The 162,015-nt window shown below is 44.2% G+C and carries 148 protein-coding genes, 7 tRNA genes, 2 rRNA genes, 4 pseudogenes, 1 riboswitch and 1 other annotated feature; of the genes and pseudogenes, 128 read left to right on the top strand and 33 right to left on the bottom strand.

Features of this window, described 5'->3' with window-relative positions; all coding sequences use genetic code 11:
- The 18 genes and pseudogenes from BLT15_RS04290 to BLT15_RS04205 all read left to right on the top strand — a co-directional run.
- Nucleotides 1-379, top strand: a 16S ribosomal RNA gene (locus BLT15_RS04290); the annotation flags it as partial.
- Nucleotides 380-505: 126 nt separating this feature from the next.
- Nucleotides 506-3,506, top strand: a 23S ribosomal RNA gene (locus BLT15_RS04285).
- A 371-nt stretch (nt 3,507-3,877) separates the two neighbouring features.
- Nucleotides 3,878-4,741 (top strand): DnaB-like helicase C-terminal domain-containing protein, encoded by an 864-nt coding sequence (locus BLT15_RS04280; protein WP_089758997.1) that lies wholly within the window; start codon nt 3,878-3,880, stop codon nt 4,739-4,741.
- Nucleotides 4,742-5,014: 273 nt separating this feature from the next.
- The gene (locus tag BLT15_RS04275; RefSeq protein WP_089758995.1) at nt 5,015-5,461 is read left to right on the top strand and encodes a MarR family winged helix-turn-helix transcriptional regulator; all 447 of its coding nucleotides are present in this window, start codon (nt 5,015-5,017) and stop codon (nt 5,459-5,461) included.
- Between the two features lie 132 nt (nt 5,462-5,593).
- Nucleotides 5,594-6,985 carry a radical SAM protein gene (locus tag BLT15_RS04270; protein WP_089758993.1) on the top strand — a complete coding sequence of 464 codons (1,392 nt, stop codon included), beginning with the start codon at nt 5,594-5,596 and terminating at the stop codon, nt 6,983-6,985.
- A gap of 49 nt (nt 6,986-7,034) precedes the next feature.
- On the top strand, nt 7,035-7,637 hold the full coding sequence (locus BLT15_RS04265) for a DcrB-related protein (RefSeq protein WP_159429810.1): 603 nt from the start codon (nt 7,035-7,037) through the stop codon (nt 7,635-7,637).
- 330 nt (nt 7,638-7,967) lie between these two features.
- The gene (locus BLT15_RS04260; RefSeq protein WP_089758990.1) at nt 7,968-10,622 is read left to right on the top strand and encodes a valine--tRNA ligase; all 2,655 of its coding nucleotides are present in this window, start codon (nt 7,968-7,970) and stop codon (nt 10,620-10,622) included.
- Between the two features lie 394 nt (nt 10,623-11,016).
- Nucleotides 11,017-11,484 carry an NADH-quinone oxidoreductase subunit NuoE family protein gene (locus BLT15_RS04255; protein WP_234985503.1) on the top strand — a complete coding sequence of 156 codons (468 nt, stop codon included), beginning with the start codon at nt 11,017-11,019 and terminating at the stop codon, nt 11,482-11,484.
- An 11-nt stretch (nt 11,485-11,495) separates the two neighbouring features.
- Nucleotides 11,496-13,379, top strand: coding sequence for an NADH-quinone oxidoreductase subunit NuoF (nuoF, locus tag BLT15_RS04250; protein ID WP_089758988.1), 1,884 nt, complete (start codon nt 11,496-11,498; stop codon nt 13,377-13,379).
- A 123-nt stretch (nt 13,380-13,502) separates the two neighbouring features.
- Nucleotides 13,503-16,226, top strand: a complete 2,724-nt coding sequence (gene fdhF, locus BLT15_RS13525) for a formate dehydrogenase subunit alpha (RefSeq protein WP_089758986.1) — start codon at nt 13,503-13,505, stop codon at nt 16,224-16,226.
- 162 nt (nt 16,227-16,388) lie between these two features.
- Nucleotides 16,389-17,096, top strand: a complete 708-nt coding sequence (locus tag BLT15_RS04240) for an FMN-binding protein (protein WP_089758984.1) — start codon at nt 16,389-16,391, stop codon at nt 17,094-17,096.
- 192 nt (nt 17,097-17,288) lie between these two features.
- A pseudogene (locus BLT15_RS13755) lies at nt 17,289-17,437 on the top strand (DNA protection protein DPS); the annotation flags it as partial.
- An 888-nt stretch (nt 17,438-18,325) separates the two neighbouring features.
- Nucleotides 18,326-19,483, top strand: a complete 1,158-nt coding sequence (gene ltrA, locus BLT15_RS04230; protein ID WP_089758982.1) for a group II intron reverse transcriptase/maturase — start codon at nt 18,326-18,328, stop codon at nt 19,481-19,483.
- A gap of 231 nt (nt 19,484-19,714) precedes the next feature.
- Nucleotides 19,715-19,932: a binding site (T-box leader), on the top strand.
- 77 nt (nt 19,933-20,009) lie between these two features.
- Nucleotides 20,010-23,123 (top strand): isoleucine--tRNA ligase, encoded by a 3,114-nt coding sequence (gene ileS / locus BLT15_RS04225; RefSeq protein WP_089758980.1) that lies wholly within the window; start codon nt 20,010-20,012, stop codon nt 23,121-23,123.
- A 339-nt stretch (nt 23,124-23,462) separates the two neighbouring features.
- Complete coding sequence (locus BLT15_RS04220; RefSeq protein ID WP_089758978.1) at nt 23,463-24,290, top strand: mechanosensitive ion channel family protein; 828 nt, start codon at nt 23,463-23,465, stop codon at nt 24,288-24,290.
- A 430-nt stretch (nt 24,291-24,720) separates the two neighbouring features.
- Nucleotides 24,721-25,230, top strand: a complete 510-nt coding sequence (locus BLT15_RS04215; RefSeq protein WP_089758977.1) for a YeeE/YedE thiosulfate transporter family protein — start codon at nt 24,721-24,723, stop codon at nt 25,228-25,230.
- A 55-nt stretch (nt 25,231-25,285) separates the two neighbouring features.
- Nucleotides 25,286-25,825 (top strand): YeeE/YedE thiosulfate transporter family protein, encoded by a 540-nt coding sequence (locus BLT15_RS04210; protein WP_089758975.1) that lies wholly within the window; start codon nt 25,286-25,288, stop codon nt 25,823-25,825.
- Between the two features lie 30 nt (nt 25,826-25,855).
- Nucleotides 25,856-26,104, top strand: coding sequence for a hypothetical protein (locus tag BLT15_RS04205; RefSeq protein ID WP_089758973.1), 249 nt, complete (start codon nt 25,856-25,858; stop codon nt 26,102-26,104).
- 138 nt (nt 26,105-26,242) lie between these two features.
- Here the strand turns inward: BLT15_RS04205 and BLT15_RS04200 are convergent, their stop codons facing one another.
- The 9 genes from BLT15_RS04200 to BLT15_RS04160 form a co-directional block, all read right to left on the bottom strand.
- A complete protein-coding gene (locus tag BLT15_RS04200; protein ID WP_234985498.1) occupies nt 26,243-26,941 on the bottom strand; it encodes an amino acid ABC transporter permease in 699 nt (232 codons plus the stop codon).
- A gap of 1 nt (nt 26,942) precedes the next feature.
- Nucleotides 26,943-27,701, bottom strand: coding sequence for an amino acid ABC transporter ATP-binding protein (locus tag BLT15_RS04195; protein ID WP_089759020.1), 759 nt, complete (start codon nt 27,699-27,701; stop codon nt 26,943-26,945).
- A complete protein-coding gene (locus tag BLT15_RS04190) occupies nt 27,701-28,375 on the bottom strand; it encodes an amino acid ABC transporter permease (RefSeq protein ID WP_089759018.1) in 675 nt (224 codons plus the stop codon). The genes BLT15_RS04195 and BLT15_RS04190 overlap by 1 nt, the downstream gene beginning before the upstream one ends.
- 63 nt (nt 28,376-28,438) lie before the next feature.
- Nucleotides 28,439-29,173, bottom strand: a complete 735-nt coding sequence (locus BLT15_RS04185) for a basic amino acid ABC transporter substrate-binding protein (RefSeq protein WP_089758971.1) — start codon at nt 29,171-29,173, stop codon at nt 28,439-28,441.
- Nucleotides 29,174-29,441: 268 nt separating this feature from the next.
- A tRNA-Val gene (locus BLT15_RS04180) sits at nt 29,442-29,518 on the bottom strand.
- A 23-nt stretch (nt 29,519-29,541) separates the two neighbouring features.
- Nucleotides 29,542-29,632, bottom strand: a tRNA-Leu gene (locus BLT15_RS04175).
- Nucleotides 29,633-29,649: 17 nt separating this feature from the next.
- Nucleotides 29,650-29,726, bottom strand: a tRNA-Cys gene (locus BLT15_RS04170).
- Nucleotides 29,727-29,734: 8 nt separating this feature from the next.
- Nucleotides 29,735-29,810: transfer RNA gene (locus BLT15_RS04165), tRNA-Gly, on the bottom strand.
- Between the two features lie 7 nt (nt 29,811-29,817).
- A tRNA-Phe gene (locus BLT15_RS04160) sits at nt 29,818-29,894 on the bottom strand.
- Between the two features lie 337 nt (nt 29,895-30,231).
- Between BLT15_RS04160 and BLT15_RS04155 the strand changes: the two genes are divergently transcribed.
- The 4 genes from BLT15_RS04155 to BLT15_RS04140 are packed head-to-tail and all read left to right on the top strand — an operon-like array spanning nt 30,232 to nt 36,880.
- Nucleotides 30,232-30,870: a TetR/AcrR family transcriptional regulator gene (locus tag BLT15_RS04155; RefSeq protein ID WP_159429809.1), complete on the top strand. Its 639-nt coding sequence runs from the start codon at nt 30,232-30,234 to the stop codon at nt 30,868-30,870.
- Nucleotides 30,871-30,894: 24 nt separating this feature from the next.
- Nucleotides 30,895-32,187, top strand: a complete 1,293-nt coding sequence (locus BLT15_RS04150) for an efflux RND transporter periplasmic adaptor subunit (RefSeq protein ID WP_089758967.1) — start codon at nt 30,895-30,897, stop codon at nt 32,185-32,187.
- Complete coding sequence (locus tag BLT15_RS04145) at nt 32,184-35,276, top strand: efflux RND transporter permease subunit (protein WP_089758965.1); 3,093 nt, start codon at nt 32,184-32,186, stop codon at nt 35,274-35,276. Before BLT15_RS04150 ends, BLT15_RS04145 begins: the two co-directional genes overlap by 4 nt.
- On the top strand, nt 35,273-36,880 hold the full coding sequence (locus BLT15_RS04140; RefSeq protein ID WP_089758963.1) for a TolC family protein: 1,608 nt from the start codon (nt 35,273-35,275) through the stop codon (nt 36,878-36,880). The genes BLT15_RS04145 and BLT15_RS04140 overlap by 4 nt, the downstream gene beginning before the upstream one ends.
- Before the next feature lie 178 nt (nt 36,881-37,058).
- On the opposite strand, the gene BLT15_RS04135 is transcribed toward BLT15_RS04140, so the two are convergent.
- Entirely contained in the window at nt 37,059-37,286 is a 228-nt protein-coding gene (locus BLT15_RS04135; RefSeq protein ID WP_089758961.1) for a ferredoxin, read from the bottom strand.
- A 164-nt stretch (nt 37,287-37,450) separates the two neighbouring features.
- Between BLT15_RS04135 and BLT15_RS04130 the strand changes: the two genes are divergently transcribed.
- From BLT15_RS04130 to BLT15_RS04115, 4 genes are all read left to right on the top strand, one after another.
- Nucleotides 37,451-38,203: a gamma-glutamyl-gamma-aminobutyrate hydrolase family protein gene (locus BLT15_RS04130; protein WP_089758959.1), complete on the top strand. Its 753-nt coding sequence runs from the start codon at nt 37,451-37,453 to the stop codon at nt 38,201-38,203.
- A 114-nt stretch (nt 38,204-38,317) separates the two neighbouring features.
- Nucleotides 38,318-38,656, top strand: a complete 339-nt coding sequence (locus BLT15_RS04125) for an ArsR/SmtB family transcription factor (RefSeq protein WP_234985497.1) — start codon at nt 38,318-38,320, stop codon at nt 38,654-38,656.
- A gap of 41 nt (nt 38,657-38,697) precedes the next feature.
- Entirely contained in the window at nt 38,698-39,456 is a 759-nt protein-coding gene (locus tag BLT15_RS04120) for a Rossmann-like domain-containing protein (protein ID WP_234985496.1), read from the top strand.
- A gap of 33 nt (nt 39,457-39,489) precedes the next feature.
- Nucleotides 39,490-39,810 (top strand): hypothetical protein, encoded by a 321-nt coding sequence (locus BLT15_RS04115; RefSeq protein WP_143423009.1) that lies wholly within the window; start codon nt 39,490-39,492, stop codon nt 39,808-39,810.
- A gap of 79 nt (nt 39,811-39,889) precedes the next feature.
- Here BLT15_RS04115 and BLT15_RS04110 read toward each other — a convergent pair whose 3' ends face one another.
- The gene (locus tag BLT15_RS04110) at nt 39,890-40,639 is read right to left on the bottom strand and encodes a hypothetical protein (protein ID WP_089758954.1); all 750 of its coding nucleotides are present in this window, start codon (nt 40,637-40,639) and stop codon (nt 39,890-39,892) included.
- A 144-nt stretch (nt 40,640-40,783) separates the two neighbouring features.
- Here BLT15_RS04110 and BLT15_RS04105 point away from each other — a divergent pair, with 144 nt between their 5' ends.
- A complete protein-coding gene (locus BLT15_RS04105) occupies nt 40,784-41,566 on the top strand; it encodes an ATP-binding protein (RefSeq protein ID WP_089758952.1) in 783 nt (260 codons plus the stop codon).
- A gap of 151 nt (nt 41,567-41,717) precedes the next feature.
- On the opposite strand, the gene hcp is transcribed toward BLT15_RS04105, so the two are convergent.
- A complete protein-coding gene (gene hcp / locus BLT15_RS04100) occupies nt 41,718-43,376 on the bottom strand; it encodes a hydroxylamine reductase (protein WP_089759014.1) in 1,659 nt (552 codons plus the stop codon).
- A 497-nt stretch (nt 43,377-43,873) separates the two neighbouring features.
- On the opposite strand from hcp, the gene BLT15_RS04095 reads away from it, so the two are divergent.
- The 9 genes from BLT15_RS04095 to BLT15_RS04055 all read left to right on the top strand — a co-directional run bounded on the left by BLT15_RS04095 (nt 43,874) and on the right by BLT15_RS04055 (nt 52,683).
- The gene (locus BLT15_RS04095) at nt 43,874-44,167 is read left to right on the top strand and encodes a PadR family transcriptional regulator (protein ID WP_427854193.1); all 294 of its coding nucleotides are present in this window, start codon (nt 43,874-43,876) and stop codon (nt 44,165-44,167) included.
- 23 nt (nt 44,168-44,190) lie between these two features.
- Nucleotides 44,191-44,844 carry an ABC transporter ATP-binding protein gene (locus tag BLT15_RS04090; RefSeq protein ID WP_089758949.1) on the top strand — a complete coding sequence of 218 codons (654 nt, stop codon included), beginning with the start codon at nt 44,191-44,193 and terminating at the stop codon, nt 44,842-44,844.
- A complete protein-coding gene (locus BLT15_RS04085) occupies nt 44,828-45,637 on the top strand; it encodes an ABC transporter permease (RefSeq protein ID WP_089758947.1) in 810 nt (269 codons plus the stop codon). The genes BLT15_RS04090 and BLT15_RS04085 overlap by 17 nt, the downstream gene beginning before the upstream one ends.
- 194 nt (nt 45,638-45,831) lie before the next feature.
- Nucleotides 45,832-47,409 (top strand): APC family permease, encoded by a 1,578-nt coding sequence (locus BLT15_RS04080; protein WP_089758945.1) that lies wholly within the window; start codon nt 45,832-45,834, stop codon nt 47,407-47,409.
- A 197-nt stretch (nt 47,410-47,606) separates the two neighbouring features.
- Entirely contained in the window at nt 47,607-48,188 is a 582-nt protein-coding gene (locus tag BLT15_RS04075; protein WP_089758943.1) for a universal stress protein, read from the top strand.
- Nucleotides 48,189-48,206: 18 nt separating this feature from the next.
- Entirely contained in the window at nt 48,207-48,848 is a 642-nt protein-coding gene (locus BLT15_RS04070; RefSeq protein ID WP_089758941.1) for a potassium channel family protein, read from the top strand.
- A 73-nt stretch (nt 48,849-48,921) separates the two neighbouring features.
- Nucleotides 48,922-50,286 (top strand): TrkH family potassium uptake protein, encoded by a 1,365-nt coding sequence (locus BLT15_RS04065; protein ID WP_234985495.1) that lies wholly within the window; start codon nt 48,922-48,924, stop codon nt 50,284-50,286.
- Between the two features lie 183 nt (nt 50,287-50,469).
- On the top strand, nt 50,470-51,960 hold the full coding sequence (locus BLT15_RS04060) for a TrkH family potassium uptake protein (protein WP_089758939.1): 1,491 nt from the start codon (nt 50,470-50,472) through the stop codon (nt 51,958-51,960).
- 51 nt (nt 51,961-52,011) lie between these two features.
- Entirely contained in the window at nt 52,012-52,683 is a 672-nt protein-coding gene (locus BLT15_RS04055) for a potassium channel family protein (protein ID WP_089758937.1), read from the top strand.
- Between the two features lie 51 nt (nt 52,684-52,734).
- On the opposite strand, the gene BLT15_RS04050 is transcribed toward BLT15_RS04055, so the two are convergent.
- Nucleotides 52,735-53,388 (bottom strand): TVP38/TMEM64 family protein, encoded by a 654-nt coding sequence (locus BLT15_RS04050; protein ID WP_159429808.1) that lies wholly within the window; start codon nt 53,386-53,388, stop codon nt 52,735-52,737.
- A 284-nt stretch (nt 53,389-53,672) separates the two neighbouring features.
- Between BLT15_RS04050 and BLT15_RS04045 the strand changes: the two genes are divergently transcribed.
- The gene (locus BLT15_RS04045; protein WP_089758933.1) at nt 53,673-54,830 is read left to right on the top strand and encodes a coenzyme F420-0:L-glutamate ligase; all 1,158 of its coding nucleotides are present in this window, start codon (nt 53,673-53,675) and stop codon (nt 54,828-54,830) included.
- A gap of 77 nt (nt 54,831-54,907) precedes the next feature.
- Here BLT15_RS04045 and BLT15_RS04040 read toward each other — a convergent pair whose 3' ends face one another.
- The gene (locus BLT15_RS04040) at nt 54,908-55,360 is read right to left on the bottom strand and encodes an Hsp20/alpha crystallin family protein (protein ID WP_089758931.1); all 453 of its coding nucleotides are present in this window, start codon (nt 55,358-55,360) and stop codon (nt 54,908-54,910) included.
- A gap of 106 nt (nt 55,361-55,466) precedes the next feature.
- Between BLT15_RS04040 and BLT15_RS04035 the strand changes: the two genes are divergently transcribed.
- The 23 genes and pseudogenes from BLT15_RS04035 (at nt 55,467) to BLT15_RS03940 (ending at nt 75,850) form a co-directional block, all read left to right on the top strand.
- A complete protein-coding gene (locus BLT15_RS04035; protein WP_159429807.1) occupies nt 55,467-55,907 on the top strand; it encodes an RDD family protein in 441 nt (146 codons plus the stop codon).
- A gap of 4 nt (nt 55,908-55,911) precedes the next feature.
- The gene (locus BLT15_RS04030; RefSeq protein WP_089758927.1) at nt 55,912-56,214 is read left to right on the top strand and encodes an MTH1187 family thiamine-binding protein; all 303 of its coding nucleotides are present in this window, start codon (nt 55,912-55,914) and stop codon (nt 56,212-56,214) included.
- A 134-nt stretch (nt 56,215-56,348) separates the two neighbouring features.
- Nucleotides 56,349-56,882 (top strand): bifunctional nuclease family protein, encoded by a 534-nt coding sequence (locus BLT15_RS04025; RefSeq protein WP_089758925.1) that lies wholly within the window; start codon nt 56,349-56,351, stop codon nt 56,880-56,882.
- A gap of 1 nt (nt 56,883) precedes the next feature.
- Nucleotides 56,884-57,441: a hypothetical protein gene (locus BLT15_RS04020; protein WP_089758923.1), complete on the top strand. Its 558-nt coding sequence runs from the start codon at nt 56,884-56,886 to the stop codon at nt 57,439-57,441.
- 73 nt (nt 57,442-57,514) lie between these two features.
- A complete protein-coding gene (locus BLT15_RS04015; RefSeq protein WP_089758920.1) occupies nt 57,515-57,994 on the top strand; it encodes a QueT transporter family protein in 480 nt (159 codons plus the stop codon).
- Nucleotides 57,995-58,260: 266 nt separating this feature from the next.
- Nucleotides 58,261-58,386 carry a hypothetical protein gene (locus BLT15_RS13625; protein WP_268762225.1) on the top strand — a complete coding sequence of 42 codons (126 nt, stop codon included), beginning with the start codon at nt 58,261-58,263 and terminating at the stop codon, nt 58,384-58,386.
- Nucleotides 58,387-58,392: 6 nt separating this feature from the next.
- Nucleotides 58,393-58,632 carry a hypothetical protein gene (locus tag BLT15_RS04010; protein WP_089758919.1) on the top strand — a complete coding sequence of 80 codons (240 nt, stop codon included), beginning with the start codon at nt 58,393-58,395 and terminating at the stop codon, nt 58,630-58,632.
- Between the two features lie 59 nt (nt 58,633-58,691).
- A complete protein-coding gene (locus BLT15_RS04005) occupies nt 58,692-60,197 on the top strand; it encodes an FAD-binding oxidoreductase (RefSeq protein ID WP_089758917.1) in 1,506 nt (501 codons plus the stop codon).
- 87 nt (nt 60,198-60,284) lie between these two features.
- Nucleotides 60,285-60,360 (top strand) — tRNA-Thr (locus BLT15_RS04000).
- 829 nt (nt 60,361-61,189) lie between these two features.
- Nucleotides 61,190-61,483: a nucleotidyltransferase family protein gene (locus BLT15_RS03995; RefSeq protein WP_089758915.1), complete on the top strand. Its 294-nt coding sequence runs from the start codon at nt 61,190-61,192 to the stop codon at nt 61,481-61,483.
- 339 nt (nt 61,484-61,822) lie between these two features.
- The gene (locus BLT15_RS03990; RefSeq protein ID WP_089758913.1) at nt 61,823-62,182 is read left to right on the top strand and encodes a nucleotidyltransferase domain-containing protein; all 360 of its coding nucleotides are present in this window, start codon (nt 61,823-61,825) and stop codon (nt 62,180-62,182) included.
- Nucleotides 62,142-62,543, top strand: coding sequence for a HEPN domain-containing protein (locus tag BLT15_RS03985; protein WP_089758911.1), 402 nt, complete (start codon nt 62,142-62,144; stop codon nt 62,541-62,543). Before BLT15_RS03990 ends, BLT15_RS03985 begins: the two co-directional genes overlap by 41 nt.
- A gap of 57 nt (nt 62,544-62,600) precedes the next feature.
- Nucleotides 62,601-62,735 (top strand): hypothetical protein, encoded by a 135-nt coding sequence (locus BLT15_RS13620; protein WP_268762224.1) that lies wholly within the window; start codon nt 62,601-62,603, stop codon nt 62,733-62,735.
- A gap of 12 nt (nt 62,736-62,747) precedes the next feature.
- Nucleotides 62,748-64,721, top strand: coding sequence for a type I restriction-modification system subunit M (locus tag BLT15_RS03980; protein ID WP_089758909.1), 1,974 nt, complete (start codon nt 62,748-62,750; stop codon nt 64,719-64,721).
- A complete protein-coding gene (locus tag BLT15_RS03975) occupies nt 64,721-66,040 on the top strand; it encodes a restriction endonuclease subunit S (RefSeq protein ID WP_089758906.1) in 1,320 nt (439 codons plus the stop codon). Before BLT15_RS03980 ends, BLT15_RS03975 begins: the two co-directional genes overlap by 1 nt.
- A 15-nt stretch (nt 66,041-66,055) precedes the next feature.
- Nucleotides 66,056-69,019, top strand: a complete 2,964-nt coding sequence (locus tag BLT15_RS03970) for a type I restriction endonuclease subunit R (RefSeq protein ID WP_089758903.1) — start codon at nt 66,056-66,058, stop codon at nt 69,017-69,019.
- Nucleotides 69,006-69,197: a hypothetical protein gene (locus BLT15_RS03965; protein WP_089758901.1), complete on the top strand. Its 192-nt coding sequence runs from the start codon at nt 69,006-69,008 to the stop codon at nt 69,195-69,197. The genes BLT15_RS03970 and BLT15_RS03965 overlap by 14 nt, the downstream gene beginning before the upstream one ends.
- A gap of 19 nt (nt 69,198-69,216) precedes the next feature.
- Nucleotides 69,217-70,377: a hypothetical protein gene (locus tag BLT15_RS03960; RefSeq protein ID WP_089758899.1), complete on the top strand. Its 1,161-nt coding sequence runs from the start codon at nt 69,217-69,219 to the stop codon at nt 70,375-70,377.
- Between the two features lie 253 nt (nt 70,378-70,630).
- Nucleotides 70,631-70,729 (top strand): annotated as a pseudogene (locus tag BLT15_RS13810) (zinc-ribbon domain-containing protein); the annotation flags it as partial.
- A gap of 3 nt (nt 70,730-70,732) precedes the next feature.
- Complete coding sequence (locus BLT15_RS03955) at nt 70,733-72,331, top strand: tetratricopeptide repeat protein (protein WP_234985494.1); 1,599 nt, start codon at nt 70,733-70,735, stop codon at nt 72,329-72,331.
- Between the two features lie 111 nt (nt 72,332-72,442).
- Nucleotides 72,443-73,774: a dihydrolipoyl dehydrogenase family protein gene (locus tag BLT15_RS03950; protein WP_089758895.1), complete on the top strand. Its 1,332-nt coding sequence runs from the start codon at nt 72,443-72,445 to the stop codon at nt 73,772-73,774.
- A gap of 4 nt (nt 73,775-73,778) precedes the next feature.
- Nucleotides 73,779-73,985: a putative quinol monooxygenase gene (locus tag BLT15_RS03945; RefSeq protein WP_089758893.1), complete on the top strand. Its 207-nt coding sequence runs from the start codon at nt 73,779-73,781 to the stop codon at nt 73,983-73,985.
- Between the two features lie 51 nt (nt 73,986-74,036).
- Nucleotides 74,037-74,123: riboswitch (Fluoride riboswitch) on the top strand.
- Between the two features lie 104 nt (nt 74,124-74,227).
- The gene (locus BLT15_RS03940) at nt 74,228-75,850 is read left to right on the top strand and encodes a cation:proton antiporter (RefSeq protein WP_089758891.1); all 1,623 of its coding nucleotides are present in this window, start codon (nt 74,228-74,230) and stop codon (nt 75,848-75,850) included.
- Nucleotides 75,851-75,978: 128 nt separating this feature from the next.
- Here BLT15_RS03940 and BLT15_RS03935 read toward each other — a convergent pair whose 3' ends face one another.
- The gene (locus tag BLT15_RS03935) at nt 75,979-76,356 is read right to left on the bottom strand and encodes a hypothetical protein (protein ID WP_089758889.1); all 378 of its coding nucleotides are present in this window, start codon (nt 76,354-76,356) and stop codon (nt 75,979-75,981) included.
- A 356-nt stretch (nt 76,357-76,712) separates the two neighbouring features.
- Between BLT15_RS03935 and pilM the strand changes: the two genes are divergently transcribed.
- The 6 genes from pilM (at nt 76,713) to BLT15_RS03905 (ending at nt 82,747) form a co-directional block, all read left to right on the top strand.
- Nucleotides 76,713-77,789: a pilus assembly protein PilM gene (pilM, locus tag BLT15_RS03930; protein WP_089758887.1), complete on the top strand. Its 1,077-nt coding sequence runs from the start codon at nt 76,713-76,715 to the stop codon at nt 77,787-77,789.
- The gene (locus BLT15_RS03925) at nt 77,779-78,303 is read left to right on the top strand and encodes a PilN domain-containing protein (RefSeq protein ID WP_143423008.1); all 525 of its coding nucleotides are present in this window, start codon (nt 77,779-77,781) and stop codon (nt 78,301-78,303) included. Before pilM ends, BLT15_RS03925 begins: the two co-directional genes overlap by 11 nt.
- Complete coding sequence (locus BLT15_RS03920) at nt 78,300-78,851, top strand: hypothetical protein (RefSeq protein ID WP_089758882.1); 552 nt, start codon at nt 78,300-78,302, stop codon at nt 78,849-78,851. Before BLT15_RS03925 ends, BLT15_RS03920 begins: the two co-directional genes overlap by 4 nt.
- A 5-nt stretch (nt 78,852-78,856) precedes the next feature.
- Nucleotides 78,857-79,942, top strand: coding sequence for a LysM peptidoglycan-binding domain-containing protein (locus tag BLT15_RS03915; protein ID WP_089758881.1), 1,086 nt, complete (start codon nt 78,857-78,859; stop codon nt 79,940-79,942).
- 247 nt (nt 79,943-80,189) lie between these two features.
- The gene (locus BLT15_RS03910) at nt 80,190-81,389 is read left to right on the top strand and encodes an FAD-dependent oxidoreductase (protein ID WP_089758878.1); all 1,200 of its coding nucleotides are present in this window, start codon (nt 80,190-80,192) and stop codon (nt 81,387-81,389) included.
- An 83-nt stretch (nt 81,390-81,472) separates the two neighbouring features.
- Nucleotides 81,473-82,747, top strand: coding sequence for an ATP-binding protein (locus BLT15_RS03905; protein ID WP_234985493.1), 1,275 nt, complete (start codon nt 81,473-81,475; stop codon nt 82,745-82,747).
- Nucleotides 82,748-82,764: 17 nt separating this feature from the next.
- Here BLT15_RS03905 and BLT15_RS03900 read toward each other — a convergent pair whose 3' ends face one another.
- Nucleotides 82,765-83,754, bottom strand: coding sequence for a GLUG motif-containing protein (locus BLT15_RS03900; RefSeq protein ID WP_089758876.1), 990 nt, complete (start codon nt 83,752-83,754; stop codon nt 82,765-82,767).
- Between the two features lie 135 nt (nt 83,755-83,889).
- Between BLT15_RS03900 and BLT15_RS03895 the strand changes: the two genes are divergently transcribed.
- The 15 genes and pseudogenes from BLT15_RS03895 (at nt 83,890) to BLT15_RS03830 (ending at nt 96,958) form a co-directional block, all read left to right on the top strand.
- Nucleotides 83,890-84,078 carry a hypothetical protein gene (locus BLT15_RS03895; RefSeq protein ID WP_143423007.1) on the top strand — a complete coding sequence of 63 codons (189 nt, stop codon included), beginning with the start codon at nt 83,890-83,892 and terminating at the stop codon, nt 84,076-84,078.
- A pseudogene (locus tag BLT15_RS13805) lies at nt 84,057-84,155 on the top strand (hypothetical protein); the annotation flags it as partial. The gene BLT15_RS03895 and the pseudogene BLT15_RS13805, both read left to right, overlap by 22 nt.
- Nucleotides 84,156-84,323: 168 nt before the next feature.
- The gene (locus tag BLT15_RS03890; RefSeq protein ID WP_159429805.1) at nt 84,324-84,839 is read left to right on the top strand and encodes a chromate transporter; all 516 of its coding nucleotides are present in this window, start codon (nt 84,324-84,326) and stop codon (nt 84,837-84,839) included.
- Nucleotides 84,840-85,136: 297 nt separating this feature from the next.
- Entirely contained in the window at nt 85,137-85,397 is a 261-nt protein-coding gene (locus tag BLT15_RS03885) for a TM1266 family iron-only hydrogenase system putative regulator (RefSeq protein WP_089758870.1), read from the top strand.
- A gap of 2 nt (nt 85,398-85,399) precedes the next feature.
- Entirely contained in the window at nt 85,400-86,860 is a 1,461-nt protein-coding gene (hydG, locus tag BLT15_RS03880) for a [FeFe] hydrogenase H-cluster radical SAM maturase HydG (RefSeq protein ID WP_234985492.1), read from the top strand.
- Entirely contained in the window at nt 86,857-87,978 is a 1,122-nt protein-coding gene (hydE, locus tag BLT15_RS03875; protein ID WP_089758868.1) for a [FeFe] hydrogenase H-cluster radical SAM maturase HydE, read from the top strand. Before hydG ends, hydE begins: the two co-directional genes overlap by 4 nt.
- Entirely contained in the window at nt 87,956-89,176 is a 1,221-nt protein-coding gene (gene hydF / locus BLT15_RS03870) for a [FeFe] hydrogenase H-cluster maturation GTPase HydF (RefSeq protein WP_089758866.1), read from the top strand. The genes hydE and hydF overlap by 23 nt, the downstream gene beginning before the upstream one ends.
- Nucleotides 89,176-90,579, top strand: a complete 1,404-nt coding sequence (locus BLT15_RS03865; protein WP_200769690.1) for an aspartate ammonia-lyase — start codon at nt 89,176-89,178, stop codon at nt 90,577-90,579. The genes hydF and BLT15_RS03865 overlap by 1 nt, the downstream gene beginning before the upstream one ends.
- A gap of 80 nt (nt 90,580-90,659) precedes the next feature.
- Nucleotides 90,660-91,616, top strand: coding sequence for a P1 family peptidase (locus BLT15_RS03860; protein WP_089758862.1), 957 nt, complete (start codon nt 90,660-90,662; stop codon nt 91,614-91,616).
- A 153-nt stretch (nt 91,617-91,769) separates the two neighbouring features.
- Entirely contained in the window at nt 91,770-92,807 is a 1,038-nt protein-coding gene (locus BLT15_RS03855) for an HD-GYP domain-containing protein (RefSeq protein WP_089758860.1), read from the top strand.
- Nucleotides 92,808-92,931: 124 nt separating this feature from the next.
- Entirely contained in the window at nt 92,932-93,165 is a 234-nt protein-coding gene (gene hfq / locus BLT15_RS03850) for an RNA chaperone Hfq (RefSeq protein WP_089758858.1), read from the top strand.
- A 195-nt stretch (nt 93,166-93,360) separates the two neighbouring features.
- Nucleotides 93,361-93,783 carry an OmpH family outer membrane protein gene (locus tag BLT15_RS03845; protein ID WP_089758856.1) on the top strand — a complete coding sequence of 141 codons (423 nt, stop codon included), beginning with the start codon at nt 93,361-93,363 and terminating at the stop codon, nt 93,781-93,783.
- Nucleotides 93,784-93,958: 175 nt separating this feature from the next.
- Nucleotides 93,959-95,431 carry an NfeD family protein gene (locus BLT15_RS03840; protein WP_089758854.1) on the top strand — a complete coding sequence of 491 codons (1,473 nt, stop codon included), beginning with the start codon at nt 93,959-93,961 and terminating at the stop codon, nt 95,429-95,431.
- A gap of 53 nt (nt 95,432-95,484) precedes the next feature.
- Nucleotides 95,485-96,522: a slipin family protein gene (locus tag BLT15_RS03835; protein WP_089758853.1), complete on the top strand. Its 1,038-nt coding sequence runs from the start codon at nt 95,485-95,487 to the stop codon at nt 96,520-96,522.
- Between the two features lie 37 nt (nt 96,523-96,559).
- The gene (locus BLT15_RS03830) at nt 96,560-96,958 is read left to right on the top strand and encodes a secondary thiamine-phosphate synthase enzyme YjbQ (RefSeq protein WP_089758851.1); all 399 of its coding nucleotides are present in this window, start codon (nt 96,560-96,562) and stop codon (nt 96,956-96,958) included.
- An 84-nt stretch (nt 96,959-97,042) separates the two neighbouring features.
- Here the strand turns inward: BLT15_RS03830 and BLT15_RS03825 are convergent, their stop codons facing one another.
- Together BLT15_RS03825 and BLT15_RS03820 are read right to left on the bottom strand one after the other, a co-directional pair.
- Nucleotides 97,043-97,303 carry an AbrB/MazE/SpoVT family DNA-binding domain-containing protein gene (locus tag BLT15_RS03825; protein ID WP_345788682.1) on the bottom strand — a complete coding sequence of 87 codons (261 nt, stop codon included), beginning with the start codon at nt 97,301-97,303 and terminating at the stop codon, nt 97,043-97,045.
- A gap of 65 nt (nt 97,304-97,368) precedes the next feature.
- A complete protein-coding gene (locus BLT15_RS03820) occupies nt 97,369-98,052 on the bottom strand; it encodes a HesA/MoeB/ThiF family protein (protein WP_089758849.1) in 684 nt (227 codons plus the stop codon).
- Nucleotides 98,053-98,445: 393 nt separating this feature from the next.
- On the opposite strand from BLT15_RS03820, the gene BLT15_RS03815 reads away from it, so the two are divergent.
- Genes BLT15_RS03815 through BLT15_RS13800 form a run of 6 tightly spaced genes read left to right on the top strand, consistent with a single transcriptional unit; the run spans nt 98,446 to nt 103,435 of the window.
- Complete coding sequence (locus BLT15_RS03815) at nt 98,446-99,603, top strand: D-alanyl-D-alanine carboxypeptidase family protein (protein WP_089758846.1); 1,158 nt, start codon at nt 98,446-98,448, stop codon at nt 99,601-99,603.
- Between the two features lie 15 nt (nt 99,604-99,618).
- Nucleotides 99,619-100,554 carry a glycerophosphodiester phosphodiesterase family protein gene (locus BLT15_RS03810; RefSeq protein WP_089758843.1) on the top strand — a complete coding sequence of 312 codons (936 nt, stop codon included), beginning with the start codon at nt 99,619-99,621 and terminating at the stop codon, nt 100,552-100,554.
- Between the two features lie 38 nt (nt 100,555-100,592).
- Complete coding sequence (locus BLT15_RS03805) at nt 100,593-101,273, top strand: DUF4652 domain-containing protein (RefSeq protein ID WP_089758841.1); 681 nt, start codon at nt 100,593-100,595, stop codon at nt 101,271-101,273.
- A gap of 54 nt (nt 101,274-101,327) precedes the next feature.
- Nucleotides 101,328-101,516, top strand: coding sequence for a hypothetical protein (locus BLT15_RS03800; RefSeq protein WP_089758839.1), 189 nt, complete (start codon nt 101,328-101,330; stop codon nt 101,514-101,516).
- Nucleotides 101,517-101,567: 51 nt separating this feature from the next.
- The gene (gene xylB, locus BLT15_RS03795) at nt 101,568-103,067 is read left to right on the top strand and encodes a xylulokinase (protein WP_089758837.1); all 1,500 of its coding nucleotides are present in this window, start codon (nt 101,568-101,570) and stop codon (nt 103,065-103,067) included.
- Between the two features lie 14 nt (nt 103,068-103,081).
- A complete protein-coding gene (locus BLT15_RS13800; RefSeq protein WP_089758835.1) occupies nt 103,082-103,435 on the top strand; it encodes an IclR family transcriptional regulator domain-containing protein in 354 nt (117 codons plus the stop codon).
- A 44-nt stretch (nt 103,436-103,479) separates the two neighbouring features.
- Here the strand turns inward: BLT15_RS13800 and BLT15_RS03785 are convergent, their stop codons facing one another.
- The 3 genes from BLT15_RS03785 to BLT15_RS13745 all read right to left on the bottom strand — a co-directional run bounded on the left by BLT15_RS03785 (nt 103,480) and on the right by BLT15_RS13745 (nt 107,224).
- Nucleotides 103,480-104,715 carry an IS110 family RNA-guided transposase gene (locus BLT15_RS03785; protein WP_089758834.1) on the bottom strand — a complete coding sequence of 412 codons (1,236 nt, stop codon included), beginning with the start codon at nt 104,713-104,715 and terminating at the stop codon, nt 103,480-103,482.
- 465 nt (nt 104,716-105,180) lie between these two features.
- Complete coding sequence (locus BLT15_RS03780) at nt 105,181-106,605, bottom strand: sodium:solute symporter family protein (protein ID WP_089758831.1); 1,425 nt, start codon at nt 106,603-106,605, stop codon at nt 105,181-105,183.
- A 265-nt stretch (nt 106,606-106,870) separates the two neighbouring features.
- Nucleotides 106,871-107,224, bottom strand: coding sequence for a CC/Se motif family (seleno)protein (locus BLT15_RS13745; protein ID WP_264175334.1), 354 nt, complete (start codon nt 107,222-107,224; stop codon nt 106,871-106,873).
- Nucleotides 107,225-107,580: 356 nt separating this feature from the next.
- On the opposite strand from BLT15_RS13745, the gene BLT15_RS03770 reads away from it, so the two are divergent.
- The 5 genes from BLT15_RS03770 to BLT15_RS03750 are packed head-to-tail and all read left to right on the top strand — an operon-like array spanning nt 107,581 to nt 111,285.
- Nucleotides 107,581-108,501: a diacylglycerol/lipid kinase family protein gene (locus tag BLT15_RS03770; RefSeq protein WP_089758827.1), complete on the top strand. Its 921-nt coding sequence runs from the start codon at nt 107,581-107,583 to the stop codon at nt 108,499-108,501.
- A gap of 6 nt (nt 108,502-108,507) precedes the next feature.
- The gene (nikR, locus tag BLT15_RS03765; RefSeq protein WP_089758825.1) at nt 108,508-108,930 is read left to right on the top strand and encodes a nickel-responsive transcriptional regulator NikR; all 423 of its coding nucleotides are present in this window, start codon (nt 108,508-108,510) and stop codon (nt 108,928-108,930) included.
- A gap of 32 nt (nt 108,931-108,962) precedes the next feature.
- Nucleotides 108,963-109,526, top strand: coding sequence for a biotin transporter BioY (locus BLT15_RS03760; protein ID WP_089758823.1), 564 nt, complete (start codon nt 108,963-108,965; stop codon nt 109,524-109,526).
- 25 nt (nt 109,527-109,551) lie between these two features.
- Nucleotides 109,552-110,553, top strand: coding sequence for a TIGR00341 family protein (locus BLT15_RS03755; RefSeq protein ID WP_089758821.1), 1,002 nt, complete (start codon nt 109,552-109,554; stop codon nt 110,551-110,553).
- 54 nt (nt 110,554-110,607) lie between these two features.
- Nucleotides 110,608-111,285 carry a 5'-nucleotidase C-terminal domain-containing protein gene (locus BLT15_RS03750; RefSeq protein WP_159429802.1) on the top strand — a complete coding sequence of 226 codons (678 nt, stop codon included), beginning with the start codon at nt 110,608-110,610 and terminating at the stop codon, nt 111,283-111,285.
- On the opposite strand, the gene BLT15_RS03745 is transcribed toward BLT15_RS03750, so the two are convergent.
- Nucleotides 111,278-111,730 carry a hypothetical protein gene (locus BLT15_RS03745; protein ID WP_089758816.1) on the bottom strand — a complete coding sequence of 151 codons (453 nt, stop codon included), beginning with the start codon at nt 111,728-111,730 and terminating at the stop codon, nt 111,278-111,280. The genes BLT15_RS03750 and BLT15_RS03745 overlap by 8 nt on opposite strands.
- A gap of 226 nt (nt 111,731-111,956) precedes the next feature.
- Here BLT15_RS03745 and BLT15_RS03740 point away from each other — a divergent pair, with 226 nt between their 5' ends.
- The 16 genes from BLT15_RS03740 to BLT15_RS03665 all read left to right on the top strand — a co-directional run bounded on the left by BLT15_RS03740 (nt 111,957) and on the right by BLT15_RS03665 (nt 131,263).
- Complete coding sequence (locus tag BLT15_RS03740; protein WP_089758812.1) at nt 111,957-112,178, top strand: hypothetical protein; 222 nt, start codon at nt 111,957-111,959, stop codon at nt 112,176-112,178.
- 157 nt (nt 112,179-112,335) lie between these two features.
- Nucleotides 112,336-112,509 (top strand): ferredoxin family protein, encoded by a 174-nt coding sequence (locus BLT15_RS03735; RefSeq protein ID WP_089758810.1) that lies wholly within the window; start codon nt 112,336-112,338, stop codon nt 112,507-112,509.
- A 103-nt stretch (nt 112,510-112,612) separates the two neighbouring features.
- On the top strand, nt 112,613-113,542 hold the full coding sequence (gene sppA, locus BLT15_RS03730) for a signal peptide peptidase SppA (RefSeq protein ID WP_089758808.1): 930 nt from the start codon (nt 112,613-112,615) through the stop codon (nt 113,540-113,542).
- Between the two features lie 36 nt (nt 113,543-113,578).
- Nucleotides 113,579-114,136, top strand: a complete 558-nt coding sequence (locus BLT15_RS03725; protein ID WP_089758806.1) for a YIP1 family protein — start codon at nt 113,579-113,581, stop codon at nt 114,134-114,136.
- Between the two features lie 33 nt (nt 114,137-114,169).
- Entirely contained in the window at nt 114,170-114,790 is a 621-nt protein-coding gene (locus BLT15_RS03720) for a DNA-3-methyladenine glycosylase (protein ID WP_089758804.1), read from the top strand.
- Nucleotides 114,791-115,119: 329 nt separating this feature from the next.
- Nucleotides 115,120-115,755, top strand: coding sequence for a hypothetical protein (locus tag BLT15_RS03715; protein ID WP_089758802.1), 636 nt, complete (start codon nt 115,120-115,122; stop codon nt 115,753-115,755).
- A gap of 69 nt (nt 115,756-115,824) precedes the next feature.
- Nucleotides 115,825-116,685, top strand: a complete 861-nt coding sequence (locus BLT15_RS03710; protein ID WP_159429801.1) for a zinc dependent phospholipase C family protein — start codon at nt 115,825-115,827, stop codon at nt 116,683-116,685.
- Between the two features lie 441 nt (nt 116,686-117,126).
- Nucleotides 117,127-120,507, top strand: coding sequence for a formate dehydrogenase subunit alpha (fdhF, locus tag BLT15_RS03705; RefSeq protein ID WP_089758798.1), 3,381 nt, complete (start codon nt 117,127-117,129; stop codon nt 120,505-120,507).
- A gap of 21 nt (nt 120,508-120,528) precedes the next feature.
- A complete protein-coding gene (locus BLT15_RS03700; RefSeq protein WP_200769689.1) occupies nt 120,529-121,014 on the top strand; it encodes an NADH-quinone oxidoreductase subunit NuoE family protein in 486 nt (161 codons plus the stop codon).
- Nucleotides 121,015-122,898, top strand: a complete 1,884-nt coding sequence (locus BLT15_RS03695) for an NADH-ubiquinone oxidoreductase-F iron-sulfur binding region domain-containing protein (RefSeq protein ID WP_089758795.1) — start codon at nt 121,015-121,017, stop codon at nt 122,896-122,898.
- Nucleotides 122,899-122,980: 82 nt separating this feature from the next.
- Complete coding sequence (locus tag BLT15_RS03690; RefSeq protein ID WP_089758793.1) at nt 122,981-123,703, top strand: 2Fe-2S iron-sulfur cluster-binding protein; 723 nt, start codon at nt 122,981-122,983, stop codon at nt 123,701-123,703.
- A 6-nt stretch (nt 123,704-123,709) separates the two neighbouring features.
- Nucleotides 123,710-125,557, top strand: a complete 1,848-nt coding sequence (locus BLT15_RS03685; RefSeq protein ID WP_089758790.1) for an FMN-binding protein — start codon at nt 123,710-123,712, stop codon at nt 125,555-125,557.
- A gap of 147 nt (nt 125,558-125,704) precedes the next feature.
- A complete protein-coding gene (locus BLT15_RS03680; RefSeq protein ID WP_089758788.1) occupies nt 125,705-127,135 on the top strand; it encodes a nicotinate phosphoribosyltransferase in 1,431 nt (476 codons plus the stop codon).
- A gap of 235 nt (nt 127,136-127,370) precedes the next feature.
- Nucleotides 127,371-127,964, top strand: a complete 594-nt coding sequence (gene prxU / locus BLT15_RS03675) for a thioredoxin-dependent peroxiredoxin (protein WP_089758786.1) — start codon at nt 127,371-127,373, stop codon at nt 127,962-127,964.
- A gap of 103 nt (nt 127,965-128,067) precedes the next feature.
- Nucleotides 128,068-129,918: a hydantoinase/oxoprolinase family protein gene (locus BLT15_RS03670; protein WP_089758784.1), complete on the top strand. Its 1,851-nt coding sequence runs from the start codon at nt 128,068-128,070 to the stop codon at nt 129,916-129,918.
- Complete coding sequence (locus tag BLT15_RS03665) at nt 129,911-131,263, top strand: histone deacetylase family protein (protein ID WP_089758781.1); 1,353 nt, start codon at nt 129,911-129,913, stop codon at nt 131,261-131,263. Before BLT15_RS03670 ends, BLT15_RS03665 begins: the two co-directional genes overlap by 8 nt.
- Nucleotides 131,264-131,270: 7 nt before the next feature.
- Here the strand turns inward: BLT15_RS03665 and BLT15_RS03660 are convergent, their stop codons facing one another.
- Nucleotides 131,271-132,179, bottom strand: a complete 909-nt coding sequence (locus BLT15_RS03660) for a radical SAM protein (protein WP_089758779.1) — start codon at nt 132,177-132,179, stop codon at nt 131,271-131,273.
- A gap of 225 nt (nt 132,180-132,404) precedes the next feature.
- Between BLT15_RS03660 and BLT15_RS03655 the strand changes: the two genes are divergently transcribed.
- The 9 genes from BLT15_RS03655 (at nt 132,405) to BLT15_RS03610 (ending at nt 142,203) form a co-directional block, all read left to right on the top strand.
- Nucleotides 132,405-133,637 carry an AfsR/SARP family transcriptional regulator gene (locus tag BLT15_RS03655; protein ID WP_089758777.1) on the top strand — a complete coding sequence of 411 codons (1,233 nt, stop codon included), beginning with the start codon at nt 132,405-132,407 and terminating at the stop codon, nt 133,635-133,637.
- Nucleotides 133,638-133,675: 38 nt separating this feature from the next.
- The gene (nhaC, locus tag BLT15_RS03650; protein ID WP_234985491.1) at nt 133,676-135,058 is read left to right on the top strand and encodes a Na+/H+ antiporter NhaC; all 1,383 of its coding nucleotides are present in this window, start codon (nt 133,676-133,678) and stop codon (nt 135,056-135,058) included.
- Between the two features lie 210 nt (nt 135,059-135,268).
- Entirely contained in the window at nt 135,269-136,903 is a 1,635-nt protein-coding gene (locus tag BLT15_RS03645) for a carbon starvation CstA family protein (protein WP_089758773.1), read from the top strand.
- A 521-nt stretch (nt 136,904-137,424) separates the two neighbouring features.
- Complete coding sequence (locus tag BLT15_RS03640) at nt 137,425-138,213, top strand: acyl-CoA dehydratase activase (RefSeq protein ID WP_089758771.1); 789 nt, start codon at nt 137,425-137,427, stop codon at nt 138,211-138,213.
- Between the two features lie 6 nt (nt 138,214-138,219).
- Entirely contained in the window at nt 138,220-139,335 is a 1,116-nt protein-coding gene (locus BLT15_RS03635; protein WP_089758769.1) for a 2-hydroxyacyl-CoA dehydratase subunit D, read from the top strand.
- Between the two features lie 12 nt (nt 139,336-139,347).
- Nucleotides 139,348-140,658 carry a 2-hydroxyacyl-CoA dehydratase subunit D gene (locus BLT15_RS03630; RefSeq protein WP_159429800.1) on the top strand — a complete coding sequence of 437 codons (1,311 nt, stop codon included), beginning with the start codon at nt 139,348-139,350 and terminating at the stop codon, nt 140,656-140,658.
- A 27-nt stretch (nt 140,659-140,685) separates the two neighbouring features.
- Nucleotides 140,686-141,207, top strand: a complete 522-nt coding sequence (locus BLT15_RS03625) for a DUF8052 family protein (RefSeq protein ID WP_089758765.1) — start codon at nt 140,686-140,688, stop codon at nt 141,205-141,207.
- 172 nt (nt 141,208-141,379) lie between these two features.
- Complete coding sequence (locus BLT15_RS13520) at nt 141,380-141,826, top strand: peroxiredoxin (protein ID WP_234985490.1); 447 nt, start codon at nt 141,380-141,382, stop codon at nt 141,824-141,826.
- Nucleotides 141,827-141,861: 35 nt separating this feature from the next.
- On the top strand, nt 141,862-142,203 hold the full coding sequence (locus BLT15_RS03610; RefSeq protein WP_089758758.1) for a DUF952 domain-containing protein: 342 nt from the start codon (nt 141,862-141,864) through the stop codon (nt 142,201-142,203).
- 151 nt (nt 142,204-142,354) lie between these two features.
- Here the strand turns inward: BLT15_RS03610 and BLT15_RS03605 are convergent, their stop codons facing one another.
- The 9 genes from BLT15_RS03605 to BLT15_RS03565 form a co-directional block, all read right to left on the bottom strand.
- Nucleotides 142,355-143,602, bottom strand: a complete 1,248-nt coding sequence (locus BLT15_RS03605) for a leucine-rich repeat domain-containing protein (protein WP_143423006.1) — start codon at nt 143,600-143,602, stop codon at nt 142,355-142,357.
- Nucleotides 143,603-143,966: 364 nt separating this feature from the next.
- The gene (locus tag BLT15_RS03600) at nt 143,967-145,601 is read right to left on the bottom strand and encodes a proton-conducting transporter transmembrane domain-containing protein (protein ID WP_089758754.1); all 1,635 of its coding nucleotides are present in this window, start codon (nt 145,599-145,601) and stop codon (nt 143,967-143,969) included.
- A 4-nt stretch (nt 145,602-145,605) separates the two neighbouring features.
- Entirely contained in the window at nt 145,606-147,102 is a 1,497-nt protein-coding gene (locus BLT15_RS03595) for a complex I subunit 5 family protein (protein ID WP_089758751.1), read from the bottom strand.
- 66 nt (nt 147,103-147,168) lie between these two features.
- On the bottom strand, nt 147,169-147,504 hold the full coding sequence (locus BLT15_RS03590) for a sodium:proton antiporter (RefSeq protein WP_427854142.1): 336 nt from the start codon (nt 147,502-147,504) through the stop codon (nt 147,169-147,171).
- A gap of 3 nt (nt 147,505-147,507) precedes the next feature.
- Nucleotides 147,508-148,209 (bottom strand): hydrogen gas-evolving membrane-bound hydrogenase subunit E, encoded by a 702-nt coding sequence (gene mbhE / locus BLT15_RS03585; protein ID WP_089758746.1) that lies wholly within the window; start codon nt 148,207-148,209, stop codon nt 147,508-147,510.
- On the bottom strand, nt 148,206-148,445 hold the full coding sequence (locus BLT15_RS03580) for a Na(+)/H(+) antiporter subunit B (RefSeq protein WP_089758745.1): 240 nt from the start codon (nt 148,443-148,445) through the stop codon (nt 148,206-148,208). The genes mbhE and BLT15_RS03580 overlap by 4 nt, the downstream gene beginning before the upstream one ends.
- The gene (gene mnhG / locus BLT15_RS03575) at nt 148,438-148,746 is read right to left on the bottom strand and encodes a monovalent cation/H(+) antiporter subunit G (RefSeq protein ID WP_268762226.1); all 309 of its coding nucleotides are present in this window, start codon (nt 148,744-148,746) and stop codon (nt 148,438-148,440) included. The genes BLT15_RS03580 and mnhG overlap by 8 nt, the downstream gene beginning before the upstream one ends.
- 29 nt (nt 148,747-148,775) lie before the next feature.
- A complete protein-coding gene (locus BLT15_RS03570) occupies nt 148,776-149,051 on the bottom strand; it encodes an MrpF/PhaF family protein (RefSeq protein ID WP_089758741.1) in 276 nt (91 codons plus the stop codon).
- A 61-nt stretch (nt 149,052-149,112) separates the two neighbouring features.
- Nucleotides 149,113-149,631: a Na+/H+ antiporter subunit E gene (locus BLT15_RS03565; RefSeq protein WP_089758740.1), complete on the bottom strand. Its 519-nt coding sequence runs from the start codon at nt 149,629-149,631 to the stop codon at nt 149,113-149,115.
- 195 nt (nt 149,632-149,826) lie between these two features.
- On the opposite strand from BLT15_RS03565, the gene BLT15_RS03560 reads away from it, so the two are divergent.
- From BLT15_RS03560 to BLT15_RS03520, 9 genes are all read left to right on the top strand, one after another.
- Nucleotides 149,827-150,330: a nitroreductase family protein gene (locus tag BLT15_RS03560; protein ID WP_234985489.1), complete on the top strand. Its 504-nt coding sequence runs from the start codon at nt 149,827-149,829 to the stop codon at nt 150,328-150,330.
- Nucleotides 150,331-150,423: 93 nt separating this feature from the next.
- Complete coding sequence (gene amrS / locus BLT15_RS03555) at nt 150,424-151,494, top strand: AmmeMemoRadiSam system radical SAM enzyme (RefSeq protein WP_089758738.1); 1,071 nt, start codon at nt 150,424-150,426, stop codon at nt 151,492-151,494.
- Nucleotides 151,448-152,374: a type II pantothenate kinase gene (gene coaW / locus BLT15_RS03550; protein ID WP_200769686.1), complete on the top strand. Its 927-nt coding sequence runs from the start codon at nt 151,448-151,450 to the stop codon at nt 152,372-152,374. The genes amrS and coaW overlap by 47 nt, the downstream gene beginning before the upstream one ends.
- Nucleotides 152,375-152,403: 29 nt before the next feature.
- Complete coding sequence (locus BLT15_RS03545) at nt 152,404-154,890, top strand: ABC transporter substrate-binding protein (RefSeq protein ID WP_089758734.1); 2,487 nt, start codon at nt 152,404-152,406, stop codon at nt 154,888-154,890.
- A 26-nt stretch (nt 154,891-154,916) separates the two neighbouring features.
- Nucleotides 154,917-156,026: an ABC transporter permease gene (locus BLT15_RS03540; protein ID WP_089758732.1), complete on the top strand. Its 1,110-nt coding sequence runs from the start codon at nt 154,917-154,919 to the stop codon at nt 156,024-156,026.
- Nucleotides 156,026-157,360 carry an ABC transporter permease gene (locus BLT15_RS03535; RefSeq protein WP_089758730.1) on the top strand — a complete coding sequence of 445 codons (1,335 nt, stop codon included), beginning with the start codon at nt 156,026-156,028 and terminating at the stop codon, nt 157,358-157,360. The genes BLT15_RS03540 and BLT15_RS03535 overlap by 1 nt, the downstream gene beginning before the upstream one ends.
- A 21-nt stretch (nt 157,361-157,381) precedes the next feature.
- On the top strand, nt 157,382-158,341 hold the full coding sequence (locus BLT15_RS03530) for an oligopeptide/dipeptide ABC transporter ATP-binding protein (protein WP_089759001.1): 960 nt from the start codon (nt 157,382-157,384) through the stop codon (nt 158,339-158,341).
- Between the two features lie 3 nt (nt 158,342-158,344).
- A complete protein-coding gene (locus BLT15_RS03525) occupies nt 158,345-159,376 on the top strand; it encodes an ABC transporter ATP-binding protein (RefSeq protein WP_089758728.1) in 1,032 nt (343 codons plus the stop codon).
- The gene (locus tag BLT15_RS03520; RefSeq protein ID WP_089758725.1) at nt 159,363-159,650 is read left to right on the top strand and encodes a hypothetical protein; all 288 of its coding nucleotides are present in this window, start codon (nt 159,363-159,365) and stop codon (nt 159,648-159,650) included. Before BLT15_RS03525 ends, BLT15_RS03520 begins: the two co-directional genes overlap by 14 nt.
- A 16-nt stretch (nt 159,651-159,666) precedes the next feature.
- On the opposite strand, the gene BLT15_RS03515 is transcribed toward BLT15_RS03520, so the two are convergent.
- Nucleotides 159,667-159,755: transfer RNA gene (locus tag BLT15_RS03515), tRNA-Leu, on the bottom strand.
- A gap of 206 nt (nt 159,756-159,961) precedes the next feature.
- On the opposite strand from BLT15_RS03515, the gene purH reads away from it, so the two are divergent.
- Together purH and BLT15_RS03505 are read left to right on the top strand one after the other, a co-directional pair.
- Nucleotides 159,962-161,530 (top strand): bifunctional phosphoribosylaminoimidazolecarboxamide formyltransferase/IMP cyclohydrolase, encoded by a 1,569-nt coding sequence (gene purH / locus BLT15_RS03510; RefSeq protein ID WP_159429799.1) that lies wholly within the window; start codon nt 159,962-159,964, stop codon nt 161,528-161,530.
- A gap of 229 nt (nt 161,531-161,759) precedes the next feature.
- A pseudogene (locus BLT15_RS03505) lies at nt 161,760-162,015 on the top strand (DDE transposase); the annotation flags it as partial.

Here is a 162,015-nt window from a genome sequence, read left to right as displayed (position 1 = left end):
CTCTAAGGAGACCGCCGGTGAAAGCCGGAGGAAGGTGGGGATGACGTCAAGTCCTCATGCCCTGTATGCCTCGGGCTGCACACGTGCTACAATGGCCGATACAAAGGGGAGCGAAGCCGCAAGGTGTAGCCAATCCCGGAAAATCGGTCTCAGTTCGGATTGCAGGCTGCAACTCGCCTGCATGAAGCTGGAATCGCTAGTAATCGCGGATCACCATGTCGCGGTGAATACGTTCCCGGGCCTTGTACACACCGCCCGTCACACCACCCGAGTTGGGTGCACCCGAAGATTCTTGCGAGAATTGAGGGTGGACCTGGCGAGGGGGGTGAAGTCGTAACAAGGTAGCCGTACCGGAAGGTGCGGCTGGATCACCTCCTTTCTAAGGAGCTAACCTTCTTAGAGGGCAGGGACGTGTGAAAAAGCTGCTGATTTACTTTTGAGGGTTTGTAAAAGCCCTCGGTTTATTTTTTGTCTGATGGTACCTTGACAACAGCATACAGGAGGAAGTTAAGTAAACCAAGGGCTTACGGTGGATACCTTGGTACCTGGGGCCGAAGAAGGACGTGGCCGGCTGCGAAAAGCCTCGTGGAGCTGCCAAGCAAGCGTAGATGCGGGGATATCCGAATGGGAGTACCCGCCAGGGCAAACCCCTGGCATGTATGGGTGAAGGAAGTAGCCCATACAGGGGAACCGGGAGAATTGAAACATCTTAGTATCTCGAGGAAAGGAAATCAAAATGAGAGTCCCTCAGTAGCGGCGAGCGAAAGGGGATTAGCCCAAACCTTATCGGTGGCAAAGGCTGCAGCCGTTGCCGATAGGGGGTTGAGGATGAAGCTATCTGTTCCTGCAGGGACAGGAAAGGACTGGAATCTCTAGTCGAACTGTGTGGAAACACAGGCCGTAGAGGGTAAAAGCCCCGTAGACGAAAGGGAGGAAGGCTTTTTGGCTTCATCCGGAATACCACGGGCTAAGGGAAAACCTGTGGGAAGCTGGGAGGACCACCTTCCAAGGCTAAATACCGCCAGGTGACCGATAGTGGACCAGTACCGTGAGGGAAAGGTGAAAAGAACCCCGGAAGGGGAGTGAAAGAGAATGTGAAACCGTAAGCCTACAATCAGTGGAAGGGCTATTTAAAGCCTGACCGCGTACTTTTTGCAGCACGGGCCAGCGAGTTGCGTTGTGCAGCGTTAAGGTCAAGCCGCAACAGGCGAAGCCGCAGCGAAAGCAAGTCTGAAGAGGGCGTAAGTTGCACGGCGCAGACCCGAAACCGGGTGATCTATCCATGGACAGGGTGAAGCGGGGGTAACACCTCGTGGAGGCCCGAACCCATTGGCGTTGAAAAGCCATGGGATGAGCTGTGGATAGGGGTGAAAGGCCAATCGAACCCGGCCATAGCTGGTTCTCCCCGAAATAGCTTTCGGGCTAGCCTCGTCAAGACTTTGTGGGTGTAGAGCACTGATTGGACTAGGGGCCAAATAAGGCTACCGAATCCATTCAAACTCCGAAGCCTACAGAGATTTTTGGCGGGAGTCAGATTGCGGGGGATAAGCTCCGCAGTCAAGAGGGAAACAACCCAGACCGCCAGTTAAGGTCCCCAAGTGCAGACTAAGTGGAAAAGGATGTGAGGTCGCGAAGACAGCTAGGATGTTGGCCTAGAAGCCGCCACTCATTTAAAGAGTGCGTAACAGCTCACTAGTCGAGTGACTTCGCGCCGAAAATGTATCGGGGCTAAAGTCTGCCACCGAAACTGCGGGTCAGTGGATTTTCATCCACTGGCGGTAGGGAGAGCGTTCCGTACGGATTGAAGCTGTACCGCAAGGAGCAGTGGACTGTACGGAAGCGAGAATGCTGGCATGAGTAACGATAAAAAAGGTGAGAATCCTTTTCGCCCAAAGCCCAAGGTTTCCTGAGGAAGGCTCGTCCGCTCAGGGTTAGCCGGGTCCTAAGCCGAGGCCGAAAGGCGTAGGTGATGGACAACAGGTTAATATTCCTGTGCCGCCGTAAGGCGTTTGAGTGAAGCGGTTACACAGAGGGGTAGACCCACAGAGAGATGGAGCTCTGCATAAGCGTGTAGGCAGACAGCATAGGAAAATCCGTGCTGTCGACGCTGAGGCGTGATGAGTAGCCCCTTCGGGGGTGAAGCGGTTGATCCCTAACTGTCAAGAAAACCCGCTAGCAAGTCTTATGGCGCCCGTACCGCAAACCGACACAGGTGGGCAGGGAGAGAATCCCAAGGCGCGCGAGAGAACTCTGGTTAAGGAATTCGGCAAAATGGCCCCGTAACTTCGGGAGAAGGGGTGCCGCGAGTAGGTGTAGGCCTTTACGGTTGAAGCTGAAAGCGGCTGCAGCGACACAGGCTCCTCCGACTGTTTATCAAAAACACAGGTCTCTGCTAAGACGGAAGTCGATGTATAGGGGCTGACGCCTGCCCGGTGCTGGAAGGTCAAGGGGAAAGCTTAGCACGGCCAATTTAGGCTGTGCGAAGGCTAGAACCTAAGCCCCAGTGAACGGCGGCCGTAACTATAACGGTCCTAAGGTAGCGAAATTCCTTGTCGGGTAAGTTCCGACCCGCACGAATGGCGTAACGAGGGGAGCGCTGTCTCAACCAGGGACTCGGTGAAATTGTGGTGCCTGTGAAGAAACAGGCTACCCGCGACAGGACGGAAAGACCCCGTGGAGCTTTACTGCAGCCTGATATTGGCTTCTGGCATCGGATGTACAGAATAGGTGGGAGGCATGGAAATCGGAGCGCCAGCTCCGGTGGAGCCGCCCGTGGGATACCACCCTTCCGATACCGGGAGTCTAACTGGCGGCCGTAAATCCGGTCACAGGACATTGTCAGGCGGGCAGTTTGACTGGGGCGGTCGACTCCCAAATTGTAACGGAGTCGCCCAAAGGTCCCCTCAGTGCGGATGGAAATCGCACGAGAAGAGTGTAAAGGCATAAGGGGGCTTAACTGCGAGACATACAGGTCAAGCAGGTGCGAAAGCAGGGCTTAGTGATCCGGCGGTATAGCGTGGAATTGCCGTCGCTCAACGGATAAAAGTTACCCCGGGGATAACAGGCTTATCTCCCCCAAGAGTTCACATCGACGGGGAGGTTTGGCACCTCGATGTCGGCTCGTCGCATCCTGGGGCTGAAGCAGGTCCCAAGGGTTGGGCTGTTCGCCCATTAAAGCGGCACGCGAGCTGGGTTCAGAACGTCGTGAGACAGTTCGGTCCCTATCCGTCGCGGGCGCAGGATACCTGAAAAGAGCTGTCCCCAGTACGAGAGGACCGGGATGGACACACCGCTGGTGTACCAGCTGTTCCGCCAGGGGCAAGCTGGATAGCTACGTGTGGCAGGGATAAGCGCTGAAAGCATCTAAGCGCGAAACCTCCTTTGAGATTAGGTATCCCGCTCATAAGAGCTAAGACCCCTGGAAGACTACCAGGTCGATAGGCCGGTGGTGTAAGTGTGGCAACACATTGAGCTGACCGGTACTAATTGGTCGAACACTTAACACTCCTCCTGTATGCTGCTGTTAGGGTACCATCTCCCTGAAAATTTATTACCCTACACCATTCCGAGGCCTTTGCCTCGGTTTTTTTTAGTTGGAAATATCCTGAAAAACGCCTATATACAGCTGTATTAGGACTGTTAATTTCGACAGAGGAGTCCTAAGCGCGATTTAACTTTGAAAATAATGTTTGCAAAAATATCTAAATAAGGGTATAATTATTGTTAAGAACAGTTTGCAACAATACTATCCTCCTCAGTCATTCTGGTTTCCGGAAAGTCCGTTTGCCGGTGTATTTGTCGGGCTGGAGGCATATAAAAAGAAATCTGCCTGATGCCTTTTAAAGGCCAGGATCAATGTTAATGGAGGTATAATATCATGGATACTGGATATGAGCATCTCGATAAGAAGTTTGAATTAATAGCTCCCGGAGAAATCACTCTGTTGGCCGGCCCAGCCCACGTAGGAAAAACTTCTCTCGCCGTAAATTTAGCTCATCAGCGCATGTTGAACCACGAGGATAGTATCCTCTTTCTGACTCTCGATGAGGATCTGGGAGAGCTGGGAAAAAGATTTATCCATCTCGATACCGGTATACCCCTGTTCAGAAATGGTGATAACAGGGCTAATTCGGGGCTTTTGGATGAGGATAGCAGTGACGAGAAAATGACTGAAGATAATGAATACACGCTGAAGATCAATGAAAGCGCCAGGAAATTCCAGGAGCAGATAGAGAGCGAGAATCTCAATGTATTTCATCAGGAAGAGCTAACTGTGGCTGAGATTCAAAATCTCTGCAGCGATCATTTTCCTGATTTTGATTTTCTGATAATCGATTATCTCGAAGCGATCGAGTTTGGCGATAACAGCGACAAAAAGCGTTCTGAAAGGGAAAAATTGATAGTTGAGGAATTGAAAAAGCTTGCCAGGCAGAGAGAAATACCGCTTCTGGTTTTATCTAAGAAGGAAAAGGATGAGCTGGAGTTTCTGCAGGAGAGTTCCGATAAAATAGCTGTACTGGGAAGACACGGTCACTGCGATGAAAAGCGTCAGTGGGATAGAGAGATGAAGGTCCAGCTAAATTGTATTCCTGAACCTGCCGAGCTGGAAATGATATATAATGCTACCGGCAGCACAGGCTCTCATGAGCTCCTCTGGGAGGCTCCTCTGCTGGCTTTCAGAGAGAGAAGTGAAGACAGGGATAAAATTATTTCGGATGTATTTTCTGATTTGAAAAAATAGCAGCCAGGAAACATGTCAGCTAATATCAATTAAAAATTTGAATAAATGATGCATCCAGCCCCGGTTATACTCTTCTCAGAGGACCGGGGCTTGTTTTCAGCTTTTTAACATAAGCATAACTTTTTCAAAATCCGCCTCCTCTTTGGGTTCGAAAAATATTAGCATAAGCTTTATAATTACACCAATAATTTGACAATTTAGCCTGAGATTGATAAAATAAAAATACGAATTAGGAAATGTATTTTTCGGGTAATAATCGAGGGAGGTGGAAGCATGAGCACAACTGAGGAGAGCAGGGAGAGTGTCCTCCATAAGTTTTTCCGAAAACTGATGGAGGAGCTTTTGAACAAATTCTCATCGGAAGCAATTGAGATGGATTTGAGCCTGCAGGAGCATTATATCATCGAAATACTGGGCCGTAATGAAAAGATGACTATCTCCAATCTTGCTGATAAGGTTTCCGCTCCCCTTACAACTATTTCCAGCACTCTCGACAGACTTTATGAGCAGAATTATGTGGAAAGAGAAAGATCTCAGGAGGATAGAAGGGTAGTAGAGGTCAGTCTTTCCGAGAAAGGTCAGGGGTGTTTTGATGTCCATCAGGAGGAAACTGAAGAATTGATAGATCAATTTCTTTCCCAGCTATCGGAGGATGACAAAAAGGAGATGCAGAGAATTCTGAGCAGTTTCGAGTGGGAAGATCAAGCCGGGGACGAATAAGAAATAGATCAATCAAGATATATCATATATTATCCGTCTCATAGATAGGCTATTATTTGCTGATAGCCGGAATATCAGATCAGATCTTTTACAGGCAAGGGGTTAGGCCTTTTTTTAAAAAGGAGGATTTTTATGTCTTCAACATTCGATCTGGTCAAAAAGATGGCTGCTGAAAAAATTGTAGATACAGGATTAAAATATATCAGGCAGGATCCCAAGAGCAACTTTTCCAAAATATTGACGCTGGCTAAAAAAATCAATCAGGTTGAAACCTATCAAAGAGCCCTGGAGAAGGTCGAGACGATGACGAAAGAAAATCCGGTCATTTACGATTATATCGACAGGGCGACTGACCTGGCTCCCAAATTTCAGGAAAATCTGGCCAAAACATTTTTTGTCAACGCTACGCTGCTGGGGACCTCCTATCGAAAGGAAAAGAGCAGCGAACTGGGGGCTTCTGTGCCCTATACCATCCTTCTGGATCCCACCAGCGCCTGCAATTTGAACTGCGAGGGCTGCTGGGCTGGAAAGTATGAGGATTCAGAACAGCTTTCTTTTTCCGAGATAGATAGGATAATCACAGAAGCCAAGGAACTGGGTATATACTTTTTTGTTCTCTCCGGTGGTGAACCCACGGTTTATCCTCATCTATTCGATATCTTTGAAAAGCATCAGGACTGTGTCTTTATGATGTACACCAACGGTACTTTAATAGATGAGGAGATGGCAGATAAGATCGCCAGTGTCGGCAATGTGAGCCCCACTTTGAGCCTGGAAGGTTTTGAAGAATATACCGATGACCGCAGGGGATCGGGTACTTTTGGCAAAATAGAAGATGCCATGGAACATCTCAGAGAGAGAGGTGTGCTTTTTGGCACAAGCTTTACTGTTACCAGAAAAAACTGCCATCTCTTAACCGAAGGAAGCTCATTTGTGGAGGCCCTGATAGATAAAGGCGCATATTACACCTGGCTTTTTCACTATGTGCCGATCGGCAAGAATCCCAATACGGATCTGATGATAACTCCCGAACAGCGTTCAGAGCTGGTGGAAAGCATTCCCGATCTGAGGACCAATTATCCGCTATTTATGGTCGATTTCTGGAATGATGGGCATTTTACCGATGGCTGCATTGCCGGAGGAAGAAGATATTTCCATATTAATGCCAGCGGCGATGTTGAGCCCTGCGCTTTTGTACATTTTGCAGTTGACAATATCAAGGGCAAACCCCTGGTCGAGGTGCTCAAAAATCCTCTATTCGAGGAATACCAGAAAGAAGCTCCCTTTAACGATAATCTCTACAGGCCCTGCCCGATCATAGATAATCCTGAAGAGCTGCGCAGAATTGTGCAGAAAGTCGGAGCCGATCCCACGCATGAAGGAGCTGAAGAGGTTCTCGAAGAGCCGGTGGCCTCTGATTTAGAAAAAAAGGCGAAAAAATGGGGGCAGGTTTCTCGCCCCATCCATCATGAAAGACAGGGACAAAAAGAAGAAGTTGTCAGCGGGAGCCACTGCGGCGGCTGATAAAATGGACCTCTGTCGATCAAAAAAATTCAATCCGGGAAGGTCTTTTATGAACAGATATAGGATCAAAAATATCATTTTGAAGAATCTAACAGCCCGGAGTCAGATTCTGGTTCTTTTCCTGCTGCTGTTTTTTCTCTCAGCAGCCTCCATTTATAACATTCCGATCGAGGCTCGAAGCAGCTATAACGGTGATAATTTTAGCATGGATATTCCCTCTTCCTGGGAGCTGATCGATCAGGATATCGGTGAGCAGATTGAGGAGTTCATCTATCTCGCACCGGAAGAGATCGACCCGGGGGAGATAGAAGGCTACCGCCACACTGCCAGTGTTAATGTGGCTGTGGAGAGGCTTGCGGCTGAGTTTACAGCTGAGGAATATGCTGATATAATAATAAAAGATGTTGAGAGCCGGATAGATGATTTTGAGTTGATAGCCAGGGAAAATGTTGAGCTGGCAGGTGAAGCTGGTATCAAGGTGAGATACAGAGGTCAGATGAATGATGATGAATCTCTGGTCTGGCAGGAATGGATGATCGTGGAAAACGATGAGCAGGCCATAACTCTGACCTATACTGCTGTGGAGCAGCTTTTTGATGACTATTACGGTGAAGTACAGAGTATAGCTGATTCGCTGAAAATAGAAAATTAAATCTAAAAGTGGTAATGGGAAGCAGTAGCTCTGTCCCCGGGAAGATGGATTATTTTCAGAAGAGAGAAAGACCCGCGGCTGCAAGGTCTTTCGGCTCCCGGGATAGAGTCAAGTCGTCCTGGAACTGCCATCGTGAAAATTTCGAGTGATAATTAAAGGAATAGATTAGCGATGGTCGGCAGCTATGCCGTTATCGAGATTGAGTGTCGGTCCGGCAGGTTTAGCTCCGGGCTGAAATTTCGGGTGGTAACGCGATAATCCTTCTCGTCCTGAACGGATGAGAGGGATTTTCTTTTTTGGATAAAAATTATAGACCAAACAGGGAGTGATATTAAATTGAGCGAACAGCTGCCCAAAACTTATAATCCCCATCAGGTAGAAGAGAAATGGTACGAATTCTGGGAGAAGGAGGGTTATTTCACGCCGGAAGCTGATGAAGATAAGACCCCATTTACGATCATGATGCCTCCTCCCAATGTCACAGGCGAGCTGCATCTGGGGCATGCACTGGACAGCACGCTTCAGGATATTATCATCCGCTGGCGGCGGATGCAGGGATATAATACGCTCTGGCTGCCGGGAACGGATCATGCCAGCATAGCCACCGAGGTCAAGGTGGTCGAACAGATAAGAGAAGAGGGACTGAGCAAAGAGCAGATCGGCCGGGAAAAATTCCTGGATAAAGCCTGGGACTGGACGGAAGAGTACGGGGGCAAAATAACCGATCAGATCCGGAAACTGGGCGCCTCCTGTGATTGGACCAGAGAAAGATTCACCCTGGATGAAGGATGTTCTAAAGCTGTAAGGGAAGCTTTTGTCAGGCTTTATGAGGACGGTCTTATATATCGGGGGGATTACATAGTCAACTGGTGTCCTGACTGTGAAACCTCCCTCTCCGATCTGGAGGTAGAACACGAGGAAGAGACCGGCAAACTTTATTATATACGGTATCCTTTCGCGGATGATTCCGGTTATATAACAGTGGCCACCACCCGGCCCGAGACCATGCTGGGAGATACTGCTGTGGCTGTCGATCCCGATGATGAGAGATATCAGCAGCATACAGGTAAAACGGTGATTTTGCCGCTGATGGAGAGGCCGATCCCTATAATAAAGGATGAATTCGTGGACAGCGATTTTGGTACGGGCATGGTCAAAGTGACCCCGGCTCACGACCCCAATGATTTTGAAATAGGTGAGCGTCACGACCTGGAAAAAATTCAGGTCATCGATTATCAGGGTTTTATGAGCGCCGAAGCGGGTGAATATGTCGGGTTAAGCCGCCAGGAGTGTCGAGAACAGGTTATTGAAGATTTAAAAGAGGCCGATCTTCTGGAGAAAGTGGAAGATCACGAACATGCCGTCGGCCACTGTTATCGCTGTGATGAGATTGTGGAACCGATGATCTCCAAACAGTGGTTTGTCGAGATGGAACCTCTGGCCGAGCCGGCCATTGAAGCGGTTAAAGAAGGAGAGGTAAACTTCGTTCCCGAGAGATTTGAACGGGTTTATATGAACTGGATGGAGAACATCGAGGATTGGTGTATCTCCCGTCAGCTCTGGTGGGGACACCGCATCCCCGTCTGGTACTGTCAGGACTGCGGGGCGGAAAATGTCGCCCGAGAAGAGCCGGAAAACTGCAGTGAATGCGGTAGCGAAAATCTTGAACAGGAAGAGGATGTGCTCGATACCTGGTTCAGCTCCGGACTCTGGCCCTTTTCCACGCTGGGCTGGCCCGGGGAAACAGAAGACCTGGAGTATTTTTATCCGACCGAGGTGCTGGTAACCGGCCGCGATATAATTTTCTTCTGGGTCGCCCGGATGATCTTCACAGGCATATATAATATGGATGAACCTCCTTTTTCCAATGTTTATGTCCACGGTTTAATACTGGCCAGCGATGGCCGTAAGATGAGCAAATCGCTGGGAACCGGCATAGATCCTCTCGATGTTATAGAAGACTATGGTGCCGATACGCTTCGCTTCATGCTCATAACCGGCTCCACCCCCGGCAATGACCGCAGATTTCGCGAGGAAAGGCTGGAGGCCAGCCGCAACTTTGCCAACAAGATCTGGAACGCCTCCCGTTTTATGCTGATGAATCTGGAGGAGGATACGCCGAAGAGCCTGCCGGAAGACAGCGAAAAGATCAGCCCGGCTTCGCGCTGGATGCTGCATAGATTTAACGAGATAGTCGATGATATAAACACCAATATGGAGAAGTTTCTCTTCGGTGAGGTAAGCCAGACCCTCTATGACTTTATCTGGGGTGAGTTCTGTGACTGGTATCTTGAGCTGATAAAGCCGCATCTATACGATGCCGAAGATGAAAAGGAAAAACAGACAGCGCTCCGGACGGGGCAGTACCTTCTGGGTGAGATATTGAAACTGCTCCACCCTGTCATGCCCTTCATAACTGAGGAGATCTGGCAGAAACTTCCCGGCAGCGAGGGAAGCATCATGCTGCAGGACTGGCCGAAAATCAGGGGGGAATGTTTTGACGTTGAGGCCTGTGAAAATATGCAAATTTTACAGGAAGTTATCAGATCAATCCGCAATATCCGGAATGAAATGAATGTCGATCCCGGCCGCGGCATCAAGGCTCTATTCTCTGCGGGCGATGAATATCAGGATATTCTCGAAAACGGGCGGGATTATATTGCCGAGCTGGCAGGTGTAGATGAAATCCAGATAGCCGGGGAGTTTGCTGAACGCCCTGAAAAAGCTGCCACGGCTGTGGTGAGAGAAATTGAGATAATACTGCCGCTGGAAGAGATGATAAATATAGATCAGGAGATTGCTCGACTTGAAAAAGAAAAATCGGAAGTGGAAGCTGAAATTGAACGGGCCCGGGGCAAGCTCGCCAACGATGATTTCGTGGAAAAAGCCCCCGATGAGATAGTACAGGAAGAGCGCGATAAGCTTGAAGAGTACAGACAGGAGATGGAACAGATCAAAGCCCGGATAGATGAGCTCGAAGGATGAGAAATCATATTTGAAACCTCGATCCCCGGCCTAAAAATAAAGAAGGCCGGGGACACTATTTTTTGGCCAGGGACTTAACCTGAGTTTCGAAAAATTTCGAGTATCACTTTGCTTTATATCTTTCAGCCATTATTGTCATGCTAGTGATCTTATACGATATCTATCAACTGATAACAAGAAGATTCTAAAATATTTTTGATTCTAAACACCGATGTTTTGTCGAGGCCAGCAGGATTTTAATTTTAACTCTCGAATATTTTTAATAGCACCGGGTTTATGTGGTTTTTTATTTTGTCTTTGCTGAGACTCAGGGTCGGGCAAAAGTTTTTGACTAAAAAAAATACAAAAAATTGTCTTACAAATTAAGTCTTTTCGGAGGTGAGTTAATTTGGAAGTGGAATTCGAACTGGAAAAAGTTGATGAGATAGTCGAAAAATATTCCCGGGGCGGCGAGAAAAAATCTCCCCTGATCCCCGTGCTGCAGGATATTCAGCTGACCTACGGCTGGCTGCCCGAAGAGGCCATGGTCAGGGCTTCTGAGCTTATGGACACCTCGCTGGCCCAGCTTTCCGGCGTGGCTACATTTTACAACGAATTTCGCCTGAAACCGCTGGGAGAAAATCATATTGTGGTATGTACGGGCACAGCCTGTCATGTCCGGGGAGCCCCGATGCTGATCGAGGAGCTCGAGAGAAATCTCGGCATCGAAAAGGGGGGCGTGACTGAGGACAGGAAATTTTCCTTTGAAGGAGCCAGATGTGTCGGCTCCTGTGCTGTCGCTCCTGTTGTCGTGGTCAATGGGGAGTTTCACGGCAATATGACCAAAAAGAGAATTTCGGAAATAATAGATGAACTGGAGTAAGGAGGCTAACAATGTCAATCATAGAATCAGCTGCTGATCTGGAGGAGTTTCAGAATAGAGCCGAAAAAGAGTATGAAAGTCACGATAAATTGATTTCTATGTGCGGTGGTACCGGCTGCCGCGGGGGCGGCTGTCAGGATGTAATAGAGGAGCTTCAGACCCAGCTGGAGGATAAAGGAATTACTGACGAGGTCGGCCTGAAAGTTACGGGCTGCCAGGGTTTTTGCGAGATGGGGCCGCTCATGGTTATCCGGCCCGAAGGAAATTTTTACTGCAATATAGAACCGGAAGATGTTGAGGAAATTCTGGAAAAGACCATCAAAAAGGGTGAAGCTATCGAGCGGCTTGAGTATGTGGAGCCGCAGACTCAAGAGAAGATCATCAAAGAACAGGATATACCCTTTTATAAAAATCAGGGTAGAATAGTATTTGAAAGCAACGGTCACATCTCTCCTACCGATATAGAGGATTATTTTGCAGTCGACGGGTATACCGGACTCAAAAAGGCTCTGCTGGAGATGGAGCAGGAAGATGTCATAGACGAGGTCAAAGAATCCGGTCTGCGGGGCCGCGGAGGCGGCGGCTTTCCCACCGGCAAGAAATGGGATCTCTGTTATCAGCAGGATTCCGAGCCCAAATATCTCATCTGCAACTCCGATGAGGGCGATCCAGGCGCCTACATGGACAGGAGTATCAAGGAAGGCAATCCTCATCTGGTGCTGGAGGGAATGATAATAGCTGCCTATGCCATCGGAGCCTCCCAGGGTTTTATCTATATTAGAGCCGAATACCCGCTGGCGGTTGAACATATAACTGAGGCCGTGAAGCAGGCGCGCGAGTATGGACTTCTGGGCGAAGAAATTCTGGGCACAGATTTCAGCTTTGATATCGAGATCATGGAAGGAGCCGGCGCTTTTGTCTGCGGTGAGGAGACTGCACTTATGGCTTCGATCGAGGGAGAAAGAGGCATGCCCCGCCCCCGACCGCCATATCCAGCCGAGAGCGGTCTCTGGGGACAGCCCACCAATATAAACAACGTGGAAAGTTATGCCAATGTGCCCCTGATCATCAGAGATGGAGCCGATTGGTTTAATTCTGTGGGAACCGAAAACAGCACCGGCACGAAGATATTTTCGCTGGTCGGCAAGGTCAACAATACCGGACTTATAGAGGTGCCGATGGGCATATCTCTCGAGGAAGTTGTTTTTGATATCGGCGGAGGCATACCCGGAGATAAAAAAGCCAAAGCTGTTCAGACGGGAGGTCCTTCCGGCGGCTGTATTCCCAGAGATATGTTCGACATCCCGGTCGATTTCGATAAGCTGCAGGAAGTCGGCTCCATTATGGGCTCAGGCGGTCTGGTGGTAATGGATGAAGATACCTGTATGGTCGATGTGGCCAAATTTTTCCTCGATTTCACCCAGGATGAATCCTGTGGAAAATGTCCTCCCTGCCGGCTGGGAACCCGCCGGATGCTGGAAATTCTGGAGAGAATAACTTCTGGCGAGGGCAGAAAAGGAGATATCGAACTCTTAGAAGAGCTGGGAGAGAGGATAATCGACACCTCTCTTTGCGGCCTGGGGCAGACAGCACCCAATCCGGTGCTGAGTACAATTGAATATTTTCGCGATGAATACGAAGCTCATATTTATGAAAAATCCTGTCCTGCCGGCGTATGTCAGAACCTGATTTTCTATCACATCATCGATGAGGAGTGTCAGGCCTGTGACCGCTGCCGTCAGATATGTCCGGTCGATGCTATCGAGGGAGAACCGGGTGAAGATCCCTACAGGATTTTTGATGATGCCTGTATTCGCTGTGGAAATTGCCTAGATGAATGTCCCTTTGACGCTATAGAGATAGTGCCCGGTCAGCGCGAAGAAGTCGGGGTTTAACTGACGGGCTGCATCATTATCGGGAGTAAGATTTACGAGTTTTAATTAAGTATAGGGTCAATACCAGTTTTTTTTCGAAACTGAAAAAACAATGCCAAAAAGCCAAAAAAGGAGTCTGATAAAATGGCGACGATCACTATAAATGGCAATGAACACGAGGTGGCCGAAGATGCGACCATACTGGAGGCTGCCCGCGAGCACGGATATGATATTCCCACCCTATGTCATCATCCTCATCTGAGCAATGTCGGAGCCTGCCGCCTGTGTCTGGTTGAGGACGAAAATTCCGGCGAGCTCTTTCCTTCCTGTACCACGCCGGTTCGGGAAGGCATGAATATCTCCGCCGATGAAGAGGAAAATGAAAGACTTTTTCAGTCGCGCAGGCTGGTTGTGAAGCTTCTGCTTTCAGATCATCCCAACGACTGCATGACCTGTGAAGCGGATGGAAGCTGTAAGCTGCAGGATATGGCCTATCATTATGACGTGGAGATTGAGGATGAATCCCTTGGCATTCCCAAAGAAACCCCTCGTTTCGAGATAGAATCGGATAATCCTTTCATCGAGCATGATCCTGACAAATGTATTCTCTGCGGCCGCTGTGTCAGGGTTGACAACGAGGTTCAATGTTCTGATGCCATCGAATTTGTGGAAAGGGGCTTTTCGGCCCGGGTTGGTTCTGCTCTCAAGAAGGATCTGGGCAGCGATGAGTCAAGCTGCGTTTTTTGCGGTCAATGTGTTCAGCAGTGCCCTACCGGAGCTCTGCAGTTCAAGCCTTCTCAGGGCAGGGGCCGTGATTATCAGCTGGAACATACCGAGACCACCTGCGGTTACTGTGGTGTGGGCTGTCAGCTGGATCTCAAAACCCGGGATAATGAGGTTGTTGAAGTGGAAGGGGTCAGCCGGGAAGGCCTGCCCAATCCCCTGGGCGAGACGTGTGTAAAAGGGAGATTTGGGTATGATTTCCTTGACGATCCCGATAGATTGACCAAACCGCTGATCAAGGATGAAGAGACAGGAGAATTCGAGGAGGTCAGCTGGCAGGAAGCTCTCGAATACACCGCTGATAATTTCTCTCGCATCAAAGAGGAGCACGGACCTCAGGCTCTGGCAGGTCTTACCTCGGCGCGCTGTTCAAACGAGGAAAACTTTCTCATGCAGAAGTTTATGAGGGCGGTGATGGGCACTCATACTGTCGATCACTGCGCCCGTCTGTGACACTCCTCCACTGTGGCCGGTCTGGCCAAAAGTTTTGGCAGTGGAGCGATGACCAATTCCATAGAGGAAATTGATAACGTCGATGCCTTTTTTGTCACCGGTTCCAATCCCACCGAGAATCACCCGGTTATAGGCAGCCGCATCAAAAAGGCGGTCCGCAGCGGTGCTGATCTGGTCGTCTCCGACCCCAGGCGCATAGAGCTGGCCGAGGAGGCCGATGTTTTTCTGCAGCCCTATCCCGGCACTGATGCTGCGCTCATAAACGGTATCATGCACGTAATTCTGGAAAAAGACCTGCAGGATGAGGAATACATCGAGGATCGAACCGAGAATTTTGCCGAGCTGAAAGAGGTTGTAGAGGAATATAATCCCGCCCGGGTTGAGGAGATCACCGGAGTTCCGGCCGAAAAGATTAAAAAAGCTGCAGAAATTTACGGCCGGGCGGACCGAGGAGCCATATATTATGCCATGGGGATTACCCAGCACGTTTCGGGCACGGGCAATGTCACTTCTCTGGCCTGTATGGCGATGATGACAGGTAACGTCGGTCGCGAGAGCACGGGTGTTAATCCCCTGCGGGGCCAGAGCAACGTTCAGGGCGCCTGTGACCTGGGAGGTCTGCCCAACGTATTCCCCGGTTATCAGGATGTGACCGATGAGGATATAAGAAAGAAGTTCGCTGATTACTGGGATGTAGATGGTTTTCCCGAAGAACCGGGTCTTACGGTGGTGGAAATTTTCCACGCCTGTGAAGAGGGAGATGTTAAAGGGCTTTATATCATGGGAGAAAATCCTGTTCTCTCCGACCCCGATCAAAAGCATGTGATCGAAGCTCTGGAAAATAATGAATTTACAGTAGTTCAGGATATATTCTTTTCCGATACGGCAGAATATGCCGATGTAGTACTGCCGGCGGCCTGTTTTGCCGAAAAAGAGGGCACAAAAACCAATACTGAACGCAGAATTCAGAAGATAAGACCGGCAGTCGATCCTCCCGGGGAGGCCAAACCCGACTGGCAGATCATTTCCGAGCTGGCGCAGGCGATGGGTTATGAGATGGAATACGAAAATACAGCCGAGATAATGGAAGAGATAGCTGATCTCACTCCCATTTACGGCGGCATCTATTATGACAGGCTGGAAGATGAGCGTCTGCAGTGGCCCTGCCAGGACAGAGATGATACCGGCACTAAATTCCTGCACGAGGGGGAGTTCGCCCGCGGCCTGGGCAAATTCCATCCCGTTCATTATCAGCCGCCTGTAGAAGGTATAGAAGATGAGGACTTCACCCACGTGATGATGACAGGCCGCATGCTGTATCATTATCATACCGGCACCATGACCAGAAATTCGAAGGCAATCGATGAATTTGAAAGCGATGGCTATGTGGAGGTAAATGAACAGGATGCCGAAAAGCTGGATGTCAGCCAGGGAGATAGGGTTAAAGTAACCTCGCGCCGGGGAGAGGTGGAAACTTATGCCAGAATCGGGAATACTGTAGCTCCCGGCCAGGTTTTCATGCCTTTTCATTACGCTGAAAGTCCGGCCAATCGACTTACCCATGACGAATTAGATCCTGAAGCCATGATACCTGAACTCAAAGTTACGGCGGTAAATTTAGAGAAGGCATGAAAAGTATGATGGTTTTATAATACAGTTGGCTGTTTAAATAAGGAGAATGAACAAATCCGGCGGGAGCAAACATCTGAGTAAAACCTCCTGCCGGATTTATGATTTAGAATTCTAAGAAAGACAAATAATCAGGAATATAGCTGAGCAAAGGAGGCATAGAAATTGAAAGGAAAAGGATTAAAGGGGTTTTTCTTGATAACAGCCTTTCTATTTGTCTTTGTTTTGGGAGGAACTTTAATTCATGCCGGCGAAATTATGGCAGCAGAACTTTATCAGGGGTTTTCTCAGGCTGATGAAAACGGATACGTTAAAGCTGAAGTCAGCCTCAGCAACGGCGAGATTGTGGGAGTTGATTTGACGGAGTATGATGAAATGGCCCGGGAAAAAGGCGATGATTATGACTGGGAAGAATGGCATGAAGCCATGGAATTACTCCCGCAGAAATTTGTCGAAGCCAATGATTCAGAGGTCGAGGTCATCAGCGGGGCGACCAACACCAGCGAAAAAGCTATCGAAGCGGTGGAGATGGCCCTGGCCCGTGCTGAAGGAGAGGAATATTTTTCGGGAACTTTCATGGGCATTTCCAGCATAGTTGAACGGGGCTGGGGTGTGGCCCGGGTTACTGTCGAAGTTGATGAAGAGGCTCCCGAGGGCTACAGGATAGAGGATCTCAGGCTGGAAGAGATTTCCGGTGATCAATTTAAGGATGAAGATTATGGCTGGGAGGAGTTTCACGCAGCGCAGGAGGAGATAGCAGCCCGCATGAAAGAAGCTGACACCTACGAAGTGGAGACCTATACTGGAGCGACCGGAAGCTCAGAACTCTGGCAGGAGGCGGTAGAAGATGCCCTGGAAAAAGCTGGCTTTTAATAAAAACAATTATTATTTATAACTTTTTTACATCATTTTTCTCCAGAGTAAGGTATGATTTATTTAGTGATTATTATCCGATAATAAACATTATGAATTTGACTGAAGCTATATCAAACCAGCTAAAATGGAGAAGATCTTATTGAGAAATTTATGAATGATAAAAATTCACTAACTGGAGGAATTCATTTTATGGCCAATGTAGCTAGAGAAATGGTGGAAATGCCGGTGTTGATGTAGATAAGCTGCTGGATCTGCTGGTCAAGAATGCTTCGGCCGAGCTGACAACATATTACTATTACACTTCTTTGAGGGTGAATCTCATCGAATTGGAAGGAGAAGGAGAAACCTCCTCGCCCTACGTATCGAAGTTCCTCTAATAAGAAAATATAAAGGCATTGATGCAGACTGCTGGCCCCGGAGAATATCCGGGGCCATTTTTGATGTGTGCCTCGTAGATTCAGAAGATAGCAGGTGGAATAAGAATCCTGCCCATGCTGTTTTCGTCGTATCGGTGTGTGAAGCCAACAATGACAGGGTGTCTGCCGTGAGGCAGAATCTGGAGAGTCTGAGGTGAAGGCCAGTCCAGAATAATATATAAACCAGAGGTGGCATCTGATTATGGCGATCCGCCATTTAAACGGAGAAGTTCGACGCCTGTTTGGGAGAATAAGGGGCCGCGAGGCGCTAAAACGAGAGAGTCCATGCAGGATAGTCAGGTGTGATTAGGGCTGGAATGGTCTAAAAGATAGTGGTTTCTGAATTGACCGGGGGAGGTCTGTGATGGTTTCTGTCGAAACCGGCAGAGATAAGCCCGGGTATAACCCCTTTCGGGAAAGCTATGGTGATGCCATCACAGAAGTCAGAGGACATCATAGTAGTGATGACAGCTGAGCCGAAGATAGTCAGGTAACTGGCAGGAGGATAAAGTCAGCTTGAGCGAAGGATGTCTACGCTATTGAAATCTGAGACATAACATGAGTGGTTTGTAGGGCAGAGCTGTTTAAACGCTGGTTTAGGACCGGTGGGGCCGGTAGGAGGATGGAAGGGGAAACCATAACCCTGAAATCAGAGTAACCCGGCATTACAGCCACCTGAGTAATGATATATCGGAGGGTGCGATTGGTGTAAAAGCCTAGAGACGCGGTCGATAATATCAGGAAGGACAGGGCCCTATGAGCAGTAATGTTAGGTGGAGGATTGGTAAGTGAAGGATAGGCAGGTGAAAGATGGTAAAGTGCACCTATTATACACTCAAGGACAGGATACTGGACAAATGGAACATGGACCGTGCAGCTCACACAGTCTTTGCCAATGAGGGTAGTGCCGGCATAGATGGACAGGAGATAAAACATTTCAAGAATAATTACAAGCAGAATATGAGGGAGTTACACAGACAGCTGTGGAATGGAACCTATGAGCCCTCGCCGGTGCTGAGGGTGATGATACCCAAGGATAGTGGAGGAGAAAGACCGCTGGGTATTCCCACAGTCAAAGATAGGATAGCTCAGGAAACGGTAAGAAGAATATTGAGTCCCATCTTTGAGAAGATATTTTGTGATTGCTCTTTTGGTTTTAGACCCAATAGGTCAGCTCTGGAAGCGATAGTGAAGGTGGAGGAGTACAGAGAGCAGGGGTATAAGCATGTAGTTGATGCCGATATTAAGGGATACTTTGATAATATAGATCAGGACCTGCTTTTGGACTTCCTCACAGAGAGGGTAAATGACGGCTGGGTGCTTAGGATAATTAGGTCGTGGCTTACAGCTGGAGTCATGACTGAAGATGGTATTGAAGACACACCTAACGGTACACCTCAGGGAGGCGTAATATCTCCCCTTTTAGCCAACGTTTATCTGCATCAATTCGATAGAGAGATGACCGATAGGGGTTACAAAATAGTCCGTTATGCGGATGATTTTGTGGTGTTAGCAAAGTCAAAGAGAAAAGCCAGAAGAGCCATGGATGTTACAGAGGAGATAATCACGGAAAAGCTTAACCTCACTTTGCACCCTGACAAAACTGAACTCACCAATTTTGGCAGAGGCTTTGAGTTTTTAGGTTACGAATTCATTGCTTGGAGATACAAGCGCCCCCGCAGAAAAGCACTGGATAGATTCAAAGACAAAGTAAGGGATATAACCAGAAGACAGCAGCCGTTTTCGGTTGATGTAATTATTGCCAGACTCAATCCAGTAATACGCGGTTGGGCGAATTATTTCGGGCACGGCAATGTTAAGAAACTTTTTCGCAGCTTGAATGAGTGGATAAGAATGCGTTTAAGGTCGTATAAGGAAGGCAAGAAAGCTCATTACCATCAGAATAGAAGAATCCCAACTGCTGAACTAAAACAGTTGGGACTTAAATCACTTACCATCGTGTCCTGAGGGGAGTAAAATACCCATCCGCGGTGACGCGGAGATGATAACTTACTCCCTGGAAAGGGGCTACAATAGCGGTAAGCTGTTTACGGGAGAACCGTATGCGCAGTTTGACGAGGGGTCCCAGCCGTAAAAGGCTGGTCCTACTCTATTTTGTCGGGCGGCAGTTTTTTTCTTGACAAATCAGCCGGATTGTTTTATCATAAAGGAGTGAACAAATATTTTTGACATATCTCAATAAAGGTGTCGAAGGAAATAGTAATCTGCAGCCTGAGTCGACAAGAGAGGAGATCCCCCGGGCTGAAAGATCTCCGGCTCAGAGCGGACGAATATCCTTCCTGAGCTCGAGTCTCGAAATTTACAGTAGGGATTTGCGCGGCCGGCGTTAAAGGCACAGAGAGGCAGCCCTGCGGCTGCAACTCGGGTGGTACCACGGTAACCCCATCGTCCTGAGCTTTTAAGCTCGGGCTTTTTTTAATTTCACTCATAAATAAAATATTACGATAGCCTGGAGGAGAGGTGATGATAAACTATGTCACAATTTCCCGACCTGCCGGAAAAGAATCCCGGCAGCCGCGAAAGAGAGATTGCCGATGAATGGTACGATATGAATCTGCTCGAAAAATGTGTGGAACAGAGAAAAGACAACGAACCCTATGTTTTTTATGAAGGTCCTCCGACTGCCAACGGTAAACCGGGGATTCATCATGTTATCGCCCGCACCTTAAAAGACACCGTATGTCGTTACCATACAATGCAGGGTTATATGGTCAAAAGAAAAGGAGGCTGGGATACCCACGGTCTTCCCGTGGAAATCGAGGTCGAAAAGGAGCTGGATCTGAACAGCAAAGAAGAAATCGAAGAATACGGCATAGACGAATTCAATCAAAAGTGCCGACAATCGGTCTTTGAATATGAAGAGCAGTGGCGTGAGATGACCGAGCGGATGGGTTATCTGATAGATATGGATGATCCCTATATCACACTGGAAAATGATTATATCGAATCGGTCTGGTGGATACTCGACCAATTCTTTGAGGAAGGATTTATTTACGAGGGACATAAAATACTTCCTTACTGCGCCCGCTGCGGCACCGGCCTGGCCTCGCATGAAGTGGCACAGGGTTATGAAGAGATCACCAGCAACAGTGTTTACGTCCGGGTAAAGCGCAAAGATAAAAACGAGTATTTTCTCATCTGGACCACAACTCCCTGGACCTTAGCGGCCAATGTGACCCTGACGGTTCACCCCGATAAAACCTACGTGAAAGCCCGCTATCAGGGAGATCTTTATTACATCGAAAAAGACCGGGCGGAAGAGGTATTTGTCGAAGATTATGAGATTGTTGAACGGGTTAAAGGAGAAGAGCTCGAAGGTATAGAATACGAACAGATCATGCCTTTTGTGGAGGTTAAATCCGACAAAGACGCTTTTTACGTAACTCTGGGTGATTATGTCACCGCAGAAGAGGGTACTGGAATAGTACACAGCGCTCCTGCTTTTGGAGAGGAAGACTACAAAACGGGTCAAAAATATGATCTTCCGGTTCTCCAGCCTGTTAACGAAGACGGAAAATATACCGACACTCCCTGGGAAGGTCAATTTGTGATGGATGCCAATGAAAACATAGTCGAATGGCTTATCGATAATGAAAAGCTGGTCCGCTCCCAGAAGGTCGATCACAATTATCCTCACTGCTGGCGCTGTGACACTCCCCTGCTTTACTACGCACGGGGGAGCTGGTATATCGAGATGACCAGAATTAAGGAGAGACTCATCGAAAATAATGACGGCGTGGAATGGTATCCTGATTTTGTGGGCGAAAAAAGATTCGGCAACTGGCTGGAAAATCTTCAGGACTGGGCTTTATCGCGTAATCGTTACTGGGGGACCCCGCTCAATATCTGGCGCTGTGACTGTGGAGAACTCACTTCGGTGGCCTCGGTGGATGAGATGCGCGAGCGAGCTGTCAATGAGGTGTCCGAGGATATCGAACTGCACCGCCCTTATGTCGACGAAGTTCTGCTGGAATGTCCGGAATGCGGCGGCGATATGCAAAGAGTGGAAGAGGTCATTGATTGCTGGTTTGACAGCGGTTCTATGCCCTTTGCCCAGTGGCATTATCCCTTCGAAAACGAAGATGTTTTTGAGGAGCAGTTCCCGGCTGATTTCATATGTGAGGGCATAGATCAGACCAGAGGCTGGTTTTATTCTCTGATAGCAATATCCTCATTCATAACCGGTGAATCACCCTACAAGAGGGTGCTGGTAAATGATCTTATACTGGACGCTGAAGGCAAAAAGATGTCCAAATCGCGCGGAAATACCGTTGATCCTTTCAACATGTTCGAAAAATATGGGGCCGATGTTCTGCGCTGGTATCTCCTGCAGGTCTCGCCTCCCTGGACTCCCACCCGCTTCGATGAGGAAGGGATGCAGGAGATAGACAGCAAATTTTATCGCACGCTTAAAAACGTCTACTATTTCTTTAAACTTTATGCGAATACCGACGAAATTGATCCCCGGGAGTTTTCTGTGGACCTCGAGGAAAGAAATAGGATCGACCGCTGGGTAATATCGCGGCTGCACAGCACGCTGGCCGAGGTTGAAAAACAGATGGATGAATATCATCTGACCAATGCTGTCAGAGAACTGCAGGATTTCATAGATGAAGATCTATCCAACTGGTATATTCGCCGCTGTCGGCGCAGATTCTGGGCTGATGAGCTTGACCGCGATAAGAAATCTGTGTTTCAGACCACCTACGAGGTACTGGAGAAGCTGGCCCGGGCCATCGCTCCTTTTGCCCCTTTCATATCGGATGATGTGCACCGCAGTCTGACCGACTCAGAATCGGTGCATCTCCAGGATTATCCCGGAGCCGATAATGAGCTCATCGCGGAGGATCTGGAGGAAAGAATGGGGCTTGTTCGAGACCTGGTGACCATGGGCAGGGCAGCCCGGGAAGCAGAAGAGCTCAAAGTAAGACAGCCGATAGCCCGGGTGCTCATATCTTCCGATCATAAAGATAAACTGGCAGAGCTCAAACCTCTGCTGAAAGAGGAACTGAATGTCAAAAAAGTTGAACACACTGAAGATCCCGGGCAGTATATGGAATATGAAGTTAAACCCAATTTTGAAAAGGTCGGACCTCAGCTGCGCGATAAGGTCAAACTTTTCGCCGGCTCTCTGGCCGAAATGGACTCCCGGAAGACTGCCAAAAAGCTGGAGGCGGGAGAGAAACTGACCGTCGATCTTGATGGGGAAAAATTTACCTTCGGCGAAGAGGAAGTCATCATCAATATTAGCAGCCGTGAGGGATATTCTATCGGCATGGAGGATAACGAGTTCATAATTCTGGAAACAGAGCTCTCTCCCGAACTAAAAGCAGAAGGATATGCGCGGGAATTCATCTCCAGGGTCCAGAATCTGCGTAAAAAGCATGATTTCGATGTGCTGGATAGAATAAAAATATACTATTCCAGCAGCCAGGAGATAGACAGGGCGGTAGAGCAATTCCATGATTATATCAGCGAGGAGACTCTGGCTGATGAAATCATTTCGGTCGAGGAGTCGGACCTGAAAGAAGCCGATGAATTCGAATTAAATGGCGAGCCTGCCCTGATAAAGGTAAAGCGTCTGTAAGAAAAGATAAATCTTCTCAAGAATTATTTTTGGCAAAGCCCCGCTGCAGGAATACTGGCTCTCCTGGCAGGCGGGGCTTTTTGATATCTATTGGTAGTAATATAAGCCCGGAATTAATTTGGGGATGATTGAATAAAGAGGCTATGATATAATATTAAAGAGGGTTCTTCCCTGATACAGGCAGTATGAATATGAGTAAAGATATATCGACCAAATGATATGGAGAAAAACCTCAAAACGTAATAAACACGGATCTTCTTGTTATCAGTTGATAGATATCGTATAACCAAACTGAAGACAAGAAGATCCTAAAATACATACTTGCGGGAGGGTTATTACGTGAATACTCAGTACATATTATCCGTAATTCAGCATCATGCTTTAAATCTTCTGGCCGGTGTGCTGATCTTTGCTATAGGATGGTTTGCCATTAAAGGCGGGCTTAAATTTCTCAGACGCTCGATGAAAGACAGGGTAGATCCGACTCTGGCCGGATTTATAAATTCGATGGCCAAAGTTGTGCTGATAATTGTACTGGCCATAAGTGCACTGGGCACGGCCGGAATAGAGATGACCTCATTTGTGGCAATAATAGGTGCCGCCAGTTTTGCTGCCGGTCTGGCGCTGCAGGGCAGTCTATCGAATTTTGCCGGTGGAGTAATACTGCTGCTTTTTCGTCCCTTCGAAGTAGGGGATTTTATTAGCGTAGGCGGTGATTGGGGTACAGTCGATGAAATTCAAATTCTCTATACTACCATCTATACTCCTCAGCAGCAGAAGCTTTATATTCCCAACGGCAATCTTGCCAACGAGAGAATTCTCAACTTTTCTGAGACCAGCAAGCGGCGGCTGGATATGCAGTTCGGCATAGGCTATGACGATGATTTTGAGAGGGCCAAAAAAATCATCCAGGATATAGCTGAAAAATGTGAGCTGATATATTCCAAACCGGAGCCCACGATCAGAGTTGGCGAACATGCCGGCAGCTCGGTGGAAATTTTCACCCGGGTCTGGATCAATCCAGATCATTACTGGGATGTCTGGTTTTACATGCATGAAGAGGTCAAAAAGAGATTGGACAGAGCTGGCATCGATATACCATATCCTCAGCAGGATGTTCATTTCGATCAGGATGTTTCAGAAGGTCTGGCTGATACCGGCAGCTGAAAGCTAAAAATAAAAATAACGAAACCGGGTGAAGCTCACTTAAATGTGAACTTCACCCGGCTTCAAAAAGTTTAGAGTTTAGGATACTTCAGCTCCGTCTCCCGTCAGTATTATAACTTTTAGGAGTCGCGAAAACTGCTGAAGCTTTTGCGTGGGACAAAGCCTGCTTTCACGGTTTCCCGCTGCAGTGTTTTACGCCAATCCCAGCTGCTTGATTCTCGCTTGCTTGCAGACATCGGTTTCCCTCCTAATGCATTTTTCTGCTGGACTACTGGCTACTCTTCCAGCTGCTGGATACTTATATACTTGTTACTATAGAAATATATCAAACTTGATGGTGTTTTTCAAGAGTTAATTCGTTAAATATCTAATTCTGAAGATAATCATTATACGGGTCGGGACTGAAAGGCCCGGCAGGAGGTGCTGAATTATGGAATTTTTGATGAGAACGACCTGGTCGCCCTATCTGGTGGGGATCGGCATAGGAGTTTTGAGCTGGCTCTCTTTTCTTTTTTCCAGAAAAGCCCTGGGAGCTTCAACCACTTTTGCTCGAACGTCCGGACTGATCTGGGAACAAAAAGACAGTTCGGTGACCGATAGATTGAGTTATTACCGTGATTATGCTCCTAAAATTGACTGGCAGATGATGCTGGTGATCGGCATTTTTGTCGGCAGCTTTATCTCCTCAGTGCTTTCAGGCAGTTTTTCTTTGAGTATGAGACCTCCAACGGATTATCCCTCTTTTTTGAATATAACTGCCGCGGGAAGATTTTTTTCGGCTCTTTTAGGAGGCATTTTTATAGGTTTTGGTGCCCGCTTTGCCGGAGGCTGCACCAGCGGTCACGGCATCAGCGGCACGCTGCAGCTGAGCATAAGCAGCTGGATAGCCGCCGCATGTTTTTTCATCGGAGGAATAGCAGCGGCAATGGTGATACTGTGAGTTTTGTCTTCAACATCGGTTTTTTTGGATTGAGAATTTGCAGAGGTGATTTAAAATGAGAAGAGAGAGCTTTCCCCGATTGTTAAAGGGACTTTTGACCGGTATAATTTTTGGTTTTTTGCTGCAGAAAGGTGGCGTAACCCGTTATAATGTTATCGTCGGACAGCTGAAGCTGGATGATTTTACTGTTTTGAAGATTATTTTGACGGCTGTGATTGTTGGCATGATCGGTATTTATGCCCTCTATGATCTGGGATGGGTTCAGCTTTCTCCCAAGAACCCTCCGCTCAAAATGGTGATTCCGGGCGGGTTGATTTTTGGCATCGGATTTGCCGTGCTGGGTTATTGCCCGGGAACGCTGGCGGGAGCTGCCGGTCAGGGCAATCTGGACGCTCTCATTCCCGGGCTGGTCGGTATAACTCTGGGAGCAGCCTTATATGCGGTATTTAAGGAAAGATTCGGGGGTGTTTTCGAAGGAGAGGGTTTTTCTGAGGCCACCCTGCCGCGTTATATGGGATTAAATCACTGGAAAATTATCCTGCCGTCTGCTGCGATTCTGGGAATGTTTCTCCTGGTCCTGGAAATCTTTTTCTAACCGGCAGATAATAAGGGGGGAACTCAAAAGATGGCTGAATTTATCGGTCGTTTAAAATCCGGCGAGGAGATCAGAGTGGAAATTGCCTGCCCAGGTCGATACAGGCTGGTTATCGGCAGCGGAGAAAGACAGGTATTTGATGAATATCAAAAAGCCAGAAAAGAGGGGGAAATTAGAATGCTGGAAAGCTTTTTCCCCGAGGCCCGCCGCTCGGAGATAAAATATCTGCTGGCTTCTCCCATGGATGAATGGGAACAGTTGATTCTAAAATTCAGATAAAAAATTGCGCAATTTTTTGGCCGAAAACTAAACTTAGGCCGGAGAAAAATTTCATTGTGAACGAAGCTTTATATCTTACAGTACAACTAAATGATGTTTTTTACGCGCCTATTAACCAACTAAAGACAAGAAGATCCTTTAAAAGTTTTCTTCTCCTCTAAAACCGGGTATCCTGATTTTGTCCTCCAGCCTGTCGACAAGCCAGGTTGATATGGTGACTATTACGAGATATATTATCGCTGCTATCAGGTAAACGCGAAAGAACTGGTAATTGCGGCTGGCTATAAATTTGCCCTGAGTCATCAGATCCGGAGCACCTATGATATAGGCCAGAGAGGTGTATTTCAGGATATATATGAATTCATTTGTCCAGGCCGGTATCGACCAGCGCACAGCCTGGGGCAGGACAATATAGAAGATAGTCTGCCAGCGGCTCATCCCCAGCGAATATGCTGACTTAAATTGATCGGTTTCGACAGATTCCAGCGACCCTCTGGTGTACTCTGCCTGATAGGCGGAAGCATTGAGGGTAAAACCGAGATATGCCACCTGCGCTGCAGAAAGATTGATACCGTAAGGGGGCAGAGCAAAATAGAGAATGAAAAGCTGGGCCAGCATGGGCGTACCACGGATCAGCTCTATATAGGCAGTGCATAAAAAAGAAAGAATTTTATTGCCGTAACTGCGGCCGAGGGCCAGCAAAACGCCCAGGATAGTTCCAGCTGTCATGACAACAACAGTCAGGGTGAAGGTAAACCTCAACCCCGACATAAAAGTCCAGAAATTGCTGACAAAAATATCTATGATCATATATTCCTCGGTCAGAAACTCCAGCATGTTATTCACCACCCTGACCGTAGAGCTCGTCCAGTTTGAAGAGAAACTCCCTCGTGCGTTCCAGCTCAGGGGAATCGAACATCTTCTCCGGGTGTGCTTTTTCCACTATGTTACCCTTCTCCATAAAAATTATTTCGTCGGAAACGGAGCGGGCAAATCCCATCTCATGCGTCACCACGAGCATTGTCATTCCCTCTTCTGCCAGATCTTTCATGACCGTCAGAACTTCTCCGATGAGCTCGGGATCGAGGGCCGAGGTGGGTTCATCAAACAGCATCAATTGGGGTTCCATGGCCAGCGCTCGCGCGATGGCCACTCTCTGTTTCTGGCCGCCGGAGAGCTGCGCCGGGTAGGAATCAGCTACTTCGGTCAGACCCACTCTTTCCAGTTCGGAAAGAGCTTTTTCCCTGGCCGCTTTATCTGGCATATTTTTGACTTTTCTGAGCCCGATCATGATATTTTTGATGGCGGTCAAATGATGAAAAAGGCCAAAACCCTGAAAAACATAGCCTATATTCTGGCGGATGCTGTTGATGTCCTCGCAGGATATAACTTCTGTATCCTCAAGCCATATCTCCCCATCATCCGGCATTACCAGCCTGTTTATGCAGTTCAACACTGTGCTCTTGCCGGTGCCGCTGGGACCTATAATCACCTTTATCTCCTCCGGGTCGAGCGAAAAAGATATCCCGTCCAGCACCAGATTGTCTCCAAAACTTTTATGCAGATTTTTGATATTTAAAAGCGTTTTTTCAGCCATCAATTTGTTTCAGCTCCCAGACCTGGAATTTTTAGTTTATTTTCGAGCAGTTTCAAAAGCCTTGTCACACCAAAGGTCAGAACGAAATATATTGCCGCTATCAAGAGGAAGATGGTCAGCGGATCATAATGTACAGCTATAATATACTGGCCCTGACGCAGAAGCTCGGTCACTCCCAGAGCATAGGCGAGTGAAGTGTCTTTGAGAATAATCGCGTATTCGTTGGCGAAAGGAGGTATAAATACCCTGACTGCCTGGGGTAAAATCACGTATCTGAAAGTTTTAAACTTGCTCATCCCCAGTGAGCGTGCGGCTGTAAGCTGATCTGAGCCCACCGATTGGAAGGCTCCGCGAAAAATCTGCGACATGTAAGCTGTTGCCCTCAGGCCCAGAGCCAGAACCGCCGCGCTGAAAGGGTTTAAATTGATGCCTATATTCGGCATACCATAAAAAACTAAAAGCAGCAGTACCAGCTCGGGTATGCTGCGAAAAACACGCTCATAAATATCGACCAGAAATTTAACCGCCCTGTTTCCATAAGTCTGACCAAAAGCCATGATCAGGCCCAAAAACAGGCCAAAAAGCAATATCAAAACTGTTAATTGAATAGTTACAACAGTCCCTTCCAGTAAAGCGGGAAGGGACTGTTGAGCAAGTTCTATTCTCTCTGCCAAGGCTATCACCACAGCCTTCCGTATATCTTTTTATAAAACAGCTCTCGGGCATTTCACGAGTGCTTAAAAATGTTTGTCCAAAAGTTCGTCCATGCGACCGGATTCTCTAACCTGCTCGAGTCCTTCGTTGAGCTTTTCAAGAAGCTCAGTATTACCGTCGGCTACAGCCAGTCCGTACTCCTCACCCGTGATAATTTCTGCGACCATTTCGACAGGATTTTCTTCCGCATAACGCTGGGCTACAGGCGTATCGAGTACAACTCCGTCCACATTTTCATTGACCAGATCCTGGACCGCCATAACAAAAGTATCGAAGTGGGTCACATCTCCGGTGAAAATTTCGGGATCCTGCAGATTTTCTTCAACCCAGAGATCACCGGTTGTTCCTGTTTGTACCGCCAGTTTATTATCACCATACAATACAGTCAGATCATCCTCAGAATCCTCTCTGACCAGAACAGCCTGATTGGCCGAGAAATAGGGGTCGGTAAAGTCGACAACTTCAGCTCTTTCCTCGGTGATTGTCATACCGGCGGCAACGATGTCGAACTGGCCGGCGTTGAGACCGGGAATCAATGAATCAAAACTTATATCTACAAATTCCACCTCAAAACCCTGCTCCTCGCCTATAGCTTCCATAAGATCGATGTCAAAGCCTACAATCTCTCCATCTTCGACGTATTCAAAGGGAGGAAATCCGGCACTGGTGCCCACGGTATAAGTTTCAGCGGCCAGACCTGTCGAAAAGAGTAAAACCAGTGCAAAAACCAGCAGAATAGATAAAGCCCCTTTTTTCATCAAATATACCCCCTGTTTAAATTGATATGATTTTGTAAAGTCTCATATTATCAAGTTGAAGAAAAACCCCTAATCTCCTGTATTATATGATAAAAATATGTAAAAATACAGGTATACTATCATTCCTGCATCTTAAATTCGTCTGAATTTTAAATTCGGCAGGAGAAATGGAAAAAGATTATGAAGAGAGCGATGAATTTTGAGAGAAATGTATATCGAGGCTGGTTTTTAACCATTGAAAGCGATGAAGCATCGAAGAATATAAAAATGGTGTGGGTAAGTGGATTTGAACCACTGACCTCCACGATGTCAACGTGGCGCTCTGACCAGCTGAGCTATACCCACACGCGTGATTATCTTTTTATACATGGTGCCGGGAGTGGGACTCGAACCCACACGGGCAAAAATGTGCCCACCGGATTTTAAGTCCGATGCGTCTGCCAATTCCGCCATCCCGGCAGAATCTGATTTTAAAATGGAGGCGGCACCCGGATTTGAACCGGGGGATGAAGGATTTGCAGTCCTCTGCCTTTCCAGACTTGGCTATGCCGCCAATAAAAATGGAGCGGGAAACGGGATTTGAACCCGCGACCTCCAGTATGGCAAACTGGCGCTCTACCAGCTGAGCTACTCCCGCAGGAAAATGGTGGTGAGGGGCGGATTCGAACCGCCGACACGAGGATTTTCAGTCCACTGCTCTACCAACCTGAGCTACCTCACCGCATGAATTTTATTCATCATCATTCGGCATAAAACAGTATACACAATAGCCGACCTTTAGTCAACACCTGTGGCAAAAATTATTTTAGATTAGATACTTTTTGACCTGATTAACTCTGAAAATCTCCGATTTTCGGGGCGATTTATTTTTTTGTAGATAAATAAAAACATACATTATCCTCCGCGTGTCATAACACTCAGGGATTTAGCTTTGAGCTTGCAATGCCGATCATTATCTGATAATATGTCATCTACAATGACAAAACAAATTATCATCTTTGGTGCCAATTCTTGTTTTGTTAAATATTATGCCTGCTGGAAAAAGGAGGTTAAGCATTATGAGTGCTGAGAGACCGGAAGAAGTAAAGGAAGATGAACTGCAGGGAGAAGATGGCAGGAAAAGCCGCAAATCCAGGAATAGAAGGAAAGTGCTGGATGCTTTTTTACAGCTTATTGAAAAAAATTCCACCCTGCCCTCGCCGGAGAAAATAGCGGAAGAGGCTGAGGTTTCCCGTCGTTCGATCTTCCGTTATTTTGAAAATCTTGATCAGCTGGTAGCTGAAGCCTATCATCATCAGATTGAACTTCTGCGGGAAAAATTTTCGCCGCCGAAACCGATCGAACTGAGCGAAGAGATAGAACGCAAAAATCTAAAAAATTTCGTGTCTTATCTCAGTTCTGTGTATGAATACACTGCTTCGATTAGAAAAGTCCTTTCAGAAAAGGGACTGCCGGCAGATGTTCGCAAAAAGTTAAATCGGATGCGAAGTCAGACACTTAAGAACAGATTGGCCCAACATTTTGGAAAACACATGGAAGAAAAATACGATGCCGAGAGAATGGAAGACTTGCTTTATGGGCTGGAAACCGCGCTCTCTCCTGAAAGCTGGGACTATCTGCGGGGTCCCTGTGGTTTGTCGCGGGAGCGAGCCTGCAGAGTTTGGATTGAAATGCTTATCAAATTTATTAAAAATTAATTGCCTGCTGCGGAGGGTTAAGTTATGCTGAGGACTAAAACGATAAAAGCAAAGGTTGAGAGTATCGAAACTTTGAATAATAATTTATTGCCGCTTATATTTTTGTGTCTTTTAATGCTTTTGATTTTTTCGGCGATTTTTGCCGGAGATGCAGCTGCAGAAACAGCCGAAAAAAATGAAGAAGGGATAGAAGTTTTCCGGGTTGACGAGGAAGTTGGGAGTGGAAAAAAATATTTCGAGGGATTTACCAAACCGGCAGGCGCGGCCCGGGTTATGCCCGGAATTGGGGGAGATCTTATCGAAATATATCCTGATATCGGAGACAGGGTTGAAACGGGAGATCGGATAGCCAGACTCGAGGCAGAAAAGCTTGATCTGGGCATTAAAGCCGGAGAAAAGGCTCTGGAACAGATCGAAAAAGAGCTCGAAATGGCTGAGGCCGGAGCCAGAAAAGAGGAGTTAAAACAGGTTGAAGCCCGATATGAGGCAGCCCGGGAAAGTTTTGAGATTGCAGAAGATCATCACAGAAGAGTCAAATATCTCTATGAGCACGACGTCGCGCCCAAAACGGAGCTGGATGAAGCCGAACAGAGGCTGAATGAGGCCCGGGCTGAATACAAAACAGCCGAACAGAGTCTGGAGATGTCCGAGCAGGGGGCCCGACCGGAAGAAATCGATATTTTAAAAGCAGCTATAGCTGAAGCTGAGTACGAGCTGGAAAAGGCCAGAGTGGATCAGCAGGATCTTAAGGTGACCGCGCCGGTGGAGGGTACTATCGGCGAGCTTCCCATCGATGAAGGAGCTCTGGTCGGTGATGATACCGTGCTGGCCGTGATCATGGAGATGGAAGAGCTCAAATTTTCCGTGGAGACTACAGCGGGCCGGGCAGCAGATATTCGTCGGGGTCAGCCGGCTGAGCTCAGCTTCGATTCCCACCCGGAAGAGACTTTCCGGGGCATGGTAGATGAAATATATCCGGCAGCAGATGAGGGGTCGGGGCAGTTCGAATTCAATATAGCCCTGCCCAATCCTGACAGCAGATTGCGGGCGGGTGAATATGGAGAAGCCCGCATAACGACAGAGGAGAATGATTATCTTGAAATTCCCAGTTCTGCTCTTGTAGAAAATGATAATCCGAAAATATACCTGGTGGAGTCGGAAATGCTGAAAGAGGTTGAGGTAGAGATCATTTCTCGCAGCGAGGACAAAGTTGAAATTGCAGGGGATCTGGAAAAAGGAGATCTGATCGTTTATGAAGCGAAGGACGAATATTATCACGGTCATCCGGCAGAATTGATAGAGGTGGTTGACAGTTGATATTACCAGATATAGCGGTCAAAAAACCTGTTGCTGTCACCATGGTTATAGCTCTTTTGATTTTGCTCGGTTTTATAGGGCTGACCAGGCTGCCTCTGGAGCTTCTGCCGGAGCTGGATATGCCGGTTATCGTGGTTGTGGCTGACTATCCCGGAGCCGGCCCCTCTGAGGTCGAAGATCTTGTGGTGAGACCGCTGGAGGAATCTCTGCAGGCTGTTTCCGGACTGGATACGATAACGGCTATCTCAGAGGAAGGAAGAGCTCAAATTCTGCTCGAGTTCGACTGGGGAACTGATCTGGATTTTGCCATTCAGGATGTCCGGGAGCAGATAGATATTGTGCGGGATGAGCTGCCTGATGATGCTGACAGCCCCTATGCTTTGCAATACGACCCTACCGAAATGCCGGTGCTGGAAATGGGAGTTACCGGAGAGGGGGAACTGGTAGATGTTCGCCGTACACTGGACAATGATGTGGTTCCAGAGCTGGAAAGGCAGCCCGGGGTGGCCTCGGTTGAAATTTTGGGCGGCAGGGAAAGAGAGATTCAGGTTGAATTAAAACCGGACAGATTGAAGCGCCACGATATAGCTCTTTTTGAAGTGATGGAGGCCATTCCCGCGGCCAATCTGGATTTGCCGGGAGGGGATGTAACTCCGGCCGGCCGGGAAGAGCTGCTGGTAAGAACTCTGGGCAGGTTTGATAATTTTGCTGAGATAGGAAGTGTACCTGTTTCCGGGAGCGGAGGATCGCTGTTTTATCTGGATGAGATTGCGGTTATCGAAGACGGTTTTACCGATCAGAATACCATCGTCAGACAGGACGGGGAAAAGAGTCTGGGACTGGAGATTCATCAGGAGGCTGATGCCAACACTGTGGAGACGGTGAGGGGAGTTCAAAATGCTCTCTCAGACGTCACGGCCCGACTCGATAGGGAGCTTGAATTCACCACGATTCAGGACCAGGCAGATTATATCGGCATTGCTATCTCCACGGTGATAAATAACGCGGTGGTGGGCGGCATACTGGCAGTTATTATACTTTTTCTTTTTCTCAATAACTTTCTCACCACCATGCTGGTTGCTGTCAATATTCCGGTGTCTTTTATGGCCACTTTCTTTCTGATGGATCAGTTCGGTCTTAACTTAAATCTTATGACCCTGGGCGGTTTGGCCCTGGGAGCGGGAATGCTGGTCGATAATTCCGTGGTCGTATCTGAAAATATATTCAGATTTGGCGAGCAGGGTTACGATATCCGTCGAGCTTCTGTTGATGGGGCTTCAGAGGTTGGAGGGCCGATCGCAGCTTCCACCATTACCACCATGGCTGTTTTTCTGCCGGTGGTCTTTATAGAGGGAATTGCCGGAGAGATTTTCCGGGATTTATCTTTTAGCGTGGCATTTTCTCTTATGATTTCGCTTTTTACGGCTCTTACCCTTATACCGATGCTGGCGGTCAAACTTCTGGTGCGTACAGATTTTGCTAAGGTAAGAGAACGTCAGCAAAACAGCATCGTCAATCGCATACTCGAAAGGATAAAAAAATATTATGATCGAGGAATAAGGCTGGTTTTATCCCATAGATTGATAGGGTTTTTGCTGGTGCTGGCTGTTTTCGGTGTTACAGTTTTTGCAGCCGGACTGGTGGGTCAGGAATTTTTGCCTGAACTGGACGAAGGACTTATCGACATAAGGCTGGATATGCCGCCTGGAACCACTCTGGCTGATACCGAAGAGACAGTGATCGGAATAGAAGAGGAATTAAAAGAGTGGCCGGAGGTTGAAAATATTCAATCCATTGTGGGTCACAATGGTATTTCTTCGGATGCCCGGATTACCCTAGGTCTTGTCGATCTGGATGAGCGTGATCACCGCACTCCGTATTATGTTGAAAATGTCAGAAAACTTGAGAGTATACCGCTGGAAGCGGATCTGCAGGCCAGCAACCTTTCTGTGGTTACCGGCGGAGGCGATTTAGAGCAGGCCCCGATAGTTGTCGATGTTATGGGAGCGGATAGAGATGAACTGGAAGAGCTGAGTTTACAGCTGGAAGAGATTGTCAGGGATCTGGAATATACCGCCGATGTGGGCACCAGCATAGGTGATCCCCGTCCCGAACTTCAAATTGATGTTAACCGGCGTAAAGCCGGTAATTATGGTTTGAGCGCGGCGGGAATAGCTGAAGCGGTGAATGTAGCGGTAGAGGGAACTGTTGTTACCAGGTTTGATGAGGATGACGGTGAAGATGATGACATGATAGATCTCAGGCTGCGTTATGGCCAGGAGATACGGGATGATGTTTCCCGGCTGGAAACCATGCCTCTGGCCAACAGAGCCGGGCGTGTTTTGCCGCTGGATCAGATTACTGAGATTCGCCGGGGGGAAAGTCCGGTGGAATTGAGAAGAATAGATCAGACCGATGCCGTTTCGGTATATTCCGATTATTCCGGGGTCGATTTGGGTTCGGCTGTGGATGGTATAGAGGTCGAAATGGAGACGGTCGAATTTCCCGCCGGAGTTAATTACGAATTCGGCAGCGAGACTCAGTGGATGCGGGAAGCTTTTGAGGATCTCTTTTTAGCCATGATGCTGGCCATAATAATAGTCTTTATGCTGCTGGCCGCTCAATTTGAATCTTACTGGCAGCCTCTGATCATCATCCTCAGCGTTCCCTTTGGCATCGTGGGAGTTATTTATGGTCTGATTATAACCGGCAGGAGTCTTAATGTGGCTTCCTATATAGGAGTGATTATGATGGTCGGTATTGTGGTCAATAACGCGATTGTGCTGCTCGATTATATCAACCGGGAAATAACTAAAACTGAAGAAGGTTCGCGAACTGATGCCATATCCCGGGCCTGTCAGATCAGATTAAGACCCATTTTGATGACGACGCTGACGACCGTACTGGCCATGTTTCCTCTGGCCCTGGGTTTTGGCGAGGGCTCCGAAATTCAGGCCCCCATAGCCACGGCAGTGATTGGGGGGCTTGTCGTCTCGACCTTTTCTACGCTGGTATTATTGCCCATGCTTTACACGACCTTCGATGATTTAACCCGTCGGTTATTTGGCAGCGGGGGTGAAAACAGTTGAACATCAAAGACAGAAATTTGACGATCATTATTATAGCAATAATTCTGCAGTTTTTCTGCTTTCTCGCGGCCGGAATACCTTTCTTAAGTTCGGTGAGAGCAGCTGAAACCGGCACCGGGCAGCCCGAACCGGCCGAAGAAAGACTGCAGGATCTTATAGATACCGCTCTGGTCGAAAATCACCGACACAGTGAACTGGAATACGAGCTGGAGGCAGCCCGCCAGCGGCAAAAACAGCTGGAAAGCGGTCTGGACTGGCAGGCTGATATTAGAGGAGATGTCAGGGTGCTGAGAACTCCCGAGATGGTTAATGTATTCTATGATTCACTGCAGTATCTGGATGAAGAGGATAATAGTCCTGTTGAGGCGGAGCTGGCGGAGGAAGTTGACGACGAAATTGCTGCTTTAAGTCTTACTTTAGGTGCCAGCCGCAGCCTGTGGGATGACGGGGATACTGCTTTCCGCCGGGAGGCTTTAAAACTGGAAAAAGAGGATAAGAAGCTGGAACTTACCCGGGAAGAGGAAAAGATCATATCTTCCGTGGCTGAAGCCTTTTACGAGCTGCGTCAGGCTCAGGTAGGACTGGAGCTGGCCGAGATTGCCGCTGAAGTCAGAAGGGAGCAGGTGGAGGAAAAAAGACACCTGATCGAGGCTGAAAAAGCCATACAAACTGAGCTGGAAGAGGTCAAGCTGCAGGCTGATGAGGCTGAAGATGCTTTGAAAGATGCCCGGGAAGCCTTCCGGCTCAGCCGGGAAAATCTCAGGCGGGAGGTGGCCAGTGATAGTTATCTTCGTCTGCCCGAGCCACGTGAGCTTGACTCAGCCTGCCGGCTGGATGTTCCCGGAGAGAACAACTTCTGGCCCTGGGAGATCGAGGAGAGTCAGGATATGGCCCGCGATCGGCGCAGGGAGCTGGACAGGCTGGAGCAGGAGCTCGATTTGATAGCTGCCGAGCGGGAAAAGATCGAGGAAGAACAGCGCCCGGATCTGGCCGGTGGAGTATCTTTTTACCAGGATGATATCGATACTTCTCTGCGCATGACGGTGGACGAAACGGGCAGATTTACAGCAGGGGTGAACAGATTTGATACCACTCTGCCCGAAATTGAGAATTTCAGAGTTAATCCTGGTTCTACTCCGATTACCTGGCCAACTTCTCCGGAAACCGGACCAATAAACTATGAATCGCAATCTTCCTGGCAGATAGGTTTCTCGCTCGAATATAATTTTCACGACTCAGGGCTGGAGGAGGCAGAAATGGCCGAGCTTGAATCGGAGCGCAGTGCCCGTAAGGAACAGCTGGCGGGGGCTGAAGAGGATATTAAATTGGAGGTAAAATCTCAGCAGCAGGAACTTAAGGCCGCACATCGCGAGCTAAGACGGCAAAAATCGCAGCTGGATCTGGCCGAAAGGAGACTATCCGACGGAGATCATATGCTGGAAGCGGAGATGATAAGCCGCTATGAATACAATTTGCTGGAACTCAATTATTATCAGGCGGCTGCAGATCTGCTGAACTCCTATTATGATTATCGCCGAGAACTGGTTGAAATGACTGAGGCGGTAGGGAAAGCCGACAGCTGGTTTCGAGGGGAATTGTTTTAATTCAGGCAAGAATAAACCCCTGCTCCGGATTTGAATTTTTTCGAGCAGGGGCCTTCCAGTTTCGTAGTTATTAGTTTACTGAAGGAGAACATCTGCGTTTGTTAATATCTATTCAGAGAAATAAAAATAGTTTAATAGGCAGACAATTTAGTTTAATAAGCAGACAATTTGAGCATTTTTAACCGTCATCTCCTATTGCATCTACAGGACAGTTCATCAGGGCTTCCTCACAGGCTTCCTTTTGCACTTCGGATTCAGGCTGTTTTTTAACGTAGGCGTGACCCTCATCGGCCAGGTCAAAATTTCGGGGAGCATCGTCGATACACATCTCGCAGGCTATACATTCTTCATCCACATAAAAAGGACCTTCTACATTCTCCGGAACTTTGTTTTCTTTATCTGCCATTTTATATCACCTCCAATTAATTTTATGGGGTTGAGCTCAATTAATCTGCCGATCTTCTGTTAGAGTATCATAAGTATCATCTTCAAGTGGAGAATATCATATTTAAACTAATGTTACAAATTTTTAAAACAAAAATAAAAGATTTATTCAAAACATAATTCTGGATCACAATTCTGGGAGGGATAACTATTTCCAAACCGCTGATCGGGATTACCACCTACAGGCAGACTCAGAAAAATCCCCGGTCCTGCTACGGCAAGATCGGCTGTAATTATATCGATGCAATAGAAAGAGCTGGAGGAGTTCCACTCCCCATACCGATCATGGATAATCTCGAGGAGACCGAGAATTATCTGGAGATAATTGATGGACTTCTGCTCACCGGAGGACAGGACATATCTCCAGAATGCTACGGGGAAGAGCCCGGTGATCGGCTGAAAAAGGTGGATATCAGCCGGGACAGATGGGAGCTTGAATTTTTTCGCCGGACCTATCGCTCCGACCTGCCGGTGCTGGGGATATGCCGGGGAATGCAGCTGATCAATGTGGGGCTGGGAGGAACGCTTTATCAGGATCTGGGCAGTCAGCTTCACTTCGCCGAAGAAAAAGAAAATTTTCAACACCATGAAGTTCTTATAGAAAAAGGAACCCAGCTGTTTGAGGTTTTGTATTCTTATGATAAATTAAAAGTGAATTCGCGCCATCACCAGGCCGTTAAGGATCTGGGAGAATCTCTGCAGGTGGCTGCCCGGACAGAAGAGGGGACTGTAGAAGCGGTTGAATCTACGGAAAAAAAGTTTGTCATTGGAGTTCAGTGGCATCCTGAAGCTCTGGTTGAAGATCGTCCCTGCTTTCGTGAACTTTTTGGAAGTCTAATTTTGACCGCCCGGGAGAATGCCCCCTCTCCGGCTGGATAATAGATAATACAGGGGGTTTATATTTTTTTTGACAAATACGTTTAAGTTTATTATAATTTAATTAAGCTAAAAGCTAATCAAATACCGTCAAAAATAATAGGATGAATTTATTTTATGGCGAATAGAGGTGAAGATGATATGAATCTGCTTCCCGCTTTAAAAGCCCTGGCGGATGAAAACAGGTTAAAAATAATTGTTTTGCTGAGGCGCGAAAACTACTGTGTAAACGCCCTGGCTCATAGGCTTGAGCTTTCCGAGGCTGCTATATCTCAACATCTCAAGGTGCTGAGGGAGGCAGATCTGGTAGTGGGAGAAAAGATCAGTTACTGGGTTCATTATCACGTTAAAGAACAAAATCTGAAAAAAATTGGATTAATGCTGGAGAACCTGGAGGATCATATAGATGTTCCGCCAGAATGCCAGGAGGATCACGAGAGGGATTGCTGTAACTGAGCGATTTTTAATTTTCAGTTTGCGGGAAAGGGGAGATAGATTTGCCAGTAATTATCGAAGCAAGAGAAAAATTCGAGGAATTGGTCGCAGAAAATAATTTAAGCACCGAGAATATAAAGATTACAGCTGAAGGACTGGACCCAGAAGAGGCGATAGGTCATCCTGAACGTCAGGACTTTCCCCTGCTGCAGGGAGAGGAAGTCATGATCGAAGCAAAATTTAAGAACAGTCGCGGTCAGGCCTTTACCGATCAACCGGGAGAGTATGAAGGAACGCTGGAAGAGATTTTATCCTTTGATCTGGACAGCAGCTACCGCCGGGCTCTTTTGGTGGCGGCTATCAATGTTGTGCTGAGGGATCTTGATCTTATCGAAAAAACAGTGCACTGCCGCGATGATGATATGGAAGATTGTGCAGAAGAAATTATGGCCTGGATAAAGACCAACCACGGGGAATTGCAAACTATCGGTCTCATAGGTTTTCAGCCCGCCTTTCTGGAAGCTGCAGCAAAAACTTTTGGTAGCAATAATATTCTGGTGACAGATCTTAATCAGGATAGGATCGGCGGTAGTGATTACGGAATCGAAGTAAGAAACGGAGAGAAATTCAACCGCCGTTTGATCAAAAAAAGCGGTTTTGTCCTGGTTACTGGCTCGACAATGATCAACGGTTCTGCCGGAAAACTTCTCGAATTGTTCGCTGAACAGAATAAGGATTTTGCCTTTTACGGCAACACCATAACCGGGCTGGCTTATCTTATGGATCTACCCCAGCTCTGTTTTTATGGCCGCAGAGGCTGAGAAAGAAAACCGGCAAAACAGGTTTTTGAAAAAATGGATCACAAAGGAGGTGAAATTATGTGCTGCGGAAGTCATAATCATCATTCCCATCATTGCTGCTGTCATGGCCATCATCATACCGGACATGGGCACTCTTCTCACAACTGCTGCTGCAGCTGTTGCTGTTGCTGCGAGTGCTGTTGTGACTGCGGTGATGAATGCGAATGTGAGGATGAATACACGGAAGAATATGTAATAGAAGAGCTAGAAGGTGAAGAGGATTTAGAGCAGCTGAGAGAGTACCTGCTCGATCTTAAAGAAGAAATAATGGCAGTTGAAGAACAGATCAGCAGAATCAGCGCAGAAGAAGAGTAAAGAGAAGGCTGAAAAGAAAAATAAAAAAAGAGGCAGATTTCGGTTATATCGGGATCTGCCTCTTTTTTAATACAAAATTTCAGGAAATTGGATAATCTAAAAATCCTTCTCTCTCAGCAAGCTTTTTTCCTCCTTCGGTAATCAATTCTTCCCTGATTTCAAGCTCCTGCAGCTGACCTTTTTCATAAAGAGCCAGGCTGCAGGCATCTTTCAGGACCAGATAAGAGGTATTTTTCAGTTTCTTTTTCTGGTGAATAGCTTTAATGTTGCGCATAACTTCCTGCCTGTATCTGTCGGGAATATCCAGAGAGTTTAAAATTATATGCGCTATTTCTGCACAATTTTCCAGTGAAGCAATCTCAATTTTGGGATCATCTAATTCTTTTAAACCTCTAATATTCAGTGATGCAGGATCACAGTCAGGGTCACCGAGCGGGAAAAGCAGCCCTGATAGTATCACGCTCAGGGGTGAATAGCGCTCCAGTTTGCCGATTTCATCCGCTATTTCTGTGAGCTCTTTTACCAGTACGAGTTTTTCCGGATTATTCTGCAAAAGCCTCTCAATTTTTTCTTCCACCTTTTCTCTCAAAGTCTGAACTTCGCTGTACAGTGTGCTCCCCTCTCCGATACAGTTAGCAGCCTGATCACACCACTCGGCACAGCCCAGATTAAAGCCAGGATTGATTATATCTTTTCCGCATTCAGGACAGGGACGCAGCAGATCAAACTTAAAGAATTCGACCTCATAACCGCAGACCGGACAATCTTTCTCGTTGACATCGTCCGGGGACCAGCTGCGACCATCCTGACCGGGGCATTGCTGAAACATATTTTTAGCTCCTTTCCGGAAATCTGTTTGCTAATTTTATTATAACTAAAAAACTCAACATTAACTATGACATTTATCACAGCCAGATGCAGGTATTTCTGATACAATTATTAGTGTAATCAAAAATGAAAGGATGGATCTGCAATGGTTATGAGAAAAATTGTAAAGATCGATGAGGACAAATGTACGGGCTGCGGTGAGTGTATACCCGCCTGTGATGAAGGAGCAATCGAAATTGTCGATGGTGTGGCCCGGCTGAAAGAAGAAAGGCTCTGTGACGGCCTGGGAGACTGCCTGGGAGAATGTCCTGAAGATGCTATCGAACTGGTCGAAGAAGATGTGGAAGAATTTGATGAAGAGGCTGTCAAAAATGAACAGCTTAAAATGAAAAATACTGCTGTCGGAGGAGGATGTCCCGGCAGCAGGATGAGAGATTTATCGCGAGGAAGTACCTGCAGCGGCGGCCAGAAAAAATCTGAAAGAAGCGAGAAAGATAAACAACAGAACTCCGGGGGAAATAAAACTGCAGCCGGAGATGGGGATGTGGAATTGAGTATAAACAGTCAGCTGGAGCAGTGGCCGGTTCAGCTTCATCTGCTGCCCGAGACAGCATCATTTTTTGAGGGAGCGGACCTTTTAATAGCCGCTGACTGCGTTGCCTTTGCCTATGCTGATTTTCACCTCGATCTTCTCAAAGATAAAAAATTGGCGGTGGGCTGCCCCAAACTCGATGATTCCGAAAGATACCGAAGCAAGCTCAGAGGAATTTTGGAGCACAATGATTTAAATTCGATCACGGTGGCGATCATGGAAGTTCCCTGCTGCCGGGGCATGGTTCACCTGGTCGAGGATGCTGTGGCCAGCTCTGATCAGGATTTTGAGATCGATAAGGTGGTAATATCGGCTGAAGGAGAAAAGATACAGTAAAACTAAAAGATCACAGGACAGAGATCACAGGACAGGCAGATGAATGATTTTGGCAAATAGGTCTGTCAAAAAAACCCCCGCGGCCGGTCAAACACCAGCTGCGGGGATTTTTAAATGGATGGTTTTTGAATCATGTTTGTCCTGGATCTGTTTAGGCCATAAGCTCTTTTACGTCTTCTTGCACGCCGCTGGTGGGGGCTATACCGAATTTGTCTACCAGGACGCTGGTTACGTTTTCGGAGAGGAAGGCCGGTAGAGTGGGGCCGAGCTTGATATCTTTAACGCCGGCGGCCAGAAGACCCAGCAGGACAGCAACGGCTTTCTGCTCATACCAGGCTATATCATAAGATATGGGCAGATCGTTGATATCATCTGCATCGACTGCTTCAGCCAGCTTTTTGGCTACGACTACCAGAGAATAGGAGTCATTGCACTGGCCGGCATCGAGTACGCGGGGAATGCCGCCTATGTCGCCCAGTTCTAGCTTGTTATAGCGGAATTTGGCGCAGCCCGAGGTGAGAATAATGGCATCTTCGGGCAGCTCTTTGGCGACTTCGGTGAAGTATTCTCTGTCTTTGAATCTGCCATCACAGCCGCTCATTACGACAAATCTGCTGATGTCTCCGTTCTGGATGGCTTCCACCACGGCATCAGCCCGCTCGCTGAGGGCATTATGAGCAAAACCGGTCATAACGCTGCCGCTTTCGATCTCCTGGGGAGGCTTGGTCTTTTTGGCCGCTTCGATGACAGGTGTGAAGTCTTTGCTGCCGCCTTCCGGTCTATCTTCGATATGGCTCACACCTTCAAAACCGGCTACCCCGGTAGTATAAATCCTGTCTTTGTAGCTGTCTTTAGGAGGTACGATGCAGTTGGTGGTCATGAGAATTGGACCGTTGAACTTCTCAAATTCCTCTTTTTGTTTCCACCAGGAGCCGCCGTAGTTGCCTTTGAAGTGATCATATTTTTTGAAGGCAGGATAGGCCTGGGCGGGAAGCATCTCACCGTGGGTATAGATGTCGACGCCCTCGCCCTCGGATTGTTCTAAGAGTTCTTCAAAATCCTTGAGATCATGACCGCTGACCAGTATACCGGGGCGATCATCGGTGCTCAGATCAACCTCGGTGGGTTCGGGGTGACCGTAGGTGGAAGTGTTGGCTTCATCCAGCAGGGCCATGGTGTCGACAGCGCAGTCACCGCATTCCAGCACGAGATTGGTCAGTTCATCTCCGCTCAGGCTTTCATCGAGAGTGGCGGCCAGACCATGCTGCATGAATTCATAGATGTCATCCTGCTCATGTCCGAGAATATAGGCGTGGTCGGCGTAAGCAGCTATTCCCTTGAGGCCGTATATTAGCAGCTCTCGCAGGGAACGGACGTCTTCATTTTCTGTTTGCAGAACCCCCACTTCTTTTGCCTTTTCTTCGATATCCTCATCAGAATCGGGAGTCCAGGTTGCCGCTTCGGGAAGATCACCTGTGTACTCCTCTCCATGCTTTTCCCGATAAAGTTCCTGACACTGCCCGGCAAGCTCCTCTCTTATTTCCAGTGCTTCCCCAATCCAATCATAAAAATCATCGGCCGAGAAGTTGACGTTGGTAACTGTCGAGAAAAGCCCTTTCATGACAAAAACATCGACATCCCGGCTTACCTCTCCATCCATATCTCTGATCATTTCAGTGTAAGTGGAGACCCCTTTGAGCAGATAAATCAAAAGATCCTGAAGGTTTGAGACTTCAGGGGATTTACCGCAGACACCTCTGGTGTCACAGCCGGTGTTTTTGGCTGTTTCCTGACATTGATAACAGAACATTTCGCTCATTTTTTTACCTCCTGTTAGCTGATTTGTAAATATAAATTCAAAAATAAATTTCTGTTTTTCCCAAGTGGACTACTTTAAATTATAGAACATGTTTTAGGATCTGGCTATGACATATGTCACAGGAGCTGGATTTTTGAAATAAAGAAGAAGGCGGAATGATAGAACCCGAGCACAGGGTTGGAGATGGCAGCAAGATTCTTGAGTTGTTTGATAAGGTTATTTCTTATAAACATTCTAACAACATTAAAATATAAAATCAATTCATAAAAGTATGATTTTTGATGGGGCGAGATTGAAGACCAGGAGAGCTAAAAGTCGGACAAAACAAAATGGTCGTCAAATTGGACTCGACCCACTCAAATGAGGGAACTTTCTGCCTGAGGAACGGTTAAACTTCTTTACATGCTTGTTTAATTTTTGCTATCATTAAAGAGCACCGATATCGAAACTCTATAATAAATGGGGTGAGTAATTTGAGCTGTAAAATTATGCGGAAAATATCTCTGGGATTTGTCCGGGTGCACATTCTCTATCATGCCCGGGAAGAACCTTTTTTTGGCCTCTGGATGATAGAGGAGCTGAAAAGTCATGGTTATGAGATGAGTTCGGGAACTCTTTATCCCATATTGCACGGAATGGAAGAAAAAGGTTTGCTGGAGGTCGAAGAGAAAACGGTGGATGGCAAGGTTAGAAAATATTATTCCATAACTCAGGAAGGCGAAAAATTACTGGAAGAGGCCCGCAAAAAAGCAGCCGAGCTCTTTGAAGAAATTCAGGAATAAATAAGCAGGAGGGAAGAAGAAAATTGTTTGAACTTCAGAATGTGGTCTATAAAGATATTATTAGAATTGATGATTTAACTTTAGCCAGAGGAAAAATTACTGTTATAAGCGGCCCCAGCGGAGGCGGTAAGACGACGCTTTTAAAGCTACTTATAAATTTAATTTCTCCTGATGATGGCGAAATCTATTATAAAGGTAAAAAGTTGGAGGATTATCCTCCTCTTGGATTGCGGAAGATGATAAAAATGCTCGCTCAAAATCCTGCCATGCTGGGTGATACTATCAGGGAAGAGTTTAATAGGGCGGCAGAATTAGCCCGTCAGGACAGCTTCAAAGATGGCGATTACAGACGGCTTGTGGGAAAGATGAGACTGGGGAAAAATCTGAGTGAAAGCTGTGATAATCTTTCTGGAGGAGAAAAACAGAGAGTGGCTTTAGCCCGGCTGCTTATGCTTGAACCGGAAACTCTTCTTTTAGACGAACCAGCTGCTTCTCTGGATACAGACAATGTGAAATATCTTCTAAATTTTCTGGAAAATTATGCTGAAGATAATGATACCCGAATAATCATGGTTTCTCATGTTCCAGAGTTTGCGAATAAAATAGCTGATCAGCAGGTAATTATCGAGGATGGAGAGTTGAAGGGGGGGAAATACTATAATGGAAACAGCAGTTAACGGTGAAGTTATAAATATACCTCTGATACAGATGGCGATTGCTTACATATTTGTATTAATTCTAATTATTTTAGTAAAAAAACAAAAAATCGGTCGTGAAAAACAGATTTTGATTGCGGCCACACGCATGACTCTGCAGCTGATTATAGTGGGATATGTACTGGAAATTATTTTTGATATGCCCCATCCTGTGATTACTCTTTTAATAATGACATTGATGATAGGTTTTGCCCTGCAGAATATCTTTGCCAGAGTAAGCACAGATCTTTCCCGGCCCCTGAAAAAAACAGCTGTTCTTTCCATCATTGTCGGTTCTGTGGCAACTCTGTTTTTTTTCCTGCTGATGGTAATCAGGCTTTCTCCCTGGTATTACCCCCGTTATTTTATACCTATCGCTGGCATGATAATAGGCAACTCCATGACAGGGGTTTCCCTGGGAGTGGAAAATTTGGTCAATCGAATAGAAGACGATTCTCACCGCATCGAAAATGCTTTGATGATGGGCGCTTCCCCCGCTCAGGCTACCAATGAGCTGGCAAATCAAGTCTTTTATAATGCTGTGCTGCCTACAATCAATTCAATGGTGGGCATGGGTATTATCTGGCTTCCCGGTATGATGACAGGACAGATTCTTTCCGGGGTCGATCCCCTGCTGGCTATAAGATATCAGATAGCTATTATGCTGGGAATACTGGGTTCTGTTACTTTGACCGTCTTTTTAATGATAAAACTGGGCATCAGGACCTATTTCAATGAGAGGATGCAGCTGCAGATAGAGGATCAGGAAAAATGAACGTCGGCTGCTTTTTCTTATTCCTCTTTTTCTCCGCCTCCGCCGCCGCAGCCTCCTCCTCCTCCTCTGAGTTATTGAAATTCAGCCCGGGGTGTTGTATAATCTCTAAACAAGGCATTGAAAAATTTAAGCATCATATAGGAATTGAAAATTAGCTTTTTTCAACTTAATAAAAATTATAGTGGGGGTAAATTATGGAAGGAGAAGCTACTTCTGATTTTAGTACGGAGGGGGAATTATCAAAAGAGCTGGGGCTAAAAGAAGCATTAACTATCGGAGTTGGAACCATGATTGGAGCGGGAATATTTGTTCTACCCGGCACAGCTCTGGCGATATCCGGACCGGCAGCTATTTTAGCCTATGTATTGGCCGGAGTGTTGTGTATGATTACAGCTGCCAGCACCGCCGAGCTGGCCACCGGTATGCCCAAAAGCGGCGGTGCCTACTTTTTTATTTCCCGTTCTATGGGAGGGATGATGGGAACAATATCCGGGGTATCAGTCTGGTTAAGTCTCACTTTTGCCGTGGCATTTTATCTACAGGGGTTCGGTGAATATCTTAATTTATTTTTGCCTCTTGATTCTATTATTTTAGCTGTTTTGGCCGGTATATTCTTTACATATGTAAATTATATTGGGGCCAAAGAAACTGGCAAAACCCAGAATATTATAGTGGGAATACTGCTTTCTATTTTACTGATTTATGTTGTATGGGGGTCTTTACATTTTGATGTCTCAACTTTTCAGCCTTTTACTCCTTATGGTATTCAGCCCATCTTTTTAACAACTGCTATTATCTTTGTTTCATTTTTGGGTTTTGTGCAGATTGCATCTGTAGCGGAAGAGGTCAAAGAACCGGGATATACTCTGCCGCGGGCGATTATAGGATCTGTGGCTATAGTGACAGTTCTTTATGCATTTGTGCTGGCAGTAACCACCGGTTTAATGCCCCTCGATGAACTTATAGGATATGATGCGCCTATAGTGGAGTCTGCCCGGCTTTTTTCCGGTCTGGCCGGCGGGGCTGCCATCACTTTTGCTGCTTTATTGGCCACTGCTTCTTCTGCCAATGCCAGTATTCTGGCTGCCTCCAGAATTAGTTTTGCTCTGGGCCGGGATGATATATTCCCCGATTGGCTTAATCAAATTCATGATAAATATATGACCCCTTATAGACCCATATTGCTCACCGGTCTGTTGACGATTGTTCTTATTGTGACAGCAGATGTGGAACTTCTTTCCAGTTCGGCCAGTGTTTTGATGCTGTTAAATTATTCGCTGCTTAATATTACCGTTTTGATCATGCGCACGGCTCCACCCGAAGGTTATGATCCCGATTACCGCTCTCCCGGTTATCCCTATTTGCATATTATCGGAAGCCTTTCCTCGCTGGGAGTGATATTTTTTGCTGGAATTCTTGCGCAGATCGTTGCGGTTGGTCTTGTGGTCTTCAGCCTGGTCTGGTATTTTGCCTGGGCTAAAAATAAGACTGTGCTGGAAGGGGCTCTTTCCAGCTTAAAGCCGGCTCAATTAACTTCAATTTTCAAAAAAGAAATTCCTGCAGCTTCCACTGCGCAGACTGTAATAAAAGAAGAGCCAGAAGAAATGGAAAAAGAAATTTACAGGGTTCTCACCCCTATGGCCAACCCTGCTCACGAAAAAGCCATGCTCAATATTTCTTCGGGCATGGTGAAAAGTACAAAGCTGCAGGGAGAAATTACTCTGCTTAATGTAATTAGATTAGAGTACCTGAACAGACTCCTCTCGATATAGCTGAATATCGCGAGGAAACTCTGCAGGAAAGACATGAGACCTATCAGCAGCTGCTTAATTTAGCTGTTGAATTCGGGGAAAAAGAAGGTATAATCATCAATCCCCGCATATTTTACTCTCGCAGCAGATTCAAAACTATAAATAAATTAATTACAGATGAAAATACAGATTTTCTCCTCCTGGGCTGGCAGGGAGCTATGAGCACCGCTAAAATTTATGAGAGTCTTGTTAATAAATTGGTGCAGAATGCCCCCTGTCCTGTAGGTGTTTTAAAGGATAATGGGCTGCAGGAGCCGCGCAAAATTCTTGTTCCTTATCGCGGCAGCGAGCATGCTTACTGGGGTGTGAAAGTAGCAAAAAGATTGGCATCTAATTATGGAAATATGGGAGAGGTGGTCATCCTTAGAGTTATCGAACGCGGAGGAGATCCGCAAAAAGAGGAAGAAAACGCCTGGAAACAGGTCAAAGATATCTTTGAAGATAGCAGTGTTAGTGGAGAAATAAAGGTTGTTTTTGCCGATAAAGTAGTCGAAGGCATTATCAATGAGAGTTATAATAAAGATTATAATTTAATCATCATGGGAGCTTCTAAAGAATGGAGATTGAAAAATATGCTCTTCGGTTCTGTTCCCGACATTGTGGCCGAGGAAGCCGAAACTTCAGTCCTGATGGTTAGATGTTACGATCAGAAAATTGATGAAGAGATACAGCTGGAAGGTGAAGTTGTAGAGGAAGATGATCTGGAGGAAGATTTGCAGCAGTCGCCGGAGAAATTTTAAAACTGGAGGTTAATTCCTGTGAAAGAGTTTGTTGTTATCGGCCTGGGACGATTTGGCTCCAGTGTGGCCCGAAGTTTGATGAAAAACGGTAATGAAGTTCTAGCGATTGATAAAAAAGAGGAAAGAATCAATAAACTCAGAGATGAATTAACCCACGTTGTTGAAGCGGATGCGGCAGATGGGGATGTTCTGGAATCACTGGGGGTCGGAAATTTTGATGTTGGGATTGTTAGCATTGGCGATGATGTTCATGCTAATATATTAACGACCCTAATTTTAAAAGAACATGGAGTTTCTCAAGTTCTTTCCCGGGCTGTTAATGAGATGCATGGTAAAATTTTAACCCGGGTCGGGGCGGATGAGGTGGTGTTTCCCGAAAGAGATATGGGAGAGCGGATAGCAGAACACCTCCTTTCAGAAAATATGCTGGATTATATAGAAGTTTCTCCTGATCACAGTATAATAGAAATTACTGCTCCGGAGTTTATGGTGGATAAAACCCTCAAAGAAATTAATTTGAGATCCGATTATGATATCAACCTTATGGTGATAAAACGGGGAGATGAATTAAATTTAACACCTGGCGGGAATAATAAAATCAGGGAGGGAGATGTTCTGGTGCTGCTAGGGGAGAATAAGCAGCTGGAATCCATAAAATAGTCAGAATTAATCAGTTTGATTCTGCCTATCAGGAATTACAGCCAGGCTGGTGCAGAAAAGGAGTTGATTGCAGTTGAGAATTATAGACCCCTTTACCCGTCTACCCATTAAGATAAATCCGCCCAGGATTATTATTTTTAGTTATCTATCGGTAATTTTGCTGGGAACGATTTTACTCTCTCTGCCCATAGCAACGCAGGGGGAAGGGTCAACCGGATTTTTAAACGCTTTATTCACTGCTACTTCTGCCGTCTGTGTGACCGGCTTAATTGTAGTCAATACAGCCAGTCACTGGTCTTTATTTGGCCAGATAACTATTTTAATTTTAATCCAAATCGGCGGTTTGGGTTTTATGACCCTTTCCACACTGGGGTTTATGCTGGTGGGTAAACGGATTACTTTTAGTGAAAGATTATTGATAAAAGAAGATATTGGTAACCTTACATATTCAGGGCTGGTCAGGCTGGTAAGATATGTGCTGGCACTAACATTTACTGTAGAGGCGGCCGGAGCTTTTTTGCTTTTTTTGTCTTTTCAAAATCAAATGGAAACTATGAGAGCTATATGGTTTGCAATTTTCCACGCAGTGTCAGCTTTTTGTAATGCCGGTTTTGATATATTTGGAAACAGTCTGGAGGCCTTTACAGGAGATGCAGGAATAAATTTGATTTTCACTTCTTTGATTATAATTGGCGGATTGGGCTTTACAGTAATTAGAGATCTTATGGGGAATGTCAAAGGCAAAAAATTTTCTTTCAGAATGCTGTCGCTGCATAGTAAAATGGTGATTTTGATAACCGTTTTGCTTTTGGTTATCGGCTCGGTTCTGGTCTTTGCTTTTGAATTTACAAATTCTGCCACAATGGGAGATCTGGCAATTACAGATAAGTTGACAGCTTCCTTTTTTCTGTCAGTGACGCCCAGAACAGCAGGCTTCAATACTGTACCCACTGGAGCTCTCAATGTAAATACATTATTTTTGCTCATTATTCTGATGTTTATAGGAGCTTCGCCCTGTTCTACAGGGGGAGGGATTAAAACTACGACATTGGGAGCTATAGTTACAAATGTAGTTTCTTTCCTGCGAGGGGATGATGACTACAATGTTCTGGAAAGACGTCTGAATAAAGAGATAATAGATAGAGCTGTGGCTATAGTATTTATTTCGGCAGTAATAGTAATTCTGAGCACAATAATACTTTCTATTACAGAATCAGCGGAGTTTATAGATGTGCTTTTTGAATCGGTTTCTGCCTTCGGAACAGTAGGGCTTTCTACGGGTATAACCGGTGGATTGAGCCGGCCGGGAAGATTAATGATCATATTAACAATGCTGACAGGTAGGATAGGACCTCTTACGCTGGTTATCTCGCTGGGGAATATTAATTCAGCTAAAAAGAGCTTTCGCTATGCTCAGGAAGATATAATGATCGGTTAAATTTTATTGTGGAGGAGAGATAAAATGGCGAAAAAAATAATGAATTAGGTAAGCTGGCGTTATCTGGGCAATATTCAGTTTATATAATGGCAGGATGAAAATTTACGGACAACCAATTTTGCCGGCTTTAGAAAGGTGAAAATTATATCAGGCTTACTGGTTATTTGGGGAGGAGGCTGAAATTTGCTCTCGGATAAGTTGAAAGGGATTATAGATATTTTGGGCAACCTTTTAATATTGCTGGGGGCCTTTATGTTTTTTCCGCTGGCTTTAAGCCTTTATTTTCAGGAAAGTTTTCGCCTGGTTTTGATCTATTTATTTACAGGATTGGGAGCAATATCCCTGGGCTATATTGCCCATTATTATCATCATAAAAATATAAGCTTAGACATAAGTGCCAGTATGATAATCACCGGTCTGGGCTGGCTGACAGCCTCATTTGTGGTAGCAATTCCCCTGACTTTAGGTTTTAATATCAGCTTTTTGGATGCGTATTTTGAAGCCATGAGTGGCTTTACCACCACAGGTATAACATTAATTTCAGGTCTGGAAAACTATCCTCTCTCCCTTATTTTTCTGCGCAGCTTAATTCAGTGGCTGGGTGGTCTGGGAATTTTGTCTTTCTTTCTGCTAATAACTTTTCGCAGTGAAGGGGCTACCTGGAATTTATTCGGAGCGGAAGCACATAAAATTTCTTCCAGCCGGCCCGTTCCTAACTTATTTAAAACCATCAAAATTTTGTGGTCTATATATGCAGGGCTATCAGTTTTGCAAACAATATTGTTATTACTGGCGGGGTTGAGTTTATTCGATGCGGTTATTCATACCATGACTACGCTTTCCACGGGCGGTTTTTCTCGTTATGATGCCAGCATAGCCTATTTTCAGCAGGCGGGCTATGCCAATTTTAGGCTGATCGAATATATATTTATAATTTTCATGTTTTTCAGTGGGACTAATTTTCTCATGCATTATCGCATTTTGCAGAAAAACTGGCGCGAGGTGCTGGGCAATCCTGAATTTAAATTTTATGGCAAATTAGTTGCCGGTTTTACTGTTATTATCATGGTTTCAGTATTTTTGAGTGAAGAGGTAGCATTATACCTGCAAAATATAGAGTCAGTATTTCGGACCAGCCTTTTTCAGGTTATTTCCATCATGACAACAACCGGATATGAAACCCAATATATTGGCTCTCCGTATTTTATCATTCCTGCCCGACAGCTGTTTTTGGTTATGATGCTAATAGGCGGCTGTGTAGGATCAACCGGTGGAGGGGTAAAAGTGCTGCGGATTCTTATTTTAAGAAGGCTTTTTGCCCGGGAGATTAAAGCTTTAGGTATGCCGCGCCGCTCGGTTATGCCGGTGACGCTGGAAAAGGAAAAAATTGATTGGGAAGATGTTTCACAGATTGCCGGACTCTTTTTTGCCTGGCTCTTTATTTTGCTGGTGGGTGGAGTGATTACTGCAGTGTTTTCCCCGCATAATATTGCAGAATCGTTTTCCGGTATGTTTTCTGCGGTTAATAATATAGGGCCCTCTTACATAACGGTAGCGGAGATGATAGAGATTCATCCTGTGGTTAAGGTCACCTATATATTCGGTATGCTGGCCGGCAGGCTGGAGATCATACCGGTAATAGCTCTGTTCCGCCTGGATATCTGGAAAAAATAATATGTGAACCTGATTGGTTTTATATTTCAAATTATTGTGGAGGTGAATAAAATGTATATAGTTATAGCAGGAGGAGGTATTGTAGGAAGAAATCTTATTAAAAAACTTTCTAATGAACATGATCTGGTGGTTATAGACATTGACCGGCAGGTTTGTGAACAGATTTACAGTCAATTTGGAGCGGTAAGTGTTCATGGCAGCGCCACCAAGGTTGGTGTTTTGAAAGATGCCGGGATAGAGAAAGCAGATGCTGCAGTGGCTGTGATGCGCAATGATGCCGATAATCTGGCCTTTACAGTGCTGGCCAATAATTTTGATGTGGATAAAATTATGGTCCGGATGCGGGATCCGGAATATGAAAGCGCTTATCGCAGCGCCGGGGCCAGCACTATCGGCAGCGTAATGGATATGATGGTTGGCAAATTTGCCAATGACATCGAGGAGCCCAAAGTGCGCAGGCTGGCTTCTCTGGGAGATGGGAAGGCTGAGATTTCTATAATCACGATTCCGGAAGAGAGTCATATCTGCGGCATGACAGTTTCTGAAATAACATCTCAGGATGAATTTCCTGATGAAGTGGTTATAGCCGGAATATACAATAAGGAAGAAGATGAACTGATTATACCACGGGGCCACAGGAGAATTCACAGCGGGAATCAGGTTTTTCTGGTAGCCAATGAAGAGGAAATGCATAGAGCGGCTGAATTTATGGTGCCTTCTTAAAAAATAAAATCGAGTAAGAACAGGTTTGATTTGTTGGGATCAGCATTTTCTTTATTTCTGCTTTTGAGATGTATTTTCCGGAAGAACATAATTTCTGTTCAGAACTATGACCACAGCCGCCCAGGTTCCCAGCATGATAACAAATAAAGCTATGGTAGATACTGTGATCGGGTGAACAATGGCATTGCCGATCAAAATATAAACCAGCAGTTTGGGTACTATTCCCATAAGCGAGGCGGCGATGAACCTCCAGAATTTGCTGCCGCTTGCTCCCATGACCAGGCTGACAGCCTCCAGATTAATCGGGGTGAGCCTCAGGGTGAAAGCCAATTTTAAATCATTCTCCAGGTTATAGTTTAGCAGCTTTTGAAAACGCTGACTGCGGGTTAAAATTTTCTCAACGAAATCGCTGCCCAGCATGGCTCCATAAAAGTAAGTCAGGGAAAATTCCAGAAAGAGCCCGGCACAGATCAGCGAGAAGGCCAGAGGAGTTGAAAGCAGCATCCCTGCTAATATATAAAGAAGAGGAGCCGGCAGGAAAAAGAAGATCGATTTGGCGGCGAAGAGAAATAAAATAGCCATAGTTCCTCTAAAACGGTTTTCTGCGTCAAATACGATTTCCCGAATGTCCAAAAATCGCATGCTGTCCCAGAAAAAATATATGATTGCGAATAAAAGGCCGGCCAAAAAGATCTTTAAAGCCATTGTCCTGTTCATTATATCACCATGCCTGCGTCCCATCCTATTTTTGGTGGGACTTTTTTAAATTTTTGATCGTATATTAGCGCCACCCGGCTAACCTCTACTATCATTATAATAATCCGATTTTTAAATCACAAGCAAATCACTGTTGAAATATAAAAAAAATTTCCTGCAAACAAAGATAAACTGTTTAAATCCAGATCGATTCATAGTATACTGACATTAGAGATCCGAAGAACTTATTTCCAGAAGATCAGGCTCTTTAAGATATTAGGAGGTTTGCCATAATGAATCTGGATTATGTAGGTGTATCGGCCTTTGGACTGAAGCTGGGAGCAATCACCCCGGAGGTTGATCTGAAAACAGAAATAATGGATTTGCTCGTTCGCTGCGAACAGGATGGACTGCTGGATGATGGAGATGTTCTCTGTGTCACTGAATCTGTGCTGGCCAGATCACAGAACAATTATGTCACTGTTGATGATGTTGTTGAAGAACTGCACGAAGAACACGGAATTAATGAAAATTATAATCTGCTGGTCCAGTTTCCCATTACCAGCAGGAATAGATTTTCGGCAATTCTCAAAGCTTTTGCCCGGGCGGTAAAAAACGGTAAAGTTATCATACAGCAGAGCTATCCCCGGGATGAAGTCGGCAATCTGGTGGTCGATGGTGATCTGGAAGAAGGACATGCTTATAATTATGAAGAATTAAAGGGTAGCCAGGATTTAGATTTCAATCACCCGGTAACCGGAATCAATTATCTCGAATTTTATCAGGATATCATCAATGAAGAGATGGCCGAGCACGAGATTTATCTCTGCAATGACCCCGGCCGGCTAGTAGATGAGGATATCGATGCGGTAATTATATCTTCGATTCACACCCGCCGCCGCGATAAACTTCAGGTTATCGAAAGGGCAAAAAAGCTGGATAAGTTTATTGAAGTGATGGATTTGACCTGTATCTGTAACAGCGAAGAGAACAGCAGCTGGGGTCTTCTGGGCAGCAATCTCTCAGCCGGGGAAAAGATAAAACTGGCTCCTGGCAAACCTTTTGAATTTTCCAGTCAGTTGAAAAAATCTATCAAAGAAAAATTTGACCGCGAAATAGAGATAATAGTTTACGGCGATGGAGCCTATAAAGACCCCGAGACTGGCATTTATGAGCTGGCCGATCCCGTAACTTCATTCGGATTTACCTCGGGACTGGAGGACAGGATGCGTCGGGGCAACAAATATAAATATTTAGTCGATAAATATGCCGGTGAGGGCTATGAACAGGAAGAGATTGAGAGGATGATTAAAGAAGAGAAGGTTGAGACTGAGGATGAGGGGACCACCCCCCGGAAGGCGAAAGATCTGATAGCCAGCCTGGCTGATCTTATCTCCGGTTCGGCCGATGAAGGCACCCCCATGGTCCTGGTAAAAGATTTTCTCTCTTAAAATTTAAATAGACCGGCCCTAAAAAAAGAGGACCGGTCTCTGAAGATCTATATTGTGAAATCAGTATTCTCAATATTTTAGTTTATATCTATAGTACGCCTGCCCGGTTCTTCTTCTTTTTCTTTGGGTAGATCTATTTTCAGAATGCCGTTTTCAAATGCTGCAGTTATTTCATCTTCCTGAACATTTTCTATCCGGAAGCTGCGCTGATAGGCTCCGGTTCTGCGTTCGCGATGGATATAATTTTCTTCTTCATGTTCTTCCTGTCGGGGATGCCGGGCTGTTATGGTCAAAATGTTTTCTTCCAGCTCGAGATCAATATCGTCCTTGCTGAGGCCGGGAAGTTCTGCTTCGATGATGAATCGCTCATTTTCCTCGATTATATCAGTGCAGAAATCTTCTCTGATTGCATCTCTCATGCTTTCCAGATTTTCTGATAGAAAACTATTCAGTATGGTTTCGGCGGGCGATTTCTGAGGTTTTTTGCGCCGCCTTCTTCTACCCTCGCCGAATGGTCTGAGTCTGAACATAACTTCCACCTCCTGAATTTATTGGATGAATTTTTTATCATTACTGACCTTCAATAAGTATTATAGGATAAAGGTCAAAGAAAGTCAAGAGCAGAGGAGGGATTTTTTGTCCAAAACTGCTGAAGTGGCTCCCAGGGTGGGGGCAGCAATTATTGACAGCCTGATAGGTTCAGCATTGTTTTTCGTACCAGTTCTGGGAGGACTTTACGGTATATTTTATATGCTTTCGCGGGATGCGCTGATCTATAAACTGACAGGATATGAAGAATGGCGCAGCAGGAGCATAGGCAAAAAGCTTATGAATTTGAGGATTGAAAAGAAAGATGGAAGTGCGGTCGAAATGAAAAATTCCGCAAGGAGAAATCTGACATTGATTCCCGGCCGTGTGGTAGGTGTCATTCCCGTTCTGGGCTGGGTGCTGGGCCCGCTGCTGGGAGTTATTGTTAAAAGCATCGAACTATTTATTCTCACCAGTGATCCTGAAGGTATTCGACTGGGGGACAGATTGGCCGGGACAAAAGTAATAAAAAATTCAAAGAGGAGGTAAACTCGTGATAATAGCTGAAATATCCGTTGTACCTATAGGCACCGGTGAACCCGGTCTCAGCGAATATGTGGCCGGCTGTCATGAAATTTTAAAAGATCAGGATGAAGTCGAATTCGAGCTGACGCCCATGGGCACCATACTGCAGGGGGAGATAACAGCTGTATTAAAGCTGGTTGAAAAACTCCATCAGGCACCTTTTGCCGAAGGTGCGGAGAGAGTCAGCACTCAGATCAAAATTGATGAGCGGCGGGATAAGGAAGGGAGTATGAAACAAAAGCTAAAATCGGTGGAGGAGAAACTCTCCTGAAGTCGAAAATTATCGTAGAAATATCCCGACTTTTCTGCTATAATAGTTATTACAGATCCCGATGAGCAGCGAGATTTACCACAGTCGACAAAATATTTAACGCAGAAATTTTCCCGGGAAGGGAGGTAATAAATATGCGTGAAGTTTACGTGAGAGCGGTTGGCGTAAATCCAGACAGTCAGACGCCGGTAATACTCCTGCAGGAGGAGGACGGGTCCGGTATTTTGCCCATAGGAGTGGGTCATGCAGAAGCTCAGGCCATAATGGTTGCACTTAAGGATATCGAGCTTCCCCGTCCCATAAGCTACGATCTTATGAAAAAGGTGATGAACTCCTTTGACGCCAGCCCGGAAAAAGTTATCGTAAATGATCTTAAAGATGGCACCTTCTATGCCCGGTTTATTGTTCGCCATGGGGACGAACAGTTGACTTTCGACGCCCGGCCCAGCGACTCCATTGCCATGGCTTTGAGGACCGATACGCCTATTTATATAGCCGATGAAGTGGCCCACAGAGCCCTGGTGCGCAAGGAGATTGTTCAGGAAGATGAAAACGTGACTGAAGAAGTTAAAGAGGAGCGAGAACAGTTTCGCGATTTCGTTGATGATGTTTTTGAAAATGTTGAGATAGATGAGGAGATAGATAGCGAAGGTGAGGAGGAGCTGTAAAATGAGAAAAATTTTTGATGATATTTTTTCCGCCGGCAGCCGGTTGAAGCCGGCGGCAGTTCTGCTCCTTATTTTGGCGCTGCTGCTGGTCGTACCTGCCGGGTCAGCCCGGGGTTTAGATTTTGCGGAGATAGATGATATGGATGATATTGAACTCGATGAACTCATCGATGAAATACTCCATATTCGCAGAATAAGCAGCGAAGTCTCGCGGCTTTCTGCCTTTGATGAGCTGGCCGAGGAGATTTACGAGCTCAAAGAAAATGATGATAATAATGACCTTCCCGCTCGATACCGGGGTGATGATGATCAGGTCACTGACATCTACGAATTGGAGTCGCCCTGGGAAGTTCGCTGGGAATCCCGCGGAAGGATTTTCCGGCTTTATGTATATGATGAGGAAGGAGATAGAATCGATGCGGCTGCGAATACCAGCCGGGGAGGCGAAGGCATTTATACTGGAAATGAATCGGGCAAATATTATCTTGAGATAAGAGCCACGGGCGACTGGCGGCTGGAGATAAAAGACGAGGTTTATGATGATTTTGATGACTGGTGAGCAGATTGATCAAGCTATAAGGCTATTTTTTGTGAAATTATATTATTAAGTTGATTAAGGGGAGTTTTAACAGATGAAAACCAGAACTATAGCCCGGATAGGTCTTCTGGCCGGGCTTTATGCAGCAATAACACTTTCAGCTCATCCGATATCATATGGTCCGATTCAGGTCAGGATTTCTGAGCTTTTGACCTTGCTCCCGTTTTATTTTGGGGGCTGGGCAGCTGTAGGACTCTGGATTGGAGCAATGATTGCCAATGCTTTTGGTGGGCTGGGATTGATCGACATTATTTTCGGCGCCGGACTGACGCTGGTGGCCGGTCTGCTGACAGCTCGGGCCGGAAGCTTAATAACGGCTGCTATTCCTCCGGTTGTGATAAACGCTTTTGGAGTGGCCTTTATTCTGCACCTGGTGATGGGAGTTTCTTACCCTGCCACGGTTCTTTATGTGGGAATCGGTCAATTTGTGGCTGTAGGCATGCTGGGTGTGTCTGTAATGAAACTTCTGGAGAAATACAGTGTGCTGGAAAAAGTTAAATATTCGTTGACTTGAAAAGGTATAAGCTGATCTGGTAATTCAGCATATATGACAATTTCAATAACTGTTCTGGAGAAAAACTATTTTTAAACAGCCTGAGGCCGGGAGACCGGTCTTTTTTTATTTTTTTAATGAATGGGCTGCCACTTTGTAATCCATTTACGTGCAAGCAGCAAAAATAATATGTTAAGATTTTTAACGTGGAAGGTATTGAAGTATACGCCGGGTAGCTGTTCATTGAATAGTTTATAGATCAAAATAAAAAATTGGGGAGGATTATTATGGGTAGTGAAACTGTATCAGCTGAACGGATAACAGTTAAGATGAGTGATTCTGCGGCGGAGTATCTCGAAAAGAAAGACGTTTCTGAGGTCACGGTTCATCTTAAAGAGGTAGGCGGGGGCTGAAGTACGATGGTAAAGCCTGTGGTACAGGCTGTAGTTCCGGATGATGAAATGAAAGATCATTTTGTCAGCAAAGAATGCGCAGATATTATAATTTATGTGGCCAAAAATTTGGTCAGGGAAGATGAAGATTTATCTTTGAGCATCGATGTTACAGGCTTCTGGAAATTCAAAAAACTTACTCTGACAAATATATCCAGTGTACCTGCCCGTGATGCCCCTGAAAGCGGCAGCAGCTGCAGCATATGAGTCCAGCATGAAAGTTGAATAACAATAAATTAAAAAAATATAAGGAGGTTTTATAGAAGGTGAGCGAAGCAACCGATGTTTCTTTTAATATTAAGACCGACAGAACTTTCAGCTGGGTTAGGGATTACGGCTGGACGGTTACGCTTTTGATCGGAATTGGAGGACATTTCTTACCACATCTGGGGCTTTTGGTGCCTCCTATAATGGCTGCCATGATAATTATGAGCCTGATGAAGGGTAAATACTGGTGTGGCAATTTCTGTCCGCACGGCAGCTTTTTTGATGAGCTGGTTATGAGAGTCAGCCGCAGCAGCAAAATTCCGAATATATTCAAATCTAAAATCACCATCGGGCTGGTGCTTATTTATTTCATATATAATATGTCATCGCGCATTGCTGAGGCGATTTTTACTATAGGGGAGATTCCCCTGCATCACAGCTTCGGATTTATCTTTGCCCGGACTTATCTAATGGTGGTCATTGCCGGGGGGCTTTTGGGTATTGCCATAAATTCCCGTACATGGTGTCAGTTCTGTCCTATGGGAACAATGCAGGTATTTTTCTACAAAATCGGTCAGGCATTCAATTTAAATTCGGGTCGAGATGAGAAAGTGACTATAGAACACCCGGAAAAATGCCTTTCCTGCGGCCAGTGTTCCCGTGTATGTCCTATGGAGCTTACCCCATATCAGGATTTTCAAGAATATGATGAGCATAATCAATTTGAGGCCGAAAAATGTATCAGATGCAAAACCTGTGTTGAAAACTGCCCGGCTGATGTTCTGCAGATGGCTGACAGCGAGGAAGCTGCCGCAGTTCGGGCGAATGCTGATCTTGAGGGTTATGAGAATTACGAGTATTTTGATGCCCGCATAGCTGAGATCAATGAGTTGAAAGACGATGTGCGCGAATATACCTTTGAGTTGATTGACCCTGGAAAAATGGACTTTCACCCCGGCCAATTTCTTTTGTGGAAAGTAGATTCGGAAAGGAAGATTTATAAGGCTTATACCATATCATCTGCTGCGCCGGATAACTCTGAAGTTACCGTGACAATTAAAAAGATCGATCAGGGCTATGGGACCAGCATTATTTTCTCCGAATTTTCTGAAGGTGACAGGGTTGAGCTTAAGGGGCCGCTCGGAGAGGAAATCACCATCGACACCGATTATGATCATCTGCTGATGATATCCAATGGCATCGGGATTACTCCCTTTGTGTCAACTGTGGAGAAATTTTTAACTGAAGATCATCCTGAAGAGTACGATGGTGAAGCAACACTGCTTTACGGCGTGAGATATGAAGAAAATCTTGTCTATGATGACTTTTTTACCAGCGCTGCTGAAGAAAACGATAAGTTCGATTATCATCATATTCTGTCTCGACCGCGCACAAACGGTTATCCTGAAGGTTATGTTACTCATATTCTCGAAGATCTGGAAATCGAAGAGAACACAGGGGTCTATATGTGCGGCACTCCAGCCATGGTATCTGATGCCTACGATATACTGGATGAAAAAGGAATTTCCAGAGAAGATATATATCATGAAAGCTTCGCGGTTTAAGGGGTTGCTTTTGCGATAAAATTCGTGTTATAATTGTCCCGCGGCAAAGTGGATACTGGAATACAAAAATGAATATAAATTTTAAAAGCCGATGTAGCTCAACTGGCAGAGCAGCTGAATCGTAATCAGCAGGTTAGGGGTTCGAATCCCCTCATCGGCTCCATTATTATTTTTATTTTGGTTATTTAGGTTCACACACCACCCAAAATTAACTTGAAGGGTGGTTATTTTTATTTCTAAAAAACTTTTTTTTACGAGAAAAAGAATGCTCCAGGCAAAATCCGTGGCGAAGATCTATATTTTATCTTTCATTACACCCGGGCTTAACGAATAGGTTGTCAAGGGTGATTGCGCTATTAACCTTCTCAATTTATAAATAATGAAGGTTTTACTGAAAGTATATTGAATTATATGAAAAGAATACATTTCAGAAGCAATTACTGCAGAAATTTTAACTTGTTCGCCAGTACTCCATGATAATTGACATAACAGATGTCCTCTCACCCCCCTAAACACACAATCTCTATTGATCCAATATATCTTCATCATAAAAGAAATTGAAGCCGTGAAAGAGCCATATATACCCGTTATAATAGTATGTAGGCCTGGGCGGGTAGAGAAAAATGGAGAATATCTGTGCTATTATTTATTACTATTATGTAATAAATTAGATGGTGCTATGTAGCTAATCTGTAATTATGATTATAAGAGAAATATCAGTAAGGGCAAGTATGAGATATTTGAAGTGGGAGATGAGCTGGTATTATCTGATTCTCGAGAAAAATGCAATTTAGATGCAGAGCCTGCGGAGCAATATATGAAGCCATGAAGTGGAATAATGCTACTCGAGCCGTAGTAGAGGAAGATGAGTTTTAACCTATCCAAAATAGTTGTGATTCCGATAGATTATGGTACTGTCATAACTGCAGCGAAAATAAAGCTGATGTCAGAGTGGAGTTAGTGTAGGAAAAATTTATAAGGAGAGAACCACTATGAAACTTGATGAAACTGCAAAACAGAAGATAAAAGAGATACTAAAGGAATATAATATCAAAAGAGCTGGAATTTATGGTTCTTATGCCAGAGGGGAAGCAGATAAAGCGAGCGATATAGATATCTTGGTGGAATTAAACAGAAGTAGTCTTTTTGAACTGGTGGGATTAAAGCAGGATATAGAGGAGGCTACAGGGCTGGAAGTGGATATAAATACCTATAATGGCCTTAATTATTCCAGGAGAGAGGGATTGAAAGAGAGAGTACTTAGAGAAGAGGAGAAGATTATATGAATAGGAGGAGAGATTTTGAATATCTCAGTGATATAGAGGATTCTATAGAATTGATTATGGATTTATATCAGCAATGTTAATAAAAGAGCGTTTATGCAAAGTCAGGAGAAGCAGGATGCTGTTGTAAATAGACTTACGGTGAATAGATTTAGAGGTTGTCTGGAATACAGCAAATAAAGACCTGCCAGATGTGCTGGAGAAAATAGCAGAAATTAAAGAAGATCTGGGATGAAAATTGGGACTGGTAACTTTGGAGAATATGATACTAATGTAAGCAGAAGAAAGCAAACAAATAGGTGGATAACAGGCTTATTTAATAGATGGATATGAGGTGAGAAAATGAATTATCAAAATGTAATTACCGAGGAGAAAATAAGAGAAGCTGTAAATAGAATAGTGGAGAAGACAAACCCTCAAAAAATAATAATTTTTGGCTCCTATGCCGTAGACGATTTTGATAAATACAGTGATTTGGATCTTCTGATTGTTAAGGAAACTGACCTGCCCAGTCATAGAAGGGGCAGAAAAATATTAAAGGAGTTGAGAGGTTTAAAGCTACCTGTTGATATAGTGGTTTACACTCCTAAAGAAATAAAAGAGTGGAAAGAAGAAAAACATTCTTTTATCAGCAAAATTCTAACGGAAGGAAAGGTTATCTATGACAGAGAAGAGGAAGAAATTAATACAACAATGGTTTGAGAAAGCTGAAAATGATTTGAAAGCAGCGAAGACTATATTGGATAATTCTCCAGGACTTACTGATATGACTGCTTTTCATTGTCAACAAGCTGTAGAAAAATATTTTAAATGTTATCTAATTAAACTGGATATTAATTTTGGTAAGAGCCATAATTTAGTTTATTTATTGGATTTAATAGGTGAAGATGAAGATATTTCCGGAGAAATATATAAAATAGCGGCCAAATTGAACGATTATGCAGTGGAAGTAAGATACCCCAGAGAAATAGGTGAAATACCTACTAAAGAAGAAGCAAAAGAGGCATATCAGCTGGCATTGAAAGCAAAAGATTACGTGGCGGACAAAATAGATATAGATTAGTAAAATCAAGAATCTCTGGGAACATAATAGCAGGAATAAAGAGTTTGAGGTGAGTCAATGAGAGAATCTGTTATTGCCATCCTATCTCTTCTTCTGGTATTATTTGTTCTGTGGCAGATAGTAAAGAATAAGAGAGTGTATTTTGATCGGAAAATAATGACAGTGCAGGAAAGTTTAAAACTCTATATATAGGAGGATTCTATATTGAATGGTTTCAGCGAAAAGGTCAATTTCATCTGGAGTATAGCCGATTTATTAAGAGGAGATTACAAACAATCAGAATATGGCAGAGTCATACTGCCTTTTACTGTGTTGAGAAGATTGGATTGTGTATTAGAAGAAACTAAAGAAGATGTTTTAGCCAAGAAAAAAGAATTAGAAGATATGGGTATTAAAAATTTAGATCCAATACTGAACAAAACGGCAGGATATAACTTTCACAATAGAAGCCGTTTTGACTTTAAAAAGTTACTTGATGATCCCAATAATATTAAAAGTAACCTCATGAATTACATACACGGTTTTTCCAAAAATGCCCGTGAAATACTTGAATATTTTAATTTTGAAGTACATATAGAGAGACTCAACGATGCTGATTTATTGTACTTAATAGTGCAGAGATTTAGTGAGGTTGATATACATCCTGATACGGTTTCCAATAAGCAGATGGGAGATATCTTCGAAGAATTAATCCGTAAATTTTCCGAACAGTCAAACGAAACAGCTGGAGAACATTTTACACCGCGTGAAGTTATTAAATTGATGGTCAATATTTTATTCGAGGAAGATAATGACCTTCTGCAAAAGGAGGGCATAGTCAGGACAATTTACGACCCTGCCTGCGGTACTGGAGGTATGCTTACCGTAGCAGAAAATTATTTGAGCAAACTAAATCCCGATGCTACCTTAAAAATGTTTGGGCAGGAACTGAACCCAGAATCCTATGCTATTTGTAAAGCCGACATGTTAATTAAAGGCGAACCAGTGAATAATATAAAATATGGCAATAGTTTTACCAATGATAAGCTAAGGAATAATAAATTTGATTATATGCTGTCCAATCCGCCTTTTGGAGTTAGCTGGAAAAAGATTAGAGATGAAGTGGAAAAAGAAGCTGACGAATTAGGGTATGACGGCAGATTTGGTGCAGGTCTTCCCCGAGTAAATGATGGTTCATTATTATTCTTACAGCACATGATTTCCAAGATGAAATCAAATGGACAGGGCAGCAGAATAGCCATAGTTTTCAATGCCTCTCCTTTATTTAACGGAGGAGCAGGCTCAGGAGAAAGTGAGATTCGCAGATGGATTATTGAAAATGATTGGTTGGAAGCCATTATAGGGTTACCTGAAGAGCTATTTTACAATACAGGCATTAACACCTATATATGGATAGTGACCAACCGCAAAACCAAGGAAAGAGAAGGCAAGGTTCAATTAATTAATGCAGTAGATTATTATGAAGAGATGCGTCAGAGCAAGGGCAATAAGAGGAATTTTATAAGCGAAGCACAAATAGACGAGATCACCAGAATTTACGGTGAATTTGAGGAAACTGATAACAGCAAAATATTTCAAAATGAAGAGTTTGGTTATCAGCGCATCACAGTTGAGCAGCCGATAAGAAGATGCTATCAGGTAAATGAAGAGAGAATAGAGGCTTTCAAAGAAAAGGAAGGTTTTGAGAGAATTGGCGAAAGGAAGAACGGAGAAGAGATGCAGGAACAGATCTTACAGGGGCTTAGAGATGAATTTGATTTCGATAATGTGTATAAAAATCACGGAGACTTTATTGCTGATATTGAAGAAGTCTTTTCCGATGTCAGCATAAGATTGTATAAATATATTAGAACAGCTTTATTCAATGCCTTTGGCTGGGAGGATGAAAGAGCTGAGCCTGCTAAAGATAAAGACGGCGAGCCAATTCCTGATCCTGACTTAAGAGAGAAAGAGAATGTGCCTTTGACAGAAGATATAAATGATTATTTCTCCAGAGAAATTGAACCGCATTTAGAAGATGCCTGGGTAGATTATTCAAAAACAAAAATTGGTTATGAGATACCGTTTACTCGTTATTTTTATGAATACGAAGAATTGCGATCACTTGAGGAAATAGATAATGATATAGATGAACTAAAAGATGAGATATTGGATTTATTGGAAGAGGTGACGGGTTAATGCCATATCCTGAGTATACTGAGATGAAAGACTCGGGCATTGAGTGGCTTGGGAAAATACCTGAACATTGGAAAGAAATCCAATTATTGTATTTATTCAAAATTGAAAGTGGAGGAACCCCCGAAAGTGCTAACATGGATTATTGGAATGGAGAAATCATCTGGGTTACTCCTGAAGATTTAAGTGAAATCAACTCTAAAAAAATTTCTGATTCTAAAAGAAAACTTTCTGAATCAGGTTTAAGTAACTCTTCTGCTACACTTGTCGAAAAGGGCAGCTTAATTGTTTCAAAAAGAGCACCAATAGGATATATAGCCATTGCGGATGATTATTTAGCAACAAATCAAGGATGTTATAGTCTCATAAGAAGAGGAGCTAATATAGATTCCAACTTTTTTTATTATCAGTTGCTTGCATTGAAAAAATATCTGAAATCATTAGGGCAAGGTAGTACTTTTACAGAATTGTATAGAAACGAAATAAAAGAAATTAAGTTGTTGTCACCTCCTTATAAAGAACAAAAATCAATAGCCAACTTCCTAGACCAGGAAACAGAAAAGATAGATAAACTCATTGAAAAAAAAGAAAAACTTATAGATTTATTAGAAGAAAAACGACAGGCAATGATAAGTGAGGCTGTCACAAAAGGGCTTAATCCCGATGTGCCAATGAAAGATTCGGGCATTGAGTGGTTGGGTAAGATACCTGAGCATTGGGAAACTGTAAAAATAAAGTGGTTATATGAGGATATAGGTAGTGGTACAACCCCAACCTCTTCAAATACAGATTATTACAATGGTGAAATTCCTTGGGTTAATACCACTGAATTAAATAATTGCTATATTAATAAAACCAATAAATCTATAACTAGAAAGGCTTTACAAAGTTATAGCACTTTAAAGCTGTATCCAGAAAATACATTGTTGGTGGCTTTGTATGGAGCCACTATTGGTAAATTAGGAATTTTAAATATGCCAGCCACTGTTAATCAAGCTTGTTGTGCCCTTAATGAGCCAAAAGATAAGACAAATATTAAGTTTATTTATTATTGGTTATTAAGTAATAGAAAAAATATTTTATCTTATTCTTATGGTGGCGGGCAACAAAATATAAGCCAAAATACAGTCAAAAATCTAAAAATAACTATGCCACCATTCGAAGAACAAAAATCTATATCTAATTTTCTCGATAAAAAAACAGCAAAGATAGATAATTTGATATCTAAAACCCAGAATCAAATTGATAATCTAAAAGAGTACCGCAAAACCTTAATATCAAAAGCAGTTACTGGCAAGATTGATGTGAGAGATTTAGCTTAATTAGGGGGCTAATTTATGCCTGTAAACACACAGGAGATTGGTTTTGAAGAAACAATTGAATATCATCTTCTACAGAATGGATATTTAAAAGGAGAAGAAAAAGATTTTGATAAGGACTGGGGCCTTGACACCAAAACTTTATTTGAATTTATTGATGCCACACAGCCAGATAAACTGGAAAGATTAAAAGATATCCACGGTGAAAATTATAAGACTAAATTTTTAGATCGCTTAGATCGCGTTATAAAAAAACGTGGTTTGCTGGATGTATTGAGGACAGGGGTTAAGGATAGAGGTGTGCATATTGATTTAGTACAGTTTGCTCCTGCCAGTGGCCTTAATCCTGAGATTGAAGAAAAATATAAGGAGAATAGACTAAAGGTAACAAGACAGTTTCACTACAGCAAACGCAATAATAAATCAGTTGATATGGTCCTAATTGTCAACGGTTTTCCCATTATCACCATAGAATTAAAAAACCCCATGACAGGCCAAACAGTAGAAGATGCCAAACAGCAATATAAGAGAGATAGAAACCCTAATGAGCTAATATTCCATTATAACAAAAGATCTCTGGTGCATTTTGCTTTAGACCCCGATGAAGCCTACATGACTACTGAGTTAAGAGGTAAAGATACTACATTCTTACCCTTCAATAAAGGCCATGATGGCGGTGCAGGCAACCCCCCTAATCCAGATGGTTATAGAACAGAATATCTCTGGCGTGAAGTGCTTGAACGAGATAGCCTATTGGATATCCTGGGTAGATTCATGTATATAAAAGAGGAAACTGAAATAAAAGGTAATCAGGAAATAACTGATGAAATAATGATATTCCCCAGGTATCATCAATTGGATGCGGTTAGAAAAATAACTGCAGACGTAGAGGAAAAGGGTGTGGGTAATAATTATTTAGTCCAGCATTCAACGGGGAGCGGCAAAAGCATAACTATATCCTGGCTCGCCCATCATTTCAGCGAACTTCATGACGCGAATGATGAAATAATTTTCGACTCAATAGTGGTTATTAGTGATCTGAGAATATTAGATCAGCAGCTGCAGGATACTATCTATCAGTTCAATCATAAAACAGGTGTGGTTCAAAAGATAGATGAAAGCTCCGAAGAGTTAGCGCAAGCCCTAAAAGCAGGAGCTAAAATTATAATTTCCACCATCCATAAATTTTCCTACATTTTAGACCAGATAGGGCAGATACCCGAAAGAGATTATGCAGTTATAGTAGATGAGGGCCACAGATCTCAGGGTGGAGAACTCTCCAAATCACTCAATAAAGTTTTGGGAGAGTATGAGAAGAAGAGAGAAGATAAAGATATAGAGGATTATCAGGACGAACTAATAAAAGACCTGGATGCAATGGGGCCAAAAAATAACTTGAGTTTCTTTGCTTTTACAGCCACCCCAAAACCTAAAACTCTGGAGAAGTTTGGCACTACAAATGATGAGGGCAAACCTGAACCTTTCCACTTATATTCAATGAGGCAGGCTATTGAGGAAGGTTTTATTCTTGATGTCCTGAAAAATTATACAACCTACAAAACTTACTACCAGGTAGCAAAAAAAGTTGAAGAAGACCCTGAGCTGGAGAAAAGAAAGGCCACAAAAGAAATAGCTAAATACGTGGAATTACACCCTCACAATATTGCCCAAAAGACGCAGATAATGATAGAGCACTTCAGAAGAAAGACAAAAAACAAGATAAATGGCAAAGCTAAAGCCATGCTGGTTACTTCTTCTAGAAAACGAGCCGTAAAGTATAAAAAAGCCTTCGATAAATACATCAGAGAAAATAATTACACTGATATAGGTACATTGGTGGCTTTTTCAGGAACAGTTACAGACGAAGATACAGGCAAAGAGTATACAGAAAGCGGCATGAATAATTTTTCAGAAGATGAATTACCACGTAAATTCAAAACCGATCAATATCAGGTGTTAATTGTAGCAGAAAAGTATCAGACTGGATTTGATGAGCCATTATTGCATACCATGTTTGTTGATAAAAAACTTTCAGGTTTAAAAGCAGTTCAGACACTATCCAGGTTAAATAGAACCTGTGAGGGCAAGCACGATACCTTTGTACTGGACTTTGTCAATGACGCTGAAGATATTCAAAAAGCCTTTAAGCCCTATTATGAACAAACTATGATGGAAGAAACCACCGATCCCAATTTAATAATTGATCTAAAGTATAAACTTGATGACTATCAGATATACTGGCAGTCTGAGGTTGAACAATTCAACAAAGTTTTCTTCAAGCCCAAAAAGAAGCAAAATACAGAGGATCAGTCATTACTAAACTCCTATATTGATTCAGCGGTGAAAAGATATAGAGAAAAACAACCTGAAGAAAAACAGGAGTTTAAAAGCACACTATCCACCTTTGTGCGCCAGTATTCTTTTATCATGCAGATATATGATATGCATGATACAGAGCTGCATAAGCTATATAATTACGGTAAATTTCTACTGAAGAAGTTACCCAAGGATAGGGATATAAGTAGGGTTAAGCTTGATAACGAAGTAACTCTGGAGTATTACAGAATAGAGCAGACAAATAGTGGGGATTTCTCTTTAGGTGAAGGTGAAACCGAATATATAAGTGGCACTACTGATGCAGGTACTGGTGATCAACAAGAAGAGGAAAAAGAGTCTTTATCTGAGATCATAAAAATTTTCAATGAACATTTTGGCACTGATTTTACTGAAGCTGATAAATTATTTGTCGATCAAATAGAAGAAGATATGTTAGCTGATGAGAGATTAGAAATCCAGGCCAAAAATAATTCCAAAGACAACTTCAAATATGCTTTTAAAGATGCGTTTGAAGATAAAGCTCATAAGAGAATGGATCAGAACCAGGAGATATTTATAAAAATGATGAACGATGATGACTTTCAAAAGGCTATTATTAATTATTTGTTTGATAGGGTTTACGATGAATTGAGTGAAACTGGATAATCAAAATTTTTCCGATTCTGTGGCCATGTTATCGGATAACGGAGCTCAGAATGTGCTGGTGCCAGTGGGTAACAGCGGTGATATGGCTAAGATACAGCAGGAGTTATTAGCGAAAACCAATATGCTCTTTTATAAGGATGCCATGAAATTGCTGGAGAAGGGTATTGTGGAGGAGTGAAGACTTAAGGAGGATTTTTGTGAGTATAGATCAAAATTTTAAGGTTGCTCGTTCAATATTGGATCTAGGAATAAGAAAAAAAGAGCTAAAAGAAAACGATAATTTAGGAAAGAAATTAAGAAATGTATTAATTGAAAACTACAAAAACGATAAACAAAAATATAAAGATAGGCTCAATAAAATGATTGAGAAAGCCAGCCAAATTAATGTTGATATTATGATTCTGCCTGCGCTGTCATTCATCCACTCAAGTAATGAAAAAGCTGCTGATTATCTCGATATGTGCAAAAAAATACCCTGGGTAATAAGCGGCAAACTCGAAATTAGAGAAGGCAGGTCTAGAGAGACCTGTGTAATTATTGAAAATGGAAATATGGCAGAAGAAATTGATGATGCCACTGCTTTGGGAGTTTCATTAAATGGAATTGATAGCAGAATAGCCGTTTCTTCAACTATCAAAAAGATAAGAGATGCCAGTATTGAAGTTTCTGAAATAAATCCATGTCAAGATGAGCCTGATTATATTTATGCTTTTAATATTGGCCATCAACAATATACTGGCAGATACAGGAGAACATTAAAGAGTATCACAAGAGAATTAAATAAAGAAGCAGAAAAGGGAGCAGCAGTATTTCTTTCTTACTGGAAATATATTCACGCATCAACTTATTATCATTGGCTTGAAAATTTAGGCAATCTGGATGCTGGGGTAAACAGAGAACATATAGAAGTTGAAAACAGTGCGAAGAAGGATTATTTCGACATTATAAAAGTAAAACAAATAGGGGGAAATAAAAAAATGGGCAGAAAGGAATTAGTTGAAAACATAGAAGAAGTTCGAGAAAATTTAAAAAGATTCGAAGCTGCTTTTAATAATGGAAGAACTGAAATAACAAAAAAGTTAAGTCAATTCAAAAGATGGTATTATGATGAGAAGCTTGATATATTCGGCCCCAGTAAATTTATAGGTTACAAAGAGATGCAGGCTGAAATTTACGATAATATATACAAAAATATTGATGGTAGAGAAACTGAACAATTATTGGAGGAATTTTCTCGGGAAATAGAAGACGAAGAAAAAAGAAAAGAATTGCTTATGGAGTTAGAATCTAGATTAAGCAGTTATGATAAAAAAATAAATAAGACAGCTTCTGTGAGAATCTTGGAACATCGGAGTTAAGCATGTAGGGGGAGAGTTTTCCATAAAACTATTAAGAGGCTGGTTTCAATGAGTCAGAAAGAACGAGAGTTTTAAGAAATTTGCGAGGCTGTATCTGATCTATGTGGCGGGAGAGAATTTAGATGAATATTAAATACAAGGAGGCTGGTTTAGATGTTAGAGAAGGACAGCCACTTACAGGCGATTGTTTCTAATGTAAAAGAGAGCTTAAGACAGGAAGGTTATTCAGAAGAGGAGATAGAAGAGTTTGTAGATAGTATGCTTTAAGGATGAGAGGGGGAATATTATTTATTGCCAAAATTGCGGTGAAGAAAACAAAGATGATGCTAATTATTGTTACAATTGCGGTGAGGAGTTGAACTTTTATTCTGAGGACAATGATAATTCTGAAACCGAAAACGAAGATGATACAAACGAAGATGATACAAATAAAGAAGAAAATGAAGATGAATTAAACATAGAATATGATAAAGATGGTTTTGTAAAACCAAAAAGTGATAGTAATAAGAAGTCTGGTCCAAGAATAGCCATGAAAATAAAAACCAGCCTGAAAACGATGGGAATAGCATTTCTAATAATTTTAATTCTATTAATGACATTAAGAAGTGAAATAATTAATGCTGAAATTCTACTGGCTATTATTATTATTGTCTTTCTAGGAAGTATTATTACCCTAATCGCTGGATTGGTTAAACCAAAGATAATAAAACAAAAAAATAGAAAACAGGCCTTTAAAAAACTTGGAAAAGTAATTTTAATGACCTTCATATTAATATTTATAACTGGAGGTTTTCTTCCTCAAAATGTGGAACGTAAAGTGGAAGAAGCCAGGGAATATCAAGAAGCAGGTAATTATTCAGAAGCAGCAGATAGTTACGAGAGAGCTTTAGAATATTGGGATGATGATGAAGATTATTCTTTTAGCAGAGAAGAAATTGAAGGAGAAATTGAAACAATTAATAAAGAACATATAGTGGAGGTAAATTTGGGGGTTGCTCAGGGAGAAAGAGAAATCACACCATCATCAGGCACCCATAAGTTCTATGAAAATGAGAATATTGAAATTGAAGCAGAACCTGAGGATGAGTGGGAATTGGATGTATGGAAAATTGGTGAAGAAGAAATTGATAGCGATGAAGCTATTTTGGAAGAAGTAAAAGAGGATAAAGCAGTTAAAGCAAGATTTAGCCGCCAAGAGGAAGAAGTAACGGCGGAAGAAGAAGCTGAGGATGAAATAGAAAATATAATTCAATCAGAAAAAGGCTTTGCAGAGATGGGTGAATATATTGATCTCTATCCAGAACAAGATATATTTTATAGTATATTTGGCGATGAAACTGGCTTTAAAGAGCCTCTTGTTAAAAAGTGGAACTACACATTAGAAAACATTCAGGATGATATGGATGACATCGATAGTGCCAAGTACTCCGATGATTGGTGGTCTAACATTGAGTTAGATACATCAGATATCGAACCACGCAATGCACCTGGCTGGGATGGAATTGATGGCGATATATATGATATTGATTTTGGGACTGGCATAGATTTGTTTATAGCCAACCCTCCAACATCCGAAGCAACTGAAGATGATCCTAATACTAATAAATTTAGAATTTCTGTAGGATTAGAAGAAAATTTAAGCAGCACTAACTCTACAAACGAATTTTTGAGCAGACGGCATTTTGCAGTACAAACCATGGATGTAGCTTTAAGAGCAGTTTTAGGTGAGGGTAATTATAATCGCGAAGAGCTATATGATTTTGTTTCTGATTTTGAAAATGGGCAATGGAATATTAGCAAGATAGACCTTGATTTCAATTATGATGATTGGGGTTACTATAAAGAGAGATTTTACGATGATTATGAAATTGGAGACTATGATGTTGGAATTGAAGTTGACGAAACTGGGGATTTTGAAAGCTACTTTTCAACGATAATAGATTTTGAGCTTTAAACAAAAAATTCATCATCTTAAATCATGCGGTCACTGGAATGACATCTGGAACAGGCAATATTATTTGCTCCAGTCATAAATATTAGTATTCTTTTCTGGGAGGTATTGAAGATGAAGAACTATGATACAGCTGTAATCGGAGGCGGTCCCGCCGGCAGAGCATGTGCGGAAAAGCTGGCTGCCGCAGGTGTGAGGACAGCACTGGTGGAAAAGTCAGCTCCCGGCGGCAGAGCTGTCAACAGCGGTTATTTTATATCCAAAGTGCTTATTTCGGCCGGGGAGAGATATGGTGCTGAAGCTCCTCATCATCTGCAGGATCTCGTCGCCGGCAGGAAAAAGAGGGCCCAGTCCAGCTGGCGGTCCGATCTGGAGGAGGCAGGCGTAAAAATATACAGGGGTGAGGCCAGCATACCTGCAGCCGGGCGTGTTGAGATTGCTGGAGAGGATGAACTTGAGCTGGAGGTGGAGAATATAGTTCTGGCCACCGGCAGCAGGCCGGTTTCTCCGCTGGCTTTTTCCCGGGCGGAATCACAGCGCATAATCACCTATGAGGAGGTAATGGCCGGTAACTGGCTGGAGGTCGAGAGTGTGGCGATAGTGGGAGCAGATGTTGAGGGAACTGAGTTTGCCAGCCTCTACGACCGGCTGGGGGCCGGGGTGACGATGATAGAGCAAAAAGAGAGAATCCTGCCCAATACCGATGGCGAGATTGCGAAGTTTATGAGAGAGAACTACGATGAGCGCGGTATCGAAATTGAAACATCAAACACAGTTGAGGACTTCGAGAAAAGAGAGGATAAGCTCCTTTTGGAGCTGGAGGGAGGTCATATCGAGACTGAGGTCCTAATACTGACAGGAGCTCAAAAACCTGTGCTGCCGGATCTGGGGGCTGATCTGGAGCTCGACTTCGATGAAGAGGGCTTTATCTCCCGGGACAGCAGGATGCAGACCTCACAGCCCGGCATACTGGCGGCCGGTGATGTGGTGGGAGGAATGTCATCGGCCAGCGCTGCCATGAGTGAGGGCCGGGTGGCAGCCGGCACCATACTGGGGGAGAAGACTGAAATTGATTATCTCCATATTCCCTATGTCTTCTTCAGCACTCCGCGGGTGACCGGTATTGGTCTCAGAGAGGAGGATGTGAGAGGTGAGGATAGATTCGCAGCCCTGAGTCTGACATTTGCTCACAATCTCAGGGCCCTGGCGGCAGGCGAAGAGGAAGGTCTGGCCAGGCTCATAATCGATGAGATGGAGGGTACTGTGGTCGGTGCTCATCTGGCCGGTGAAGGTCTTGAGGAGGTTCACGGTCTGCTGGCAGCAGCTGTGCAGGAGGAAATTCAGCTGCAGAGACTGGCAGAGATGCCTCTGGCCCAATCCCACACGTTCGGAGATAATAAGAAAAATTTGCCGCCATTATGGCGGCAGAGATCTTTAATGAGGTGATTATATGATTAAAGTAGTGGCGAAACTTATTGTTCAGGAGGATAAGATCGATGAATTCAAGAAAAAAACTGAAAACTTAATAGCTAAAACCAGACAGGAAGACGGCAATATTTCTTATGAATTACATCAGGATATAAATAATAATCAAATTTTTAGTTTCCTCGAAGAGTGGCAGAGAGAAGAGCATTTAAAAAAACATATCTGTAAATAAGTATTTAATTAAGCACAGGCTTGTGTTATAATAACGTCAGTGTAAGGTAAAAATTCAACAGGTGATGGAGCTCACCGCAACTGCCGCTGATTTTTTTTAAATTTTTTGTAACGCACGGCTGATGGCTCCTGTTCCGCAGTTATCTTGCTTAACCGGGGATAATTACGGAACAGGGGTCTTTTTGTTTTGAGCGGATACAATTTAAACCAGGAAACGGATTTACCGGTCAAGGAGGTAAAAAAATGCTGGAAGGATTATTGCTGATACTGATAATAGGATTTGCTGCAGGAGAAGTGGCCAGAAGATTAAAACTTCCACCGCTTGTAGGGATGCTGGTGGCCGGCATTTTTATAGGTCCTCATTTTTACAGCTTGCTGCCGGCTGTCATAATGGAGTATGCCGGTGAGATCAGGCTGATGGCACTGCTGGTTATTCTTTTTAAAGCAGGCCTGGGACTTGATCGCGATAAGATTTTTTCTCGCGGTGATGTGGCTTTAAGGCTGGGCATTCTGCCGCCCCTGCTGGAGGCTGGTGTAGTTGCAGCAGCAGCCCGCTTTTTACTGGGATGGAGCTGGCCTGTTAGCTGGGTGCTGGGCTGGATAATCTGCGCCGCTTCACCGGCAGTGGTGGTCCCGATGATGCTCAAATTAAAATCTCAGGGTCTGGGAGTCAAAAAGGGGATTCCTGATTTAATTCTGGCCGGTGGGACTTTAAGCGATGTATTTGCTGTTACCATGTTCGGTTTAACAATGACTTTAGCAGCAAATCAAATGGGGGGCAGGCCTGTTTTACAGCTGCTCAACATTCCTCTGCACATAATACTGGGACTGCTTTTTGGTGGATTGGCCGGATTGCTGCTCAAATATATTTTGCGCAGCACCGATCTGGTCGAAGAGAGTATAATGTCAGAACTAATTCTTGCTTTGAGCCTGGCTATGGTGCTTCTGCTGGGAGAAAATTTTCTCCCCTATTCTGAATTCCTGGCTATCATGACCATGGGATTTACCATTCTGGAACGCGATACTGTTCTGGCCAGACGGCTGCGCAGAGAGGTCGATAAAATCTGGCAGGTAGCCGAAATTTTTCTATTTGTTCTGATTGGAGCTGCTGTCAATCTCGATGTTATGGCTTCCGCCGGTTTGATGGGACTGCTTATCATTGGCTGTGGTTTAATTCTGGGACGTTCGCTGGCCATGTATCTTGCTGCAGTAGGTTCGGGTTTTTCTCGCCGAGAAAAAGGGTTTTTGGTTATAGGGCAGTCAGCAAAAGCCACCGTACAGGCTGCTATCGGAGGCATACCGCTTGCTGCGGGGATGGCTCAGGGTGAATATATACTGGCTATTTCGGTTCTGTCGATCCTGATTACTGCTCCCCTGGGTGCCTGGGGCATAGATTTTTTTGCCGGCCGCTGGCTGGAAAAAGGCAAAATTGACCCCACTAGAATCAATGTAAAAGAAGAATACGAACTGCTGGTAGCTCTGGATGGCAGCAGCTCGGCGCGCATGGCTTTAAAGGAAGCTGGCAGAATAGCCCGTCAGCTGGATGCCAGACTGCTGGTGGTCAATGTCAGAACAGGGGAGGCCGGGCTGACAAATCAGGAGATTAAAAATGAGCTGGAAAAACTCAGGGATATAGAACACAGGCTGATAACACCCCGGGATGAAAATCCCGCCAGCAAACTGCTGGATCTGGCCCGTGAATATGAACCTGATTATATCTTTATGGGCACCGGCCGCGGGCAGCGTGATAATTACCAGCAGATGGGCAGCGTAGCTGCTGAGCTGCTGAAAAGATGTCCGGTGCCGGTGACCGTTATAGATGAAAGCAAAACCAGGGAAGGCTGCAGTGATGAGGCGGGCGCTTAGTGTAAAATGGTTCTTCTTGTTATCAGTGCGGTATCTGAAAAGAATAAAAAATCCCAACTGCTAATTTTTGTTCTGCAGTTGGGCTTTTCTTATGATCTATTATGATATATGATGTTTGCTTTTAATTATTACTCTACCACATTATCGGTTAAATAATCTCCTCTGACCTGGAAGGTGACCGAGGCACCGCCGGCTACTTTGCTCTCTATTTCAATCTTGATTTCGTCTCCCTGGGTAACAGCAGGCATATAGTAAAGGAAAGTCTCAGTTTCTTCAAGCTGTCTTCCCGGACTCTGGGTTATCACTTCTTTGCCATCATGAAAAATAATAATATCTTGAATATGTTCGGTCATACCATCGCCTTCAAATTGATGGGTAATATCCACAGATAAGTAATTTAAATCTAAATCAAAAGCAGGAAATATTTGAGGTGGTTGAGGCTGGGCGGATGCGGTAAATGCTAGCAAAAAAATCAGACAGAATGTTAATATAAATATCTTCTTCATCTTAATTCCTCCTCATAAAATAAAATTATGATGTGCGAATAAGCGGATGATAAAAAGAGGGGCGATAAACTGCTGATTAACTTATGTATGATGCTGAAGTCAAACTTATGCAGGAGAAGAGAATCCGGACATTATTGAAATTCCTCCCTACAATTTATTTTATGATAATGGGGGTAATTTTACAAGTTTTTAGTCAGATTTTAGAGTAAATTTATCTTTGCTCAATTAAATTATTCTAGAAGTTCATCTTAACTCCTTCTATTCTGGAAAAATACTTTACTTTTATATGCAGGATTAGCAATTAATCTTCCAGAATAATTAAAATTAGACGTAGAATTATCAGGACGGCGAGGGAGATGGTAGATTTGCCAATAAATCCTTTTAGTTCTAAAAAGAAAAGTGATTATACAGCACTGGATTTCGCCCACAATAGCCTCAACATGGTTCACTGCGGTGTGGAGAGGGGTAAAGTGCATTTATATGATTGGCGCAAACAGAGAATTCCTGCGGGAGTTATTAATGATGGAATTATTGACAATAAATCTATCCTAAAAGAAGCAGTAAACAATCTCCTTCAGGAATCCCCCTGTAAAAAAGAGAAATTTATAATTTCCCCTGCACCCGGGCAGGAATTTTTACATAGAATGCAGATATCCGGTGTTGATGAGGAAAATCTTAAGACGGTAATAAATAATATGCTCGAAGCTCATCTTAGTTTGTTTCCCAAAGATGTATACTGTGATCATATAATTCTGGACAAAAAAGAGGATACATGGGAAATTTTACTCCTGGCGATTCCCACAGGTGTTCTCGATGGTTACAAAAATCTTTTTGAAGAACGTTCATTTTATCCACAGGTAGCCAATTTTCAGAGCCTGGCTTTGATTTCACTTTTGAGCTACCAAAATAAACTGGCCGATGCTGCTCTGATATTAAATATGGATACGGTCAATTCGAGAGTGACAATAGCAGCAGAAGGAGACTTTTTTCTGGACAGGATCACTGGACTGGGTGGAGAAGATTTAGCCTGGATTACCAAAGATAAAAAGAGGGGCTGGAATGAAGAGGATAAATCGCAGATGAAATCAGCTTTGAACACGGAAAAGATAAAAGAAAATTCTGAAGCTGAAAAAATAGCTGTAAAGCTTAAAGAGGAGATAGAAAAAGCTCTGGAAAAGCAGAACAATAAATTCCCCGAAATGCCGGTTGAAAATATATACTTAACAGGGGGCGGTTTTAAACTGCAGGGGTTAAGAGATTATCTTGCTGACAGAATGGATTATAATATATCTTTGATAGATCCGCTGGAAGATATCGAAGTGAAAATGAATCAAAAATCCCAGGAACAGAGAGAATTTTATAGAGAGGATAAGAATATGATTTCCAGAGCTTTAGGCCTGGTGATAAGTGAGGTGCTTTTTGATGAGGGGTAATTTGTTCGGCGAGGAGAATGACCAGCACAGAAGAAAAGAATCACTGGCCAGAAAAATTGGGATCCTGCTCATCATTCTGTCCCTGCTTATTCCAGTGATTCATTATCACTTTAATTCTCAGCAGATAACGGAACTGGAGGAGCAAAAAGAAACTCTTCAGGAACAAAGACAAATTCTTTTTGCGGAATACGATGAGTATGAAAAACTTTTAAAGCGCAGGGAAAAATTGAATGAGCTCGAAGCATTAGAAGTTTATCGTTATAATCTGGGGGCTGGCCTGGGAGAATTAAGCAGGCTTATTCCAGATGAGATTATATTTGATCAGCTCAATTTTTCTGCGGATGAAATGCATATAACCGGCAGTTCATTTTATGAAGATAAGCTTCTCCAGTTTGCTGAAGATATCGACGGAACTGAATTTTTCAGCCTGGAAGTGATTGAAACGGAGGAGCAGGGAGATAGATGGCTTTTTGAAATTGAACTGGCTCTGGAAACGGGAGAGATTTTACCATGAAAAAAATCGGAAGTTTATCCGGTTTCACTAAAATAATACCTTATATTGTTGTGGCGGTGCTGATTGCAGCTGCTTATTATATTTTTATGTATAATCCCATGATAGAGGCGGAACAGGAGTTGAACGAAGAAATATCCAGCCTGAGAGAAGAAATAAGAGATAGGGAGCAGGAGCTGGGAGATGTTGGAAATCTTCAGGCAGAAATTGATTACAGGGAGGAGGAAATGAAAGATCTGCTTGAGCTGGATATTTACGATAAACAGAAAGCTATGGATATTCTGGAAAATAAAATTCAGGAGGTTGATCTCAGGCTGAGAAACAGCGATTCAAAGGAAACAGAAGATGGTTATCTTTATACCCTATCACTCGCTGGCAATTATCGATCATTTTATAATTTCTTGAGTATGATTGATGAGGAAGATTTTCGGTATCAGGTAGAGGATTTTGTAATAAATACCTATGATGATGAACTGCATATGCTGATAAATATCAACTTTTATCAGTGGGATATTCTGCAGCAATTTTATGAAAATGAATCGGGGAGGTAAAGGTTATGAACTTCGCTCTACCCGGCTTTAAAGGCAAGATCATAATAGCTATATTGATTATTTCACTGGCATTCATAACGCCCACGCCCCGGGCAGCAGTCAGCGCCGGGGAAAATGGGGAAGAGGAGATGCGTGATCCTTTTGAACTGATTTATGCTCCTGAAGAGGAGGAAGAACAGGAAGAACAGGAGGTCGAAAAAGAAGCACCTGAGGAAGAAGAGGATTATACCGATCCCAAACTTGCTGCCCCGGATGATGAGGTTGATGATTTTGAAGAGATTGAAGTTGATGTCGAAGAACCGACACCGGATATTTTTGAAGAAGAGGAAGAGGATGAAGATGAAGTTATGAAGTTAGAAGAATTTTTAGAAAGAGAATTGGATAAAGAAAAAGAAACAGATCCTGCACCTGAAGGCCGAAGAAATGAAATAATGGACAGATTTTTGCGTCGTGAGGCTGCAGAAGAACAGGAGGAGCAGGAACCAGAAGAGGATGTTGATGCTGAAAAAATTGATGAGGTTGATCTGGAGGAGCTTTTGAGTGAGAGGGCTGTACCCGCAGATTCAAAGACGGCTTTAGATCCGGGCGATTTGCTCGATGAACTGAGAGAGGATGAGATTGATTTAACCGAGCCTTCAGAGGAAACTGCTGGCGAAGTTCCGGAAAGCATAGATAGGCTTTTACCCCGTGAAGAATCTGATGATCGGGTGGATTCGACTTCGCGGGAAGAAGCAGCAGATGTTTCCGGTCTGGTCAGTCAGCAGATCTTCCAGAGGGAGATGAGAGCTCGCTCTGATTGGCCGGAAACCTATCAATTTACCTTTACCTCCGAAAATAAAATATTATCGATGAAGCTGAAGGATATCTATGGAGTTGAAACGGAGGATATTGAGATGCGTGATGAGGGAGAATTTTATCAATATAACCTAACGCTTCCAGGGTATATGGCCTACGAAATGGGACCTGATGAGACTATTGAAGATATTTCCCGTCGGAGCGGTATTTCCGAATATAAAATTTTGCAGGCCAGCAGGGTGGAGAAAGATGAAATAGAAACAGGCACAGTTTTGATCCTTCCCTATGATATTTGATCGATCTCTTTTTGACCCTGCTGTTATCCCCGGGCAGCAGGGCTTATGGTGTCTCTGTTCGATGGCAAAAATTTCTTGGGTGAGAGGAATTTATTATGGAAGCAGTGGCCAAATCCAGAGTGCGGAGCGATAAGATAGAGGAACTCAAGGACAAAGCCGAAGAATTAATTTAAAAGGCCAGACCTGACTGGATATTTATTCCTGATACTTTATTATTAAGATGCCTGTCATAGAGAGAGGTGAAAAAATGACTAAATCTTGTGAGATTGAAATTTATGCCCTGGAATGGTGTCCCTATTGTGAGAAAGCCAAAGCTCTTATCAAGAGCAAAGGTTTTTCCTATAAGGAATATGATATCGGCGAAGAAGAAGTTGAAGAGGAGATGCAGGAGAGGACAGACGGTGCTAAAACTGTACCTCAGGTATTTATCGACGGTCATCTGGTGGGTGGTTATGACGACCTGGTCGATGCCAATATCTCCGGAGAGCTAAATGATCTGCTCGGCATCGAAGAGGAGGCGGATTATTTCGATAAAACCTGGGATTTGATAACTGTCGGGGCCGGCCCGGCTTCTTTTAACGCGGCTCTTTATGCTGCCCGTAAAGGACTGGAAGTTTTGATAATCGGTAAGGATATGGGCGGACAGATGCTGGAATCGGGTGAGATCGACAATTATTTAGGTTTTCAGGATACTGATGGAGCTGATCTCATTCAGGCTTTCTGGTTGCACGTACAAAAATATGATGTCGATATTATGCTTGGTGATAGGGTGAGCTCGATAGAGGAGAAAAAAAACCAGAGTGTAACCCTGGAATTGAGTTCGGGAAATACCGCTGCTGCTCGAGCGGCTATACTGGCTACCGGGGCGGAAAGCAGAGAGCTGAATGTTACCGGCGAGAAGCAGTTTAAAGGCAAAGGAGTGCATTACTGTGCTACCTGCGATGGTTATCTTTATTCCGGAAAAGATGTTGCCATCGTGGGGGGAGGCAATTCCGGTCTGGAGGCCAGCCTTGATCTGGCCAAATTGGACTGCAGCGTTGAATTGATAGAAGTAGAACCCGAACTCACCGGTGACGATGTGCTGATCCGAAAAGTTGAGGCCAATAAAAATATCAATATTCACACCGGTACCGGCGTGGAGGAGATTTTTGGCCAGGATAAGGTGGAGGGGCTGGAAATCATGGATCTGGCTGAAAAAGAAACCGGGGAGCTGTCTGTCGAGGGGATCTTTATTGAAATAGGCTATAAACCGAACAGCGAATATGCTGAAGGATCAGTAGAGATAAATGAGCACGGGGAGATAATAATAGATGAGAACAACTGTACCAGCGCCGAAAGAATCTGGGCTGCCGGCGATGTGACTAACATCCAGGATAAACAGATTATTGTGGCAGCAGCTGAAGGTGCCAAAGCCGCCATGAGGGTGAGCGAAAAATTATCCAGATAGGTTCAGGCTATAGTGGATTAAAGACAGCAGGTTAAGTCCTATCTGTCGGAAATTATTCTCGGGAAATAGGGAGTGGCGTGTTTATGAGTATTAGAACCAGGGTTCAAAGCAAGATGGCTAATTTATCAGATCTCGCAGTTTTCTATCCTTTAAACGATAATATCCTGATCAAAAAGCTAAAACGGGCTATTCTGGCCGGGGATGAAGATATTGATCCGGGAGATATACTGAATCATCTGCTGAAAAATGCCGAAAAAAATAATTTGAACGGCGATTTATGGACCAATTATCTTCTGGAGTTGATTGTGACTGCCGAAAACCTATTTACTCTGGGGTGTGAGAGACAGATATTATCCTCTGAACAGAGTCTTTATCAGGCCTGTATACACGATATGGAAATTCTAAAAGAACTCCTTTCTTTTCAAACACCTGAAATAATGGCGGCAGCCGGTCAGCAGTATATTCAGCAGTTCAAAATGGAAACGGAAAATTATCAGCCGCTGGAAGAGTCGGCCGGCAGCCGGGCGGCCCAAAATTACAGCCGGAAGCTGCCGGAGCTGGAAGGTGATGGCCAGCAGATGCTCGAAACACTCAACCAGTATTATCACCGGAAAGGTGCTGGCAGGCTTAATAAATACCGGGCTTTTCTCTGGGATAGCGCCCGGGGACTGCAGCCTGTCAAAAATCCCGATCCGGTGACATTCTCCGATTTAATGGGATACGAAAAGCAGAAACAGAAGCTGATAAACAATACAGAAGCTTTTTTGAAGGACGGCTCCGCTCAAAATGTTCTCTTATATGGAGAGAGCGGCACCGGAAAATCTTCTTCGGTCAAGGCGGTTTTGAATAAATTTACTCACCTCGGCCTTAGACTGGTTGAAGTAAACAGCGATCAGATCGATGAGCTGCCCGATATCATGGAAGAACTCAGCCGCAGAGGCCTTTATTTTATCATATTTATGGATGATCTCTCTTTTGAGGATTTTGAGACGGAATATAAACAGCTTAAAAATATTATGGAGGGAGGGATTGAAGCCTGTCCGGCCAATGTCAGATTTTATGCAACCAGCAATCGACGCCATCTCGTCCAGGAAAAGTGGGAGGATAGAGAGAAAGAAATTCATGAGAGGGAGATGATCAATGAGAGGCTGTCGTTGTCCGAGAGGTTCGGACTTACCATCCTCTTCAACTCCCCCGATCAACAGCAGTATCTCGAGATTGTAAGAGGTATAGCGGAACAGGAAGATATCAACATGCCGGAGGCTGTACTGGAAGAAAAAGCTCTGAAATGGCGGCAAAAAAACAGCGGTCAATCCGGTCGGACCGCCCGCCAGTTCATAGAATCACTGAGGCAGTAAAGAAAGATTATATGGTGTTAAAATCCAAGATAGGGATAACTTTTGCCCTCTTTGATGTTCCAGGTTTCAGCAAAGTCCCAGGAGGTAAAAGTTTTCTTTTGTTTCAATAAGCGGTCAGTTTTTAAAATGCCGGCTTTGCGCTCGAACTCCCGAATTGGGGCTGCCCCCCGTCGGGCATAGCTTTTTTCTATGCTGCCGGTGTTCCAGCCGACCAGGCTACCTGATCTTTTTTCTCCGTAAACATCTCCGGATGAAAAACATTTTTCGATCAAACCATAATTGCAGCCTGTCAAACCGCCCAGAGCCTTATTGCCGCTAACGCTGGTATTGGCATGACAATTGCGTATTCGACCGCCATTCCAGCCTACCAGACCTCCACAGTTGCTGGCCCCATAAACTCTGCCTGCTCCCAGGCATTCCTCAATTGTGCCGTCATTGCTGCCGGCCAGGCTGCCGATATTTTTAAAGCCGGTTATCCTGCCAGCAGCATAACTGCGTATAATCCTGCCTTTATTCCAGCCCACGAGGCCGCCTAAAAACAAATCGCCGTAGAAGCTGCCATCCTGCAGATATATATTCTTCAGAACGGCGGTTTTCCCGGTGTACCCGAACAAACCGCAGTACCTTCCTTTTTCATTCTCAAGATTAAGCCCGGATATGGGATGGCTGGCGCCGTCATAACTACCGGTGAACTCAGCGGATTCGTCGCCGATGGGATGCCATTCCTGCAGTCTAAAATGGTTTTTTAAGTTCAGGTTTTCGATCTGTTTAAAATTGCAGTCCAAATAAAAACGCACCCTGTTTAGCTGTTCGGCGCTGGCGATCAGATAGGGATCTTCGGGCCGGCCGGAACCACCGGCGAATTCTTCTCCGGTTTTTTTGTGGATATTAGGGGTTTTCACCTCTTCTTTTTCCCGGTGATTATCCTTTTTGTCGGCAGCTGTCAGCATCCTGACGAGTATTTGATAGGATAAAGCCAGCAGAGCCAGAACTAATATTGCTTCCATATTTTAAACTCCTAGGCTGTTTTTTTCGAGTCATATTGTTATTCTTCTTTATGATGGCTGGATATCCTGTTTAAACCCGGGTCAAAAACGCAAATGACAGCTAATTTAGGCCATTTTTCTCCTGCGCAGAAAAGTATGAATAGTGACAGATATTATAATCAAGCCCCCATAAAGATGAATCAGGAATTTGCCCGTGATCTGCTGGATGAGCTGCTGGAGATATACATCGGATTTTATCGAGAGTATATCGACGCGGTTGGTGATTACGTGCATATTTTCGCTCTAACCGATTCAGCTTATGCGGGATTATTGGGGCCAGAATGACCGGAGCAGGTTTTGGGGGCAGCACGGTCAACCTGGTTAGGTCAGAGGCTTTAGAAAATTTCAGGAGAGAGGTAGGTCTGAGGAAAAATTTACCTGCAAACGACAGAGGACAGGAAGATCCTTATAATATGTTGACTGAAGCTTTTTAGAATGATATCCTCAACTGTAAGTTAAGTTTTTTACGTTCGTTATATGTGATTAAATATAACGAGGTGGTGGAATCATATATCGGGGGTTGAGAAATTGTGCTAATAAGATTATTCTGGGCTTTTTTCAAAGTGGGAGCACTGGCTATTGGAGGGAGCTATACTTTTTATCCTCTGCTTGAGCGAGAAATTGTCAAAAATTATGGCTGGCTTTCTATGGAGGAATTTATAAACGTTGCCGGATTTTCACAGGCTGCTCCGGGACCTATCTCGATTAAGTACGCTGTTTATGTGGGTTACGAGGTGGCAGGTATAATCGGAATATTAGCTGCATCGCTGGGAGTCATGCTGCCTGCTGTAATTCTGATGATGCTGGTTGTAAAAGGGTTTAGTCGTTATCAAAACCATCCGGGCTTTGAAGGATTTTTGCGGGGGGTGAGGCTGGCCACCCTGGGATTGATACTTTTTTTTGCCTGGGAGATGAGTACAGCCCTGACTCCGGAATTAAAAGGGATTTTTCTGGCGGCGGCAGCTTTTTTCGGGCTTTTGGCCTTTAACCTTCCTCCAGGTTTTGTCCTTATTTTTGGAGGGGTCCTGGGATTGACTATTTTTTGATTTATGGCTTTTATCATTTCAGGATCTTCCTGTTATCAGTTAAAGACAAGAAGATCCAAAAAATTTTTGTTGACAGGCAGGAATTTCCTGATTTTTCATGAAAGAACATTAATGAGATAGCTCAATTTTTTATCCGGAGAAAACAGAATATATCTCCTGAGTTTAGGGCCAGATGCCTGCGATCAGGGAGTAAGGCAAATTTCACACGGGCCCTGGTATGTTTTTTTTGGGCCTGTTTTTGTAATTTGTGTGGATATTTTACATAAATCATGATCATGATAGAAGGGGGAAATAAAAATGTCCAGGAGAATTGGAGCTGTTGCTATCGTTATCGATGATCGTCAGAAGGCTGCCTCGCAGGTAAATGAGATTCTTTCAAAATACGGCAATATAATCATCGGGCGTATGGGAGTGCCCCGCCGGGAAGATAATATGGGAGTTATCTCGCTGCTGGTTGAGGGCGATACTGATGAGATCGGAGCTATAACCGGAGAACTCGGCTCGCTGGAGAAAGTAAATGTTAAGTCTGCTCTTACTTCAAAGGAGGTGGAGGATTAAAAATGAAGAACAGGACAGCTGATTTTGACAGCATGACCACAGAGAAGACGGCTGAAGCAGATGAACTGGCCGAGCTTTTCCGCGAGGATAACATCGAAAAATTTCTGGCCAGAGGGGAGGAACTTGCCCGCGATAAAGAAGAGATTGAGAGGATAATAAAAGAATCTGTAAATTTGGAGGGATTAAGCCCGGAGGAAGCAGCAGCCCTCCTGCAGATTGAGGAGCGGGAAATGCTTGAGCTGATGCTGCAAACAGCCCGCCAGGTAAAAGAGACCATATACGGTAAAAGGCTGGTTCTTTTTGCCCCTCTATATTTTGACAACATCTGTGACAACAAATGTCTTTACTGTGCTTTTCGCCAGGGAAATGACGAGGTTGAACGCCGCCGACTCTCTCAGGAGGAAATCAAGAAGGAAGTCGAGGCTCTCATAGAAAAGGGGCATAAAAGGCTGCTTGTTTTAACCGGCGAGAGAGAAAATGAAGATTTGACCTATCTGCTGGAAGGCATTCGCACCGCCTATGAAACAGGGACAGAAGCTGGAGAGATAAGACGGATAAACGTCGAGGTGGCTCCGCTCACTGTAGAGGAATTTTCGCAGCTGGATGAGCTGGGAATTGGTACCTACACCTGCTTTCAGGAAACATATCACCGCCCGACGTACGACAGACTGCATCCTTCCGGACCTAAATCGGATTATGACTGGCGTCTTTCGGTAATGGACAGAGCTATAGAAGGCGGAATAGATGATTACGGCATCGGTGCTCTTTTTGGGCTTTACGATTATCGTTTCGAGGTCATATCACTTCTGCTCCATGCGAATTATCTCCAGGAGAGATATGGCGTGGGACCTCATACCATCTCCGTTCCGCGTCTTAATATGGCGGCGGGAGCACCTCTAGATAATCCTCCTGCTCCAGTCTCCGACTTTCAATTCAAGAAGCTTGTGGCCGTCCTGAGGCTGGCCGTTCCCTATACAGGCATTATTTTGAGCACCCGGGAGGAAGAGAGCCTAAGAGATCAGCTATTTCGTCACGGGGTTTCGCAGATCAGCGCCGGCTCCCGCACTTCTCCGGGTGGTTATGAAGAAGCCAGGCAGCGTGATTCAAAAGAAGAGCAGTTTTCACTGCATGACACCCGCCCCATAGCCGAGATAATTTACGAACTGGCTGAGAAAAATTATCTGCCCAGCTTCTGTACAGCCTGCTATCGCAAGGGGCGTACAGGTGAAGATTTCATGGATCTGGCCCGCCCGGGCAAAATTCAGCAGTACTGCAAACCCAATGCCATGATGACCTTCAAGGAATACCTGGAGGATTTTGCCGGCGATGAGCTGCAGGAGCGGGGGGAGAGCTGTCTCGAACATCATCTGGACGAGATGAAAGAAAATAATTCCGACCTGGCCGGCAGAATAAAGGAAAGACTGAATAAAATCGGTCGGGGAGAAAGAGATATTTACCTATGATTTTAAAAAATGGAGACGAATTGAGCGAAGATGAACTTACCGGTCTTCTGCAGCTTGAGGATGAGAAAAAAATTGAAAGTTTATATAGACGGGCATATCGGGAAAAAGTTAAACAGGTGGGTAAAAAGGTTTATTTTCGCGGGATAATTGAGTTCAGCAATCACTGCCAGAAAAATTGCTATTACTGTGGTATCAGACGCGATAATCAGGAGCTGACCCGATTTGAGATGAGCAGAGAGGAGGTTCTTGAGTCGGCCCGCTGGGTGTATGAAAATGGATATGGATCTCTGGTTCTTCAATCTGGCGAGGTTCAGGCGGAAGAATACGCTGAATATATCGAGGGGATTATCAGCGAAATCAAAGAGATGAGCGGGGGAGAGCTGGGGATTACACTCTCTCTGGGCGAACAGAATAAAAGCACCTATCGCCGCTGGTTTAAGGCGGGAGCCCATCGATATCTTCTGCGCATAGAGACTACCAGCTCTGATCTTTACGATGAACTGCACCCGGATGATCATGGATTTCAGGACAGGCTTGATTGTCTCAAAGACCTACAGGATATCGGATACCAGACCGGCACCGGCGTAATGATCGGTCTGCCCGGTCAAACCCCGGCAGATCTGGCTGGTGATTTGAAATTTTTTCAGCGCCAGGGAATCGATATGATCGGTATGGGGCCCTATGTTCCTCATTCCGGAACGCCGCTGGCTTCCGGAGATAATTTACCTGAAGATCTGGATGAGAAAAATCTTGATTTAAGCCTTAAGATGGTCAGCCTTTTGAGAATTTTGATTCCTGACGTCAATATCGCCGCTACTACCGCGCTGCAGGCTCTTCATCCCCGGGGGCGAGAGAAAGCTTTGAAAGCCGGGGCAAACATTTTGATGCCGGTTGTCACCCCCCAAAAATACCGTGATAATTACAAACTTTACGAAAATAAACCCTGTATCGATGAAAAAGCTGAGGACTGCCGGGGCTGTCTCAAAAACAGAGTGAAAAGCATCGGTGAGGAAATAGCCTATAATGAATGGGGAGATCCGCCGCGCTATTTCCGAAGGCTGGGCAGCAGGACGGCTGAACTGGGAGGTGAAATCGATGCAGAAAACGCCGCGGGCTAATCGGCTTCATATTGCGATTTTCGGCCGCAGAAATGCTGGCAAATCAAGCCTGATAAATGCCCTGACAGATCAGGATTTGACGGTGGTTTCTGATGTGGCTGGAACGACTACAGATCCGGTTTATAAGTCAATGGAACTTTTGCCTTTAGGCCCGGTGACTATGATCGATACAGCCGGTATTGACGATGATGGTGAGCTGGGGAAATTAAGAGTTGAAAAAACAAAAGAAGTACTGGGAAGAACAGATTTAGCCATCTTCGTAGTTGACCCCGGGCAGGGAATAGATGAAGCCGAAAAAGAGCTGCTGGCCGAAGTTCAGGACAGAGATATTCCCGTGGTGGGGGCGGCAAATAAAGTTGATCGGGCTGAGGACGAAAGAATTGATCGCCTCAGTGAAGAACTGGGAATCGAGTTACAGCCGGTTAGCGCCGTCGAAGAAACAAACATTGAAGACTTAAAGAAAGAAATAGTATTCAATGCTCCTTCTGAATTTGAAGAACCCCATATAATTGGTGACTTGATCAAGCCCCAGCAGACAGCAGTACTGGTAGTGCCTGTCGATATGGCCGCTCCCAAAGGCAGGCTCATTTTGCCGCAGGTACAGACCATACGCGATGTGCTCGATAATGACGCTCAGGCTATGATTGTTAAAGAGCGTGAACTGAGAGGAGCACTGAAGGAATTAAAGTCAGATCCGGAAATTGTGGTTACTGATTCTCAGGCGTTTATGGATGTGGATGCAGATGTTCCCGACAGAGTTCCTCTGACCGGTTTTTCTGTTTTGTTTGCCCGCTATAAGGGGGATCTGGAGATTTTCATCCGGGGAATTAAGGGAATTGATAGCTTGAATACAGGCGATAAAGTATTGATAGCTGAAGCATGCACACACCATCGGACACCTGATGATATTGGGACAGTTAAGATTCCCCGCTGGCTGAGACAGCTGGTTGGCGGAGAACTGGAATTTGATCACGTATCAGGAAGGGAATTTCCTGATCGGTTGGAAGATTATGATTTAATTGTTCACTGCGGTGGCTGTATGGCCAATCGCAAAGAAATTCTATACAGGTTGAAAAAAGCTGACAGCCGCGATATACCTATTGTCAATTACGGAATGCTGATTGCTCATGTGCATGGCATTCTGGATAGGGCTTTAGAACCTTTTCCCATGGCCAGAATGATTTGGGAGGAAAAATGATGCGGCAGGAAAAAGATTTGCTGGGCGAAAAGAAGATAAGAGAAGAAGCCTATCACGGAATTCATACCGCGAGAGCGGCAGAAAATTTTTCGCTCACCGGCCGCCAGGTCAATCCAGAATTGATCAGAGCAATAGCTGCTATCAAACAGGCAGCAGCGATTGTCAACCATGATCTGGGTGATTTGAGTCGGGAGAAAAAAGAGGCCGTAGTTCAGGCCTGTGAGGAAATCAGAAGGGATGAACTGGAAGAGGAGTTCATCCTGGATGCCCTCCAGGGAGGGGCGGGAACTTCCACGAATATGATGATCAATGAAGTGATAGCCAATCGAGCCATCGAAATTTTGGGAGGTCAAAAAGGGGAATACGATTTAGTCCATCCCAACAATGATGTCAATAAAGCTCAGTCCACCAATGATGTTTATCCGACAGCACTTAGAATTGCCGGACTGAGGCTTTTACCCTGGCTAACAGAAGAAGTATCCCGGCTCCAGGAGACTCTACAGGAGAAAGAACGGGAATTTGCTGATATACTTAAACTGGGTCGAACTCAGCTGCAGGATGCAGTGCCAGTAACTCTGGGCCAGGAGTTTTCTGCCTATGCCGAAGCTATAAGCCGTGATAGATGGCGCATTTACAAAGTTAAAGAGAGATTAAAGAAAGTTAATCTGGGGGGCACTGCAGTCGGGACCGGCTTAAATGCTCCCCGAAAATATATATTTAATGTGATCAGAGAGCTGCGAAATATTACCGGTCTCGGCCTGGCTCACGCTGAAAATATGATTGATAACACTCAGAACCTGGATGTATTTGTGGAAATTTCAGGGTTATTAAAGACCCTGGCGGTAGATCTGAATAAACTGGCAGATGATCTGCGTCTTTTATCTTCTGGTCCTCGGGGAGGCCTGGGTGAGATAGAGCTACCTCAAGTCCAGGCTGGCTCTTCAATTATGCCCGGCAAAATCAATCCAGTGATCCCTGAAGCTGTTAATCAGGCTGCTTTTACGGTGATTAGCAATGATCAGGCTATAACTCTGGCGGCCCAGTCAGGCCAGCTTGAGTTGAATGCGATGATTCCTCTGCTTGCTGATAAATTGCTGGATAATATACAAATATTAAAGAGGACAGTAAAGATGTTTCGGAAAAAATGCATTGGCGGTATAGAAGCCAACAGGGAACAATGTGAGACCTTACTGGAGGAAAGTATGAGTTTACTGACCGCTTTAAATCCTCATATAGGTTATGAACTGACCACAGAAATTGCCAGAGAGGTGAAATCAACTGATAAAAATGTTAGAGATGTGGTTTTGGAAAAGGACATATTCACTGAAGAAAAATTAAATGAGATTTTATCTCCGGAAAATATGACCCGGCCCGGCATTTCAGGAACTGTAGATTTCAAATGATCGGAATCATCGCGGTCAGAAATTCGGGTTATAGAAGGAATTTTAGTCCTCGGCTCTAATTATAAAGCAGGGTGATATTTATGAAACCTTTTACCGAAGTACCCGGCATTGAGGCCGGCAGTGCCCAGGACAAAGAAGCTGGCACTGGCTGCACGGTTATTCTGGCCGGCGTGGAAGGTGCAGCTGCTGGCGTTGATGTTAGGGGAGGAGCTCCGGGAAGCCGAGAGCATGCTCTGCTCTCTCCCGATAAAAGCGTTGAGAGAATTCACGGCCTGCTGTTTACCGGCGGCAGTGCCTACGGACTGGAAGCTGCCGGGGGAGTGATGCATTTTTTGAGTGAAAGAGGTATTGGTTACCGCACTTCGGCTGTTCCTGTTCCTATCGTGCCCGCCTCAGTTATTTTCGATCTTAACTATGGCCAGCCCAAAGCTCCCGGTTTTGATCTCGCCTATGAAGCCTGTTATCGGGCCATCCAGGAAAGGCCCTTACAGGAAGGGAGCAGGGGAGCGGGAACGGGTGCTACGGCGGGAAATGCTCTCGGTCAGGAATATCGAATGAAGAGCGGAATGGCCGGTCTTTCATGTCAGCTGAAAGGTGGAGTGAAGCTGGGAGCCCTGGCCGTTGTAAACTGTTTTGGCGAAATTTTAGCTGAGAACGGGGATGTTATTGCCGGTATTTATGACAGAGAAAGTGAACATTTTCTAAATACTATGAATGTTCTTGAGAATAAACAAAAAGAAGGTGAAGCCTCCGGCGAGAATACTATTCTGGGGGTCGTTGCGACCGATGCCGACCTTGATCCGGCAGAAGCCAGCAGGCTGGCTCAGATAACTCACAACGGCCTGGCCCGGGCTGTCAGGCCTGCCCATAGCCTCGTCGATGGCGATACAATGTATGCGCTGTCTACCGGCAGCAGGCAGATAGATCTGTCTCTGCTAGGGGAGAGAGCGGCTGAATTGATGGCGGAGGTTATTAGAAGGGCCGGACGAAGGGCTGAAAAAATTTTTTCTGCTGATTTTGTGTTCGGTGATCTCTGAGAGTTTCAAAATCACCCAAATCGTCTAAAATGATTATTTTTTATAACGATTAAAAAAAGTGTTGAAATTTTAGTCGGGATATGAGTACAATAAAAAGCAGGTATATATTTTTTGTGTTCTAAATAAAACAATCCGATTTGGGTGGTTATTAAGATGAGACTGGTACACCTGGACAATGTAAAACAAGATATGAAACTCGCTAAACCTATCAGCGATAGCGGAAGATACCTTTTACGAGAAGGACAGAATAATCTACAGCGTTTTCGAAAACGATTAAAAAAACTGGGGATCAAGTATATTTACGTCGAAGATGAGATCTCTAAAGATATTGAAGTGGATGATGTGATCAGAGAGAGCACCAGAGAGGAAGCGCGACAGTTTACCAGAGAATTTATTGATGATATTTCTAATGATAAAACTCCCGATTTCAATAAAGCCAAAAAACAGGTTGAAACTATTATTGACGATATAATAGATCGTCAGGGTGTTGTAATAAACTTATATGATATAAAAACCGCCGATGATTATACCTATGCTCATTCGGTAAATGTGGCGGTAATTTCAATTTTGCTGGGAAAAAAAGTGGGGCTTAACTATCGAGATATAAAAAAGCTTGGGCTGGGAGCTCTCGTCCATGATGTGGGAAAGGCCAATATACCGAATGACATTTTGAAAAAGCCGGGCAAACTGAGCGAGGAAGAATATAAAATTATTCAGGAACATGCCAGACTGGGATATGATAAACTCAAAGACTTTAAGGAAATAAAGGCAACCTCTCTCTCAGTCGTGCTCTCCCATCATGAAAATTTTCAGGGGAATGGTTATCCCCGCGGGGTAAAAGGCGAAGAATTGCACATTTTTCCGAGGATTGTTGCCATAGCTGATGTTTTTGATGCTCTCACCAGTGATAGAGTTTATCGGGAGAGATGGTCCATAAGTGAGGCGGCCGATTTGATAGTTTCGCGCAGCGGTCAAAAATTTGATCCTGAGCTGGTTAAATATTTTATGCGGTATATCACGCTTTATCCGAGCGGCATAACGGTCAGATTAAATGATGGCAGGGAAGCGGTTGTTGTAGATCAGAATGAAGGTTATCCGCGTCGTCCGATAGTGCGGCTGCTGGATACGGGAGAGGAGATCGATCTGACCGATGAACTGAACCTGGTTATAGCTGAGGACAAAGTTTCCTGAAAAACTTCTATTATCAGAGCGGCAGGAAAATTTAATATCGGTCCAGAAATGTAAAAATACCAGGAGACAGCTGCATCAATTATATGTTTTTAAATTTTTATCCTGAAATTAGGAGGAATAAGCGATGTCGCAGGACCTAAACTTACAGCACAATTTTCTGGAAGAGATCAAACAAGAAGATATGGATATCACCGTTTATTTAAAAAATGGTGTGCAGATCCAGGGGAAGCTGGCCGGTTATGACGATTACGTTATTTCTGTGAGCACTGAGGAAGAGATTCAGATGATCATGAAGAAAGCTATCACCACAGTAGAGCCGGAGGAGGAAATAAGGGGATATTTTCCTGAGGAATTTTAATTTAGCCTTGCTTTTCAATTATCAAAACCTGCAGCGAACATATTTCCGGGCCCGGGGTTTAAATTTTTTTAGTAAAGTGGTATACTCAATAAACAGATAAGATCAGGACATCAGATAACTTGCGCAAACGCAAGTCATAGATCAAAGGAGGTTAAATTCATTAAAGATTATAGAGTTTCACTGCTGGTAGTTTTGTTGGTAGCCGGTGTACTTTTAGGACCTGCTGTTACAGCTCAGGCCGATAATCTGGAAGTCGCAACTGTCGATATGCAGGAGGTTTTGATGGTCCATCCTTCCATAATGGATGCACAGCAGCAAATACAGGAAGAGCAGATGGAAATGATGGCTGAACTTGAAGATATGGATGAGGAAGAAGCAGCCATGCAGCAGCAGCAGATGCAGCAGCAGCTGCAGCAGATGCAGCAGGATCTTCTGGAAGATGCCATCGCAGATGTAGAAACTGATATCGAAGATATCGCTGCTGAACTGGGTTATAACGTGGTGCTGAATTCAGAAGGCATAGTCTCTGGAGAGGAAAATCTGGATTCTGTAGATATCACCGAAGATATCATGGAAGAGTTCAACGGTGACGCTGAGGATATGCAGCCTGAACTCTAAGGCCGGATTTAAAAAGCATTTTAAAATACTATTCTGATTCAAAAAGAGCCTGGCAATAATGAGCCGGGTTCTTTTTTTAATTCTTTTTTCTTTTATTTTCTAATTATGATATAATATAATTGCTCTGTAAAAGATTTTTAACCAATCCGGCTCCATATATGAGGAGGAACTGCAGATGAGATATCTTTGCGGAGAAATTTCCTCGCCCTCGCTGCTGACCGGATTTTTTGAGGCTATGAAAGTCGCGGCGATTATAATCGCGTTGAGTTTTATTTTATTTTTGGGTTTTAATCTGAATGGACCATCTCTGGCTGCTTCCAGTATATCCGCCGATGTGATGCCGGAGGGAATACCGGAAGAACAGGAGGAGCCGGTGGAAACACGGGGGCTTTTGGTAAGAGTCGAAGGCACTATAACTTCGGGCACTTCCAGAATGCTCAGAAACAGCCTTGAACAGGCTGAGGAAGAAAATTATGATTTCCTGCTGGTGGAAATTGACTCGCCGGGAGGGCTTTTAGATCCAACTCTCAAAATAATGTCAGATTTTTTAGAATCTCCCATTCCGATTATAACCTATGTCGCTCCTGCGGGAGCTATTTCAGCTTCGGCCGGAAGCTTTTTGCTGCTGTCAGGTCACAAAGCTGCCATGACGCCAGGCACCAGTACCGGGGCTGCTATGCCTGTGCAGTTTACCCCGGGAGGAGACCAGGGAGCTGCCGATGAGAAAACTATCAATTTTATAGAAGGACATATTCGCAGCGTGGCCCGGGAAAGAGGTCGAAGTGAGGAGATAGCCGGAAAATTTGTGACCGAGAACCTGACCCTTACGGCCGATCAAGCTCTGGAGGAGACGATAATAGATGTGGTCAGCAGAAGCAGAGCGGAGCTGCTGGAAAGTCTTGACGGAGAGGAAGTTCAGATCAGAGGAGAAACCAGGGAGTTGAATACAGCAGGAGCAGAATTGACCGAGAGAGAAATGGATATCTGGGAAAGCTTTGAGAATATTCTGGGCAATCCTCAGGTGACCTTTCTCCTTATGCTGGTGGGTATTTATGGCATAATAATTGGGTTTTCATCCCCCGGCACAATCGTTCCCGAGGTTGGAGGAGCTCTGGCTCTCATTCTGGCTCTTTTTGGTCTGGGTATTATTGAAGTTGATTATCTTGGGCTGATAATGGTGGCTCTGGGTATATTTTTCCTGGTGGTCGAGCTTTTTACCCCGACATTCGGCATATTCACAACAATAGGAGTGGCATTACTGGTGCTGGGCGGTTTTATATTTCCCGGCGAGCCCCTGATGCCGCCGGAATGGTTTGCTAATTTTAGGATGCTGGTATTAGGAATTGCTGCTATGTCTGCTCTGTTTATACTGATTGTTCTCAAAAAAATAATCAATCTCAGGAAGCTGGGCAGCGATGATATTAAGGGCATCTTCAGAGATAAAGAAGGTGTTGCAGCTGAAAAAATTGCTCCTCAGGGCATGGTCAAAGTGGGAGGAGAGATGTGGAATGCCAGACTCGACCGGAATGTAGCTGCTGGCAGCCTGGAAAAAGGCGAGAAAGTTGAAGTGATTGGCAGAGAGGGCATGATTTTAATTGTCAGGCCGCTTTCGGAAACAGGTGAAAATGACATCGGAAAAGAAGAGTGAAAGATTTCGCGCCTGGGCTGGTTTTTCCAGCTCTACAGGGGGAGGTAATATTTATGTTTAACGTCGAAGGAGTTCCCTTTTTTTCTATAGGTTTTTTGATCCTGTTTCTGCTGATTTTAAGTCAGGCAATTTATATTATCAAAGAATATGATAGAGCTGTAATCTTCCGCCTGGGTCGATTTGTGGAAACAAAAGGGCCCGGTTTAATTTTGGTCATCCCTATAGTTGATAGAGTGGTCAGAGTCTCTCTCAGAACAGTGGTATATGATGTTCCCGAACAGGAAGTTGTCACCAAAGATAATGTCACCTGCAGGGTTAACGCAGTTCTTTATTATCGGGTGGTTGACCCTCAAAAAGCGGTGATCAATGTGGAAAAATTTCATCAGGCCACCATACAGCTGGCCCAGACCACGATGCGAAGTATCGCTGGCGAAGCGGAGCTGGATGAGCTGCTTTCCGAGCGGGAGAAAATAAACTCCAAGCTGCAGCGGGTAATAGATGAGGCCACAGATCCCTGGGGAATAAAGGTCAGCGCTGTCGAGCTGAAAGATATCGTAATTCCTTCCAGCATGAAAAGGGCTATAGCCAAACAGGCTGAGGCTGAGAGGGAAAGAAGAGCTGTAGTCATTCAGGCCCAGGGTGAAAAGCAGGCTGCAGCCAGAATAGCCGAAGCGACCGGCATTCTCAACACGCAGCCCGGTTCTATGAATTTGAGGACTCTGCGCACGGTCAGCGAAGTTGCCTCCTCGGAAAGTTCTTCGGTTGTGTTTCCGCTGCCGATGGAGATGCTTAGATATTTCGCCCGCGGCGAAGATATTGATCTTCCTGAGGGTTCTGAGATCGATGTTGAAAAGTTGATCGAGGAGACTAAAGAGAATATTGAAGAGATGAAGAAAAAAGGCGAAATAGGAGAGGAAGAGGCTTCTCCAGAAGCTGACCTGAAGGGGGAGACTAATCTGGACGATATTGATACCGAAGATCTGGATATAGACGCTGATGAAGCTGTCGGCGATCTTGATCCGGGTGCTGAGGATGAGGAGGAAGACGAGCAAGTTGATGATAGACCTGACGAAGAAAAGGATGAAGGATAGGAAATTCTAAATAACTGTTATATGGAGGTCATAAAAATTGCAGCGGACGATTGTCATGTCCACTGAAAACCGGGAAGAGCTTTATGATATAACTCACAGGGTGAAAAAAGCAGTCGCGGATATCGACGAAGAAAACGGACTGGTTAATGTTTATGTCAGAGGGGCTACTGCCGGGATAATGATTCAGGAGAGCTGGGATGACAGCGTGCAGCAGGATGTAATTGAATTTCTGCAGGAACACATTCCTCAGGGGGTCTGGAAACATGACCGGCATGATGGAAATGGGGATGCTCATTTAAAATCCGGCCTGGTAGGTCCCCAGGAGACGATACCTTTGAGCGAAGATCAATTGATGCTCTCCACCTGGCAGAATATTTTTCTCTGTGAATTTGACGGGCCCAGAAGCAGGCGCGAAATCCTGGTCACGGTGAGCTAATATAAAAAATCTCCCATCACCTTATTAAAGTTAGGAGATGGGAGATTTTATCCTGTAACAGGTGATTTTTGTACAGGTGTGAAATCAGCTCATTTCACCGAGGTCAGCAATGCATACCTCGCATATATCTTTATCCTTATACTGGATGAGATCTTCAACGCTGCCGCATAGATAACAGCCGGGTTCATATTTCTCGAGAATTATAGAATCGTCTTCTACATAGAATTCGAGAGGATCTTTTTCGTCGATATTGAGAGTGTCTCTGAGTTCTTTGGGAAGCACTATGCGTCCGAGTTCGTCAACTTTTCTTACTATACCTGTGGCTTTGATAGTTATCCCCTCCATTAGGTTTTTGAGTTTATTAATTCTATCTAAATTTAAATTTAGAATAAACTCAAGTTTTCTGATGGTTAATTAAAATCGATTTTTTCCAGAGAGTAATCCTGCATGTCCACAAAGAGCAATTTATTGGCCAGGTTATCAGAAATATCAAGGTGAAGCTTCACCGCTTCCAGCACCTGCAGAATAGCTACCATCGTCACCGCCGGTGAAAATACTGGTATGGTCCCATTTTTTTCATTCTTACTGTCGGGATTTTCACCCAAAATTTCCTCGAGTCGGGGAGTTTTACCGGGTATAATGCTTGTAAGCTGGCCGTGCCAGGAGCGAATTGCTCCGTGAACGAAGGGTTTTTCCTTCTGCCAGGCTGCCTTTTCCAGATCAAAACGGGCCTGGTAATTATCAAGGGCATCCAGAACAATATCGACATCGTCGGGAATTTCCAGGTCCTGGGTTATCTGCCCCTCAATGGCTTCTATTTCAGTTTCTAAATTGAATTCTTCCAGTTTCTTTTTGGCTGTTCTGACTTTGCTCTCCCCGATGTCGCCGCGACCGTAAAGTATCTGGCGGTTTAAATTCGAAGCCTCCACATGATCTCTGTCTATAAAATATATTTTTTTTACCCCGATTCTCTGCAGCTGAATGAGCTGATTGGTGCCCAGTCCGCCGACCCCGCCAACGAAGACTTTCATGCTGCGAATTTGTTCTTTTTCAACTTCAGTGAACATGGGCCACTGCCGCTGAAAAATATCCATAGTGATTCCCCCATCTATATATTTTGTTGATAATTTGAATAGGCATATAAATTATTTATAATATAGCTTCCACCCTGTAGTTACAATTATAACTAAAAATCAGCTGCGATCAAATTTTTACTCGATATTGCTTCATAATTTGAGGTTGTTAACAGGAAAAAAGGGGCCATTCACATAAGTTTATATTAGAAGCTGTTGAGGATTGCAGGAAAAATATATGGATCTTCTTGTTATCTGTTGATAGATATCGTATAAGATCGGGGGAAAATTTCATTGTGAACTAAGCTTTATATCTTACAGTACAACTAAATGAGGTTTTTACACCCCTATTAGCCAACTGAAGACAAGAAGATCCAAAAATAAAAATCTCAAAAAAGAGCAGGTGAAATATAAATGAAATCCAGGTTTATAAAATTAACAGGTTTGACTCTGCTGCTGCTGGCTGCTGCTGTGATAATTTCTACTCCAGCCTCAGCCATCGAGCTGCAGGCCAGATCGGCTATTCTTGTAGAAGCTAATACAGGCCAGGTTTTATATGAACAAAATCCCGATGAAGAACTCCCTCCCGCCAGCATCACGAAGATCATGCCCATGTTGATGGCTATGGAAGCCGTGGAGGAGGGAGAGATATCGCTGGATGATGAAGTGACCGTTAGCAGTCGGGCCGAGGATATGGGAGGTTCTCAAATTTTTCTGGAGGCCGGAACAGCGCTCACAGTTGAAGAACTTTTAAAAGCTATCACAATTTCCTCTGCCAATGATGCCACCTATGCGCTTTCAGAATATCTGGGGGGAACCTACTCCGGTTTTATCGAAATGATGAACGAGAGGGTGGCAGAACTCGGCATGGAAAATACCAATTTTGAGAATTCAACCGGTCTGCCGGCCGATAATCATTATTCTACGGCCAGAGATATAGCTAAAATGTCCCGCGAGGTTGTACAGTATCCTGAAATCAGAGAATGGGGTCAGATCTGGTCGGAATATCTGGAGCTGCCCGATCGGGAAGCGCTGCTGGCAAATTTGAATCAGCTGGTCCGTGATTATCCCGGTATGGATGGTATAAAGACAGGACGAACTCAGGAGGCCGGTTACTGTCTGGCAGCCAGTGCCGAACGGGAAGGGATGAGGCTTATCTCTGTTGTATTAAATGCTGAATCCGATCAGGAACGTCAGGATCAAACCCGAAAGCTGCTGGATTATGGATTTGGCAATTATGTTCAGGAGACTGTCATAGAAGAAGGAGATTCAATTCAAAATATATCTTTTCCGGGCAGCAGCGAAGAAGAAGTAAGCGCTCGCGCTGCTGAAGATCTTACTGCTCTGCGCGAAAGAGGCGAAGATCTGGATTATGATCGAGAAGTTAGCATTATAGAGGATTTTGAATTTCCCATAGCTGAAGGAGAAAAAATGGGGGAGATGAGGCTGGTGGATGGGGACGAAATAATCAACAGCATCGATTTGATAGCTGAAGAGGATATTGTCGAGGCAGGTATTGTTTCCAGAATTATCAGATCAGTAGGTGATATTGTAGATGGCATATTTGAATAAATCTGGATTGAAGTTATGGCTGTTTTAATATATTTCTTTACAGCCCTGGCTGCAGTTTATCTCTGCCTTTTGGCAGTTTCTGAATACCGGATAGTAGGCAGTATATTTGGAGAAGGAACCGGCAAAACTAAAACAAATAATTCGGAAGCTGATTCCGGCGCCGAAAATTCATTGATCACCCAAAATGAAGAAAACCCTTTAGTTATAGCCCATCGAGGAGGAGCCGGTCTTAAGCCCGAGAACACCATGACAGCCTTTCAAAATGCGGCCCGATTGGGTGTGGATATAATCGAACTGGATGTAAGATTATCAGCCGACGAAGAGCTGGTTGTGCATCACGATGCCAGAATAGACAGAACTTCTGATGGCAGCGGCCGGATTGAAGATATGAAACTGGATGATTTAAGAGAGTTTGATTTTAGCTATGATTTTGAGAGAGAAACGCCTCAGCAGATTCCTCTGCTTTCAGATGTGCTGGAAGAATTTCCTGACACTATTTTGATCGTGGAGATCAAGGATAAAGAAGAGACAGGAAAAAGAGCAGCCGAGGTTCTGGCAGACCTGGTTAACTCCTCTGAAGCCGGGGAGAGAGTCATAGCCGGGAGCTTTCAGGATGAGGTGCTGACTCATTATCACAGGGTTCTATCAGATCGGGTCCATCGCTCGGCAGCCAGGGTTGAGTTTGCTGTATTTTTTATTCTGACCCTGTTAAAACTCGAAGGTCTTTTCTGGCGTGACTTTTCAGCGGTGCAGATTCCCACCAATTTTAAGGGCATCGATCTCAGAAGAAAAACATTTATCGAGAGGGCCAACAGATATGGCGCCGCCGTTCATTACTGGACTGTGAATGACCCTGGAGAAATGATGCATCTGAAAAAGCTGAAAGCAGATGGAATTATCACCGACAGGCCTGATATATTGCTCGATATATACGAGAAAGAAATAGATTAAGCAGTCAAATAAATACAGGAATATTAGGATGATATCTTATGCCTAAAAAGTATAAATTGTTTCTCTTTGTGGTTGTTATTTCAATAGCTTTTGCTGCGGGAGTTTTCTTATCCTATCAATTTCAGCTTTTGATGAGGACTGAAGAGGCAGAACCTGAACCACAGATTGAAAGAGAGGTGGAACCTGAAAGGATTACCACAGAAAAGATTGAATATGACAGCGAAAATGGCATGGAATATTTAAAGATAGATACTGAGGACAGAGAGAGAACTTTATCGGAAGATCAGCCCTCTGAACCCCTTATTTCACCGCAGGAAGATAAGCTTGCCTATATTGCACCGACTGAATGGGAGAGGATAGGGTCTATCTACCTGTACGATTATGAAAATGATGAGATAAGAGAACTGGTCAGGGGAGAAGACCTCCCTGAGCAGTACACCCCTAAAAAGATCTGGTGGCTGGATGAAAAACACCTGCTTTTCATAGGAGGATTTGGTTACGGTACAGTCTCTGTAGGGGGGACACTTTATGCCCTCGATATCGAAAAGGGAGATATAACTGAAGTATATCCTGAAGGAGAAAGAAGCGAGGTAAAAGACATCAGTATTGGAGATCAGGAAGTGGAGGTTAAGCTGGCTGTCTTTGATGAGGATTTTGTAAACTATGAGGTCGAAACCGATCAAATTTCTCTGGAGAGTATTTACGAGGGACTGGACTGAGTAATACTGACCGGGAAAGCCTGCGGTGAGATATGAGGGGAGGTGGATTTTCTGATGGCTCCAATAATTTATTATGCGGCGGGAACCGTTTTTGTGTTTTTTGGCCTGGTATTTTTATCTCTGGGAAGCATTCTCAGCGGAGGTCTTTCATTTTTGATCGGAATATATATTGTTAACAGCGGAGTGAGAGTTAGCCGAAAAAACCAGAGAAAATTAGAAGAGAGGGAAAAACTGGATAAGTAATTCTGAAGATGAAAGCTAAAACTGCAAAATTTTAGTCCGGAGGGTTGGTAAATGAATTATTTGCTGGGTTTAGATATCGGTACAAGCAGCGTAAAAGGAGTTCTGGTGAATGAAAAAGCAGAGCTGGTGCTTACTGGCTCCAGTGAACAGGATTTGAGTAATCCCAGACCTGGCTGGGCGGAACAGGACCCTGAAATTTGGTGGGAGTCCACAGTTGAAGTTATTAAAAATATTTTAAATCAGATGGAGATTAGCTCTGAAAATATTGCAGGCATAAGTCTTTCCGGACAGATGCACAGTGCTGTATTTCTGGATAGAGATATGAAGGTGATCAGACCTGCAATTCTCTGGAGTGACACCAGAACTTCGAGCCAGTGTCAGGAGATTTATGAGAGGGTGGGAGGGCTTGAAAATTTGTTGGAGAATGTAGGTAATCCCGCTCTGGAAGGTTTTACGGCCCCTAAAATATTATGGCTCAAGCAAAATGAACCGGAAAATTATCGCAGGACAGATTGTCTTCTGCTGCCGAAGGATTACCTTCGATTTCGTCTAACTGGCGAGGCAGCCATGGAATATTCCGATGCAGCGGGCACGCTGCTGCTCGACATCGAGAGCAAAGAATGGTCGCATCAAATACTGGAAAAACTGGAGATAACACCTGAAATTATGCCGCCGCTGATGTCTTCTATCGATGTTGGTGGTGAAATCAGGCCAGAGGTCGCTGATAAATTGGGGCTGGCAGAAGGGACACCTGTGATAGCCGGTGGCGCGGATAACGCCTGTGGCGCAGTGGGAAGCGGTATAATTAAAACAGGGCGCTCGATGGTCAGTATAGGTTCTTCCGGAGTGGTGCTGGCGCATACAGATGAGCCGGAACCGGATGAAGAGGGAAGAATTCACCTTTTCAATCATGCTCGTCCAAATAGCTGGTATATGATGGGAGTTATGCTTTCAGCCGGTATGTCCATGAGCTGGATTAAGGAGAGCATGTATGATGAGGAATATAATTATGATGAGATCAACAGAATGGCTTCGGAAGTCGAGCCCGGCAGCGAGGGGCTTATATTTCTCCCCTATCTTTATGGCGAGAGGACCCCTCACGCAGATGCCGATGCCAGGGGTGTATTTTTTGGCCTCTCTGCCCGCCATGATCAGAGTCATTTTTTCCGCAGCGTGATGGAAGGTGTATGTTTTGGGATTAGAGATTCGCTCGAACTCATCAAAGCCAGGGACATTGAACTGGAAGAAGTGAGGGTTATCGGGGGAGGAGCCAGAAGTAAAGTCTGGCAGCAGATACTGGCCGATGTTCTGAATGAAGAAATAAGCCTGATTAATGTGGAGGAAGGTCCTGCTTTCGGAGCAGCTTTGATTGCAGGAGTGGGTACAGAAGTCTTTGCCGATTTTGAAGAGGCCTGTTCTAAAGCTTTAAGTGTGGTTGATAGGGTAAAGCCTGATCCGGAAGCGGTCAAAAAATATGAAAAGTATTATTCGCTGTATAAATCTCTGTATCCATCTCTGAAGGATAGATTTGCTGATTTGAGTGAGATATAAAAATTATATATATTATGAACGGACGCGAAAAATCGGATCTGGAAATAAGATGTGTGGCCGGCCCTATCTTCGATCATAAAGGAGAAATAATGGCTGCCTTCGGTGTTTCGGGACCGGCCAGCAGAATGACGGATGATAAAACAGAAAATATTTATAGATCTTCTTGTCTTCAGTTGGCTAATGGGTGTGTAAAAACCTCATTTAGTTGTACTGTAAGATATAAAGCTGCGTTCACAATGAAATTTTCCCCCGATCTTATGCTATATCTATCAAACTCCCTATGTCAAGTTAAGCTTTCAAAATATGCTTTTATACTTTCAGCAAGGCAGCAAATCAGGCATACTACACCCTCGGCAATGAAATATTGAGTTTTTCAGCCTTAATTACTGCGCAGATTGAGGGGTAAAATTTTTCAGCCTGACCGCTTTAGAACCTGATAATCCGGGATCTCTGGTGGCTGATATACCGATCTATCTCTCATCATGGCATAAATTATATCCACCAGGCGTCTTTGCAGACATCTAATAGCGTTTTTTCTGGTCTTACCCTCTGCCAGCTTTTTTTGATAATAGCTGTAGGCTACATCACTTTTCACCTTGCCATTGCGATAAGAACCTATCTGCTGTAGGGCCAGCATATAAAATGCGCTATTTAAATCTCTGCACCCGTATTTTAGATGCGTATGAGCTTTAGAACTGCCAGAGCTTCGCTCTACGGGTGCCAGGCCGGCATAGCGGGCTAATTTATCTCCTGAGCCAAAGCGGTCAATGTTTCTGATATAGGAAATAAACTTAGCCGCTAATTTGTAATCCATACCTGGCATAGTGGTAAGTTCGTATTCGCTTTTTTGTACCGCAGCTTCCAGTTTATTGTTTATGCTCTCAAGATGTTGACGAAGCTGTTTGAGCTCCTTTATTAACATGAGAATAATGGAATTTCGTGCACAAGCATCTTCTCTCATGTTCTTATCCTTATCGACTAAGGAGAGTATTGTTTTGGCTTTATCATTGGGAATGCTTTTAGCCTGTTCTTTCAGAAATTTGTGCAGTCTGGTCTCCCCATAATTTTTCAGTTCGGAGGGATGGGTATATTTCTCCCAGAAGGCAAGGGCGGTCTTGCCAAAGGAATCGCTGAAAAACTTTTTGTATTCGGGATAATTTTGATGAATTAATTTATGCAGTCTGTTTTTGATCTGGATTTTGCGCTGTACTAAATTCTCTCGCTGGTTATTTAGTGTTCTGATGGCTTCAAATGTTTCATCCTCTTCTACCTGGGGGAGTTCTTCCCAGTCGGAAATTAGCGCATCGGCAATGGCTTTAGCGTCGATGTCATCGGATTTATCGGGATCAGGGGAATGCTTTCTTTCGCGCCTGGTTATGGCAGGGTTAACTTCTTTAACCAAAAACCCTTTGCGCACCAGCCACTGGGCGAGATTTCTCCCCAGGCCCTGAGTATCTTCCAGGCCGAATACCAAAGTTTCGCCATTTGGGCTTGCATCTTCCAGCTCAGCTATAAACTCATCAAAATTAGCCGGATTATTGGAAATAGTAATACTCTTTAGCTCCTGGTGAAAGAAATTGACAGCAGAAGCTGTATGTTCTTCTTTGTGAGTGTCCACCCCGACGAAAAGATAATCCTGAAAATCCATCAAAATCAACTCCTTGTAAGCTGGTTATGAGAGTTATATTAACATCATCAGGCGAACGTTATTGTGATAGTGTTTAAAACCGCAACTCCCTATTTTTCGCCTCTGATGATGTATATAGGCAGGTGGGCGGCAGTTTGATAAAAAGCGTTACTCTGACAGAGCCAGAGCCGCAACTGAAGACCTTGCCTAACCCACCTGTTCAAACCAGATTTAAAATACAAAACGGGATGGAGCTCACAGTTTAATAGCGTTACCCTCATAAGAGGGCCGCAGTGCGCTCCATCCCGCAGGTTTATTGTATCAAAGTACGGGGCGGAGCACAACTCTGGAAATTCTGGGGTGGGGGTACCCCCACCCCAGCCCTGCAATCTTAAAATATCACAATAACTGATAACAAGAAGATTCATATTTATAGATACCGTACTGGATTAAAGCATATTGATTTCACGGGCTCATTTTAAAATTTCAAACCACTTCCTCGGGAAGTTCAGCCGGCGGTTCTGTCAAAAGAGAACCGACAACGTAAAGAACCAGAGAGACCAGAGCCCCGGCTACTATCACCGGCACCCCTCCAAAATCTATCCAGCCCAGCTCTCCTGCTACCCCGGCAGTAGAGCCGGCCACTATCCCCAGGATGGCTCCTGTGGCGTTTCCTCGTTTCCAGTAAAGCCCCAGCACTACCGGAATAAAAACTCCGGCTGAATAGAGCGTATAGGACATGAGGAGCAGGCCGATGATGGCTTCGAAGGTCAAAGCCATAAAGAGAGCCAGCAGTCCGAGTATCACCGTCCAGAGCCGGGAGATGAACAGCATCTTTTTGGAATTCTCTTCGATGTCCTGATTGATCAGTTCAGCGTAGATGTCATGGGTTATATGTGATGTTCCCGCCACCAGCAGCGAATCCGCCGTGGACATAATTGCTCCAATTATAGCGGCAACTATAAGCGTGCCTATACCCAGCGGCAGTACTTCGGTTATTAACATGGGCACAGCTTCCGCTGCAGCAATTTCATCCCCAAAGATCGATCGCGAAGCCATGCCAGTCAGGGTCGGAAAAATAGCAAAGGCACTGAGAATAACACCTGAAAGTATGGCCGCCCAGAAGGAGGTGTTCTCATCTTTAGCAGCAAAAAGCCGCTGATAAAAATCCTGGCCGATCAGCGTGTACATAATGGTAGGGACGATAGCAGCCAAAACCATGGCAGCTCCCGCACCCAGCGGGTGAAAATAGGCATCGGCTGTCATGCCCAGTTCCAGAGCGGCAACTCCTTCTCTAACACCGGAAAATCCTCCTGCTTCCATGATACCGGCTATGCCTGCTGCGGGCACGCCTATGAAGATTATAACCAGCTGGAGAGCATCGGTTAAAGTAACGCCCCATAATCCGGAAGCCGCTGTGTAAACGATAAATAACAATGTGGCGATAATGGCTGCATAGGTTTCATCTATCCCCAGAATTCCCAGAGCTCCCTGGGAAGCCCAGACCTGTGAGCCGATAATGCCGATTATAGCCACAAGCGAGAGCACAGCCCCCAGAGCTCTCACCACTTTCGATTGATATCTCTTTTCCAGGTAATCGGGAACTGTGAACATCGATAATCTTCTCATCTTGCGGGCCGAGACAAAAGCCAGAAATAGAAAAGAAAGTGCCACACCTACCGCGTAAGCGATACCTGTCAGGCCGTGATCGAAACCCCATTCGCCCGTGCCCATCACAAAACCGCCGCCAAAATGGGTGGCTGTTAGAGCACCGGTGGCCAGCACAATTCCCAGTCTGCGGCCGGCCAGAAGAAAGTCGGTGGTGTCATCTATGAATCTGGTAGCGTAAATCCCGACGCCGAAAAGTATGAGAAAGTATCCGCCGATGATCGACAGCTGAAAAATATTCATTATGTACTCCCCCAGATAATTAAGATTTACTTCTCTAATAAATTAAAATAAATGACAAATAAAAAATGCCCTCTAAAAATGGCCGGGCATTTAAAAATATCCGCTGCCTTCCATTTTATCAAAAAGGAAACATTTATCAAGGAGTTTTTTCTATATGATATATATTTTCACCAAAAAATCCCGGGAATTAACCCGGGAATTTGCTGAGATTAATTAACTTTTTATTTAAGCCCGAAATCCAGTACATATACTGCCCAATCAAATGCTAAAAGTTTTTCAGCCCCCGCACGATCAAACGAGTAAGATTGCCGCTGCCTACAGCGTGAAGAGTGATTCCTTCCTCGCTGTTTTCAGCAGCTAAATTTTTACGAATGTACACATCGCAGCCCTCTTCTTCGACATGATCATACATATCTGTTATTTCTTCAGATGGTCTTTTGGCCTGCACCACAGGCGCCATAGTGACGCCGCTTCATCCGCCACCACGCTGGATAAGATCTACAGTGACTGAGTCTATACCATTCTTTTCAATAATTTCCCGGGCATTTTCCGTAAAACTGACATTTCTAGTAATTTCAATAGAGTCTTCAGCAGACTGATTTCTCCTGTTATCATTCATAATTATCTCTCCCGTTAATATTCTTTTTAATTCTTTTTAAATTAATGTTTCGATCGGGTCCCAGAAATTTCCGGGCGGAAGTTAACTATAATGGCAGGTTGAATACTTATATTTCTATTCTAAATATGCTATGCTGATGATATATTATCAAATCTTAGAGGCCTTTAAAGTATAATGCTTTACACATCTTTACAGCGGTTTTCAGCTTTCAAACCGGGAGTACAGGCAGGGAAATTCTATTTGATGCAGAAGTAAAATTAATAGTGATTTTTTAGAAACGAGATTTACAGTTTGTTTTACAGAGGATTTAAGATTGGGCAGGCTGCATTATAAATGTGGAGGTTAGACGTTAACCTATGGAAAAAAGAATTTTTTTAGCTTACAATTCTCGTTCAGGAGATGCAGGCTTTAAAGATCGACTGCACCGATTTGTGGAGGTTTTCCAGCAAAATTTTTTGCTGGAGATAAATGATATTGTGGGCATCAATTTAGAAAATCGCCTGAAACATCTCAAATCCGATAATGACACTTTTATTGCGGCTGCCGGCGGTGATGGCACCTTAAACAGTCTGGTGAATGCCATGATGCTAAATGGTTTAAACAACCCCGTAATGCTGATTCCTGTGGGTACCAGCAATGATTTTGCGACCAGGCTGAATATGCCAGAAAATTTTCTTGCTCTCAACAATTTAATCCATGAAAGAGAAAATATTAACCTTATCGATATTGGAAAAATAAATGATGGTTACTTTATTAATGTATGTGCCTGCGGTTTTCTTACCTCTGTGCCTTATGAAACCCCGGAGGACCTGAAAAATCTGGTCGGTAAAGCTGCTTATTATTTAAAAGGTGTACAAAAACTCACCGAACTCAAGCCTATTCCCCTTGAAGTTAAAACGCCTGACCAGAGCATAAAAGAGGAATTCTGTCTTTTCCTGATTTTAAACAGCGGCAGGGCGGGAGGTTTTTCTGATATTACTCCTGACAGCCTTCTGGACGACGGTCAGTTTGAGTTTTTAGGTATAAAGTACACAGGTGTTTACGAAATGTTTACTGCTCTGGTGGAGGTTTTTGTAAATAAAAACTGGAACAGCGACGAGAATATTGTCTATTTTAGAGCAGAGGAGATGAAGATACAATCCTATAACACTGAAAAAACATTTATGACCGATATAGATGGCGAAAAGGGGCCGGAATTACCTTTGAATATAGAAGTTCAGAAACAGGCTTTGCCCTTTGTTTTTGATCCGAAGAATAAGCCTATTCAGGGGAGGTAGGTTGATTTGTCAAAACTTGTCAGGTTTGGAGTTTCCATCGAAGAGGAACTGTTAGAAAAATATGATGATATCATCAGTGACAGTTATGGAAATAGATCCGAAGCAATTCGCGATATGATCCGGGACAGGATAGTGGAGGAGAAAAAAAGGAGCAGTGATGAGAAGGTCATAGGTTCTCTCACACTTCTATTCAATCACCATAAGAGGGAGCTGACAGAAAAAATGCTCAAAATACAGCATGATTATCCGGAAATTTTTAAATCCAATCTACATATGCATGTCAGCCATGATTTTTGCCTGGAGGTAATCATCATGCAGGGAAAGGCGAAAATTTTAAGGGAGGCTGCCAACCGCCTGATAGGTTTAAAAGGAGTCCAGCACGGTAAGCTAACCTTAACTTCGACTGGAGAGGACTTTGGACTTGACTAAAATTTATCATTTGAATTAATGGAGGCAGAATAATGAATGAGACCAGAGACGCAACCAAAATTAGAACTTCCAGACTGGTTCATACAGCTTTGATGGCGGCAATGACCGCGATCGGTGCTTATATAGCTATACCGCTTCCAATCAGCCCCGTGCCGGTAACCCTGCAGAACCTTTTTGTGCTGCTGGCCGGGATCCTGCTGGGGGCCAGGCTAGGTTTTATGAGTCAAATAATATATCTGGGGATTGGTCTGGCCGGTTTGCCCGTTTTTGCCGGCGGCACAGCTGGAATAGGTGTTTTATTATCTCCCACAGGTGGGTATCTTCTGGCCTTTCCGCTGGCAGCCTACGCCGCCGGAGTTATTTCGGAAAAAAGCATCCTCAAAAATCTGGCCGCCTGTGCGGCAGGAGTTTCGACCATTTATTCTTTGGGCGTGTTATTTATGATTTTATTCTGGGAATTTGAACTTTCAGGAGCTCTTTCAGCCGGGGTGGTCCCTTTTATACCAGGAGATCTTTTAAAGATGACTGCTGCAGTGGTATTGACTGCCAATCTTCCGTCGGCTCTGCTGAAAAGATTGAATGTGACTTCAGGCTGAATAACTCCGGGGAGATGATCTCTTTATGTTGAGGAAAGTGGAAATTGTTGTCCCCCTGGACAAAGAGGAAAGGCTCAAAAATATACTCGAGTCCTTTGAACTGGTCGATAAACTCCAGGTTTCCCTGTGGGAGGATAAGGCTCTTTATCTTATCACTCTTCCGGCCGAAGACAGCGGACCGCTTCTCGACGAGATAGAGCAAAATCTTGCTTCAGCTTCCGGTTTTAGACTGAACGTAATAAAAGTTGAGGCAACTCTGCCGGAAATTGAAGAGGAAGAGAGACCTGAAAAAGCTTCAGAAGACAAAGCCCGGAATTCTTCCAGCACTAAAAGTCTCAGCCGGCAGGAACTGTACACCGAAATCGATAATTCTGTCGGACTAAACCGGAACTATCTTTTGATGTGCTCTCTTTCAGCCGTAGTGGCCACCAGTGGTGTACTCCAGGGCAATGTAGCGGTAATAATCGGTGCTATGGTCATCGCTCCTCTGCTGGGGCCTAATGTCGGTCTGGCACTTGCCTCGACGCTGGGAGATATCAAGCTGGGGAAAAAATCGCTGATCACTTCTTTTGTCGGTGTTTTACTGGCTGTGCTGATTTCCAGTCTGGCCGGATTTTTGCTCCAGCCGAGCGAATGGTCCATGGAAGTGTTGAGCCGCACCAACCTGGGCTGGGGAGATGTTGCACTCGGCCTGGCTTCGGGCAGCGCCGGCAGTCTGGCCTTTACCACCGGGGCTGCCAATGCAGTGATTGGGGTCATGATAGCGGTAGCTCTTATGCCTCCTCTGGTAGTTTTTGGGCTGCTTTTGGGGGCGGGTGAATCAACTCTGGCCCTGGGCGCTTTTCTTTTATTCATTTCCAATGTAATCTGCATCAATCTGGGCGGTGTGGTGACATTTTTGTTCCAGGGCATAGCGCCTCTGGATTGGTGGGAAAAAGAAAAAGCCCGCAGATTGACCAGATACAGCCTTGCCCTCTGGCTGGGGCTGCTGTTTTTATTGCTGATAATTATATTTTTCATTTTTTAAATCAATTCTTTTAAATGGATAGGTATGGGCAAAATATCAACAAATTCACTGGAGGTGAGAAGCCTGATCCCTGAAAAAAAATATCTGCTCGTCGCACTCTGCACTCTGCTGGTTTTTGCAGCTGCAGAAGGCGGAATTAGTGCCAAGAACACAGTGATAGGGCATATTGAAACTGAACTTGAAGGCGGCGGAGATTTAATAGGTATGCGTGAAACTGCTCTAGGAAATTTTCTGGCAGATGTAATGCGGGAAAAATCCGGCGCGGAGATAGCGCTGGTCAATTCTCAGGGTTTGGAAAGGGGAATAGAAGCTGGAAATGTAACCATCGAAGATGTGCTCAAAATGCACCCCCACCGGGACAGTATCATCCAAATGGAGATGACCGGGAAAGAGATTAAATCGGTGATAGAAGATGGGCTGCGGAAATTTCCCGAACCCTGGACCGGTTTTGTGCAGGTGAGCGGGATCAAATATTCATTTTATCCGCTGGCTGAGCCTGGAGAGCGTCTGAGAGAAGTGACCTATGAGGGAGAACCTGTTGAAGAGAATAGATTATTTACGGTTGCCACCAGCAGAGAGATGGCCTCTAATTATGATTTTTATGAAGCTATGGAAGAGTCGGGAGATTACGAAGAAAAAATTTTGATAGATATTGCTGTATCGAATTATCTGCAGAATAATAGCCCTGTAAGTTACCGCAGGGAGGGTAGGATAAGAGGTACCTTCAGGTGAATTTTTTTTCGATCAAATCGATCCGGAAACCTGTATGGAGATTGCTTGAATTTAATTTAACAACCTCTGCTCTGCCCTCATCATCCGGCCAATAATCAATTTTAACTCCGGCAAATTCTTTTTCTGACATATCTCTCATATAAGGTGTCAGCTCGCTGCGCAGCAATTCACCATCCAGATGCTGGCCCAAAAATTTAGGTTTTATATAAATATTATTTTTGATGGAGAAGCCGGTGAAGATATCGTTTTCATCATCTATGATGTGAGCTACAAAGAGGCCGGAATTTTTTAACCGGGCATAGGGACTATCTTTATCCGGATTTTGTTCGATTATAAACCACTCCCGACGTTTTTTCATGCGCAGCTGTTTTTTTGAGGTGAAATCCGGATTTTCCATAAAAATGTTAAAAGTGTTTTTTATCTCTTCCAGTTTTTCCGCCAGCAAGATTTCCACCTCCTCCCTGATATTTTATCAGATAAAACGTTAATTCTAAACTATATAGAAAAAACTTTTTATTTTCCCTGGATGGAGGGAGGAATTCCCGATTTGAGAGTGAATATAATTATATAGATTGGTGGTTTGGCTCCCTTAAAACACTCCCTTTACCCAGGATGAATAATAAGGGAGCCTTTTTATTGTTTTGTATTTTAGTAGAGGGGTGGAGAAAACTGTGAGTATTTTTTCTACCGAAATCAAGGAAAGATTTATAGTTTTGAAAGATAACGGTTATAGCCTGGATGAAATCTCGCAGCTGTTAAATGTGAGCATGGATAAGATCGAGAGGTGGAACTCTGCCCTGATTCAGGAGCCCGAGTTTGATCTGGTAGAGGAGCTGGAAAGGGAAAGAATTAGAGGGATATATCGGGGACAGAGCGGGAGAGAAGAGAAATAAATTGTATTTTTATGAATATTTTAATTACTGGCAATTATTTCGCTTGAGCAGGAAAACACTTTTTGATAAAGAATAAATGAAAGTGACAAATTAAATAAATATTTTTGTGGTTTCTTATACCGGGTGACTTTAAATATTCTAGGAGGTGATTTAACCAGTGGCTTTTGCAATTGATGCAGATGAATGTACTGTCTGTGGTATCTGTGCGGATGAATGTCCCGTAGATGCTATATCTGAAGAGGATGATTATTACGAAATCGATGATGCTCTCTGTACTGATTGTGGTATCTGTGCAGAGGAGTGTCCTGTAGACGCTATCAGTCAGGTCTAACAGGGCTGAGATACGGGAAAATCCAGTTAATCATCATGAATCAGGGCCGGGGCTTTTTGGCCCCGGTTCTTTTTATTAAAATTTCAGCTGGAGGCTTGAGCCTATGAGCGCTTTTATAAAGAAAATAGTCACAATTCTGGTTGTGCTTGCAGCCGCCGGAGCTCTGGCCGGACTTTTTTATTTTTATCATCTGGAACCGGACGTCGAGGAAAACAGAGTAGCCAGGATCTCTCTGGATGGCCCCCTGCAGAGTTCTGCCGCTGGATTTACTGAAATGGTTGTTTCCCCGGGACGTGTTGAAAATGAGCTCAACAGAGCGGAACAAGCTGAGGGCGTAGAGGCTGTCGTGGTCGATCTTAACAGTCCGGGAGGTACTGTTGCCGCCTCTCAGGAAATTTATGATCTTTTTGCCGAATTTGAACTCCCTCTGGTGGTAGCCATGGGGGATATGGCTGCTTCGGGAGGTTATTACATTTCAGCAGCAGCAGACTCTATAATCGCCCAGCCCGGATCTATGACCGGTTCGATCGGGGTTATTTTTTCTATCTATGATCCCGAGGAACTACTCGATAAAATTGGAATAGAACGGGAGATCATCAAATCCGGAGAGCACAAAGACATGTTTAATCGATCTCTGGAGCCCGGAGAAAGAGAGATGCTGCAGGAGATGTCAGATACTGCTCACCGTCAATTTTTAGAAGCTATAGCTTCCGGACGTGAACTTGATATAGAAGAGGTGGAAGAACTGGCCACCGGAGAGGTTTATCTGGGGGAACAGGCTCTGGAAAAGAATCTGGTAGATGAGCTGGGCGGCAAGCAGGTGGCGTTAGAACATGCGGGTGAACTGGCCGATATTGATGACCCTGTATACTATGATATGCCCGAACCCCCAATTTATCGTAGATTGCTCGGGCTTACAGCCCATATTGGGGAACTAGTTCGTAATTTCCGTTATAGTGAAGATCTGAAAACAGTTGAGAGGGTGGAAGAAGGATTGAGTCCGGTTTTGAAATATAAAGTGCCGGGTTATTGATCGTCAATAAAGGATTAAAGAGGGAGAGTCTGGCTGATGGGTACTTCTGTAATTTTATTTGATTTGATATTTAAGCCAGGACAGGTAATGGATAAAATCGCTACTTATCGGCCTGTGATCAGGGCTATATTGATAATCATGTTTGCTTCTTATCTGTCCTTGCTCACCAATTTACTGACCTCACCTGCACCTATAAGGGGAATTTTTCTGCCGGCTCTTTTTGGATTATCCACTGCGTTTTTCAGGATCGTTCTTGTATTGATTTTCTCTCTGTTTTTATTTCTTGTTTCTAAGATTTTTAAAGGCCAGGGTAATTTTTTAGGTCTTTTATCAGCTCTGGGTTTTGTCCATGTTGTTTTTATCTTTATGCCGATTGTTGAGCTGATCGGAATTTTTCAGGGCCCTTTTGAATTCATATCTCTCTGGATGAAAACGGCGATTTATCTCTGGTTTTTATTTCTGGTAGTTCTTGCCATCCGAGAAAGTCAGGATTTTAATTCCGGCAGAGCGGTAATATCTTTTGTTCTGACATTGCTTATCATTTTGCTGCTGGGCGCTTCGATAAGTTTCTCGCTGCTTTTCATGATATTTTAATCAGATTTCATCGAGGAGGGAGCTTACGGTTGTATGCTGGACAGAGATTTTTTCAGACGCGATGCTGTCACAGTCGCCAGGGAATTGATCGGAAAGAAACTGGTAAGATATCTCGAGGGGGAGAAGCTCTCTCTGCGCATAGTTGAAACGGAGGCTTATTGCGGACCGGAGGACGAGGCCTGCCATGCCAGCGGCGGCCGCAGAACTGAGAGAACAGAACCCATGTTCTTGCAGGGAGGCCATCTTTACATTTATTTAATCTACGGCATTCATCGATGTTTGAATATCGTCGCCGCTGAAGTCGATAGTCCTCACGCAGTATTGATAAGGGCCGGTGAACCTCTGGAAGGAATTGAGCTGATGAGAGAAAATCGCACTCTTGACGACCCCAATTACCATCAGATTGCGGGGGGGGCGGGAAGAATCTGTCAGGCTTTGAGTCTGGACGAAGACTATTCGGGTCTGAATCTTTTGAAGTCCGAGGAAATTCACATTGAGTATATTGACGAAGGGGAGAGGATCTGTGATGATGATGGTGAAAATAATTTTGAAATTGTCAGCAGCAGCCGCATAAATATAGATTATGCTGGTGATACATATCGCAATAAACCCTGGCGTTTTTATCTCAAAAACAGCAGCTGCTTATCAGTTTGAATATATAAATTTTTCTTAAGCCATTATTAGCCACTATTTAAGCTGAAAAATAACATATTTGCTGAAGCAGTCAGAGGTATGGCATTTTTGAGGTAACTGTAGTATAATTATAAAAGAGCATAAAACAGGTAAAATAGGATCTTCTTGTTATCAGTTGATAGATATCGTATAAGATCACCGGGCTCAGAATGTGCCGGGCTGAGCGCGAGCTCAGGGACAAGTTTTTGCGAAGGGAGCGCAATTTTTTAACACACCTATTAACCAACAGTATACAAGAAGATCCGTAAAATTATTCGATGTTTTTTTTCGAAAGATAGAGGAGGAAAATAATGAATAATAAGGCTAAATTTTTAATAGCAATTATTTCTTTAATTCTATTATTTTCTGGTTTGTCGACCTCTGCCAGAGCAGAAGCGGAACTTATGGCTGCCTGGGATGATCATCGCTTTGAATTTTACGGTGAGATTTTTGTGCTGGAGGAGCCAGCTCTTGAAGAACTTTACTCTGAAGAGGAGCTGGAGGATTTCTCGCTGTATTTCGCCAGCAGAGAACTGGATAAAGCTGAAGAGCTGGAATATACCGCCGATGAAATGGATTTGCTCGATGATTACTCAGGAACCGAATTGAATTACGAGGAGATTCTTAACCTGGCGGATTCGTTTACTTTAATAGCTGTTAATGCTCACAGGCCTTTTGATAGCGATACATCTCATCAGCGGGCCCGGGTAGATGTCAGTGAGGTTGTTTCCATAAATGAAGGCAGGATAATCACTGATGTTACCGATCATCATATGCTTTTGAGCGAAGAACAGCTTCAGTTTAATGATTCAATTAGAATTCTGCCGGATGGCAGCGGAACGTTGGTTTATATTCTGCCTGAACTGGAAACAGAGCATGCAAATATTGAAATTAGATCTTTTCTGGAGAATGAATTTATTCGCCGAACCGTGACTGTCAAACATTAATCTTGTCCTGGAACGGAGCTGGCAGCTTCTATAAGTTCACAAATTTAAAAATTGAAAGAGGGAAGCAAATTGCCGGATTTTTGGACCCACATCATAGCCGGAGAAAATATCGTTGAAGCCAGTCAGGTTAAATATTATTCTGACCTGATCAAGCATCACAAAACTGCTTTTAATTTTGGCTGTCAGGGATCAGACCTGCTATTTTATAATCTTTCCACCCCCTGGCAGGGGCCGGTTTATGCCAAAAAAATGCATTATAATAAACTCAGACCAGCTTTCCAGGATATAGTCGATCGCGGCAGTAATGTCACCAAAGAAGCTGCCTATAGCGCTTTTCTAACAGGATATCTCACCCATTTTTTGGTTGATCGAGGACTACATGCTTTTATTCTGGCGCGATCTCCCAATTTCACCGTTCATAAGGAGATAGAAAATGAGATAGACACATTTTTACTGGCTAAATTTAAGAGGAAAAATTCCCGAGAGCTAAATCCTATATCAGCAATAGATTTCGAAGGGGATATCCCCGAACCAATAGAGGAATTTTTTGCCGAGCACATGTCAGATATTTATAATTTTCAGGAAGGGTCAGACCTGCTGCATAAATCTCTGCGGGATTTTAAGTTTCTGCAGAAGCTGCTTTACAGTCCGGGAGGAGTAAAGAGGACTCTTCTGCGGGCTTCAGGAACTTTTATACCTTACAACCTCGATTCTCTGCTTTATGAATGCGGCAGCAAACACCTCTGGCCGGAAGAGAGGATTAGATTTCTCGATTATTATAAAGATGCGGTAACTTCAGCCGGAGAAATTATGAAGCAGATATTTTTCTGCTGGAAGAAGGACAGTCAATGGAATCTGGACGATTTGACATTCACTCTGGATTTAGATCCGCCTGAAGAAAAAGAACTTGCGGAGACTATGCCGGTTTAAATTTCGAATATTATTTGCCTGCAGATTTCAAACCGGCTAAATGATATTCCAACAGGACAATTTGCCGTTCTGCCGGAAATGACCAATCAGGTTATTTATATCATAAAAAGGGAGGATATTTTATATCGGTATATAAGTTAATAATTGAGGAAGTGTTAACAATATAACATAAAAAACTCAAAAAGTAGTCAAACACAACTGAATATTTAACCTTGATAAAGTCAATAGTTTGTGATATCTTTTTAATTGAAAGTTAATGTAATCACATAATATCGTACTTTACGCATTTTTCCTTAAACTCCTCTGCTGTATTTTCAAGACGACTGTCCTGTTACGAACCAGATACTTTTCATTTTTAGGAATTTATGCAGATCTTACCTCTTGAAAACTAAAAATTTTAATCCTTCATGTTAACAAAATAACTTAGAGGGGGGATTTTCAATGGCCAATCATGATAAGGGTGCGCAGAGAGAATCAAGCAAATTAAAGCCTGAGAGACATTCAGGTTTAGACGAAGATCAGGTAATGCTGCGCACTTTTGCAGCTATGTGTATTCCCGCCATAGCTGTAATACTGGCCGTAGGACAGAGAGCATTCTTCAACATCTTAACTGCAGTAGTTGCCGCAATTGTATGTCATGCTATTATTAAAGTTTTCGAATCACAGGATCTGGCAAAGCTGGGAGAGACAACATATAAGACATTTTATTCACCCCTGGTTGCTGGCATGATAGTCGGTCTTTGCATGGTAGAGCTTTCGCCATATTATATAACAGCCATCGTTTCGGCTGTTACCATGGTGGTTTTCAAATGGGGACAGGAAAAATATTTTGGGCGAAAGATTATCAATCCAGCAGCTGGCGCAAAAGCGCTGGTTCTGCTGTTAATCACCCTCATGTGGTTTATCCCCGACAATCTGGCAGCAGGACAGCTATTTTATCCCGAACATCTCGAATACAACCTGCTGTCCGGAGAAGGTTTTGTGGCAGCCATGGAATTCGGTGAGGCCATGGGCTTTTATGGCACAGAACATCTATCTATTGCTGAAAGCTTCTTCCTCTGGAACCGACATGGATGGATGGGGGGAGCTTCACCGCTTTTAACCGTTCTTTCCGGAATACTTTTGGCCATCTGGATCAAATTGAAGTGGAAGCTTACTCTCAGTTATATGGGCAGCATGATTGTGCTGGCCGTTTTGCTGGGAGCAGCAACCGGTAGTCCTATAATTCTCAGAATAGCTTTTCATGCCTTCACCGGCAGCGTGATATTTCTCGCCTTTTACATGGCTACAGAGCCCCAAACAACCCCGGCAACCGATATGGGGCAATATGTTTTTGGGGGGCTGCTGGCAGTTTTAACAATGGTGGGGCATTTGATAGGATTTTATGGAAGTTCTTTTGTGGCCCTTGCAATCTTGAACCCCTATTCTCCTTATATCGATAGAATAGGACTTAAAATACCATTTGGCAAAAAGGAAAGAATGTTTTCACCGGCCGAATTTTCTATGGCAAAGGTAGATACTTCGTCTCCTGTTATGGATTATGATGAATCAAAATGTATCATGTGTCAGAGATGTGTTAAAGCCTGTGATGAAATACAGGAGAAAGGAATTTTAGGTCTCGGTGATCGAGGAGAAAACATATTCACCACAGCTGGCCTGGGAGAAAGAGGGTTTTCCGAATGTGATGGTGACGGTCAATGCTTTGAGTTATGTCCTACGGGGGCTTTAACTCCCAAACAGGAAGGCCATGAGATAAGAAAATGGGAAGCTGACACCGCAGCGAGAACTACCTGCACCAATTGTGGTACAGGCTGTCAGCTAAAAGCTTACTTAAAAGATAATGAATTAGTAAGAGTCGAATCAGTAGATGCTTCGCCCAATGAAGGGGCGCTCTGTATCAAAGGGCGTTTTGGTCATACTTATGTAAACTCTGATGATAGATTGACCCAGGCCCTTGTGAGAAAAGAGGGCAATTTAGTTCCCGTATCCTGGAAAGAAGCATTGAGAGAAATAAGCAATAAATTTACAGAGATAAAAGAAGAACATGGTTCTGAAGCTATAGGTGGAATTGCTTCTGCGGTGAGCACAAATGAAGAAAATTACCTATTCCAGAAGTTTATGCGGGTTTGTCTGGGCACGAATAATATCGATCAATCCAACCGCCTATGTCAGACCTCTTCTATGATCGCGCTGGAAAAAGCTTTTGGCTGTGGAGCCATGACAAATTCTGTAGAAGAATTAACTGAGGCTGACTGCATTTTTGTTGCCGGTTCCAATACAACTGCAGCCCATCCGGTAATAGCGCGATATATTAAAGAAGCTGTAAGAGAAAATGGAGCTGAACTGATTGTTCTCGATCCCCGAGAAATTGAGCTCGTGCGCTGGGCTGACCACTGGCTCCGACCGGATATTGGCACTGACACAGCCAGCATTAACGGGCTTATGAATGTAATTTTAGATAATGACTGGCAGGATGATAAGTTCATAGAAGCTAGAACTGAAGGTTTTGCTGAGCTAAAAGAATCACTGAGCGATTATGATCCTGATAGAGTCGAGGAGATGACGGGAATACCAGCTGATGAGCTGAAAAAAGCAGCGGAATCATTCGCAAAAGCCGAAAGAGGTTCGATAGTTTTTGCCTCTGGTATTACCCAGCACACTTCTGGCACAAAAAATGTTCTCTCACTGGCCAATCTGGCCATGATGACTGGTAATATCGGCAGAGAAGGCACCGGTTTAAATCCCCTGCAGGGTCAAAATAATGCTCAGGGAGCTTCTGATATGGGAGCACTTCCCGACAGATTAACAGGTTATCAGTCAATTGATGATCCCAAAGATGTATGTAAATTCGTTAATAACTGGAATAAAGAAATTCCTACTGAGCCGGGACTTACCAAAATTGAAATGATAAGATCGGCGGCTGCTGATGAGTTAAAAGGTATGTTCATCATGGGAGATAATACCGTTATGTCAGATCCGAATATGATGCAGACCGAAATGGCTCTGGATAATCTGGAGTTTCTGGTTGTTGCTGATCCCTTCCTGACAGAGACTGCTGCCAAAGCTGATGTGGTTTTACCCGCAGCGACTTTCCTCGAAAAAGAGGGCACGTTCACAAACACCGAACGAAGAATTCAAAAAGTAAATAAGATAAGAGAAGCACCAGGTAAGACCAGATCTGACTGGGAGATAATTTCTGCTCTTGCTCAAAAGATGGGATATAAGTTTAAATACTCCCGCCCTGAAGAGATAATGAAAGAAATAGCAGATTTAACCCCAATATATAATGGCATAACCTATGATGACATCGAAGAGGAAGGCATACAGTGGCCGGTTCAGGATGATAAATCTGGAACCCCCATTTTACATCAGGAAGAATTCATGAGGGGTAAAGGCGTATTCCATGCAGTAGAATATGAACAGTATGAAGAACAGCCGGATGAAGAATATCCTCTCCGTCTTTCCACAGGACGTACGCTTTACCAGGTACGTACTGGTGCGATGAGCAGACGTTCTGATGTACTTTCTGCCAAGCTTGATCAGCCTTATGTAGAAGTGAATCCTGAAGATGGTGAAAAGTATGATTTAAGTGACGGTGAGGAAGTTAAAGTCAGCACGAAACTTGGGCAAATACAGACTGAAGCCAGAATCACTGAAAAAGTGCCCGCTGGTACGATATTTGTTCCGATACACTTTACAGAATCTCCAGCAAATCAGCTGACAGATGATACGTTTGATGAAGATTCGGGAACTCCTGGAATCAAACAGGCATCCTGCAGAATAGAAAAAGTTTCTGCCGAAGAGAAGATCCTCTCCCAATAAAATCAACTGGAGGTGATTAGTTTGGATTTAGAATTAGAAAGAGTGGACGAAATCATTGAAAAAAATAGATCCGAGCATAAAACCCAGGAAAAATCGCCTTTAATACCTGTTTTACAGGATATTCAAACCATCTATGGCTGGCTGCCAGAACAGGCTTTAGTTAGGGCTTCTCGCAAATTAAATGTACCCAGTATAGAACTATATGGAGTGGCATCATTCTATGAACAGTTCCGTTTAAAACCATTAGGGGATTACCATATAGTAGTTTGTACAGGCACCGCGTGCCATGTGCGCGGTGCACCTCTCCTCATGTCCGAGCTGGAACGCAATCTTGGAATTGCTGAGGGAGAAGTGACTCCTGACCAGAAATTTTCACTGGAAGGAGCACGTTGTGTAGGTACATGTGCAGTGGCCCCGGTTATAATCGTAAATGGCGAATATCATGGTAACATGGATAAGAAAAAGCTCGGTCAATTAATTGAAGAATTAAAGGAAGGAGGAGAATAAATGCCCAAAATAACTTCTCCCGAAGACTTAAAAAGAATGCAGGAAGAAGCCCAGGAAGAAAAAGACAAAATACAGAGTTTTATAACAATTTGTGGTGGTACTGGATGTCAGGGATCAGGCTGCCAGAAGGTTATAGATGCTTTGAAAGAAGAGATTGAAAAAAGAGATATGGGCAATCGTGTGGGACTCAAAGTTACCGGCTGTCAGGGCTTCTGCGAGCAGGGCCCGCTGATGGTAATCCGTCCGGAAGGAAATTTTTACTGTAAAGTTGAGCCGGAAGATGTAGAGGAGATTTTCGATAAAACTATACTGGAAGGTGAAGCTGTTGAAAGGCTGGAGTATGAGGATCCCCTTTCCGAAGAAAAAATAGTTGATTTCAATGAAATACCCTTTTATAAACATCAAAAGAGATTGGTATTTAAAAACAATGGGATAATTGAACCAACTTCTATAGGAGATTACTTTGCTGTAGATGGCTATACCGCTCTGTCTGATGTTCTTTATAACTGGTCTTCCGAGGAAGTCATAGAGGAAGCAATAGAATCGAAGCTGCGGGGAAGAGGTGGTGGTGGATTTCCCGCCGGGAAGAAATGGAAATACTGCAGACAGGAAGAAGCCGAACCTAAATATCTAGTCTGCAACTGTGACGAGGGAGACCCAGGAGCTTATATGGACCGCAGTATTATGGAGGGGAACCCTCATCTTGTTATTGAAGGAATGGCTATAGCTGCCTTTGCTGTAGGTATCGAAAAAGGTGTCATATATATCAGGGCTGAATATCCCATGGCTGTCGATCACACCAAAAAAGCTATCAAACAGGCTGAAGAATATGGTCTGCTCGGTGAAGACATTATGGGATCTGGTTTTAATTTCAACCTGGAGGTGATGGAAGGGGCAGGCGCATTTGTAGCTGGCGAATCAACAGCTCTGATGCATTCAATTGAAGGCAAAAGACCTATGCCTCGCCAGACTCCCCCCAGATCAGTCAAGCAGGGGCTTTATAAAAAGCCCACAGTTATGAACAATGTGGAGACTTTTGCCAATGTTCCTCTGATAATGAAAAATGGAGCTGAATGGTTTAATAATATAGGCACTGAAGAGAGTAAGGGAACAAAAATCTTCTCTCTTGTTGGCAAAGTCAATAATACCGGGCTTATCGAAGTTCCCATGGGTGTTACTTTAAGAGAAATAGTGTTTGATATCGGTGGCGGCATACCTGGTGGCAATGAGGTGAAAGCCGTTCAAACAGGTGGGCCCTCAGGAGGATGTATACCCGAAGACTTATTTGATCTCTCGGTTGATTTTGAAGAATTATCCGAAGCGGGATCGATGATGGGTTCAGGTGGTATGGTTGTTATGGACGAAAACACCTGTATGGTGGACGTAGCTAAATTCTTCCTGGACTTTTTACAGGATGAATCCTGTGGCAAATGTATGCCCTGCCGGAGTGGAATACCTCAAATGTTAAAAATTCTGGAGAAAATATCAGAAGGAAATGGAACAGAGAAAGATATGATACAGCTGGAAAAACTGGCTGAAACCATCAAAAAGACTGCTTTATGTGGACTGGGAGATTCAGCACCTAATCCGGTACTATCCACAATAGAGTATTTTGAAGATGAATATGAAGCACATATACACGATAAAGCTTGTCCGGCCGGTGTCTGTCAGGAGCTCATCTATTACCATGTAATACCGGAAGAATGCAAATCCTGTGATCGCTGCCGGCAGGCCTGTCCAGTAGATGCTATAGAAGGAGAGCCGGGTGAAGATCCTTATGTCATCTATGATGAACCATGTATCCGCTGTGGTAATTGTATAGACGAGTGTCCTTTTGACGCTATTGAAGTAATTCCAGGTCAAAAAGAAAAGGTGGAAGCATAATCACAGGAAAATTAACTGGTATAGGGGTTATTCCTGAAAAGATGATGAGCTGCTGACTAAAAAATTGAAGGGAGGATCGGTTATGCCGGAAGAAGCCAATAAAGTTACTATAAAAATTGATGGAGAGGCAGTAACTGCGGAAAGCGGGAGAAATTTATTGCAGGTTGCCCGGGAAAACGGCTTTGACATTCCGGGTGTATGTTATCATCCTAAGTTATCCCCAACTGCTTCCTGCAGAGTCTGCGTGGTTAAGATTGATGGCAGTGAATGGCCTGAACCTGCCTGTACCACCAAAGTGGAAGAGGGTATGGAGGTAATCGCTTTCGATGAAGAACTGGAAGAGCATCGCAGGGAATTAGTGGATTTAATGCTCAGTGAGCATAATTGTACCTGTATCACCTGTGATTCAGCCGGAGATTGTGCAGTTCAGGATTTAGCTTTTAGGTATGATCTTATTAACTTAAGTTCTGAAAGATTTAGAGAAATTTATTCCAATGTGACTTCTAAATATCAGAACTTCCCCATTGGAAGTGAGAAATCCGAAGCAATTAGCGCCCATGAGCTGGGAACAAATGAATACACAGGTGAGCCTGAGGATTGTATAAGATGTGGATACTGCATAGAGGTCTGCCCTGTGAATATTTATCCAGTACTAATTATGGAAGCTTCTGAAATTTACACTCAACCGGGAAGTCTTGAAGATTTATATCCTGAAGATTGTATAGGCTGTGGACTTTGTTCCTATGTCTGTCCAGGGCAGATCAGAATTCCTTCCTACTTTCCCGAAAAAGAGAATGTGGAGTGATGTCATATGAATATGAATAAAGAAAATCTGTATTCCAGCGTTCTCTTTATAGCTCTGCTGGTTTTAGCTCTTATCATGGCTTATGGCATTGAAGATTATAGGATTGCCGGACCGCCGGAAGAACCGGAGGTTGAAGAGGAAGTCGTCGTCGAACCCGACGAGCCTGTAGAAGATGCCGAGATTTACACCGGCAGTGCTGAAGGATTTGGAGGAGAATTAGTGGTAGAAGTCAGCCTGGAGGAAGATGAGATTGTCGGTATAGAGGTTATCGAGCATCAGGAGACCGATGATTACTTTGCGGATGCCGTGCCCGAAGTGCCGGAAAGAATAATAAAGGCACAGAGTACCGATGTAGACGCTGTCTCAGGAGCAACAGAGACCAGTGAAGCCGTCAAGGCAGCAGTGGATGCAGCTCTGGCTGAAGCTGAAATAGATGAGGAAGTCGAGGCTGAAGTATATACCGGTTCAGCTGAAGGCTATGGTGGCGAGCTGGTTGTCGAAGTCAGCGCAGAAAATGACACAATTACCGCAGTGGAAATCGTAGAACATCAGGAGACGGAATCTTTCTTTGAAGATGCGGTTCCTGAAATGCCCGATAGGATTTTAGAGGCGCAGAGCACCGAAGTTGATGCGGTTTCCGGAGCCACCGAAACCAGTGAAGCCATAATGGCTGCAGTGGATGAAGCGCTGGCCGGGATTGATACTGAACCGGAAGAGGAACCGGAACTCGATGAAGGAGAGATTTACGAGGGGACTGCCGAGGGATATGGCGGTGAACTGACTGTCGAAGTTACAGTCGATGAAGATGAAATCCTCGACGTCGTTGTGGTAGAACATGTAGAGACGGAAGATCTTGCCGAACCTGCTCTGGAAGAAGTTCCAGAAAGTATAGTAGCCTCACAAAGCATTGATGTCGATGCGGTGAGCGGGGTTACCGTAACCAGCGAAGCAATCATGGCCGCTGCTGAAGAGGCTTTAATCGAGGCAGGTGTAATAGATGAGGATCCGGAGGTTGAAGAAGAGGTCGATGCCGAGATTTACACCGGCAGTGCTGAAGGATTTGGAGGAGAATTAGTGGTGGAAGTCAGCCTGGAGGAAGATGAGATTGTCGGTATAGAGGTTATCGAGCATCAGGAGACCGATGATTACTTTGCGGATGCCGTGCCCGAAGTGCCGGAAAGAATAATGGAGGCACAGAGTACCGACGTAGACGCTGTCTCAGGAGCAACAGAGACCAGTGAAGCCGTCAAGGCAGCAGTGGATGCAGCTCTGGCTGAAGCTGAAATAGATGAGGTCGCAGGTGAAATTTATCAAGGAACTGCTGAGGGATACGGTGGAGAACTGCAGCTGGAAGTTGAGGTAAAAGAGGGTGAGATTCTCGATGTTAGGATTATAGAACACGAAGAACACGAAGAGACAGCCGATTATACCCTGGAAGAGCTGCCTGAACGAATTGTAGCCGCTCAAAGTCACGATGTTGATGGGATCAGCGGAGTTACCGTAACCAGCGAAGCAATCATGGCTGCTGCTGAAGAGGCTTTAAACGAGGCAGGTTTAATAGATGAGGATCCGGAGGTTGAAGAAGAGGTCGATGCTGAGACTTACACCGGTTCAGCTGAAGGCTATGGTGGCGAGCTGGTTCTCGAGGTTAGTCTGGAGAATGATGAGATTATCGGCATAGAAATAATTGATCATCTGGAGACAGAAAACTTCTTTGAAGATGCAGTACCGGAAATGCCCGAGAGGATTATAGAGGCGCAGAGCACGGAAGTTGATACGGTTTCTGGCGCCACCGAAACCAGTGAAGCAATAATTTCGGCAGTTGAAGAGGCTCTGGAGGCTGTCGCTGAGTAACGGACAAAATAAAAAATAACCTCTCTTCTAACATCTATCCGACCTCTTAATTTGAGAAATTTAATAGGGGGTCGGATGTTTTTCTTTAAAGCAAAAGGAGGAGGTTAGCTATTAATATTGAATTATAACTCATGAAGGAGAGAAAAGATGAGGAATAATACTCTGTTAACCGATCTTTATCAATTGACGATGGCCCAGGGTTATTTTGAAAAGGAAAAATGTGAAGAAGCTGTTTTTGATCTTTTTTATCGCCGCAATCCCTGTGGACATGGTTATTCTATCTTTGCCGGTTTGAATCAGGTCATAGAATTTATAGAAAATATTAATTATAGTGAAGAAGATCTAGAATATCTGGCCGAGCAGGGCTTTAATAAGGGTTTTTTGGATTATTTGCGCGATTTTGAATTTGAAGGAGACATAACAGCTGTCCCGGAGGGAAGTGTGGTTTTTCCTCATGAACCGCTGATAAAGGTAAAGGCCCCTGTACTCCAGGCCCAGCTTTTGGAGACTTCCCTTCTGAATATTGTCAATCATCAATCCCTGATAGCAACTAAAGCTGCCAGAATTGCTACGGCTGCCAAAGATAGGTCAGTGCTTGAATTTGGCTTGAGAAGGTCTCATGGCCCGGATGCAGGTTATTATGGGGCGAGAGCTGCTGTTATCGGCGGCTGTGAAGGGACTTCCAATGTGCTTGCGGGTAAGGATTTTGGTGTGAAAATTAGCGGTACTCACGCTCACAGTTGGGTAATGACTTTTGATACTGAGCTGGAAGCTTTTCGAACTTATGCCCGCAATTTTCCTAACAGCTGTATCCTTTTAGTCGACACCTATGACACACTGGAATCGGGAGTACCTAATGCAATAAAAGTTTTTGAGGAACTGCAGGAAAAGGGAATAGACCCAGATCTTTATGGTATAAGATTGGACAGCGGAGACCTGGCCTATCTCTCCAAAGAGGCCAGGAAAATGCTCGATGAAGCCGGTTTCGAGGACGCAGTCATTGCTGCTTCCAGTTCGCTGGACGAAGAAATTATTACCTCTCTTGATATGCAGGATGATGAAATTGATGTTTTTGGTGTGGGCACAAAACTCATTACCTCCTCGAGTTGCCCTGCTTTTGGAGCTGTGTATAAATTGAGCTCTTATGCCGGGAGGCCCAAAATAAAAATTTCTGATAATGTTGAAAAAATCACCAATCCCGGAGACAAAAATCTGCTGAGGATATATGAAAATAAAGATAGGAAGATCATTGCAGATATGATGACTCTGCAGGAAGAGAGTTTTTCAGAAAAGGAAGAGCTAGAATTGTTTGATCCCCGCGACACCTGGAAAACAACATCTCTGGCTTCCGAAAGTTATAAAATCCGAAGAATGCATGAGCAGATTTACAGCAGGGGAGAAATGGTTTATGATCTACCCGAGGTAAAAGAGATCAAAGAGTACTGCCAGTCAGAAAAAGAAACTCTCTGGGAGGAATATAAACGTTTGATTAATCCTCATATCATGAAAGTTAATTTATCCCATAATCTATATAATTTGAAGCAAAAACTGCTGCAAAAAAATGGGGTAAAGGCGTGAAATCTTTATTTAAATCTGGCAATTAATTTAATATATAGATCTTTGCAGATACTGCCATGCTGCAGTTGTTCTCCCATCATCTCGGGGAATAACAGCAGCTTATATTTTTATAAAAAAGTATATTTATAACTTGACTATATAATCGATAATTGTTATTATTTAATTGAAGCCTGAGTAAGTTAATCTGTTTGTGCTCCAGTTTCAGGATGAACATAACACAACAGGAGGTTTTAAAATGCCTAAAGTTGGCAAACCGGCTCCCGAATTTACGACAATGTCCTATCAGAATGGCGATTTTGAAGAGGTTTCGCTTTCCGACTATGAAGGGCAGTGGAAAATAGTATTTTTCTATCCGGGCGATTTTACTTTTGTCTGACCTACTGAAATGGCAGCAGTTGCTGCCAGATATGAAGAATTGACTGATTTGAACACGGAAGTACTTTCCGTCAGCGTTGATAGTCATTTTACTCATAAGGTCTGGGATGAAGAGGAACTCACTAAATTTGTAGATGGCGGCATACCATTTCCGATGCTTGCTGATCCTGGCGGAGATATAGGTAGAGCCTATAACGTTTATGATGAAGACATGAAAGTAAATCTTCGCGGCAGATTTCTGATAGACCCAGAGGGAATTTTACAGGCTTCCGAAGTATTGAATGAACCTGTGGGCAGAAATGTTGATGAGATAATCAGACAGGTGGAAGCTTTCCAGGAAAATGCTGAAACTGATGAGGCAACACCTGAAGGCTGGACTCCCGGAGATTCCACCCTGGAACCGGGTCCATCTCTGGTTGGAAGAGTACATGAAGAATGGGGCAAAGAAGAATAACTTATCCTTAAATATCATTTTTGCGATATATGAGATATATGAGACCAATCCACTGCGGGCGGCTATAAGGCCGCCCAAATTTTTTTATTGAGGAGGTCTGCTTATGATTCTGGCAATAGATGTTGGGGGTACACACGCTGATGGAGTGCTTCTTTTTGAAAACCAGGGAAATTGTCGGCTGCAGGTTGGCAGAAAAGAGAAAAAAGCTGTCGGCAAAAATGGTTTGAGATATACGGTGACTGAACTTTTAAAAGAACTTCTAGAGAATATCGATTTTGAAAATAGTGATAGCCAGCTCAAAAGGGTGGTGATAAGCACGACATTGCCCACCAATTTACTGGCTCAGAAAACGGTTAAAAATGTTGGGTTGATGTTGATCCCGGGTCCTGGAGCTGCTCCTGAGAGAAGTTTTTATGGAGATGAAAATATAGTTCTGGAAGGTTTTATCGATCACAGGGGGAAAGAGGTTAAAAAACTCTCTCAGCAACAGGTGGTCAATGCCGCTGAAAAGTTTAAAGCCTCAGAGATAAAAAACATAGCTATTGCCGGAAAATTTTCCTGTCGTAATCCCCGGCAGGAGCAGCAGGCCAGAGATTGGCTGCAGTGTTCCTCGAAATTCAACTTCGATAGCATCATTCCCGGTCATCTTTCCGCTCCGGTTTTGAACTTCCCCCGCAGAGCGGCTACTTCCTGCTGCAGTGCCGCCATAGCTGCCGAACAACGCCATTTTTCCGAAGAAGTAGAAAAAATAGTTCGTGAAAGGGCAGGAGAGATGACTGAGATTAAATTTCTTAAAAGCGATGGTGGAACGATGAGCAAAGAACAGCTGAAAAGAGAACCCGTGAAAGCTGTAAATTCTGGTCCCGCAGCCAGTATAATGGGTATCAGGGCTTCTATGAGCGATGATTACAGCAGCAGAACATTTGTTACTCTCGATATAGGAGGAACTACTACAGATATCGGCCTTTTTGTGGAAGGGGAGCCTGTTTTTGAAAAAAAGGGCATTGAAGTGAATAATATGTCCACCTCTATAAAGGGACTTTTTTCTCGTTCGGTGCCTCTGGGAGGGGACAGTTGTATAAAAATAAAAAAGGGTGAAATCAAGATTGGGCCGGAAAGAACTGGTCCTCCTGCAGCCCTGGGAGGAGATTCTTTAACCCCCATCGATGCCCTCGTTTTTCTTTACCAAAAAAAGGAAAGCCCATTCATATCTGAAGCTGAGTCAAAAATGAACATCCAGATTGGTGAAAATGCTTTTGAAATGAAAGACTGGGATATAGAGCGATCCAGAAAAGCTCTACAAAGAGCTGCAGAAAACCTGGCTCCGGCCGTTCTGGCCCGGGCAGGGGATGAGTTCGTCCTTGTTGAAAGCGCCGTCAGAGATTCGGAAGATAAAGCTGCTCTGCTGATAATTGATAAATTTACAGCAGGAATTTCCAGAAGAATAAATGATATCTTGAAAGAACTGGCCGAAAAACCCGTTTACACGGTCAAAGAACTGCTGAAAGATGTAAAAATTGAACCTGAACTTATTCTAGGGATGGGAGGTCCCGCTCGGGACTTTTTACCTCTGGTAGCTGAAAAGATAAATCTTGAATATCAGCTGGTTCCCCATGCCGAAGTTGCCAATGCCATCGGGGCAGGCTGTACACGTCCTACCAGAAAAATAAATGTTAGAGTAGATACCAGAAGGGGGGAATATGTTATCCCGGAGCTGGGCGAGAATGGAAAGCTGGAGGGAAATATAAGTGAAAATTGGCCCGAAAGGAAAGCCAAAGAGGTCCTGAGGGAGGTATATCCCAGGAAGAACCCGGAAATAGAGATCACAAGAAAGGAGAGCTTCCCCACCGTGTCAGGGTTTCGCACCACCGGAAATATAACTGAAATAACTGCTCAGGTAAAGCCGGATATAATCGGGAAAATTGTTGATTCAGGAGCTGATGGAAATGCGTGAAGAAAGCTTTAAGCAGGCCGAAAACAAGCTGGGATTGATATTTTTTCCCGCCTTTGACTGGGAGATAGCACCGGCTCATCCGGAGCGCCGGGAAAGATTGCTTTATACCAGAGATCAGATATTCGAAGAAGGAATTCTGGATGACCCGGCTATAAATGAGTATAATCCTGAAATAGCCAGCAGAAATCAGGTGGAATCCACCCATATTTGTGCTCCTTCCTGTGAAGATATAGTATCTCGTCCTCATCTGATCTCGGCCGGGGGAGCTATCAGGGCTGCCCGGCTGGTAGAGGAAAAAACAGTGGAAAGGGCTTTTGCTCTGATAAGGCCCCCCGGACATCACGCTTTTAGAGTTGTTCATGGAGCCAGAGGCTTCTGTACTGTGAATAATGAAGCCATAATGGTAGATGAGCTTTTGCGCGATCATCCTGATTTGAAAATAGCTTTTGTCGATACTGATGCTCATCATGCTGATGGTACCCAGGAGATTTTCTATCATAATCCTCAGGTGCTGCATATTTCGATACACCAGGATGGAAGAACTCTCTTTCCCGGCAGCGGTTTTGCCCGGGAGGCCGGCGGTCCCGGGGCTTATGGCCGGACTCTGAATGTTCCGCTGCCCCCGGGAACAGGAGATAAAAATATTCTATTTGTGCTCGAAAATCTGGTCAAACCGATTCTGGAAGAGTTCAATCCCGATCTGATAATAAATGCTGCCGGCCAGGACAATCATTTTTCGGACCCGATAACGAATATGAACGTGACTGCCCGCGGTTATGGAAGAATAAATGAAATTATAGAACCGGATCTGGCCGTGTTGCAGGGGGGATATGCTATAGAAAGTGCTCTACCCTATGTAAATCTTTCGGTTATACTGGCCATGGCCGGACTCGATTACAGCAGGGTGAAAGAACCGGAATTGAATTCCAGCAATATCGGTGGAGAAGGTGAAATTTCCGATAAAGTAAAAAAGAAAGTAAATGTTTTACAGGATATATGGCAGAGCCGGAGAGATATTATCATGGGCGATGAGTTTCAGCTGAAAGATGATCACTACTATCGGGAAAAAAATCTGCATTATGACACGGATAATATAAGAGAAAGACAGGAGGAGAGAGTCAAAGCCTGCAGCAGATGTTCAGGATTTATAGATATAAAATCGCAGGCAAAAAGCAGTTTCCCTTCCCGCCAGATCAGAGCACTAATTCTGCCTCACGACTGCTGCAATGAGTGCAAAATGGAGGCCCGGGAAAGATGGTTGAAAATCAAAGAACAGGAAACTGCTGAGTACGATTTCATAGCCTGGCAGGATAAAGCCAGGGGAGAGTATAAAACCACCAGCTGAGTTTATATCAGATACTTTCAGGAAGGGTACCGGGATCTATACCGCTATCTCTGGCTGACCGGTGAGCTCTGCGAAAATCTTCTCCATCGGGTCTTTTAGCCAGCTCAGGAAAATTTCCGGCCTGATAGGAAGGATAATACTGTCTCATAATATTGACGTAGTTGTCGGCTGAAAGCTTTTTGGCTATAAATTCCATTATATTTTTAGTTTCAGCTGCCCCTTCGGGCAGAACAAGATGTCTAATCAAAAGTCCGGAGGTGGCAATTCCTTTTTCGTCGACGGTGAGTTTTCCCACCTGTCTGTACATCTCTTCAATTGCTTTCGAAGCTTTAGAGTAATATTCCTCAATCTGCGAGTATCTTTTGCCAGCTTCATCGCTGCCATATTTAAAATCGGGCATATATATATCGACCACACCATCCATCAATTCAAGAGCTTTTAAACTGTCATAGCCCGATGAATTATAAACTACAGGAAGATCCAGCCCTTCACCTGCAGCCAGATACAGGGCAGCCAGTATAGGGTAAATCACATGGCTGGGGGTTACCAGATTGATGTTATGACAGCCTTTATTTTCCAATCTCAACATCGTGCGGGCCAGTTCCGGGATGGTGAAGGTATTTCCTCGCAATTTTTGGCTGATATCATAATTCTGACAGTAGACGCAGTTAAGGCTGCAACCCGAGAAGAATATAGTTCCGGATCCACTGCTGCCGCTCAGAGGCGGCTCTTCTCCGCGATGAGGAGCTGCCCCTGAAACTATCGGGAATTTGCCGATTCCACAGCTTCCTATCTCATCTGCCAGCCGGTTGACACTGCATTTTTGCGGACAGAGTCTGCAGTTTCTAAATTCTCTGTAGGCTTTTTTTACCTTATTGCGCAATTTTCCGGACTTATATGCCTGCTGTAATGACATGACTTTTCTCCTCCCATATCTGTTCTTTGCTTTTAATTTAATTATATATCATTTCTGGTTTGAGTGAAAATTCTTCAGACTTTATCACAATTCGTAACTTATTGAGAATATCCCGGTCAAATTGTAATTTTGATTAAATCATGATAGCATAAAAATAAGATATTTATTATAATACTAACGTTTTAAGTGTTTAAAACACGGGATTTTATATTGTGAGGTGAAACCGTGAAACGGTCTGGTCTAAAAGTATACAGCCTGGGCAGATTTATAGTTGAAAAAAATGATGAGGTGATCTCCTCTCAATACAGCAGTTCCGGCAAGTTATGGCTGTTGTTTCAATATCTTCTCAGTCATCCGGAAGAGCCAGTTACCCAGGAAAAAATTATTAAAGATCTTGATTTTGATATGGAACTTATAGATGCTCATAATGCTCTTGAAAATAGAATCTATAGGCTGCGCAAAATGCTCTGCGCGGGCGAAAAATACCGGGCCGATAAATACATAATCTATAAAAACGGCGGTTATTCTTTGAACTGGGAGGAAGGCGGCTGGTTTGACGTGCGGGAATTTTTGCGGCAACAGGCGGAAGCAGAGGGGGCTGTCTCCCGGGGAGAAGATGATACAGGCATAAAATGTTATCAAGAGGCGTTGAAATTATATAAAGGTGATTATTTAAATTCTAAATATGATCTTCCCTGGGCTGTCACCAAAAGAGTTATGTACAGGCAAAAATTTTTGGAATCCGTCATTTCTCTGATAAAACTGCTGCAGCACAAAGAAGATTATTCTGAAATCGAAAAGATCTGTAGAAATGCCATGGAGATAGAGGCTTTTGACGAAGGACTGCATAAACTGCTGATCAGGGCTTTGCTCGAACAGAACAAGACAGATAGAGCCAGAAGACATTATATTTACATCCAGAAATTATCTGCTCAAAAAGATGCCAAACTTTTTTCGGATATGGACTGGGAGAGATATAAAAAATTAGAGGAGGAGAGTTCGAATAAGTTCTCCGATATAAATGAATTTTTTGCAGGACTTGAATATTTTGAAAAAAAAGAAGAGGGTTTGAAACTGCTGGAGCCGGATGTATTCAAGGAAATTATGGAGATGGAAACTAGAAAGAGGAAAAGAAAGAGCAAGGATAATTCTAAAAGTGATAATTACGTTCTCTTTTTCAATTTGAAGACAACAGATAGATTGGCAGAAGAACAGTCAAAAGAGGAAGAAAAGGCGGGGATCGAAAGTTTACATGAAGCTTTTCGCCTGGAGCTGAGGAGGGGGGATGTGATCTGCCGGTGGAATGAATTTCAGTACCTCGTGCTTTTAGTGGATATTGAGGTTCCAGTTGTCAGAAGGATAATTCAGAGAATAAAAAACACTTTTCATGATCTGATCAGCTCTGAAGAAATAATGCTCAATGTATCCTTTAAGAGATTAGTTGCCAGAAAAAACTAGCCGATTTAGAGACCTGTTTTATGAGGAGGTATCTTTTTTTGAATTCTGAAGCTAATTCTGGTAGAGAACCCACACTCAAAGAAGCCGCCCTGGGAATGCTTCTGATAATTTTAATACTGGTTGTTACTCTTCAGATAGAAATCGTGCTGGAGGTTTCGCTGGTGCTGGGTGTTATTATATCTGCTCTGATTGCTGCTTATCTGGGCTATGGCTGGGAGGAAATAAGAACCGGCATGCTGGAGGGAATAAGCAATGGCATGATAGCCTGTTTGATATTAATCACAGTGGGCATGGTGGTTGGCTCCTGGATAATCGGCGGCACAATTCAAACTCTGATTTATTATGGGCTTCAAATTCTATCCCCTGCAATCTTTCTGCCGGCGGCTTTTTTTCTGGGAGGTTTGACCTCCGTTCTCATCGGAAGTTCTTTCGGCACTATAGCAACAATGGGAGTCGTGCTCCTGGGTATTGGAGAAGGATTGGGTATGCCCTCTTCTATGGTGGTGGGGGCGATAGTTTCAGGAGCTGTTTTTGGAGATAAATTATCCCCCCTATCAGATTCGACAAATCTGGCTTCAGCTATGTCAGGTGCAGATCTTTTTAAACATGTTCGTTCCATGCTCTGGGTCACGCTGCCTGCTGCCGGAATTTCGCTCGTTTTCTATGCTGTATTGGGTCTTGGTCAGGCAGGAGATACCATGGATGTAGATCAGGTGAGAGAAATAACCGAAACGCTGGCAGCCAATTATAATCTCTCTCTTCTCACACTTGTTCCGCCGGTCCTGGTGATTATAATGGCTGTTATGAAAATTCCTGCCCTGATAACCCTGATTACCAGTTTTATAACCGCCAGCGTTTTTGCCATAATCACTCAGGGAGCTGGAATACAGTCACTTCTGATTGCGGCCGGCCCGGGATATACAGCTGAGACGGGGGTGGAAGTGGTCGATGGTCTTTTAACTCACGGCGGCATTGACATGATGCTTAACACTGTAGCAATGGTTATTGCAGCTACGGCTATGGGAGGTATACTGGAAAAAATAGGCGTGTTGAAGACGATTCTATCCGGACTGAGAGATCATGTACAGACTCCCAGGGGGTTGGTTCTGGCCACACTTGCTTCAACATATCTGGTCACACTGGCCTCCGCCGAGATGTATGTATCGATCATCCTTCCTGGCCGAACTTTCCAGCCGGCTTACAGGGAGATGGGCCTCGATCTGAGTGTTTTATCGCGCACCCTCGAAAGCGCTGCAACTCTTGGCAATTTTATTCTTCCCTGGGGTGTGGCTGCGCTTTATGTTCAGGGCGTTTTGGATATCGGTTTTTCCTATATACCCTATGCCTTTTTAAGCTTCATCGCTCCTATGATTGTGATCGTATATGCCTATAAAAATATTGCCATGTGGAAAACGCAATGAAAAAATAATCATTCATCAATACCTAAAAGATCAAAAAACACTCTTTCCGGATTCGCAGCTGATGGTTTATTATAACCGTCAGTCTGCGAACTTTTTTTATTTCGAAATTATCATTTATTTGACCTTGCAAAAACGGCTATATCTTTTTATAATTTAATACAAGAAATTATAAAAGCAGATGTATTCTAATAATTAAGGAGGGACTGCACATTGGGCTCAATCTGGCTCATATTTATCGCAACAGGACTATTTCTCGCCGCCTATTTAACCTATGCTCGCAGATTGGTTGATCGCTGGGGTATGGACAATAATCAAATTACTCCTGCCCACAGCAAAAATGACGGTTTGGATTATGTGCCGGCTAAAAAGCCGATTCTACTGGGGCATCACTTTGCTTCGATCGCCGGAGCTGCCCCTATTATAGGACCAGTTACCGCCGCTGAATTTGGCTGGCTTCCTGTTTTCATCTGGATTGTTGTGGGAAGCATTTTTATAGGAGCGGTTCACGATATGGGTTCGCTTTTCAGCTCTGTCCGGCACGGAGGCCGGTCGATAGCCAGGGTGATAGAGGTAAACATGGGCAAATCCGGGAAAAGATTGTTCAGCATTTTTTCCTGGCTGGCCCTGATTCTGGTCATAGCTGCCTTTTTAAACGTGACAGCTGGAGCTTTTGTTAGCACGCCAGAAGCTGCCACAGCTTCGGTGCTGTTTATTTTACTGGCTGTAGTCTTCGGATTTTTGAGAAAAGTTAGCGGTCTTTCCCTGATGGCGCTTTCGGTAATCGGAATCGGTCTGCTCGTTTTATGTATCTGGGTTGGTTTGAATTATCCTCTTGAATTAGCCCATACCACCTGGATGTGGATTCTGGTATTTTATATATTTGCTGCTTCCGTTACACCGGTCTGGATCTTACTGCAGCCCCGTGATTATTTGAACTCCTTTTTGCTCTACGGTCTGCTGGGGGGAGCTATTTTGGGTATTTTAGCAGGAAACCCAGATATAGAGCTCGCCGGTTATACTTCTTTTCAGACCGAGGTGGGATACTTATTTCCGATATTATTTGTAACGGTTGCCTGCGGGTCGATTTCTGGCTTTCATTCGCTGGTGTCTTCCGGCACCACTGCCAAACAGCTGAATAAGGAGAAGGATAGTAAAGCTATAGGTTATGGAGGAATGCTTATAGAAGGCACTCTGGCAGTTCTGGCTCTGCTGGCAGCCGCAATCATAACCCGGGGAACTGCTGCCGACCTTATGGCTCAGGGTGGTCCGGCGCTGGTTTTTGCCACCGGAACAGGGAATTTTCTGAATAATCTGGGCATTCCTACAGAGCTGGGGGTCATCTTCGGTTCTCTCACTGTGGCTGCTTTTACGCTCACCTCACTTGATACAGCGGCCCGACTGGGAAGGTTTATTTTCCAGGAATATTTTGTCCCCGAAGAAAAACAGGGGGCTAAAGAGGAAGCAGGCATATTCGGCAGCATATATTTTGCTACTTTTGTGACCGTGTTTTTAGGAGCGGTTTTGGGGATTTCTGGTGCCTGGGATGCTATCTGGCCAATTTTTGGGTCTGCCAATCAGCTGCTGGCGGCTCTGGCTTTATTGAGCCTGGCTGTCTGGCTGGCCAGCCGGGGTATAAAAAATCTTCATATTATAATTCCCATGATATTCATGTTTGCCGTCACGTTGACTGCTCTGGTATTTGTTACAGTCGAAAATTTTCAGGCCGGGAACTATGTTCTGGCGATTATCGCCGTTATCCTGTTTATTCTGGCGATCGTTCTGGCTAGAATGGCCACCGGGCTGCTCTCTCCAGCATCTGAACAGAAGGCAGCTGAAAAGAACTAAAATTGGTTCTTGCTGTTATCAGTTGATAGATATCGTATAAGATCACTAAAATTTAGATCGGTTTATTCAACATCTGGTAAATTTTGCTGTGAATTATACTTCCCCGTTCGTTATTTCCGAACGGGGGTTTTTGATTCTCTAATTTTATCTTTCTTTAAATAATGGTTCTCCTCCGAAGCCGTTGATAAAAATATTCTATATATGCTGAAAAGCTGTAACCATTTAACTCTTTTAATTGGAAGCTATAAAACTCTTTTCACGAGAAATTTTTTCTGCCTGAGTTTAATTTTCGGCCCAAAAATAGTGTTCCTTTCGCGTCAGCTTTTTCCTGAGTTTGCGCTCAGTCCGGCACCTCTTGAACCGGGGTACAATTTTTGGGCCAGGGAACTGACCGGAATTGCGAAAAATTTCAAATATCACAACAACTGTTATGGAGAAGATCCTAAATAATTAATACTTCGACCCTTAATATTAAAAAATATATATGTTATATTTAAGATGTGAGAATAAGGGGGAAAAATATGCTGAGTGCAGGTGTAGACATGGGTTCGCTGACGACATCCGCTGTAATCTGTAATAATAATAAAGTTTTGGCCAGCTATATCAGAACCACCGGCGCGGATGCTGAAAAGGCAGGAACAGAAGCTTTAAATGAGGCCTGCAGAGAGGCAGACCTGAAGATTGAAGAAATAGAAGAGATAGTTGCTACCGGTTATGGCAGGGTTAATCTCCCTCAGGCTGATCGACAGGTAACTGAGATAACCTGTCATGGTCGCGGAGCCAGAAAATTGAATTCACAAACGGGAACGGTCATAGACATTGGCGGTCAGGACAGCAAAGTCATCCGTCTGGATGGTTCGGGCATGGTAGTAGATTTTGAAATGAACGATAAATGTGCAGCCGGCACCGGTAGATTTCTGGAGGTGATGGCAGAAGCTCTGGAAGTTGAACTGGAGGAGCTGGAGGAGCTGAGCGCCCGGGCCCGTAATCATGTTAACATAAGCAGCATGTGCGCTGTTTTTGCCGAATCCGAAGTCGTTTCCAAAGTGGCTGAAGGACATCCGCGGGAAGACATTATAAAAGGCATCCATAAATCCATAGCGGAAAGAATTTCTGCCATGGCTGCAAGGGTCGGCATGGTGGAAACGATCATGATGACCGGAGGAGTGGCTAAAAATTCAGGGGTGGTGAAGTGTCTGGAAGATGAGCTCGAAGTAAATATTGAAGTTCCGGATGATCCCCAGATAGCTGGCGCTTTAGGAGCAGCTTTGCTGGCGGCTGATGATCAAAAAGAGGCAGTTGGAGGATGAAATTTTATGAAAGAGAGTGACTTGAAAGGCAACCTGCCTGAGGTCGAAGGCAGGCTTGCATGGTTTTGCTCCTATGTACCTGAAGAATTGATCCGGGCAGCAGGTTTAAGGCCTTATAGAGCATTGCCCTCCAGAAATAATTCCGGATCCACTGGTTTTCTTCCTGCCAATCTCTGTCCTTATGTCCGCCAGGCTGCTGAGAGGATTTTAAAAGAGGAGAATGAGAGCCAACTCAGAGGAGCTGTGGTTGCCCATTCCTGCAATGCTATGATGCATCTTTATAATGTGCTGGAAAGGGAGGCCGACCTGCCCGTATTTTTGCTGGATTTGCCTGCAGCTGTCAATTCCTATGCTCATAAATATATGCTGAGTTGTCTGGAGAAACTGGCTGATTTTTTGAATAAAGTTGGCGGAGAAATATCCCATGCCAGCCTGCTGGCTTCCATTAAAATGTATGCTCGTACTGCTAAAAATTTAAAATCATCTGTCGAGGCTGAGGAGTTAAGCGGGTTTAGCTTCTCAGATTATCTGCCGGGATTTATCAATTTTGAAATGATGCAGGCTGCCCAGACCAGAAAACGCGCGAAATTTAATAATCTGCTGAAAAACAAAGGTGAAAATGCACTGGATCTGCCCGCGGAAGGAGCCGGAGTATATATTTTGACGGGAGCTCAGCCTCACAGGGAGATTGTCGATCTTCTATCAACCAGCAAAAAGGGTGTCTTTCACGAACACTGCAGCGGCTTCAGGTACTGGTTTAAAGACTATCAGGGGGCTTTAAAAGCTCTCGAGGGAAAAGAGGCTAAATTTCAAGATATAAGGGATAGATCCCGGCTGCTGGCTTTTTTGACTGAATTGTATCTGGGGAAGCCCCGCTGTCCGCGGTTTTATGATAACGGATATCGAAAATCCTTATATCGAAAGCTTCTCGAAACTCTGAATATAAGGGGAGTAATATTTCATAATTTGAATTTTTGTGATTATGCCCATTATGATTTTATTGTTATCAAAAAATTGATGACGGAAGCCAATATTCCCGTGCTGAATCTTGCCACAGAATTAAGTTCCGGTGACAGCGGAAGAATAAGGACCCGACTGGAGGCTTTTATGGAGATGACCTGAGGAGGAATGTCAATGGTAAGTTATGATGCTTTTCGGGCAAAGCTGGAAGAAAAACTTTCTCAGGGGATGGGCGAAAAACTGCTGAAATCCAGAGTTTTTCGGCATCTTTTCAAAAAAGTTTTTTCCTGGCAGGCAGATTTTCAACTAAAGACCACCGAGGAAATGACCAATTTTGCTCTGGATATTACAGCGAAATCGCTTAAAGAAGGGGAACCGACAGTATGGACATCGGCTTTTTTTCCGGATGAGATAGCTTATGCAGCCGGTATGACTCCTTTTTCTCCAGAGATTGCATCGGGCGTGATGGCAGCTTTTGGTCAGGCAGAAAAAATGCTTAAAGAAGCTGAATCTATTGGTTTTTCTCCGGAGACATGTTCGTTTCATAGATGTGCGGGAGGAATGGATATAAATGATTATCTGCCCGAGCCTGCTATGATACTGGCCAGCACCCATCTCTGTGATGGGGCTCCTCAGCTGCTCAAAATTTTGGCCAGCCGCCATCGAGTTGATTTTAACGTTCTGGATGTTCCTGCCGGCAGGAGTCAGAAAGCAGAGGAGTATCTGACCAGGCAGATTGAAGAAGCTTTTTCCAGCTGCGAGAAGATAACGGGCAGAAAGATTAGCCAGAATGATATTGAAAAATCCTTTGCTGCTTCCAATAGGGCCCGCGAGAAATGGCTGGAGGTCTGTGAACTGCGCAAAAAATTTCCGCCTGTTCTAACTTCGCCAGCAGCTTTATCTTTTGTGTATTTAAATTTTCTGGGATACGGCAATCCCCGGACTGCTGATATTTTTTCTCTTCTTGTCGATGAACTCAAGAAAAAATTAGAGGACAGGTTTGATCTTAATCATCCCGGGAAAGTCAGAGGAAACAAAGAAAACCCTTATCTGCTCTGGCTGCATCTGCGGCCTTATTTCAGCAGGGAGATGTTCGATTATATACAGGGAAGAGCAGAGATAGTTTATGAAGAGATGAATCATCTTTTCTGGCCGCCTCTTGATCCGGATGAACCCTTTAAAAGCCTGGCCAGAAAGATATTATCTCATCCCGGTCTGGGACCTATTGACAACAGAGTTGAAGCAATAAAAGAAATGATAGAGGATTATCAGATAGATGGTGTGGTTCATTTTTCCCACTGGGGCTGCCGCCAATCGGCGGGGGGGACCTATCAACTCAAAGATAGCTTAAAAAAGATGGGAGTCCCTTTTCTCGACCTGCAGGGGGACTGCGTTGATCCCGGAGGATTTTCAACCGGACAGATAAGGACGAGGATGGAGAGCTTTCTTGAGATGCTGGAAAGTCGATACCAGGCTGTCAATTAAAATTTCTGCAGAGGGCAGGTGTTTTAAATGGAATCAGAAAAGTATTTCGAAATGATGCTGGATATGTATTATCAATACTTTGATTTGTACGAGAATGAAGAAGTTCTGGGTAGAGAGTTCGATCTTTATGCCTTTTTGGAAGTGACAAATGAGAGATTTATGGGGGTAAAATCAATAAAGATTTATCAATATAATGATTTTGAACATTCTCTGGTTGAAGTAAACGATGAATTTTCCGATGAATTAATCGATGACAGTTTTTTTTCTGAATGTATAGATGAACTGATTGTACCGGAGTCAGGACATCATCAGAGCTTTATAACTTATATCCAGATCGTAGGTAAACCGCTCACCTCTGAAGAGATATCCCTGGTCGAAAATTACAATTATTCGACTTCCTTCTGGCTGGGTATTAGAGGCTGGTGTGATATCAGGTTGATCGTGGTGGAAACAAATAACTGGCAGGTATATGCCAATCAGGCAGGAGAAGAGGTCAAAGAAAATTACGATCCGCATATGCTGGCCGATCATTTTGGTTATGAGATTTGACAATTATGGTTTGTATTTATATAATTATACTACAGAATTTACTAAGTTTTGGACCTGATCAGTTGAATATTTTTTCTGCCCCCCTGCAAATCGGCGGGGCTATATTATTTTTTGATCACAGGGTATCTGCTTTAACAACTTTTTAAAAGTTGATTGTCAAGAGGTGATATATATGCTGGAGACTGGAGAAAAAGCACCGGATTTTGAACTGAAGGCTCAGGATGGTAAGACATACAGCCTTGACAGTTTCGAAGAAAGATTTCTGATTTTGTTTTTTTATCCTCGCGGTGATAGTCCCGGTTGAAAAACGGAAGCGGTCTCATTTAGAGACCACATTGATGATTTAAAGAGGCTGGACGCTAATGTGGCCGGCATAAGCAAAGATGAACTGGAGCCCGTAAAGGATTTTGCTCTTTCAAATGATATTGAATTTCCGCTGATGGCTGACGAGGATGGAGAGGTTTGCCAGGAATACGATGTTATGAATTTTTTCGGTTTTGTAAAAAGGAGCACCTATATTCTGGATGGGCGTAAAATTATGAAAACCTATCCCAAAGTTCATGTTGATGGTCATGTGGAGAAGATCATAGATTTTCTCTCCGGTCTGGATGAAAACTGACCATACTTCTTTTTAGCCAGGAGGGGGGCTGAAAGATGATTATCCATATAACTAGCAAAGAAAGATGGAGCAGTGCCAGAGAAGAAGGTTATTATGTTCCTTCAACGCTGTCTGAACAGGGATATATCAACTGCTCGCGTCCCCCTCAGCTTATCGAGGTTATCGCCCGGGTTTTTCAGGGCAGAGAGGATCTTCTGCTTCTCTGTATAGACGAGGAAAAGGTGGAAGCGGATATAGTTTACGAAGATCTTTATGACTCCGGAGAAAAATATCCTCATATTTACGGCGCTCTCAATCTTGATGCTGTTATGGAGGTCTGCGACTTTATTGCGGACGAAAAGGTGCACCTTACCAGCTGGGATAAAATGCTTGAATGATAAAATATAATCAACAGAATTAATTTCTCGTAAAATAATAAAGGGCCGGCTGGGATTTTGGTGTTCTCAAAAAATCCTCAGCCGGCTCTTTTTCGTGCTGTTAATATCTTCATTCCAGCTTAAATATTGAAAAGAGCTTTATTGATTATCCTCATTCAAATTGAGGCTGATAATGCAGATCGACACCTCTCTCCTCCAGTATTTCGAGCTGGTTACCGGCCGGGCCTGCCTGGGTCATATCGAGATAATTCTCCCAGAGATATACGCTGGCTGTCTCTCCCAGCCCGTCGTTATCTACCAGAGGTTCGATGTTTTTAACTCTGTTAGAGGCCAGATGAAGCTCCTGCAGATTCTCCATATTTTCCACGGCATCTATTTCAGCAATTCTATTTCCGCTGAACCTCAGTTCTTCCAGATTTTCCAGCTCACTCAGAGAAGAGATCTCCTCGACCTGGTTGGAACTGAAACTCAACTTTTCCAGACTGGTAAGATTGCTGAGTGGCGAGATATCATCTATTAAATTGTTGTTTAGCCATAATTCTTCTATGCCTGCGAGATTTTCCAGAGCCGATATATCTGTGATATTATTTTGACTTAAATTTAGATATTCCAGATCATTCATTTCTTTTAAAGCTTCTATGTTTTCTATTTTATTGCCGCTCAATTTAAGCTCTTGCAGTTCTGTCAGATTTTCCAGTGCTTCAGTCTCTTCAATATTATTAAAAGTCAATGAGAGATGCTCCAGATTGTAAAGATCAGATAGCGGACTTATATCTTCTATCTCGTTGTTCCATGCATCTAAATGTTTAAGATTTTCCATTTCTGCAAGCGGAGAGAGATCCTTTATCCGATTATTCCTAAAATCCAGCCACTGCATGTTTTCGTTTTCAGACAGAGGTGAGAGATCTCTCACCCGGTTATCTCTGAAGTCGAACCATTCAAGATTATTTATATTTTCCAGGGCAGATATATCTTCTATGCGATTATTACGGATATCCAGTGTTCTTAACCGCTCTAAATTTTTCACCGGTGAAAGATCCTGGACATCATTGTTGATAAATCCCAGCCAGGCAAGATTTTCCAGGTCGGAGAGGGGAGAAATATCAGTCACATCATTATTGTAAAAGTTGAGATAATTTAAATTTTCCAGTTCTTCCAGGGGCGAGAGGTCATCAATATCATTCCCCCAGAGACTCAACCAGCGCAAATTTTCGAAATGTTCCAATCCTGCCAGCGATTCGACTTCTCTGAAGGAGGCTCTTAAATCTTCAACTTCGGCTGCTTCAGATCTGTAAATTGGCTCATCTTCCTGAAGTTCCAGTTTTTCCCTGATATACTCTTCTAAATTTTCATCTTCGATGTTGATCACTTCATTGTCCGTCTGGGCAGATATCGTCATCTGATTAAAGATAAGTAAATTCACAGCAAAAACTAAAAACAATGTTAAAGTGATAAGCAAGAATCTGTTGATATTTTGTGTTTTAAATTTTTTAATTTTATTTTTCAATTTTTCTGCCTCCCTTCCTGCTTCAGTTTAAACCGTATCTCTTCGTGATAATTTTATCATATTTATCTGTTTTTTACAACGTTCACGATATGATTCGAGCAAAGAAAAATTTCGCGCTGGTTCTTCTCTTATTCCTGATGTCCTGCGGTCATTTGCAGATCTGCTCAAGTGATATTTTTATTTTTAGCAGCCAGAAAATATCAATCAAACTGTTTTTATCTCAAAGGATTCGTTAATGATATAACCTTTAACGATTTCACATAATTATGCTTATATAAGAGGTGTTGACAAAAAAGACATTGTTTATTAAATATATGTTGAAAAACAAAAATACAAGTGCCAGTAGTAACCAGGAAATATACCTGACTTCATCTCCTGTATGAAGTCGGGAGAGAACCAGACAGAGCGTGCTGGTAAAAGCTCTTCCCAGGCGAGAATAGGGGTCTGTTCCAAAAGATTCAACTTCATGCGGTTTGAGCCATCTCCTCAGAAAAGGAAAACTCAATATGCCGAGCAATACCGGCTGGGCTCCTCCCCATAAGTGATAAAGCGAGAAATACTCGATACCTGATTCAATATTGAAAGCGTTTTCGCTGATACCCGGTGTCCAGGCCATTATCATCATAACTGCCGAGAGGAAAATCATAGCTGTTTTCATCGATACAGTGGGGCTGCGGTTTATTTCAACTTCCTGCTCGGTGTCTCTGATAAAGGTGTAATACATTATTTTGGCAAAAGAAAGTGTGGTACCGATACCGGCTATATAGAGGCCATAATAAACAAGCTGGCTGGGGGTTTCAGCTTTTATCAGAGTTTTACTGAGGTAGCCGTTGAAAAATGGGGCACCCGAAATCGATAGAGAGGCTATAAGCCCCGCCACAAAAGTTATAGGCATCTTTTTCCATAATCCGCCCAGATCCTTTAATTTTTCAGTGCCGACTGAATAAATCACTGAACCTGCCATCATAAAAAGCAGTCCCTTATAAAGTATATGATTGATCACATGAAAAAATCCTCCTATATTGCCGGCATGAGTTATTAGCCCCATCCCTGCTATCATGTAGCCAACCTGACTGACAATATGATAACACAATATCCTGCGAATAGTAGATTGCTGTAAAGCCATGATCACCCCAAAAAGTGCATTGAGAGCACCGGCGTACATTATGAACTCTCCATCCAGAAGATGATAAAGTCCGTAAACTCCAACCTTGGTTGTATAGGCCGAAAGAAGCACACTGTAAAGAAAGGGGACATTAGTATAAGTTCTGGGCAGCCAGGTATGAACTCCGGCAAAAGCCATCTTGATAGCCACAGAAATTATAAAAAATATTCTGCCTGCCTGAGCAGTATCCAGAGCTATACTGCCTGTTGAGGTGTAATGAAGAATGATACCCCAGAGAAGACACATACCGCCAAATATAAGCATCAAAAAGAAGTACTGGGCTATCTGACGCCTTTTTTCATCCGACATATCATAAACCAGGAAAAAGGTAGCTATATTCATCAATTCCCATAATACGAAAAAAGAGAATAGATCTCCCACATAAAGAAGTGAGACCGAAAAACCCACCAGCAGTAAAGAGATCAGGAAGAATTTTTTGCTGGCCAGCCGGTATGAGTATATGAAACCGCTGTAGCCGAACAACACGAATATTATAGAAACCGTTCTTGAGATTGAATTAACCCTGAAAAGTACCAGTTCGAGATCCATAAATTCAAAAACCAGGAGAGATTCATAGAAAGGAATTCTGCCGAATGTGATGCCGAATATTATATAATACATGGCTGTTAAACTGGTAACCGTGGCCAGAATGAAAAGTTTTTTATTTTTGTCTATAAAATAGCTGAAAATACCGGCTATTATAAAGAAAAAACCAGGATTTATCATGTTATCAACCTCCCCCCAGAATTAATGTTATGAAGTTGGCCCTTTCCAGCAGAAACTGAGGGGCGCCATCTATGATATTGAGAACAATCATCGGCAGAATACCGGTGATGACACAAACTCCCCCCAGAAAAAATGGCGGCAGTTCTTCAGAAATTGTAAATTCCGGCAGCTCCAGCCTGTCAATATCAACTTCGGGACTGGTAAAAATAGATCGAATAATACCGAGATAATACCCCAGTGATATCACGCTTCCGACAATCACCATAAGCGCAGGGAAATAATATTCAGCTTCGGCTGAAGCTTCGAGAATCATCCATTTACTGACAAAGCCATTAAAAGGAGGAAGACCTACCAGGGCCAGCAAAATCAACACAAATAGCAGTGAGGTTTTGGGCATGACACCGCCGATTCCTTTGAAGTCTTCGAGTTCATAACCCCCTGATATTTTGGCCATATTTCCGGAGGCAAAAAATATCGTGCTTTTCATTATAGCGTGGTTGATAAGATGGAAACTCCCGGCTATTATGCCGGCTGCTGTTCCCAGGCCAAACGCTACCATGATATAACCAATCTGGGCAATGGTAGAATAACCCATTATGCGTTTGACATTGGACTGACGGTAAGCCACTGAATGTCCGAAGATTATGGTAACAGCTCCCCAGTAACTCATAATAGTATTCAGGGAAAATTCCTGCAAAAATTCGATGCCAAAAAATATGTAAATTACCCTCATCAGAGCAAAAAAGCAGGCTTTTATGATCAACCCGGAAGAGAGGACATTATAGGCAATCGGGGCTCCCACATAAGCATCTGGAAGCCATGTATGAAGAGGGACCATGGCAAACTTTACGCCCAGTCCAATAACGTAAAAGCTGAGCAGAGCCTGCTGTACGGTGGGATTAACTCCGGCCAGTTTATCCGGGATCAGAGCCATATTTAGAGTGCCGGTAGCCTGATAGGTCAGCACTATCGCCAGCAGCAAAAAGACCCCACTTATTGTCCCTATTATCAGATATTTATAAGCTGCTTCTATGCTGAAATGCTCATCATTAAAGGCCACCAGGCTGTAAGAACTTATCGAGGTGATTTCAAAAAATACATACAGGTTAAACAGATCAGATGTCATCACCATACCCGAAACCCCGACTATCAATATATTGAAGAGAAGAAAAAACTTGCCTCTTTTTTTGTCTATAGTTACGCTGGAATAGATAGTTACCAGCAAAACTATTACAGCCAGCAATATGAGCATAACCATGGTAAAATCATCTATTGCCAGATTAATAGCAACATCCCTGCCCCATTCTCCCAGGTTATAAACATAGGGCAGCTGATCTCTAAAAATCAGATGTGTGAGTACAAGCAAAAAATAACCAAATCCTGCAGTCAGAACAAAGGGAGTCAGCAGAGATTTTTTGAAATGATGTACAACACCACTGGCAAAACCGACGAATAAAGGTATGATTATAATCCAGATGGCCAGGTCAATTGTCGCTTCCATAGTTACCTCCTGTCTATCAACCAGATTGATATAAAAAGAACCACTCAGCGGGATTTTTTTGGGATGTCAGCCACGCAGTTCTGTAATCTCATGTATGTTAAGAGTCTGGTAATGCTCATATAATTTAATCACCAAAGCGAGCATAATAGCAGTCGTACTTGCATTTATAACGATAGCTGTTAGAGCCAGGGCGTGAGGCAGAGGGTCAACAACCACCTCATAACTCTGGTCGAGAACAGGTGCGGTACCTTCGGGCACATAGGCCATGACACCCAGCAGCAGTATTATCGAAGATTCTATAATGCTAATACCCACAACTATTTTAATCATGTTGCTTCTTGTCAAAACAGTGTATAAACCCATGCAGATGAGCAGGGTGACAACAAAATATACCGGTAACAACATTCATTCCTCCTTTGCCAGCGCGATAAATATTATACTCAATCCTGCTCCAACCTTGGCACCAACGGCCAGATTGGCCAGGGGCATGATTCCGGCACTCAATAATTCACCCGGGTTGCCCAGGTAAAAACCTGCCTGAGCACTGGAGAAAAAATGACTGCTCATAGCTATTCCTGCGATACCCAGAAGCAAAAGGGCCAGAGCGCCTAAATCCTCGACCAGAGAAAGGCCTTCAATAGTTATTCTTCTCTCCATGTAAAGAAAACCATAGGTGAAGATGATGCATATAACGGCAGCGCTAATGACGACTCCTCCGGTAAAACCGCCTCCCGGCGAGAGATGGCCGTTGAATATAAGGTGCAGACTTATAAGGAAGAAAAATGGGAGTACGAGAGCAATAGTTCGATGCACAATTGCTGTGAATTCAGTGCGGAGCATGGCTGTGTGTTTTTTAGGAATAAGCATGGCAACAGCCGAGGCTGCCGTGAATATTACAGTTGCCTCACCGAGGGTATCAAAAGCTCTGTAATCAAAAAGCACGGCTGTCACAAGATTTATGGCGCCAGTTTCCTCTACCCCGCCATCCACATAATAATTTGCCAGAAAGCTTTCTATTTCGATATTGTTTATGTAATAAAAAGTTGTCATTATGACGATTCCCAGCGCCGATACTAAAATCAAGCTGGTGATTTTGTGTTTGTTCATTCTGCTCCCCCCGTTTTGCTGATGGTGATAATAAAAAAGCTGGTCATAATTCCAGCAGAAATTACTGCCTCTGCCAGAGCTACATCGGGAGCCTGGAGAGCGATGAGTATCACCACCAGCAGACCGCTAAATATACTCAAAGTTACCACTGAATTGAGCAGATTCCTGGAAAACAAAGCATATCCAGCAGCCATGACCAGCAGCAGCAGCAGAAAATAAAAGATAAGATCATTCATTGTGATTGCCCCTCTCACTGAGATCATCGACAATTATATTATCCGGTATAACTCCGATCTGGTAAGCAGATTTTGTCAGGGCATGAGATACAACAGGGTTGGTAATCAGCAAAAATATTATTAGTACGATTAAACGAAAGGTTACCGGAGAATAACCCTCTTTAAATATAAAGGCCAGCAGCAGAGATACGCCCCCACCCACCAGACATTTTGAGCTGGCATGCATCCTGCTGTAAAAATCCGGAAATTTAACCAGAGCTACACCGGTGGCCAGAAAGAATAATGCTCCGCTGAAGGTCAGAATGTAATATAATGCCGTGGTAAGCGGGTTTAAGAATCCGATTCCGACTCCCTCCTTTTTTTGGGACTGCCGAAGTATTTAGCCATAACGAGTATATCGATGAAAAGCAGCAGTCCGTAAACCAGAGCAACATCGAGATATATTTCTCGGGAGAAGAAAACACCCATAATAACCAATATGATCAGCATCATAATACCGATTGCGCTGACTGCAGCTATCCGATCGAGCACCGAAGGACCTTTTATCACTCGATAAAATGAAATGGTGGCTGATAATAAAATCAAAAAAATGATTAATTCTAACATTATAAAAATACCTCTCCCAGAATTATTTTCGAGCAGATTTTTTCTTGATCATAAAAAAATTTCAACCGAATATCCGGTTTATCCAGGGCTCAAAGGCACCGATGATGATCTCTCTCATCTCTTCCCTATCATGAGTTGTCACCTGAATCCAGTGTATGTAATAATGATTTCCCTCGTCATCGTAATCAAGCGTTATTGTGCCGGGAGTGAGTGTGATCAAATTAGCAAGCATGCTCACAGCTGAAACAGTAGGAGCATCAGTTTTTATTCTAACAATCCCGGGAGATATTTTAGAAGGAAAGAAGATGAGTTTTAAAACCTGGAGAGAAGCCTTATAAGCCTGGAAGATAAAAACGGGAACAAATAAAATCACAAGAATGAGTTTACGCATATACCCCAAAAAACCGATCGGCCTAACCGGCTGATGAAGCAAATAATTTAGAAAAAATAAAACAGTGACAAAACTGACAGCAGCACCCAGAATAAGATTATAGATGGAAAAGTTGCCGCTGAGCAGGAACCAGAAAGCCAAAACCAGAAAAAATGCAAAAATAGCTCTCGGCCTGTACATCCTGTACATAATTAATGCTCCTTTTTCAGTTCCTTTTAATTTTAGGAATCTTAAATTAGCGCAAAGAGGGTATTGTTAATTATGTAACTACTGCTTATTATATCAAACTGATTTTGTACTTTCAATATTTAACCGGCTCGGCAGGAAATCTGTTATCGGTGTTCAATTTATTAATAAGCAATAAAATAAAGGGGGTTTCTCGTTGTGGATTTTGAGAAAGTGCTCTTCCAGAGAAGAAGCATAAGAAGTTATGAGGACGGAGAGGTCGACAAAAGTTCAGTAGACGAAATGATAAAAGCTGCCAAATCAGCTCCTTCAGCCAATAACAGGCAGCCCTGGCATTTTGTTGTCATCAGGTCAGACGAGATCATGGAAAAAATCATGAAGATCCATCCTCATTCTTATATGCTGGAAGATGCGCAGCTGGCCATCTCCGTATGTGGTGATAGAAAGAAAGGTGATACTTACTGGGTTCAGGATTGCTCGGCGGCCACTCAGAATTTGCTTTTAATGGCCGAAAATTTGGGTCTGGGTGCAGTCTGGCTGGGCGTATATCCCCGCCGGGAAAGGATCGAAGGCATAGCAGATTTATTAAATCTGCCCGATCATATTGTTCCTCTCAACGTTATCTCCATCGGATATCCGGCCCGAGAAAGCGGAGAAGTTGACCGATTTGACGAAAAAAAAGTGCATTACGAGGAATGGTGATAGATTTATCCTGCGAATAACAGGGCTATTAATTTCATAGAAACTTTAAACACAAAATTCCAGTGGTATTATATTCCTGGGGGGCAGAGCGGGATGAAAGAAAAAGATAATGTGTCTGACGGCATATCCGGATGTGCTTATAAAGAGGCGGAAAATGAGGCCTGTTATTATGAAATGCTGGCTGAGAACAGGGTGCGCTGTCAGCTTTGTTTTAGAGAATGTTTAATTGAAGAGGGCAGCAGAGGATTTTGCCGTACCCGCGAAAACAGGAGCGGCAAATTGATCTGTGCCAACTACAATCGGCCGGCTGTTATCAATACCGATCCCGTAGAAAAAGAACCCCTGTATCATTTTAAACCGGGATCCGGGATGATTTCTGTGGGCTGTATAGGATGTAATTTTCACTGTTCATTCTGTCATAACTGGCATCTTTCCCAGAAAGATCCTGTCAGAGTTCAGGAGGTTACCAGAATTCGGCCCGGTGATCTGGTGGAAAAGGTCAGAGAAGAAGGTCTGGAGATCATATCTTTCACATATAATGAACCGATCATAAACTATGAGTATCTAATAGACACCGCTGGCCTGGCTCAAAAGCAAAATATCAAAACTATCGTTCATACCAACGGAGCAATAAAAAAGCCCCCTCTCAGACAGCTTTTGAAATATATTGATGGTCTAATTGTCGATTTTAAAGGTTTCAGCGAAAAAGCTTACAGCGATTGTGCCCGGGGAAAGCTCAGGCCAGTGCAGGAAACTGTCAGGAATGTTATAGAAGCAGAAGATGAGATCTGGATGGAAATAATTTATCTGGTCATACCCGAAATTAATGACAGTTTGGAAGAAGTAAAAGATATGGCCGCCTGGCTGGTTGAAAACTCCGGACAGGAGGTGCCGCTGCATCTAAACAGGGCCATGCCGGCCTATCAGCAAGAAAATTTGGAACCGGTTTCTGTGGACAGGCTGGAAAAAATGAGAGAGACGGTCCTGGATATAGGCCTTAATTACGTTTATATAGGAAATGTATCTGGTCATGATGCTAATTCAACTTTTTGCCCCGGCTGTGATAACCTGCTTATCAGCCGACGCCAGCATCAGATTTTTGAAAAAAGACTTGCAGATGGAAACTGTTCTGAATGTGGAAGGGAAATCGAAGGCTGCTGGTAAAGCAGAGAAATATGATAGAACAGGAGAGGGACATCAATCAATTTTTTGGGAGGCGAAGACATTGATACTGGGAATTGACATAGGCGGCAGCACAACGGACATAATAGGCTTTAAGGATGATGAGGTCTGCGGTTTTTTAAATGTGGAAGCCAGCGATCCCCTGACGTCTGCTGCCGGAGCGCTGGGAAAATACATCAATAAACATGATTTAAGCCTTGAAAGCATTGATCATGTGGCAATCACCGGCGTAGGAGCTTCCTATGTAAATAAAGACCTGTTTCATCTGGAGACCAGGAGAATCGACGAATTTCAGGCGGTTGGATCAGGTGGGGCATATTTAACCTCCCTGGAAAGAGCTGTAATTGTAAGCCTGGGAACTGGAACTGCCATAGTTCATTATGACAGAGGTGAAATTAAGCATCTCGGCGGCACCGGCGTGGGAGGAGGAACTCTGGTCGGTCTGGGAGATGCCATAATGGGTACAGACGATTATGAAAAACTGATAGAGCTGGCAGAGAAGGGAGATCTATCACAGGTGGACCTCACTGTCGGTGATATAACCATGGATAACATAACAGGTCTAAATAAAAATATAACCGCCTCAAATTTTGGCAATCTAAAAAAAGATGCCGATGATGAAGATTATGCTCTGGGTATCATCAATCTGGTCTATCAAACTGTAGGAATGATGGCTGTTTTTGCTGCTCGCAATATGGAATTGAATGATGTTGTTTTGACCGGCAAGCTTGCCCAGATGAAGATAGGCCGGGAAGTTTTGAAGATGTTAAAACAGACCAAACTATCACCGGTTGAATTTCACTTTCCGGAGAAAGCTGAATTTTCAACGGCTATCGGAGCCGCCATATCCAGCACCGATTGAGTGCAAATTATACAGGGGTGTGAAAATGCATGGATAAAAATTATCGCTCGATAATTATTATGCTGATATTAGCAGCTTTATTATTTTCCGCTGTTCCGGAAGCCAGGGCGCAAGAAGAGGTGCCGCAGGGAGGATGGCTTGATTCTATCCTGGCCACAGAAATTGAAGATCCTGCCGAGGCTATAACCCGGCTGAGAGATGGAGAAATAGATATATTTGCCCAGGCTTTATCACGATCGGATCTAAAAGAAAGAGTGCAGGAAGCTGAAGAGCTCGATTATATCGAAAATTATGGGTCCTATGAAGAGCTGACTTTAAATCCGGCAGGAACTCCCGAAGAACCCTATTTTGAGGCCACCGGCGAGTTAAATCCTTTCGCCCGGCCTCGTTTTCGCGAGGCCCTAAACTGGCTGGTGGACCGTGAGTATATAGTCGATGAAATTTACGGAGGACTGGCTGAATCAAAATACACGATGCTGGGCACTGCTTTTATGGATTATTCCCGCCACATTTCCACCCAGCGGGAGATAGAGGTTGAATACAGTCATGATCCCGATAGGGCCTCGGAGAGAATAGAGGAAGAGATGCTTGCTATGGGAGCGGAAAAAGTCGAAGGAGACTGGCATTATCAGGGGGAGCCGGTGACCTTAACCGGTCTGATAAGGACGGAAGATGAAAGGCATGAGATCGGAGATTATACTGCCAATTTGCTGGAGGATGAAGGTTTTGAGGTGGAACGCAGGTACGTTACATCAGATGAAGCATCGCCTATATGGATGACAGGTAATCCCCATGCCGGAGAGTGGAGTTTTTATACCGGAGCCTGGATCAGCACAGTTGTCAGCCGGGATGAAGGTGCTGATTTTGATTTTTTCTTCACCGATCGGGGTCTGGGAACTCCTCTTTATCAGGAATACGATCCTCCGGAAGAACTGGATGAGGCCTATCTTCGCCTGAGTCAGAGGGATTTCAGCTCACTGGAAGAAAGAGAAAAGTTATTCGAAAAAGCATTATGGGGTTCGATGAGTAACGCCAAGCGGATCTGGCTTACTGACAGTATATCTTTCAGTCCTCTGCGCGAGGAGATTCAGCTGGTGCATGATTATGCCGGCGGGCTTTCGGGTGCCTGGCTCTGGGCTCATACTCTAAAAAGCGAGGATAGTCCAGGGGGAACAGTGGAGGTCTCACAGCCTTCTATTTTGACCCAGCCCTGGAATCCTACCGACGGCAGCAACTGGATTTTTGATATGATGCTGATAAGGGCCACCTCTGAAGGAGGGTATACTGTAGATCCCTATACCGGTCTGCATTACCCCAAAAACTTTTCCGAGGCCGAGGTTTATATACAGGAAGATTTGCCCGTAGAACAAAATCTGGATTGGGTAGATTTGGAAAGAGTAAAGCCGGAGGATAATCAGGTTCCCGAAGATGCCTGGTATGAATGGGACGCAGAGGAAGAGCGATTTATAACAGCGGGTGAGGAATTTGAAGAGCTGCCCCGGGCTAAAAGAAGAGTGCGCACCAAATATCCCGGGGACACTGATATATACTGGCATGACGGCAGCGAATTTTCGGCGGCAGATGTCGTCTGGAATTTTATAGAGCTTGCTGATCGGGCCTCTGAGGAAAGCGATATTTATGATGAATCCAAAGTAACTGACTATCAGAGTTTCATGGACACCTTTTTGGGATTTAAAATTGTTGAAGAAGATCCCCTGATAATAGATTATTATTCAGATCTTTATTATCTCGACGCTGAATTGTACATTCCTTCCGGTTTTCCTCTCTGGAATCAGGGTTCCGGGGCCTGGCATAACATGAACGCTGCTTTTAGAGCAGAAGCCGAGGAGCTGATCGCTCACACTTCAGCAAAAGCTGATGCCCTGGAAATCGAGCATGCTAACTATGTAGGAGGCCCCAGCCTCGAATATATCAAAGAACAGCTGGAATGGATGAAGGATGATAACTATATACCTTATGAGAATACTCTGGGAGAATTTATAGATGAAAAAGAGGCTGAAAGGCGTTATGAAAATCTGCACAATTGGTATGAAGATAAAGGTCATTTCTGGATTGGCACAGGTCCTTATTATCTCGAGGCAGCTCATCCGGTGGAGGGTATGGTGGAGCTGGAAAGATTTGAGGATTATCCTTATCGAGCGGATAGATGGGAGTTTTTCGAAGAACCGATGGTTCCTCGAATTGAAATTTCAGCCCCGGATATGGTCGATATCGGTGAGGCGGCAGAATTTGAGCTGGAATTAACTCATGAAGACTCTCCCTATCCGGCAGAGGAACTCAGGGAAATGACCTATCTATTGTTTGATGAGAGAGATAATCTGGTGGCAGAAGGAGATCACTTCACAGAGATAGAACCGGGCAGGTGGGAGCTGGAAATACCGGCAGAAAAAACAGATGAACTGATAACAGGCTCGAGCCGACTTGAGGTCGTTGTTTCCACCTATGAGATAGCCTCACCCGTAATCAGCAGGCTGGAATTTGTGAGTGTGGAATAAATGATGACAAGTGGAGGGATAAATCAGTGAAGGAGGAATCGCAAAAAGCCGGGAGCGAAATTTCCCGGATTGGCAGATATCTCCTGCTGCGCCTTGCGATTCTGCTGGTGACAGCAGTGGTGGGAGTATATATTTTGATCCTGGTTGCCAATATGGGAGGGGCAGTTGATGATATTCGCGAGGCTCAGATAAGAGAACAGGTCGGCCAGCAGATGCGTGCTATGTCCGATGAAATGGCTGACTGGTCAGCCGAACGCAGGAGAGAATTTGAGGAGCAGCTGGTAGAACGGGAAAGGCAGCGGTTGGGGCTGGATGAACCATTCATTATAAGGAGTTTTTATTACCTCAGAGACGCTGTCACTCTGGATCTGGGCAGAGCTGAGCAGCTGACCAGCGATGCCGGCTCACGCAGAGTGAGATTGATAATACTGGAAAGACTTCCTCCCACCCTGCTTTTAATGGGATCGTCTTTTCTTTTGTTATTTTTCTCATCAATATTCATTTCTCTGATTTTGTCCAGAAAATACGGCAGCCTGGTCGACAGGATTCTAATAGTTCTGGCCCCGACTTCGGCAGCCCCCAGCTGGTTTTACGGGATTTTTCTTATCCTGATCTTTGCAGCAGTTCTTGGGGTTTTGCCCTACGGAGGCATGGTAGATGCACCGCCGCCTCAAAAAACGGGGGCTTATGTGCTGAGCGTGCTGCGCCATCTGATCCTTCCGGTAATGGCCAGTGTGATGTCGATGTTTTTTATCAGCATCTATCAATATCGCACCTTTTTTCTTATTTATTCGCAGGAGGATTATGTGCAGATAGGCAAAGCTAAAGGTCTTCCCGACCGCGAGCTGGAGAGAAAATATATCCTTCGACCTACTATACCTCCTATCCTAACAAACTTCATGATGGCCGTGATCGGTCTATTCATGGGTAATGTTCTGCTGGAGCAGGTATTTAATTGGCCGGGGTTGGGCAGGATGATTTATGAAGCTATCGGGCTTTTTGATGTTCCGGTAGTTGTAGGAGCTATGGTAATTTATGCCTATCTGCTGGCTCTCACTCTTTTTCTTCTGGATATTCTTTACGCCGTGTTAGATCCCCGGGTGAGGGTAGGATCTGAATCAGGAGGGATTGGCTGATGCAGAGATTGAAACAGCAGCTAAAAGAGATTAAAGAATATCCCTCCGCTATGGTCGGGCTGGCACTGATTTTATTATTGATTCTGATATCTATTGCTGTGGTTATTTTTATTCCCTATGAAGAGGCTGTCCTCCTCTGGAGGGGAGGAGATGTCTGGCAGGAAACACCGCGGCGGGCGAGGCCAATATATTATGACTGGTTTTCAGCGGAGGATATTCCCCGAACCGATACAATCGATACCAGAGAAAATCCCGAGTTCAAAAGCAGGGAAGATATCGAGGGTGCAGCGGAGTTCATGATAGAAATACCTTATGATTATCAATATGATGGCTTCCCGAGCGAGTTGAGTCTCTTTTTTACAGCCGATTATGAAGAAACCCGACCGCACGTAAATGTAGCCTGGGAAACACCGGACGGCCGCAGTTATAAAACCGACAGTTTTTCTATCGGAGATGAATACAATTTCAGACTCAGCAGCGCTGGTGAACTGGAGGAAAAATTCGATTATTCGCCCCGCCTCGGACTCTTTCTGGACCGGGAAGCAGATACTCCGGAGCCGCTCAAAGGTGAGTATACTCTGAGAATCAGTGGTTATCTCTTCGAAGAGGAGGCGGAGATAGAAGCGAAAATGGTATCTTATGGTCAGGTGCATGGGTTATTTGGAACCGATCATCGCAGGCGCGAGCTGAAGATAGGGCTGCTCTGGGGGCTGCCTGTGGCGCTGGTCTTTGGAGCGGCGATAGCTGTAGGTGCCAATGTATCAACTCTGCTGGTGGCTGCTGTGGCGACCTGGTTTAGAAGCTGGCCTGACTGGATCTGTCAGAGATTAACCCAGGTCAATCTCGTAATTTCTAATCTTGTCTTATTGATTCTGGTGGGTATGCTATATTCCCGCAGCCTATGGGTAATGGGCGGCATATTGATTTTAAAAGGTGTGTTTAGCTCCTATTATTTCACCTATCGCTCCATGTTTCTTTCAATCAAAGAAGAACCCTATATTGAGGCAGGTTTATCCTATGGCTCCAGTCAGAAAAGGCTGATATTTTTATATATGGTTCCCAAAGTTATACCTTTTTTGATCCCTCAATTTATAACGGCTATTCCCACCTATGTATTTCTGGAAGCCACTCTGGCCATGCTGGGATTGGGAGATCCGGTCCTGCCCACACTGGGCAAAGTGCTCAACGATGCCTTTAGCGAAGGAGCTCTCTATCTCGGGGAGTATTACTGGGTTTTACAGCCTGCGGCCCTGTTGATGATTATCGGTTTGAGTTTTGCACTGACCGGTTTTGCTCTGGACAGAATTATGAATCCCAGATTGAGGGAGGAATAGCTGGTGAATTGGGAAAAGGACATGATACTGGAAGTAAAAGATCTCTTTCTTTATTACAAGACCGGAGAGGGGATTGTGCAGGCGGTTGATGGAGTGAGTTTTTCTCTGGAAAAGGGCAAAAGTATGGTGATAGTGGGGGAATCCGGGTGTGGTAAAACCTCTCTGGGTTCTGCAATTCTGAGACTTCTGCCCAAAAATGTTGAACTTTATAAGGGTGTATGCAGATTAAAGGGCGAGAATATTATGGGCTATAACGATGAAAAGTTCCGCCGGGAGGTGCGCTGGATAAGAGCTGCTCTGGTTCCTCAGGGGGCCATGAACGCTTTAAATCCAGTGGTCAGCATATTTGACCAGGTTGCTGAGCCCCTGTTTGTCCACGAGCTGGCAGAAGATCGTCAGGAGGCCAGAGAAAAGGTGGAGGAGACTTTTGATCTGGTGGGAATACCCGCAGATTTTTTGAGCAGATATCCCTTTGAGCTCAGTGGAGGCATGAAACAGAGGGTAGCGCTGGCCATGTCTCTTATTACCGATCCGGATATTATAATTATGGATGAACCCACTTCGGCTCTGGATATGCTCACTCAGGCCAATATAATGAATGTTTTAACCGAGATTAAAAACAGAATTGATATAAGTTTTATTCTCATCACCCATGATGTCAGCACCTCCAGTGAGATAGCCGACATGGCAGCTGTTATGTACGCCGGGCAGATAGTCGAATTTACCGATTCTCAAAACTTTTTTGATACCCCCCGACATCCTTATTCGAAAAGCCTTATGGAAAGCGTTCCCACTCTCAAAGCTGATGATGATTCTCTCGGTTATATACCCGGCCAGCCTCCCAGTCTTTTAAATCCTCCTGCCGGCTGTCGGTTTTTAGAAAGGTGTCCGCGGTCGTTTGCAGCCTGCAGCGAAGAACCCTTTGTGTTTAAGCCCGAAAAAAATCATTTTGTCAGATGCTGGCTGTATGAGGAGTGTTGATGAATGACTGAACTCAGAAAACAGACGGATAAACAAACCGTGCTGGAAGTTGAAGATCTTCACACCTATTTTGAAATAAAAAAATGGGGGTTTTTGCACGAGGGATATGTCAGGGCTGTTGATGGTGTCGATCTGGAGATAGAAGAAGGGGAAAGCGTTTCTCTGGTAGGAGAATCGGGCTGCGGCAAAAGCAGTCTGGCCAAAACTATTCTCGGCATTCACAGTCCCAGAGAAGGAAAAATAAAATTCAGAGGTAAAATTTTAGATTTTGACGATGAAGAAATCATGAAATCCTATCAGGGAAAAACGGGTTTTGTTCAGCAGGATCCCTATAGTGCTCTGCCCCCTTTTATGAGCATACAGCGCATACTCGAGGAGCCTATGATAGTCAATGGAATAAAGGATAGGAGTGAAAGAATATCCAGGATAGAAAGAGTCATGCAGGAGCTAAAATTGACTCCTACCGGGGATTATCTGGGGAAATTCCCCCATATGTTGAGCGGGGGGCAGCAGCAGCGGGTGGTGCTGGCTCGTTCGCTGGTTTTAAATCCTGATCTTCTGCTGGCTGATGAGCCGGTGTCGATGCTTGATGCTTCGGTCAGGGTTGAAATTCTGGAATTGATAGAGAAGATACAGAAAGAACGCGATCTGGCTGTAATTTATATAACACATGATCTTTCAACCGTCAGGTATTTTTCCAGCAGGATATTAGTTATGTATGGAGGCATGATCGTGGAAAAATCTCCAGTTGTAAAGCTGCTCAAAAACCCGGCTCATCCTTATACCATGGCACTTTTGGAGGCTATATCTGAACCTGATGCTGCCAACGCTGAGAGATTAAAAGAAGTGCCGCCGGGAGAACCTCCCAGTCTGATGGACCCTCCGGCAGGCTGCAGATTTCATCCTCGCTGCCGGTATCTCATAGATGAAGTCTGCCGTACAGAAATACCACCGGAATTTGAGATATCACAGGAGCGCAGTGTATCCTGCTGGCTCTATAGAGAAGGGAGGCAGCCGGAAGATGTTGAACTATAAATTGAAATATATTCTGCTGCTGGCATCATTTTTGATGATATCAGGGTGGCTTTTGGCTTTAGGTATGGTGATCAGCCTGATGAACTCAACCTTTTTGAAAAATTTCATCAGTTTTACGCTGATGACCGCTGGATTTCTTGTCGGGATGGTGGGAGTTATGAGAGGATGGAAGGCTGGTAAAAGCCAGAAAGATCTCGATGAATTAAAAGAGAAGTTGATATTAGGAGAAGAATCGGTTGAGAGTGGAAGTGAAGAATACAATCCTTACAGTTAGAAAAACAAAATAAAAATGGTGCCGAGGGTGGGATTCGAACCCACACAGGCAATACTGCCCACAGCGCCCTCAACGCTGCGCGTCTGCCAGTTCCGCCACCTCGGCATTACAAATACAATTATACCATAAAATTCATGGCTGTCAACATATTAGGCGAAAAATTTTACGTTTGAATTATCACAGCCGCCAAAAAGTTATATCATATCACAGTATAAAGGAATATTATATTTGATCGGGAATAAAATAATATAGACTAAACAATTTCAACTTTATCAATATAATCGTTTGTAAAGGCTGGAGGAATGATAATTTTGACTGAAATTAGCAGAGCATTGGTGAGTGTCTGGGATAAGAGCGGGCTGGCTGAATTGGCTGGTGCGCTGACTGAGAATGATGTAGAATTGATCGCTACTGGAGGGACTGCAGATCATCTGGAAGAGGAAGGATTTCAGGTGACCCGGGTTGTGGAATATACCGGCAGTCCCGAACTGCTCTCCGGGCGGGTTAAAACACTGCACCCCCGGCTTTTTGCTGGAATTTTAGCTCGCAGAGAAGAAGAGGAGGATATGAAAGACCTGCAGGATGAGAACATAGCTCCCATAGACCTTGTCGTATGTAATCTCTATCCTTTTTTCGAACAGATCGAATCCGACCCCACAGATACCGCTCAGGCAGCCGAGATGATCGATATTGGCGGTATAAGTTTAATCCGGGCGGCTGCTAAAAATTATCAGGATGTTACAGTTTTACCGGAACCCTCCTGTTATCAGAGATTTATAGACGAGCTTGAAAAAGGGGGGCCAGACGAGTCTCTGCGAAAGGACATGGCTCAAAAAGCTTTTCAAATATCCACTCATTATGATGCCGGCATATCCAGGGATTTTCCCGCCTGGTCTAATGAAGATGATGAGATGTCTGATTTTGTTTTTATCTCCGGAAAAAAACAAAAAGACCTCAGATACGGTGAAAATCCCCATCAGGAGGCTGCTCTTTTTGCTTCCGGTCGGAAAGAAGATTTTGCTCGAGGGGCAAATCTGCTCAATGCCGAACAGCTCAACGGGCAGGAGTTGTCTTATAATAATATGAAGGATGCAGCCGCTGCTCTGTCAGTGATTCAGGAGTTTCCGGAGAGGGCTGCTGCTGCGATTATCAAACACACAAATCCCTGCGGGCTGGCAGCAGCCAGCTCATCTGTGGTGGCTTTCAGGAGAGCATATGCTGGAGATCCTCAATCGGCCTATGGGGGTATAGCAGGTATCAACAGACAGATCACTGAATCTGTGGCCCGGGAGATGTCCGGAGGCAGAAAATTTTTGGAAGTGGTTGTAGCTCCGGAGTTTACCGCCGGAGCGGTGGAAATTCTCAGTGATCGCTGGGAGGATATCCGTCTGCTGGAGCTGGAAGAATTTGCTGAAAAAGGTCCTGATCTTGACATCTCCATTATACCCGGGGGATTTTTGGTTCAGGAAAAGGATGAAAAACGATTAGACGCGGATGATCTCGAGGTTGTGGTGGGAGAAGATCTCGATGAGGAAGAAATCGATGAGTTATTGTTTTCCTGGAGAGCAGTCAAGCACGTCAAATCGAACGCGATTGTTCTGGCCCGGGATGATGCCGTTGTAGGTGTTGGAGCAGGACAGATGAGCCGCATAGATGCACTTCATATGGCCGGCAGAAAAGCTTCCGGCAGACAGCGAGGGGGAGTGCTGGCCTCGGATGCTTTCTTTCCTTTTCCCGATGCGGTTCAGGAGGCCGATGAACTGGGCATTAAAACTATAATTCAGCCCGGAGGCTCGGTAAGGGATGAAGAAATTAAAAAAGCCTGCAAAAAAGCCGGCATCAGGATGGTCTTCACCGGAACCAGACATTTTCTGCATTGAATAAGAGCTTTTTTTCGATAGAAATGAGCTATGGCATGAAGGGGAAAAGCCGAGGCAGTAAAATCAATTTACCCCAGAAGTAGTGGAATATAGGGTGATTAGAGAAGGATAAAGTAGATAGCAAAAACATTGACCCCAAACAAATAAGTAAGGGGTGAAATTCCTCCTAATTCTTGATATAATGGTAATGAGCGAAATCACCAAAACAGAAAAGGAGGAATTTCACCCTATGGCTATTATACCAAATAAAAGACTATTTGGCTACCGTGAATGTGAAGATTTGGGAGATTTAGCAAGACTAAAACTGGTGATGGAGATTTTACCTGACGAAAAGCTGATGAGGCATCTTGAAAGAAAGAGAAAACACGGCAGGAACGATAATCCCATCAGAGGAATGTGGAATTCAATTCTGGCAGGAATAGTATTTGAACACGAATCTATTGAGAGTTTAAGAAGAGAGCTTCAAAGGAACGGACAGCTAAGAT

It is taken from the genome of Halarsenatibacter silvermanii (assembly GCF_900103135.1).
GTDB lineage: Bacteria > Bacillota > Halanaerobiia > Halanaerobiales > Halarsenatibacteraceae > Halarsenatibacter > Halarsenatibacter silvermanii.
Note: the sequence above shows the minus strand (reverse complement) of the source record. Positions and strands in the feature narration are given on the sequence as shown.

Excerpts from the sequence above, each read along its gene's own strand:
- ileS (WP_089758980.1), top strand. The coding sequence starts at position 20,010 with ATGTCACAATTTCCCGACCTGCCGGAAAAGAATCCCGGCAGCCGCGAA.
- BLT15_RS04020 (WP_089758923.1), top strand. The coding sequence starts at position 56,884 with ATGAGAAAAATTTTTGATGATATTTTTTCCGCCGGCAGCCGGTTGAAG.
- BLT15_RS04080 (WP_089758945.1), top strand. The coding sequence starts at position 45,832 with ATGGAAGGAGAAGCTACTTCTGATTTTAGTACGGAGGGGGAATTATCA.
- BLT15_RS04195 (WP_089759020.1), bottom strand. The coding sequence starts at position 27,701 with ATGGCTGAAAAAACGCTTTTAAATATCAAAAATCTGCATAAAAGTTTT.
- BLT15_RS03925 (WP_143423008.1), top strand. The coding sequence starts at position 77,779 with ATGAGGGGTAATTTGTTCGGCGAGGAGAATGACCAGCACAGAAGAAAA.
- BLT15_RS03690 (WP_089758793.1), top strand. The coding sequence starts at position 122,981 with ATGCCGGAAGAAGCCAATAAAGTTACTATAAAAATTGATGGAGAGGCA.
- BLT15_RS03605 (WP_143423006.1), bottom strand. The coding sequence starts at position 143,602 with ATGACGATATCTGCCCAGACGGACAATGAAGTGATCAACATCGAAGAT.
- BLT15_RS04045 (WP_089758933.1), top strand. The coding sequence starts at position 53,673 with ATGAATCTGGATTATGTAGGTGTATCGGCCTTTGGACTGAAGCTGGGA.
- BLT15_RS03780 (WP_089758831.1), bottom strand. The coding sequence starts at position 106,605 with ATGAATATTTTTCAGCTGTCGATCATCGGCGGATACTTTCTCATACTT.
- BLT15_RS04050 (WP_159429808.1), bottom strand. The coding sequence starts at position 53,388 with ATGGCTTTAAAGATCTTTTTGGCCGGCCTTTTATTCGCAATCATATAT.
- sppA (WP_089758808.1), top strand. The coding sequence starts at position 112,613 with ATGAGCGCTTTTATAAAGAAAATAGTCACAATTCTGGTTGTGCTTGCA.
- ltrA (WP_089758982.1), top strand. The coding sequence starts at position 18,326 with ATGGTAAAGTGCACCTATTATACACTCAAGGACAGGATACTGGACAAA.
- BLT15_RS03975 (WP_089758906.1), top strand. The coding sequence starts at position 64,721 with ATGCCATATCCTGAGTATACTGAGATGAAAGACTCGGGCATTGAGTGG.
- BLT15_RS04115 (WP_143423009.1), top strand. The coding sequence starts at position 39,490 with ATGGATCACAAAGGAGGTGAAATTATGTGCTGCGGAAGTCATAATCAT.
- BLT15_RS03600 (WP_089758754.1), bottom strand. The coding sequence starts at position 145,601 with ATGATAAATCCTGGTTTTTTCTTTATAATAGCCGGTATTTTCAGCTAT.
- BLT15_RS03520 (WP_089758725.1), top strand. The coding sequence starts at position 159,363 with ATGTTGAACTATAAATTGAAATATATTCTGCTGCTGGCATCATTTTTG.
- BLT15_RS04265 (WP_159429810.1), top strand. The coding sequence starts at position 7,035 with ATGAACAGATATAGGATCAAAAATATCATTTTGAAGAATCTAACAGCC.
- fdhF (WP_089758798.1), top strand. The coding sequence starts at position 117,127 with ATGGCCAATCATGATAAGGGTGCGCAGAGAGAATCAAGCAAATTAAAG.
- BLT15_RS04280 (WP_089758997.1), top strand. The coding sequence starts at position 3,878 with ATGGATACTGGATATGAGCATCTCGATAAGAAGTTTGAATTAATAGCT.
- BLT15_RS03825 (WP_345788682.1), bottom strand. The coding sequence starts at position 97,303 with ATGGAGGGGATAACTATCAAAGCCACAGGTATAGTAAGAAAAGTTGAC.
- BLT15_RS03715 (WP_089758802.1), top strand. The coding sequence starts at position 115,120 with ATGAATAATAAGGCTAAATTTTTAATAGCAATTATTTCTTTAATTCTA.
- BLT15_RS04155 (WP_159429809.1), top strand. The coding sequence starts at position 30,232 with ATGAGTGCTGAGAGACCGGAAGAAGTAAAGGAAGATGAACTGCAGGGA.
- amrS (WP_089758738.1), top strand. The coding sequence starts at position 150,424 with ATGAAAGAAAAAGATAATGTGTCTGACGGCATATCCGGATGTGCTTAT.
- BLT15_RS03865 (WP_200769690.1), top strand. The coding sequence starts at position 89,176 with ATGCGGCAGGAAAAAGATTTGCTGGGCGAAAAGAAGATAAGAGAAGAA.
- BLT15_RS03920 (WP_089758882.1), top strand. The coding sequence starts at position 78,300 with ATGAAAAAAATCGGAAGTTTATCCGGTTTCACTAAAATAATACCTTAT.
- BLT15_RS03945 (WP_089758893.1), top strand. The coding sequence starts at position 73,779 with ATGATTAAAGTAGTGGCGAAACTTATTGTTCAGGAGGATAAGATCGAT.
- BLT15_RS03610 (WP_089758758.1), top strand. The coding sequence starts at position 141,862 with ATGATTATCCATATAACTAGCAAAGAAAGATGGAGCAGTGCCAGAGAA.
- BLT15_RS03835 (WP_089758853.1), top strand. The coding sequence starts at position 95,485 with ATGTTTAACGTCGAAGGAGTTCCCTTTTTTTCTATAGGTTTTTTGATC.
- BLT15_RS04095 (WP_427854193.1), top strand. The coding sequence starts at position 43,874 with ATGCGGAAAATATCTCTGGGATTTGTCCGGGTGCACATTCTCTATCAT.
- BLT15_RS03660 (WP_089758779.1), bottom strand. The coding sequence starts at position 132,179 with ATGTCATTACAGCAGGCATATAAGTCCGGAAAATTGCGCAATAAGGTA.
- BLT15_RS03895 (WP_143423007.1), top strand. The coding sequence starts at position 83,890 with ATGAATAGTGACAGATATTATAATCAAGCCCCCATAAAGATGAATCAG.
- BLT15_RS03805 (WP_089758841.1), top strand. The coding sequence starts at position 100,593 with ATGCCTAAAAAGTATAAATTGTTTCTCTTTGTGGTTGTTATTTCAATA.
- pilM (WP_089758887.1), top strand. The coding sequence starts at position 76,713 with ATGGTAGATTTGCCAATAAATCCTTTTAGTTCTAAAAAGAAAAGTGAT.
- BLT15_RS13800 (WP_089758835.1), top strand. The coding sequence starts at position 103,082 with ATGAACGGACGCGAAAAATCGGATCTGGAAATAAGATGTGTGGCCGGC.
- BLT15_RS03990 (WP_089758913.1), top strand. The coding sequence starts at position 61,823 with ATGAATTATCAAAATGTAATTACCGAGGAGAAAATAAGAGAAGCTGTA.
- BLT15_RS03900 (WP_089758876.1), bottom strand. The coding sequence starts at position 83,754 with ATGGAAGCAATATTAGTTCTGGCTCTGCTGGCTTTATCCTATCAAATA.
- BLT15_RS03860 (WP_089758862.1), top strand. The coding sequence starts at position 90,660 with ATGAAACCTTTTACCGAAGTACCCGGCATTGAGGCCGGCAGTGCCCAG.
- coaW (WP_200769686.1), top strand. The coding sequence starts at position 151,448 with ATGGAAACTGTTCTGAATGTGGAAGGGAAATCGAAGGCTGCTGGTAAA.
- BLT15_RS03720 (WP_089758804.1), top strand. The coding sequence starts at position 114,170 with ATGCTGGACAGAGATTTTTTCAGACGCGATGCTGTCACAGTCGCCAGG.
- BLT15_RS03950 (WP_089758895.1), top strand. The coding sequence starts at position 72,443 with ATGAAGAACTATGATACAGCTGTAATCGGAGGCGGTCCCGCCGGCAGA.
- xylB (WP_089758837.1), top strand. The coding sequence starts at position 101,568 with ATGAATTATTTGCTGGGTTTAGATATCGGTACAAGCAGCGTAAAAGGA.
- BLT15_RS03680 (WP_089758788.1), top strand. The coding sequence starts at position 125,705 with ATGAGGAATAATACTCTGTTAACCGATCTTTATCAATTGACGATGGCC.
- BLT15_RS03635 (WP_089758769.1), top strand. The coding sequence starts at position 138,220 with ATGAAAGAGAGTGACTTGAAAGGCAACCTGCCTGAGGTCGAAGGCAGG.
- BLT15_RS03695 (WP_089758795.1), top strand. The coding sequence starts at position 121,015 with ATGCCCAAAATAACTTCTCCCGAAGACTTAAAAAGAATGCAGGAAGAA.
- BLT15_RS03940 (WP_089758891.1), top strand. The coding sequence starts at position 74,228 with ATGCTGGAAGGATTATTGCTGATACTGATAATAGGATTTGCTGCAGGA.
- BLT15_RS03785 (WP_089758834.1), bottom strand. The coding sequence starts at position 104,715 with ATGGATTTTCAGGATTATCTTTTCGTCGGGGTGGACACTCACAAAGAA.
- hydF (WP_089758866.1), top strand. The coding sequence starts at position 87,956 with ATGCAGAAAACGCCGCGGGCTAATCGGCTTCATATTGCGATTTTCGGC.
- hydG (WP_234985492.1), top strand. The coding sequence starts at position 85,400 with ATGAAGAACAGGACAGCTGATTTTGACAGCATGACCACAGAGAAGACG.
- BLT15_RS04210 (WP_089758975.1), top strand. The coding sequence starts at position 25,286 with ATGAGAAGAGAGAGCTTTCCCCGATTGTTAAAGGGACTTTTGACCGGT.
- hydE (WP_089758868.1), top strand. The coding sequence starts at position 86,857 with ATGATTTTAAAAAATGGAGACGAATTGAGCGAAGATGAACTTACCGGT.
- BLT15_RS04025 (WP_089758925.1), top strand. The coding sequence starts at position 56,349 with ATGCGTGAAGTTTACGTGAGAGCGGTTGGCGTAAATCCAGACAGTCAG.
- mbhE (WP_089758746.1), bottom strand. The coding sequence starts at position 148,209 with ATGAACAAACACAAAATCACCAGCTTGATTTTAGTATCGGCGCTGGGA.
- BLT15_RS03755 (WP_089758821.1), top strand. The coding sequence starts at position 109,552 with ATGTTGAGGAAAGTGGAAATTGTTGTCCCCCTGGACAAAGAGGAAAGG.
- hfq (WP_089758858.1), top strand. The coding sequence starts at position 92,932 with ATGTCGCAGGACCTAAACTTACAGCACAATTTTCTGGAAGAGATCAAA.
- BLT15_RS03630 (WP_159429800.1), top strand. The coding sequence starts at position 139,348 with ATGGTAAGTTATGATGCTTTTCGGGCAAAGCTGGAAGAAAAACTTTCT.
- BLT15_RS03580 (WP_089758745.1), bottom strand. The coding sequence starts at position 148,445 with ATGAATGATCTTATCTTTTATTTTCTGCTGCTGCTGCTGGTCATGGCT.
- BLT15_RS03595 (WP_089758751.1), bottom strand. The coding sequence starts at position 147,102 with ATGGAAGCGACAATTGACCTGGCCATCTGGATTATAATCATACCTTTA.
- BLT15_RS04185 (WP_089758971.1), bottom strand. The coding sequence starts at position 29,173 with ATGAAAAAAGGGGCTTTATCTATTCTGCTGGTTTTTGCACTGGTTTTA.
- BLT15_RS03525 (WP_089758728.1), top strand. The coding sequence starts at position 158,345 with ATGACTGAACTCAGAAAACAGACGGATAAACAAACCGTGCTGGAAGTT.
- BLT15_RS04085 (WP_089758947.1), top strand. The coding sequence starts at position 44,828 with ATGGAAACAGCAGTTAACGGTGAAGTTATAAATATACCTCTGATACAG.
- BLT15_RS04110 (WP_089758954.1), bottom strand. The coding sequence starts at position 40,639 with ATGTTTCAGCAATGCCCCGGTCAGGATGGTCGCAGCTGGTCCCCGGAC.
- BLT15_RS03685 (WP_089758790.1), top strand. The coding sequence starts at position 123,710 with ATGAATATGAATAAAGAAAATCTGTATTCCAGCGTTCTCTTTATAGCT.
- nuoF (WP_089758988.1), top strand. The coding sequence starts at position 11,496 with ATGTCAATCATAGAATCAGCTGCTGATCTGGAGGAGTTTCAGAATAGA.
- BLT15_RS03530 (WP_089759001.1), top strand. The coding sequence starts at position 157,382 with ATGATACTGGAAGTAAAAGATCTCTTTCTTTATTACAAGACCGGAGAG.
- BLT15_RS03910 (WP_089758878.1), top strand. The coding sequence starts at position 80,190 with ATGACTAAATCTTGTGAGATTGAAATTTATGCCCTGGAATGGTGTCCC.
- BLT15_RS03670 (WP_089758784.1), top strand. The coding sequence starts at position 128,068 with ATGATTCTGGCAATAGATGTTGGGGGTACACACGCTGATGGAGTGCTT.
- BLT15_RS03565 (WP_089758740.1), bottom strand. The coding sequence starts at position 149,631 with ATGTACAGGATGTACAGGCCGAGAGCTATTTTTGCATTTTTTCTGGTT.
- BLT15_RS03815 (WP_089758846.1), top strand. The coding sequence starts at position 98,446 with ATGAAATCCAGGTTTATAAAATTAACAGGTTTGACTCTGCTGCTGCTG.
- BLT15_RS04135 (WP_089758961.1), bottom strand. The coding sequence starts at position 37,286 with ATGGCAGATAAAGAAAACAAAGTTCCGGAGAATGTAGAAGGTCCTTTT.
- BLT15_RS04105 (WP_089758952.1), top strand. The coding sequence starts at position 40,784 with ATGGTTATGAGAAAAATTGTAAAGATCGATGAGGACAAATGTACGGGC.
- BLT15_RS03570 (WP_089758741.1), bottom strand. The coding sequence starts at position 149,051 with ATGTTAGAATTAATCATTTTTTTGATTTTATTATCAGCCACCATTTCA.
- BLT15_RS13625 (WP_268762225.1), top strand. The coding sequence starts at position 58,261 with ATGGGTAGTGAAACTGTATCAGCTGAACGGATAACAGTTAAGATGAGT.
- BLT15_RS03935 (WP_089758889.1), bottom strand. The coding sequence starts at position 76,356 with ATGAAGAAGATATTTATATTAACATTCTGTCTGATTTTTTTGCTAGCA.
- hcp (WP_089759014.1), bottom strand. The coding sequence starts at position 43,376 with ATGTTCTGTTATCAATGTCAGGAAACAGCCAAAAACACCGGCTGTGAC.
- BLT15_RS04215 (WP_089758977.1), top strand. The coding sequence starts at position 24,721 with ATGGAATTTTTGATGAGAACGACCTGGTCGCCCTATCTGGTGGGGATC.
- BLT15_RS03760 (WP_089758823.1), top strand. The coding sequence starts at position 108,963 with ATGAATGAGACCAGAGACGCAACCAAAATTAGAACTTCCAGACTGGTT.
- BLT15_RS03820 (WP_089758849.1), bottom strand. The coding sequence starts at position 98,052 with ATGGATATTTTTCAGCGGCAGTGGCCCATGTTCACTGAAGTTGAAAAA.
- BLT15_RS04125 (WP_234985497.1), top strand. The coding sequence starts at position 38,318 with ATGGCGAATAGAGGTGAAGATGATATGAATCTGCTTCCCGCTTTAAAA.
- BLT15_RS13620 (WP_268762224.1), top strand. The coding sequence starts at position 62,601 with ATGAGAGAATCTGTTATTGCCATCCTATCTCTTCTTCTGGTATTATTT.
- BLT15_RS03545 (WP_089758734.1), top strand. The coding sequence starts at position 152,404 with ATGGATAAAAATTATCGCTCGATAATTATTATGCTGATATTAGCAGCT.
- BLT15_RS03665 (WP_089758781.1), top strand. The coding sequence starts at position 129,911 with ATGCGTGAAGAAAGCTTTAAGCAGGCCGAAAACAAGCTGGGATTGATA.
- BLT15_RS04205 (WP_089758973.1), top strand. The coding sequence starts at position 25,856 with ATGGCTGAATTTATCGGTCGTTTAAAATCCGGCGAGGAGATCAGAGTG.
- BLT15_RS03985 (WP_089758911.1), top strand. The coding sequence starts at position 62,142 with ATGACAGAGAAGAGGAAGAAATTAATACAACAATGGTTTGAGAAAGCT.
- BLT15_RS04010 (WP_089758919.1), top strand. The coding sequence starts at position 58,393 with ATGGTAAAGCCTGTGGTACAGGCTGTAGTTCCGGATGATGAAATGAAA.
- BLT15_RS03915 (WP_089758881.1), top strand. The coding sequence starts at position 78,857 with ATGAACTTCGCTCTACCCGGCTTTAAAGGCAAGATCATAATAGCTATA.
- BLT15_RS04040 (WP_089758931.1), bottom strand. The coding sequence starts at position 55,360 with ATGTTCAGACTCAGACCATTCGGCGAGGGTAGAAGAAGGCGGCGCAAA.
- BLT15_RS04015 (WP_089758920.1), top strand. The coding sequence starts at position 57,515 with ATGAAAACCAGAACTATAGCCCGGATAGGTCTTCTGGCCGGGCTTTAT.
- BLT15_RS03970 (WP_089758903.1), top strand. The coding sequence starts at position 66,056 with ATGCCTGTAAACACACAGGAGATTGGTTTTGAAGAAACAATTGAATAT.
- BLT15_RS04275 (WP_089758995.1), top strand. The coding sequence starts at position 5,015 with ATGAGCACAACTGAGGAGAGCAGGGAGAGTGTCCTCCATAAGTTTTTC.
- BLT15_RS04200 (WP_234985498.1), bottom strand. The coding sequence starts at position 26,941 with ATGCTGGAGTTTCTGACCGAGGAATATATGATCATAGATATTTTTGTC.
- BLT15_RS03770 (WP_089758827.1), top strand. The coding sequence starts at position 107,581 with ATGGAAAAAAGAATTTTTTTAGCTTACAATTCTCGTTCAGGAGATGCA.
- BLT15_RS03995 (WP_089758915.1), top strand. The coding sequence starts at position 61,190 with ATGAAACTTGATGAAACTGCAAAACAGAAGATAAAAGAGATACTAAAG.
- BLT15_RS03535 (WP_089758730.1), top strand. The coding sequence starts at position 156,026 with ATGCAGAGATTGAAACAGCAGCTAAAAGAGATTAAAGAATATCCCTCC.
- BLT15_RS04055 (WP_089758937.1), top strand. The coding sequence starts at position 52,012 with ATGTATATAGTTATAGCAGGAGGAGGTATTGTAGGAAGAAATCTTATT.
- BLT15_RS03800 (WP_089758839.1), top strand. The coding sequence starts at position 101,328 with ATGGCTCCAATAATTTATTATGCGGCGGGAACCGTTTTTGTGTTTTTT.
- BLT15_RS03640 (WP_089758771.1), top strand. The coding sequence starts at position 137,425 with ATGCTGAGTGCAGGTGTAGACATGGGTTCGCTGACGACATCCGCTGTA.
- BLT15_RS03625 (WP_089758765.1), top strand. The coding sequence starts at position 140,686 with ATGGAATCAGAAAAGTATTTCGAAATGATGCTGGATATGTATTATCAA.
- BLT15_RS03725 (WP_089758806.1), top strand. The coding sequence starts at position 113,579 with ATGGGTACTTCTGTAATTTTATTTGATTTGATATTTAAGCCAGGACAG.
- BLT15_RS03905 (WP_234985493.1), top strand. The coding sequence starts at position 81,473 with ATGAGTATTAGAACCAGGGTTCAAAGCAAGATGGCTAATTTATCAGAT.
- BLT15_RS03810 (WP_089758843.1), top strand. The coding sequence starts at position 99,619 with ATGGCTGTTTTAATATATTTCTTTACAGCCCTGGCTGCAGTTTATCTC.
- BLT15_RS03885 (WP_089758870.1), top strand. The coding sequence starts at position 85,137 with ATGTCCAGGAGAATTGGAGCTGTTGCTATCGTTATCGATGATCGTCAG.
- BLT15_RS04075 (WP_089758943.1), top strand. The coding sequence starts at position 47,607 with ATGAGCACCGCTAAAATTTATGAGAGTCTTGTTAATAAATTGGTGCAG.
- BLT15_RS04150 (WP_089758967.1), top strand. The coding sequence starts at position 30,895 with ATGCTGAGGACTAAAACGATAAAAGCAAAGGTTGAGAGTATCGAAACT.
- BLT15_RS04270 (WP_089758993.1), top strand. The coding sequence starts at position 5,594 with ATGTCTTCAACATTCGATCTGGTCAAAAAGATGGCTGCTGAAAAAATT.
- BLT15_RS03855 (WP_089758860.1), top strand. The coding sequence starts at position 91,770 with ATGAGACTGGTACACCTGGACAATGTAAAACAAGATATGAAACTCGCT.
- BLT15_RS03840 (WP_089758854.1), top strand. The coding sequence starts at position 93,959 with ATGAGATATCTTTGCGGAGAAATTTCCTCGCCCTCGCTGCTGACCGGA.